Source organism: Acinetobacter piscicola, assembly GCF_015218165.1.
GTDB lineage: Bacteria > Pseudomonadota > Gammaproteobacteria > Pseudomonadales > Moraxellaceae > Acinetobacter > Acinetobacter piscicola_A.
This window is the reverse complement of record NZ_CP048659.1, coordinates 1,613,634-1,844,319: the sequence shown is the minus strand read 5'-3', so window position 1 is coordinate 1,844,319 and position 230,686 is coordinate 1,613,634. Positions and strand designations below refer to the sequence as shown.

The window sequence follows — 230,686 nt, the reverse complement described above, 5'->3', positions numbered from 1 at the left end:
ACGCCTTTTTGACCTGAAATATTTTCTAACGCTTCTACAATTTCAGGATGATGACGATGACCTGCAACGCCATAAGCTTTGAAGTTATCCGCATTTTCAGAATAAATCATACCCAAGCTTGCTTTACGACCTGCTCCAGAAACCCCTGATTTTGCATCAATAATAATGCTTTCAGGTTTCACTAAGGTATCTTTATGTTTGAATAATGGTGCTAAACCTAATTGTACAGTGGTAGGATAACAACCTGGATTACCCACTACTTTTGCTTGTTTAATCTTGTCACGATTTAACTCAGATAAACCATATACTGAATCTTTTAAGATATCTGGGCACGCATGTTCTAAAGCATACCATTTTTCAAACTGTTCCAAATTTTGCAAACGAAAATCAGCAGCTAAGTCAATCACTTTGGTGTTGGCAGCAACCAACTCTTCAGCATGTTTCATTGCCACACCATGTGGCGTTGCAAAAAACACCACATCACATTGTTTTAAAACATGAATATCTAAATCTGAATATTCTAAATCGGTATGCCCACGCAGACTTGGGAACATATCATCGACACGTTTACCCGCTTCAGTACGTGATGTAAGTACATTCACCTGCGCATTTGGATGTCGCAGTAAAAGACGCAATAGTTCAACGCCTGTATAACCTGTACCACCGACAATACCCACTGAAATCACGTTTATTACCTCAAATTTTAAAGTATCCATTTTCGTCCCCTAGTATGACAGGAACTTTGCTTTTTCCAAACTCTTTCACTTGGTTTTCTTTTTATTTCAACTCAATTTGATCAAAAATTTAATAAACTTTGAACAAAAATAAGTCTCACGATTTTCATCTGCACCTACGACTTGCAATAACGATTCTGCAGAATTTTAATGATGGGGATAAATATTCCCTTATTTATAAAACACGTTATAGCCATAGGCAAAACCAGCAATTCAAACAAAACTAATGATCTTTATGCCCTGTTTCTTGTGTTTTTGGCTCTATATTCATGAAAAACATACACAATATATTTTTATACACTGTTTATCTAAAAAATAAATATCCTTATACTTCTTTCATTAAAGTAAAGAAAAATTTAAATACACATGAACCTAAAACAATCTATTAAAAGTCTAAGAGCGCCATTTTTCAAACTCTTATATCCACATAAACAAAAATTTACCTGCCCAATTTGTTTATATAGTGGACCTTTTAAAGATAAAAAGAGCCGACTACATGCAAAATGCCCAAAATGTGGAGAAAATGAACGTGCTCGATTACAATTTTTGGTTGTACAACAGCTATTTGATCAATATCAAAATTTAGACGCTAAAGTACTGCACATTGCGCCAGAACATGCGATCCAACAATATTTTCAACGTAAATTTAAACACTACACCTCTGCCGATAAATTTCGAAATAATGTCGATATTCAATTTGACGTGATGGATATACCTTTTCCTGATGCAAGTTTCGACATCCTATTTGCATCACATATCTTGCTCTATCCTCATGATGATCTAAAAGCCATTTCGGAAATGCGCCGTGTATTAAAACCAGATGGTATTGCGATCATTCCTATGCCCATTTTTGCGCAAAAAACAGTGGATGACTATAGCGGTCAAGCCCGTTGGACACATCAGTCAGGGATGGATTATTTTGATCGTTATCGCCAATTTTTCCCACAAGTTAAACTTTACTACTCACATATGTTCCCCGAACAACACCAACTTTACTTATGGGACAATCAGCCCGATAACCCTTTAGCCGTAGATGCTGTACGTAGAGAAGAGGTGGTACCTATTTGTTATGTCAGCCCTCAAGCATCCTTGTTGGAAAATTAAATCGTGGAAACTTATTTTTATTGTAAAGCTACGCTTTTTTGACTAAATCAAATCAATTTCTATAGTTAATTCGTTTTTTTCATCATAATAGCCTAGTGATTATAGACAACAAGATGTAACATAACGCATCGAGAAAAGAATAGTCGTAGGATTTTCATGCGCGAATACAGTGTTTTTACTTCTGAATCAGTAAGCGAAGGCCATCCAGACAAAATGGCGGACCAAATTAGTGATGCTATTTTGGATGCCATTTTAAAAGAAGATCCGTATGCACGAGTTGCCTGTGAAACTTTAGTAAAAACAGGTGCTGTCGTTCTTGCAGGTGAAATTACCACCACTGCAAATGTAGACTTTGAATCTATCGTACGCCACACTGTAAATGGCATCGGTTACCATCATACTGACTTAGGTTTTGATGGTTCAACTTGTGCTGTGATCAATATGATTGGTAAACAATCACCAGAGATTGCACAAGGTGTCGACCGCCAAAAACCTGAAGATCAAGGTGCAGGCGATCAAGGTTTAATGTTTGGTTATGCAAGCCGTGAAACCGATGTTCTCATGCCTGCTCCAATTTCATACGCACATCGTTTAATGGAAAAACAAGCAGAATTACGTCGCAATGGCAGCTTGCCATGGTTACGTCCAGATGCGAAAAGCCAAGTTACATTTGCTTATGAAAATGGTAAACCTGTTCGTTTAGATGCGGTTGTACTTTCAACTCAACATGATCCTGAAATTTCACAAGCAAATTTAAAAGAAGCTGTGATTGAAGAAATCGTGAAAAAGATTATTCCTGCTGAAATGTTCCATGCAGGTACAAAATTCCATATCAACCCAACAGGCTTATTTGTGATCGGTGGCCCTGTCGGTGACTGTGGTTTAACAGGTCGTAAAATCATTGTAGATACTTACGGTGGTATGGCACGTCACGGTGGTGGTGCATTCTCTGGTAAAGACCCTTCTAAAGTTGACCGCTCTGCAGCGTATGCAGGTCGTTATGTGGCAAAAAACATTGTTGCAGCTGGTCTGGCAGACAAATGTGAAATTCAAGTGTCTTATGCGATTGGTGTTGCTGAACCGACTTCGATCTCAATCAATACATTCAATACCGGCAAAGTATCTGATGAATTAATCATTCAATTGGTTCGTGAACACTTTGACTTACGTCCATACGGTATTACACGTATGCTTGATCTTCTTCAGCCTATGTATAAACAAACTGCGGCTTATGGTCACTTTGGTCGTGAAGGCTCTGATACTGCATTTACATGGGAAAAAACAGATAAAGTTGAAGCATTAAAAGCATCAGCAAACCTTTAATTTTCCAATGAAATATCGAAAAGCTCGCATCATGCGGGCTTTTTATTTGCCCACACAACTATTCAAACATTATATAAAATCATAGAATATTACTTTCGACTTTCAAACCTTGGAATACACAATATGCCTGTATTATTACAAGTTGACTTTCCTACCGTTGGACCATTTGCAGATGAAATGTCTGTTGCATTTAAAGCACTTGCAGAAAGTATTAACCTAGAAAAAGGTCTATTATGGAAAATATGGACTGAAAATAGTCAAACTCAGGAAGCAGGTGGCATTTATTTGTTTGATCTTGAAGAAAATGCACAAAATTATTTAACGATGCATACTGCACGTTTACAAAGCTTTGGAATCCAAAATATTCGCAGCAAATGCTTTGCAATCAACCTACCTTTATCTCAAATCAATCATGCAATTTTTTTAAATCCCCAAGCATAAATTTAGCCTTTACATTCTCTTAAATATGACTGAGATGTATAAAGATGAAAGGTACTTTACAATTTCAATTCAAAAGTACCTGATAATTTAAGCGAGTTTTATGATTTATTTTTATTTGAATTTTGATTGAGCACATTCAATAACGTGACTTGTTCAGGCGTATCTGCTTGATGATTCTTTAAATAGATCTGCCCTGCTTTAAATGCAATCGCAGCAAATAAGCATGTAAATATACAAAAAATCCAAAATCCATATGGACTGCGAATATGATGAGAGCCACAGTCTTGGCATTCTTTGTCGTTTGCTGTAACAACCTTATTACAACAAGCGCATTGATATTGATATAGCATATATTCCTCCTGCTACTAAAACATTTATTGTTTTTCTCAGCGTGACCATATTAGTATTTGAAGATGTCACTTATATTAAATAAACAGATTTAAGATAATTTTACAAATGATCTTTTGTATACTTTTTTCATTATAAGTCAAGTTTTTTATTATTTTATTAAATATAAAAATGTTACTTCAATCATCTAACTCTTTATTAGCAACAACTTTTCTTTTACTCCCCATAAAATTTTAATTAGACTATGCAAAATTTTATGGAGAGCAAACATGATTAGATTGATTAAAAAAGGCGGTTTACGTGAACGCGCCAATCGTAGTCGCACTTACCAAGGGTCAGAGAATACTGAAACCACCTTGCTTGCAAATAAGTATCAAATCACACAAAAAATTCAACAGCACAATACCTGTGAAAATAATACCTCTAAAATAGAAGTTATATCAGATGAAGTGCATCCAACCACAACCATAGCGCAAAAATAACAAATAATGCACCTGATGCAATATCAATATAACTCCCAGATTTTTGATATAGATGTTTGACTTTCGGCATCGACATAATCAACATAAAAAGTGTAAATACAAAAAATGTCTGAATCGGAATAATAATTGCCAACTGTGTTTTTAAATGACTATTTGCTGAAGAACTTAATGCCAAAGAAAATACACTACTAAAATAAATCAAGGTCTTAGGGTTAGATAAATTGGTCAATAAGCCCATCATAAAATAATTTTTAGGTTGCTGTTCAATCACACCATGTAAAGATACTTCTTGTTTTAAAGTTGAAACTCCACCTCTCAACATGGCGTACCCCATCTTCGCCAAGAAAAATCCCCCAATGATCATCAGAACTTGTTGGATCCATGGCCATTGTTGAATGAGCACCGTAAAACCCATTAGAGTCAAAACCACCCAAACAATGATTCCAACTGAAATTCCTAAAACAATTTTGAGTGTATTTTGTCGTGTTGTAGACGCTGAACTTTTTGCTACAAGCAAAACATCAGGGCCTGGACTAAGTTGTGCAAAAAAATGTAATGAACAAATGGTCAATAATAAAGACATGCAAAATATAGGAACAAATACGAAAAAGACCTCATTATTATACGCTGCACTAACAAGATTTAGTTCATTTATAGAAATCTGTCATAAAAAAAGCTAGACCCACATGTCTAGCTCATTTTCAAGTGCTCAGCTTTTATTTTTTATTAACATTTTTTAATTCAATTTGCTTACGTTCTGGCTCAACTTCACGAGCTTCACCATCAATCACCGATGAATCCTGAAACGGATTCCCTTGTTGATTTTGCATTTGACGCATTAAATCTGCAAATGGGTTTTGTCCAGCATTACCACCCATATCTCCCATCATGCCACCCATCATTTTTTCCATCATCGCTTGTTGGCGCTTCATCATGGTTTTCATCATGGCATTTTTAAAAGCTTGTTGCACAGGTGGAATCAAAATCAGAATTGCCAAAATATCTGTGATTAATCCCGGAATAATCAACAAAATACCTGCTAAAATTTTAGGTAAATTATTGGTCAACTGTGGGTCAGCACTCATTTGCCCCATTTGCATTTGTTGCATCTGTGGCATAAGTCCTGTTGCGTTGGCACGTACCAGATTTAAACCAATAAAAAAGGCAGCAATAAACCAGAAGAATACATACCACATGCTTCCAACGAGATCGCCTACGCCAATCCACACAAAAATTTCTAAGACTAAACCAACCAATACAACCAGAGCTAATTTCATGAAAATTAATCTATTCTCGACAAAATGAAAAAATGCATAAATTTTTATACATATGTTGATTGTATATGGGCGTTTTCAATTTTTTAAAGTCTTAAAGACTAAAATTGACAAAAAATTAAAATTTAAACCTAATTTAATTTTAAAAGTAGGTCCTAATAAATTTTAATTTGAGGATCACCCAACATTTTCACACTACTTCAGACGGTTTAGCCACCATTTAAAATGATAAAACCTGCATCTAATGCAGGTTTTATATGAAGTCACATGCTTATAATTAAGGATTTAAATAAAAATATCCAACAATCGCACTTAATGCACAGATTGAAAGAAATAAATATGTATTAACCGTATTAAAGCTTGCTAAAAATTTAACGATGTTCATAAACAACAATAGTAAATAAAAAATAGATTTGTATAAATTATACAATAGCAAATTAAAATTTACAGCTTAAGCTTAATTTAAGCTTAAAAAATCAATCCTAATTTATTTAAACAAACATTCAATAAAAATTAAAAAACAAAAATAAAATCAATCATATAGATTAAAAATAAGCAATAAGATAAAGCTAAAACAATGAATAGCATATATTCTCATTCTCTTTTGTTGCATTTATTTACATTTATGTTTGTGTTTTGTTTATTTTATATTCTTGAGTATTTTAGTTGTATTTAATAAATATTTTATTTAATTTATACAATAGATTTAATAAAATTATGCCGAGTAAAAAAATATCAATTTCAATCTATTTTAAACATTCAATTAAATATGAAACTTATACAGAAATTATTTATAAAAAATCATATAATTAGAATTGTTTAAGCATTTTTAAGTAGGCACATGTCTCTCATTATTGGAATTGATCCTGGCTCACGATTAACGGGTTATGGCATTATTGAAAAAGATGGTCAAAAATTAAAGTTTATTGATGCTGGTACAATTCGGACAGAAACTCCTGACATGCCTGAGCGCTTAAAACGCATTTTTGCAGGGATTGACCGAATTGTAAAATTCCATGGTCCAACTGAAGCAGCCGTAGAACAAGTCTTTATGGCACAAAATCCTGATTCTGCTTTAAAGCTTGGACAAGCAAGAGGTGCTGCCATCGCGGCATTGGTCAATTTAGATCTGCAAGTTGCTGAATATACAGCGCGTCAAATTAAACAGTCTGTTGTCGGCTATGGCGCAGCAGACAAAGAACAAGTACAAATGATGGTCATGAAATTACTCAATTTATCGATCCACCCACAAGCTGATGCTGCTGATGCACTCGCGGCTGCGATTTGTCATGCACATGCATCCGGCAGTATGAGTAAATTGGCGGTACTGAATGCTTTAGGTGGTATGGCACGAGGACGCAGTCGTTATAGTGGGAGAAGACGTTAGCTTTTCATAAAAATCCGATGCAGTTGTGTAGATAAGTATAAATTAAACATATCCCACTGTATCTTTACGGATTTCTCGTATTGACGGTGATTTTTTATATGTTGCAATCAACATTTTCCCCACTGTTCTTAAGTTTTTATCTTGGTTAATATCTATACGAATCAAGACCAATTCATCATCAATACGAGACCCTGCAATTTCTCGGCAAATCACGATATTTTCATTGCGTTCTATCACTTTATATTGTGGAAACTCATGTTGGATTTTCTCTTTCAAACTCAGCTTTTTTGTCGATTTAGATGCATCTATTTGTGTGTAAATCACCAATAAAACACATGCTGCAAATACAATTCCGACAATTAAATATTTTTCCATTTACCTAAAACCCATTGATTTATATATTAAAAATTAATTCATCGAATCATCTTAAATATTTCATTATGATGATTTACTTCATTTTCGATAGGTGATTGGCGACAATCATTCACCACATAATACACAGCATCAGGCATGTGATGAGCTTGTACACCTCTTTGCCCTTTTCCCGCTAAATAATCACCCGCAAGTGCATGCAAAGTGACAATCTGATGCAAATGAATATTCTGACAAAATTGTGCTTTTAAACTTGCAATCATCCCTGCAAGCACATCCCCCATGCCACCTGTGCCCATTCCTGCATTACCCGCAGTACAAATCCACAATTGATCATCTAAAATCAAACTTCCCGCACCTTTTAGTACCCATTGCCCTGCATATTTTTCTTGCAGCCTCTCAATTGCCGTAACTCGATCTGCTTCAATCTGATTTACACTACAATTCAATAATTTTGCAGCCTCACCAGGATGTGGTGTTAAGTAAGTATGTGCATTTAACTTGATCGGATCTTCCGCCAAAAACCATAAAGCATCAGCATCTAAAACAATCTGTAAATGTGATGCTTGATGAATTTTAGGAAACCATTTTAAAAATTGTTGTTTTGCCCAATCATCTCTCCCTAAACCCATCCCCAAACTTACAGTATCCACATGTTCAATAAGTCTGTCCATTTCAGCATCTGTTAATGCATTGATATCACGGAGCATAATATTGGGTGAGCGTGCCAAGATTGCTGTATGGTGCTTGGCATCACAGACAATCGTCACCTTGCCTGCCCCTGCACGAAATGCTGACTCGGCAGCCATCATTACAGCCCCACCCATTTCGGCATGTCCACCCACCACCAACACATGCCCATAACTGCCTTTATGACCAAAAGCTTGACGTTGTGGTAATACAATATGCGTGGAAGAGAGTTGAGCAATGTTCTTTAATTGTTCATCTGTTGGTATCGCAGAAATTAACTCTACTTTTCCAGAAAATTCTTTGCCTTGACCCGTAAATAACCCAACTTTTAAACCTAACACACTATAAGTAAAATCGGCTTTAACCGCTGTTGGCAAAGGCTGACCTGTATTTGCATTTAAACCACTGGGCACATCAATCGCAATTTTTAAGCCTGATTGCGCATTAAAATTTTGAATGATTTCTTGCCATGTAACATCCAAATCACGATTTAAACCGATACCAAAAAGTGCATCAATATGACAATCAAAGGTATTTTCAATATTAAAATGTGCTTGAATATTTACATCATGTGTTTGTGCAAGATGAAATGCTTTTGCTAAATCTGCGGATTGCCCACGTTCTGCCGCAAAAACGGTGACCCGATACCCCAAGTCCTGTAAATATTTTGCCAAACAATAACCATCGCCTGCGTTATTGCCTGAACCACACCAAATTGCAATACGTTGAATGGTATTTTGAAAAGAAAAAACAACCTCTAAACGCTGTGCAATCGACCATGCGACTTGTTGCATTAGCCCAAAAGAACTATTTTGTTGTTTAAACCAACGTGCTTCCCATGCTTGAATCTCATGGCTATGATAAACTTGTGAATGCATTATCTTCTCTATGTTTTTCTATGTCGGCTTCTTCATCTTCAACACACATCGCCTTACAACAGATTGATCCTGAGCAACTCAAAAGTTGGATCAAGGAGCAAGCCTTGCAACTTGGCTTTGCTGATTGTGTCATTGCCAAACCAGATGCTCAAGCAGAATTAGTACGTTTTAAGGAATATTTAAAACGTGGTTATCATGGTGATATGAAGTTTTTAGAAGAAAATTTAGAAAAACGTGCTGACCCGACTTTATTAGTGCCAAACACCAAAAGCATTATTTGTGTGCGGATGAACTATTTAGTAGAAACACCCAAGCCGCGCTATGTGCCCGACGAACCCAATTCAGCAATCATTGCGCGTTATGCTCGTGGACGAGATTATCATAAGGTCATGCGTGGGCGTCTCAAAACTTTAGCCAATAAAATTAAAGAAAAAGTTGGCGATTTTGAATCTCGCCCTTTTGCAGATTCCGCACCTGTATTTGAAAAATCTTTGGCTGAAAATGCAGGTATGGGATGGACAGGTAAACACACTCTACTCATTCATAAAAAATCAGGTTCATTTTTTGTTCTCGGTGAGTTATTTACTTCCCTAGAACTACCTTTTGATCAGCCGACAACAAAGCACTGTGGCTCATGTACAGCGTGTATTGATATTTGTCCCACTCAGGCGATTGTTGAACCCTATATGTTAGATGCGCGCAAATGTATTGCTTATTTAACGATTGAATATAAAGGTATTATTCCAGAGGAATTAAGACGTGGTATTGGTAATCGTGTGTTTGGTTGTGATGATTGTCAGCTCATTTGCCCTTGGAATAGTTTTGCCAAGAAAACCCCTATTGAAGATTTTTATCCAAGACATGGTTTAGACAATGCTTCACTTTTAGATCTCTGGCACTGGGATGAAGCGACTTTCTTAAACTGCACGGAAGGCAGCCCCATTCGCCGTACAGGTTACCAAAGCTTTATGCGAAATATTGCAATTGGTTTAGGAAATGCACCCTTTTCAACTGAAATTTTACGGGCTTTGCAACATCATCGCTCACATCATGATGAGATTGTGCAAGTTCATATTGACTGGGCTATCGCAGAGCAGCAGCGTAAATCAAAATAATTTTTAATTTTTTTGTGCCAAATTACTCATTTTTACAACTTCAATAGCAAAGCACGTTCTCTGCAAAATCAGGGTTATTTTCATTTTTTAAAAGCGAATACTCTGAAGTTCACCTAAATACAAAAATATTTTATGTCACGATCTGACAAGAAAAACCGCAAAGTTTGTAACTAAATCACTATTTTTATTTTTAATTTATATGCTAATCTTAAGTCAAGATACCAATAACCATTTGGATGTTTTTGCCCATTGGCTTTGGCATGTTTTGTGTATGATACATCGAGATAGTAATATTTTATCAGGGATTTGACTTATGCCTTTAGTACGAAATGATTGGACACGTGAAGAAATCCAAACCTTATATGAACAACCATTTTTAGATTTAGTGTTTAAAGCACAGCAGATTCATCGCAATCATTTTGAAGCGAATACTATCCAAGTCAGCACTCTACTTTCAATTAAAACAGGAAAATGTCCTGAAGACTGTAAATATTGCTCGCAATCAGCGCATTATGATTCAAAACTAGAAGCTGAAAAGCGCATTGCTGTCGACAAAGTGATCAGTGAAGCTAAAGAAGCATTAGCATCGGGTTCATCTCGTTTTTGTATGGGGGCTGCTTGGCGTAATCCACATGAGCGTGATATGCCTTATGTTCTTGAAATGGTGCGTGAAGTCAAAGCACTTGGACTAGAAACGTGTATGACTTTGGGAATGTTAAATCAGTCTCAAGCAGAACGTTTGCATGAAGCTGGATTAGATTATTACAACCATAACCTTGATACATCACGTGAATACTATTCTCATATCATCACCACGCGTACTTTCGATGATCGTTTAAATACTTTAGATCATGTACGTAATGCAGGTATGAAAGTGTGTAGCGGTGGAATTGTTGGTTTAGGTGAAAATCGTAATGACCGTATTGGTTTATTGCAAGAACTTGCAACCTTACCCACTCATCCTGAATCTGTCCCAATCAATATGCTAGTTCCGATTGATGGTACACCTTTAGCAGAAGTTGAAAAACTCGATGTTACGGAATGGATTCGCACCATTGCGGTTGCACGTATCATCATGCCACATAGCTATATTCGCCTTTCAGCAGGACGCGAAGCATTGAGTGATTCTGATCAAGCGTTGGCATTTATGGCAGGTGCAAACTCATTGTTTAGTGGTGAAAAGTTACTGACTACACCCAATGCAGGTGAAGGCAAGGACAAACAATTATTCAATAAGTTAGGATTAATTGCAGAAAAAGCTAAACCAACAGCTGCCGAACTTTCGGTTGACGCGATGGCCGTTTAAATCACATAACCTGTCTAAAAGCGATCTTTACAAGATCGCTTTTTAATTTCTTTTAAGCGATGATTTAAGTTTATAGTTCAAAATTTTACAGCGAAGTGATCAAAAGCCCATATTTTGCATTTAAAAACATGCCTTCACGTAAAATATCCGTGCCATTGGCATGATGTACGCTCAATACTTTGGTAAATGCATCATATTCAAAGGAATCAAAACACCCTTGATGATGGCAAAGCCACGTCAAAGTATCTACAAGATTTTGATCAATAATATAAGTTTCAGCAGTAAAATCTTTCAACATACCCATAAAATTCAAATGATGAGAAGCTTTTATTTTAACTGAAATATAATTTGAAAGAGACGAAGGCTTACTTTATTTTTTCTTATTTTGAAGCGCATTTAATATCATCATACTATGCATTTAAAATACATTTAAAGGACTTCATTTTAAAGCAATAATACGATGATATCCCGAGTAAATTTTGGATATAAAATCAGTGACAAACCCCACATTTACGACATTCTTTCTTCACCGTGGCAGTGGCATCAATTTCATATTCAAATTGGTGTAAACACAAAATTTTCTTTAAAGTTTGTAGCATTCATCATCTCCTATGTTGATTGACCTTATTCATGTTTTATCCTAAAACATTTATTTTTGAATAAGGCTGTCTCATAGTTTTAACATATCTGTGTACCAATTCAAGTTATTTTTCCATAGATTTACGCAAAAATTTAGTCTAAATTGCAATGCTATTTTCAAATCATGATAATTTAATAAATATTTGTTTTTCAACATCAATTTATTTTTTCTTCGTTACAAAATTTTGTGAATATTTTGATTGCATTCAGTTTTTTTTTAGTTAGGATAAAAATATGTTTTTTCTATTTGATAATTTTTTAAATAGAACGGATTAAATAAGCACAAATGAAATAGATCAATCACAACAAAATTAAAAGGATGATTGTATGCAAGGAAATATGATGTTTCAGCCGCTTTTGATTAGTAATTTAATCGAACATGCTGCTCGTTATCATGGCGATACCGCAATTATTTCTAAAAATACCGATGGCACAATAACCACAACAGACTGGACACATGTTGCTGAGAATTCAAAACGTTTTGCCAATGCCTTAACCAGTTTAGGTGCCAAACATGCCGATCGTATTGCCACCATCGCATGGAACAATCACCGTCATTTAGAATCTTGGTATGCAATTTCAGGCAGTGGTATGGTTTGTCATACGATTAACCCTCGTTTATTTCCAGAACAATTGATTTTTATTATTAATGACGCACAAGACAAAGTCGTACTCTTTGATAAAACATTCCTCCCATTAATCAATGCCGTAAAAGCACATACTCCAAGTGTGGAACATTTTATTTGTTTAAGTGCTTTTGACCAAGATGTTGCAACGGTACTCCCTGATGTGAAGTTTTATGATGCACTGATCGCAGAACATTCAGCAGAGTTTGAATGGCCTATGTTTGATGAAAATACCGCGAGTTCACTCTGCTACACCTCAGGAACAACAGGCAATCCGAAAGGTGCTTTATATAGTCATCGTTCCACAATTTTGCATACTTATGCCATTTGTTTACCTGACTCATTAAATCTTTCTGCCAATAATGTCATGTTGCCTGTCGTCCCAATGTTCCATGTAAATGCTTGGGGTACACCTTATGCTGCAGCAATGGTCGGTTGTACTTTTGTATTGCCAGGTCCTGGGTTAGATGGTGCCAGTTTAGTCCAAATGATTGATGACTATAATGTGACCGTTGCACTTGGCGTGCCGACAATTTGGCAAGGCTTATTGGCAGCAGCCAAACAAAGTGGCAGTAAACTTGCGAGTTTAAAACACAATGTTGTCGGTGGTTCCGCTTGTCCACCTGCGATGATGAAAGCATTCCGTGACTTATATGACTGTGAAACCATTCATGCTTGGGGAATGACTGAAATGAGTCCATTGGGTACAAGTAATCAACTCAAAGCCAAACATAAAAAATTGTCTGCTGAAGATCAACTCACTGTTCGCCTTTCGCAAGGTCGCCCACCTTTTGGCGTCGACTTACGCATTACGGATGAAGAAAAAGGAACACAAGAAGTTGCTCGTGATGGTCACACTACAGGTAACCTACAAGTTAAAGGGCATTGGATTATCGAATCGTATTATGGTAAATCTGAAAATGCGTTAACTACTGATGGCTGGTTTGATACAGGTGACATCGCATCGATCAATGAAGATGGTTATCTACTCCTAAGTGATCGTGCCAAAGATTTAATTAAATCAGGCGGTGAGTGGATTTCCTCTGTTGAACTAGAAAATATAGCCATGAGCCATCCTGAAATTGCGATGGCTGCCGTCATCGCCGCGACACATCCAAAATGGGATGAACGTCCTGTAGTGATTGCGATCAAACAGCAAGGCACCAACGTCACTGAAGATGATCTCTTAAATTATTATGCAGATAAAATTGCAAAATGGCAGATTCCAGACAAAGTAGTCTTTGTAGATGCTATTCCTTTAACAGGTACAGGTAAAATGTTGAAAAAAGACCTTCGTGAAAAATATGGTTCTGTATTACTCGAAAGTTAATTCATCGTCTACTGTTCTTTGCAACATAAAACTGAAATCATGATAGAGCTGAAAATTCCTCCTTTACAATCAAGGAGGAATCTTTTCAAGCATTTATCATGTCAATCACACTGCAACAGTGCAAATTTATGTTATTAATAGTCAAGTTTTTAATATCATGACGAGATTGGACATGTATACAGGTATCGTACTAGGCACTGAAAAAATTCATCGCATCGAAAAACATCAAGGCTATACCACCATCTTTGTGGAAAACCATCAAAAATTTTTAGATGATGTGTTTATCGGTGCCAGTGTTGCGATTGATGGAACATGCTTGACCGTTACGGGGATGAATGAAGAAAAAACCTTAGTCAGTTTTGATATTTCGGATTTAACCTTATCCCTTACTACACTAGGTCATTTAAAAGAAAATAGTTTGGTCAATGTCGAGCGTTCTTTTAAAGTCGGTATGGAAAATGGTGGACATAATATTTATGGACATATCGAAGGAATGGCGCAGATTAAAAATATCGTTGAAAATGGTAAAACACTGCATTTAGATATTGAAATTCCAAATGAAAAAATCAAATATTTCTTTTTAAAAGGGTTTATTGGCTTACATGGTTGCAGCTTGACCGTGAACAATGTCAATAAAACACAAAATCAAATTTCAGTCGATCTTATTCCTGAAACCATCCGCTTAACCAATTTTTCAGACTTAAAAGTTGGTGATCTGCTTAATTTTGAAATTGATCAGACCACACGTACATTGGTAGATACTTTAGAAAGTATTCATGCAAGAAACTAAGAAATATTCATCTTTAGGTGCATTCAACATCTTAAGTTAATCATTTCCAATTTACTTTATCGCTTCCTTTCACAGCATCTATTGATTTGCAATAGATGCTTTTTTTCATGTGTATAGACTAAAGTCTGATGACACCCCCTACTTTGTAAACAAAATTACAATTTGCAACACAACTATTGATGAAATGCGTTAGAAAACTTACAGCTAATTTTTTTGTATCCATGTTTGAATCTGCATCTCAACGAAGCACGATAAAAATAATTCTTGGACGGACACAATCCAAAGGACAAAGGATGAAGCTATGAGTTTTCTTAATCCAACCGTAATAACATTTATGTTATACATCATCGCAATGGTCGCCATTGGACTGTATGCTTACAAATCAACCTCAGATTTTTCTGATTATATTTTAGGAGGTCGTAGTTTAGGCAGTGTGGTCACCGCACTTTCAGCAGGTGCATCAGACATGAGTGGTTGGCTGTTAATGGGCTTACCTGGGGCAATTTATTTAATTGGTTTATCAAAAGCTTGGGTTGCGATTGGCTTGATTATTGGGGCATGGCTCAATTGGCTATTGGTGGCAGGACGTTTACGGGTACATACCGAAGTACAAAACAATTCGCTCACCCTTCCCGATTATTTTACCAGTCGATTTGATGATAAAAAGAAAGTATTGCGTGCAATTTCTGCCCTGGTCATTTTAATCTTTTTTGCAATCTATTGTGCGTCAGGCATGGTGGCAGGTGCACGATTATTTGAGAGTATTTTTGGTTTAAATTACAGCACAGCACTTTGGATCAGTGCGATTGCAACCATCAGTTATGTGTGTATCGGTGGCTTTCTTGCAATCAGTTGGACAGATACGTTCCAAGCAGGTTTAATGATTTTTGCCCTACTGATCACCCCCATCATGGCATATTTAGCAATCGGTGATGTTTCTCAGTTTGCGTCTTTGTTGGAAACAGCACGCCCACATGCTTCAAATTTATTTTCAGGTTTAAGTGCTGTGGCGATTATTTCTTCTTGTGCGTGGGGCTTAGGCTATTTCGGACAGCCTCATATTTTGGTGCGCTTCATGGCAGCAGATTCAGTACGTACCATCCCCAATGCACGTCGTATCGGCATGACTTGGATGATTTTGTGTTTAGGTGGCGCAATTGCTGTGGGTTATATTGGTATTGCTTTTTTTCAAGCTCATCCCAATCTTGCGAGCGCTGTGACTCAAAATCATGAAACCATTTTTATTGAATTAACTAAAATTTTATTCAATCCATGGATTGCAGGTGTGATCTTAGCTGCAATTTTAGCTGCGGTAATGAGTACCTTAAGTTGTCAACTTTTGGTCTGTTCAAGTACGCTCACTGAAGATTTATACAAAGGCTTTGTCCGTAAAAATGCCTCACAAAATGAATTGGTTTGGGTCGGCCGTCTCATGGTTTTAGCCATTTCAGTCTTGGCAATTATTCTCGCATTTAAACCAGACAGTAAGGTTTTGGGCTTGGTAGAATATGCTTGGGCAGGCTTTGGTGCAGCGTTCGGTCCTCTCATTATTTTGTCGCTATTTTGGAAACGAATGACATTGAATGGCGCAATTACGGGGGTCATTGTTGGGGCTGTTACCGTCATCGCATGGGAAATGACCTTAAAGCAAAGTACGGGTTTATATGAAATTGTGCCCGGATTCTTGCTATCATTTTTAAGTATTGTGATTGTAAGTTTATTGGGCAAAGCACCTTCAAAACAGGTTGTCGAGCGTTTTGAACAAGCGGATCATATTTACAAACAAGAAATGCAAAATTTAAATCAAAAATAATCCATTCACATACTTTCGGGTTGTAATGGACTCTCTAAATCTGGGGCATTCAGCCCCATTTTTATTGCATTTTTTATTTTTTAATGCGTGGCTTCAAGTTTAAATGTAACTGTGCGCTGTCTTTAATGACTTCCATGACAGGATAGCTGCGCGTTTCCTTTACCCCCGGCAATTGCCACAATACACTGCCTGAAATACGGCGAAATTCATCCATGTTGGCACAACGAATTTTGACTAAAAAATCAAAGCCACCACTAATCATGTGACATGCCATAATTTCAGGATATTGCACCACTGCATCAGAAAATGCATCTAAAGCATTTGGTGTGGTTTTATCCAATAATATTTCCACAAAAACCACAAAATTTGCCCCCAATAACACAGGATTGAGCTTGGCTTCATACCCTAAAATATAGCCTTCTGCCGTCAGTTTTTGCACACGTGCCAAAGCGGCAGTGGCTGATAAATTGACTTCTTCTGCAAGTTTGGTATTTGAAATCCGCCCCTCTTTTTGCAAAATATCTAAAATCTTGATATCTATGCGGTCTAGGCTTAAAAATCCACTGTCCATTCGAATTATTCTCTAAAAATTAGCTTAATTATAGTGAGTTTCACTATGAATATTCTGTAATCATAAATTATATAAAGTAATTCACTCAAGATAAATTTAGCGTCACAGGATGTTGACATGAACATGATGGAAATCACTTCGCCTATGGATTCTGCACCTTTAAACCCAAACTACATTACTGAATTTAAAGAAAAAACCCAGCTTGAAACAGCAATCAATACGGCATGGCGTCGCCCTGAACCTGAGTGTGTGGAAAATTTATTAGACCATACTCAGATCTCAGAAGAAATGAGCCAAAAAATTTATGATATTGCATTTAATTTGGCACATAGTTTGAGAGAACGTCGTAATTCTTCAGGCAAAGCAGGCATCGTACAAGGGCTATTACAAGAGTTTTCGTTGTCTTCGCAAGAAGGTATTGCGCTGATGTGTTTAGCAGAAGCATTGCTACGTATTCCTGATACTGCCACCCGTGACTTATTGATTCGTGACAAGATTAACCAAGGGGATTGGAAAGAACATTTAGGGCAAAGTAATTTAATGTTTGTCAATGCCGCAGCATGGGGACTGATGTTGACGGGCAAACTGATGGAAACCCCGAAACAAAAAAGTTTATCCAGTATTCTAACTTCGCTTTTAGCACGTACAGGTAAAGGTATTATTCGTAAGGCTGTTGATGTCGCCATGCGTATGATGGGTGAACAATTTGTTACAGGTGAAACCATCGAAGAAGCGTTGGATCATGCCAAAGTGCTTGAAGATAAAGGTTTTCGTTATTCTTATGACATGTTAGGTGAGGCTGCACTGACTGAGCATGATGCAGATCGTTATTTTGATGATTATACGCAAGCCATCCATGCGATCGGCAAAGCATCTGAAGGCAAAGATGTCTATACAGGTGCAGGTATTTCCATCAAATTGTCAGCATTGCATCCGCGTTATCAGCGTGGGCAAATCGAACGTGTACACAATGAACTCTACCCGCGTATTTTAAATCTTGCACTTTTAGCTAAAAAATATGACATCGGTTTAAATATTGATGCTGAAGAAGCGGACCGTTTAGAGTTGTCCTTAGAGCTATTAGAACGCCTATGTTTTGAACCTGCACTCAATGATTGGAAAGGCATTGGTTTTGTGATCCAAGCCTATCAAAAACGTTGCTTCTACGTGGTCGATTATATTATTGATCTTGCTAAACGTAGCCAAAAACGTCTCATGATTCGCTTAGTCAAAGGTGCCTATTGGGACAGTGAAATTAAAAAAGCACAAATTGATGGTATGCGTGATTATCCTGTCTTTACGCGTAAAGTACATACAGACCTGTCCTATATCGCCTGTGCTAAAAAATTATTGGCTGCGCCTCAACAAATTTATCCGCAATTCGCAACACACAATGCTCAAACTTTAGCCACAATTTATCAATTGGCTGATCCAAGCAAATATTATCTAGGTCAATATGAATTTCAATGCCTGCATGGCATGGGTGAGCCATTATACGAACAAGTGGTTGGAAATATTCAAGACAATAAACTTGGCGTGCCTTGTCGTATCTATGCGCCTGTCGGTAATCATGAAACGCTATTGGCATATTTAGTACGCCGTTTATTGGAAAATGGAGCGAATACCTCTTTTGTAAATCGTATTGCCGATAAAAATATCGAAATCGCAGATTTGATTGAAGATCCTATACACGAAATTGCTGAAAATGCACAACACGATGGCATCGTCGGTATGAAGCACCCTGCCATTGCCTTACCAAAAGATCTATTACAACCCATACGCAAAAACTCATTTGGCTTAGATCTGAGCAATGACAGCGAATTGGCGCAGCTCAATAGTACAGCGCAAAAAATCGCAACGTACCAATGGCATAGCCATAGTTTGGTTGCAAATCTCGACCCGTTAACTTTGCTTGAGTTACCCAAAATTGAAATTCGTAATCCTGCTGACCATCAAGACCTTGTCGGTACGGTGATAGAAGCAAATTTAACACACGTTAACCTTGCTTTGGACAATGCACAAGCTGCCTGTGACAGTTGGAACAATACGGATCGAAATCAACGTGCAGAATATTTATTTAAAGCTGCTGACTTGATGGAAGCTCGCTTACAAGAATTGATGCTGCTGCTATGCCGTGAAAGTGGTAAAACTTATAGCAATGGCATTGCAGAAGTCCGTGAAGCTGTAGATTTCCTCCGCTATTATGCTGCACAAATGCAAAATATTTCAAAACATACCACATTACAAGCACTAGGTACCGTGCTGTGTATCAGTCCTTGGAATTTTCCATTGGCAATTTTTACAGGGCAAGTTGCCGCAGCCTTAGTTGCAGGAAATACCGTCATTGCCAAACCTGCGGAACAAACGCCATTGATTGCCGCACAAGCCATTCAAATTTTATGGGAAGCAGGCATTCCAGAAAATGTCGTGCAATTACTGCCAGGGCGTGGCGAAACCGTTGGCGCTCTGTTATCCCAAGATGATCGTATTCAAGGCATTATGTTTACAGGTTCAACTGAAGTTGCCAAAATTTTACAAAAAACCGTCGCACAACGACTAAGCCCCACAGGTCAACCGATTCCGCTCATTGCAGAAACGGGCGGACAAAATGCTATGATTGTGGATTCTTCCGCACTCACCGAGCAAGTGGTTTTAGATGTTGTAAATTCAGCATTTGACAGTGCGGGACAACGCTGTTCTGCGCTACGTGTACTTTGTGTGCAAGAAGACAATGCCGAAGTCTTAATAAAAATGCTTAAAGGTGCCATGCAACAACTCAACCTAGGCAATCCCATTTTCCTTAAAACCGATATTGGTCCTGTAATTGATCTTGAAGCACGGCAAAATATTGAAAAACATATTGAAATGATGCGCAGTAAAGCATATCCAATTCATCAATTGGTATATGCAGAAACGAGTTTAAAAAGCCATCAAGGTACTTTTATCACGCCGACAATGATTGAATTGCCTAATTTGAATGACTTAAAACGTGAAGTGTTTGGCCCTGTCCTGCATATTATTCGTTATAAATATGGTGAATTAAAACAATTAATCAAGCAAATCAATGATAAAGGCTATGGTTTAACCATGGGTTTACACACACGAATTGATGAAACTATTCAAACGACCATTGCACATGCTGAAGTTGGAAATTTATATATTAACCGTAACATTGTCGGTGCAGTGGTTGGCGTACAACCTTTTGGTGGTGAGGGTTTATCAGGTACAGGACCTAAAGCAGGTGGGCCTCTTTACCTTTATAAATTAATGCAAAAGTGTGATTTATCAGCACAACCTTTCGGTATTGTTAAAGCTTTAAATCAAACAGAAATTAATCCAATTTATAATGCTTTACAGATTTGGACGAAACAACATATTACTGATTTTAAATTAAATCATTATGCCAATATCACAGGTTTATATGCATTGCCTGGTCCAACAGGTGAATCCAACCAGTATTCTATTTTGCCTAGAGCTAAAATATTTGTTACAGCACAACATGAACATGCCTATTTACAACAACTTGCTGCAGTTTTTGCAGTAGGAAGCCATGCTGTGATGTCGAATCAGAATGCCGTTGGCTTACAACTCTTGCAAAAACTCCCGCAAGACATCCGCCACCACATTACGCTCATCGATGATATCGCTAGCGCAGAGTTTGATGCGGTATTACACCATGGCGATGTCAAGGGCTTAGCTGATTTACAACACCTCATCAGTCAACGCTCAGGTGCAATTATTGCCATTTCACATTTAAACCATGTGAATGATCTTGTTCCTTTAGATCGTCTTGTAATTGAACGTGCAATCAGCATTAATACTGCTGCCGCAGGTGGCAATGCCAGCTTGATGACTTTAGAAAGTTAATCGGGATAATTTGCTTTCTAAAGTAAAATAACCACAATGTCATCAAATCTATATTTCATCGCCCTAGTTTTCCAATGGATCACTTGGGCTTTTTTTAAATGATTCAAAGCACTTTGTTAACAACCATTGTTTATTGGGAAAATGTGGAACACGCTCCCTTTTGATCTGTGCCAAATTAGTGTCCCGCCGTTGTTGAAAATAAATTAATCACAATCACACCAGAAATAATCAAAGCAATGCCTATCATCGCTGCAAGATCAAGGCTTTGTTTAAACACAATAAAGCCTAAAAATGCCGTCAGTACAATCCCCACTCCAGCCCAAATCGCATAGCTAATTCCCAATGGAATGACTTTCACCACTTGTGAGAGCAAGTAAAAAGCTATGCTGTATAATACGAATACTGCCAATGAGGGCACCAATTTAGTAAACCCTGCTGATTTCACAATAAATGTCGAACCAATGACCTCCGCTACAATCGCTAAAGCCAATAAGAGATAAGCTTTTAGTAAAGGAGTCATTTGTTCACCTGTAAATCAATCATTTTCATCAAACATACCAACTGGCAGGTATTTTATACAGAAAATTAAAAATGTATGCGCTGAAACGTAATTTTGTGAATAAATTGCTTTTATTAAAGGATTTAAAGCAGTGAAAAAAAATGCGAATGATGAGTGTATTTGTCATAAAATTTAAGGGATAAATTTCAAATGAATGCTATATTCGATTTAAAAATGAATTCCTTTTCCACTAATTCCTTTAAATAATTCTTTTTATTTATGCATTTATTTAAGCAATCTGTTGGTGAACTTTTTGTAGAAATGCATCTGCATCAACTTTATTTTGAAACTGCTTATGGTACGTACCAGAGGCTTTTTGATTGTTCGGTGTATAATCAATATCAATAGAAAAACCTTGAGTAATCATATTCCTAGAAACACGTATTGCAATAATATGTGCTGAATTTAAGTAAAAACCATCTTCGATTTTAACTAGCATTGTATAACCTCAAACTATTTACTTAGGGGGAGAAATAACAAAAAAGCCCATCATTTGATGAGCTTATTGTTTAAATAATTTAAAGTGAATTTTACTTCAATTTAACAAATATTGAAAATTTTTTGATCATCTTTTACAAAGTAATTTTGGATGCAATTGTAATAACCATGTAAATGAATAACCGAATGAAACCAAACTCCCCTGTTCTAGATAATATTGTCAGACACTTTCTTAATTTTTTAAAAATATTTAATGCTAGAGTAAAAATTCAGTGATATTCATCACATTTTAGATAAAAGATATTTTTTAAATATCTTTTATGGAGGCTGCTCTGATGAACTATTTAATTATTTTAAACTCAAATTATCTCGATCATTTTGACCAAGTTCATAAAACGATTGAAGATTATGATCATACAATTCGTGTCAACCAAAATACTTGGCTCATTAATACTAAATATGATGCTGTAATTATTCGTCAACATTTGGCCAATGTGATGAGTATGCATGATTCGTTATTGATCTTCCAAGTGAATGAAAAATTTTCAATTGCAAATCAACTCGATGTAAGCGATTGGCTTGAAGACATGCAACAAAGTCATTGGCTTACACCTGCTTAATTTTTATAGACCTCCTTGCTTGGAGGTTTTATTCTCTCAATTTGACTTGATAACCACACATTGTTTGTGTACATCCAGCATCTGTGATCACTATACCATTATCTTGTGATAAATAATCCACTGTTCCACCTTCAGTGATTGCACTATACAGACTGTTCCATTCTTCACCAAGTAAGCTTTGTGTTAGCATTTTGGCTTGAGTGACAACTTCTGATTTTTCATCAGGCAAGGTCTTAAACGTCCAACTGACATCAATAAAATCGGATGCTATACCAATTACTAGCTTATTCTTTGATTGATCTTGATAGTAATAATTGGTCACAATCTCAGATTCTTTTTCAGTTTTTTGCAAAGGCAATGTAATTTGTTTTAGAACTTGATCAATCTCTTTGGGTACTTGGGCAGCTATAAACGTACTCAAACTTGATAGCATTGCGAATGTAAAAGCAATTTTAATCATACTGTTGTGCATATATGTTGACTCTTATTTCTTATTGAAAGTTGATCAATTTAGCAAAAGTTGTTTTGATCACCAAGATTTCTTTACACTTTTGCAAAATGAAGTTATTTACACTTACCCCATATTTAATTACCCTCATCATCTATTTCTAAGCTACCTACATGGCAGTGAACGATATAACAATACACATGGTAATACTTATATATTTTCTAAGCTGCCTACATGGCAGTGAACACTGTATTTCCAACCTCACTATTGGGCAATGTTTTCTAAGCTGCCTACATGGCAGTGAACAAATAAAAGTAATCATATTTGTATGGATTATATTTCTAAGCTGCCTACATGGCAGTGAACATAACAGCTTAATCTTCCCGCACCATCTTTTGTTTCTAAGCTGCCTACATGGCAGTGAACCGATAACGTTATCCATTGTATACCGTTTTAAATTTCTAAGCTGCCTACATGGCAGTGAACCATCCAATGATGTGTATATGAGCTGCCTTTATTTTCTAAGCTGCCTACATGGCAGTGAACTTGATAACTCTAAATGTTCACCAAAACCAATTTTTCTAAGCTGCCTACATGGCAGTGAACGTAGAGTTACTTTTGTTCAATCAAAACGGAAATTTCTAAGCTGCCTACATGGCAGTGAACGCCAACTGGCGAGCTATTAACGCTTGGCTCATTTTCTAAGCTGCCTACATGGCAGTGAACTTGGTGCAACTGCTCCAGTCTTTGCTGCCGATTTTCTAAGCTGCCTACATGGCAGTGAACTCCAACGCTTACAAGCTTGTTGAGAAACATTATTTCTAAGCTGCCTACATGGCAGTGAACCGCCTTTTCAATGCCGCCCACTTGCTCGATTATTTCTAAGCTGCCTACATGGCAGTGAACCGCCTTTTCAATGCCGCCCACTTGCTCGATTATTTCTAAGCTGCCTACATGGCAGTGAACAATTAAAGAGCCAACGGATAACTGCCCATACATTTCTAAGCTGCCTACATGGCAGTGAACTTGCATTATTTGTATTTATTTACGGCTTGTCGTTTCTAAGCTGCCTACATGGCAGTGAACAAAAGAAGTATCACAAGAAGATTGTAGACGCTTTTTCTAAGCTGCCTACATGGCAGTGAACAGTTTACCTTTGTTGCTGCTCCAACTCGTTCATTTCTAAGCTGCCTACATGGCAGTGAACTGAGATCGACTTTAACCAACAGTTGCCTGAGTTTTCTAAGCTGCCTACATGGCAGTGAACACTTTGGGTATTACTGCTGTACGTTCAGCATATTTCTAAGCTGCCTACATGGCAGTGAACGCTTCGCTTGCAATGTCAGTGAGAAACCTTGCTTTCTAAGCTGCCTACATGGCAGTGAACGGTCTAGGCGACAGCCTGCTTTGATTTCGGCAGTTTCTAAGCTGCCTACATGGCAGTGAACCTCACTCAGTCGCCCTGAGATTTGATTGTATCTTTCTAAGCTGCCTACATGGCAGTGAACTTGTTCAAGAATTAACTATTCATCGACATCGTTTTCTAAGCTGCCTACATGGCAGTGAACTAATCCAACCAACGCCCTCGACTAAAGCAGTATTTCTAAGCTGCCTACATGGCAGTGAACTGCATCATCAATAGATGATCCTTTCGATTGGATTTCTAAGCTGCCTACATGGCAGTGAACCTCGCAATTAATTCGCTCGTCCAAGAAAGACTTTTCTAAGCTGCCTACATGGCAGTGAACCGCAAGCTTTAAGTGTAATTATGTCAGCAATTTTTCTAAGCTGCCTACATGGCAGTGAACTTCAAGTTCAAATTCAGGAACATTGCCAATGTTTTCTAAGCTGCCTACATGGCAGTGAACGTGCAGTTTTAACCATTGTTTCTATACGTTGATTTCTAAGCTGCCTACATGGCAGTGAACCTAATAAATGCGATGCTACTGACCCCTATGGTTTTCTAAGCTGCCTACATGGCAGTGAACTACCATTTTCAGCAGATCGCTTGATACGTCTATTTCTAAGCTGCCTACATGGCAGTGAACTGAAGTCATTCAAAAGTCAGCTGAAATCATTTTTTCTAAGCTGCCTACATGGCAGTGAACTTTCAGAAGTTCCCTATAGGTTGGCTTCGGGTTTTCTAAGCTGCCTACATGGCAGTGAACGCACTGCTTTGAAGTTCGGAAATTCCCAAACATTTCTAAGCTGCCTACATGGCAGTGAACCCTGATGCGGATGACTGTTATGCGGAGTTAATTTTCTAAGCTGCCTACATGGCAGTGAACGTTCAGTTAGTTAGTGAATTGGAAAAAGGATGTTTCTAAGCTGCCTACATGGCAGTGAACAGTATGGAGTTGGAGAAACAGACAAAACCATTTTTCTAAGCTGCCTACATGGCAGTGAACGATTTCCGCATTAGCTTAAAACAGGAAAAAGTATTTCTAAGCTGCCTACATGGCAGTGAACTTGTGCGACAGACAATCGTTGCAAAGCGTAGATTTCTAAGCTGCCTACATGGCAGTGAACAGAATCATCATCTGTGTTTGAGGGTAATGACTTTTCTAAGCTGCCTACATGGCAGTGAACTCATCTTTGCCGTCAAACTTTTAAAGTAGTCATTTCTAAGCTGCCTACATGGCAGTGAACAACCCCTACTCCGCAATGGGTCGTTTCGGGATTTTCTAAGCTGCCTACATGGCAGTGAACAAAATCCAAGGTTATAACCAAGCGATGGCAGATTTCTAAGCTGCCTACATGGCAGTGAACATTCGCATACAAGTTATCAAGCTTCACGTTATCTTTCTAAGCTGCCTACATGGCAGTGAACAGACATGGCTTTCTTGATTTTTTCGTGGAATTTTTCTAAGCTGCCTACATGGCAGTGAACTAACTGTAGCTGTTGCTGCTTGCTGTGCGTTCTTTCTAAGCTGCCTACATGGCAGTGAACGTCGCACCATATAAATGCTGCGTTATCGAAGTTTTCTAAGCTGCCTACATGGCAGTGAACTCACGGATAACTTTAATTTATCTGATGTTTTTTTTCTAAGCTGCCTACATGGCAGTGAACGATTAACTTCATCTGCCGTTCATGTTCTTCTTTTTTCTAAGCTGCCTACATGGCAGTGAACATTCGCATACAAGTTATCAAGCTTCACGTTATCTTTCTAAGCTGCCTACATGGCAGTGAACACCAAGCTGACGTGCTTTTAAAATAATATTGCTTTCTAAGCTGCCTACATGGCAGTGAACTCCTTATTGATGACTTTATGACTTATCTAGATTTTCTAAGCTGCCTACATGGCAGTGAACGCTGTTAGAGATTCCCACTTCTTTAGCTAGTCTTTCTAAGCTGCCTACATGGCAGTGAACAAATGACCGAGTCAGCAATAAATTTCTTTGCATTTCTAAGCTGCCTACATGGCAGTGAACTGGTCGTTTATTAATATTCAGCCCCGTTAATCTTTCTAAGCTGCCTACATGGCAGTGAACCATCTGTTAATTTTTACAACGAAAGTGTTATTTTTCTAAGCTGCCTACATGGCAGTGAACCGATTAGCTTTGTTATTTATCTCTTGTCTGATTTTCTAAGCTGCCTACATGGCAGTGAACGCGTGGTCAGTAGATACCGCACCACCTTCGATTTTCTAAGCTGCCTACATGGCAGTGAACGTCTTTAGGCATCTAATAGCTCCTTGTAATTATTTCTAAGCTGCCTACATGGCAGTGAACTTATTTGGTACTAACGATCTTGTCGGTCTTATTTTCTAAGCTGCCTACATGGCAGTGAACTGGCTTTAGTCCAAAGTGTTTGTAAAAGATTTTTTCTAAGCTGCCTACATGGCAGTGAACATATATGTTTTTAGCTAAACGGAATACATCTTTTTCTAAGCTGCCTACATGGCAGTGAACCACTGACAGCTAAAACCATTGTTTTGGGTGTATTTCTAAGCTGCCTACATGGCAGTGAACAATATCTAGCCACGTTCCGACCGCTTTCGTTGTTTCTAAGCTGCCTACATGGCAGTGAACTCAGAAGGATTCCAGCATTGGCTAGGCGCTTATTTCTAAGCTGCCTACATGGCAGTGAACTAACCCAATTAAAGCGATGGATTTAATGTTATTTTCTAAGCTGCCTACATGGCAGTGAACTTGGTCAATGTGGCGACTGGTAAACATGATATTTTCTAAGCTGCCTACATGGCAGTGAACGCTATTTGCCTGTTCTAGGTATTTGTTACATATTTCTAAGCTGCCTACATGGCAGTGAACAGCAATTTTACAGCAAAAAATAAAGCTATAATAGTAACTTAAGCCCTAAATCCATAAAAAGACCCAAGTTTTAAGCCACCATCATAACTTATTGATTTTATTATACTGTTAAAGAATGAAAAAATATTGGGTTAAAATTCGGGTACAGATGATACCGAACTTAGTCCATAAGTGCTAAAAACCTGAGTTTCAGATTTTGTCGCAGGTTGCTTTTCAATAAACAATTTAAAACGTTTTTCATCACTAGAAGTTGAGTTGCTTAAGCTTTTCATCTCTATATATGGTAATGCAGTTGTTGTCACCACATTGCTATATCGTGCTAATGCTTCATCAAAACCAATATCACCACGTTTTACACGATGACGAGCTAAACGTTGCGCATTGCTTTTCACTTGTTTGCGTTTATAAATGGCATAGCCTTTGATGTCTTGAGGCACTTCACGAATAGAAGTGATATGCACATAATCCTCTAAGCGCTCAAGCCAACGTCGAATATCTAATTGCTTTAAATCGGCTTCAGATTCAGCAAATAAACGAAGCTTTTTTCCTAAATTGATCTTAGCTTTTTGATTATCTACTTTTTCCTCAAAAATATATTGAGGAAAAGAAACACCAATGCTCACCTTATCTGATTCATCTTTTATTTCAGCCAATGCGATATGCAATTGCGTATATATTTTTGACCAAATAAAATAGGTTGAGATTTCAGCTTGATCAATCAGGGTAATTTCCTGATAAAACTTCATATTAAGCGTCCTTTCCACTTTGACCAAACACACCACCACGTACAAGTACAGCCATTACATAATGTTCTTGTTCTGCACTTTCTAAAGATTCACCTAATGCATATTTATCAAATAAACTAAAGAAATCTTGTTTAGCTTTCGGTGTACGATAAGCCTTTCCTAAATTAGTCACTGCGCCATAAGGCTCAATTGCAATAGCTGATTTTTGCTCCTCAAATTCTGGATACCATGTATCAATAGTACGTAAAGCATTCCCCACTTTTTGTGAATGCATCGCAGCAACGCCATTCACTTGATAAAGAATTTTGCTCTTATCACCCTTACCTTTATCTAAAACTAGCTCTTCACTTGGATATACTTCTTGGGCTTTACCAACCAAAGCATAGGCTTCGATTTTAATCAGCAAATAAGGTAATTCTCCTTTTAACGCCTGTGCAATTTGATCTGCTAAATTTTGCACTTTGGCATCAACGCTATCAAAATCATGTAATTTATAATCAAAGGCGTTGAATGTTACTGATTCTTGGTCATTCACCGTCACAACCACTTCAATTTTTTCTGCACCTACACGGTTACGCCATAAAAAACGTGCATTCGCAATATTTAGCGCATAGCGTTTAGCGAGTTCAGCGAATCCATGAGTTTGAATATAGTTTTTAGCGACTTCTTTATATGAATTTAGAAATGCCTCATTATTACATGCGGATGGCTGTTCGATACCCCCTAACACTTTTAAAGTAAAAGCCACTTTTAATGTATCTTGATACTCTGCTAAAGCACATGCATCTACTTTTTGTAAATTGGCTTTTTCAACTTCAGCGTTCAGTTTTAATGGATCACTTGCAACCGCAGGTTTTAAACGGTTTGAAATTGTCCCACGTACCGACTTTTCAATCAGTTTTAAAGCTGTTTGTTCTTGGCGATTTTCCCAAGTTGTACCATAAAAATAACCATCTGACGGCACAAGTTTTTTTTCAAATGCAAGTACGCTAGCAACCGCTTTTTCATTTTTAGCCATGAACGAATATCCTTTTTTGTAAAGTTAAATAGATTGTGTTGTTAAGTTTTGGCAAAGGTATAAATTATTTTCTAAATCGAAATGATATTGCCATAATAGTTGATCAATACTTTCAATCCGATACGGCATAACAAATTCGCCTAAAGTCAGCACGCTTTCAGCAAATCGGTGTGGTGTATTGGCATCGCGTTGGTTTTTAGCTTGTCCAAGTTCAGAAATTCCTTGAAAACCAACCGCAATTGGTACAAGCCAACCTTGCGCTTTACGTTTTGATGTCCATGTCACTTTTTCATCTTCATCTAGCGTTGAACTATGTGTCACTTTCAGATAATCCAACACCGCATCTAAAGCATCTGAGCCTTCATTCATGCCTTGTAAGACTAAATCACGGCGCTCAATCAGCACATGTCCTAACATTAATTGATTTAAAATCGGACGAAGTTGTTTCGCTTGATCTTCTTCATCGTCAAAATTTAAAATCTTACAAGACTTCACCGATAACACATCACCACTGGCAAACTTCATGCTTGTAACCAATTGCTGTACAAGCTGTAAAAATTCTTCTTTTTCATCAGGATCAATGTTTTCACATTCGATCAGCAAAGATACGTCTAAATGACAACGTGCTTCTTCAATAAAAGCAGGCCGATTGCCATCTTTATCCAAAGGGTTCGCTGTTCCTACAATCGAATGGACGAAATCACCTCGCCCCTTATAAGTTTGTAAATTAAAATCATGACAACTCACCGCAATTTTTGTCAGTTCAACATCAGTATTTTTGCTGTGTAGTTTGCGTTGTAATGCATGTACAGCGCCTAACCAAGCCGTCATTGCAGGAAAACCAATGGTGTATGGACTGCTCATTGCATTGGCATTATGAATTTTTAAATGTGGAATCAATAAAAATTGACGCATTAAAAGAACTCCTTAGCTTTTTGCAATGAATTTTCTACCTGTTGTTGTACATCTAATAATTCTCCCGTTCCTAGAGTATAAGAATCAGCAATCACTTTTTCATAACTGCGTAAAATCCAACGGGCAATATTTTGGCTCATCTCATCGCGCCATTCAGCATCGTTTTCTCGTTCATTCTGATACTGTTGATCCAGCCAAATTCGCTGTAATTTAGGCAAACCTACATAATAATCTTGATCTGACCAAGCCTCAGGATAAGTCTCACGAATTTTAAATCCCTGTAATAAAATTTGATCAATCACAAACCCAATGATATTGCGTATTGCTGTACGAATAGCATTATTATTAATATCTAACTGCATGAATTTATGGAGTTGAACAAAACTTTCCTGATAATTTTTGCGATATAAACACTGTGTAAAAAAATCTGTTTTAGGCAGTCGGATTGCACGTTTTTCTAACGTTGGTGGGCAACTTGATAAAAGATACGCTCGTCCTGCATTTTGGCTATTTAATACACTGACATTTTGTGGCTGTGTCCCGCCATAAGCTGTGACTGTTAAATCAAAAATATCAGCATAACCTTCTGCATCATGCTCATTTTTCTTGCGATTCTCTTTGGCAAGTTTAGTTTGCTCAGAAAAACGCATCAGATCAATTTTTTGCTTTAATTGGGTGATTAATCCTGATGGTGTCAAAATTGACAGTAAATGATATTCATCTTGTGCAATAGGAAAATAAACCTGTTTAATCAAATGATCCGTTTTACTTGTCGTATCATTTTGTTTAATCATTAAAAAATTAGTTTTCAACATTTCAAAATCTAACGAAGCTTGTTGAATCAAATTTTTTAAATTTTGATCATCTTGCTCAAAACCATCTAAAACAGAAAGTTCATTGCTTAATGACAAACATAAAAATTTATACACGTCCATTGCAGCCGCATTACCAAATACATCTAATGGATAGTCCACGTTGCCTGTGCGTAAGTAACCATCTTTACTAGAAGATACAGGTGCAATAATGCTTGAAGTCTTTGCACTTGGATGACTAAATTTACTTGGATGGCTCACCATCGAAAGCTGTACTACACGTTTTGCTGCATCAGGTAACCATTCTTTTAAATGAAATTTATCGTCTGCTTGCTGCTGTAACTCTGCAATTTCGGCATCATCTTTTGCTTTTTTTAAACGGTCTTTTAACCAAAGCTCTTTGCGTTCATTTAAAAAAGTATGAATACTTGCTGTCATATCCCCTCCTTAATTTTTTATAATTAATCCAAATTGATCTGAATATAACAACGCCTTATTTTCATCATATTCAGGCAACATGATTTCCCCATAGCGTTTTGATAATACTTCCATCTTTGTTTCAATATCCTCATTTTCTTGCAAAGAATCAACCGCCATACGACGTAAAATGTCGTTGTAATTTCGATCTAACCATAAACGTGATTTTTCACATTCACTCAGCTCTAAATGCGTGATCTGATAAAAACCATTGCGGTTAATATACTTGCCAAAATCATCTTTTATGCAAAACGTAAGCTTATGGTCTTGCCACATTGCAAAGAGCTGAATGTTGGGTGAGCTTTGTCTAAATGGTGCAAATCTTTGCGGTAAAGCAGTTAAAAACCATGTTTGCGTGAGCCAAGCATTTAAAGGTTTTGCACCTGTCTTTTGGTAGCTTGTCAAACTGTCTGCTAAAACCGCATGTTCCAAATCTGCTAATTTTTCCGTGGCTTGTAACGGTTGCTTGGCTTGAATACGTGGAATCGCATTAATGCCTAAACTCACATCATCATCTAAAAGTTCTGATAAGTTTTTGGTGCTTAATTTAAATTTATTGTTATTAATTTCAAAACCAGGTTTCTCAAAAGCAACCTGTGCACCTCGCAAACCCTTTAAGTTATATTGCATTAACGCAATATTTGGCTGAGTAATATCCTGACTGATTTTACGATGACGTAAAACACGTCCTGCCAATTGAATAATGGAACGATAAGAAGAAGGCTCTACAATTGCCCAATCAAAATCGTGATCTCGCCCCACTTCTTCCACAGGGGTTGCCACCAAAATAAAAATCACATGCTCAGCATCAGTACGATCTAAATGCTGACGAATAACGCCATCATTGCCTGTGTCTAAAAATACTTGTGGTTGTTCGCCTTGTTTTTCTTTACGTTTCAACGCTTGGTCTAAATGCCGTTCTTGTTCACTGCGTAATAACATCACTTGTCGGCTATGATATGCCATTACACGAGGTACAATATTCTCAGACCATTCGGCATTGAGTAAAAATCGAGTTAATGCCACACATGGCGGAATATTTGCAACACGAATCACACCAAAAGACACTTTTTTGCCAGTTTTTTGATCAATTGTATGGTGTGCTAAATGTAATTTTTCAGCATGTTTTTTAATCCGTTCAAAATACTGCTGTTGTATGCTTTCATCTAGTTTCGCTTGTTCTTTAGCTACCACTAAATCTGAACAATCAACAATATAGGCTTTATGTTTAATAATTTGTTGTTGCAATTGTTCTGCGCGAATATGTACAAATTTTTTATGGTCTTGTTGATATTCCTTTATATATTCAACATCTTCAACCATCGTCATTTGGGTCTTAAATTCATCTACCCACATTGCTACCGCTTGCGTATTTTTAATTTTCTTGAAGGCACAATAGAGTTGCCAACCTTGTTGATAGGCATTAAAAAATCCTTCAGCCAGTGCAGGTGGAATCGTTGCTGATGAAATCATCACTTTACGACCTAACATACCTGTTAAATGCACTAAACGCGCAATCGCAATTAAATCTTGTCCATTAAAATCATCAACTTCATCAATCACTAAGTCAGAGGAAGATAAGCGCAAACTCGGTAAAATATATTTTCCGCCACGTTTGGTTTCTGTCGCAGAAATAATATGATCAATCGTACAGGCTAAAACAGGTTTATATAAAAATGCTTTATTTTTTTCCGCCTGATTTTGTGGAAATAAAACATTCATAAAATCTGCTTGCGGCAGCACATCATAATCAAGCTCATTGTCTAATAATGTTTCGAGTGATTCTGAGCCTATTTCTTCTACATTAATTTCATTTTCATCTGTTTTGGCTTTATTTTTTTGATGTAATTCTTGAACAGCTTTCGAGCCAATCAATACCGCAAGTTCATCATTTTGCAAACCAATATCATTGCGATAAGAATCCCCTGTTTGTAAGGTTAAAGTTCTTAATCCTAAAGCTAAAATATAACGTAATGAATCTGCATTTGGCGACAATGCCTGCATAATTTTGGCATTGGCAATGGTTTTTCCCTTGCCTGTACTTGCCATATTGACAATAAACCAGCCTTGTTTTTGGGCATCTTCATGTTTTTGAATAAAATTTTGAATCCCTTTAACCGCTTGATCTTGCCACTCAAAGCCATCAGGACTTTTCTTTTTAAGTTTAACAATATCATAAGCAGGTTCCATATCATCAGCTAAACGACTTAACGATTGTGCCACTTTCATGGCATTTTTACTGACATGTACTAAATGCTCGTCTAAATATTGCTTTAATTCTTTTGTTTTAGGATCAGTATTGGCTCTCAAACCTACTGTAGTTTTCCAATTTGTATCAGCATCACAAGACGAATAATAATGATCGCCTAACATTAAACACAAACGTGCATGATGCAAAATGACACGCCAACTGCCATCTTCAAAAATAATGGCATGATGCTGAGTTTCTTGTAATAAACGTGCTGACCATTTTTTAATTTGCTTCGTCCAATTGACCGATTGGCTTAATAAACCCTGCTCAAATTCAAAACATTTTAAAACGCGCTGTTGATATTCATCATCAAATTTATTTTGATAGCCCCAATCTGCTTTAATACTTTTCAACATTGCAGATAATGTTTCTCGTTTTGTACTGGCATAATCTTTACGACGTTCTTCTTCTTTTAAATCAGGCAAACGATGATGAGAAACAATCAGCCAAGCGACTAATTGTGCAAAAGGTGGTAACTGATCTAAAGCTTTCGTTTGATCTAAACCTGTTAAAACCGTTTGTTTTAAATCATCTTCATGCCAATTTTTCTCAATCAGTCGTTTTAACCATGCTTCATCCGTTGTTGTATTTCCTGATGATTGCACTAGGGCATTAAGTAAAAGACAAGAAATCCATTCATGTCTTAAAGGATCACCTTTCTTGGCATTTTTACTTTTTGGTTGTAGTTTTTCTTGAAATAAAACAGAAGCTTTTCCCCAATCATGTAATAATGCAGAAATTGCCACTAATGCTTTGATTAAAGGTAAATAGTGCCAATCATTTTCCCATTTATTTTGATCTAACTTTTTCTGTGTTGTATTTACAGGCACAATTCCCTCAGCATTAAACTTATTCCTATTCCCCACAATCCACAGCAACTCACTTCTACGTCGTCCTCGAATCCAGTGGCAACTCACCGCGGTACTTTTAGTCACAGTTTTACGCAGTAACTTCTTCACCGCTATTAGACCATCTTCGGTAATCACGGTTTGCCACGTGTTATCCCCAATCCGATCTGCAAAAGCATCCAAGACACGGCGAGTACGTGGAATGGCTTTCTTTTCGCATTGACTAATGAAGGTCACAATCATCATGCATCTCCATCTACATCATGATTTTTGCAAGCTTGCGCTTTGACATTATCAAACATAAAGTCGAGGCATTTATGCTCGGTAAATTTCTGCAAAATTTGAGCTCTGAACTCTTGTTCAGTCATCTTCTCTTTGGCGCAAATAAAAGCGTAGGGTAAAACCACAGCATCTTTAATTAAATCTGCCACATCAAACACTAAAGCGCCACGGCGGGTTTTACCATGCATGACCGCAAAACCATGTGGAATGCCCAACACCCAAAGTGTGGTTGCTGCTAAGCCATAAGCCAAATAATTGCCGTGATTTAAAAAGTCATTGGATAAATCCCCTTGTTCAGGATTACGGTTAAAATCCTTTAAACCTGTTCGTGTGGCTGCAATTTTATAAAGTTGTTTAGTCGTTGCTGCCTCAGCAAGCAGTAAATCCCCAACCTTAGTTTGTTGTGGAATTTTCTTGGCAAAGCCGTCTAAGGCTTGGTTGATATCTAGATCATCCACATGAAAACCATACTCTTTTAAGTCTCGGTCTTTGCCCCAAATTTTTCTAATAAATTCGATACGAGCCAATTGAAACTGTTTGGCGACTTCTAAACGTTTGGCATCATCAAACCAAAATTGTATCCACCCCTGCATATATTCAGTCGGGCGATATTCACTTTGCGGGGTCATCCACTCAATTTCACAGCCCATAAATAAGGGGGTTCCACCGCCACCTGTAAAGCCAACCAATACGCCTGCACTGGCGAGCATACGCATCGCCGCTTGAGTAATAGATGTCCCTGTGCCGAGCATAATGACCGTGGTATTGGCGATCGGGATATTCCAATATTGATTTTCATTTTTGCCTTCGGTCAGATATAAAACGCGACCATCTTTTTGCATCACGCGGCAATGCTCAAGATAATATAAATTCGCACGTTTAGAATGTAGAATGGCTTTTAGGTCTGAAGGGTTAAGTTGTTCCATAATTTAAATTTATTATCATTAAGTTTAATACCTAATTTATAACACAAATATTTTTTTTATCATTCAATCAAAGAACAGTATTTTTCATACTTTATAAAAATTCTAATGCCTGTATTTAAACTTTAGGAGGAACACTACTGCGAAAATAACAGCGCATTCTAAATGAAGACATGAAATGATTTAGAATAATGTGGATATTGGAATTGAGTGACTATTTGCAACAGTAACAGCAAAATAGCCTGAAAAGTGACAACTTAAATAAGGATTTTCTATAAGTTCTAAAGATGCTATTTACCCTATAAAACAGAGTAAATAGCACATTAAAACATCAAACACTTAATTAAAATTAAATGCTTAACATACTACTCAGTGTTTCACTGACATTTTTAGATTTTACTTGAGATTTCAACGCTTCAAGCTCAGCTTTCACTTGACTACGTTGTGGCTCAGCCAAAGTGTACCAACGTGACAAGACCTGCAACAAACGTGAACCCACAATTGGATTTTTCTGATCCAAATATCTTGCTAAATCAATGAAATGTTGAACCCCAAAACTCCATGTATTGACAGGATTGGCATTTAAACCACCTGATACTGAACGGATTCGGTTCGGCACAGCCAAATCATAATCGGCATGAGAGGTTAAATAAGCAATGTTTTCTGCAGTTGCTTTTGGATGTGCTGCCTGAATCATAAACCATTGATCTAATGACAAAGCTTCATCTTTAAAGCGCGTATAGAAGTCTTGTAAAACTTCCTGTGCCTGAGGTGCATCATTCCAGACCAAGACTTTTAAAGCACCTAAACGCTCAGACATATTGCCTGTATTTTGGTACTGTTCGTATGCCAAATCAAAGACTTCGCTATCGCCCTGACGTGCAAGCAGACTCAGCATGATATTTTTCAGCGCCCGAACACCCATTGCCTGAGAAAACTCTTTTTGTGCAATTGGGTCAAGGCTTAGATAAGTTTCTTTAACAAAACCGCCCAGTTCACGTGCCAAAGTATTCAGCAAAGCTTCACGCGCTTCATTGACCACTATAGGATTATAATCTTGATCAATACGGCTACCTAAATAACCCTCAGTCGGTACATCAAATAAACGCGAAGCTAATAACGGATCTTTAGCAATCACAAAAGGTAAAGTTTTCTGAATTGCATCCAGATAAGTTTGAGCATCATGACCATTCAACAAAATGCGTTCAAGCAAAGTCTGAGCAGCCTGCCATTGGTTAAAGCCGTTGGTTTCATACTGCAATAAGAATGCAAGTTGTTCATCTGAATAGTTAAATTCAAGGTTCACAGGCGCAGAGAAACTACGCAATAACGACACCACAGGTGCAGCTTTTAAGCCTGTAAATTCAATGCTTGCTTCATTTTGATCAAATAAATAGACACCATCTTTCACACCATTTTCAAACAAAGCTTCAGCATTCAATACCAGTTGCTCACCCGTTTCAGCGTCAAATAAAGCCAATGCTACAGGAATGGGAACAGCTTTCAGGTTTGGATATTTTGCATGTGCTTTTAAGCTTTGTTTTAGGCTTAAACGATAAGTCTGATTGGCAGCATCATACTCACCTTGGGCTTGCAATTTTGGTGTACCCGGTTGGTTATACCAAATGAGAAATGCTGATAAATCTACGCCTGAACCTGCGCTTAATGCTGCAACCCAATCCTCAACCGTAACCGCTTGACCATCATGACGTTTGAAATATTCATCAGTCCCTTGGCGGAATTTTTCTTTACCAAGCAATGTCGCCATCATGCGGTTAATTTCCGCACCTTTTTCATAAACAGTGGCAGTATAGAAATTATTAATTTCCACAAAATGATCAGGACGTGGTGGATGTGACAATGGACCTGAATCTTCAGGGAATTGATGCGATTTTAAAACAGCAACATCATCAATACGTTGTACCGCAGCCGATTGTAAATCTTCTGAGAATGACTGATCACGGAACACCGTTAAGCCTTCTTTTAAACACAATTGGAACCAATCACGACAAGTAATACGGTTACCTGTCCAGTTGTGGAAATATTCATGGGCAATGACGGATTGCACCCGCATGATTGCAGCATCAGTGGTATATTCTTCATCGGCAAGTACACATGAGGTATTGAAAATATTTAAGCCTTTATTTTCCATTGCCCCCATATTGAATGCACTTGTTGCCACAATCATATAGTTATCAAGATCATAAGGGCGACCATAATGCTCTTCATCCCAACGCATCGAATGTTTTAATGCTTCCATCGCAATATGACATTTTGGAATATCTTTTTCTTCAGCATAAATTTCTAAAGCAACATCACGCCCTTCAGAAGTGGTATAGCGATCTTTGAGTACCGCCAAATCACCAATCACACATGCAAATAAATAACTTGGTTTTTTGGTTGGGTCTTGCCAAACGGTATAATGACGACCCTCACCTGCTTCACCTGCCTCAATCAAATTACCATTGGCTAAGAGTACAGGAAATTTTTTGTCTGCTTCAACACGTGTGGTAAAGACTGAAAGTACGTCAGGGCGGTCAGGATAAAAGGTAATTTTACGGAAACCTTCTGGTTCATTTTGTGTCACGTACAAATTACCCGCCGCTTGGTATAAGCCTTCAAGTTGTGTATTACTTTCAGGATGAATCACGACTTCAATTTCAAGTGTCACCGCATCAGGTGCATTTGCAATCACCAATTGTTCAGCATCTAAGGAATAATCTGTATTTGAAAGCAACTGACTATTCAATTTAATTTGTTTGAGTTCTAAATCACGTCCCAAAAGAACTAAGTCACCCACAACTTGACGTTTCATCAACATTTTTGAACGAACAATCGTATGATCATCGTAAACAGACAGATCTAAATTGATCGACAGCACTTCAAATGCAGGTTTTTGATAGTCTTTTAAATAAACAGTTTGATCTGCTTCGATCACAGGGTTTGCGGCGATATTCATACGATGTCCTAATCCTATTGTCTGATTCAGACTTATAATTTGTGAAGTAAGTTGATGATAGGTCAAATTTCACAATTTGTCTGTGTATTGCTTTGTATTTTTATATGGGTCTTTGTGGTCTTATTTTCAATCTATTCGGCGTGAAATAACATTGATATGACGTATATTTAGTCAAAATAAATGTGTGCAATCATCACAGATTAATGACAATAGATTACACCCACACAAGAGAAATTTATTCAGACATTCTTTTATTTTCACATTTGAATATGGCCGACCATTTATCTACGGCAGATTCACGCTTTTTAAGTCAACATAATATCCAATTAGGATTAGAACTTTTTAATGAATTGAATATTGTCTAAACTTTTTAAAATAAAAACGCCCAATGTCACCACATTCGGCGTTTTTTAAAATACGGTTTTAAACTGAATCAAAATCCTATTTTCATAGATTTAGTCTTAAGCGTCTAGTTCTGCTAATACAGCCTCAGAGAATTCAACGTTGGTATACACGTTTTGTACATCATCCAAATCTTCAAACATATCGATCATTTTTAAGATTTGTTTTGCTTGATCAACATCTGTGATTTCAGCTTTAGTCGATGGATTCATGACAACTTCAGCATTATCCGATTTTAAACCTGCTGCTGCAAGCGCATCTTGTACATCACCAAACGTTTCAGGCGTGGTAATGACGAGAATTTCATCCTCATCCACTTCGATATCTTCTGCACCTGCTTCCAAAGCCACTTCCATGATTTTATCTTCTAAAGAAACATCTTCAAAAGTAATCTCACCACGTTTGGTAAACATATATGCTACTGAACCTGCTGTACCTAAGTTACCGCCTGTTTTAGAAAAACAGTGACGAACATCAGGCACAGTACGGTTTAAGTTATCAGTCATGGTCTCAATAATAACTGCCACACCACCAACACCATAACCTTCGTAAGTTACTTCTTTTAAGTCATCATTGTCTTCACCACCAACACCACGCTGAATAGCACGGTTAATAGTGTCACGTGTCATGTTAGCAACCAATGCTTTTTCCACAACAGCACGTAAACGTGGGTTGGATGCCGCATCACCACCACCTAAACGGGCAGCTGTTACGATTTCACGAATAAATTTTGTGAATACTTTAGCGCGGCTCGCATCTTGTTTTGCTTTACGATGCTTGGTATTAGCCCACTTGGAATGACCCGCCATGCGAAATATGCTCCTTGTAGATCGGCCTTATGCCTTTCAAATTGACAGTAATTCTACCATAAGCGCTTTTTTTTGAGAAAGTGCCTTTTTTTTAGAAAATAGACAAATACCTAATTTTTTTTAGGTTCAGGAATTACAATATCTAAATCTGCATGCTTTTTATAAAGTTCTTTAAGCAAAACCATATCATGATCTAAATCTGTTGGGTAAATTTTCCCAAAGATTCCACCCTGCTTATTTTTATTATTGATGTACATCAAGACAATTGGAACATTGGCAGCTTTCGCAATATGCCAAAATCCTGTACGAATCGGTTTACGCTGTTCACCATTTTTAGCACGTGTCGCTTCAGGTGCAATCACGAGATTAAACTCTTCATTTTCCTGAAAGTGTTCAACCATATGTGAAACGATATCTTTATTTGACTTGCGGTCAACGGGGATTCCGCCTAATGCTTCAAGGACAGGTTTGAATGGCCCTTTAAACAGTTCTTTCTTAATCAATGTATGAATTTTAATATTATAAATTTGGAAAAGCGCCAATGAAAGCACTGCATCCATCATCGATGTATGTTCAAAACCAATAATCACTTGTTTTTTTTCTAATACATCTGGTTCGACATGATATTTTACACCAGCAAGTTTAAAGGTAAGTTCACCTAACTTTTTCATTTAAATCTAACCAAAGACTGATATGGAAATGCGGATTTTGAAAGTATTTGATTAAAATTACAATAATCCATTGCATGTAAATGATTGAAGTTTTGTATTGATATGCAAATTTTACATATGATTAGACATACTTTTATACGCTTACTGATCAAATACGGATATTCAGCTTGATCGCTTATATATAATAAATGAGTTGATATATTTTGATTAATCAATAAATTTATATTGTTTTTTCTTTAAATCTCTTGCCGAAGTAAAAAAGCGCCTCCATATAAATTTCATGAAATATCAGAAATTAAACCGTTTTTCAGATTCGGAATTCATACTTTTGGTTGGTGTATCCCGACAAGTTTTACTGAGATGATTGGCAAAATACGAGTTTTAATTAAACACATCAATATTCAATTCAAAACAGTGAGCGTATTAAGTAAGCACTATCAGAATAAACAGAAAAGATTCGGTTTATGCCTTAACTTAATCGCTGTACTAAGCAACCACATAAACTCACAATGAGGACTTACACAAGGCACAAGAGGTCTTTTTATTTAAATCACTTCAAATTGCAATGTAAAAAAAATAGTACTTAGAATATTATTTACAAATTCCACAATAGCAAAACTCTATCAAACAATAATATTCATATACCAAAAATTTGGAATTGCCGCCTACAAAATCTAGACGGCTTTGTGAATGATTGCAAATATAAGTAAACAATCTATGATGACTTTAAACAAATTGAAAATAACAAAAAAGGGGTTAAAATACCTTAAATTTAAGCAGGTATCTCTTTTGCCGCTTCTTCTCTATCCCAATTTCTATGTTGCTGAATGGCTTGTTTAAATTCATTCTGTATAGATAAAAAATCGTCCGTAATAAATACACTCTCATCTTGCTTAATATTTAATATCTCAATAATTTGAGATTTATCACCTATCAGAACAATCGGTTTTAAGTGTTTATAAGTTTCTAATACATAGTGCTTGGCAACACCATCAGATTTAAACTTGTCAAAATTATGACCATCAACAACTACAGTAGCATCATAAGTTACAGATGGCTCACCATTTTGACGACCATTTACAGCGATTTCCTGATCATCACTCGATTTCACAGGAGCTGCACTTGGGGCTAACACTTCAGCGATGGCATTATTTTGTTCTGCCCATTTTTTAATTGCATTTACAGTCGTAGCATTTGCACCGTTATGCACGAGTACTGCGATTTTACGTTGTGCAATATCAGGGGCAGGAAAAGCGTCTATACTAAGCTTTTTGGAGATTATTATTTCTGAGTTAGGCGATTTAACCTTTGCTTTCTCCACATTTAGTCCTAGTTCATTTGCTACATACTGTGCTAAATCTTGATCAATAGGACTTAGCAGCTCAGACACAACACGCTGCCTAATTTCTTCAGCTTGCACTTTAGACAGCTCAAAGGCATAAGCATCTTTAATATGTTGTTGCTCATGCGTGCTCAAGCTACGATAGTGCAAGGTTGCTTGAGAAAAATGATCTGCAAAACTTTCTGCACGAATACGCAATTTACTACCTTCGATTCTTTCAGGATAGCTAGTGAATGCTTGCTGATCCTCTGTTGCTTCACGTGGATAATTACTATCTACTGAATTAGGTTCGTAATTGGCCTTACCTTTATGAATATGCTGATTTGCAAATCCTCCACGACGATTGGTATGGAATGGACATACGGGCTTATTAATTGGAATTTGATTAAAATTAGGTGTACCTAGACGATGCAAATGAGTATCTGTATAACTAAATAGACGACCTTGCAATAAAGGATCATTACTAAAATCTATACCAGGAACAATATTTGCTGGAGAAAAAGCGACCTGTTCTGTTTCTGCAAAAAATTCATCAGGATTTCGATTTAAGATAAATTTACCCAATGGCGTGACAGGTACTAATTCTTCAGGTACGAGTTTAGTTGGATCTAAGACATCAAAATCCCACTCTGCTGCTTGTTCTTCAGTAAAAATTTGAGCACCTAGCTCCCATTCAGGATAATTCCCTCTTTCGATTGCATCCCATAAATCTCGACGATGAAAGTCAGGATCTTTACCATTGAGCTTTAAAGCTTCATCCCAAACGACTTGCGCGACACCTTGCTTTGGTGTCCAGTGAAATTTTACTAAAAAAGCTTCATTCTTAGCATTAATTAATCTAAAAGTATGAACACCAAAACCTTGAATAGAACGCAAGTTTCGAGGAATTGCACGATCAGACATCACCCATGTTGTCATGTGTGCAGCTTCTGTATTTAAAGAAACAAAATCCCAAAATGTATCGTGAGCAGATTGACCTGTAGGAATTTCATTATGATCCTCTGGTTTTACGGCATGAACAAAATCAGGGAATTTAATAGCATCCTGAATAAAAAAAACAGGAATATTATTACCTACTAAATCGTAATTACCTTCCTGAGTATAAAATTTTATGGAAAAACCACGTACGTCACGTACAACATCAGCAGAACCCCGTCCGCCTTGCACTGTTGATATTCGTGCAAATATAGGTGTTTTTCTTTCAGAATTTGTTAAAAAATGAGCTTTCGTCCATTTTTCATTTCCTGGATAAGCCTCAAAATAACCATGAGCACCTACACCACGTGCATGTACAACACGTTCAGGAATACGCTCTCGATCAAAGTGAATCAGTTTATCTCTAAGAAAAAAATCTTCTAATAATGTTGGACCACGACTATCCGCACGTAGACTATTTTGATTATCTTTAACCGCAACACCTAATGAAGTTGTCAGTATTTGATGTTGCGGATCTACATAAGATTCTGACTCGAATTGCTGAATTTTTTCATTTTTATTCTGTTTTGACATTTTGATTTCCTCATCTGATTATATAAATAAAGGGACTTATATAGTCCCTTTCCGTTAATTTCAATCTACTGACTTACTCTATTCCATGCATCTTTAACCGCATGTTTCGCTTGTTCCCATGTTAAACGTGAAGTTCCTTTGACCTGTTCCCATTTCACTTTTAGATCATGTTCTACATCTTCAAAACGCGTTTCAGTAGGATATTCAGTGCGACCTGTATAGCCTAAATGATAAGCTGAACGATAATCTTTGTCGTAATCTAAATCACTATAAATATTTAAAGTGTCTGCATAATAAGGCGTACTATTGGCTGTACTACGCCAATAAGCTTCTTCTTCAGTTGGGTTGACTGCTTCAGCTGCACCTTTACCAGCCAAACCACCTGCAACAGCACCGACTACACCACCTACAACAGCTCCTATTGGACCACCAACAGCACCTACTGCCGCACCACTAGCTGCGCCAAGACCTGTACCTACAGGATGAGCACCAGGTTCACCTGTAATAGGGTCAGCATTTACTATATTGTACTCACTACTTTTATAATGTATACCTAATGTAAAAATAGTTCAGAGACTATTTTTATCTTTTATTTAATTTTCAGAAAACGCATCTAATTTTAAATATATAAAACTAAATCATACCCAATAAAAAATATTAATATTTTAACAATAAAAAATTACAATGTTTTAATTTTAAGAATACTACCATTACATAAAAATAAAATAATATTCTCTATTTCATTAGAATTAATTTAGAAATATTTTATCATAAACTTCTATAACAGCTAAAAATCACAGCATGATTATATTTTAAGGCTTATTCAACATTATACTTCTCAAATGAATAAGCCCACACCTAAAATCTATCGTACAACCAATTGGTCTTCTTATAACAAAGCATTAATAAATCGAGGAAATATTTCTATTTGTTTGATGTGTGCTGAAATAACAGGACACATCACTCTCTATCTATCACTGAATTAAGCTCCGATTGATCAATAAATGGCTTAGTGAGCTTTACTCTTTATAATGACATATATAAAATCGCACTCTGTTATAACGCTAAGCAATATATCACAATATTTTCTATGGTCTACTATGCGTCTACTAGAAGAAAACACTTGATATAATCTAAAATCTTAGTTAGTATTGCGCACACTCCAAGTAATTGATATTAAATCAGTTCACTTGATGCAGGGCCTGTAGCTCAGTTGGTTAGAGCAGCGGACTCATAATCCGTTGGTCCCCAGTTCAAGTCTGGGCGGGCCCACCAAATAAAACAACCACTTAGGTGCATTAATCCTAAGTGGTTTTTTTGTTTCTAGATTCTGGTAAGCAAATGGTAAGCGGAATCAATCAACTTTATTAAAGTATAGATTTGTGAATGGCCACCAAAATTCTAGACTCATATAACCATCTTTTTGGACTGCCACCACTCTCCTAGACAAATATCGTCTATTCTTTTTGCACAGGAGAGAACATTATGAGTGGACAACGATATACCCCAGAATTTAAAGATGAAGCTATAAAATTAATTACTGAACGAGGATATTCTGTCACTGATGTAGCGGAACGTTTAGGTGTATCACAACACAGTATTTATAAATAGTTAAAGGCTGTACAACCTTTACGCAACTCCCTTGATGAACATGAACTACTTGAGGCAAAGAAAGAAATCCTGCGCCTCAAAAGTCAGCTTAAACAAACTGAAGAGGAACGGGATATCCTAAAAAAGGCCGCAAGGTACTTTGCAAGCCTGCCCGAGTGAAGTAGCAGTTCATCCTTGAATACAGCCATCAGTTTAAGGTTAAAACGATGTGTCGGGTTCTTAAGATCGCGCGTGCTGGCTATTACGCTTGGTTGCATGAACCTGAATCAGGCAGGGCTATTGAAGATAAGCGGTTATTACAGCTCATCTGGTCTTCTTATGAGGCCAGTTATGGTATCTACGGTTATCGTCGCATCACCCTGGATCTTAAAGAGTTAGGTGATAGCTGTGGACCTAATCTTGTGCTGAAGATAATGAAGAACAATAGTATTACCGCTGTTCGAGGATATAAGAAGCATAAAAGCTATGGTCGTGGTCGTCCTCAGATTGTGCCACCCAACCATTTAAATCGAGAATTTGTTGTAAACACACCTGATACCTCGTGGGTGACTGATATTACCTATATCCGCACCTGGCAAGGCTGGTTATATCTGGCTGTGGTTCTCGATTTATATTCAAGGAAAGTCATCGGTTGGTCAATGAAACCTACGCTTGCCAAGGATATTGTTTTGGATGCACTTCTTATGGCGGCATGGCGACGCAGGCCAAATGAACCTGTGATCATACATTCAGACCAAGGCTCACAATACAGCAGCGGAGACTGGCAGAAATTCTGTCAGAAGCATAATTTGGTTCCAAGTATGAGTCGTCGCGGAAACTGCTGGGATAATGCCGTTGCTGAATCCTTTTTTAGCAGCTTGAAGAAGGAAAGAATTAAAAAGAGAATCTATAAAACTCGAGGAAATAGCCCGTGCAGATGTGTTTGATTATATCGAGATGTTTTACAATCGAATCAGACGTCATTCACATCTCGATGGGATGAGTCCAGAAGCCTTTGAAGCAGCTTCAAAATGAGGCTGTCTCATGTCAAGGATACTGGGAGCAGTCCAATCCCTTGATCATGAGAGATTTCTCTACAAATTACTTCTATATTCGAACATATAAAAATTTTGACTATAGGATAAGTGATAAACTGAATAAAAAGTATTAAGCCTTAACTTTTAGTAAAGTATCCAATAAATATTGTTCCAAGCTTAGACTTAATTTACCCACCACCCCATCTTTCGTCCATTCCAAAACATGTCCAGTTTCTAAGTCATATATAGAATAATGACCATCACCAAGATCTAGAAGAGGTAGAGATTTTTGTGGATAAGTAACATTTTCTTTTAATAGACTATAGATTTGAATGAGATTCAAGTATGAGTCTGGCTTAATGCCTAGGCCATAAAATTCCAAATATTCAAACTCCAATTGTCCACAAATTTTTAAATAAGATAAATAATCAGTATCGAACTGAAGTTTTAAAATCTGCTGAGCTTGAAGAAGCTCATTTTCACTAACTGAAATAACATCGATAGCATTTGATTCAATAAAATCTTTTAAAGTATTCATGTATTTGCTAATTCCTGTTTTATTTCTGATGCACGTGCTTTCCAGTGATCTGCACGCTCCTTATTGAAATCAGGGCGACTAATTTCAGATTCTTTTGATTCGTGCAATATGTTGTAATTACCATCTGTAATATGTTCTTTCTTTGTCAACTCAGCTAAAGGGGCATCCATTTTTTGACCAATATGATGTAATTCATAGGGTTGACCATCTTTATCTAAAGGTGACAATCCCCTTTCCATACGCTCTAGGTTTGTTCTACCACGATCGTCAACTTGCTCATAATTGATATCAGTACGAACTAAGCATTCTCTACCATTAATTTCTTTTGATTCAAGTCCTGCTTCCTTATAAATTTCCGCTTCCTCTTCAGAGCGAATTGCTTCTACTGTTTTTTCACCATATCCTTGCTCTTTTAAATTATCTTTTCTTTCATCAGATAAGTCGGTCAATTGCATCTTATTTTGCAGATACGTAGGCTGATCCAATTGCCCTACATTATAGAAAACTTTCTGGTCCATAATTGAATCTCTATACCAGAAGTTCTGAACTGCACTACTATCGCCCATTTTCTCTAGAGTAGAAGCCAATACTGAAATCAATTCCATACTTTTTCTCTTTTATTAAGCAACATTTTGTTTGTTTACATGCTCTACCCATGTTTGGTAAGCTTTGAGATAACCGCAATCGATACTAGTAAGATATTTCAAACAAGCCTGCTTGATTTGGTTTTTAATAATAAAATCTTCATTAAAAATCAATCTGTTTAACTGTTCGTCAAAATCTATTATATCTACAGATTTTTTTAATAATGGCTCTAGTTTATTCTCTAAATTTAATATTCTTACAATATATCGACTAATTTTAGCAAAGTCCTTAATATTCAATTTTAACTTATTATCTTTATATGCTTGTAAAAGTTGTTCGAGCTCAATTCTCATAACCGTATCTGAAATCATAACCAAATTTTCTAGAAGGAAATCAAGATTAGGTTGCTGATAATTTGAAGGTAAACGTTCACCTATACACAATAAAAAGAGCAAAATTTCTTGTTCAATTTGTTTTATAATCACAGCCTTTCCAATTAATCTTTTAAAATAAAATTTAGAATGGTCTGGCTGAAAATAATTAATTTTACATAATATTGGTTCTAGCCAATGGCTTTGATGAACAATTGCAACCCCCTGAGGTAATTTAGAAATTTCAGCCAATTGTTCATCCTTTAGGGAAACAGAACTTCCTACAACCTGTCGATCTTGCTCTTCAGGAAGCCTTAAAATAATTTTAGTATTTGTATTTTTAATTGCAGAAATATCTAATGCATTAGGTGATTGATCAACTAAGATAAAACCCTGACCGTAAGTACGCATCTCTGCAATTGAATCACTAAGCATCTCAACAGACTTTCCAACTAAGTTACTGGATTCCATTGATTGGCTAGTACTTGTACGTTTTAACAAATGATGTGCTTCTTCTAATATCGTGACATGTCTTAAATCTGAATTCATGTCTAAATTTTGACTTATACGATATTCATTCAACTTCATCACTAATATCCCCATGATGAGCGATTTTGTTTCTGATGAAGCTACACGACTTAAGTCAACAATGACATTCTGGTCAAATAGGATAGAATTATCTATCTCATTTGACGTAAATAATTGTGCATTTAAACCATCCGTTAAAGACATAATACGTGTTTCTAACGAACCAATATAATTACCTTTAACCTCTTCAGAATAAGCAGAATTTTCAATAATTTCTTTTAGTGTCAATGCTACATCAGTGAAGGTCGGAAAAATTTGCTGCGTTTGTATATTTTCGGAGACATCTAAATTCCATCCTACCCGCTGATAAGCTAGTAAAATTGCTTTTTTCAAAACAATTGGCATAGCAGCATACATTGGCCAACATACATTAAAAATTTCAACTAGACGATCCACATGCTCTAAGACATGAATATCCTCTGGAAAACTAAATGGATTTAATTTCAATAAATCAGTATGTTTCGGATTAGTCCCATAGACAAAAACATCTGAATAATTACCAAACACATGTTTATATTCCCCTTTTACAGGCTCAATCACTAAAAAGGGAATCTGCTGCTGGCGTAATTTTTTTAAAATCGTATATAAAGTATTGCTTTTACCTGATCCTGTTGATCCACATACTAATGTGTGCTGCGTTAATTGTTTATTTTCTAAGTACACAGGCTGATTAGAATCTTTCCATAAATGACGTAATACGCCTAAATCAATTGCATTGTCATGAAACGTTTTAAGATCATTTAGGTACTGAATTGATCGTCCAAAAGGCACTGTTTCAACAACACTTACACTAGATGTAGAGTGATGAGGTAAGTTCAATGTTAATGCTATTTCCTTGGTAGACAATAAACTCGTCGGGCTTAAAAATGGTACTTGTACATTTAATTGCTTGGATACTTTTAATTGTGGATGTTGTAAATTTTTTAAGTATTTTAGGATTAATGATTTATCCTCACTAGTCCAAGTGGTTATAGTAGATGCTTCTGAATTCGAATCATCACCTTTCATTAAACCATAATAAATACTACCTAAAGCATGAGAAACGGTAGGTGTTTCACCTATAAAGTAAGCAGCGAAATTCCACCCGCCATAAGACTCAACATCATCAAGTCTTGCTAGGTTTTGGTCTATTTTATTAAGAATTTGTTGTACAGATTTATTTTGAAATTCTATAGTACTCTGTTGACTTGTGCCGTATGTTGCACCTTTACTTGTACTTTTCGTTGATGTATTAGCTGTTGAACTTGTATTCGTACTAGTTTTTCCTTCTGAAAGATTCTCAGACTCTGTATAGCTAGTTCCTTTTGTTTGAGATGAACTTTGACTGTCAGATCCTAATAAACTTCCTGCAAGGCCTCCAACTGCTCCACCCACTGCCCCACCTATGAGTACTCCAGAAGGGCCAGCTATAGCGGCACCAACTCCCATACCAATACCAGCCCCAACACCAGCTACAGCCCCCCCTTTATTTTGGGAAGTAGATGAACCTTGTTGTGAACTTTCATTTACCCCATTTGAAATACTAGTTCCTTTAGTTTCAGTTAAAGCAATACTTTTACCTAGTGTCTCTGTTACGCTTGAACCAAGTACATGAGCAATATTTTCTGACTCTTGTGTTGAATAACTAAATGTATTCTTCGAAAAAGGTGATATTTGAGTGTATATCTGTTCGTAACCTCGACGAATAGTATGTAGAACAGCTTCCTCGACCGCTTCTGCTAAAAAGATTGCTTGATAAATCTTTCCTTCCGCAGCATCAATAAATCGCTCCATACCCTGAATAAAGTTTTCTCGATTATCTACTGATAATGATGGAATCAAAGTCACAGCCGTAACGCCACTACAATCATTTTTTTCATGATTTACGGTAGTTTGAAAAATTTCTTTTAATTCAGTATTTAATACTCCTGTTAATTTACTACCGGAGAATTGCCCATCAAATGTTGACTTTAGCAAATCACCAGCATTCTGCCCTTCAAAATCTCCCGATTTACTTTTTACACCAATATAAATTTGGGTAGTATCACCATTACCTTCTAAGATAAAGAAAATACTATGACCTGCTTTACCAAGGGCAGTGTAAATAGCAACTAAACTTTCTAATACTGACTGTTTATTATTTTGTACTAAACGCTCTAATCTAAATAAGCGAACTTCTGCACTAAAATTAATCTGCTCAATATTAAAAGTAGGGAGAATAGACATGTTTAGCAAGTCCGTTAGATAACTTTTTTTGATCATATATTCAGCTGAATATAATGATCTTTCTAAATTTTCTGTTTCTGCCGCTCTTACCAATTTTCGGTTAAATTGATTGTTCATATTCTCCCCCTATTATTTAAACTACTTAAACTTCGCTTTTATTTTTTCAATTAAATTGCAACTAGCATCTTTTAATTTTTTCAAACCATCAACAATTTTATCAAGAAGCTCTTCAATAATACTTTTACTAGATTCATCTCTATTAGGATTCTTATTATAAGCCGTATTATCTGATTCCACATTTGAATTTGGATTTGGATTTGGATTTGGATTTGGATTTGGATTTGGATTGTTATTTATACCTAGAAATTTTCTCACTTCAAGTACGTGGTTATAACGATCTAAAGAAAAATTTGTCTGTAAAGATAGATGCTGATCCTGTAAATATTGTAAATCCCAATTATTGCGATCAGTCTCTATTTTCTCATTAAAAATATCTTCTTTATAATCTTCAAAGATTTCAGGAATTTTTTCTTGAATAACTTTTCCATATTCTGTCAACTTTAAAGTACTAACATCTTGATCAATAATTAAGTTTAAAAGAATAGCTTGTATTTTATCTAGATCTTTTGATGAAAAAGCCTGATCAAATAAATTATTTGAAAATTTACTTTCTTTCTGTTTAAGATTCAATTGATTTATACTTTCATCTAAATTAGGGTTAATGTTAATAACGTTTTCGTCAATATCAATACTTTCATTTTGGATAACATCTATAAAACCTGAAATTTCATGATCAATTAGCCAAAGCTTTATTCCAATTACATTATCAAGCCGTTCTTTGCTAAAATTTCTCTTTAAAATATCTAAAGATCCATAAAAATCATTTTCGTTATATAAAGTATTTGTAGCAATTAATTCACCATAATCAAGATCCAATTCATAGAACTCAGAATCAATCTCCATTAATTTTTTTATTTCTGCTTTTTGATTACAATTTTCAAGAATTGAAACAATTTCTTCTTTTAACTTAAACACGGAATATTTCTCCTTAAATCTTTAAAATGTTATCTAAATCTTGGCGCATCTTTTCAATCCAAACTAATTCAGATTTAGCATGATCAATAGCTTTTATACGTAAATCTTTATCCTGAATTTTCCCTTTGATCTCTTTTATTATTTGCTCAAATTTCTTATCAAACTCTTGAGTCAAAAATTCCGTATACATATCAATAATTTTATTTCCACCTTCAGTGATATGAATTGTACCCTGTTGAATAAGATTATTAAATTGCGTTCTTATTTCTGCTCCGCGTTGATCCCAAGCATCTTTCAAAGAAACATACTCTCTTTCTTCAGTTATATTAACTGTCTTAGTATCCCCCCAACTCCATGGGTTATACCATTTTGAGGTTTTAACTTGTTTTTGACCAACAACTACAGTACGTGTATTAATCTCACCACGATTAGTTTTAGTCACTGAGATGTCAAAATTTTTAAATTTATTCTCTAATCCACTCAAAACAGGAATTTTTAAATCTTTCACATCTTCAAAAATATCTGAAATATACTTTTGATATTCTAAATTTAATTCATTATGAATATTTTTTTGCATAGCCAAATAAGCATTATCCAATTCATTAATAACTTCATTAAATTTAAATTTCAAATCATCTTCTAATTTTTCTAATTTGTCATTCGCCTGATCAACACTCACATCGCCTTGCATGGTATTAGTAATCGAACTCCATTTATCTTCTACTCCACGTCTTAGTGATTTGATTTTAGACTGAATAGCTTCAGGGACATGATTTTTACGTTCTTTAAGTTTTGCTTTATATGAAGCAGTTTCAAAACCTTTAGCCCGCTTAGCTTCTAAATGTTTAATGGATGCTAAAATATTTTCTAACTCCTTCTCATCTTGCTCTAATGCGGCATTCATTTTTTCTTCATTTAACGCTAAGCCTATTGCGGTATCTAATGCTTCTTTTGCCCGATTTAGTCGGTGTGGTAAATTATATTTTTCAATATATTCATCTATCATCATTTCTACAGCTGGTATACCGCTATTTTTTAATGCAGTATTTAATTCATCATCATCAACGAGCTTTAAGTTTTCAACCTTATGAGCAACCTTTGACGTTAAAGGCATATACTTAATAAAATTATATTCATCTTCCAAGAATTGATCAATATAATCGTTCTTTTTGCTACGCTCACGTCTTGTTAACCGTTGTTCATCATTACGCATCAATCGGGTTGCAAATGCTGAAATAGGATATACCAAAGGATCTTGAATGCCATTTTCTATTAAGTAGGCTCTTACATTATCTAAAGCTTTTTCCAAAGATTCTTTTTCTAAATCAAATTCATCGCATTTATTTACGATAAAAATAAAACGATCTTTAGCTTGCTTACCACCCTTCTTGATTTCCTTAGCAACTAGCTCCAATAAGTTTTTATCATCATTAATACCTAATTGTGTGGCATTTAAAATATATAAAATTAAAGGACTACGCTGCGAATCTTGAATGAAGGACATTGTCAAACGAGCATGAGATTCATCACGACTATTATTTGGTCCAGGTGTGTCAGTCAATACTAGTCTTACATTGTCTCTTTTTTCCATTCCATAAATTGGACCAGTAATATTAATCGTATGTGTATCTTTTTGATCATTCCAAGAATTCAAAACATCACTATTTAGAATTATATTTTCTTCTAAAATCTCACCATCTACATTATAACGGCTACCATAGTAAGCATCTGATTTTGTATCATAAATTTTTGCAATAGTTGCCGTAGTGGCCTCATTTCGAGCAGGTAATAAATCCATACCTAACATTGCATTAATGAATGTTGATTTCCCTGATGACATAGTCGCAACTACATAAGCATCAAAATCATTGTTAAATGCTTCATTCAAAGCATCTGAAACTCGTGAGTTAGTCTGTAAATAGCTAAGAAATTTTGGATTTTTCTTCGCAAATTCAATCATTCCCTTTATTTTTTCAAGGCGAATATCAACACTTTCTACAGTCTTGTAAGGAGTTAACCTAAAACTCGTGCTATGCTCCAAATTTGCTTTTTCAATTTCTTCTTTAAGATCGATATAATCAGATTCTAACCCTATAAAATTAATTTCTATATCGCTGTCTTGATTAAAAAAATCATATAAAAGTTTAGGAAGCTGATCTACCCACAACTGCAATCTACGCTGTTTTAAATGAGATAAAATATTATTTCCTAATACTTCTTGGCCATTTACAAAAAAATGCGTTTCAATTGAAAAAGGATTATGTTTAATTTCAATATGGTTCACTTAAAATATACCCTACTTATTTAATTTAAAAATTTGATCTTTAATATAAAACTCAAAATATGGAAAACCTGTATTACAATAGATCTGATTTAGATAATCGTAATCTTGAAAACCCTCATCAAGATCCTCGAATCTTTTTTGACATTTGATATGATTTATTGTTTCAATTGGAAAAGGAATTAATCCATAGTCTAAAAAAATATTATCATCTTCCAAGAAGCTTAATAATTCTCTTCTTTCCTTTCTAGATAATTTTTCTTGCTTTGTAAATTTTTTTATTAGCAACGATCTATATGCACTTATTGTAAATATGATAGGTTGTAAAAACCCCAGATCTTTCAAATAAGAGGTTAAATTGTTTATAAAAGAACTAATTGACTCATTTTCTATATCAAACTCATCTACTTTATTTACTAAAAAAATAATTTTTTGATGTTGTACTTTTTTCTGAATAAATTTTAAGTATTGCACATCATCATTAATGAATGGCTGAGTCGCATTAATTATATAAACTAAAAAATCAAAATTAGACTCTTCAATAAATTCATAGGCAAGATTTTTATGATTAGTATCTCGACTATTGTTTGGACCAGGAGTATCAATTAGTACTAAATTCTCAGAAAAATTAAATTTCCCTTTAACTAAAATTTCCTGTACTTGTTGACTTTGATTTAATACTTTTAACATTTCAGCAGTTAACGCATATACTTCCTTTACTATTGCTTTATTGCTATCAAAAGCTCTAACCATCTCTACATTACTAGAATGTATCTCTGTTACCGTAGCAGTAGTTGCTTCATTCGCTGAATGTAATAATTCAGTGCCTAGAAACGCGTTAATACATGTAGTTTTGCCTGCACTCATAGTAGCAGTAAATACTATTCTAATTTTATTCACTTTTAAACTTAAATATTTTCATAAGACCCTCCCTTATATTACAGTAGTTTCAAATAAAAGCACCCTCCTAAAAACATAATTTACTTATTTTTATATAAATATATCTATACCTTTCAAGTATGTTAGATATTATCAATAAAAACTTTACAATAGATATGGTAGCATCTTAACTCAACTTCAGTTCCCTTTAAAAACTTGAACCGTACCGGGTTTGTCGGAGACCAAGCTTTCTGAGAGAATGTCCCGATGAAAAAAGTAAAATATACCCCTGAAATCAGAGAAAGAGCGGTTGAATTATTGATTGAATCCGAGAAAGATTATCCATCGAATTGGGCTGCGATCACCGCTATTGCTCCCAAGATAGGTTGTACTCCTGAAACTCTACGTGTTTGGTATCAAAAATATTTAGATAAACAAAACCCAATTAAAGTACAGCAACTTTCAGATCAAGAACGTATTAAACAACTCGAACGTGAAAATAAAGAACTGCAACGTGCTAACGAAATTCTACGTAAAGCAGCCGCTTTTTTCGCCCAGGCGGAGCTCGACCGCCCACACAAATAATGGTAGATTTCATCCATAACAATAAGGCGTTATATGGTGTTGAGGCGATTTGCAGGATTTTACCGATCGCGGCTTCTACCTATTATCGAACACTAGATTTCGTTGAAAACCCAGAACATCGAGCAAAGCGAGATCTACATGACTTGCATCATGCTGAACAAATTAAACGAATTTGGAAGGAAAGTTCAGGTCGATATGGTGTGCGTAAAGTTTGGCAAAAATTGAAACGTGAAGGCTATGTTATTGCTCGCTGTACAGTTGCTCGATTGATGCAAAAACTAGGTATACAAGGTGTTTGGCGTGGTAAGAATAAACAAACTACCCGTAGCCGAGAGGATCAAAAACGAGCAGATGACTTGGTGAAACGCAATTTTAGTGCTGATCATCCTGACCAGCTATGGGTCGCTGACTTCACGTATATTCAAACAAATTCAGGTTGGGTTTATACTGCATTTATTATTGATGTCTTCTCACGAGCAATTGTTGGATGGAAAGTATCGACACGGATGAATACAGATATGGTGCTCGATGCACTTGAGCAAGCGTTACATGCTCGAGACATGCCAAAGAATGTGATTCACCATAGTGACAGAGGGGTTCAATATCTTTCCATTCGCTATACCAATCGTTTAGAAGCAGCAAATTTACGAGCATCAGTCGGTACGACCGGTGATTCATACGATAACGCTTTGGCTGAAACAGTGAATGGCTTATACAAAACAGAGGTGATTGAATATTTAAAAGCAGACTGGCAAGGTTTAGCGGATGTACAACTTGCGACATTAAATTGGGTAGATTGGTTCAACAAAAAGCGTGTACACAGCGCATTGGGTTATGTATCGCCTTTTGAGTTTGAAGCAATGTACTATGATAAGATTAACCCGTTAGGTCACGTGGCCTAACTTAAATAAAAAGTCTCCGACAAACCCGGTACGGTTCACTTCCATACTAGCATCTATAAGACGAATACGGCGCTCAAAATAATCCAACATAAAGTTACTATCCAGTAAAGCTGTGAAAATTTTAAAATCAGCTTCGCTAAATCTATTTCCAGACTTATTTCTATTGATATGCTTTAGCAGCATGTCTAAAGGATTACTTTGAGAAATATCTTTTTTGTGTTGATAGTGTCTATTTTTATACAGGTTTGAGGCCAAGTCTCTCCCAATTTCTTTCAACTTCAGATTTTCATTTTTTCCTGAAAGTACATCTATAATATCATTCAATTCTGATGTCAGTTTGAGCCTTTCGGTTACATGATCTGTTTGCTCTACATCTTCTCGTTTTAATATCTGAGTATGCCACCGATCAGGAAATATTACGTCTTGAATAATCTTTGAATTGGGAGCTATCTTCTCTAAGATTTCTTTTAATTCAAGCTTCTCTTTCATTTGCGACGTATTCAATTGTTTCTTGAATACTCTGCAAGAGAGTAAAGCTCTTACAATATTTGCTGATATTTTACTTTCATCTGGACATAATGCATCCCCGACTAACATTGAACCAAAATGCAGGTAATAGTTGGCTGTCATCTCAATAGATGAATGGCCAATAAAATGTGCCAAAATCTTCCAAACATCCTGACGTCCAGCAATACTGTCTGTATCACCCAATAAATAATTTTTAATTTTGGCAATCTGATCAGGTGAGTAGCCAATCCAACTTCTGATTAACGCTTCACTTCCTTTCAAAATTAAAGCTAAATTGTTTGTCGCAGTATGCCTAAAGCTATGAAAAGAATAATCGTGTGGTTCGTTATTGAATAAAGTATCAAAAATTTCCTTTGTCTTAGCACCAATAAAACGAGATGAAAAAATTTGACCAAATTCATCTTGGAAGATATAACAATCTTCTGCCCCCAACCTTCCTTGATCAACTTTTACATTAAGATGCTTTTTGATCAGACCAATAAATCCATTTAATTCATCTGCAGTCAGCAACTCATCAAGACGAATTCCTCGTTTTGCATTCGTCGTTTTAACCTGACGATGATAGTTATTATGTATAAAGATTTTGATAAATTGAGGATTGCTTGCTGTTAAATAATAATATCGCTCATAGCCAATTGTTTTAACATCCAAATCCGTCATAGCCAAATCTCTCAGCCTTAACCCAAGAATCTCACCAATCCTTAAACCTGTGCGGTAAGCAAGCATACAAATTATTTTGAATATACTTTTTTGTTCTTTACTCAAATCAACTTGGCGATCAATCAAATTATTAAAATGCACCCACATCACTGGAGTTATATATGATGCTCTACACATCTGAAGATCATCAGATTTTAACTGGTCTAAATAATTTACTCGAGGAGCACCAAAATTGTGAATTAAACTGCTATGAAATTTTTTTAAATTTTTTACAGCTTTACCATAGCTATTATATTTCACCTCCCTAACATTATTTTTAGATGCTTTATTTTGTCGTCGCTTATCAGCAATAAATTTTTCACTTAAAATATACTCATATGCTCCCTCAAATTGTTCTTCATCCATCTTCAGAAGATCAAGGTCATGAGTAACAACATACATAAAAAGATCTTCAGCGAATGATGATTTGTAGGTATCCAAGGAACTCAGTGCAATTCCGTCTTTTGCTCTAGAAACATTTGAAGATTGACCACTCACGAGGTAATCCCGATACCATGTCATTAAGGCAATCTGAACACTCACAAGCGCAACATCTTTAGCTATTTCATACTTCTGATTATTGTAGCTTTCTTTAAGTGACTCAATATCTTCTGACAATTGCTTAATTGTCTCGGTCTTTTTTCTACCTTGAAATTGCCCTATCAATCCTTTTTTAATTTCTGCGGCACAATGATACCCTGTGCTCAACTTTTGGATATTTTCAGACTTAGGCTTTCGATAAATATCGGTCGGATCATCAAACTTATTTTCGGAAGTAATCGATTTCTTTATTAAAGACTTATTGTCTTTAAATGCATCAAGTGTCTCAAGCATTCTTAAGGTTGATATTGATAGTGTAGCGCTGTCTAACATTCCAGTAGATAACGCTGTTGTGAAACCATCAAGCGTATTCTTTTGACTAAAATACTGCACGTAATCGACATGCTCAAATAATTGATATTTTTCCTTTGCAAAATAATCACGTAAAACACTATTTTTATCGACATCCAATATAGCCAAATCAATATAACAATCAAAGTTTGTCTTATTCTGAGCATCGATAGCCTCTATAAGCTGAACGAGCCTTTTTTCTCCCTGACGTCTTTCACTTTGAGTTTCAAACTCAATAATATTGATGAGTCTCACCATCATTAACAAACTAATTGGTGTAAGATAAATTTGTTTAATTTGGAATGAATTATCGAGATATACTAAATTTGCATATTTCTCATTTTCTACTGGATAATTATATAAATAACCCGTTTTTGATGAACCTTGACAATATAAGGATACAAGTCCACTCGACAATTCTGATGGTTTTAACTGATCATTTGAAAAATATGCTCTGAGTGATTTTAAAATCGCCATTAAGTCTTCTTTATGACTACACCCACAATCAATAATTAGTGCCATTAAAAATTGTCGAAGAAGTAATTCCTTTTGCGCATCCGTAAAATCAGCATTAAAAACATCAGTTTTAAGCCTTTTTGGTAATTCAGCTTCCCAAAAGAAATGCAACTTGAGCTTAAACTCATGTAACCTTTGCCCTCTAATCAACTTAATTTGCGTTGATTCAATGTCTTTAATATTTGGAGCTGAATATGCTCTTTGAATAAGCTTAATTTCATATTGATCCTTTAACCACGGAATTTTTGACTCAATTTCTTGCTTTTTTTTCACACATAATTCAGACCAAAATTCCCTTAATTCTTCTAAATCTTTTTTTGAGATTTTTCTATTGTGAAAGTGTTTTTCGACTTTGGCTCTAGCAATATACATTTCAGTTTGAATCTGATCATCGAGTTTCTTTTTTCCACAAGATTCCGTGATCTCATGAATAAGTAATCCTGAAATTTTTTCAAATAAAATATTCACCGAAGTCTCTAGCTTAGTTCGAATTTTTTGTAACTCTTCATCTTTCATGATTGGCTCACCACTGATTTTAATCCCAGTCTTTTAAACAGCTGATTTACTGCATCTTGAATTTCAATCATGTAGGTGTAGGGCTGTAAAGATGAATATTTTGAAAATCCGATCTCATTTTGTTGATCGTGCGCATACCAACTCTTAAAAATCGCATCAGGCAATTCCAGAAAATTCCTTACAAAATGGCGCGTCCAATTGGGATATAACTCATCAATTTCAGGAAAGTTTTCTGATAAATAAGATGCTATATGCTTTTGTGTAAGTGGCTCCAATGTGAAGCTCATGAATTCTGAACCTTTCTTCCAATAAGAAAGGTAATAGATATGATCTGCTGTATTAGCTAGCTCTAAGGCATTAATGTTTTTGATAAATTCATCATAATGCTGTAACTCATTAACAACGAATTCGATCAGAGGTGAATAACGACCATGTGGACGAGATCTACTGCTCTTATCATGGATATATGCAATATTAGTAATAAAATCAAAATTTTCTCTGATACTAGATGCACCTATAGCAGGACGTGCACCTGAAGACAATAAACAACAAAACCAGATCCAAACACTGAAAGCATTAAATTTTTCAGCAATGTCTTGTTCTTCTTTTAAAACTTGCACAACTTTCAAGTTTAATGTATTTAAGAATTTTTTTGCTTTATCAAATGACCATACACGCTGACTTCCTACGCGGGCTTGCTCTTCTACTTGAATAAATTGCGGACGATCTAAAACATTTACCTCGTTTTTATTTTGAAACCATAGATATATATACTGCTCATATACCTCATTTAACTGTTTATAAGAAAATCCCCCATACGCTAGATCAGGTTGATGTGAAACCTGTCTACCGATTAAGAAATTTTTCGTAAGATCATCTTTACATATACGGTTCAAATGAAAAGAAAGTTGTAAAGCAATTGAAGTAACTGATATCGGGCCTATACGACGATGATAAAACCATTCTGATAAAGACTTTTCGAAATCTGTATTCGTTAGATTGGAAAGGTTAGCCTCTCTAATTCTATCAATCCACATAGCAGGAATTTGAAATGCCCAAGTTGTATGCTCGTTATATTTATTGTCTTTTTTAGCAATTTGACCTTTCAAATTTTTATTTACATTTGCATCAACGATCCACAAATAATAGGCACGATTGGGGCTACGTTTTAATTGCTTAGTTTTTAGCAATTGGTCGACATCTTGAAATATAACGGCACTCTGCCCGGTAAAGATTGACATCAAGCAACAAGCTGCTTTTGCAGATTCCATGATATCTTTGTTTTCATGAAGTTGGTCAAGTAAAACCTGGTTTACAATTTTTAATAAGGGTATGTCCAAATAGTAAATATTACTCACCGTTGGTTGCTGAGTTCTATCTATATGACGATTCAATCTTTGATTTGAGAGAAATGGTGCTAGTCTACGCGTATCTTCATTTAGATTATAATCATACTGCTTAAATACCTTATCTTCATCAACTTCATCATCAATACTATCTTTATCATCTGAGTAATCAGACTGACTCTCGGTGACTAAAGGCGGGTTATTATAAGTCTGCGGATCAACGTCCAAATCGTCTATATTCTCAATCTCATCCGTCCTTTTAATTCTTACGTTGTGGCGATAATAGATATCCTCAACTGCGATCCTGTACTCATCTAAATACCTTGTTAAAGCTTTAACTATCTTTTTTGAAACCTTAACTTCAAGATCCTTACAGACTGCTATGACATGTACATTTTGGGCTTTTGCATAAGTATTGAATTCTTTAATGGTCTTAGCCGTATGATCAAACTCAATAAGATGATTAAAATATTGAGAAATTATAGGTAAAACTTCAGAAAGAAAACCTTTAAAACTTTTTTCCATCATTTTTAAAATTAGATAGAAATTATAGTTTAGCCTTTCAATTTTAGCTTGAGAGTTCTCCATATTGGACATCAACCCAACTAAAAAATTTACAACATTAAAAATTTTCAAAATATTTTGGTTAATCAAAAGTTGTTTTTCTTTATCTATAACATCAAAATCCTCAACATTTTTATGTAAAAGCGAGATACTTGATGATCCCAAAATATTCTTATATTGAGTCTTAGATTTATTTATTTCCAAATATGAATATATACCTTCACATAATACTTTTAATTCTCTCATGAATTCATCAGTCATATAATTATTATGAAAATCCTTTACATCACATGAGTCCAATACAACCAAATCCCCCCTATATGAAGATAAAATTTTAGTTAAACAAGCACATCTTGATTCAAAAATCTCTAAATCCAATTTATTATTCATTTCAGCATTCCATAATATCAACTTTAGATTTTTCAAAAATATTTCTAGGTAAATTAAAATAATTTATAAAATCCGTTTTATAAATTATTTTAGGAATATGATATTTATCCATCTTCAAGATTTCCTTATTAATTAAATAGAATAAATTTTCATCTTCTAATTTAGTTAAATAATCAAAGAGTCCCTTATAGAAGTTACTTCTATATTCACATCTTATTTGTCTATTTGAACCGTACCGGGTTTGTCGGAGACCAAGCTTTCTGAGAGAATGTCCCGATGAAAAAAGTAAAATATACCCCTGAAATCAGAGAAAGAGCGGTTGAATTATTGATTGAATCCGAGAAAGATTATCCATCGAATTGGGCTGCGATCACCGCTATTGCTCCCAAGATAGGTTGTACTCCTGAAACTCTACGTGTTTGGTATCAAAAATATTTAGATAAACAAAACCCAATTAAAGTACAGCAACTTTCAGATCAAGAACGTATTAAACAACTCGAACGTGAAAATAAAGAACTGCAACGTGCTAACGAAATTCTACGTAAAGCAGCCGCTTTTTTCGCCCAGGCGGAGCTCGACCGCCCACACAAATAATGGTAGATTTCATCCATAACAATAAGGCGTTATATGGTGTTGAGGCGATTTGCAGGATTTTACCGATCGCGGCTTCTACCTATTATCGAACACTAGATTTCGTTGAAAACCCAGAACATCGAGCAAAGCGAGATCTACATGACTTGCATCATGCTGAACAAATTAAACGAATTTGGAAGGAAAGTTCAGGTCGATATGGTGTGCGTAAAGTTTGGCAAAAATTGAAACGTGAAGGCTATGTTATTGCTCGCTGTACAGTTGCTCGATTGATGCAAAAACTAGGTATACAAGGTGTTTGGCGTGGTAAGAATAAACAAACTACCCGTAGCCGAGAGGATCAAAAACGAGCAGATGACTTGGTGAAACGCAATTTTAGTGCTGATCATCCTGACCAGCTATGGGTCGCTGACTTCACGTATATTCAAACAAATTCAGGTTGGGTTTATACTGCATTTATTATTGATGTCTTCTCACGAGCAATTGTTGGATGGAAAGTATCGACACGGATGAATACAGATATGGTGCTCGATGCACTTGAGCAAGCGTTACATGCTCGAGACATGCCAAAGAATGTGATTCACCATAGTGACAGAGGGGTTCAATATCTTTCCATTCGCTATACCAATCGTTTAGAAGCAGCAAATTTACGAGCATCAGTCGGTACGACCGGTGATTCATACGATAACGCTTTGGCTGAAACAGTGAATGGCTTATACAAAACAGAGGTGATTGAATATTTAAAAGCAGACTGGCAAGGTTTAGCGGATGTACAACTTGCGACATTAAATTGGGTAGATTGGTTCAACAAAAAGCGTGTACACAGCGCATTGGGTTATGTATCGCCTTTTGAGTTTGAAGCAATGTACTATGATAAGATTAACCCGTTAGGTCACGTGGCCTAACTTAAATAAAAAGTCTCCGACAAACCCGGTACGGTTCAATTTTTAAGATAGCCAAACAACTCTAACCAAAAAATACAGTTAGCTTGGTTTTTAAACCAATCTTCATGACTTTTGCTTTCCATGGATAAAAGATACGTATGTTGAGTAAGGCTCAAATAGTCTTTCATAACGCGATTAATCATTGACTTTTTCAGTCGATCTTTTTCAATTTTTTGCTCACCACCCCCAACAACAGTAAGTTTTACTGTTTGATCGATTATGTTGGAATATTTTCTTAGCGAACGTTCAATTAAGTTGACTTGTTTCAAACGAGATAGCTTAAAACTCATCTTTGGTTTAGCTTGTTTTTTGGACATTATTAGCTCCAAATTCATTATTCTAAAAATTTCATAAGGGCTTTTTTTGAGCATGACAAAGCCTAGAGCCTAAATTTAAATCCAACTTAAGCTGATGATATATTTTAAAAAATAGGTATATAAATTTTATGGATAAGATAGCTTTTCTTGTTATTGCCTGTATTTTTTACATCAAATGTAATGGGCATTTATAACGCGAAAAACTATCTAAATTTTTCTAGACTTCTTCTTTGACACAAGCAAATTTATAGACTTCTGCTTTACTCCATCGAAGACTACGACCATGCCTAATAGGACTTATTGGTCCGTTTTCGTACAATGCCCATTTACGCAAAGTTTGTTCTGCATATCCCAGCAATCTCGCTGCTTCTTTCGTAGTTAGCAAAAGTCGATCTTCAGTGATCTTCTTTTGCCTATGCTTAAGTACCATATCTTTCTATTCCAATTGATTTAAGGATATAAAAGCACATTAAAAATAGTAAAGAAATTGTAATTTTAAACACCATTTCATTACTATTTTTCGTATAATCATACCTATTAATATTAGTAAAGCTGAATGATGTATGGGCCGACCACTAAGAACTAGGATAGATTTTGCAAAAACAATAAGCTGGTATGACTTCTTTTATAATAAATTATTAAATTCCGGTGAAATTAGAAATGAATTTGGTTTAGAGAAGTTACTTTATAAGGAACCAAAAAATGGCTATGTAACAAATTTATTTAAAAAATATAAATTTGGATTATCAACACCTAAAGATGATTGGATTAAAACAGTAGATTCAAAATGTATCGGCTCATCTCATATTATCAATCATCCTATATGGAAAAATTTAAAATATCGAACCACAGAAGAATATTTAATACTACTAGAACTAAACAATCTTCCTGATTATATAATTGAAAATTTAATACAAAATAGACATATAAAAGGTTTTAATAAATCTGATTTAGAAAAATTAGCTAAATATGGCTCTTTAGATAGCCTGTGTGCATTATATTTATTACATCAGTGGGGATATACTATTGGAAGTACAAGTCTAGTAAATGATTGCTGCTCACTAATTATAAACAATTTAGAATTAGTGTTAGAAAAAACCACTTATCTTCAGCGATCACATATATTTTTATTTGATGAAATATGTGATCAGATATTTATTATGGAATTAAAGGGATATAATCGACCACTTAAAATTAAATTAAATTGGCGACAATACAGAAATAGTAATTGGGATATTGAAATTCGAGAAAAATCTAAAAAAATTGAAGATGAGCTTATTTCCGACCCAAAAATCAGTCATTTAATACCTTGCATAGATGAGAGCCTTGCAAATCTATATAAAAAGATTCTAGGATAAAGAGACTTTATTAAAAATCGTATTCTACGAGTATTACTATTTATCTACAACTTAAGTTGTCCTTAAAAAGTAAACATGTGTATTTTTATTTCAATCTCATCTACAGATAAGCTAAGCTTAATTTTAGAAAAGAATTTTTCGCATGTTTATTTTAAAAACTCAACTTACCAATGAATAGTAATACTTCCTAAAAATAAAAGGATCTAATTGCAAAAGATAAACAAAGATGCCATCAGACTTATTACTATAGAACTATTCAATATATTAGACCTCTTTCGAAAGTATGTTTTACTTAATTTTTAAATCAGCTAAAAACCTTATAAAATATAGCTCGCGACTGTTTAAATTTTACTAACGCAAGAGATCTATTATATAAAGACTTAGATTCTCAAATGAAGTGCAACAGAGATTAAATTATTGGAAGGAAGCAAGATGAACTAGCATTCTGCTTTCGACCGACCAAAGTCAAAGTTGCATCATGAACTATACTCATCTTACTCAAGAAGAAAGATATCAGACTTCTACCTTGCTACGTGAAGGTTTTTCTAAACGTTATATCGCCTGGAGACTCAGACGTTCACCTTCCACAATTTCCAGGGAAATCAAACGTAACCAAGCGAGAAATGGTTATTTTGCTAAACATGCCCATAAAATAGCTCAAAGACGCCATTGCTCCAATCCCAGAAGAATCCCTTGTGAAATGTGGGTACATGTTATCTCTTATCTTGATCTTCAATGGAGCCCTGAACAGATTGCCTCTTATGTTCCGATCAGTTTACATTCAATCTATCGCTTCATCCGACAGGATAAAAACAAAGGCGGTACGCTCTTTCACAACCTTCGTTTCAGAAATAAAAGAAAGAGGAAATACGGCTCTCCTGAAACCCGTGGTCAACTGACTAACCGAAAAAGTATTCACAACAGACCACTTGAGATTGAGCAAAGAACTCGCTTTGGTGATCTGGAAATAGACACGATTGTGGGTAAGAACCATCAGCAATAATTGGTCTCAATTGTAGATCGGAAGACAGGTTATTTATGGCTGAAAAAATGTCGTTCACGTAAGACAGAAGAAATCTGCCAAACAACGATTAGACTACTCAATCCGATCAAAGATCAGCTCAAGACGATTACGGCAGATAATGGCAAAGAGTTCAGCCTACATGAGTACGTTGCTGAAGAATTAGAAATAGACTGGTACTTCGCTGATCCTTATAGCGCTTGGCAACGAGGCACAAATGAAAATACAAATGGCTTAATCAGGCAATATATTAGAAAAGGCAGTGATTTAAATCTCCATACAGATGAATATATTTTAGAAATCACACAACGTATTAATCATCACCCAAGAAAAAGACTCGGCTTTAAAAGTCCGAGTCAGGTATTATGCTAACCACAGGGTGTTGCACTTCAAATGCCAATCTAAGAGATAAAATCTCTATTTTCACTCTTTGTTTTTGGTAAATAATATTTTAAATTGAAATAAATCGCTTATTTTTCAACTAAATTGACGACATTCCAACACAATTCAAAATCCAATTCTCATATTCTTGTAGTGTTTCGCGTAGCATATCCATTGGGCGTACAATGTAATGCCTTTCAACTAACGCACTTGGCTTATGACCAGAAATCTGTGCTAAAGATCCTTCATTGATTTGAGCCCAAATTGCTAACGTTTTATACGACCTTCTCAAGCCATGGGGGGTAAGTACAATATTTAATTTTTTACATATTTTCTCTAAGCTATCGTAGGGATTAACAATATAGCCACATTTAGAGTCCTTACTGCTAAATACAAATTCAGAATCAGAATTTTTCTTTAGCTCTAATAAAAGAATTTCAACAAATGTTGTGAGAGGGATTAGGCGACCTGTATCTTCAATTTTATCTTTTACTTTTGCAGTTTTCCAACGAAAATCGACATCTTTCCATTTTAATGAAAGTAACTCATTTTTTCTGCAACCGGTGATTAAACTACATATCAAAAAAATCGCGATTTTTCTATTAGTTAACTTATTGACTTCTTCAAACCAAGGTCTTAGGTGCTGTTTCATTAAACAATCATTTTTGGCTTTTGGAGAAGGGACTTTATCTTTAACCTTTTTAGAGTTATATGATTTCGGAGGTACTAGATTCTCATAATCCTCATGTTCCTCACACCAATTGAGGAAAGCTCGTGTGAGTCGATATGCTTTACCTGATGTTGTTGGACGGTAGTCATTTTGATCGAGCCAGTCACAAAATACATCTGCAGTTAATTCAGAAAGCTTATAATCAAACAGTTGATAAATGGGTTGACTGGCATACACACTTTTTCTTTCAGGATCATAACCACCTCTCGATAATTCGATATGATCCTGATAGCTTCTTGGCCGCCAATTAGGTTGCCTTGCTGCTAAATATTCATACCATACATCTTTAAATTTAATAGTCTTACGTTTTTCTTGTTTTAACAACTCTTTATTATCAGCTAAAGCCTTCTTACGCTCAATAAAAGGATCAATGCCTTTATTGCACATAATCGCTAATTCTTGTGCATATTTACGAGCATCATCTAATTTCCACGTATCAACATCGCCAATTTTGATACGGCGATTTTGAAGTCCAATACGGCCTTGGAAAATGTAGCTTTTATTATTTTTAGGTGTAACTTTGACGCCGAATCCAGGTGTTCTTTCATCCCAAAAAAAAGTTGGTTTGGTCTTATCTGTACAATCAATTTTGTCTATAGCTGGTTTTGTGAACTTCATTCTAGTAAGCATCTGGTAAGCAAATAGTACTAAAAATCAATATATATCAATCAACAAAAAGAGTGAATAGTAAACTTTAAAAATTCATTAAATAGATGATATTATTAATTATATTCATTTAAGTCTTTGATTTTTTATTTTTATATCAGCGGACTCATAATCCGTTGGTCCCCAGTTCAAGTCTGGGCGGGCCCACCAAATAAAACAACCACTTAGGTGCATTAATCCTAAGTGGTTGTTTAATGTCTCAATTTATGCAAGTACTATGTAAGCAGTTGAAATCAAAGTTATTTTTAACTGACTTTGTTGCTTCGATTTTGAATTCTTCAGGGTATCGTTTACTGTTCATAAGCACTTTTTATTAGCTATTTTATCTAACTAAAAGGTATCTACAAAATCGGTAGCTATTCAGATGCTAATTGGTTTTGGAAAGAAAATAACTTACCTACAGATACGGCTGATTTTGTACCCATCCCGTGCCATAATCTCTTATAATCAAACTCAATCGAATTTTTAAGATGAATTATGGCTTTACTGATCTTGCAAAAAGAACATGACGAAAGCAGTTTTTGCCCGCTTTGCAAAGCATCAATGTTTCTTGTATCAGCGGAATTGAATGATGAACCTGTAGAATATTTTGAATGTACTCATTGTGAGCATAAAATTTCAGATTCAGATTTAGTCCACTGCCAATGTCAAGCCTGCTCTCAAGCATTACTCGAAGCAAAAACAAAAATCACCCCAAAAAAGGTACTCAATGTCAGAAACCTTTCTAGCTTATATTTAATTGATAAATTATTTTTGTTGGCCATTTTAGATAAAATTATTTTAAATGATCATTTTCAAAATGAATGTATTAATTTTGAAAAAATAAAATGGGAAAAAGTTACCTCAACATATTCTCTCCAAAATACGATTTTATATCGTTTAGAGAAATATAATGTCATTACAAAAAAGAAAATGGTGACATTAAAAGACAATGAACATGATTTTTATCTTAATGTCCGTGTGGATCGTTTTTTAGAGCCTTCATTATATACAATCTATCAAAAGTTAAGACAATGGTTCTTTGAAGATTTTAAATATGGTGCACCTTTTCAGCAAGCTGAAGAAGTACATAGCACGCTATTTATTATTTTCTATCATGAAATTTTAGAATTCACTCAATATTATTGTAAACGCTTAGGGGTTAAATTTGCAGGGAATAAAAAATTTAAAGAATATTGCGATTATTTACTCAACTATTTATCGTTGGGGCAAATCTATTATATGGTGCAAACTGCATTAGATTATTTACACTCACAAAAAACAGCACTTGATCCACTCAATACTGATTTTAATAATACCAATAAACTGCGTAAAACCTTAGAGGAATACCGAAAAAATTCAATTCATAAAAAATTTGAAATTTCGACTTTACCTCGTCCTTACGATTTACATTTTAGTCGTGTCAGTCAAATATTTTTATTTCACTTACTTAAACTTGACGAAAACTATGTTGCACAAACAATTCCTGTGATTTGGCAAAATATCAAACCACGTATAGAATTTTTCTCAAAGTTTAATTGTATGCATTGTGGATCTACAGATTTAAGTATTGAATATGATGATCATCATTCAATCTCGACTTTCTGTAATCGCTGTAAGCATCAAGATCACTATTTTACCAAATAAGGAATGCATATGAATCAGCTTGAAAATATTCACACGATTCAATCTACTCCAACCCTGATTCAAACAGATACATTACGAGCAGAAGTCATCACGGCGTGGACACAATTACAAATGCAACAACCACTTGTGCATTGTATTACCAATAGTGTTGCAGCAAATTATGCAGCGAATGTACTTTTGGCAGCAGGCGCTTCACCTGCCATGATTGATAATCCCTTTGAAGCAGAAAGTTTTGCCAATATTGCGGCTGCACTCAGTATTAATTTAGGGACACCGACTTCTGAGCAAATGCAAGCCATAAAAATTGCAGCACAAACCGTTACTGCAAAATCAACACCTTGGGTGCTTGACCCTGTGGGATATGGTGCATTTTTAAAATGGCGCAGTGCCATGGTCGATGAATTGTTGTTATTACACCCCACAATCATTCGTGGCAATGCCTCTGAAATCAGTGGTCTAGCAGGAAATCAAGTTCAATCTAAAGGTGTAGATAGCAGTATTGCCAGTCATGAAGTTTATCAACAAGCTATCCCCCTTTTGGCACATTGTGAATGTGTTGCGATTTCAGGTGAGTCCGATTTTATTTTATCAAAAGAACACAATGCCGTGATTCAAGTCAATGGTGGTAGTGATTTACAACCTAAAATCACAGCAACAGGTTGTGCCTTAGGTGCATTAATTGCAGCCTATAGTGCTGTTTCTACCCCCACAATTGCAACACTTTCTGCACATGTTCATTTTGCCATTGCAGGAAAACTGGCTTTTAGCAAAGCGCAGTCTGTAGGTAGTTTTAATGTCGCTTTTTTAGATGCAATTTATGAACTCAATGCAGAAACAATCCAGCAATGTGCAGATTTTGAAATATTAAATATCGAATAATTTTGAGATGCTGATGAAAATAGATCAAGATCAGGATTAAAAAAATTAAATCTATCTTTAGAAAAATATGCAGATAAAATAATCAAATGTATTTTTGGTTATTTATGTATCACGATCTGCATTTTTCTTTATTCGTTAAATTTGAAGAAAACCTATGATCAATATAAATACTCAAGCAGTTGGTTTTTATTTTCATTTCTTCTTCCAAGTGCAGTTTTTTATTGGTTATTCTATTAGTGCTTAGAAAATAAATATTTTCATTTCAAAAAATCTGACCCACGTGAACAACATAAATGAACTCCATACTTTTAAACCAAATTCAAAACATTGAAAGCTATTGGAAGTTTCCAATCTCAGATACATATCAACAAATCCTCCTTGAACACATCCAAGAATGTCCAATGTTTGAAGTTGAATATTTCGATGAATATGAACAAGAGGAAATATATATCTGTTTTTACAATTGTTTTGACTTAATAGAACGTAATCAAACCTATCAAATACAAAATTTTGAAGCAAATTTTTTAATGGTTGGACAACAAGGTAACTTAGGCTATTTCATTTCCCAGCATCAGCATGATTTGACTTTATATCAATTAGATTTAGGTTCATTAGGATCCCTTCCTATGCAAGTTTTGATTACAGACTTTCGAGCGTTATTTAACATTTAAAAGTCATTATTTTTCAGTCTTTTTATGACTTTCACATGAAATAAGTCGGAAAAGAGCATATGGATTTAAAATATATTGCAATTAAAAAAGCGAATCGCTACAGCACTATTTTTATTTATGATAATCTTTCAAAAAACCAATAATCTAGACCATCATGAACCGTAAAACTCAACAAGATATGCAAGGTTTGTTGCAATATTTTTATCAAAAAAAATTGCCACCTTTGGGTTTAAAGTATGCCGAAGCACTGTTTAAAATTAATCCTGATTTTAGTGATGAAAGTTTACACGACATTGATACCTTGTTAATTGCTTTACATCGTCAAAATGTCCGCCCTAATGATCTAGTGACGCAACGAAATGGGTTAAATTTTTTAATGATGTTGATTGCTTATCTTGGTGATGTTCTTGCGCAAAGAACCCATTATCCTGTGCAATGGTACAATTATCACGAAGCGATTAAAATTTTACCTTCAGATGATGAACTCCCTCTCGACTTTTTTAGTTCAATGGTCGCTTTGATCAATCATCAAGTTTGCTTACCTTTAGCTGTTATTGCAGATGTTCTGCATCACGGTGAAAATGCTGAAAAAACATGTCTCAGTTATGTTCATTTACGCCAAAGTATTATTGAAAAAAATCATACACAAAATATCAATGAAAATTGTGCTGAATATATTCAAGCGCTACAACAACATCGCTATCTATCAGGTGGCAATGCTTATCATCAAGCAACCGACTTAATAGACTTTGATTTTTCTTTAGTCAGTCTGCAAAAAATTGATTTGCTGCTCAACCGCATTCGTCAGTATGAACAACTCAATGAAGCAAGCTATGCGACCTTTATGCAGGACAAAGAGAAATTAAACTTCTTAGTTGCACTCAGTTATTATTTAGGGACAACGATTGCCCATCAAACGTTGAGTAGCGTGAAATGGTTTAGTTTTGAAGAATATAAAGCATTACTCAGTCAAGAGGATGATGAAGAGTTTCGCTATGAACTTGCACAAGTCTTTGTCTTCCAAAATCAAATTTCTTATCCAATGTCGGTACTGACTGCTATTTTATTTGACGCTAAGCAGCCCGTTCAGAGTTGTTTAACATATGTGCAAAAATACATTGATCTTTCCACGCAAAGTTTGGTGTATTTCCCTTCAGCTTTAAAAGATATACAACAACCTGAAATCACTGCAAATATTACCCAAGCATTTAAACATGCTGGTTTTTTAGCAGCTTATGCCAGTTTCATGCTTGATGGGTCAAGTTTAGACCCCTGCTTATTGGTTAGTAAAGACCATAAAGTTCAAATTATCAAACTCATGCAAGACAATCCACGAGAGCTTGCATTTGCTGAACTTGAACAGAACCCACACGGTTATCCATTTCAACTGTTTTGTGAAGATATTCACGCCTATCTACCCACAGGGCGTACGGATGCAATTTATCTAAAAATACAAATCTATACTCCCATAGAAACCACAGTCAGTTTAGTCATTCCTTATACAAAGACTGCTGACAATAAAATTGAGCATATTTACTCAGTGGTTCAATACACCTCTTCTAATTTATCACTCGCACAATTTGATGCAGCAATGACAACCTTTTACCAAAATGCTTTTGAGTTTCAAGACAGCTTTACCCAACAGTCATTTTGGCAAGCACATTTCCAAGAGAATATTCTACGAAAACCAGCGAGTTTTTTATTCAACGACACACAAAGCGATGAATTTAACTCAGCACTTCAAACCTTATACCCAATCAAAATGGTCGAAACGCCAAAACCGTCCATTACATTAGAAAATACTTCTCAGGAAAATGCCGCTCAAGAAAATAAAGCACAGCTCGAAAATACTTCTGTTACAGAATTGCCAGAGGTCAGTCATCCTGCCCTACTCAAAGCCCTCGACATTTTAGCAAGCAGTGAAGATGACCCAGAGAAAAGCCAACAAGCCATTGGGATTATTTCTAGCTTAATCATCAATAATGACCCTGAAGCCATGCAATTGATGGCACATTTTCATGCTGACGGCAAATATGTTGAAAAAGATCCTAAACAAGCTTTTTTCTATTTGGTGGAAGTAGCTAAATTGCAAATGGATGAAAGCTCATTTAAAGATGCCATGCGCTTTTATGCATCCCCCGTGCACGCTTTAGATAAAACTGACCCTGACGTTGAAGAATGGTTATTGGGTTTAGCCGCAGACTTTGATCGAGCAACCGCAGAAAAACCAGAGATTGCACAATTAAATAGCAGCAGTTCGCGTAGACGGGTTATACAAAAAGCTGATCAGCCTTTAACAACAGCGCAATGGATCAATCGGTTTTTAATTGGAATCAGTGTGATCCTGATACTGATTATTCTCTTTAAGTAAAATATTATAAGATTGAAAATGGCACGTAAAAGTATTGTCTATTTTCAATCTTAAATTTTTGACATCTTGATTTGCAATTTTTTGCTTTAAACAACAGCAATCAGATCCACGACATGCACAATATCTTGTTGTACCGTAAAACTTACATCTAAACCCGCAAATTTCATTTTATAAATCCGATGTTCATCATCTTGATAAGCTGGACGAGGGTCTAAAGACAACACTTGCTCAAGTTCATTTTGCATTTGTGGAGTGATTTTCTGTATTTTCAGTAAATGCTTGAATGCCAATTGTACATTTTCAGACCAAACAACTTTTTTTCGATCTGGTTCTTGCTGAGCATAACCACTTTTTGCATCCATGATTGCATCGGAATACTGAATATAAGGCTTAATATCCAAAATCGGTGTAGCGTCTAATAAGTCACTGCCTGTCACATAAACCCGTAGCGATTTTCCAACCTTTTTCACATGTTTAAGTTGTACTACAGACAAACCTATTGGTGCAGGACGATACATACTCCGTGTGGCAAAGATCCCTATTTTTTGATTCCCCCCCAATCGCGGCGGTCTAACTTGCGGTCTAAATTTATGATTTTCATTACTATTTTTATTTTCATGAAATTGCCAAACCAACCATAAGTGACTGAATGCTTCAATTCCTTCAAAAGCCAATATGTCATTATAGGGTGCTTGCATTTCAATATAAGATTCAACCTGAACTAAGTTCGGTTGGCGAGGAATACCAAATTTTTCTTGGTAAGGTGAATGCATATAACCAATTATAGGTAAACAAAGATCAGACATAATCACTTTTTCTGATAAGCTCAATTAAATATATTCAGTTTATCGAGAATGATTTTAGATTAGAATAGTAAGCTGTTCTAATTTGATAATTTATTGAGACCTTTAATGGCTGCTTTCAACGTCGAAAAGATTACTCACGTACACCACTGGAATGACACTTTATTCAGTTTTAAAACAACACGTGACACTTCACTCCGTTTTAAAAATGGTCAATTTGTGATGATTGGGCTTGAAGTGAATGGTAAGCCTTTAATGCGTGCATATTCAATCGCAAGTGCTAACTATGAAGAAGAACTTGAATTCTTCTCAATCAAAGTACCTGATGGTCCTTTAACTTCTATTTTACAAAAAGTAAAAGTAGGCGATGACATTTTAATTTCCAAAAAATCAACAGGTACATTGGTATTGGATGATTTAAATCCGGGTAAAAACTTATACTTATTGTCTTCAGGTACAGGTCTTGCGCCGTTCCTTTCTACCATTCGTGATCCTGAAACATACGAGCGTTTTGAAAAAATCATTGTAGTGCATGGCACTCGTTTTATTTCAGAATTGGCATATCAAGATTTAATTTTAAATGAAGTTCCTAACCATGAATTTTTCTCAGAATTGGGTGCAAAAGAAAAATTAATCTATTACCCAACAGTGACACGTGAAGAATTCCACACCCAAGGTCGTGTAACCACTGCAATTGAAACTGGTCAATTATTTGAAAAAATTGGTTTACCACGTTTCAACCCAGAAACTGACCGTGCAATGCTCTGTGGTAGCCCTGCTTTCCTTGATGATGTTGCAGCATTGCTTGATCAGCATGGCTTAAAAGAATCACCTAAAATGGGTGTGCTCGGTGACTATGTGATCGAACGTGCATTCGTCGAAAAATAATATTTTAAAATATGATGAAAAAACCGAGTCTATGTACTCGGTTTTTTCATGCCGCAAGTTAAATCAAAAAAATCGAGGCATTAACCTCGATTTTTATTTTTCATAGACAGAATAAGCTTGATTATTTTTTCATACATTCAATCGGTTCTACAACCTTAAAAGGCTTCATCACTTGCAATATCATTTTATTTTTGCTTAACGCTGCAATTTGCGCCGCTGCATTTGGGTACTGCTCATATTCTTTTTTCAGTGCTTGTTCATAAGTTTTATCATCAGAATCTACTTTTAAAAGTTTAGTCTTAGTAAAAACAAGCATTTGATCTTGATCAAGTGCCCAAGCACTTTTTGTTTTCATGCTGGTATGAATGGTTTTCTTCTCATTGCCAAATTGAATTTTTGAGTCGGAAAAATAGGTTCCATTTTCATAATATTGGTCATTGGATTTTATAATCACATTATTATTTTTAATAACTTGTGTACATTCCCACTCACCTGTGATCGCAGAGGTGTCGATTTCTACAGCATGTGCAAAGCTTTGTGTCATTAGCGCAACAAGCAATGCACCACCAAGAAAAGAATATGTTTTTTTATACATCGTTACGTTCTATTTTATGAAAAAATTTCATAGAGTTTAGCTGAATTTTTTATGAAATGTTAATTTCAAAAATAATAAATTTGCCCCATAAACTCTCTATTATGAAATATCGAGGTATAGCATCACAGTGATTTATACCTCGACATGGCATTTCAATTATTCAGCAGCATTTTCATCTTCATCAGCTGCTTCGACTTCATGCAACATACTTAAACTGGTCGCTGTAGATGCCCCATTTTGCTGATTTCGTGTAGCTTTTAACTTAATCTGTAAACGTAATTCATTGGTTGAATCTGCATTTCTCAGTGCTTCGTCATAACTAATCGCACCTTCATTGTATAAATCAAATAATGCCTGATCAAAAGTTTGCATACCAAGCTCACGCGACTTGGTCATGATTTCTTTAATTTCATGAAAATTACCTTTTAAGATCACATCGGAAATTAAAGGTGTATTGAGTAAAATTTCAACTGCTGCTCTACGTCCATCGTTATTTTCAGTGCGAATCAAACGCTGTGAAATAATGGCTTTCATATTTGATGATAAATCCATTAACAGCTGATTACGGCGCTCTTCAGGGAAAAAGTTAATAATACGGTCTAAAGCTTGGTTGGCATTATTTGCATGCAGAGTACCTAAACACAAATGTCCTGTTTCAGCAAAAGCAATGGCATGTTCCATGGTTTCTGTATCACGGATCTCACCAATTAAAATGACATCAGGCGCCTGACGTAAAGTGTTTTTCAATGCATTGTGCCAAGTATGACAATCTACACCAACTTCACGATGGGTAATCATCGATTTTTTATGCTTATGTACATATTCCACAGGGTCTTCAACCGTAATAATATGCCCTGCTGAATTTTCGTTACGATAGTCAATCATCGCTGCCAATGACGTCGACTTTCCTGAACCTGTCCCACCCACCACAAGGACCAAGCCACGTTTTTCCATAATCACATGTTTCAGTGATTCAGGTAATTTCAGTTTGGTAAAATTTGGAATTTCAGCAGTAATGGTACGAATCACCATACCGACTTGTAATTGTTGTTGAAAAACATTGACTCGAAAACGCGAAACGTTAGGTACACTGATGGCAAAATTACATTCAAGTTCTGTTTCAAAATCTTGACGTTGTTTGGCATTCATCAGGCTATAAGCAAAAAGTTTAGCTTTTTCTGCTGTGAGCTCTGGTTGCCCTAGAGATTTCATCAAGCCCTGATGCTTAATACTGGGTGGGAAATCTGCCGAAATAAACAGATCTGAACCGCCAAATTCAACCACTTTACTAAGCATGTGAAACATATAGCGTTGTGCTTCTTGCAATAATTCAGCTGTATACATAACTTCCCCGATTTTTCTTTAAATGAATGATTTTTAATCAGCTTATTTTGTAGAAATAGCGACTAATTTTTTTGGGCATTCTGTCACATTTTTAGCCTTATTCTCAACATATTTTCATGATTTTGCTCGTACAAGTCATCAAAACCACTCTAAAAAATAGCCCTGATTCAATCCTTTCTATACTGTGTTTGCTCCTAAATAAAATATTTTTGAGAATGCATAAAAAAACCAAGGTCAAATGCCTTGGTTCTTATAAAAAATACGATGTAAAATTCAGATGATTTTACTCAATATGCGTTATTCTGCAGAAATATCCTCAAACAACACAGACGATAAATAACGCTCCCCCCCATCAGGTAAAATAACAACAATGGTTTTTCCTGCATTTTCAGGACGTGCAGCCAATTTTGCTGCTGCTGCCAATGCTGCACCACTTGAGATTCCTACAAAAATACCTTCTTGTGTCGCTGACTGACGTGCAAAATCAATCGCTTCTTGATTTTCAATGGCAATGACTTCATCCACCAAGTCCAAATCTAAATTTTTAGGAATAAAGTTTGCACCAATTCCCTGAATTTTATGAGGTCCAGGAGTAAGTGCTTCTCCACGTTTGGCTTGACCAATGATTGGTGAATCAGCAGGTTCAACAGCAACAGAGTAAATAGGCTGATTTTTCACTTGCTCAAAATAACGTGAAATACCCGTGATGGTTCCACCAGTCCCCACACCTGCGACTAAAATATCAACTTTACCGCCTGTTGCAGCAAAAATTTCTGGACCTGTGGTTTTCTCATGAATAGCTGGATTGGCAGGATTTTCAAATTGTTGCGGCAAATAATATTGTTCAGGATGTTCTGTCACTAAACGTACAGCTTCATCAATTGCACCTTTCATGCCTTTTGCAGGCTCAGTCAGGACTAAATTTGCACCTAATGCTTTCAGTACTTTACGGCGCTCTATACTCATACTTGCAGGCATGGTTAAGGTAATTTCATAGCCTTTTGCAGCAGCCACATACGCCAATGCAATCCCTGTATTACCACTGGTTGGTTCTACGATATGCATCCCTTTTTTCAGTTTTCCACTTTTTTCAGCATCTTCAATCAAAGCTGCCCCAACACGGTCTTTCACAGAAAATGCAGGATTACGACTTTCAATTTTGGCTAAAATAGTTGCACCATGCGCTGCTAAACGGTTAATGCGTACCAATGGTGTATTACCAATTGCATCTGCATTGTTGGCATAGACTGCAATGCCTAGATTTTCAGTTTGTGGGAAATGAGTATCAGTCGCCATGCGCTATCCTTAATTTATCAATCATCTTATTTATATAGCACTATCATAACGCCTTTTGTTGTATCGTTGATATTCCGTAAAGTGATTTATTTATAAAAATTTGTGAATAGTTTATTTGATAAAAATCAAATGCCTAGTTTTATACAATGTTTGCCTCATCGATTTATTTTATCCCCTTTATTAAAACAGAATATTTTCTTAAATATTGATGCTCTGTTGATGTACCCATCTATATATAAATTCTTTTATACATTTTTCTTCACTTTGGCCCATAATAGTCAGCATAAAGACATCGTGTTGAGATTTATATGGCAAACAATGCTTATCAAAAATTTTATCGCCAATTTACCAAAAAAGTTTTAGATAAAATTGTCAGCCCTCAAGTGCTTGGTGATACACAAGCCTTAGAAAATACATTAAAAGAACAAGATGCGAAACAACTGCCGATTTGCTATGTCATTCAAGACAATTCAACGTCAAATAAAGTTCTGATTGATAATGAAACAGAGAAACGCAGCTTACATTCTGCTTTTTCTGCGCTTAGGCTCAAGGAACACCAAGAGGATGATTCTTTTTTAGTACTAGAAGCCTCGACCCACAATGCCTCTGCTTATTATCCAGATAAATTAATACGGTTAGTGGAGTATTTATTAAAGCATAAAGAGGAAGATATTTTATTTGTTCCTGTCACCATTTTGTGGGGACGTGCGCCTGAAAATGAAGACAGTTGGTACAAAGCATTAATGGCAGATGCTTGGACTAAACCGACAGGGATTAAACAAGCGTTAAATATCACCTTATATGGTCGCGAAAATTATATTGAGTTTCATCAAGCCATTTCACTACGTACATTAATCAATAGTGCTTTAGAAGTCGCACCAAACTTTGCACCTGCGCATTATGTCGTTAAACAACTTAACCAGTCTTTTAATCAATATAAAGAAGCTATTTTAGGGCCTGATCTTTCTGACCGCCGTAATGTGATTAACAAATTACTCACCTCGGATGTGATCAAAGAAGCTGTTTTAACTGAAAGTATTCATAAAAAAATAAGTCTGCAAGACGCTGAAGCTTTAGCGAAAAAGTATTTAGATGAAATCGTTTCTGACTTTTCATACTCAACATTGCGTTTTGCTGAAATTGCCCTGACCAAACTCTGGACGCAGCTTTACGATGGTATTCAGGTACATAATTTTGAAGTCGTGCGTGAGCTAGCTAAAGATTATGAAATTGTTTATACGCCATGCCACCGTAGCCATATTGACTATTTATTGTTGTCCTATGTGATTTATAAACGTGGCTTGATGGTGCCGCATATTGCCGCAGGAATTAACCTCAATATGCCTGTCGTGGGACAACTCATGCGTGGGGCGGGTGCTTATTTTATTCGTCGCAGTTTTAGTGGTAATGCACTCTACACAGCTGTTTTTAAAGAATATGTACATAGCCTACTCAGCCGTAATACCCCTTTAGAATATTTTATTGAAGGTGGACGCTCTCGTACAGGTTTATTACTTCCTGCCAAAAAAGGCATGTTGGCAATGACCATTCAAAGTCATTTGCGTGGCAACAGTAAACCAATTGCCTTTATTCCAACCTATTTTGGCTATGAAAAACTGATCGAAGGTTCTTCTTATATTAAAGAACTGGGTGGGCAGAAAAAACAGTCCGAATCACTCTTTGGTTTACTCAAATCGATGCAAAAAATCGAAAAAGTGTTTGGAATGGTGCATGTTAATTTTGGTGAACCTGTATTTCTCAAACCCATTTTAGACAAGAACCAAGTGCCTCAACATGTTGGTTTAGAAGAAGATTTACCTTCATCAGTCAAAATTGCAGTCAATGAAGTTGCCGATAAAATTTTAGAAAATATCAATAAAGCCGCGGTCATTAACCCTGTAAATTTAATTGCGACTATTTTACTGAATGCGCCAACACACGCTTTGGCTGAGCGTGATGTTTTATTACGGCTAGAACAGTTTAGAAATTTACTTAAATATCATGTCTATGATGAAAGAATGCAAATCACAGCGCTTTCAAACCATGAAATTATTCAGTATGCGATTAAACTTAAACAGGTTGAATTTATTGAACATGATAATGAGCGTTGGCTGAAAGTGTGTAACCAACAAGAGGCTTTGCTTAAATATTTTAGCAATAATATTCTGCATACCTTGATTTTACCTGCACTGATTGCTCATATTTTAACAGCACAAAGTGAGCCACACATTGAAAAAATCAGTAAAGACGAATTGTTCAATGCGGCTTTACAACAATATCCTGAACTACAAAAAATGTACTTCTTGAAATGGCAAGCCGATGAAATCAGCGTAGAAATCAAGCATATTTTAGATTATTTTGTGACTGAAAAATTGATTCAGATTGATGATCAAACGATTTTCATTCATCAAGCCGATGATACTTTGCGCTTATTAAAAGCGTTTGCCCATTTGTACACAGTGAACTCAACACATTAATTTTAAGCAAGTTTAAACGAATCCATTAGAAACCGAAGTTACTGCTTCGGTTTTTTTATTTCACTGCAAAAGTACCAAAATAATTTAAAACTTGCGCAAAATTTTCCACAGACTTAAAGCCGATATGTCTTAATAACTGATGCAATGCTTGATTCGAAATTAAGCAAAAATCATCTTGTAAACGCTCAATCATGGCTTGGCTTTGTTTTTCCGAAAGTCCTGTCAATTCGGCTAAATGCTGCAAAGTTTTCAATTGTTGTATATTTTCAATTTGCATCAAGTCATAGCTCAAACATACAGCCTGATCTTTTAAAGCATGATAAATATCTTGAAAATAAAACTTTTTTTCAGTTTCAGGAATAAAATGTGAAACTAAAATGGACAATGCAGCATCAAATTTTTGTGCTGTATGACTCAGCCCTGAGGTATCGCTATGCAAAAACTGTACATGTGTCGCTAAGTTTTCAGACTCAAGCCGTGATTTGGCTTTTTCAAGCATATTTTGAGCAGGATCGATGGCGGTAAATCTCCAATGTGGAAATTGAGCTGCCAAATAACACAGCTCATGCCCTGTACCACAGCCTACCACTAGAACTTCAGCACGTTCAGGTAAGCGTGCTTTGAGTAAAGCATGAACTTGTAAATGGATCAGTTCATAACCTGGGATGAGTTTTCGAATATGCTCATCATAACTTTCTACAACTTGAGGGTGATTAAAGTTTTTTGCCATGTTTTATAACTATTGTATTGCAAATAAATGAAACGCACCAAGCCCAAACAATATCACTTGCAATAGAACTTAGTGCGACTTTGGATCACTTAAAGTTTAAGCGATTTCTTTTAAATTTAATTCATTACGCATAAATTCTTGAAGTTTAAATTTTTGCGCTTTTCCTGAAGCAGTCATCGGAAACTCAGTAAAGAATCGCACATATTTCGGCACTTTATTATGTGAAATATGCTCCTTACAATACTGACGAATGCATTCTTCTGTCACCTGATGATGATCATGTAAAATAATACACGCACATAACTCCTCACCATAACGTGGATCAGGTAAACCAATCACTTGCACATCAGATACATCAGGATGGGTATATAAGAAGTCTTCGATTTCTTTCGGGAACAAGTTTTCTCCGCCACGAATCACCACATCTTTAATGCGCCCTTTAATTTTAACAAAACCTTCTTCATCCATTTCAGCAATATCACCCGTATGCATCCACTTCGCAACATCAATCACTTCTTTGGTTTTTTCTTCATCTTCCCAATACCCCAACATCACTGAATAACCACGTACACACAATTCACCGAGTTTGCCACGAGGTACAATTTTTCCTTGCTCATCGATGATCTTCACTTCAAGATGAGGTTTCACCCGCCCTACTGTGCCCACACGGCATTCAATCGGGTCTGTGGTTGAAGTCTGCATACTGACAGGTGCAGTTTCAGTCATACCATAACAAATGGTAATTTCACTCATATGCATACGATCAATCACACGTTGCATGATCTCACGTGGACATGGACTACCGGCCATAATGCCTGTACGTAAACTACTTAAATCAAACTGATCAAATGTTTCTTCTTCGAGCATGGCAATAAACATGGTCGGTACACCATAAGCTGCTGTACATTTTTCTTGTTCAATGGCTTTTAAGCTTGCCAACGAATTAAACACGGCGGATGGATACACCATGGTTGAACCATGCGTGATACAGGCAAGATTACCCATCACCATACCAAAACAATGAAACAGTGGCACAGAAATACAGACACGATCTTGTGGTGTTAAATGAATGCCTTCTCCCACAAAATAACCATTATTTAAAATATTATTGTGGGTTAACATGGTCCCTTTGGGATTCCCTGTTGTACCCGAAGTAAACTGAATATTAATGGTTTCATCAAATTGTAGGTCTTGTGCAATTGCCTGTAATTGCTTTAGTTCTTGTTGGCTAGGTTGGCTTAGCAAGTCTGAGAAACGATGAATACCTTCATGCTGTTGCTCATCTATTTTGATCACATATTTTAAATGAGGAACTTTCTCAGCATTTAAAACTTTATCCTGTGCAGTCTGAATTTCAGGGGCAATTTGAGTCAGTACTTGCTGATAATCAGAGCTTTTAAAAACTGAAGCAATGATCAACCCTTTACATGAAACTTTATTCAGTACGTATTCCAACTCATTTTTTTTATAAGCAGGATTAAGATTGACCAAAATAATGCCTGCTTTAAAAGCAGCAAACTGGGCAATCGTCCATTCCACACAGTTGGGAGACCAAATCGCAAGGCGATCACCTTTTTGAAGCCCTAAACGCAATAAACTACAGGCAAAGGCATTGACTTGATCTTGCAGCTCTTGATAACTGAGCCTGATATTTTGATGAAGACTGATCACCGCATCCTGATCAGCATACATCTGACATGCTTCATCAAATTTTTCACCAATCGTCATCCCTACTAAAGGTTGTTGACTTGTTCCATATGCGTAACTTAACCGTACTTGCGACATTGAATCATACTCCTTGATTCTTTGTGATTTTGCTTTTCTAATCTCTAATCTAATTGTTTTCCTTGATCACTTGTCGAAACAGATTTTATGTGTATTTAAAACGTTAAATAAATATTAATCCTCCTTGCTTTGCATCGCATTTACACAAAAATCGGCAATCTGTTTCACAAAATAATCTTTATAGGACTCATCAAACATCACATTTCTTGAAGGATTTAAAGGTTCAATCACCACAAATGTCATTGCACCCACTACACAAAGTGCAGCTGTATTTAAATCTTCAAAACCGAATTCACCTGTGGTTTTTCCTTGAGCCAAAATTTCCTTCATGCTTTGTTTGATCAATTGTTTACTACGAAAACGACCATGCTCTAACTCTGGGTCGACAGGTTCAAACATCAGTGAATATGCCAGTTGTGGACTATTCATTGCACGCCTAACAAAAGTCGTAACTGCTTTATGTAACTTTTGCGTCGCAGTGAGCTCACCTGCCGCAATATGATTCAAAATATCAACTTCAACATGGATTGCATCATCTAACACCTCTATCAGCACTTGGCTTTTATTGGCAAAATAACGATAGACCAAGCCGCTTGATACGCCTGCTCGGTCAGCAATCGCTTGTATCTGTGCATCTTTAAATCCACCTTCAGCAATTAATTCACGTGCAGACTGCAAAATCGTTTTGCGATTTTGTTCCATTCGCTCTTGCATTAAAGATGATCGTTTATAGCTCATATTTTGTATTCTCAACCAATTAAAATGAATTGTAAATCAATTTTTGAATTTATATTCACTTTTTCAAAAAAAACATGTATTGTAAATTTAGCAACAAGAAAAAGTGTTTTTTGGCACAACAACTAAAACCGTTAGGATGACAGGACGATGAACCTACACAGTATTGATTTTGGATTGGATGAAACATTAATTGCACTCCGTGATTCAGTGGCTGCTTTCTGTGCAAAGGAAGTTGCACCGCTTGCTAAACAAGTCGATCAAGATAACTTATTCCCCCATCACCTTTGGAAAAAATTTGGTGATATGGGACTTCTGGGTTTAACCGTAAGCGAAGAATATGGGGGTACGAACTTAGGTTATCTTGCACATATTTTGGTTATGCAAGAAATTTCTCGCGCTTCAGCGGCTATCGGCTTGTCTTATGGTGCACATTCTAACCTATGTGTGAATCAAATTAACCGTAATGGCAATGCAGATCAAAAACAACGCTATTTGCCAAAATTGATTTCAGGTGAATATGTAGGCGCACTTGCAATGTCTGAACCGAATGCAGGTTCTGACGTGGTCAGTATGAAACTCAAAGCCGAAGATGCTGGGGATCATTTTATCTTAAATGGCTCGAAAATGTGGATCACCAATGGTGGCGATGCTGATGTTTTAGTGGTGTATGCTAAAACCGATCTTGCCGCAGGTGCAAAAGGCATGACCGCGTTCCTTGTTGAAAAAAATATGGAAGGCTTTAGTCATGGTTCACACCTCGACAAACTCGGTATGCGTGGCTCAAACACCTACCCGCTATTCTTTGATAATGTCAAAGTACCAAAAGAGAATGTTCTAGGTGGTGTTGGTAATGGCACGAAAGTCCTGATGAGTGGCTTGGACTACGAACGCGCTGTTCTCAGTGGTGGACCTCTTGGCATTATGGATGCTTGTTTAGATGTCGTCATTCCTTACATTCATGACCGTAAACAATTTGGACAAGCTTTAGGTGAGTTCCAACTCATGCAAGGCAAAATTGCCGATATGTATTCAACATGGTTAGCGTCTAAAGCGTTGGTTTATGCCGTCGGTGCTGCATGTGACAAAGCGGATCATGATCGTGGTTTACGTAAAGATGCGGCAAGTGCAATTTTATATTCTGCTGAAAAAGCGACATGGATGGCAGGTGAAGCAATTCAAACTTTAGGTGGCAATGGTTATATCAATGAATATGACACAGGTCGTCTATGGCGTGATGCAAAACTCTATGAAATCGGCGCGGGTACATCAGAAATTCGCCGGATGTTGATTGGTCGTGAATTATTCAATGAAACCAAATAATTGAACTTAATTTTCAAATGATCTTGGCATTGAAATCAATTTCAAGATCATTTCAACAACAGCTCTGCTGAACCAATAGTCGAATATAAAAAGACAAGGACGTTCCTGATGAATCAAATACAAAGCAAAATTAATATTCGAAGCGAAGATTTTAAAGCCAATCAAGCGGCGATGCAGCAACTGGTCGATGATCTTAAGCAAAAATTCGCAACCATTGCTTTGGGTGGTGGTGAAAAAGCCCGCGAAAAACATATTGCACGAGGCAAACTCTTGGCACGTGATCGTATTGATCAACTGATTGATGCAGGTACAGCTTTTTTAGAAATCGGTCAAATTGCTGGTTTTAATGTCTACGCTGATGATGTCCCTGCTGCAGGTGTCGTGGCAGGTATCGGGCAAGTCCAAGGCGTAAGCTGTATGATCGTGGCAAATGATGCAACGGTGAAAGGTGGAACCTATTATCCACTCACAGTGAAAAAGCATTTACGTGCACAAGAAATTGCTGAACAAAACCATTTACCGTGTATTTATATGGTGGATTCAGGTGGTGCATTCCTGCCGATGCAAGATGAAGTTTTCCCTGACCGCGACCACTTTGGACGTATCTTCTACAATCAAGCGCGTATGTCGAGTATGGGCATCGCTCAAATTGCGATTGTGATGGGCAGTTGTACCGCAGGTGGTGCTTATGTGCCTGCCATGTCAGATGAAACCATTATTGTGCGTAACCAAGGGACGATTTTCTTGGGTGGTCCACCACTAGTCAAAGCAGCGACGGGAGAAGTCGTGACTTCAGAAGACCTCGGTGGCGGTGATGTACATACACGTCTTTCAGGTGTTGCCGATCATTTGGCTGAAAATGATGAACACGCGATCTTAATTGCACGCAATATCGTTAAAAATTTAAATAAAACGCCAAATCAAAATAATATTGAAATCGAAGAACCGCTTTATGCAGCAGAAGAACTCTACGGCATCATTCCAACGGATACCCGTAAACCTTTTGATATTCGTGAAGTCATTGCTCGTATTGTGGATGGTTCACGTTTAGACGAGTTTAAAGCACGTTTTGGCACAACACTCGTCACAGGTTTTGCTTCAATTTATGGCATGAAAGTCGGCATCATTGCCAACAACGGGATTCTATTTTCAGAGTCTGCACAAAAAGGCGCTCACTTTATTGAACTGTGTACACAGCGCAATATTCCTTTGTTATTCCTGCAAAATATTACAGGCTTCATGGTAGGTCGCCAGTATGAAAATGAAGGCATTGCCAAACATGGTGCAAAACTAGTTATGGCTGTAGCAACTGCAAATGTACCGAAAATCACCATGGTAATCGGGGGTTCATTTGGTGCAGGGAATTATGGCATGTGTGGTCGTGCCTACTCGCCTCGTTTCCTCTGGACTTGGCCAAACTCGCGTATTTCGGTGATGGGTGGCGAACAAGCTGCAAGTGTGCTCTCCACTTTAAAACGTGACCAAATTGAATCTAAAGGTGAAAGCTGGAGTGCTGAACAAGAAGATCAATTTAAACAACCGATTCGTGATCAATACGAGCATCAAGGTCATCCATATTATGCGTCTGCACGCTTATGGGATGACGGTGTGGTTGACCCTGCTCAATCTCGTCATGTTTTAGGTTTAAGTTTAGCGGCTGCACTCAATGCACCGATTTTACCAACCAAGTTCGGCGTGTTCCGTATGTAAGGAGTGCAAAATGGATTTTCAGTATTTACAACTCGAACAACAGCAGCAAGTCGCAACGGTTTGGATCAATCGTGCCGAATTGCATAATGCCTTTAATACCCAAGTCATTGAAGAATTAAACCAATGTTTTCAGCATCTCAATACACGTGATGACATTCGCGTGGTGGTTTTAGCAGGTCGTGGCAAAAGCTTTTCTGCGGGTGCTGACCTGAATTGGATGAAACAAGCAGGTGAAGCCTCACAAGCAGACAATGAAGCTGATGCTTTAAAACTGGCAAAAATGCTGCAAAGTTTAGCGACGTTAAAACAACCGACCATTGCGCGTGTGCATGGTGTCGCGTTTGGTGGAGGGATGGGATTAGCTTCTGCCTGTGATATTTGTATCGCCAGCACTGATGCAAAATTTGCAACCTCGGAAGTACGCTTGGGTCTAGCCCCTTCAACCATTAGCCCTTATGTGATCCGTGCCATTGGCGCACGTCAAGCATCACGTTATTTCCTCACTGCTGAGCGTATTTCGGCAGAACAAGGCAAAGCGATTGGTTTAGTGCATGAAGTGACCACACCTGAAACTTTAGATGAAAAAGTAAATGAAATTGTGAGCACGTTATTGTTGGGTGGACCACAAGCACAAGCCGCTTCAAAGCAACTGATTCACATGGTTAGCCAAGAAAGTTTAACCGAGGATTTACTCATTCAAACTGCTCAGCATATCGCACATGTACGTCAGGGTGCTGAAGCAAAAAATGGATTACAGGCGTTTTTAAATAAACAAAGCCCTGAATGGAATACAAACAGTACAGAATAAGGACAACACCATGTTTGAAAAGATTTTAATTGCCAATCGTGGCGAAATTGCTTGCCGTGTCATTCGTACTGCAAAAAAATTAGGCATTGCAACGGTAGCAGTATATTCAGATGCAGATGCTAACTCACAGCATGTCAAACAAGCAGATGAAGCGGTTTATATTGGTGAATCCCCTGCTTCACAGAGTTATTTACAAGCAGATCGGATCATTCAAGCGGCTTTAGATACAGGTGCGCAAGCGATCCATCCCGGTTATGGTTTCTTGTCTGAAAATGATCAATTTGCCCTTGCTTGTGAAAAAAATAATATTGTATTTATTGGACCTCCTGTTGCTGCAATTTTGGCAATGGGGCTTAAAGCGACTTCAAAAGCCTTGATGGAAAAAGCAGGTGTGCCTTTAACACCGGGCTATCATGGCAGCAACCAAGATGCAGCATTTTTAAAACAACAAGCCGATGGTATTGGCTACCCTGTTTTAATCAAAGCCAGCGCTGGTGGTGGCGGTAAAGGCATGCGTCTAGTTGAACGTGAAACAGACTTTTTAGATGCGTTGTCTTCATGTAAAAATGAAGCAAAATCAAGCTTTGGTAATGATGAAGTTTTAGTTGAACGTTACGTGGTGAATCCACGTCACGTCGAAGTGCAAGTCTTTGGCGACTCACACGGCAACTATGTGCATTTATTTGAACGTGATTGTTCAGTACAACGTCGTCACCAAAAAGTGCTTGAAGAAGCCCCTGCCCCAAAAATTGCTGAAGAAAAATTGGAAGCCATGCGTAAAGCGGCAATTGATGCAGCAAGTGCGGTGAATTATGTCGGTGCTGGAACAGTTGAATTCATCGTTGAACAAGATGGTACAGCGTACTTCATGGAAATGAATACCCGTCTTCAAGTTGAACATCCTGTGACTGAAATGATCACAGGGCAAGACTTGGTTGAATGGCAGCTGCGTGTTGCAAGTGGTGAACCATTACCCAAATTACAACATGAACTCAGCATCAACGGTCATGCCATCGAAGCACGAATCTATGCCGAAGAACCTGAAAAAGGTTACTTACCTGCGATTGGGAAAATTCGCTACTTACATTATCCTACGCAAAATGAACATGTTCGTGTTGATAGTGGCATTGTGCAAGGTGATGAAATCACGACTTATTATGATCCAATGATTTCTAAACTGATCGTATGGGGTAAAAATCGTGATGAAGCCTTAGTCCAAATGCATCATGCACTTGGGCATTTCCATGTTGAAGGTTTGGGCAATAACATTGCATTTTTAGACCGAATCATCCGTTGCGATTCATTTAAAAATGCAGACTTAGACACCAATCTGATTCAACGTGAAGATGAATTTTTATTTAAAAATATTCGCACTGCGGATACCAATTTAATCATCACTGCAGCATTTACCGAGCTTTTAAGCCGATTTAAAGCCAATAAAACCGCAAATAATCCTGTTTGGCAAAATCAATCCATTTGGCGTTTGAACCAAGCCAACCGCTACCCTGTCAAATTTAATTTGGCTGGGCATGAAATTATCGTCCATTTCCGCCCCGTTGCTGATCAATTCATTGCTGAATATCAAGATTTACAACTACAAATCTCGGGTCAATTACTCAATGAAAATACAGTGCACATCGACCTCAATGGTCTAAAGCAAAAAATTGCGTTTAACCGTAATGAACAAGCTTTAACGGTATTTTCAAATGCACAAAATTACATTTTTGAACATATTCAGCCAAAAATCAGCAATGAAGACAGTTCAAGTAATGAAAGTAATTTAAAAGCACCGATGCCAGGGGTGATTACCAAAGTCTTGGTTTCAGCGAAAGATCAAGTGAAAAAGAATGATATTTTACTGACACTTGAAGCGATGAAAATCGAATATACCATTCGTGCGCCACAAGACGGCGTGATTGCAGCAGCCTATTTCCAAGCGGGTGATCAAGTCAAAGCGGGTGATGAATTGGTTGAATTTGAATTACTCACGGAGAATGTGGCATGACTTTAGCGCACGACAACTTCGTGAAAATCGTTGAAGTCGGTCCTCGTGACGGACTGCAAAACGAGAAAACACCTTTAACACTCGAACAACGTAAAGCCTTAATTTTAGACTTAATGCAAACAGGACTGACTTCAATTGAAGTCGGCTCTTGTGTCTCAGCAAAATGGGTGCCGCAAATGGCAAATAGCGACCAACTCTTTGCCGACTTGCCGAAAAATCCTAATATTGGTTTTAGCTTACTCACGCCTAATCTTAAAGGTTTTGAATCTGCTTTAGCAGTCGGTTGCCAAGAAGTTGCGGTCTTTACCGCTGCCTCTGAAAGTTTTACCCGTAAAAATATCAACTGCTCAATCGATGAGAGCTTTGAAAAATTTGCTGATGTTCTCGCCGCAGCCAAAGCCAACAACGTCAAAGTTCGTGGCTATGTCTCATGTATCGTCGATTGTCCTTATGAAGGTGCAATTGACCCGAAGCAAGTCGCAAAAGTCACCCAACGATTGTATGACATGGGTTGTTATGAAGTTTCTTTAGGTGAAACCATCGGCACAGCAACGCCTGATCGTGTTAAAAAAGTCTGGGAGGCATGCCTTGCTGAGTTAGATGCAAAAGTACTTGCAGGACATTTCCATAATACCTATGGCATGGCGATTGCCAATATTTACCAATCGCTTGAGCAAGGCATCCGCGTTTTTGACTCATCCATTGCAGGCTTAGGAGGTTGTCCTTATGCCAAAGGTGCTTCAGGCAATGTGTCAACCGAAGACCTATATTATTTACTGTCGAAAATGGGCTTCGAAACAGGAATTAATTTAGACGCACTCATGCAAGCAAGTCGAAATATCAGCCAAGTTCTAAACCGACAAAATCCTTCAAACTACGCCAATGCCTATTGGCAAACTCAATGCGCTTCGTGATATAAACCATACATAAGTGCAAGAAAAATTAATGGAATAAGATCGTAATAACAAGGTGAAATATGCTCAATAAAGTTTATGCAAATGCAACGGATGCATTACAAGATATTGTCCAAGATGGGCAAACTTTAGCCGTTGGCGGTTTTGGTCTCTGCGGTATGCCTGAAGCTTTAATCTCGGCATTAAAAGCAACAGGTGTCAAAGACCTGACATGTATTTCCAATAACGCTGGTGTGGATGGTTTTGGTCTAGGTTTATTGTTAGAAACCAAACAGATCAAAAAAATGATCGCCTCTTATGTCGGTGAGAACAAAGAGTTTGAACGTCAGTTTTTAAATGGTGAACTTGAAGTTGAACTGACACCACAAGGCACTCTAGCAGAAAAACTACGTGCAGGTGGTGCAGGTATTCCTGCTTTTTATACCCAAGCAGGTGTCGGGACTTTAGTTGCCGAAGGCAAAGAAGTCCGTAATTTCAATGGCAAAGATCACATTTTAGAAGAATCACTCACTGCAGATATTGCCTTAGTGAAAGCCTACAAAGCAGATAAAGCAGGGAATTTAATTTTCCGTAAAACCGCACGTAATTTTAATCCTGATTGCGCCACCGCAGGAAAAATCACCGTGGTTGAAGTAGAAGAATTAGTTGAAGTCGGTGAGCTAGATCCAGATCATGTGCATCTGCCAGGAATTTATGTGCATCGTATTATTGTCAATGCTCAGCCTGAAAAGCGCATTGAACAATTGACATTAAAATCAGAGGGATAAAGTCATGGCTTGGACACGTAATGAAATGGCACAACGTGCTGCACAAGAACTTGAAAATGGTTTTTATGTCAATTTAGGCATCGGATTACCGACCCTTGTTGCCAATTATATCCCTGAAAATATGGATGTTTGGCTACAATCTGAGAATGGTTTACTCGGCATTGGCGAGTTTCCAACAGAAGAAACAGTGGATGCAGACCTGATTAATGCAGGTAAACAAACAGTCACCGCACGCTCAGGTGCTTCATTTTTCGCAAGTTCACAATCTTTTGCCATGATTCGTGGCGGCAAAGTCAATATTGCCATTTTAGGGGCAATGGAAGTTTCTGAAACAGGTGACCTTGCCAATTGGATGATTCCCGGCAAAAAAGTCAAAGGGATGGGCGGTGCAATGGATTTGGTTGCAGGTGTACAAAAAGTCGTAGTGTTAATGGAGCACTGTGCCAAAGATGGTTCACCTAAAATCGTAAAAAACTGCGAGCTCCCATTAACAGGAAAAGGCGTGGTTGACCGTATTATTTCTGATTTAGGTGTTTTTGATGTCACCGAACAAGGGATTAAATTGGTTGAACTTGCCGAGGGTGTCACATTGGATGACGTACAAAAAGTCACAGGTGTGAGCATCTTATAACTACTGTATGATCGCTGAAATGCCCATGAGACATGGGGGAACTAAAAGCCTATCAACACCTGTAAAAATATAAGACTTTCAATGTCTTATATTTTTACCTATTATAATATTTTTCACATAAAAAATATTTATCTATTAAATCAATACCACTAATTGTACATCAGGCATGCATATGTAAAACAAAATTCAAGGATGATACACATGAGTAATTCTCAAAATATTTTGCAAAGGTTTGCAATTAAAGTCAGTGATTGGTCTGAAAAATGGTTTCCTGACTCCTATATTTTTGCCCTTTTAGGGGTGATTATCGTGGCTATTGCCTCAATGGCTATCGGCGCACCTGCAACACAAGTTGCTCTTTCATTTGGTGATGGTTTTTGGAGTTTGATTCCATTTACCTTACAAATGTGTATGTTGATCGTGGTGGGTTATGTTGTATCTGTGTCTAAACCGATCAAATTTATCATTAACAAGCTCGCACTCATCCCAAGTTCAGGCACAGGTGGTATTGTGCTTGTGGCAAGCATTAGCTTATTGGTTTCATTAATTAACTGGGCAATGAGTACTGTGCTCACAGCGCTATTGGTCATTGCGCTTGCGCAACGTAAAGAATTAAATTTGGACTACCGTGCTGCCGCAGCCGCTGCAATTATCGGTATGGGGGCAACATGGGCATTGGGAATCAGTTCATCTGCTGCTCAACTACAAGCCAACAAAGCCAGTTTACCTGAATCCATCTATCAACTCACAGGCGTCATTCCTTTTACTGAAACGATTTTTTTACCACAATCACTCATTATGACGGCAGTGCTGATTATCGCTTCAATTGCAATCGCGTATTTTTCTGCACCTAAAGGGCAACATGTAAAAACCATAGATCAGTTTAATGTCAAACTTGATCAAGAAGATACTGAAATACAGGATACTGCTGCAATCCATAAACGTCCGGGAGATTGGTTAGAAAACTCTCCTATTCTCAGTATTCTGATCGTGATCTTAGGCGCAATTTGGATGGTGAATGAGTTTTCTAAAAGCAATCCCATTCTCGCCATTTCCAGTCTAAATACCTATAACTTTATCTTCTTAATGTTAGGCATTGCACTACATGGCACACCACGTAACTTTTTAAATGCTGTGTCTAAAGCAGTCCCTGCAATTTCTGGTGTACTGATCCAATTTCCACTTTATGGCAGTATTGCTTTTATCATGACCCATGCCATGAATGCGCAAGACTTATCACTCTCACATTATATTGCTGAATTTTTTGTCTCGATTTCATCTCAAGAAACTTTTGCCATTGTCATGGGAGTTTACTCGGCTATTTTGGGCTTTTTTATTCCATCAGGTGGTGGTAAGTGGATCATCGAGGCACCTTATGTGATGCAAGCTGCACATGATTTAAAGTACCATTTAGGTTGGTCAGTACAGATTTATAATGCAGCCGAAGCATTGCCCAATTTAATCAATCCATTCTTTATGTTACCTATGCTTGGGATTTTAAAACTCAAAGCTAAAGATGTGATTGGCTTTACTGTAACTCAACTGATTTTTCATATCCCATTGGTTTTATTCTTACTGTGGGCATTAGGTCGCACTCTTACTTATGTTGCACCGACTTTTTAATCGTAGATTTTAACAAGCAATATGCAATACTTTTAATGGCATAGATTTAAAAGGCTTAATGCACAGCATTAAGCCTTTTTCTAGACTCGAACAAAGCATGATTTAAAATTCATACTGCTTAAAAGATCCAATCACCCATCTAAAAAATTATCTCGCTGCATACTCATCTTGCATGCATTTTTGCTCTATATCTGACATAAAGTTACTCACCATAACCATCTGCTGCATGATGTGCTGGCTCATTGGTATTCGATAAGCTTTGTCTACAAGCTCAAATAATTCATTTTTATTGTATTTAACATCCAGCTTTTGAATTTGATTGACTAAGTTTGTTGCTGACTCTCCATCCTGCCTACGACTCATGATTTTATGTGCATTATTACCTAGCACATAACAATGCTCATCGGCATGATTAGAGTAACTAAAATCTTGCTCTTGTGTATTGGTCGAAGTACTTTGCGCGATCGTATATGTAGACGTAACCGTAGCCAAAATCAGAATGATAAAACGAGTTTTATTTTTCAAACAAATAAACATAAATACACTTCCCTATATTGTTATATTCAAATTAACAATCAAAATGATCAATATTTTTATCTGAGAAAAACGCTCACATTTTCTCTACATAAATGCGGGTTATTTCTCAAAATTCAAGAGTGTTGTTTTAAATAAAAACAATATAAACCAAATATTTACCCAAGAGAATCTATTTTTAAATTTATTATCGTTTTGACGCAAAATAATAGTGTATCTATTGCATTTTTAGGCTATAACTAAATAAAGAACATAAACTTTGTTCTGTAAATAATTTTTATTAAATTTAATGATGATTATATTTTTGAATATTTTAAGAGGTCAATCATTATGCCGTATGAACATATTCTTGTCCCTGTCGATGAATCCCCGATTTCTTATGCGGCATTACAACATGCTGAAGAAATTGCCTTAAAAAACAACGCTAAAATAACAGTAGTGAGTGTATTGGCTGTTGATCCAATGTTTGGGGTTGATTTCTACCAAGTTGCACCATCTATTACTGAATATGTTTTAGCTGCTGAAAAAAATGCCCAAGCTCGATTGGACGAAATTAAAACCAATTTAAATCATCACGGCGTCAGCCAAGTGAACGTTAAAATTGTACGCGAAGTTTCACCAGCCACAGGCATTTTAAATGTCTTAAATGAAATTGGCGCAGATCTTATTGTGATGGGCTCACATGGTCGTAAAGGTTTAAAAAAGTTTGTTCTAGGTAGCGTGGCACAAGAAGTCCTAGGTGAGAGTTTCGTACCTGTATTGATCGTAAAGCAATAATAGTCAATTCTCTTTTATTTGCAAAATTAAAACCTGATTCACATTAAAAGTAGATTATTTTTTAAAAATGTAAATCTAAGATTGGCGCTCATAAATTTATGTGTTACTTATGCTCTATATTGCAATTTTTAATTTTGAATATAGAAATAATGACCACGGAGAAAATCAAATGACTTATCAACATATTTTAGTTCCCGTAGATGGTTCTCAAATTTCTTTTGCTGCTGCACAACAAGCAATTTCTCTTGCAAAAGCATTTAACAGTCAACTCACAGCAATTTGCTTAGTTGCAGAAGATCCTTTTTCAGGTGCGGACTTTTATTATAATGCCTCTATGATGAAAGAGTATTTAGAAGAAGCCAATAAAAATGCGTTGAAAGCACTAGATCAAGTCCAGCAATTCGCTGCTGCTGAAGGTGTTGCACTCACTACTGAAGTTGTTCATGGTTATGTAACTGCTGAAACCATTATTGATACGGCTGAAAAGAAAAATATTGATTTGATCGTCATGGGTTCACATGGGCGTAAAGGCTTCAAGAAATTTTTCTTAGGTAGTTTTGCTCAAGATGTTTTAAATCAAACCACGCTTCCTGTGCTCATCGTGAAAGAATAAACGCTATGCTTTAGAAAGAAAGCCTACATATATGTAGGCTTTCTTTATATGTCAATCTTAAATCTAAATAGTCAATAGATGCAGTGCTTAATTGATCGCAATAACCTTGACCAAGATTGTTTGTGACTCTTCAAAATCATCAAAAATTTGCTTACGGGTTAACTCTTTCGATTTAACTTTAAAGTCATGATTTTGATATTGAATTACATTTGGAATCTGATCAAAATATTGGCTGCCTGCCTCTAAATTTTCTTCAAATAATGGCGTACCTAGCTGATAATCTTTGCTTTTCAAAACAACATATTTTACAGTGGTCTTCATCAGTTGCTCCCTAATTTTCATACCCTTTATTTTTAGTTATAGCAGCTTTTGACTAACAATAAAGTAATTTCTGTTTAAGATCGTTTACTATTTCCTCGAACGATATGTTTAAGCAAATTTAAGCGCTTTAAATCGATCTTATCGTAAAATTATTGGTTACTTCCTATTGCCTGTAGCATAGGATTCGATGTTCACTCAAAAATTTTAAAAGCAAAAATATTGTATTAAGCTTATAAATCATTTCATTTTTTCTCTTACATCTTGTCTACATTTTCGCTAAGATCATAATGAAATGGGAACAAATATGAATGTGATGCGCTGACTTTTATACCATTAGGCAAACTTTATGTATTTAAAACCATGTTGTGATTTACTCGAACGTAAAAATCTAAAAATAGCATTTATTGAAAGTGCCAGTTCAGGGCATTTGAGTGCTCAGTTTTCGATTTATAAAAATAGTGGTGCAGATATTTTACTTGGGGGCTTAGTCAGCTATGACCCATCGATTAAAATCAAAATTTTAGGTATTGATCCTCAATTAATTGAACAACACACCGCTGAATCTGCCGAAGTCACTGTCGAAATGGCAATCAAAGGAAAGACACTTTTTGATCAAGCCGACCTTGTGGTGAGCTGTACCGGATTATTGAAACATGGGGGTAGTGAGTCTGCCTATAAACCTGTAGGTACATTTTATATTGCCATTTACTATTTAAATCAAATTTATCGTTTTCAATACCTTATACAAGGGTCTGCTGAAGAAAAATTACAGCAACTCACTGAATTAGTCAGTCAGGAGATGCTACAACTTTTATAAATTTTAGTTGAAATACAATTAAAAACGGTAAACTTGCTAACAATTGTTCACTTTTAGCAATTAAAACGTTAAATTTAACATATTCTCCACAGAGAAATAACAATCACATAACGATGGGTAATTTTATGAAACTTCAATTGGCTTTGGTTGCTACAGTTGCATTATTCACAGGTTGTGCAGGTTCGTATCCTGAACGTGTTGTAACAAAGGGACCATTAATTTGTGAAGCTGCAGAAGTTTGTCCTGAACTCGCAATGCGTTGGATTGATGAAAAACGTGATGGCTTTAAAATCACAGCTGAGATCAATCAACCGACAAAATATGATATTAAGCAATTTGTATTTTTAGTTGATGGTCAACCTTATGAATATTCAACGGTTAATCCAACACAATATACCGAACAGGTTTCATCAAATTCAATTATCGTCCCTGTTAGCTTCTTGAACTCTTTCCGTAATGGTAAAGAAATTTCTCTAAAATTGGTCACAGATCAAGGTGAAATTGATCGTCCAATTTTAAAAGCGGATGGTCAAAAATCTTCGGCTTATTTAACTTTCTTAAAAGGTTATACAGGCGAAGCAGCTCAATAATTTAATAATGAAGCCATAAAAAAACCAGACGCTCTGTCTGGTTTTTTATGTCAATCAATATCTCAAAATCACTTCGGCTCAATCGGTGCAAATGGCGCAACGACATCGGCATTTTGTGCACGATGACGCATAAAATGATCCATTAACACAATCGCTAACATTGCTTCAGCAATTGGTGTTGCACGTACACCCACACAAGGGTCATGACGACCTTTGGTCAATACATCCGTATCTTCACGATCCATATTGATGGTTTTACCCGGCGTCGTAATACTTGCGGTTGGTTTTAATGCAATTGCGACACGAATCGTTTGACCCGAAGAAATTCCACCTAAAATCCCACCTGCATGATTGGCAAGGAAACCATCTGTGGTTAATTCATCACGAGTTTCATGACCAAACTGCCCTGCAACCGCAAAACCATCACCAATTTCAACGCCTTTAACTGCGTTGATTCCCATCATGGCATGTGCAATATCTGCATCTAAACGATCAAATACAGGCTCACCCCAACCCACAGGAACATTTTCAGCCAAGATTTCAAGTTTAGCTCCACAGCTTGTGCCTTGTTCACGCAAAGACGTCACTAAAGCTTCAAAGCGTGGCAAAGCATCTACATCACCACAGAAAAATGGATTATTAGGTACTTCGTTCCAATCCAGTTTTTCAGCAACTTCTGTACCAATCTGAGTGACATGACCACGCACAACGATCCCAAACTTTTCAGCAAGAAACTTCTTAGCGATCGCACCCGCAGCAACACGCATTGCCGTTTCACGTGCGCTCGAACGTCCACCACCACGATAATCACGGAAACCATACTTTTGCGTATAAGTATAATCTGCATGTCCCGGACGGAAAGTCTGAGCGATATTACCGTAGTCTTTCGATTTTTGGTCTGTATTGCGGATCAATAAGCCAATCGGTGTACCTGTCGTTTTACCTTCAAATACCCCTGAAATGATTTCAACTTCGTCAGGTTCTTTACGTTGAGTCGCAAACTTAGATGTTCCTGGTTTACGACGATCTAAATCTTTTTGTAAGTCTTCTGCACAAAGTTCCAAGCCCGGTGGCACACCGTCTACAATTGCCATCAAGCCCACACCGTGAGATTCACCACAAGTCGTTACACGGAAAAGTTGTCCTATACTATTACCTGCCACGCGCATGACTCCTTATGCTTGAATAGACTGAATAAATAAATCACGGAAAGTACGACATTGTTCAGCAGTCAATGCAAAAATACCTGTACCGCCTCTTTGGAACTGTAACCAATAAAAATCAATGGTATTGAAGTTTTGTTTCATCGCCCATTCAGAATTACCCACTTCAATGACAATTAAGCCATTTTCCGTTAAATAATCTGCAGCTTGCGCCAACATTTTACGTACTAAATCTAAACCATCTTGCCCTGCTGCAAGTGCAAGTTCAGGCTCATGGTGGAATTCTTCAGGTAAATCTGCCATGTCTTCTGCATCGACATACGGAGGATTCGAAACAATCAAATCGTATTGATTTTCAGCAGGAATTTTTTCAAATAAATCAGATTCAAGCAAAGCAACTTGATACTGTTTATCATGATGTTCTGCATTGATCGAAGCAACTTCGAGCGCTTCTTTAGAAATATCCGTTGCATCCACTTCCGCTTCTGGATACGCATACGCTAAGGCAATAGCAATACAACCTGAACCTGTACACATATCTAAAATACGTTGTGGTGTTTTAGGGTTCGAGTTTTCAGGAAGGTTATTCACACCTTCACGCGCTTGACCATTTTCATCTAAACAATAGGGTGCAAAACGATTTTCAATCAACTCAGCAATCGGTGAACGTGGAATCAGAACACGCTCATCAACATAATATGGTTTACCGCAGAAATAAGATAAATTTAATAAATAAGATGTCGGTACTTTTTCATTGATACGGCGTTCTAATAAACTTAAAAACTCCGCTTTTTCACTCGGTAATAATTTTGCATCTAAAATTTCATTGTCTGCATTCCAGTCCAAAGACATGGTTTGTAACACCAATGCTGAACTTTCTGCAAAATAATCTTCTGTACCCTGACCTAAATGTGCATCGTATTGACGTAATGCTGTCACCCCAAAACGAATAAAATCACGAATGGTTACGAGGTGGTCAGCAGCTTCTTGTAAATGTTCAGCGCTAATAGTCGGTCGATCCACTTAAGGTCTCTCCAAGGTCAGTATATAAAAACGCTCTAATGATACCTTGTTTTGTTTACATTTATAATGCTTTAAATAGTTTCAAGCTAAAATCAACGATATTTATACGCCTGTTTTTCCAATAAATCGGCTTGTGCCTGTGTCTTTTTCAAAGCACAAGAATAATATTTACTGGCATGTCCTACTGATAATTTTACATTTTTAATCAGACAATGCTCATCACGTAAAGTCAGCCACTTTTCATTGATTTTTTCTTGAGCTTTACGCTTTTCTTTGACCAGAGCTTTCACATGAATATCTGCAAAATATTCATAACGTTTGGTTTGTTGTTTAAGTTCAGCTTTCATACACAGTGCTGCTTGCTCAGTTGATGACTGTGCACTGTTCATACATGAAATATAATCAGATGAATATCCCATCGCAAAAGTACTTGTACTCACCAAACCCAACAAACAGCAACCCCAATCTGCTAATTTCATATTTTTCCCCAAAAGTACGCAAATAAATCATTATTATTTCAACGATGAATACGGTCTAAAATAATAAAAGACTGAGAAAAAATTGCAATGTAAAATATAGACCTTACACTTTGGAGATATTCATCCTGTTGTTTTTATTTTAAAGTCGTTATTTGACGGTAAAAAAATGCTTTTCTGCCACCAACTTAATTTTTATACCTTTATAATAACGAGTCAAACTATCTTGTGACTGAGTGACATGGTCAAAAAATTTATCTTGTCCAATCAAACGCGCATAGGTTTTATAGCCGATTTCTAATTTTTCTGGGGTTTTATTGTTTTTTTTAAATTCATCAATTTTTTCATTGATCATTTTCAAATTAATTTCACTCATAGCACTTAAATCTCTCCATTTCTTTTAGTTTTAACAGGTTTTATTTGCATTTATATGACAATAAAGATGAAATTTGCCTTGATTTTATGTCCTCCTTACTCCATTTATAAAACGTAATCGATTATGGGCAAATTTCAATGAGCTATAAGCACAACAATTTGATGGCAATGCGTGTCCGTTATTGGGAGGATTCCGAAACAGATACAGTAAAAATCGAAAAGCAATTTTTACAGCAAATGCTGATCGAACATGGTGTATTTCAAGCCCCAACCCTTGAAGATGTTAAATATTTTTTCTTTAGTCTGCCGAGTATTATTATTGTCAAAGGTTATGCGCTTGGCTTTACCAACGGTGACATTAAAAATATGATTTCACAATATATTCAGGAAAATAAAAACAGTTTAATGCAGCATGAGACATTGAAAATTCAATATCGTATGTCCTAGCGATGCTTTTATCCTGTTTATTTTGAGCAAGATACAAAGTCATTTTTTGCATCGAAAAGATACGATATTGGTCAGGTAAAACTATTTTAATATGTGGATAGCATGTAAAATGCTACACACTATTGTATGCTCAATCGCCTACTTAAAGGATTTAATCTTCATGTCAGATCAGAATGATAAGCTTAAACAGTTAAAAACATCCTCTTTGGACAGACGCTTATCTATTGCGAAAGCGTCTTTGTTAGCAGGATCTCGTTGGGCTGCTTCAAGCGCAAGTTCACTCTTTTCAAGTGAAGAAGAAAAAGAAAAAAAACGTAAAAAAGCCATGAAAGAACAAGCCGACTATCTTGTCGCTGAAATTGGCAAGCTCAAAGGTTCTATCGTCAAAATCGGTCAAATGATGGCGTTATATGGCGAGCATTTTTTACCAGAAGAAATTACACAAGCATTAAATACATTAAATAATCAAACTGTTGCACTCGCTTGGCCTGCTATCAAGGAACAACTGGTCAGCCAGTTGGGGTCTAAAATTGATGATTTAACCATTGACCATGAACCGATTGGAACAGCATCTTTAGCACAAGTACATCGTGCAACTCGAAAATCTGACGGTTTAGAGTTAGTATTAAAAATACAATATCCTGGTGTAGCGGAAGCCATTGATTCAGATATGAGTTTATTTAAAAATATGCTCAAACTGACACGCATGGTGCCACAAACTCGTGAGTTTGATCAATGGTTTGATGAAGTGCGTGAAATGATGCATCGTGAAGTCGATTATGATGTTGAAGCTGCGACTACACGCCGTTTTGCTGATCGCCTCAAAAATGACGTGCGCTATGCTGTGCCACAAATTATTGATCAATACTGTACAGACCGTGTGCTCTGTATGACCTTCGAGCGTGGCGTGCCGATTAACAGCCCTGTGATGCTGTCTTTACCGCAAGAACGCCGTAACGCACTTGGAGAAGCTTCTTTAGAAATCGCCGTCCGTGAAATTTTTGAATGGGGCGAAATGCAAACCGACCCAAATTTTGGTAACTATTTAGTCCGCTTGGGTAATGGCGAAGACATCAAAGACAAGATTATTTTATTGGACTTCGGTGCAATCCGTCAGTTTGATGCCCAACTGCTAAAAGTTGCGCGTAACCTCATTAAAGCAGGTTATAACCATGACAGCAATGCCATGGTCAATGCCATGACTGGTTATGAATTTTTTGATGCTATGCCTGCAGGTATTAAACCCGATATGGCGAAAGTATTTTTATTGGCAACTGAAGCATTTAGCTCACCCATCAATAATCATGATTTACCGAAAGGTGTCATGGATGAACATAATCGCTATGACTGGAAGAAAAGCCAACTACATAGTCGTGTGATGCAACAAGCATCTAAATCTATGGCATCTCGTTATTTTAGTGTTCCGCCTAAAGAGTTTATGTTTATTAGCCGTAAATTTATTGGTGCTTATACCTTTATGACCGTCATTGATGCCAAAACCAATGTACGCAAGATGATCACACCTTTTATCTAAAATACGAGCTTGACTAAAATGATAGAATTTTAAATCTGTCATTTTAGTCAATAGCCAACTTTTGTTGGATTTTTAAAATTTTAAATTAATAATATTTTACAATAACTTAAACAAAATACATCTGCTCTATTTTCCATTTATCCACTTAATACCACTTCGTCAACTTTGACATAGTTTTTTATAAAACCACATGTCAGGATAGTTTGCATACCACCACTAAAAACTAGGTATTCAAATGACCAATATGGTAAATAAAGCTCAAGGTTTAGGTTTAAATCTCATTACAAAAATTGCGGGAAGCGAATTATTAGACCAATTAAAACTTCGCAAATTTATTGAAAAATCACTTTATCAGGGATCTAAAGTTGGCTTTAAAACGCTCTCTGCCTCACAAAAAAAATTCAAGTCCAATCAAGATGCAAGCAAACAACGTTTACCAGCTCAATCAAAAAATTTATTTGACTTAAATCTGACCGAAGAACAGCAAATGACTGTTGACGCCATGTCACAATTTGCTGCTGAAGTCCTTTACCCGCTTGCACATCAAGCCGATCACGATGAAAAATTTCCTGAGGAATTATGGCAACATAGTCTTGATCTAGGAATCAATTATTATGCTCTACCTGAAGCTTTAGGTGGTGTCGCGACAGAACAGAATATTTTAAGTAATGTGTTAATTGCAGAAAACTTAGCCAAAGGTGATTTTTCACTAGCTGCGGGCTTACTTTCTACTTTCAGTACAATCAATGCCATCACCCTTTGGGGCTCTGCGCAAGTTCAGTCCACTTATTTACCTGCTTTTGCAGAAGATCCTGCACTCCGCGCAACATTTGCAGTACAAGAAGCGACGCCTGCTTTTGATCCCTACCGTTTAAAAACCAAAGCCACGTCGAGCAATGGACATTTCACCATTACAGGTGAAAAAACTTTAGTTTTACTCGGTGAATCTGCTGAAATTTTCATTGTTAGTGCAGAACTTAATGGCAAGCCTGATGTCTTTGTCGTCAAACGTGATACGTCCATCAGTTATCAAAAAAGTCCTGCTATGGGGCTAAAAGGCACTGAAACAGTCACTTTAAAATTTAATCAAAGCCCTGCTTTACGCTTAGGCGATGACGATTTTAACTACGCTGCATTTTTAGATTTAGGGAATCTGATGTGGTGTGCAATGGCTGTAGGCACCTGTGAAGCTGTCAAAACTTATTGCATCCAATATGCCAATGAACGCACTGCCTTTGGTGAACCCATTTCACACCGTCAAAGTGTGGCATTTATGATCGCAGATATGGCGATTGAAATTGATGCAATGCGTATGTTGGTTCTCAATGCTGCGAGCCTTGCTGAAGCTGGCAAACCCTTTCACCGTGAAGCGTATTTAGCACGTCTTTTATGTGCTGAAAAGTCCATGCAAATTGGCACCAATGGCGTACAAATCTTAGGTGGGCATGGTTTTACCAAAGAGCACCCTGTTGAACGTTGGTATCGCGACTTACGTGCTACCGCAATTTTACATTCTGGCTTACATGCTTAATCAACAATAACTCAGGAAAATTATCATGAATTTACAAAATCCTAAAAAATTTAAAATGTTGATTGATCAAGCACATGAAACTGCATTAAATGTATTACGCCCTATTTCACGTAAATACGACAAAGCTGAACATGCCTATCCGAAAGAACTCGACATGCTTGCATCATTGCTTGATGGCATGAACGATGGCGGTGATGGGTTAAATGCAGGTGCAGCCATCAACAAACGCGGTGACCAAGACAACAGTAATAAAAATGGGACCAATATGTCCACTGCACTAGGCATTATTGAAATGTGCTATGGCGATACAGGTTTATTATTGTCTATGCCACGTCAAGGTTTAGGTAACTCTGCCATTGCAGCAGTTGCCAATGATGAGCAGCTTGAACGCTTTAAGGGGACTTGGGCAGCAATGGCGATTACAGAACCAGGCTGTGGTTCTGACTCTGCTGCAATCCGCACCACAGCAACCAAAGATGGCGATGATTATATCTTAAATGGTGAGAAAATCTTTGTCACTTCGGGTGAACGTGCTGATTCCGTTGTAGTTTGGGCAACTTTAGACAAAAAGCTCGGTCGTGCTGCGATTAAATCTTTTGTTGTGCCTAAAGGTACACCTGGCATGAAAGTCGAGCGCCTTGAGCATAAATTGGGTATCAAAGCCTCAGACACCGCTGCGATCAGTTTTATTGATTGTCGTGTTCCTGCTACAAACTTATTGGGTAATGCTGAAATTGATGTTGCCAAAGGTTTTGCAGGCGTGATGGAAACTTTTGATAATACGCGCCCATTGGTTGCTGCTATGGCTGTCGGTTGTGCCAAAGCGTCCTTAGAACGCATCAAAGAAATTTTTAAAGATCAACTCGATGCCAACTATGCCACCCCCTATTTACAAACTTCTAATATTGCAGCACAAATTTATCGGATGGAAGCAGAATGGGAAGCTGCACGCTTATTGATGCTCAAAGCAGCATGGATGGCGGACAATAAAAAGCCAAACTCTCGTGAAGCCTCTATTGCAAAAGCCAAAGCAGGTCGTGTAGGTAACGAAATCACGCTAAAATGTGTTGAACTTGCAGCAAGTGTTGGTTATAACGAAGATGAGTTGCTAGAAAAATGGGCACGTGACTCTAAAATCCTAGATATTTTTGAGGGTACACAGCAAATCCAACAATTGATTATTGCACGTCGTGAACTCGGTAAGTCTTCAAGTGAATTAAAATAAAGTTCAAGGATCATGATCCTTTTCCATGCCTCCTTTGTCAAAAGGAGGTTTTTTTATGACTTGGTTTTACTCAATATTTGATCACTTACATCTTAAAAACCACCCAAACTGATATTTATTTGTTATAAAAATCTTATTGTTAGATTCTACATTAATAAAGTTATGTATACACTGCGCCCAATTCAACCCCAAGACAATGCCCAACTTGCTCACATTATACGTGACGTTTCCAAAGAATTTGGTTTAGCAGCCGAATCAGGTTTTGCTGTTGCAGATCCCATTTTAGATGAACTTTACAAGGTTTATGCACAACCCAATAGTCAATATTGGGTCATTGAAAATGAACATGGCGAAATTTTTGGCGGTGGCGGCGTATCGCCACTGCAAGGTGACAACACAATTTTAGAAATTCAAAAAATGTATTTTCGACCCGAAGTTCGTGGTTTAGGTTTTGCTCGACAAATTTTAGCCTTAGCTTTCGATTTTACCCAACAACAAGGTTTTAAAGCCTGTTATTTAGAAACCACGCAACAGTTACAACAAGCGGTTATATTGTATGAGAAATTAGGCTTTGAACACTTAACAGCACCGAAAGGCAACACAGGACATAGCCATGCCTGTGAAATTTGGATGCTCAAAACACTTGAATAAATCGTTTTGATAAAGCACCGTAATGTAAATTAGGCACGTAATTGTGCAACTAACTGTTGCATACCTTCTGTTGCATTCATTTTTAAACATTGATATTGCTTTGGTACACGTTCGTAACTCGCTTCTGGATCAATATAATAGGCTTGACAATGGGTCGGAATTTCGTGAATCAAACCTGCCACAGGGTAAACACTCAACGTTGAGCCAATTACAATAAAAATATCAGCATCTTGTAATAACTGAATCGCTTGATCATAAGCAGGTACAGCTTCACCAAACCAAACCACATGCGGACGTAATGGATAACCTTCAGGACATTTGTCTTTTTCTAAGTCAAGCGCCCATCCCTCTATCGGAAAAAATTCCGTTGCATACTGTGCATTCGGTTTTGAGCTTTTTGCCAAACGAATATTGCCATGTAAATGCAATACTTCACTACTACCTGCACGTTCATGTAAATCGTCAATATTTTGGGTAATGACCTGCACATCAAAGTCCATTTCCAAATCAGCAATCAGATGATGGGCTGCATTTGGCTCGGCATTTAAAATATTTTGACGTCTTTGATTATAAAAATCTTGTACTAAAGCCGGATTCGCTTGCCATGCTTCAGGCGTAGCGACTTGACGGACATCATAATTTTCCCATAAGCCATTGCTGTTTCTAAAAGTGCTGATACCACTTTCTGCACTCATTCCTGCACCCGAAAAAATGACAATTTTTTTCATATTCTCCACTTCATTGTTATCTTGAGGATGATCATATAATAACGGATCCAAAAATAAAAAAGACCGAACATTCAGTTCAGTCTTTGCTTATTAGCAAGAAAATACTTATACATCATGATGTAAATATTTCGGCTGTTTGGGTAATTGTATACTACAAAATAAACAGATGATGAGCATAATCACCACATAGACAAAAAATGTATTTTCATGTCCTAATTCTTTAAATTTCAATGCAACAGCAGGCGCAGAACCACCAAAAATTGCATTCCCAACCGCGTAGGCAAAACCAACCCCTAAAGCACGGATATGTGGAGGAAACATTTCTGCTTTCACTAAGCCACTGATTGAAGTGTAAAAACTCAGCATTAACATCAGTAAAATGAGTAATAAAGTCACGATGACAGGCGAACCACTAAAACTTGGCATCAGAATGACCATGACAGGATAGATAAAAATGGCACAGCTAATACTAAATAACATCATCGATGCTCGGCGACCGATGCGATCTGCCAACATTCCAAATAAAGGCTGTGCACACATAAAGACAAAAAGTGCTATCGTCATCATATAACCCACTGTACGATCTTCAAAACCTAAACTGGTAATATAAGTTTTTGAATACACCGTGATGACATAGAAACACAAAGACCCTGCCGATGTATAACCCACCACCAATAAAAAGGTATGCCAGTTATTGCGTAATAACTCGGTTAAACTGCCTGAACCCTCTTTTTGACTGTCATTTTCCGATAAAGTTTCTTTTAAATGACGACGTGCAAAAAACGATAAAATCGCCACCACACCCCCAATGATAAATGGAATACGCCACCCACCATTCATGAGTTCTTCTTTACTCATCAACGCCAACATAATGACGCCAAGTAAACTGGCTAATAGCTGACCACCTGCCAACGTGACATATTGAAACGAAGAATAAAAACCACGTTGACCTTTGAGTGCAACTTCACTCATATAAGTTGCTACAGTGCCGTATTCACCGCCTACAGACAACCCTTGCAGTAAACGGACAGCAAGCAAACAAAACGGGGCTGCCATGCCAACTTGTTCATAAGTCGGTAAACAGGCAAATAAAAATGAACTGATTGCCATCAAGGTAATTGAAATGATCATTGAGCGCTTACGACCATATTTGTCGCCAATTCGTCCAAACAACCAACTACCAATGGGACGCATAAAGAAACTTGCTGCAAAGACACCCCATACATAAATTGCTTTAGTCGATTCATCCATATCGGGTGCAGTTAAAGCGTGGGTAAAATAGATTGCAAAAGCTGCATAGATATAGAAATCAAACCATTCAACTAGATTACCCGATGCTGCACCCACAATTGACATAATCCGATTACGCTTTTCGTAAGGTTGATAAACATGTGTATCACTCATAGGATTTCCTTATTTCTTGATAGAGATCAATCTCTATATTTCTGATCATATTGTGCGCTATGAGAAGTCTGACCTTCTCTATTTTTAATTTTAAAATCTTGTCAATTTTGGATGTATCATGAAGTTCAGACTGACTTCTTTATGATCATCTGAATGATCTGAAAAATGCATAAAAACCAAGCATCTCACAGCTTCTGTATTATCATAATTTGAATTTAAACCAATGAATAAATAACAATTAAAAACATTTTATTATCTGTATTATCTTTTCTAAATACATCGACAATGACAGAAAAGTGAAAATTGGTTAATGATATTGAGCTAAGTCGAAAATTGTTATAAGCAACAACTTTATTTTAAATGATGATTTTTACTGAAAAAATTGCATGGATCGAACAACTCTGCATACTTACATTGCACATTTTTGAGCAGTGAAAATAAAAAATGACAGCATATTTTGGCTGTCATTGATATTGCATATATTCTATAGAAACTTTTAAATTACTTTAAAAATCCTGAAACTAATTTCATGACATTTTGAATATCGTTATTCGCTTCATCTTGATTGGTTTGACCCGCTTGTGGTGTGAGTGAGTCAATAATTTCAGGCAATACAGAAGAAATTGCACTATATACATCTTGTGTTGGTACTTGTGCTTGCTGCGCAACTTGTTCAACTTCATTTTGATCAAATAAATTTTGTACTTGCTGTTCATTCACACTGGCATTCGCACCTTCACCTGTAGAAACCCAATCATCAACTTGACTGCTAAGACCTTGCCCTTTCAGTTGATCAAGCGCGCCTTGCAAACCACCATTTTTTTGAATCCAAGCCAAAATCAAAGGCACAACAGCAATGAGTAGGGATTGTGCATTAAAACCGCTTTGTTGTGTTTGCGGCGCTTGTTGCTGACCACCTGTTAGTCCTCCAAGTACCGAACCCAACACGCCACCGAGTCCACCTTGTTGTGATTGTTGCTGACCGCCTAAACCACCAAGTACCGAACCTAAGACACCCCCTAGTCCTCCCCCTAAACCACCTTGTTGGGATTGTTGTTGCCCACCTAAAGCTTGCTTGGCTAAAATTTCCACAATATTGCTTAAATTTGTCATGATTTTTTCCTACGTTAATCTTTTGATGTCAGTTTTTAATTTGTATCCAATTTTAGAATACTGCGCTTTCAATCATTCACCAAAACACAATTTGTTATGTTTTTGCAAGATATCAATACTCAATGATATAAATCTCAAACGCCATGGGTTATTTTTAGCAGTTTTAGCCCACAGATAACAGTAAAAATTCTTCAATATTCAATTATTTAAAATTTAATATGAGATAATTACCAACGAAATTTATTCCAATTTTCTGGATTTGCCCAAAACTTAGAATTAAACCAATCAGGCACATGTTTATAGGTTAAAATATTAAATTGCCACAAAGCAAAATCATTTTCATGTAATGTTTTATCAATCAGTTGAGTAAACCCCAATGCCCTGAGCAAGCGCTCATCCTGTAATTTACATGTCACCACAATGCGTTTCGCCATCAAATCACGTAATTTGACTAAAATTTGTGATTTCTCTGATTCAGACACATTCGACATTTCTTCCGTATCGAATAAGACAAAACCCAAATCATATCGCTGCGTAAAAGGCAGATTTAAAAACTCAGATACGTTAAAATGCTGCCATTGAATTGAATGATATGAATTGTATTGCGCTAAATTTTGCCCAATACACATTGCAGTTGAAATCGGCTGTTCTTCTGATAAATCGTCTAGCATTGAAGAGATGACATTTTGCTCAGCCATAACTGCACCTATTTTTGAGTGAGTAATTAAACATGGAACTACAAGGCATTTGTCATAAAATGCATGCAGGTCTAAAAGACCTTAGTGTAACTGATCAACAAACTCATAAGGCAAATGTTGAATATAAATTTATTTTAGATCGTTCAGAAATTGAGCTTCCATTTAGTTTGGGTCAAGACATTGAAATCGAAGCCACAGGGAATATTTATTGTGTGTCTTGTGGGGCTAAAACACCAAAGTCTTATTCGCAAGGACATTGTTTTAAATGTATGAAGACTAAAGCATCTTGTGATATGTGCATCATGAAACCTGAAACCTGTCATTATCATTTAGGCACCTGTCGTGAAGAAAGCTTTGCACAAGAAGTCTGTTTTCAACCACATATTGTCTATTTAGCAAATTCGAGTGCTTTAAAAGTAGGGATTACTCGTCTGGGTCAAATGCCAACACGTTGGTTAGATCAAGGTGCAACACAAGCCTTACCCATTATGAAAGTTGGTTCACGTCGTCTCTCAGGACAACTTGAAGTCATGTTTGGCACACAAGTTGCCGATAAAACCGATTGGCGTAAACTACTTAAAGGTGAAGCTGAACCTATTGATTTGATTTCAATTCGTGATGAATTATTGACTGAATTTGAACCACAAATTGAGTTAATTCGTGATGAGTTCAGTATGAGTTTAGATTTCAATGAAAATGTTGAAATACTGGAAAATGAACTGCCTCGTGAGTTCGTCTACCCTGTTGATTGTTATCCTGAAAAGATTAAGTCACATAATTTGGATAAAACTCCAATTATTCGCGGCAAACTTCAAGGCATTAAAGGTCAATATCTCATCATGGATACAGGTGTGATCAATATTCGTAAATATACAGGTTATGAATTGAAAATTAGGGCTGAGTGATTTCTTAATAAAATATATAACAAGCCCCTTTATCATTAGGTATTAAGGGGCATTACTCTATTGCTAGAATCATGAGTCCAATAGATTCAAAACGGCTTCAACTAAATCTTCACTATTATCAGATAATAATTGCTTATGCATCGTAATCAACTGCATTGCCTGAATCTGCGCTGTTTCCTGATTCATCAACTTTTCAATTTCTTCAGCTAAATTTTCAGGAGTCGCATCAGACTGAATCAACTCCTGAATGACTTTTTTCCCTGCAATAATATTGGGCAATGAATAATATGGAATTTTCACCAACAATTTAGCAATCACATAAGTCAGCCAATTCAACTTATAAAATGTCACCATTGGACGATGTAATAACAATGCTTCGAGGGTTGCTGTACCTGATGCAAGCGCCACAATATTGGCAGCATTCATCACCTGACGACCAATTTTGGATTCTTTATCAGTATTTTCTAGTAAATGAATTTGATCTGTTAATGCTTTTGGATAATGCTTTAATAAATTTTCAATCTGCTGCTTACGCGCATCGTTAATTGCAGGAATAATAAATTGATATTCAGGATGCTTTTGATAAATGATGTGTGCAGCATCTAAGACCAAAGGACCTAAACGCTCAATCTCTCCACGGCGACTACCAGGCAATAAAGCAATATGCTTTTGGCTCAAGTCTAAATCAAGCTCTTGTTTTGCATCTAAGATCGGGTTTTGTAATGACAATGTACTTGCAAGAGGATGACCAACAAATGCCGCAGGTACATCAAATTTCTTATAAAATGTTTTTTCGAATGGAAATAGACATAACACTAAATCAATACTGGCTTTGATGCCATGTACTCGCCCTTGTCGCCAAGCCCATACAGAAGGACTGACATATTGTACGGTTTTGATCGGCAGATTTTTTTGCTTTAAACTTTTAGATAGACGTAAATTAAAATCAGGTGCATCGATCCCAATAAAAATATCAACAGGGTTAGCAGTCCATTTTTCGACCAAACCATCACGTACCGCAAACAATTTTTTAATATCTTTGAGTACTTCAACAATCCCCATCACAGATAAAATATCCATAGGATAAAAACTGTTAAAGCCTTCTGCAATCATCTGAGGACCACCTATGCCCTCAAACTCTGCATCAATGCCTTGCTCACGAAAACTACGGATGAGTTTTGCGCCCAAAGTATCCCCCGATACTTCACCCACCACAATTCCAATTTTAAGTTTTCGATTTTGCAAAATAACATCCTCTAAAGTGACTGAATTATCTTAGCATGTCTGGGCTTTATTCAGGTCATTTCCCTCTTTTTTTCAATAAAACTTTTTTAGGCTTTAGCAATTTTTAGAATAAGTTAATCAACAATCAAGACAACGACTTATATGAAATAGTCATAAGATATGCGAGTTTTTTGCTATTTGGCATTTTAAGTCATGGTTGGTCCAGTCGAATTTATTTTAGCCGGTGTATTGGTCGGTTTCTGCGTAGGTATTACAGGTGTGGGTGGCGGGTCATTAATGACGCCTATTCTGATCAGTTTATTTCGAATAGAACCCCATATTGCAATTGGGACAGACTTACTTTATGCCGCCATTTCCAAATTTTGTGGTTCATTGGTACATGCTAAAAAACTCAATATTGTTTGGCCTATTGTCCTTTGGCTGGCGCTCGGCAGTATTCCTGCATCTTTTATTACCCATTGGGTACTTGAAAATTATTTAAGTGGTTCAAGCCATTATAAAACAGTACTCACTATGGTGTTAGGTTTTATGCTTACACTGACGGGTTTGTCTATCATGTTCCGTGCACAGATTGAAAAATTCTTTGCTAAATTCCGTGTAAATAAGCGAGTCGATGAGACTACACAGACGTTTTCAATCGAAGGTAAACGTGCATTTGTTGTATTCATGGGCGTAGTCTTAGGCGTATTTGTGACTTTATCTTCTGTGGGTGCAGGTGCATTTGGAGTCATGGCTTTAATTTTAATGTTCCCTCATTTACCGATGATCCGCATCATTGGTTCAGACGTGGTTCATGCTGTCTTACTGACGGCTGTAGCAGGTTTTGCACACATGACATCGGGTAATGTTGATTTTCATTTACTTGGGTGGTTATTAGTCGGTTCAATTCCAGCCATTATCGTTGGAACATTAATCAGCTCGAAAATGCCTGAAAAACTCATCCGCAAAATTTTAGGTATTACTTTATTTGCTTTAGGCGTAAACTTTATCATTAATCCTGTTAAATCTAAGCCTGTGGAAAAAGCACATTCGGCGATGATTATTCAGGTTGACCAACAACATCAAGTTTAATATTAATCATTTATACATAACTAATAATTATGAATTGATACTAAAGTTTTAATGATTTATTTAAACAAAACCTGAATCAATTCATGTTATATTCAAACCACTAAAAATACTTTTGTATGATCGAATATCCAGTGACGGCAATGAATACACAACAGTCTAATCCTATTACTCAATCAGATATTGATGATGTGAATGTACAAAGCATTCAACCACTTGTAACTCCAGCAGAATTAAAAGCAGAATTACCATTAACAGAAACTGCTTATCAAACTGTACTTCACGGTCGTGACACTGTCCGCAATATTTTAAATGGCAATGATAAACGTCTTTTTGTTGTGATTGGACCATGTTCAATTCATGATACAAAAGCAGCACATGAATATGCTGATCGTCTCAAAGTCTTGAGCGAAAAAGTTAAAGATACACTCTATATCATCATGCGTGTTTACTTTGAAAAACCACGTACGACTGTCGGTTGGAAAGGTCTGATCAATGACCCAGACATGAATGACTCTTTTAATATCGAAAAAGGTCTACGTCTTGGTCGTAAGCTCTTGGTTGAACTAAATGAAAAAGGTTTGCCATGTGCCACTGAAGCACTTGATCCAAACTCACCCCAGTATTACCAAGATTTAATTTCATGGTCAGCCATTGGTGCACGTACCACTGAAAGCCAAACTCACCGTGAAATGTCTTCAGGTTTATCTTCACCTGTTGGTTTTAAAAATGGTACAGATGGTGGTTTAACGGTTGCAACCAATGCAATGCAATCAGTAAAACATGGTCATAGTTTCTTAGGTTTGAATGATCAAGGTCAAGTCTCTATCATTCGCACCAAAGGTAACCCATATGCACACGTGGTATTACGTGGTGGTAATGGTAAACCAAACTATGATGCAGGTTCGGTTGCGGAAGCTGAGAATGCTTTAGCTAAAGCCAAAGTCAGCAACAAAATCATGATTGATGCCAGTCATGCAAACTCAAATAAAGACCCATACTTACAACCCTTGGTACTCAAAAACATCACAGAGCAAATTCTTGATGGTAATAAGTCGATTGTCGGCATTATGGTTGAAAGCCACCTTAAAGGTGGTCGCCAAGACATTCCAGAAAACCTATGTGACCTAGAATATGGTAAATCTGTCACAGATGGTTGTATCGACTGGGAAACCACTGAAAAAACCTTGCTTGAAATGGATGCGGCTTTAAAAGAAATATTGCCAAATCGTTAATTTAGCCAAAAACGTCATCTACATAGATGGCGTTTTTTGTTTATGATGTCATTATATTTTACCTGTCAGAATGCTATGAACGAACTTGAACAAGAACTCAGTCAAATCGCAAACTTTCAGTTTGTCCATGAACACTTATTCACTTCAGGACAACCTAATACTGAACAATTGAAACAGATTAAAGAATATGGTGTAGATACCATCATTAATCTCGCTTTTACAGATGCAAATCCACATCTCGAACATGAAGATAAAATTTGTGCTGAACTTGGGTTAAATTATATTCAAATTCCGATCTCTTGGGATACGCCAGCTGACGATCAATGCTTATTTGTTTTGGATCTGGTCGCACATTTGGTACAAGAAAAAATCGTTTGGGTACACTGTGCTAAAAATATGCGTGTCAGCAGCTTAATGTATTTATATCGCCAGTATTTTATGGATATGGACATGCCTACAGCTCAAGAGTTGATGCATGAAATTTGGCAGCCCAATGAAACGTGGACAGGACTCATTCATGCTGTCAGTTTACAATTACAAGGTCGTAAATCCACTTTGGATTTGCAACATTCCTTGATGCATGCTGACCATTTTGCTTAATGAATTTCGTCTCCAAAATCCATGATGACCATCCAACTGATGCAATCGGTTGGATTGGTGGTTGTCCTCCAGCCATTCTGGCAGACAAATTGTCCTCGTTTGAAGATTATCGCTTCTATTTAAGCGTTCAAAAAAAAGAAATCCTGAAAAATATTTAAGTATCTTTGTGCACAACGATTTTAATACTCGGATTGATCAGCAAATTTTCCCCGATATTGCTATTGAAGTTTTTGAACATGATGCTTCACCTGAAGGAAATGCCGTTGCTTTCTGCCTTCCCAATCTACGTAAAAGCTATTTGAGCCCTTTGAAAAGTGTTAAAAAGTCTCAATTTAACTTTATTACTTATTCAGAACGGCCAAAATTAATCCAAGATAATGCCTATTATTTTGAGCATCTCCAACAAGATTATGTGTTTTATTTGCAAATCGATGAAGACTATGATTTAGATTCAACCTTACAAGGTTCATATATTTTTGCTTATGGCGCATTATATTTATTTCAACATCAACACACGCATCGAATCATTGCAGGTTTTTGGCAACATTAATCTGCGTATTTTGCTGAAATAAAGCATCGATCTCTATTTCAGCAATTTTTAACATTATTTACTGTGATGACTAATCAACACCGTCGCAGTCGATAAAATTCCTTCCTGACGCCCTGTAAAGCCTAATTGTTCAGTGGTGGTGGCTTTAACACTGATCTGCGTCACATCAACATCTAATACATCTGCAATACTTTGACGCATTGCTAAATTATGTTTTGCTAATTTTGGACGCTCGCATGCCACAGTAATATCAGCATTATTGAGTACATAGCCACGATCTAAAATAAGTTGATATACATGTTTAAGCAACTTACGGCTATCAGCACCTTCAAACTCTGGATCTGTATCAGGGAAATGTTGACCAATATCACCTAGTGCTAAAGCACCCAATAATGCATCACATAAAGCATGTAACACCACATCACCATCAGAATGTGCTTTCAAACCTTGTGTATGCGGAATTTGAATCCCTGCTAAAGTCACAAAATCACCTTCCTCAAAAGCATGTACATCCATTCCTTGTCCAATGCGAATTGGTATGATCATTTTCAGCTCCTTTATACAGATTTTTAAGTTAAATCATCTTGTATTCGTACTTTCGAATTCGTATAGTACGGATGCAAACATTGTGAAAGTATAAGCGATCATGCTGTTGAATACAGAATTTAATCCTATTAAAAGCTTAATTTCAGGCCTATTTCTTTATGGAATATGCGCTGCCGTGTACGCCATTCCTGTGCAATGCGATCAAACACAAACAGGCAAAAACACAAAAATATGTAGTTCAACATTTGAAACATTGCGTGATGAATTGAATGAAAAATATCTGACCGCATATTTAGTCACAGATGCACCCATCCGTTTAATTGATGATACCAACCAATTGTGGTTTAAGCAGGTTCAACAATGTAAAAATACGGACTGTTTTAAGCAACAATTCGATTTGCGCCTTGAAGATTTAAATTTTTATACGTCGATGAATCAAAGTTTAACGCAACACTTTATCAAATATGAACAAGGGGAAATATCTAAACAACCTGTTCATATTCAAGTGCATCAACTCAGTAAAGATCGTATTAAAATTGAAGGATTGGCTTATCGCAATCCAAATAATCACAAAGAAAAACAAAGTATTCCCCTACTTGCTTATACGACACCCGATAAAAAAAATGAGATTGTGGACAATGAACATGATTGTAAATATCAAATGAATTTTCAAAAAGCGATTTTAACGATTAAAACAGAGCAAAAAGGGTGTGAACGTTTTACTGGAGTTTATCGTTTGTATGATTGATTTAACTTGAAAATAAGTGAGAAAACAACAGTGAATGAAAAATTAAAAATCAGCTTAGAAAGAACTCAAATTTTATCAGAATGTATGCAAAATTATGATGTAGGTTCCGCACAAGATGAATGGCCAAATAATATTCTTTCCCAACAGACTATCGTTTATAATGATGGAACAATTTCCAAACGAAGCAATCCACTAGATCACACTATTAATAATAACGAACTTAAGTTGTGCCAAAAACTCAGCTTAGAAATCACTCATTTGATGCAAAATACTGAAGTGGGTATGGGTTCAAACTCAGGAGATTATTTTAAAAATTTTTATATTGTTCAATCTCAAGCGACCTCGACACGCTATATCACACCTGAACTAATTTTAGATTATTTTGCAAATACTATTTTTCCATTGGCAACGATTACGACTGAACCGTTAGCGACAAATACAACATGGTGGCAAGAAGTTGAACAAGATGGTGAAGAATCGTCACCTGACTATTTCCATACTTGGCATAAAATGATGCAATGGTTTACATCACAAAAAGATTTTATCGATTGTGCATGTGTTCGGATTGGCGACTCAACACTTTTAGAACAAATTAATTCGGATAATTATCCAAAAGGAACCATCATTACAGGTTGTGTTCTGCCAAGACTTATCATTGGACTGACTAAAAATGGAAGCCTATGTGGCTTATTTGGATTTGTTGTACAGAGCTGATATAAATCGCTTAATTCACCAAAGTGAAATATTTGCTATATTTTCTAACAATTTTAGAGCACAAAATAACACCACATCTTTATTTCTAAATATAAATCACTTATACATAAGGTGATATAAATAGTCTGTTGACATATTTGTTGAAAATACAAAACACCATACAGTCAAGGAAAAGGTGTGTGATGGATTTAAACACATATATCACCAATAAATTTAAAAACTTTAATGAGTTTTTAGAAACCCATTGGCACGACTACCCCACTAGCTATAAAGAAATCCAAACTTTATTATTTTTTCAGTCCTATACCACCAAAGAGCTTTCAGAAAAATTTGAAATTAATATTTATCAATCTTTAAAATATTCCACACTGAAATATTATTTTCAAAAAATAGAAAAATATATCGACACTCCACCTAAACAACTTTTTCCTGCTTCTTTCCACCGCCCCTATGAACATATTTTAAATGAGTTTAAATATTTAAGTTTTTATCAAGAGCCTTTTGAGTTTCATAGAAAAATTGAACGACTAAAAGAAACCTTGAATAAAATCTCAATTCCGATCCATAGCCATGAGATCTATAGTGAAATTTTAAAGGTTTTAAATCAAAGTTTTGATTTTTTAGCAGATTCAGATGTTTGTATTGAGCATAAAATCAAACTGGTTGACCTGTGGCATAATATTCACAATCTTGAAACCGTAGTCGCTTATACATCCTTAGACAAAATTAAAAATATACTTAAACAGTATCAACAAAAATCACATATTGATTATTATCTCAACTTAATTCATCTTGGAGAAAATCAATGCGTTGAATTTAAAGAACGTACTACTGACCTATTAACCAATCGTAAATCTGATCGTTGGGTTAAAGCTTGTTTTGCATTTATGAATACACGAAATGGTTATGTCTTTATTGGGGTTGCTGATGATTTAAAAATCGTGGGAATAGAACAAGAAATGCAGGATTTTTTTAATAATTCTTTAGACTTGATGAAACGTAGTTTGATTGACAAACTCGCGCATGAAAGTCATAAAATTTCTAATATTTATTCGACACTTGAAGATATTCAAATACAAGGAAAAACCATTTTAGTGTTTAAATGTCATAAAGCTGATCGACCATTATATTATAAAGGTGAAATTTTTATGCGTACTAATGGGCAAACGACCCGTGTGCCACCTGAGTTAATAGACAGTTTTCGAGAAGCTTTTTATTGTTAATACAACACTTCTATTATTCTATTTATATTCAAAGAATTAAACCATGAATTATCCTCACTTTAAGTACCATCCCAATGCTTACATACTAAATATCTTTGAAAAAGAAGATGGAATTTGCTCAATTTGTCATGAAAAACGAGAGTTAAAATACAACTGCTCTTTTTATAGCATAGATACACCAGATTATATTTGCCCATGGTGTATTGAAAATGGTGCAGCCGCGAAGCTTTATCAAGGGTCATTTAATGATGATATGGGCATTGAAAATACCGAGTTTATTGATGACGATGAAATCGTGAATGTTTTATACCCCATTACAGATGAGTTTGTAGATCAAATCTGTCATCGCACACCAAGTTATGCCAGTTGGCAACAACAAGTTTGGCTTATACACTGTGATGAACCATGTCAATTCATCAATTATGCTACTAGTAAGTTATTACACCCCATTTTGCATGAAGTTCTTGAAGATATTGAAAATTCAAATATTCCATTAGAATGGATACAACATCATTTAACTATAGACAGTGATTTCAGTGCTTATTTGTTTCAATGTATTCACTGTGGCAAACACCGTTTGCATTTAGACAGTTGTTAATAAACCAAAGCTTTTTATTTTGTGATTATTTTCTAGTAAGTAGTTGGTTCACATGTTTTTTCACTTCTACCCACTCATCACGCACGATACTAAACATTACCGTATCTCGAATTGAACCATCTTTTCTTAAAGCATCCTGACGTAAAACGCCATCACGTTTTGCTCCAATTCGTTCAATCGCTTTTTGGCTTTTTAGGTTAAGAATGTCCGTTCTTAAAATCACCGAATTTGCTTGTAGAACTTCAAAAGCATGTTGTAAAAGTAAAAATTTACAATTGGTATTGATATGGCTACGTTGCACAGATTGTGCATACCACGTATAACCGATTTCTACTCGGCGCACAGCCCAATCAAAATCTCGAAAACTGGTTGTTCCTACAATTCGACCTGCACGCTGATCCATCACCACAAAAGGAATACGCAAGCCTTGAGCTTTTTGAGTTAAAGCTTTTTCTATATATGCCTTCATTTCTAAATAATGTGGTGCCGAAGTATAGTGTAGTTCCCATAACCGACCATCTTGACTCACCTCGATCAACGCCTGCTCATGTTCCTCACGTAAAGGAATGAGCTGTACTTGATTTTGATAAAGTGATGCATAAAGTGTGGAAAATAGATCTTGGTTCATGGCACACATACCATTGTAAAGAAAGCTCTCGCCTATTTTCCGCTATGTAGTTTAAATTTTTATGATGATAAAATGATATTTCTATGACTGTATTGCAAAACATTTACATGATTTAAATGTAATTCTTTAAATCGCTAAAGCCAAACATACCACACCGACTAAACCAAAAATCAAACCCAATACTGTCAGTCCTTTTAATTTTTCTTTAAAAATCAATAACCCTGCAATCACACCAAATAACACCACCAAAATATTCATCCCTGCAAATACAACCGCAGGAGAATCTTTCAATAAAATGTGTGCTTTGACATAAAGTGCAATATTGGCAAAGTTCAAGATCCCTAAAACTGCCCCAGCCAAAATATTTTTTGTTTGCCATTGTGCTTTTTTAAACAGCAAATAAAGTACTGAACAGACAAATGCAAAGATAAACATCAAGTTTAAAGTGACTGCAAACTGTAAACCTAAACTACTTGTATATTTCAGTAAGATATCGACTAAGGCATAGCCCATCCATACACTAAGCAGATAAAATATGCCCTGCTTAGTGGTTGGCGATACATCTGATGTAGATTTTGAAACAATCAAGCACAATACTGCCCCAATCCCAAGTACAACACCGATGATTTTTAACAGGTTAAATTGTTCTTGAAAGAAAAAATATGCAGCGAATAAAGATAAAACCACCGATAAACGCTGTGCAATTTCGGTTTTAAGAATACCAACAGTATGTAATGATTTAGCAAGACATAGAAAAATACTGGGTAACACCATTCCCAATACAACAATCAACCACCACGGCGTTTGTGCAATAGAAATATGGGCAAAATCAGGCTTAAACCATAAATAACCCAACACACTGGCAATGGCATAATTCCATGTGATCATTTGCAAGGCATCATAACCTTTGTTCTTTGCAATTTTAAGCAGGATCGACACCAGTACACTACACAAGGCTGCTGAAAAAATAAGCTCCATTACGATCCTTTCATCCCATGTTTAATTCAATAAAAAGCCCACTAAAACTTAGTGGGCTTTTTTTATAAATCATTCAATATGAATTATTTATAACGTTCAACCATTTTCTCTAAAGAAATTGGACGAATTTTGTCTGCATTGCCTGCTGTGCCAAATGCTGTATAACGGTCTACACAGATTTGTTTCATTGCATCTACAGTTTTTGCAAAGAATTTACGTGGGTCAAATTCACTTGGTTGTTCAGCCATCATGCGACGCATTGCGCCTGTAGATGCTAAACGTAAGTCTGTATCGATGTTGATTTTACGTACACCGTGTTTGATCGCTTCAACCAATTGTTCAACAGGAACACCATAAGTTTCTTTGATGTCGCCGCCATATTGGTTAATCACAGCCAACCATTCTTGTGGCACAGAGCTTGAACCATGCATCACAAGGTGTGTATTTGGAAGTGCCGCATGAATTTCTTTAATACGGTCAATTGCCAAAATGTCGCCTGTAGGTGGACGTGTAAATTTGTACGCACCGTGTGAAGTACCTACAGCAATTGCAAGCGCATCAACATTCGTATCGGCAACAAAGCTACGAGCTTCTTCAACAGAAGTGAGAAGTTGTGAATGGTCAAGTACGCCTTCTGCGCCTACGCCATCTTCTTCACCCGCCATACCTGTTTCAAGGCTACCCAAACAACCAATTTCACCCTCAACAGAAACACCACATGCATGTGCCATTTGAACTGTACGACGAGTCACATCAACGTTATATTCATAAGTTGTTGGTGTTTTACCATCTGCACCCAAAGAACCGTCCATCATTACGGATGAAAAGCCCAATTGGATTGAACGCTGACAGACATCAGGGTCTGTACCATGGTCTTGATGCATTACCACTGGAATATGTGGCCATTCTTCAATCGCTGCCAAAATAAGGTGACGTAAGAATGGAGCACCTGCATATTTACGCGCACCTGCCGAAGCTTGCACGATTACAGGTGAATTTGTTTCATCTGCGGCTAACATGATTGCACGCATTTGTTCTAAGTTGTTTACGTTAAACGCTGGAACGCCGTAATTGTGTTCACCGGCATGATCCAAGAGCTGGCGCAATGAAATAAGAGCCATAATATCCTCCCAGGTAATGTGGCATATTCTACCCTGTGATTTGTTTCAATTCAGCAACAATATTGACTATTTCAAAAAAAAGCCCTGCAAATGCAGGGGCTTTTAACAAATAACAACAAAGCGATTTAAATTATTGAGCTTTTGCAGGTGCTTCCGCAGCTTCAGGTGTTGCTGCATCTGCAGGTGCATTGGCTTTTTCAGCAGGAACGTCTGTATTTTTTTCATCTAAAACAGGTTGATCCAATGCATCAATAGCAGCTTGTTGTTCTGCTGTGACTGTTTCTGATGCTGTATCAGTTGCGACAGCAGCAGACGCTGTACCTTGTTCAGCAGCAGGTGCTTTTTCTTGTTTAGAACATGCAGTCAATGCAAGTGGAGCAATTAGAAGTGTCGCAAGTGCTAATTTAAATTTCATCACGTATTTTCCACATCGGGTGATTTAATAGCGCTCAGTTTATTTCAGATATATTTCATTTTTATGACTAAAAAGTGAATACAAAATAAAAGGGTGAGCCAAAGCCAACCCTTTTATGGTCAAAATATTACATGAATATTATGCACGTTCTAGTAATACTGCCACCGCTGGAAGAGTTTTGCCTTCTACAAACTCAAGGAATGCACCACCACCTGTAGAGATATAACCAATTTTGTCTGCAACTTCATATTTGTCAATCGCAGCTAAAGTATCACCACCACCTGCAATTGAGAAGCCTTCAGATTCAGCGATTGCCAATGAAAGTGCTTTTGTGCCTTCACCGAATTGATCCACTTCAAATACGCCAACAGGACCATTCCAAAGGATTGTTTTTGATGTTTTTAAGATTTCTGCAAATGCTTTTGCTGTTTCAGGACCAACATCTAAAATCATGTCATTATCTGCAACATCTTCAACTTTTTTCACAACTGCTTTTGCAGCAGCCAATGAACCTAAGAAATCATCAAAGTTAATTTCTGACGCATCCGCAACCACAACATCAGTTGGAAGTGGAACAGAAACTTTTGCTGCAATCGCTTTTGCCGTATCAATCAAATCATTTTCACACAATGATTTACCCACATTGAAACCTGCCGCAGCAAGGAAAGTATTGGCAATACCACCACCCACAATCAATTGATCACAAATATCAGAAAGTGACGTTAACACATCAAGTTTAGTGGATACTTTAGAACCTGCAACGATTGCCACCATTGGTTTTTCAGGTGTTTGCAATGCACGACCTAGAGCATCTAATTCAGCAGCCAATAAAGGTCCTGCTGCTGCAACTTTTGCTAAACGGGCAACACCTTCAGTTGAAGCTTCTGCACGGTGTGCTGTACCAAATGCATCCATCACAAATACATCACAAAGCGCTGCATATTTTTGAGCAAGTTCAGGATTATTTTTCTTTTCACCTGCATTAAAACGACAGTTTTCAAGTAAAACCACTTGACCTGCTGCCACCTCAACACCCTCTAAATAGTCTGTAAATAATTTAACTTCTTGCCCCAAAGCCTCAGTTAAATATGCTGCAACAGGTGCTAAAGATTGTTCAGGTTTTGGCTCACCTTCAACAGGACGACCTAAATGTGAATACACCATTACCGCAGCACCTTTTTCAAGTGCAAGTTTGATTGTCGGTAAAGCTGCACGTAAACGTGCATCGCTAGTAATCACACCATTTTTAACAGGTACATTCAAATCTTCACGAATCAGAACACGTTTGCCCGTTAAATCAAGGTCAGTCATACGCTGAAAATTCATATAGCTCTCTTTTTAGATATTAAAAATCGCACTGATTCTAAATGATTACGCAAAAAAAGGTTAGCGACTTTTGTAGAAAAGCTGTAGAAATGTTGAGATTTGATTATTATAAGGCAAACTTCAAATATTTAACTGCTTATGTCTTTTCATCCTGATCCTAAAATTAATGGTTTAAATGTCTTTGGTCAGCCTTTGGCAAGTTGTTGCTTTTCCCCAATCACAGGTTATTTCCGTAATGGTTTTTGCCATACAGCAACAACTGATTTAGGGCAGCATACGGTTTGTGCGGAAATGACGTCTGAATTTCTCAGCTATTCACAAAAAATGGGCAATGACCTCATTACCCCACTCCCTGAACATGGTTTTCCGGGTTTACAACCGGGTGATTTTTGGTGTTTATGTGTGACACGTTGGGTACAGGCTTATCAAGATGGGCAAGCACCACGTGTTAAAGCCGAAGCATGTCATCAAGCCGTTTTAGCTCATGTGCCTTTAGATGTATTAATGGAATATGCGATTTAATTTTTATGTCTGATTTTAAGCTACAACATGCCCAAATTATCTTGGCATCCTCAAGTCAAACACGACAAGACTTAATGAACCGTTTGCGACTTGAGTATCACTGTATCTCCCCTGAGATTGATGAATCACCGCGTGGTGAAATCCATGCCGATGATCTGGCAAAACGGCTTGCTTTTGAAAAAGCGCAAGTAATTGCCAAAGATCATCCGAACGCCATTGTCATTGGTTCTGACCAAGTCGCTTGGCGTGAGCATGCGCCACAGGATTTTATCGGTAAGCCTTTAACTGTAGAAAAAGCCATTCAACAACTGCAAGCAAATGCTGGTAAAAATGTCTATTTCAGTACAGCGCTCAGTGTGCAACATGCAGCATCAGGTTTTGAACAAACTTTGGTGGAACATTATCATGTCAAGTTTCGTGAATTAAGCCTTGCAGAAATTCAACGTTATATCGAAATAGACCAACCCTTGCATTGTGCAGGTAGCTTTAAGTGTGAAAGTTTGGGAATTTCGTTATTTGAACAGATGATTGGTCAAGATCAAACCACGTTGATGGGCATGCCCATGATTCAGTTATGTCGCATTTTAAGAAGTTTAGGACGCCATCTTCCCTAATTCAACAATAAGGACATTCATATGAAAAAATATATGCTGAGCGCAGTCTTGCTTTTAAGCGATCCGCAGTTGGTTATGGCTGAACCTAACATTGCAACGACGCATACGCAGCAACAGCTCAATATGGTAGATGATTGGCTCGCATATCAAAAATTTGCATCTCAAGCTACAAAAGTGAATGAGGAATATCAAAAAAAATTTGAAACCTCGAGCATTGATGATCTTGATGAACGCTATGCGCAAATGAAAATAGACGGTCAGCAACAAAATAAAATCTTAGTGAAAATGCTTGAAGCTTTACATCCACATACCCCAGAATTCATTGAAATTCAAAAATTATGGTTAGATGTACTACACAGTGAAATCAAGGCTGTAGATGACAAGCACAATACTGACGATAATGAAATAAGCACTAAACTAGAAAAAATCAGTGCATTAAACTCAAACCTTGAAGCACAAGTATTTCATTTTATTCAACAACAAAACCCACCTGAATATGTCACGGATTGGATTCATTACAAACAGCTTAAACGTGATATAGAACAGAAACGAAATGCTTTAAATCAATCCTTTAGCAGCCTATTTAAACAAGCAAATCAACAAAATAAAATTAAGTTACAACAACAATTTATTCAAAAAATTACACGTGAAAAATTAGAGATGTTACACGGCTTTAAAACCCATGTAGAGGAATTAAAGCACATCATCGATTTAGAAATTCAAGCCACTCAATCTGCCGAAAAAATGAACTTAAACGCAGTTTTGAATGCAAGTCTAAATATAGATGAAATGAATGATGTTGGTGAAATTTCAGAACAAATCGAAAAACAGGAACATCTGTTTGCATCTAAAATCGTAGACTATGTGCGCAGTCTTTGATGGTGATATACACGTTCATGATGACTTTACGAATTTATTTGCAATCTCGCTATCACCAGATAAAACTTAAGGCTACATTTTAATGTATACAAAATATTAAGATTAGATCACTTAAATCAACTTTACATGTAGCGATCGAACATGACGGAGTGATCAACTCCAATCGCCTATTTTCATCCCGCGCATGTATGCTCAGTTTTTTCATCGTGCGAGAAAAGGCTTCTTTTTTAAAAAATTAATAAAAGAATAGAAGTAAGTCAATGTTTTTTAGAATAATTACTCTACCAATTTTTAAACAAATAAAATTTATTCTGCATTCAAATCGTTGAACACAAGCTATTGATTCATTTTTAGTTTATATACTTTTTACGAGAAATGATGCATTTTGGTTATTTTATGAGAATTGTCCAACATATTTCATTATGTTACAACGCCTGCTGTTTTTAGAGTAATTAATCTGTTTTTGGATGATTTACTCATTTGTTAATGATAATTCTTGGATGAAAAACCACATGCGTATGCAACCTAAATTCATCACTGTCGCGCTTGCGCTGATCAGTGCAGGTTCAGTCTCCCCTACATTTGCACAAGGTTATGGTGTAAATGAACAAAGTATTTCTGCAATGGGCTCAGCTTATGCAGGACGTGGAGCGCATGTACAAGATGCTTCGATTCTTTACGGTAACCCTGCCGGCATCACTCAATTAGAACATGCAGAAATCAGCCAAAATGTGACTTTTGTAAAAGCCTATTCAGATATTAAAAATTCACAAGGTTCAGGTTTAGCACAAAATGGTACTCATGAGGGTGACTTTGTGCCTGAAGTTGTTTTAGGTTCAAGTTATGCATCTGTTCCTTTAAATCATTTGGTGGATGGTTTATCTGCAGGGATTGGGCTTTATGTCCCTTATGGGATCTCAAGTAATTATGAATCTAGCTTTCAAGGTTCTGTCTTTGGGGACAAAACTAAAGTTAAAGTCGTAAGCTTACAACCCACTGTTGCTTATGAAATTAACCCCAAAGTATCGGTTGGTGTCGGTGCAACCATTAACCGTATGGATGGTGAAATTAACCAAAGTTTGACAGGTGCAAGTGATCGCACAGGTCTCAAAGGGGAAGATTTCGCGGGTGGCTATAATGTGGGTGTTTTGCTCCGTCCGACCGACAAAACACATGTAGGCTTAACGTATCATTCTAAAGTCGAATTTAAACTCAAAGATACTGCTTATATTCAAGATTTAAATCCTTTAGCTTTATTGGCAAATCCTCAAGCTGCGGCATTGTTGAGCCAAAAAGGCATTGATCTGTCTAAATTACCTGCGCTAAATAACTTAAATATGACCTCATATGATGCCTCACTCAAAGTAACAACGCCTGAAAGTACTGAATTGTCCGTGTCTTATCAAGCAACACCTAATTTAAATCTATTAGCAAGTGCAACATGGACACGTTGGAGCCGTTTAGGGACATTAAGCCCTGAAACAGGTTTTAGTGCCGATTTATTATTAGCACAAAATAGCCAATTGGCGGGATTATTGGGACAAATGGCGGCATCAGGTAAATTAAGCCCACAAGAAATTGCAGGTATTAAGCAAATGGTCAATGCCCAATTAAGTGGTCAACATGATGAAGCGTTAAAGTTCAAAGACAACTGGATGTTTAATGTGGGTACTGAATACACGCTCAATCCGCAGTGGAAACTACGTGCAGGTTATGCCTACGACCAAACACCTGTAGATACAGCACATCGTACTGTACGTTTACCTTTAGGTAATCGTCATTTAATCAGTGTGGGTGCAACCTACAATGCCACAGCAAATACATCAATTGATGCAGGCTATATGTACATCTTTGAAAATACAGCACGTGTGCATCAAGAAAAAGCGACTGCTAGCTATTCAGCAGAATATCAAAATAAAGCACATACTGTTGGTTTACAAATAAATCACCGTTTCTAATAAAATAGTCTGCAAGCCTAATTTATTGCACTTTTCACCATTGTACAGGTAGGTTTTTATGCCTTATCTGTACAATTTTAAACCAAATAATAAAATATTTTTTTATATTGAATAATGTAACATAACTGTCATATATTAATCTTAGTATGCCAAGCAAGCTCACCTAGACATTGATACAAGATGACGCAGATCATGCCTACTTTAGAAAATTTTCAACATAGTTCAGACACTTATATTAATCGTGAAATTTCTCTATTAGCGTTCCATAAACGTGTTCTAGCACAAGCCAAAGATGAAAATCATCCCCTACTTGAGCGCTTAAATTTCCTGATTATTTTTTCACGTAATTTAGATGAATTTTTTGAAATTCGAGTAGCGGGTTTAATTAAACAACTCGACATGAACAATATTACCACTTCACCTGACGGCATTCCAAATGAAGTCATTATTCAACAAATTTCAGACATTGCCCATCAAGCTTTAGAAGAACAATATAAAATTTTAAATGATGACTTATTGCCTCAACTACAAGGATTTGGTATTCGTTACATTCAGTTTGCAGATATTTTAGAAAAACACAAAGCATGGATTAAAGATTATTTCTTTAAACAAGTACAACCTGTCGTTACCCCCATCAGTCTTGATCCTGCACATCCATTCCCTAGACTGGTCAATAAAAGCTTGAACTTTATCGTTACACTTGAAGGTAAAGATGCATTTGGTCGTCAGATTGAGCTTGCCATTGTACCTGCACCTCGTTCATTGCCTCGTTTGGTCAAATTACCCACTGAGTTGACAGGCGGCGAGGAACATCACATTTTATTATCGGCAATTATTCAGCAACACATCAATGATCTATTCCCTGGCATGGTGGCAACAGGTTGTTATCAATTTCGTGTCACACGTAATGCCGATTTAACCTTAGCGGAAGATATTGATGATTTGGCTGTGGCGTTGAAAGATGAGTTATCTTCTCGTCGTTTTGGTCGTGCAGTCCGTTTAGAAGTCACAAAAAATTGTCCAGATCACATTAGTCATTATTTGCTTGAACAGTTTGACCTTGATCCAATGTATTTATATCAAGTCGATGGTCCTGTGAACTTGGCGCGTTTAGTGACGAATTTTGATATTCCTGAATTACGTTTCAAGCCTTATCAAGCTGTGATTCCCAAAGCCCTGCGCAATGCGCCACAGATTTTTGAAGTCTTGAGCAAACGCGATATTTTACTGCATCATCCCTTTGATTCTTTTGCACCTGTCATCAATTTATTAAGAGAAGCAGCCAAAGATCCCAATGTATTGGCCATTAAGCAAACATTGTATCGTAGTGGTCCTGACTCAGAAATTGTACAAGTTTTGGCAGAAGCAGCACGTAATGGTAAAGAAGTCACGGCAATCATCGAGTTACGGGCACGTTTTGATGAAGAATCCAATATTACTGTAGCCAATATTTTACAAGAAGCAGGTGCGGTGGTGGTATATGGCATTGTGGGTTATAAAACCCATGCCAAAATGATTTTGGTGGTGCGCCGTGAAGCAGATAAACTTAAACGCTATGTGCATTTAGGAACAGGCAATTACCATGCTGGCAATGCTAAAATGTACACTGACTATGGTTTAATGACCACCGATGCAGATATTTGTGAAGATGTGCATAAAATTTTCCAAGAGCTCACAGGCATGGGACGCATGGCAAAATCACAAAAACTATTTCATGCGCCCTTCACTTTACATACACAACTTTTAAATCTGATTGAACAAGAAATACAACATGCCCAAATGGGCTTAGCCGCACGTATTATCATTAAAGTCAATGCATTGACTGAACCACAATTAATCACAGCCTTGTATCGAGCTTCACAGGCAGGCGTCAAAGTCGATTTAATTATTCGTTCAATCTGCTGTTTACGCCCACAAGTCCAAGGACTATCGGAAAATATCACGGTACGTTCCATCGTTGGACGCTTCCTTGAGCATACTCGTGTCTATTATTTCCAAAATAATGACAATGCAAAATTATATTGCGGCAGTGCGGACTGGATGGGACGTAATTTATTTTCTCGTGTCGAAACCTGCTTCCCGATTGAAGATAAAAAGTTACGCAAACAAATTATTGAAGATGGTTTACTCAACTATTTAAAAGACAATGTTCGTGCATGGGAGCTTGATGGCAATGCACAATGGACTGCTTTAAAACCTAATAATGGAGAAGCTGCTTTTATTGCTCAACAATATCTAATGGAGCAACGGGTGATTAAAACCATTGCTTAAGGCATGATGATTTAAAGTCTGAAAATGGTTTGAGTGCATCAAACCATTTTCTTTAAACGATAATCTAAAGTTGCTCGGCTAATGCCTAAAACACGTGCCGCTTCTGAGACATTTTGCTTACAGCGATGCATCGCCGTTAAAATAATATCTTGTTCATATTGATCCAAAGAAAAACCCTCTGCCAATAAATCATCCAAAGCAGTTTTGACAGGCGCTTGCTCTCGTGTAGATTCATCTAATTGTGGAAATAAACTGCTTAATTTAATTTCTTGTTGATGATCGGTCAGTAGCGTTGCCCTTTCCAATAAATTTTCTAACTCTCGAATATTGCCCGGCCAATCATATTTCATCACAAAGCTATAAGCTTTGTCCGAGAGCCCTTTTAAAGTTTTACTGTATAAACTTTCAAAACGCTGAATAAAATAGTCAATTAATAACGGAATATCTTCACGGCGCTCACGCAATGCAGGAATACGTACAGGAAAAATATTTAAACGATAATATAAATCGGCACGAAAACGCCCATCTTTCACCGCTTGTTCTAAATCTTCATTGGTTGCTGCTACAATGCGAACATCAACTTTACGGGTTTGTTGATCACCTACCCGTTCAAACTCACCTTCTTGTAACATTCTAAGTAATGCAGCTTGCGCTCTTGCTGACAGCTCAATCACTTCATCCAAAAAAATTGTGCCGCCGTGAGCACGTTCGAATTTTCCTATTCGGGTTTGTGAAGCTCCCGTAAAAGCCCCTTTTTCTACACCAAATAGTTCAGCTTCAATCAAGTCTGGTGGAATACAAGCACAGTTTACCGCGACAAAAGGCTCATGTCGTCTTTGGCTGCCTTCGTGCACACCCCGTGCAAAGGCTTCTTTACCCACTCCAGTTTCACCCTGAAGTAAAATTGCGACTTTACTGCCTGCGGCTTTCTTCAATAAATCACAAACTTTGCGATAGGCTGCTGATTCACCAACTGCTTTAAACATAGTGTAGTCTGACTCAGCATCGGTATAGATCTTTTGCTTGAGTGCATTTAGTTCTGCTTGTAGGGCAATAATTTCATCAGAAACAGGGTCAGGTGACATAAATTGAATGAGTTCATCAGCATTTTCCCATTCATGCAAGGGCTTACCAATAATACGACAGCATTCATCACCCTGCGCAACACAATGGGTTTCCTGATAAATAATCGTTTGCCCCATCACCAAACTGGTATAACCACAAGCATAACCCAACAACATCCAACATGATGGTTCTTCTGCTAAACCAAACTCGCTTAAATGCACCTCCGCTTCAAACGAATTTAACCAATTAAAATCGGCATAAAACTGTTTTAAATCGTGGCTTAAATTCAGTTGATTGACCTCAACATGCACCATGCCACGAATTCCATGCATTTGTGGCCCTGCCATAAAGGCTTCTATTTCATTTAAATTTGGACGTAATTTAGATGTAACCTCCGCATCACGCATACCTGCTTGATAACCACAACGAATAAAAAATCGCTTGGTACGCTCCCAACCCAACATTTCATATAAATCTTTACGCAGATAACCCATCATGTTGGTGTGCATCAGTAACATGCGGTTTTCATCAAACCAAATCTGACCGTTTTCTATATCAAAATGTATGGTGTCGAGTAAATCCTGTATTTCTTTACTTTGTTCAAAATATTGCTGATAAAATTTCTCATCTTTCGGTCGCATGGCATCCCATTCCTTGGTCAATGTCCACCTATCATGATACTAGTTTTAAAGCATATAAATGTATCACTTTAGAAGCATATCAATATACCTTTTGAGTATGTATTCATATTTTGCGATAATCACTCATAACAATAAGGTGGACAAAAACAATGAATTTATTTTTAGATTGCGAATTTAATGGCTTTGGTGGCGAACTCATTTCAATGGCTTTAATTGATGAGCAAGGACAATATTTTTATGAAGTTTTACACTGTGCTCAGCCTGTCGCATGGGTACAACAACATGTCTTACCCATTACCCAAAAAGTGGCCATTTCACTGCAAGAATTTCAAAATCATTTGCATCATTTTTTATTACAATATGATCAAATTCACATCATTGCAGATTGGCCAGAAGACTTAGCATTGTTTAGCCGTAGCCTGCTTTTAGGGCCTGGACAATGTATGATAACTCCTCCACTCAGCATGCAATTGTGGTTAGATCAACGCGCGACCTCTATTTTATCTACACAACCGCATAATGCTTTAGCCGATGCGCAAGCCTTACAACAAGCCTATCTTTCCTTATAAATGTTGAGCTATATGTGCAAACATATCATTTAAAATTAATCACTTCATGATTATTTAGTAGATCTCGTACAGTGGATCGAGCTCAAGCCATCCGCACAATATTTTCCGCCCTAACATCTGCATTCGCTATATCTGTTTCAAGTCTTCAAGCCATTAGCATCTTCTGCAAGTCTATTCCAACTTTTCATTTAGGATGTGATTAAACGCTTTATTCAAATCATTTTCAGAATTTCATCAAATCATTAAAACCCCACACAACTCATTTCATGAAATGATGAATTTATCTTGATTAAAACACTCAAGTTTTAAAATTAAAAATATAAATAATTGAAATATATAAAAATACAAAAGTTGGCACAGTTCTTGGAATATATATCACAAATGCAGAATTGCACCACTGAAATGATTTCAGTGAAAAAGATAAAAGGATGATCATGATGAATCAAACCCCTCAACTTCAGGATCAACTCACCAAATACATTCGTGTTACAGGTGACCGCAATGCCAAATTTGTTGAATTTGACTTTGCCATTCAAGACCCGACGCTTTTTGTCGAATTGGTTTTACCGCAACAGGCATTTCAACATTTTTGTGAAATTAACCAAGTGGTTGAAATGACGGAAGCACAAAAAGCATGGAATGACGCCCAAGAAGACAAGTGGCGTTATGGCGAAGAATCCGATGTGTTAAATCCGATTGCGCAACACGCACTGAAGCAAGACCAATAAGCCATTTTCGACTTCGAAAATTCAGTTTCAAAAAAATTTAAGCCGTAATGATGCAGATCAAGAAGATCTGAGTTTTATCTATAAGGAGATCACGATGACTTTAGAAATTAAAACGTCCAATGTCGCGCCAATTCGCCAAACTTATGCGTATATCGAACGCCGTTTTGGTCATAAGCCTGCGACACGTTATCAAGAAGTCAGCTTTGATATTCAAGGTGCAGCCAACTTCCATTATCGTCCTTTATGGAATCCGTCAAAAACCTTAAATGACCCAAGCTATACCGCGCTACACATGCAAGACTGGTATGTATTTAAAGACCCACGCCAATTTTATTATGGCGCTTATGTACAACACCGTGCGCGTTTACAGGATGTGGCTGAAAGCAATTATGCATTCTTTGAAAAGCGTCATTTGGTGGAAAATATCAGTGATGAAATCAAAGAAAAAATCATCACTTGTCTATTGCCTTTCCGCTACGTTGAACAAACGGCAAATCTGCACATGATGTCAGGCAGTGCCTATGGTTATGGCACAGTGATTACCCAAGCCTGTATGTTTGCAGCCATGGATCGCCTTGGTATGGCACAGTACATTTCCCGTATTGGTCTATTGCTAGATGGCAATACAGGTGAGTCTTTGCAACAAGCAAAAAATGCTTGGATGAATGATGCCGCTTGGCAACCCCTCCGTAAACTGTGTGAACTCAGCCTGACTGAACAAGACTGGTTCAAACTGTTTGTGCTGCAAAACCTATTGATTGATAGCTTAATGCAAAGTCTGGTTTACGGACAATTCGACCAACTCTTGGTTAAAAATGGCGCGCGTGATGTGGCAATGCTGACTGAGTTTATGCAGGACTGTTTAAGCGATTTACGTAAATGGTCAGACCCTGTATTCAAACTGGCAATTGCTGAATCAGAAGAAAACAAAGCTCTGATCCAAAATTGGGTTACTGAACTGTTACCACAAGTCCAAGAAGCTTTCAGCGCATGGGCAACTTTAGCCTTTAATGATGCCGAAATCGAACAAGGACTGGCTGTAATTGCTGAACGCAGTAAAAAAGCGGGTTTAGCTGACATTTTCAATCTTGCATAAGGAATTGCACCATGACATCAAAAGTTTATTTAGCACTACAAGACAACGATACTTCACGCTACATCATTGAAGCGATTGAACAAGATAACCCTGAGGCAACAATTCAGTACCTCCCTGCCATGATTCGTGTGGAAAGCGTCAGTGAATTGGTGATTCGTGCCGAAACTGTTTCTGAAAAACTCGGACAGGACTGGGACATTCAGGAATTACAACTCAACATGATCACATTGGGTGGCAACGTCGATGAAGATGATGACACCTTTACACTGAAATGGAATTAAGAATTTAGGCAGCCATACGCCACTGAATTTCGCTATTGAACAGGATGATCAACATGAATACTGATGTTAAAAATACTAAAACTGCTGCAAAAACAGCAACAAAAAAACTGAATGCCAAAGACCGCTATCGCATGCTAACCCGTGATCTGGACTGGGATTTTTCCTATGCAGACCGTAAAGATGCTTTTCCTTATGAAGAATTTGAAGGCATTAAGATCACCGATTGGTCAAAGTGGGAAGACCCTTTCCGTTTAACCATGGATTCTTACTGGAAATACCAAGCGGAAAAAGAGAAAAAACTGTATGCCATTTTTGATGCCTTCGCACAAAATAATGGGCAATTGAACGTTTCCAATGAACGTTATTTAAATGCGATTAAACTATTTTTAACTGCTGTAACACCGCTCGAATATCAAGCTTATCAAGGCTATGCACATGTAGGTCGTCAATTTAGCGGCATTGGTGCACGTATTGCCTCACAAATGCAATCGATTGATGAACTGCGCCACGTACAAACCCAAATCCATGCGATGAGCCATTACAACAAGTTCTTTGATGGCTTCCAAGATTGGGCACATATGCATGACCGTGTTTGGTATTTATCTGTACCAAAATCATTCTTTGAAGATGCACGTTCAGCAGGGCCATTTGAATTTTTATTGGCAATCAGCTTTGCCTTTGAATATGTCCTGACTAACTTATTGTTCGTTCCTTTCATGTCGGGAGCAGCTTACAACGGCGATATGGCAACCGTGACTTTCGGTTTCTCTGCACAGTCAGATGAAGCACGTCACATGACGCTTGGTTTGGAAATTGTCAAATTCTTACTTGAACAACATGAAGACAACGTACCAATCGTACAGGAATGGATTGATAAATGGTTCTGGCGTGGTACGCGTTTACTTTCAATTGTCGGCATGATGATGGACTATATGCTGCCAAACAAAGTGATGTCGTGGAAAGAAGCTTGGGAAACTTATTTTGAAGAAGCAGGCGGTGCATTGTTCAAGGACTTGAGTCGTTACGGTATCCGCATGCCGAAATACTCAGAAGTCATTGAAAAAGAGAAAGAACACGTTTCACATCAAGCGTGGTGGATTTTCTATAACTTCGGACATGCAGCAGGTTTCCATACTTGGATTCCAACCGATGAAGAAATGGATTGGCTTTCTGAAAAATACCCTGACACATTTGACAAATACTATCGTCCAAAATGGGAATTGGCACGCAAAATGGAAGCCGAAGGCAAACGCTTCTATAGCGATGGCTTACCACAACTGTGTCAAATCTGTCAGGTTCCAATGACCTTTACCGAAATGGATGGCGACCCAACCATGTTCAGCTATCGTGATTCGATCTATAAAGGCGAGCGTTATCACACCTGTTCAGATGGCTGTCATGACATTTTTGAACGTGAACCTGAGAAATATATTCAGGCATGGTTACCTGTCAACCAAATTCTACAAGGCAACTGTGGTGGTCCTGACTTAGAAAGCATATTACGTGACTACTACAACTTTAATGTTGGTGCAGACAACTTGGATATCGAAGGCTCGCCTGACCAAGAACGTTGGAAAAAATGGAAAGGCGCTGTTTAACACAGCCCATTTTTAGACAAGATCATTCCATTCACATTGCCAAATCAAGTGTTGGAATGATCTTTCCCCAAGGAATTTAGGAGTATTCTCATGCCAGTACAAGCCATTCAAGCCAACTACGAATTTGAAGCACGCGATCAGCAAAAAAATTATGGCGATAATATTTTAATTTATGTGGGTTGGGATCATCACACTCTGTTTTGTGCCGCACATGCCCTGCTTGTGTCGCCAAAACAAACTTTAAAAGACTTGATTGATCAACAAATTACAGGCGGTTTTCATCAACATCCTGAGTTTGAACAAATTGATTGGGCAAATGTGCAATTCACCTTAAACCGTCAACGCATTGCCAATGATTTTTCTAAAACTTTAGAAGAATTGGGCTTTGACCATAAATCACTTCTACGCTTCGTGACGCCAAATCTCAATGGCTATAACGGCAGTCATGTTTAAAGGAGCACGTGTATGACTTATCAAGTGACCATTGAACCGATTGGCATGACCATTGAGGTAGAGGAAGATCAAACCATTTTAGATGCAGCTTTACGTCAAGGTGTCTGGCTGCCTTTTGCTTGCGGACACGGTACTTGCGGAACCTGTAAAGTACAAGTGACGGATGGTTTCTTTGATATTGGTGAAGCCTCTCTTTTTGCACTGATGGACATTGAGCGTGAGGAAAATAAGGTTTTGGCATGTTGCTGCAAACCTGAGTCTGACATGGTGATTGAGGCAGATGTCGATGAAGATGACGATTTCTTAGGCTATTTGGTGGAAGACTACCAAGCCAAAGTCATCGAAATTAAAGACCTTTCGCCAACCATTAAAGGCATCCGTTTGGAAATTGACCGTCCTATGCAATTTCAGGCAGGTCAATACGTCAATATTCAATTGCCTGATATTGAAGGCACACGTGCATTTTCGATTGCCAATTCACCCAATGAAGAAGGCATCATCGAGCTGCATATCCGCAAAGTTGCAGGCGGTGCAGCAACCACTTATGTGCATGACAATCTGCAAGAAGGTGATGAAATTGATCTTTCAGGTCCTTATGGTCAATTCTTTGTGCGTAAATCGGATGATCGTGGTGTAATTTTCATTGCAGGTGGTTCAGGTCTGTCGAGTCCGCAATCCATGATTCTAGATTTACTCGAATCTGGTGATGAACGCATTATTTACCTGTTCCAAGGTGCACGTGATGTTGCTGAGCTATATAACCGTGAAATTTTTGAAAATTTAATGAAAGAATATTCAAATTTCCGTTATATCCCTGCTTTAAATGCGCCTAAAGATGAAGACCAATGGACAGGTTTTACAGGTTTTGTGCATGAAGCTGTTGCTGATTATTTTGAAAATAAATGCAGTGGACATAAAGCCTATTTATGTGGTCCACCGCCCATGATTGATGCGGCAATTTCCACCCTGATGCAAAGCCGTTTATTTGAAAAAGACATTCATACCGAGCGTTTTTTAAGTGCGGCGGATGGTGCCAATGAGCAATCACGTTCAGCATTGTTTAAGCATATTTAATTCATGATGATCAGTTAAAAAACGAACGGCGAAGTTTCATTCATGAGACTTCGCTATTTTTTATTCATTTTTGACAATCCTGCTGCTCTACAAACCCAACGATAGGCCCTAAATTAAAACGATGATCACTACGTCCGACTTGGGGAATATACGCACTTGATACTGAACCATCTAAATACAATGCCTGATCAATATTTAAATCATGTTTAAAAATCTGTGCAAAATCATAAAAATTAATACGCTCGCGGCTAATCACAAAATAAAGCTGATTATTTTTGATACCCACACCATTTCTAATTTTTAAAGAGTCTGATTGTGGTAAAAATTGACGGTTAATTTGACCTTCAATCACCAACATAGGCCCCGATTGCGTTGCATATTCAGCTTGAAAGTGAGATTGTGCATATTTTTGTGTGGTTTGAATGCTGGCCTGCTTTTTATTCCAAGCTAAAACGCCATTCGGTTGCATTAAAAAATTACCAAATCCTTGGGTTTGAGTGTTCAGTGCAGAAAATTGTTTTGACTTTTCAATATATAAACCTACAGCAGAATAGTCTGAATGGTACATCCCTGCATTCATCGCGAAACTTAACAACTGACATTGCGGTAAATCTTTCGCCACGGCTTTAATCTTATTATAAGGCTGTTGTTTTGCATTATTTAAAAATAATTGAAGCTGCTCCAACTGCGAAATACGTACAACATCAGCAATAATCTGATGATTTTTTTCAATTTTAATATATTCAGTTGTGGCTTGAACATGGGTAGTCGACAGTGAAAATAGCGCAAAAATTGCTAAAATACCACGTTCAGCCTGAGTTAAAATTTTCATGTTTAGACCAATTTTCAGTTCGATTAATCATATTGATTGACAGTATAAATCCCTATGTTTGAATTGTTGAAATATAAATGTTTACTTAAATTTTGCGATAGACTCTACTTTTTTAGGCAGGCTTCGCTATAATGGGATTTACCTTTCAATAAAATACGGTTGTATACTTTTATTGGAATACAGTGAACTATGCAGATAAAACGTTTCGTCCGATATCCTATTGGTGCTCACCTGATTGTCAAACATTTTGGTTATAGCCATCATGGCATTTATGCTGGCAAAGGCCGTGTTATTCATTATTCGGGTTTTGCCCATTTTTTTAAAAAGCGTCCTATTGAAGTTACAACACTTGCGAGATTTGCACGCAATAAAAAAATTATTATTCGTTTATACGAGCAACCCAAATTTAGAGGTCGTCATGTGGTGCGCCGTATGCGCAGCCGTATGCATGAAAATAACTACCATTTGATTGTGAATAACTGTGAACATCTATGTAGTTGGGCAATCACTGGAGTAGAAAGCAGTCCGCAAGTGGTAAAAATGATGCATCGCCTAACCACCATTGGTTATGTCAGCTCGATCATGACTTATATGAATGGATTATTTCTTACAATTGCAACAACTTGTTTTGCTTTGGTTTTATATATCAAAATGAAGCTGCGTGAACGCGCAAAAATGGATTTAGCCACTTATTTGTCTTTACGAGAACAGCAGCCGAAAAAGTAGCTTGCACATATTCAGTACAGTCTTTTTCGGCATAAAGACAAAATAAATAATAGCAGCTCATAAATCATCAAAATGACGGCGAATTGAGATAATACAATCATTTCTCCTGATTGACTCGATGAGCAATGCATTGCTGTGAAGCACTTAAAAACCAACGTATATATGGTCGTTATTGTAAAATAACCCAGGATCAAGCTCAAAACTAAACTCAAGGCACTGATCCATTCTGTGGGGAATCTCAGCCAATTTTTGAGCTGTTGAAGTAATCTGTAAAATGCCCATGATAGTCCAAGTAAGCCCATCAGGGTCAAGGCATAAACTAAAAACACAACAGCATCATTCATAGGCAGTTTTCCAACTAAAATATTATCCATTTACATACATGCACACTTCATCATTAATTTAGATGAAAATATATGTCCAGCAGGTTTTACTGTAGACTCGAATGCAATCTATGCAATAATGCCTGATCTAAAATTTGTACCTAAAGTAAAATACTCATCGAGTACTTAAAAACAAATATCGCAATCACTTCATTCTTTAAACGCTGAGGCAGTGGCTTCTGCTGCTTTTTGATACCAATATTGCGCCTTAACGCTTTGTTGACTATCTTCTTTTTTATTTTCATATAATAAACCTAATCCCTTCATCGCTTCAATTGATCCTAAATCTGCGGCTTTTTCTAAAAGTGGAATGATTTCATTGTTTCTTGACGCAAAAACTTTAGGGTGAGCTTCATACAGACTGGCAAGATTGTACATCGCCTTAATATTATTCAGTTTTACTGCCTTTTTTAACCATTCTTCTGCCAAATATAGTCCCTTTGGCTGACGATCACTTTGTTCTTGTACAATCAGCGCAAATCCAACCATTCCTTCGCTCACATCCAATTCAGCAGCTTTTAAATAATAATACTGAGCTTGCTGAATATCCTGCTGTACCCCAAGCCCATAAAAATATGAACTCCCCAAACTAAAATAAGCTTCTGGCACATTTTTATTTGCTGCCAACTGCCAAAGCTCTATGGCGCGGTTCAAATCTACTTCTACACCTAACCCCTTGGCGTAAGCAGTTCCTAAGTTGAATTGGGCATAAGCATCTCCGAGCTGAGCATAATATTTTAACCACTCAATTGCTTTAGGATACTCATCCGATTGCTGCTGAGCCAAAATCAAACGGCTTGCTTCTTTCTGAGCAGTTGCATCACCCTGTACAGCAGCTTTTAAACACCAATACAATGCTAAATTTGGATTTTTTTCTACACCTTTGCCTTCATCATAAAGCATACATAAGTGGCTTTGCGCTAATGTTTCACCTAACTCCGCTGCTTTTTGAATATTCACAAAAGCTTTATGGATGTCTTTTATTTTAAACTCATCATTGTAATACAAAATACCTATACTCAAATAAGCACCTGCATCATTCTGATTTGCAGCTTTTGTATACCATTGCAATGCTTGATTTATGTCTTGATCAACTCTTATACCATTTTGATAAAACAAACCAAGATTATATTGAGCATCTTTATTGCCTGATTTTGCAGCCTGCATGATTTCAGTCACTTCTTCTGCTGTAACCGCCTGTAGCTCATTATTAACTATGGCAAATGTTGAAGTTGTACAAATCATAAGAATGAATGAAGCTAAGCACCTGTTTGAAATCATTTTAATCATTATATTTTAATCTAAGCGAATTTTAAGTTTATCGTTTGCACATGGAATTTTCCATATTTGTGCTCTAATACCATTCTATAAAAATAAAATAATATAAGTTCTAAATTTAGCACAGCCCCATTTATATTGAAAAATTTTGATTATTTTGCGTAGGCGATGCCTCACTTTTGAAGGATGAGGAATATATTCCGCAAGGTAACAAAAATCCTTTGTTAGGCAAAGGGGACTCCTGTCGCCTTTGCCCAACGGCGACATCCATGTCGCCACGCGATAGCACCATCGTTTTTAAAGCAAAAGCGACTAAAATATATTAAGTCAATTTAGCAGTTTGGTATAAATATAAAAAACCTAGCCGAAGCTAGGTTTTTTATGTACTGACACTAACATTTATTTCGCAGGTTTAAAACTATCTTTTAAATCTAAAATACGGTTAAACACAGGTTTTTCAACAGTATGATCATATTGATCTGCAACAAAATAACCTTCACGTTCAAACTGGAAACGGTCTTCAGGATTTGCCAAAGCCAAAGCTGGTTCTACCACAGCCTGAACGATTTTTAATGACTCAGGATTTAAATGTTTTAAGAAATCATCATCCGCATCTGGTGCTGCTTCGTTAAATAAACGGTCATAGACACGTACTTCCGCAGGAATACCTTTGCTCGCTGAAACCCAATGCACCACACCTTTCACCTTACGCCCTTCAGGGTTCTTACCTAAAGTTTCAGGGTCAATTGAACATTTCAACTCAATCACTTCACCATTGGCATCTTTAATGACTTCATCACACTTGATCACATAAGCATGACGTAGACGTACTTCACCTTCAGGAATTAAACGCTTGAAGCCTTTCGGTGGTACTTCCTCAAAATCTTTACGATCAATATAGATTTCTTGCGTCAATGGAATAATACGTTCGCCCATATCTACATTTGGATGACGTGCGTGTGTTAAATCCATATCTTCAGGTAAATTGGTCAAGGTCACTTTTAATGGATTCAATACTGCCATACCACGCGATGCAGTATTTTCAAGTGATTGACGAATACAGAATTCAAGCATTGCAACATCAACAATACTACCGTCAACTTTCGTTACGCCTACACGCTTACAAAAATCACGTAAACCTTCAGGAGTAAAGCCACGACGACGCATCCCTACAACGGTTGGCATACGTGGGTCATCCCAACCATTGACATAATTGCCTTCAACCAATTTACGCAACTTACGTTTAGAGGTAATGGTGTAATCCACATTTAAACGACTTGATTCATATTGGTGTGGAACAGCCGGTGATTTCACCTTTTCTACCACCCAATCATAAAATGGACGATGATCAACAAATTCAAGTGTACAAAGTGAATGTGTTACACCTTCAATGGCATCTGATAAAGGATGTGCATAGTCATACATTGGATAGATTTTCCAAGTATTCCCAGTTTGATGATGCTCTGAATGCAAAATACGATACATAATTGGATCACGCATATGTACGTTTGGTGAAGTCATATCAATTTTTGCACGAAGAACCGCTTGCCCTTCACCCAATTCACCATTACGCATTTGTTCAAAACGCGCTAAGTTTTCTTCAATTGAGGCATCACGTTGTGGCGAATTTTTACCTGGCTCAATAAAATTACCACGATTTAAACGGATTTCTTCAGGAGATTGTAAATCAACATAAGCATCCCCTTGTTTAATCAATTGAATCGCCCATGTATAGAGTTGATCAAAATAGCTTGATGCATAACGCGGCTCGCCATTCCATTCAAAACCGAGCCATTTCACATCATTGGCAATCCCATCGACATATTCTTGTTCTTCAGCATCAGGGTTGGTATCGTCAAAACGTAGATTACATACACCATTGAACTCCTCTGCAATGCCAAAGTTTAAGCAAATTGCTTTCACATGACCAATATGTAAATAACCATTTGGCTCAGGTGGAAAACGTGTTACAACAGTTTTTGTGCGTCCTGCTTCTAAATCGTCAGTAATCACTTGACGCACAAAATCCAAACCTGCCTGTTGTTCTTGCTGCGCAGCATCGACAGGTGCAGTATTGGTTGTCGGGTTCTTTGGCAGTTCTGAAACAACATCATTTGGCTTCATAGTTGATAAATCACTTCTATAAGTTAAAATAGGATAATAAAAATGCATTTCTGCGAATTGATACAAAAGAAATTCGCATTTTTGCTTGCCTTGTAGTTTACAGTTTGCTTATGCTTCTCTCAACCAAAAACCCATGGCTTTTTAGCCATGATTAGGAGATTATAGAATGAGTTTTCCTCAAGTCGAATTAAACACCAATAAAGGACGCATTGTTCTTGAACTAAATTCTGAAAAAGCGCCAAAAACTGTAGCTAACTTTTTGGAATATGTTCGTGATGGTTTCTATGACGGCGTCATTTTCCACCGTGTGATTGATGGTTTCATGGTTCAAGGTGGTGGCATGGATGAAAACTTCAAAGAAAAAGCGACACGCGATTCTATTGAAAACGAAGCGGATAACGGTCTAAGCAATGACATCGGTACGGTTGCAATGGCACGTACTCAAGCACCTCACTCTGCTTCTGCACAATTCTTCATTAACGTTGCAAATAACTCATTCCTTAACCATTCAGGTAAAACTGCGCAAGGTTGGGGTTATGCTGTATTTGGTAAAGTGACTGAAGGTTTAGACGTTGTGAATGCAATTAAAGGCGTGCGCACAGGTAATCGTGGTTATCACGCTGATGTTCCTTTAGAAAATGTTGTAATTGAATCTGCAAAAATCATTGCTGAATAAGAATCCCTCTCCTAACCTCCTTTTAAAAAGGGAGGAATTTCCTTTAATTAAATATATAAAGGAAGAAAAGTCCTTCTTTATTAAAGATGGGTGAGGAGCATTGCTCCGTAAGAGAGATTCAAAAAATAGGAAAAAAAGTGACCCATCTGTTTATCGCCGATTTACATTTGTCACCTGAACACCCTCGACTCGTTCGGGGGTTTTTAGATTTACTTGAACAATATCAAGATAAAAACACACAATTATATATCCTTGGTGATTGGTTTAATGCGTGGGTTGGAGATGATTACACTGCGCCATGGTTAGATGAAATTGTTAAGCATTTAAAACAATTTACTCAAGTTGGAAATAAAATCTATTTCCAAGTCGGAAATCGTGACTTTGCTTTAGGTCAAAAATTCTTAGATCAATTTAATGGGCAATTTTTGCCTGATGAATTTGTTCTCAAGATTGCCAATAAAAAATTTAGACTAGAACACGGCGATGCACTGTGTACCGATGATGTGTCTTATCAACGATTTAAGAAAATCATCCGAAATCCAATTATTCTTGGAATTTTAAAAAGTACCCCACTCTCTTTTCGTCAAAAACTCGCCAATGGTTTTCGTAAAAAAAGTCGTGAATCTCAACAGCATAAAACTTATGAAATTATGGATGTGAATCAGCAAGCGGTAGAAAAAGCCCTTTCTGATGTAGATATTTTGATTCATGGACATACCCATCGTCCTGCGATTCATAACGAATTTGACAAACAACGGATTGTTTTGGGTGATTGGCGTGAAAAAACGTCTGAAGCGATGATTTTAGAGGTAGATGAAAATGGGGCACTAAGTTTTATAAAATGGGATATCCGTAATTAAATGATATTTTTATTGCGCGAGGATATTCAAATATAAAGTCCTTACAGTTGAATATTCAAAATTTCCAAATCCCTCATAAATTCATCTGCTTCATTTTCGGGTAGTAGGTGAATTAAACTTTTAACGTCATTCATTTTTATTAGGTTATCTATTTGACTTTTTAAGTTTTGCTTTATTTGATATTCCCATGATCCTGTCAAAGTCAGCTGTATAATCAAAAGCATAAAATTTTCCAGCAATGAGTCAAATGAGTTTTCAAATTGGTGAAATGTATAAGCCAATATTTCTAAATGATTCCAACCTTTAGAAAATGCTAAGTCTCTACAACCATCGTAATATGTCTCTAAAACCCAAGATTTTATTGCAAAATAATTTTCTCTATCTTCATTTAACATTATTTAACTCCTTTCAACTATTTAATATTAAATAATTTATTAAAAAATAGTGATACATTTTTTTAAATAATATAGTCATAAATTTATAACAGTATTGCTGTTACTTTATCTCAGATATAACGCCTCATAAGTTAATTTTTAAACTATAAGCATAAAAAACTAATAATTGCTCAACAATTCCGCACTACATTCAAAAACTCAGCCAAGACTTTGATATGATTGACCCAACCATTTTGTCTTGAGTTTCATATGTCTAATTTTAGCAATATCACTGTCAATCATCATGAAAATGACAAAGTATCTTTACTCATTGACGGACAGCCAATTTCTGAACGCTATGATATTCATCATGAAAAAAGTGTGATTGATGAGTTAAAAGCGTTAGACGATGGTCAAGCACTGAAACTATTTGAACAATTTATTTTTTCACATCAAGATTTAAACTTAGAACATGCTTATTTATATAGCACCTGCATCGTGAAAAAAAATGATGCTTATGAAATTGCTCGCAATTTTGTTTACCGTCTCACGGTTTCAGGTCAAGCACCTTCTGAGCATGTCATTACCAACCAAGGTAAAGCAATGTCACCTGAAGATATTAAAAAATTTATCGAAAACCATGTCGAAATGTCATTAACTAAATATACAGATCTTAAGTACGCATATTAATCTATAGATGAATCAAAAAGCCTTAACACATAGGGTTAGGGCTTTTTCAAAACCAGCAAAGCTACTTAAAACTTAATTTTATCATCACCAAGTTTCGCAAACTGGGCTTCCATGTCATTTAATGCGTCCGTAAAACCAATCAGTGAGATTTTATGTTCTATCGGTTTGTTTTTAACCTGATAAAAACGTGTAAAAGCAAAATTACCACGCTTCATTTGTCCAACTAAACTACTGGCATTACGAAATAAACCTTCACGCTCTTGCGAAGTATCACTTTGGTCTACACGAATATAAGCTTCACTATTTTTTTGATGTTTTTCACCGATATTAATAATATATTGATTATTCAAACGCAAAATCGAAATAGGCCCTTTACTCATCACGCATGCTTTCATGTCATCAAAAGCTTTATATTGACATTTAATTTTCCAACTTGCCCGTCCCAATAATCTATTTTCCATTGCAGAAATCGTATCAATTTTCGATTGATTACCCACCTTAGTAATCAGTGAAGATAATTGATCATCTGCTTGTACTGAATTCATGGCAGATATAGATAGAACCAACAACCCCAATTGTAAAGTTTTTTTAAACATAAACTTTCTCTGTTAAAATATTGCTGAAATATGTGATAAAACAGCAATTTATAATACTAAATAATTTCGGTTGCACTATACCCGAAAATAAAATTTTTTCACACTTTTATAATAAATAAACTTAAATAACAAACAATTAATCTAAATCATGATTAATCATATAATGTCTCTATCTTACACTTGAATTTAATCTATAAAATGTAATTTTATTAGCTATTAACATAAATTCCCTTGCAATAGATCTCTTGCGTTAGTCAAAATTTAAACAGGCGAAAGCTATATTTTATAAGGTTGTAACTGATTAAAAAATTAGCTAAAAGCATATTTTCGCAAGAGGTCTAATATATCTTCAAAATATAATTTTTGTTGCTCTACATACATTTTATGAAAAAATGTAAAATGTATGTAAAACTTTCTTTATGATTTTCTAATAGCCATTTGACTTAGGCTGTATTTGATAATCTTTTTTATATTTACTGAGTAATTCACCTAAAGCATTCATCAATACACTCGTATCAACTCCAACAGCAACAAATTCTGTGCCCAAATCTAAATATTTTTGCGTTACTTCAGATTGCGTTGACAAAATGCCCGCTGCCTTACCTGCGGCGCGAATACGTTGAATTGCGTCAATCACTGCTTTTTGCACTTCTGGATGATTCGGATCGCCTTGATAACCCATGGTGGCAGATAAATCCACCGCACCAATAAATACCCCATCAATCCCGTCTACTTTTAGAATGTCATCTAAATGTGTTAAACCCTCTACTGATTCAATTTGAATCAATAAACAAATATTTTCATGTGCCGTCGCATAATAATCAGGAATTGTATTCCAACGTGTAGCACGTGCCAAAGCAGCTCCCACCCCGCGAATCCCTTCTGGTGGGTAACGCACTGCTTTAACCATCAGTTCGGCTTGTTCAACACTTTCAACCATCGGAATTAACAGTGTCTGTGCACCAATATCTAATAACTGCTTAATGAGCTGTACACTGCCGACCGGAGGGCGAACCACGGCTTGAGAAGGATAGGCAGCTATACTTTGTAATTGGGATAACGTAGTTCTAAGATCACTCGGTGCATGTTCTCCATCAATCAATAACCAATCGTAACCTACATTTGCAGCAATTTCAGTACCATAAGCATCAGCCAAACCCACCCACAAACCAATTTGCTGCTGGGTTTTTAATCTTTTTTTGAAATGATTAGTATAATCAATCATATACTTCACTCTTTAGCACGATATATCTATTTTGAGTATTAAACGCCGATTTAATAAAAGTACCAATATCGATTTCATATCGCATCATTTATTAAATGTCTTAATCTAAAATAGGGTATGCACTCTGCTTTTCTTGAAACATAAAAGGTATAAATGATTGCAAAATTATTCCTCCATTTGCCTGAAGTTTAAAGTAAAATCGATCATTATCGATTTACGGAATTGTATGTATGGATTTGCTCAGTATTTCTAAAAACCGTTATACCACCAAAGCTTATGATTCGAGTAAGAAAATTCCTCAGGAAAAATTTACACGTTTATTAGAAATTTTACGTTTGACGCCATCTTCAATTAATATTCAACCTTGGCACTTTTTTATTGCAGATCATCAAGCAGCAAAAGAACGTATTGCCAAAGCATTGGTGGGTAAATATGCCTACAATGCGCCCAAAGTTTTAGACTCATCGCATACGATCTTATTTTGTACCCAAGCAGATATTTCTGAACAGCATCTTGAAAATCTACTCAATCAAGATGACCGTAGTGGTCGTTTTAAAAATGCGCAAGCCAAACAAGGTCAAAAAGACAGTCGTATCGGTTATGTTGATTACTACCGTAATGAAAAAGGTGATATTCAACGTTGGGCTGAAAATCAAACCTTTATTGCATTGGGTCAAACCTTACTTGCAGCAGGTATTGAAGGAATTGATGCCACACCAATTGGTGGTTTCGATGAAGACATTCTCAGTCAAGAATTAGCTTTGACCGAACAAGGCTTAATTCCTTCGGTTTTACTGACTTTAGGTTATCGTAGTGAACAAGATTTCAATGCAAAGTTGCCAAAATCACGTTTAAATAAAGAAGATATTTTTACTTTGTTATAATTTAAAAGGTCATCAGAGGAAGCTTCTCCTCTGATGACCTTGATACCTATTCCAATAACACTAGATCGGATGAGCACTTGCAATTTCTTGGCTAATCATCACGGCCGTTGCTGCTGATAGTGTCCAACCTAAGTGTCCATGTCCTGTATTATAAAAAACCCGTTCCCGCTTACCACGTCTGACTACAGGCATCATATTCGGCATCATGGGTCTTAAACCTGCCCAAGGCACACAATGCTCCGTTGATATTTCAAAATTTTTATTGACCCAATCTGTCAAGGGTTGAATACGATCTGAACGAATATCACGGTTATAGCCATTAAACTCCGCAGTTCCTGCAACTCTTAATCGATTATTTCCCAAACGAGAAGTCACAATTTTTGCACTTTCATCAAGCAAACTGACCCAAGGTGCACTTTTTTGACTGTTTTCATCTTCTAATTGCACTGTAATCGAATAACCTTTGACGGGATAAACATTGACTCGATCACCCAATTTTTGCGCCAATTGGTAACTCCCCACCCCTCCACAAACAACGATTGCATCTGCAAAAATTTGCTCTAAAGCCACATGTTCTTGCTGCATATTCTCTACACTTGGGTGATATTGAATGTATATGCCTTTTTCATTTTGCTCAACATTGACAACTTCCATACCAAATAAATAATTCACACCATATTTTTCAGTTGCTTTTGCCAATCCCATCGTGAATTTATGAATATCTCCCGTTGCATCATCTGGGCAATAAAAACCACCATAATAATGCCCTGTTAAACTTGGCTCTATTTGCTTAATTTCTTCAGGACTAATCGCATGACGTTTTAAACCGCCACTACAGAGTAAGTCATTGACAGATGTTGCTACTTTATAATCCGCCTCATTATAATAAAAATGTAAAATTCCTCGTTTTTCTAAATCAAACTGAATATTTTCTTGCTCAGCAATCGCAAATAAACGCTCTCTTGCCAATAAAGCAAGGCGTACAGTTTCTTTAGTATTTTCTTGATAATGTTTAATATTTCCTAAAAATTCCACCAACCACGCATATTTATGCAAATCAAAAGAAGGATTCAATAATAATGGTGCATTTTTCTTCGACATCCATTTAATCCCCTTTAGCACAGTCGCTTTTTGATTCCAAACTTCTGCATTACATGCCGATAGTTGTCCACCATTAGCAAAAGAGGTTTCCATGGCAGGAAATAAATGTTTATCAATGACTGTGACTGTATAGCCGAGTTGAGCTAACTCATAAGCAGTCGTTACACCTGTAATTCCAGAACCAATCACAACAATACGACACATATACACACTCCTTTGAAATATACCATTTCAAGTATGCCTCATCTGTCATTTTTACCTGAGAGCTTCGAAAATTACATAAGATATTTATGCAACGTCCTTCCCCTTCGGTGAGTCATGGTATCTGACTACTCTCCAGATTTTGTATTATTACAGTCCTTTTGCCTGAGAGATTCCGAGGTCGTTGCTCCTTCGGCGAGTCTACAGAAGACTTCTCTCCTGCAATAATATTTTATTGTTATACAGCAATTAATATGCCATTTTGCTCAAAAAACACAAGTACTAATCAACTTCTAAATGAATAAATACGAACATTACAACATGCTCTACAATGCTGTAATGACAAAACGTTAAAACCGTTGAATGGTCCATTCGAGATAAAATAAGCTACGATTCAATACATAAAAGAACTCAAGAAAATGTTCCTTTTATTCTTTTCAATCCCACTTTAAAGCTGTCATGCCATCACTCAAACACTCAACAACACATCGTCCAATCACACAATTGCAAGCAACCTATATATCTCTAAACCAATTTTTCCAAGAACTACTATCCCGTATATGTAAAGGAACTGTAGGGATTAATTCTGTTTTTAAGATTTCAGTTTGTTTGACTGCTTTGGCTAATCGAGCTTTCACTGAATGGATACATTCACGATCACCAAACTCACAACGGTCTAACGTTGTCCCGCCACAGGGTCCATTTGCCAAACCTTTAGGGCAAGTTTCAGGACAAATATACAAGGTTTCACCCAAACGGCATTGCCCACAACTTTCACAGCCCACAATAGCATGCTTACTTACCCATTCAGTTTTTAACAAAGCATGAGCCATAGGTGTTTGATCCCAAAAATGGGATTTAAAAATAAAACGTCCAACACCTTTTGCCATCTTTGATTCAAAAAAAGCATCATGTATAAAGGACAAATGCTGATATTTTAAAATCTGTGCTGAGCTTATAGGGGATGAATAAGATCTCAACTCTGGGTGAAATTCTTTTCCTGTTTGCACCTGCCATAAATCATTCCAAAGTGACAAACACGCATCAAAATCAAGTGCACGGTAGGTCTCAATATAGCGCTGCAAACGCAGTTGTTCTTCTGCTTGGTGACAGGCTGACAAATGTACACCTGCAAAACCTAAATGTTGACATAGCAAAATTTGCAAAGCGCAGCGTTGGTATACAGGCTCAGTCAGCCCTAATGTCTTTTCTTCTTGTAATACTTTCAACATGTGCGTTGTAATCACGATGCCCGCAACTTGATGTTTCACCATAAAATGAGCACGAGCCAAAGTTAAAGGCATAACACATGCTAAAATTTTTTGAGCATCATGTTGTTCAGTTAAAAAACTTTTTACCTGCTGTAAAGCTGCGATGTCATAGCCCAATTGCGTAATGATAAAATCTGCGCCAGCTGTTAATTTTTTACGTAATTTAAAATACTGCGCATCCTGTTCTGCTTCAGCATATTTAAAAGGATTAAATGCCACCCCAATAAGAAATCCACCTTGTTTTTTTGCGGCCATTACCGCATTCACTGACTCTAAATAACGCGTTCTCGGCTGTTGACCCTCCCCAAAATTATGGTGTTTTAATTTATCCCCTGTTAGTAATAATAAGTTGTGTTGTCCACTATTTTTCGCTGCTGTTAGAAAATTTTCAAAATCGCTAATATCTCGTCCTTTTCCTGCAAAATGTAAAACTTTTTCAATGTCTTTTGCATATAAGTTCGCAGCATCTAAAGGGGATAAATCCGTATCAGAATGAACTCGATCTGCCAATGTCATACAAACAGGAAAACCTGCCAACTGCTGAGGAACAGGCAATATTTCTTGTGTAGACGTCAGATATTCAAGCAGTACACAAAATTGATTTTGTGCCAGATAGTGAGACAAACGGGACATAGGAGCAGAATCTAAAGGATAGAAGCAAAATATAAAAATAAATTATAACATGCATATAAAAAATTCATTCACAATAATAATGAGTATGAAAAGCTATTTTTCTAAAAAATAATGCAAGTTGTGATGTGTTCAACTCTACTCAACCACACTTGTTGCTTATTTCCACAAGTCAATCAGAAATCATTTTTGTGATTCAAGCCGAATTTGTTAAGATGAGCAACGAAATAAATCAGGCAGCTCTTACTATTCATCCGATCTATGATGAAGTAAAAATAGACGAAGGCAATGTCTCTGCCTGTATTTAAATTAACATATGATGTTTGAAATGGTTTAACAGCCACACTTGCATATTAAGCATATTTATTATTCAAATTTAAGGTTTTTAATAAACATGAATAGCGTAGAACTAACGGCTGACCTCTCTAGCTTCACCCCGATGATGCAGCAATATCTCACCGTTAAAAGACAACATCCTCATTCACTGATGTTCTATCGAATGGGAGATTTCTACGAACTATTTTTTGAAGATGCAAAAAAAGCCACTAAACTTCTTGGCATCACATTGACTCATCGTGGTAAAGCCAACGGTGAGCCCATTCCAATGGCAGGTGTACCCTACCATGCTGCCGAAGGCTATCTCGCACGTTTAGTCAAAAAAGGCGAAACGGTGGTGATCTGTGAACAAGTAGGTGAAGTGACAGGAAAAGGCCCTGTAGAACGTGCTGTCGTGCGCATTATCACGCCAGGTACACTCACGGATGATGCATTACTCACCGCACACCAAAGTTCAAATCTATTGGCACTATGTATTCAACATAACCAAATGGGGATTGCACTCTTAGATTTGAGTGCAGGTATTTTTAAGGTGCAACAACAAGAATATAAACCTGAAAATTTACCTTTAGAATTAGCACGTTTAATGCCAAGTGAAATTTTAATTGATGAAGACTTGGTCGACACGCATATTATCGAGTCAATCAAAAAACAGATTGATTGTCCAATCACCAAACGTCCAAATGTCGATTTTAATCTTAATAATGCACAAAAAACGTTATGTGACCAATTTGCTGTTTCGACCTTATCGGGCTTTGGGATTGATCATTTACCTTTAGCCAAAGCAGCAGCGGCATCACTTATTCACTATGCAAAAGAAACCCAAAAAACAGCTTTACCCCATATTCGTTCAATCAAACTTGAGCAAAGTAGTGATTTTATTGCACTTGACCCTGTAACACGACGTAATTTAGAAATTATTGAACCCCTATTTGAACATGGCACATCGCTATTTTCACTGATCAATGACACTGAAACGGCAATGGGGGGACGTTTACTCAGCCGTACGCTCATGCAACCGCTGCGTGATAGCGCAATTTTAGATGCACGTTTGGATGCGATTGAAATTTTGCTCAAAGGGTATCATGAGTCTCCGATCCGTTTGGTATTAAAAGACATTAGTGATATTGAACGTGTACTTAGCCGTGTTGCCTTGGGCAGCGCTCGCCCGCGTGATTTGGTGCAACTACGTCAGGCATGTGCGCAAATTCCATTGCTCAGACATGCATTACAACCCATTTTAACACAACAAAATACCAGTGTTTTACTGAGCGAACTGAATCAAGAACTCGGCGATTTTAATGGCTTACATGCTCGCTTGATGTCTGCCATTGTGGAAAATCCACCTGTTTTATTACGTGATGGGAATGTCATTGCCGAAGGTTTTGACAGCGAACTCGATGAACTGCGTAAAATTCGAGATCATGCAGGTCAATTTCTCATCGATTTAGAAGCTCAAGAACGTGAAAATACAGGTATTCATACCTTAAAAATTGGCTATAACCGTGTCAGTGGTTATTACATAGAACTCACTCGTGCCCAAGCAGATCAAGCGCCTGAACATTATATTCGCCGTCAAACCTTAAAAAATGCAGAGCGTTATATCACACCTGAACTCAAATCTTTTGAAGACAAAGTCTTATCAAGTGAGTCTCGTGCCCTAGCCCGTGAAAAAATGCTGTTTGAGATGCTCTTAGAAGAATTACGTGCAGATATTGGCAATTTACAAATGATGAGTAGTGCGATTGCACAGATTGATTTATTAACCAATTTTGCCCATCAAGCACGTTTAAACAATTGGAATCGCCCTGAATACTTACCTGAGGTCGGTGTCAATATCATTGCAGGACGTCATCCGGTGGTGGAATCTTTAAGTAAAACCCCATTTACGCCGAACGATACGATGCTTGATTTTAATCATCGCATGGCCATTATCACAGGTCCTAACATGGGTGGTAAATCTACCTTTATGCGTCAAACAGCTTTAATCAGTTTGCTTGCTTATTGTGGTAGCTTTGTTCCTGCAAAATCTGCACAGCTTGGACCGATTGATCGTATTTTTACCCGTATTGGCTCTGCCGATGATTTATCGACAGGTAAATCAACCTTTATGGTAGAAATGACCGAGACATCCCAAATTTTGCATCACGCCACCAATCAATCTTTAGTACTTATGGATGAAGTGGGTCGTGGTACGAGTACTTACGATGGTTTATCTTTGGCTTGGGCATGTGTACTTGATTTGACCAAACGCATCAAATGTTTGTGCTTATTTGCTACGCATTATTTTGAGCTGACAGAACTTGCCAAAGAAAATGCGATTGACAATTATCATGTCACTGCCAAAGAACTCAATGGTAATTTGATTTTATTACACAAAGTACAAAAAGGCCCTGCGAGTCAAAGTCATGGTTTACAAGTTGCCAAACTGGCTGGTATTCCAGAAAGCGTGATTAAAGAAGCACAAAAACGCTTAAAAATTTTGGAAAAACAACAGCAGCAACAGATTAATCATACGGTGCAAAATGATTTATTTACTGAAATGGATAACACACCTGAAGTGATTGAAACTGTGGTAGAAATTGAAAAATCTTCACCTGCATTAGATGCACTGTCAGTATTAGATGTGGATAATTTGACCCCACGTGAAGCATTGGCACAGTTATATCACCTCAAAGATTTATTAAAAAAAGACTAGATTTACATCTAAACTAACAGACCTATTCCTCATAGGTCTGTTATGTCACATTTAACTCACATTCACTTCACTTTGCTGATACTGCTGTTTTAATACTCGTTTTAAAATCTTACCACTGGCATTTTTTGGTAAAGCTTCCGCAAAATGCACTACTTTTGGCATTTTATATGCAGATAAATGCTGTGAACAAAATTCCATAATCATTTTCTCATCCAAATGTTGATCAGGATGTAAAATGACAACCGCCGTAACAGCTTCAATCCAACGCGGATGTGGCGTGCCAAATACAGCAACTTCTTTCACAGCAGCCATACGGTAAATAATTTCTTCCACCTCACGTGTCGAAACATTTTCACCGCCTGATTTGACCATATCTTTAATACGGTCTACCACAAAAAGATAACCGTGTTCATTCAAATAACCCAGATCGCCACTATGGAACCAACCATGCTGAAAACTTTCAGCATTCTTTTCATCATTTTGATCATAGCCTTGCGTTAAATGCACACTGCGATGCACAATTTCCCCAACTTCGCCTTGCGGCAAAATTTTACCATCTTCAGCCATAATTTGCGTTTCTACATTAAATGCAGGTTTGCCCACTGAGTTTGCATATTCAACATGATCTTCAGGGTGTAAAACGGTTGCTACAGGTGCCATTTCGGTTTGCCCATAAAATTGCCAAAAGCGAATATGGGGTAATTTTTGCAGTAATTCTTCAATCACCGCTTTAGGCATAGCCGATGCTCCATAATACGCTTTACTTAATGAACCTAATTCTTTTGGATTAAATTTTTTAGAGTTGAGTAAGGCAATCCAAGCTGTGGGCGGGCAAAATAATTTGCTAATTTTCTCTTTGGCGATGGTTTCTAATACCGCATCTGGCTCAAAACGTCGAAAAATATAACTCGTTGCCCCTAAAATTAAATCAACATTAAAAAAAGCATCCAATTGTGCACAGTGATACATTGGAAAAGCATGAATTTCACGATCATTCGAACTCATCTGCCCTTCCACCATACAACTGGTATATTGTGCCAAGAGCGCTTCACTATTTAACAACACTCCTTTTGGCAAAGATTCAGTGCCACTGGTATACATCATACGGATCGGCTCATGGGCATGCAGTTCCACCTCAGGCAATACAATCGCTGTAGGCTTTAACAATGTATGGAAATTTTGCCATTGTGCTGCAACTTTTACTTGATTGAGATCAAGCACGACTTGCTGCGGTAAGTTAAAATTAATGTTAAGCAAAGCTTGTTCCATCACCGCACATAAATCATCTTCGACCACCACCATTTTAGGTTGTGAATGCTGCAATAAATAATTCACTTCTAAGGCATTTAGCATAAAATTAATTGGAACACTGATTACACCAAGTTGCGCTGTCGCATATAAAAGTGCTGGAAATTGCCAACAATTATGCGAGAGAATCATGAGCTTATCGCCTTTGCTTAAACCTTGCTGATGCAAATGCATCGCTATCTGCTCTACACGCTGATGAAACTCTTTAAAGCTTATCTGTTGCGTTTGATCAACAAGGGCTATTTTATCGCCAAAACGTTGTGCACTACGTCTTGGGATATCCGCAATATGCATACGGCGGGCGCGTTGAATGTCATTTTGAATCATGTTGCAAATCCTTTGCAGTTTTAAATTTTAATATGGCTGATTACAAAAACTTATACTTTTAACTAATTGAAAATATGAATTAACTCATGTCATTTTTTTGAACAAAAAGAAAACTTTTCTAAGCTTCTCACTAGAATTTAACATTGTTGTATTTTTAATCAAGATAATGATTGATGATTTTTAAATAAAAACTAACCTTTTGAGTTCATATTTTTTAAATTTAAATGTTTGAATAATCAATAAAATTTCAAATATTCACATTCAAAAGGTTTTATGGTTATTTTATTATTTAGGGATATAAGCACATGAGATTTCAACAAATGGCCAAGGATTATGCTGCTCATCTGGCAACCATGCATTATTCATTGTAAGTTGGCGTTTGTATTTTCCTGTTTGTGTTTCATTTAAATGATACATACGAATATTTAAGCCTTGTTCTTTAAACATTTGATGAGATTCTTGATCTGGCACTGCTTTGTATTTTTTTGCTAATGTTTCAATCAACTGAAGAGAATTTTGATTTGGAATATATAAACTAAACGTCATAAATTTATTATTTTTATCTATCTCGACCTTATTCACTGAATAATATTGAGTTTTAATGCCTAAAATCTGAATAGGCTGCCTCAGCACTGCATATTTTTCAGGGAAATCGAGTTTTTTTACTTCACGATCCGTCATTTCTTGTCTATGCTGATTTAAAGAGTTTAAAACATTTGCACTATCTTTTTCATTTGCTACACATGTAAAGCTATCAGTTATCATTTGCTGAGTAAGTTCAAGCGCCTCAGCATGCGTTTGGCAAAAACTTAACAATGTAAGGATAAAAATATATTTTTTCATTTTAACAATATACCTTTTGGGATTTATTTATACTTAATCAAAATCTGAATATATACGATATCCAAGCCTAAAAAAATGTGATCACATTCATACTTTAATTTTTTATTTTTAAAACTGATCGCTCAATTTACCCTAATCCACTTTTGTTACAACAATATATGGGGACATAAAGCTTCTCACTCACTTCCAACAAATTCAGCTAAACTATTCTGAATAATTGCTATTCAAATCATTTTAGGTGCAAACTTCATGTTTTCGGTTAAAAAAAATACAGCTTATTGGTTTAATAGTAAATTCAGCAGCCATTTATATAACAAATATCAATAAAAGCAATTGTTACTTACCCGCTTTTTTGCCTAAAATACACCATTATTAATTAGAACCATATTTTTAGGTAGCTGACGCCATGACCTTTGTTGTCACTGAAAATTGTATTAAGTGTAAATATCAAGACTGCGTAGAAGTATGCCCTGTAGACTGCTTCTATGAAGGTCCAAACTTCCTCGTGATTAACCCCGATGAATGTATTGACTGTGCATTATGTGAACCAGAATGCCCTGCAAATGCAATCTTCTCGGAAGATGAATTACCAGAAGGTCAAGAAGTGTTTATTGAACTCAATGCAGACCTCTCACAAAAATGGCCGAACATCACACAAATTGGTGATCAGCCTGAAGACCGTGAAGACTGGAACGGTAAACCAGACAAACTGCAATATTTAGAAAAATAATGCATAAAAAGATCAGCTTAGCTGGTCTTTTTTTATACGCTCAACTTAAAACATACATTTGTTTGCAATTTATACAGATTCTCTCCTAAAAATTAGAATAAAATAGGATGTTAATTTACAAGTACACATATAGAATGAAAGATATTTTGAAGGGCTTCTTAGCCATCAGCATAGTTCCAATGATGATGATCGGATGTACATCCACCCCTCAAAAAGGTCAGACCATCGGAACCCCTACACAGGGTCAACGTATTTATATTCCACAAGAAAAAGTGGAAATTCAACATACTGCTGCTCAAAAGGTCATGCCTGCTTCTTATCGCTATTGGCTCATGCAAGGTGATAACCAAGCTCGTGCACGCGAATATGAACGTTATTTAGAACAAAATAATGTCGGTAATATCATTCCTAGTTTTGAGTTATTTAAAACTGCACGAGATTGGCAAAAATGTGGTCGTTCCGAATATATGATTCCAAGTCGTGAAGTCTGGGCAAACCAAATTCCAACACTACGTGTATTTAAGTATTTAGTTGCCTCAAAAATCTTAACTGACTTTGAGGTAACATCAGTTTATCGTGATTTACCGCTAAACCAATGTGCAGGTGGGGCTGGGTCTTCTCGTCATTTATTTAACTCTGCCATTGATTTTCGTGTCGGTCCTGCTTACCCACAAGCACAAGATTATGCCTATATTGAAAATACCAAATTTAAACTCTGCCAATTTTGGTCGCAGTATGGTCAAAATTTTAATATGGGCTTAGGCTTATACGCATCAGGTCAAATCCATATCGATACTCAAGGTTATCGTACTTGGGGACCAGACCACAGTCGTAACAGTTCAATGTGTAATTTCTAGATTTAAAAACATCATGAAGAGGTCAACAGGCCTCTTTTTTATGTCTGCCTCAACTAAAATCAAAATCTAGAACAAAAAAGGTCAACGAGAATTGCACTCTACGCTCAAAAGTTTAAAATGCAGCTCATTCAAACTTGCCAATCTTATTCAGGTGAAACAATATGCAACAAATGTGGTCAGACATCGATACTTATATCGAATCACATTTAATTCCAGAAGATCCTATTCTCACTCAAACTTTAAAACATACCGATGAGCGTGGCTTTCCCGATCATTTAGCCGTTGCGCCAAATCAAGGCATGCTATTACAAATGTTGATTCAGATGAACAAATGTAAACGTGTTTTAGAATTAGGAACTTTTGCGGCATATAGCACCATGTGGTTAGCACGTGCACTCCCTGAAGATGGCTATATTTTAACAATTGAAGGTCGAGATACGCACGCTGCTTTAGCACAAGAAAATATCGACAATGCCAAATTGCCACAAACAATTGATCTTAAAGTAGGACGTGCCGCTGATATTTTAAAAGCCTTGCCTGCAAATACCGAAGCGTTCGACTTTATTTTTGTCGATGCTGACAAACAAAGTTATCCTGAATATTTAGAACTCAGCTTAAATCTGTCCCACTCAGGTACGATTATTGTATTAGATAATGTAATTCGTGCAGGTGATATATTAGATCCTGAGAATATTAAACCAAGTATTGAAGGCATCCGTGAAATGTATCGTGCCATGCAAAATCACCCTAAAATTTTATCTTGTACTGCGCTACAAACAGTAGGAAGCAAAGGACATGATGGTTTTGCAATCGCCATCGTAAAGTAATCGTTTTTTATCTTAATAAATAGGTCATTTTGATCATGACATCATCTCTACAAGAGGATGATCAAAACTGAAATTTTGCATCTAATTTAAAATGAGTTATCCACTAAAGTTGTTCATAGACTTGTGGATAACTCACCTATAAGAATATAAATATTTAAAAAATAATAACTTTTTAAAAAAGTTTAATTTTTATTCGATTCAACCTAAACCTAAAATATTTTTAAGTTCCATTAAAAAAGCAAGCATTTTAATCTTCATTGTTATCTTGTCAGATAAAGAATGTCATGCTGCATCGAAATTATGCCATCTTTTAAGTCTAAGCTAATCATGATTTACTTCACCACCAAAAGCGGAACATTGGCATTACGAAAAATTGTGGTTGTCACACTTCCTAAGAAGAATTGATGGATTTTACTGTGGCTAAATGCGCCTAATACAATCAATTGGATCTGATGTTGGTTTTGATAATCTAAGATATTTTCCGCCACATCACCATAACGATACTCGATCACCACATCCAGACCTGCTTCTTTTAAACGATTTGCAGGTTCATTTAAAATTTCAGGATGATCGCCCACATAGAGTAAATGACATTGTAGTTGCCGCAGTAAATCACTTTGTTCAACACGTTCTAACATTTTCTGACAGGTTTCAGAATATTCATAAGCAAAAATAAAGCGTGTTGGCGCTTTAAAGGTTTCACCTACCGTTAAAACAGTACACTTTGCACCACGAATAAAGTTTTCAACATTCCCTCCAATGGCTTTATGTTTTTCTGCAGAACGCTCACCTACGCGACCAATGACGACAAAATCATCTGAACGTAAAACCCCGAAACTCTGTTCAAGAAAATCACCTTTTTCTTGGATTTTTGTCGGTGTAATACCATACTGCTGTTGAATCGTTTCAGAAATATGCGTTAAGAGATTATTACTATAATCAAGCGCCAATTCACTTTGTTTTTGTTCTAATTCAGCAAGTTCCTTCAGTAACATCGCATTACTTTCAAAACCAATCACACCACTAATTTCACCCAAGTGATAGCTCGCAGGATAATAATCAAGCACTTGCAAAAGCACCAACTCTCGTTGAGTTTTTTGGGCAATCCATGCCGCAGCCTCTGCCAATGCATTAATACATGGTGAAGAATCAATACATGCAATCACACGTTTCATAGTCGCCTCTCTTTGGCATGACAGCCCTAGGTCTCTTTCTTATCTATAAAAGTAACATAACTTTTTTATGCTTTGGGCATGATCATGTAATTAATTTCATCAAAACAGCAGGAATTTTTACAGAATGTTCACCTAATCACGATATCGGATAAAACGTGCAGGGTTACCCACCACAATTTCTCTTTCTGCAATATTCTTAGTCACCATGCTGTTCATTCCCACGACAGCATGATCACCAATCGAAATGCCATCTTTGATGCCAACATGCGCACCTAGCCAAACATCCTTGCCAATTTCAATCCCTTTTGAGGTGACAGCCTGTTGATAAATAGGACTATTTAAATCCATCCCATGATCAAAAGCATATAAATGACAATATGCTGCGATCCGTACTTGATCATGTAGTTTGATCCCGACACGTCCACCATCTAAAATACAATGATGATTAATCGCAACTTCATTACCAATGTCTAGTGGACCATGCAAAGTACAATCTGCTGCAATAAAAGTATTATCGCCAATTTTTATATTCCGCCCCGGTTCAGCAAAAATATGTGCCAAGGGTGAAATAAAACAATTTTTACCAATTTCAATGGTTTCCATGTCCATTAAATATTGCTGATAGTCTTGTTGCCACTGTTCTGCCCACACACAATTTTTAGGCTTAAGGGAATAATACAACCAAGGCATATAGTTCAAACGATGCTTATGTTGTTCTCGATATTTTAATAAACGTTCTTCAGTCATTTTCACTATCCATGACTTTTAAAGTTTCTCGCCCACGCGTGACATGCTGAATTTTATCAGCCAGAAGTGTGATTTGATGTAGTTGCAAACGCGCTGCTATTTCAACGCCTTCCGCATGGTATTGTTCAGTAAATTCGATATTGTGTTGATTCAGCTCATATTGAAAAATAGACCATTCATTAAATAGACATTGAAAACGCACATCTTTTTTTTCAATGAGCTCAACCTTTTCTGCCAAAACTAAACATTGCCCTGCACAGCCACCATATGCACGCACCAAACCGCCCGTACCTAGTTTAATGCCACCATACCAACGATTAACAAGCACAATGGTATTGGTCAGCTCATTACCTTCAATGGTGGCTAAAATCGGGCGACCTGCTGTTCCAGATGGCTCACCATCATCATTAAATCGTACATGATGTCCAATTTTCCATGCCCAACATTGATGTGTTGTCGATCCATCTAAATGTTTTTCTAAAAAGTCTTTTACTGCTTGCTCATTTTCAACAGGGGCAGCAATGGCTTGAAAACGACTTTTTTTAATGTCTTCTTCAAAAAAAACTTCAGTTACAAGGGTAAATGGCATAAATCTAAAATGTTAAATCCTCAATCAATAGGCAGTATAACCTATTTTATTTTGAATACTGCAATCTGTTGTATGTATAAGAATTTGGTGGTGTTTCAAAAAGTATGCTGACATTAAATGAAGCCATTATTGATGTAAAAAAAGGTTAAGTCGAAAGCTTTAAAATGGTTTTCAATCTTTTTTGAAAAATTACAACTCCTTCTAAAACCGCGCCTAATTCGATGCCTTATTTTGCAATTATTACCTTCAATACCTACAGTAAAAAATTTACCAATACTTTGCTTGCAGTTTTTAAAAGCAGTTATGAAACTGTCCCAATGATCACTTGCAATTCGGGTGTAGTGAATACCTAATTGTTTAAGCTTTGCCTTCAATCGTTGAACTGTAGCTAAGTCTCTTTTACCCCAAACATAAGCAACAATCTCACCTGTTTCTCGATGGTAGGCGTAAATAAGCCATTGTTTATTATTTTTATTTCCCACAAAAGTCCAAAACTCATCAACTTCAAGAGACTCATAATGACTTTGTTTAGGCTGAATTTGGTAGGTCGATTCGGTTAAAGTACGTAAAACTTTACCGATACTGATTCGCTCAACTTCAGCGATATCTCGTATACCACTACCTCTGACCATCAACTGTAATATTTTTCGAGTAATGCCTGAATGACATCCTAGATAGCTCAGAGCATGGTCACCAATAAACTGACGTTTACAGTCTTTGCACTGATAGTTTTGTTTCCCATCTACTTTGATGCCATTTTTCTTTATACTGTCACTGAGGCAGGTTGGACATTTGATTTCTAGAGTTATTCGCATTTCTCTATTTTATCAAAATTCAACCTGCTTTGTTTCAGCATACTTTTTGAAACACCACCTAAGAATTTTAATACAAAAAATAAAAAAGAGAGCGTATGCTCTCTTTAATCAACATAGAGAAAATCATCATTAAACGGTAAAATCATCACCGAGGTAAACTTCACGCACAGTTTCATTTGCTAACACTGCTTCTGGTGTGCCTTCAGCAATCACGGCACCTTCACTCACAATATAAGCATGCTCACAAATTGCTAAGGTTTCACGCACATTGTGATCAGTAATCAAGACGCCAATGCCTCGATCTTTAAGCTGACGAATAATGTCTTTAATATCACCCACTGAAATCGGATCGACACCTGCAAACGGTTCATCTAGCAACATAAATTTCGGATCTGCTGCCAAAGCACGGGCAATTTCAGCACGACGACGTTCACCGCCCGACACACTCATGCCTAAAGAATCTTTAATATGGGTGATTTTAAAATCTTCCAATAATTCTTTCAGACGTTGTTGACGTTGTTGCTTGTTTAAATCTTTACGCGTTTCCAAGATTGCCATGATATTTTCAGCAATGGTCAATTTCCTGAAAATAGATGCTTCTTGTGGTAAATAACCAATCCCTTTTCGCGCACGTTGATGCATAGCAAGGTCTGAAATATCTTCATTATCTAAATGAATTTCACCTTTATCCATACGCACCAAACCGACCACCATATAGAAACTTGTGGTCTTCCCCGCTCCATTTGGTCCAAGCAGCCCAACGATTTGACCGCTTTGCATACTAAATGAAACATCTTTCACCACCCAACGTTTACTATACACTTTCGCCAAGTGTTTGATACATAAGGTTTGTGGTTGGTTTAATGCTTCTGTCATTAATCACGCACCCCTGGGAAAGATTTACTCGCATTTGGCGGAATAATAATTTGTACACGACCTTTGGTGCCTGAAGCACCTGTACTACCACTGGCTTCAATATCACCTTTATTCATGCTGTATTTCAAGGTACTACTACGAATACTCGCACCATCTTGATAAAGATAAGCATTACCAATCAAATTGATCAAGCCTGTTTCTGCATTGTAAATAATTTTTTGTGCTTCACCACGTGCAATGCCTTTCGCTGTATCCACTTGTTGTTGAAATTTTGCAGGTGAACCATTTGCTGTAATGGTACTGATTTGTTTGTCTTTATTGAGTTGAGCTACAATTGAAGCCGCTTGTAACTTCATTGTTCCTTGCTCAATAATGACATTGCCCGAATACGTGGTCACGCCTGTACGCTCATTATACGTTGCTTTGTCGGCAACTAATGAAATCGGCTGATTACGGTCAGATGGTAATGCAAATGAAGTTGCAGAAACACAGATTAAACCTGCAAGCCACAAAGATTGTTTTAGGAAAGTTTGTGGTTGGGATAAAAATTTAGTTAGGTACATACTTTCCTCGAATATGTGAAAACTCGTATTCACCTGTGGTTAAATTTGCGTTTAAACCTTGGCTGATAAATGATGCATTAGGTGCGGTGACAGTCACTTGTTTCTCGGTTTCTAACATACGTTTTTTCGGATAAGCCGTTAATTCATCAGTTAAAAATACCAATTGTCCTTGTTCACCTATTTTTGTCGCTTTGACTTCACCTGTCAAAACAACTTTTTGGTTATCTTCATAACCGTGGGCTTGCTTTGCATAAAAAGTGGAATTTACCTGATTATTTTCATACATCGATGCATTTAAATTGCTCAATTTTGAAGTATCTTTTTTCAAATCTTGCTCTAAATGATCAACCGTTGCACGCACATGTAAATTACCATTTTCATCGGTTTGTACGACATGAATACCCTCAGCAGAATAAGTCATATTTTGGGCAGAGTCTGCATCCAATTTTTGACCTTTACCACTGTAATAGTAATAACCACCACTCACTGCTGCGATCAGCACTGCGGTGACATACAACGCTTTAGTATCCATAAATACTCATCAACATACTGAATTTAAATACAGGACTGCACCATATTAATGTGGGATTGCAATGAATTTTTCAAGGAGTTCTTGGTAAACACCTTTTGACATCAGTAACATATCACACACTTCTCGTACCGCACCACGTCCACCCATCGCTTGTGTTACAAGGTCTGCACGGCGGCGCACTTCCACATGCCCATTCGGTACAGTGACTTTCATCCCTGCAATGGCAAAAGCTGAAAGATCAGGCCAATCATCGCCCATATATAAACAATCTTCTGGATCAATATTAAGCTGTGCACAGGCTTGACGTAAAGCAACACCTTTGTCTTCACGTCCTTGATAAACTAAGTCTACACCTAAGTCAGACATACGTTTTTCAACAATATTGCTTTTACGCCCCGTAATAATGATGACTTTAATGCCTGCTTGCTGTACCAATTTCATACCCAAACCATCACGAATATCAAAAGATTTGATTTCGTCGCCTGTATTGGTCAAAGTTACAAAACCATCACTTAAGATACCATCTACATCTAAAACCAAAGCTTCAATATGGCGCGCTTGTTCTAATAAAACATAAGAAGCCATGGTTTAGTTTACTCCTGCTTGGATTAAGTCATGCATACTGATTACACCGATAACTTTATTGGCATCATCAACCACAATAAATTGGTTAATTTTCTTTTCATTCATCTTTTCTAAAGCTTCAACTGCACGTGCTTCTTGTGAAATGGTAGATGGATGTTGAATCATCACTTCTGACACCGCCAAATTCACATCAAAGCCTTGCTGTTTATCGATCAAACGGCGTAAATCACCATCAGTAAAAATCCCGAGTAAAGTATCTTTTTCATCGACGATGGTGGTTAAACCTAAACGCTTATTGGAAATTTCATACAATACTTTGTTCATTGGGGTATCTGGTGATACTTTTGGCAGTTCTTCACCTGTATGCATTAAATGTTTGACATGCAATAACAAACGTTTACCCAATGCTCCCGCAGGATGAGATCGAGCAAAATCATCCGAAGTAAAACCACGCGCTTCTAATAGCGCAACTGCAAGTGCATCACCTAAAGCTAAAGTTGCAGTGGTACTTGAAGTCGGTGCAAGACCGAGTGGACAGGCTTCTTGAATGTCCCCCAAAGTCAAAGCCACATCTGCATTTTGTGGCATTGGCCCTTTGTCATGACCACTAATGGTAATTAAAGGCACACCTACATGTTTGATGAGTGGCATCAACATCATGATTTCATCGCTTTTTCCTGAGTAGGAAATCGCAATCAACACATCCCCTTTGACCAACATACCCAAGTCGCCATGCCCTGCTTCACCGGGATGCATAAAGAAGGATGGTGTTCCTGTCGAGGCAAAAGTCGCAGCCATTTTGCGTCCAATATGACCTGACTTACCCATTCCCGTGATCACTAAACGCCCTTTACACTGTAAAATAATTTCACAGGCTTGGCTAAAGCGTTCATCAATTTGTGATGCTAGGACTTCTAAAGCATGCTCTTCGATGCTTAGGGTTTCGAGTGCAACTTTTTGAAAATCAATCTGATTCGGCATGTTTGTAGGATTCAAAGTCGATTTACCTGATCTTTGCAGAGAGGATCACTCGCTGCAAGCAAAAAATAATTTTGGCAATTTTATCATAGCTATGCAGCGAAGGTATTTTCTAAATGTATAATTTTCATTTTCTTAGCAATGAATGTGCATAATTTATGTAGAGAAATAAGTTTTATCGATTTTTCAAGTTCATGATATATGATGTGTGCTGAAAAAAACGGAGGCTTTAACTTGGTAAACTAAACATACTCATTAGAAGTTTACTATGAGCAAAAACAAAAGATTTATACAGTAAAATATTCAAAACTGAAGCAATCAAAGCAATGTAGTACATGACTTAAAACATTACGGAGGCGCTTAATGAGTAAGATTCAAAAACTACTATTAAATTTAAAAATGATAAATGAAAGCGATGTTTCGAATGAGCAAATACTACATAAAGTTGGTAATAATACTCTAAAGATTAAAACATTAGATGGTGGTTTAAGGAACTTAAGCCCAATGCTTGTTGAACGATTTAATTTTGTTGGTAAATGGGAAGATGCTTTTCTCTTGCAAACATGGCTAAGTCTTGATGAAATTAATAACCACCAAAATATTGAGCATTTAGTTGAAAATATAAATCTTAGAATAGAAAATTGGGATTTTGTGCCGCCAGCAACAGTTGGATTTTCAAAAATTTCTATTTTTGGTTTTGATCCATTTGATACTAATGAAACATACCTAGAGTGGGTTGCTGGGTATGAAGAGCCTAGAATATGGGTGTTCTTTGATGGCAATTATCACATGTTTAAAAATCTTGAAAGATTTTTAATGTATACAGTTGCTGAACTTAATAAAGATGATTTGTAATACATTTCAAACAATTGAAATATAATAATAAAATAAATTATTAGATCACCAATTATCTTTCTTAAAAATTGAATTTAATTTGAGATAAATATTAAAATATCTAAAATTAGATTTTAACTTAGATTAATATTGATCATTTAACATTGGTTGATGCATAGCGGAAGTAAAATTGGGTTGGTAATTTAATTTTTCATTCTCACTATTGTTTTAGGCAACAAATATCAATACCTCGAATCTCCCCATGCCTCGTTCAGCGACAAAATTCGTTATTGTTGCAATAATATTCATCCTTAAAAATCATTTACCTAAAAACTTAATCAAAAACTCATCTTTCTTTTGATTTTAACTTTATGAAAAAAAATGCTTAGGTTAAGATGAACCACCATTTTAATGAAGCATTTAGAAGCACTATGCAACCTTTTGTTCTTTACAATTCTGAGCAACGTAAAAAAGTTGAATTTGTACCCCGTAAAGAAGGACAGATCGACATGTATGTCTGTGGTATGACAGTTTATGATTACTGTCATATTGGACATGCGCGTGTGATGGTTGCATTTGACTACATTATCCGTTTTTTGCGTAGTCAGGGTTGGCAAGTCAAATATGTGCGTAACATTACCGACATTGACGACAAAATTATTAAACGTGCCAATGAAAATGGCGAAAGCATTACTGCTTTGACCGATCGTTTTATTACCGCAATGAATGATGATGCAGCACGCTTGGGCTGTGCTGAACCTGATGAAGCACCTCGTGCAACAGACTACATCGACCAAATGCAAAACATGATTGGTTCTTTGGTGGACAATGGCACAGCATATCCTTCAAATAATGGCGATGTCTATTTTGAAGTTGAAAAATTTGCCAAATACGGTCGTCTTTCGGGTCGTAAACTTGAAGATATGCAAGCTGGCGCTTCTGAACGTGTCGATATTGAAGTCGAGAAAAAACATCCGTTTGACTTTGTCCTTTGGAAACATGCCAAAGAAAATGAACCATCATGGGCTTCACCGTGGGGCAACGGTCGTCCAGGTTGGCATATTGAATGCTCAGCAATGTCGACCTGTTGCTTAGGCAATCATTTCGATATTCACGGTGGTGGTTCAGATTTAACCTTCCCACATCATGAAAATGAAATTGCCCAATCGGAAGCCTCTACAGGCGAACAATATGTCAATTATTGGATGCATGTTGGTTTCATTAATGTTGATGGCGAGAAAATGTCAAAGTCTTTAGGCAATTTCTTTACCATTCGTGATGTGATGGAAAAATTCCACCCTGAAGTGATTCGCTACTTTATCGTATCTTCGCACTATCGTAGCCCTGTCAACTTCTCTGATTTTGCACTCAAAGAAGCGAAAAATGCCTTAACTCGTTTCTATCATGCTTTTAAAGCCTATGAACAAGTGTATGGCAATACTGTTGTTGAAACTTTAGAAACAAATTTGGTTGAACGCTTTAATACGGCTATGCGTGATGACTTTAATACTTCAGAAGCACTTGCCGTGTTATTTGAAGTGATTAGAGAATTAAACCGTGCCGTAAAAGAAGAAAATGCACAACAGTCTGCACTGTACTACTCGACTTTGCGTTACCTCAGCGATATTTTAGGCTTAGGACAACATGATGTAGATGAGTTCTTAAAGTCAGATATTGGTCAAGAAGCATTGGCTTTATCTGAAGAGCAAATTGCCGATTTTATTCAACAACGTGTTGATGCAAAAAAAGCCAAAGACTTTACCAAAGCCGACGCCATTCGTCAGTCATTGTTAGATCAAGGTGTGGTTTTGGAAGATACTCGTCAAGGCACCATTTGGCGTCGTGCGGATTAAAGAAAATTCTTTTCTTTTTTGATAGATTATTAAAAAAGCAGGATTTTTTCCTGCTTTTTTAACTTAATGACAATGATGATCGCCCGTTTTACTATTGGTATGACAACCTTGTGAGTTGGTACCACCAGAATGAGCATTTGCAGCACTTACTGTTAAAATAACTAAACACAAAATGAAGAATTTATTCAAAATAATACCTTTTAAATCAATTATATAAAAACAATAGTGTATGATTTTTACTCAAAATATTCAAACTATATTATTAAAAAGCCGCATCACGATGATGATGCGGCTTTTTAATTTATGGATAAAAAAATAGGAATGACTAAAACCTTCAAGCTGACTTCATACTGCCTGTTTCTTCAAACTGCGCATGCCAAGCCAAAGCTTCACGCAAAACATGTGGAGTTTGACCACCCAACGCACATGCTCGTTCAAAATAACTCAGCAAATCAGCCTGATAACTTGGATGCGCACATTTCTCAATAATTTTTAATGCACGCTCACGTGGTGCAAGACCACGCAAATCTGCTAAGCCCTGCTCTGTAACTAAAACATCAATATCATGTTCAGCATGATCACAATGACTGACCATCGGCACAACTGAGGAAATCGCGCCACCTTTAGCAATAGATTTCGTCACAAAAATTGCTAAATGCGCATGGCGAGTGAAATCACCTGACCCCCCAATACCATTCATCATTTTAGTACCTGTGACATGGGTTGAATTGACATTGCCATAAATATCAAACTCAAGTGCGGTATTAATCGCAATAATACCTAAACGGCGAATAATTTCAGGATTATTGGAAAGCTCCTGCGGGCGCAGTACAATTTTATCTTTGTATTGCTCAAAATTATTCATGACACGTTTGGCACATTCATCCGACAAGGTCATCGAACAGCCTGAAGCAAACTTCATTTTCCCTGAATCGATTAATTTAAAAGTACAGTCCTGTAAAACTTCCGAATACATTTCTAGATCATGAAAATTAGAGTGTTCAAAACCTGCAAACACCGCATTAGCGATTGAACCAACACCCGACTGTAGCGGACCTAAATTTTCAGGTAAACGTCCCACTGCTACTTCATTTTCAAAAAAATGAACCAAATGTTTCGCAATCGCAAGCGTTTCATCATCTGCCTCATCCATTTTAAATGAGGTATCAGGCAAATCATTCATCACAATGGCTGAGATTTTACTTGGGTCAACATGAATCCCCACTGTGCCAATACGCTCACCTGCCGCAGTTAAAGGAATCGGATCACGATGTGGACGTGCTTTTGGCAAGTAAATATCATGCACACCCTCAAGTACAGGGCTAATGGTATTGTCAATTTCAATAATCACATGATCTGCCATTTCAATGAAATTTGCTGAGTTACCGCATGAACCTGTAGGAATAATTTGTCCATCTTCAGTAATTGCTGTTGCAGCAACCACAGCGACATTGATTTTCGGTAGGTTTTTATGACGAATATTATCGGCCAGTTCTGACAAATGCTGATCGATATACATCACTTCGCCATTATTAATGGCTTTACGTAAAGTTGGATCAGCTTGGTAAGGATAACGGCGTGCCAAAGCATGAGCATCATTTAAACGCCCATCAATGCGATTGCCCAAACTTGCACCTGTTGCCAAAGTAATCTTCATTGGATGATTTTGTGCATAATCTGCCAAGGCAAGTGGTACTGTTTTTGCTTCACCTGCACCACCAAAACCACTTAAACCGACCACTGCACCATCTTGAATGAATGAAATCGCCTTTTCTACAGACATGACTTTTTCGTGCAATGCTGCACAGCGAATACGCTCTAAACCGTTAATCATTGAAAAATCTCAAAATACAAAAAAAATAAAAATATTGCATGTCACTATCCAACACCCTTGCGCACAAGGATGTTGATTCATCTTGAGTTTTAAATCTATATAGAAAAACGATTAAATAAGCTCAATCGCAATCGCAGTTGCTTCACCGCCACCAATACATAAGGATGCAATCCCTTTTTTGCCACCTGTACGTTTTAAAGCATGAATCAAAGTGACAATAATACGAGAACCCGAAGAACCTAATGGATGACCGAGTGCACATGCACCACCATTGATATTGACTTTTTCACGATCTAAATTAAAACCATCGATTGCAAGCATTGCCACCATCGCAAACGCTTCATTCACTTCCCAAAGATCAACCTCTTCAGCAGTCCAACCTGTTTGCTTCAACACTTTTTCAATTGCGCCTACAGGTGCAATAGTAAACTCAGATGGATGCTGCGAGTTGGTTGCATATGCCACAACTTTTGCCAATGGTTTTAAACCACGTTCAGCAGCAAGCTCTTCAGAGGTGACCACCAAAGCCGATGCACCATCTGAAATTGAACTGGCATTCGCTGCGGTAATTGTTCCATCTTTTTTAAATGCAGGACGTAATGTTGGGATTTTATCAACTTTGGCATTTAAAGGCTGTTCATCTTGCTCAATAACCACATCCCCTTTACGTGAAGACACAGTAACAGGCACGATTTCAGCTTTGAAATAACCATTCTGAACTGCTTCAACAGCTTTATTCAAAGAACTAATGGCATAAGCATCTTGTTGTTCACGCGTATAGCCTTTTTTATCTGCCATTTCTTGTGCAAGAATACCCATAGAAAGGCCCGTTTCCGCATCTTCCAGACCTTCTTGGAACATATGATCTGTGACTTTACCATGCCCCATACGATAGCCTGCACGGGCTTTGTCCAACAAATAAGGGGCATTAGACATCGACTCCATGCCTCCTGCAACCACGATATTTGCCGAACCCGCTTTAATTGCATCTGCTGCCTGCATGACCGCTTTCATGCCTGAACCACAGATTTTATTAATAGTGGTTGCACCTGTTGTATCAGGTAAACCTGCCTGACGCATGGCTTGGCGTGCAGGACCTTGTTTTAAACCTGCAGGAAGCACACAACCAAAAATCACTTCATCAATATCTGTCGGTTGTAAACCTGCTCGTGCAACCGCTTCTTTAATGGCTACTGCACCTAAATCAGGTGCGCTACATGCCGATAATGCACCTTGAAAACCGCCCATCGCGGTACGTACTGCGTCTACAATTACAATCATTGTTATCTACCTATTCCATCTATTTTCAATTTTGTTATGCATTTTGAGCAAGCGTACTCACTCAAAACTGTCCATGATTAATCTTGAATCATGTTTCAAATAAATTATTGTAAGTACTGATAAGAGTATTACACAGGTAATAATCGTTCCCTCTCCTTTCAGGATGAAAAACGTCGTTTCTCAGGAGGGAGAATTTTATTTATGTACAATTCTCCTCATCCTAACCTTTTCCCTAAGCCTTATACAGCGCGAGAGAAGGAACTCTCATTACAAACTTATGCCTCAGCTAAAAACTTATCACGCCTGCGCTGTAAAATAGTCTTCAGGTAACTGCATAACTAACTCTGCACCTGCTTGGACACGCTGAATACGCGCAGCCAAATCAGGCAATACTTTCGCGACATAATACTGCGCTAACACGAGTTTATTCTGATAGAAGCTTTCCGACTTCGCCTGTGCTGCCTGAGCAATACGAGCAAACATATAAGTGAAGCTCAACAAGCCAACAGCATGTAAATAATCGACAGCAACTGCATTTGAAAAATCAGGATTCGCCTTCGCTTGCCCAAGAATAAACTGCGTCAATGATTCAACTTGATTACACACATCTAAAGTGGCAGCTTTAATGCTTAAAGCATCATCCATTACAGCTGCAAACTCACGAATTTCCGCAATATATTCCGCAATAAAAGCACCATTTGACTTAATGGTTTTACGACCAATCAAATCAATGGCTTGAACGCCATTCGTCCCTTCGTAAATCTGTGAAATACGTAAGTCACGAATACACTGTTCCATCCCCCATTCACGGATATAACCATGACCACCGAAACACATTTGTGCTTCTAATGCAGAATCGAGTGCCTTATCAGTTAAATAAGCTTTAGCAATCGGCGTTAACAATGCCACACGGTCATTGGCTTTACGCACAGCTTCGGCATCGGTTGAAAACTTGGTAATATCCAATTGCTGCCCTACATAGACTGCAAATGCACGAGAAGCTTCATTATTAGCACGTACATTCAATAACATACGGCGTACATCCCCGTGTACTAAAATAGAGTCAGCAGGTTTTTCAGGAGATTTCGCACCTGTAGCGGCACGACCTTGTAAACGATCCGTCGCATATTGTGCTGCATTTTGATAGGCATATTCAGATGCACCAATGCCCTGAATCCCCATCGACAAACGCTCATAGTTCATCATGATAAACATGGCTGCCAAGCCTTGATTTTCTTTACCCACCATAAAGCCTTTAGCAGCATCAAAATTCATCACACAGGTTGCCGAGCCTTTGATGCCCATTTTATGTTCAATCGAACCTGCACCTAAAGTATTACGCTCACCCAAGGAACCATCTTGGTTCACTAAAAATTTCGGCACAATAAAGAGCGAAATACCGCGAGAACCCGCAGGCGCATTTGGTGTTTTTGCTAAAACAAGGTGAATAATGTTTTCACACAAGTCATGTTCACCACTGGTAATAAAGATTTTAGTGCCCGTGATGTTATAAGAACCATCTTCATTCGGTTCAGCTTTGGTTTTGATAATCCCGAGGTCTGTGCCTGAATGCGGCTCAGTCAGACACATGGTACCTGACCATTCACCTGTATAAAACTTCGGTAAATAAGTCGCTTTTTGTTCTTCAGATGCTGCTTGATCAATTGCCATGCCTGCACCCACAGTCAACAGTGGATACAACATAAATGATGGATTAGTACTCCAAATCATTTCATCTGCAAGTACAGTCAGCATTTTAGGCATGCCCTGACCGCCCCATGCTTCATTTGCACCTAAGCCAACCCAACCACCATCTGCAAATTGTTGAAATGCTTCTTTAAAACCTTTTGGTGTTGTAACCACACCTTGATTGAACTGTGCACCGCCGTCTTCATCTGCTGAACGGTTTAAATCAAGAATGACATTCTTCGAAAATTTAGCCATTTCTTCCAAAATCGCATTGGCTGTTGCCATGTCCAAATGCGCTAAATTTTCATTGTTTTGCCAAAATTGTTCCGCTTTAAACACATCATTTAAAATAAAATCCATGTCTTTAAGCGGTGCATTATAGATAGGCATGTCGCATTCCTTTTTGCAGACTTCCTTATGATTAGAAGCCTTTTTACATAATAAAAATCGGTGAAAATCATCACTGGGGATATTTCAAATTACTTGAAATATCAACTTTTAAATCATCATATCAACAGCTTTGCAGTTACAAATGCCTGAACCAAGATCATAGCCAAGAAGTGATGATAATCCTAAATTGCATAACACATCTTGTGTCTTCAAAACTTTTGCAAGTTTTAGATTGTCAAAAACAATAAATGAAATCGATTAAAAATGGAATTTTATTCCAAGATATTGACCTCATAGGTTCAGTTTTATTGACAAATAATTCGAGAAAGTAGGATATTGAATATTTACGTGATTTTTACTTCTAAAACTGAAAATTATTGAATAAAACTAGACTATAGTTTTATTCAAGACAATGAATACCTGTTATAATTCATTTTCGTTCTTTATCCATAATTTGGAACTATTTAAATGAGTACAGTTCGCCAACAAAATTTTCTACTCAGAAAAGAGAAAATTTTAGCCATGGCAGAAACCCTTTTACTCGATAATAACCAAGATATTACCCTTGCTGAATTGGCGGCAGAGTTAGATATTGCCAAAGGCACCATCTATAAACATTTTAAAAGCAAAAACCAGTTGTATTTAGAGCTAATTATTCTTAACGAAAAACGCTTATTAGAAATTTCTAAAAACTACAATCATGATATTAAAACCTATGTATCGCAATATATGCTTTACAACATGCTGAATTCAAATCGTACAATCTTATTGCATGTCATCGAAGAACGCCTAACCAATAATGAGCGTAAACTCAAAGACTTATTTGAAGAATTATATCAAGTTCGTGAAGCGCGGATTTTAGAAATTCGTGATTTATTTGCAGATCATTTAAAATCATTAAATAGCATCATGTCCATCCGAGATTATCTTTCATATATTTGGACAGTGACGTATGGTGCATCCTTACTTTTAAATTCAACACATTACCAAAAGTCAATTGGTTCTCGTGAACGCCTGATCAAACTCTATGTAAATCAAGCACTCATGACACCCGACAAATTAACTGAATCTGAGCTCCAAGCGAATTAACTTCGAGTTAGACATCATCACTGAATCATGCAAAATGATGAGGTTTTTTCAGCCTTAGTCTCGCGCAACATTCAGTAATTGACTCGGCAAAGGCATCGAATTAACTTGACTAAAAATTTCATAACACATGTGTCGCAACCACTGATGACTGGTTTTATGATGGCAAGACATATGCCAATACTGTTTAATCGAATAGGTTGGAAAAGCAATCGGTGCAGGTAAAATTTGCAGATTACCACGCGATAATAAGACCTGACTTAAATAATACGGCACAGTGGCGATTGAATCTGTATCTTGCACCACCAAACCCACACCCAAATAACTCGGAATACGCATCAAAATATTACGTTTTAAGCCTAAATTATGTAGCTCATTTTCAATATGATAATGTCCAATGCCCGCATCAATATCAATGTGTGATTCATTCAAATATTGTTCAACAGAAATATTTTGATTATTCAAACGTTGATGATCCTTCGAAGCAATCACAACATAAAACTGCTCAAATAATTTTTGCTGATAAAAACCATTTTCCAAATGTGGTAAAAAACCAATCGCGAGATCAATCTCACCATTTGCCATTTGATAACTGGTTTCAGTGGTGATTGCACGCACATTGAGTTTAACATGCGGCGCATGTGCTTTGAGATATTGCGATATTTTCGGCAATAAGACCAAATGCGAGACATCAGTCATCGCAATCGTAAATTGTTGATGCGACGCTTCTTGATCAAAATCCACTGTAAAATTATTAATAATTTCAACTTTACTCAATGCTTCACTGACCAATGGGAATAATTGCTTCGACAACTCAGTGGGCACCATTTCATTGCCAATACGCAAAAATAATGGATCATTATAATGTGCACGTATTTTATTGAGGATATTACTCACCGTGGGCTGACTCATTTCTAAATGGTCTGCTGCCAAAGAAACACTTTTAAATTTATAAATATAATAAAAAATGCTGAGTAGTTTGCAATCCAGTTCAAACACGAAGTTAAATCTCACCTGTTATTTTGACTTTAAGAACAATGTTGTCATCAACATATTCGGATTTATTGACATCACTGATATGGCTTGCGTCATCGTCAGTATAGAACAATTGTCAATAAACCTTCATATATCATCTACCTTTTTCGACTATTTTCCAATGTTAAAATTTATCCTTATGTAGCATAAAAATAGCTTTTCAACGTATTTGTACATTTTTATTTCAACATCCAGATTTAAAAAAGCAAAGCGCATCTCTACGCGCTTGCTCTCTACGCAATAAGAGTCGAGATTTCTATGCGTTCTTAGGCTATTTTTCTACAAATAAATCAACCATTAATTCGTCATCAGTATCTGTATAGCGATATTGAGCAAAATCTGCCACTCCTTTTTCGCGTAATATATCTTCATCAATCATTAAACGCCCACTGATCGCACGTTTTTCGCTCGTTAAAATGGCATATGCTGCATCTGCCATAATCGTTGGTAAGCGTGCTTGATTAAAAAGTTGTTTGCCCCCAACGGTAAATTCAACAGCAGCGGTCGCAATAATCGTTCTTGGCCATAATGAATTGACACTGATACCATAATGGGCAAATTCCTGACTCATGCCAATGGTCAACATACTCATGCCATATTTGGTAATGGTATACGGTGCATAGCTTGCAAACCACTGTTCATCCAAATTTAACGGCGGAGAAAGATTTAAAATATGTGGGTTTTCACTTTTTTTCAAATAAGGCAATGCCGCTTGGCTACACACCATAACCGCACGAGTATTAATTTGATACATCAAGTCAAAGCGATTTGGATCTAGTGACTCGACTCCGGAAAGTTTAATTGCACCTGCATTATTAATCACCACATCAATACCACCAAAATGTTCCGCTGCCTGCTGCATCGCTTGCACAACTTGCGCTTGGTCACGCACATCTAACGCAATTGCAAGTGCTCGACCACCTGCTTCTTCGACCTCTTTGGCAACGGTATAAATTGAACCACCCAATTTTGGATGCTCTTCTGTAGATTTAGCAGCAATGACCACATAGGCACCATCTTTTGCGACACGTAATGCTATTTCACGCCCTATACCACGACTCGCACCTGTAATAAATACAGTTTTTCCTTTTAATGACATACATTCCTCAATTGACTTTTTATTTTACCTCTTGAATGTACGGTATAAGTTTTCATCACCACAGGACAAAATATGCCAAAATTCCCGATAAACTAGTGAAAATGTCCATTTTCCATCAACCAGTAAGTCATCTAAAAAAGATTGTAAAAGTACAAAAAATATGTCCTCAGCATTATGAGCTGCGAACGAATTGAACATAGCTTTGCACGAAAAATGCAACCCTTATTGATTAAATCTGCACTTTGCTTATATCGTTCTATTTATATTGTTTCTATAGGTGTGAATTTTTTGTGTCAGGCGTGTAATCAATCAAATACTCCGATAAATTAAATTGTTTCATTTTTTCACGCAGCTTAAAGGTTGTCCACGGCCACACCGTACTATTACGCCCATTACGGTCAATAAAGTAACTTTGACACCCCCCTTTATTCCACACAGTTGACTGTAATGCTGCCTGTACTTTCTCATTAAATTGCCGGCTAATTACTGGGTTTGGTTCAATGGTTTGAATATTTAACCGAATCGCTTGTTTCAAAGCATCCATAATGTAATTCAGTTGTGCTTCAATAATAATAAATGCCGATGAACTCACAGCAACATTAGGACCAAACATTAAGAAACCATTCGGGCAATTTTCAACCATTGTCCCCATATAACCTTCTGGGCTACCTTGCCAGACATCTGACATTTTTTGCCCAAAACGATTATAAACACGGTTGGCAATCGGTGGTTCTGCAATTTCAAACCCTGTTCCTAAAATGATCACATCAGCTTCACAGCTTTCACCATTTTTTGCAATTAAGCGATTCCCTTTAACTTCAGTTAATCCACTTGCGATCACATCCACATTTTTTTGAGCAAGTGCAGGATACCAATGATTTGATTGTAAAATACGCTTACAACCAATAATAAAATTCGGCGTTAATTTTTCACGTAGCACAGGATCTTTAATTTGAAAATTTAAATGCCATTTGGCAAGCTTTTGGAATTGTTTCATTGCAGCAGGACTTTGAATACCACCATTTATGGTTTCAAAAATTCCATAGACCGAACCACGCATCAGTTGTTGCGTCAAAGGTAATAATTTAAACATCGCACGTACAGGAGCAAGCAGTGGCATGTCCGATTTTGGCAAAACCCACTGTGCAGTGCGCTGAAATACGGTTAATTGTTGTACTTTAGGCTGAATCTGTGGCACAAATTGCAATGCTGAAGCACCCGTTCCAATTACTGCAACACGTTTTCCTGTTAAATCAAGATCATGTCTCCATTGAGATGAATGAAAAATCTCGCCTTTAAAGTCTTGAATACCGTTGACATTAGGCAATACAGGTTCATGCATTGGGCCACATGCCAAAATGGTAAACTGTGATCGCAATTCACCATGATTGGTCTGAATAATCCAACACTGTTGTTGGTCTGACCATTTTGCTTCTAAGGCTTCATGGTTTAATTTGACATATGGCATGACTTGATATTTATCAACCACATCTAATAAGTACTGTTTAATCTCAGCTTGAGGTGCAAATACGCGTGACCACGATGGATTTTGTTCAAAAGAATAAGAATACAATGCAGATGGTACATCACAGGCACAACCTGGATAGGTATTTTCACGCCATACCCCACCCATTTCTGAGGCTTTTTCTAGCAGAATAAAATCTTTAATCCCTGCTTCTTTGAGCTTAATTGCCGCACCTAAACCCGCAAAGCCGCCCCCAACAATAATGATTTTATAAAAATTTTGCCCATTACTGTTATTTTTGTGTTGATCCATCATAAAACGCTTAAAATACAAACAATAGGAGTACCATGTCAAAAACAGAATAGCTTGTCAATTTCCATTGTTGGACAGTTTGAATTATTTTTTGGTACTTTTCGCCTATGTCTGAAACGATACATTTAAGTCTTGCCGAAGGGCAACGCTTATAATTGCAAGCCTATAGTCTCAACGCTGCTTTTTTAGAGTTTTCCGAACATGGTTATCCTCAAAAGGCTTTCACAGATATTGTGAAACGTTTAGCTTCAATTATTTAAAACATGGCTTAAAATTAGGTATTTTTCGAGCAAATTTAGACGATGAAAATACAAGTCGCAACTTGGTGGCCATCATTACACAAGGTGCATTAAGATTTCTAGCCCAACCTGAGGATGAAATAGGCTTTAAAAAATTATGCCGATTCAGTTATTGACTTAATTGTGGCAGGAATAAAAGCAGACAAATAAAAACAAAACATTTAAAAATTGTGCATTTTCACAAGAGCTTATTTAAAACTCTTGTGAAATACATCGAATGGCATTAAGCAATAAAAGTTTTAACCACTTTACCTTTAATGGTTTGATCAATTAAAGGGGTATTTTTACCATGCGACAAAATGCTGTCTTTATTGATTGACCATTTAAGTTCAGGATCAACTAAAACCAAACCTGCTTGTTGCTGCCAAGTTTCAGTCATATTTGCCACTCGTGCAGGTGCAATGGTCACTTTTTCAACCCATTCTAGTGGGGTAAATAAGCCTTCTTCCACCAATTGCACACCGAAAGAAACATAACTATCAAAGGCTGTCATTCCTGGTTGCGTTTCAGCAAAAGGGGCAAGTTTTGCCGAACCACTTAAAGGTTCATGATGCGTACAAATCGCATCAATTACGCCATCTTTTACAGCTTGACGTAACAATTGTTTGTCTTGTTCTGAACGTAATGGTGGGCGTACATGTGCCAAAGAATTAAAACCATCAATAAGCTCATCGGTTAAATGCAATTGATGCATCGCAACATCGGCAGTGACAGGTAAACCTTTGGCTTTGGCATTTTTAATTAATTCAACAGATGCACCACTTGAAAGTAGACCAAAATGGGCTTTTACGCCTGTTGCTTCAATCATCAACAGATATTTTGCAATCGCAACCGTTTCAGCCAAAGCAGGAATCATCGGCAAGCCTTGACGAGATGCAATAAAACCCTCATGCACACAACCATCTTTGGCAATTTCATGCTCTTCTGCATAAAACACCACGGTCATGTCCAAACCTGCGGCATATTCTAAAGTACGAATCACCACATCATCGTCTTCAAATGTTGCATAAGCATTTGAAACTGCTGTACATCCACCTTTTTTCAATCCTGCCATATTTGCAGGTTGTTTGCCGAGTAAACCTTGCGTTTGCGCACCTATGACTTGTAAATAGATCCCGCCATCCAACATGGCTTTTTCTACTAAGCCATGAATCAAAGCCCCATTGTCTTGTACAATCGGCTTTGAATCAGGTGGGGTAAACACATGAAGAATACCGTTTTCACGTGCGGCTTTACCTTCTGACTTTAATGTACCATGTTGCTGTTGACCTGGTTCACGCAAACGTGCACACAAATCAACCATGGTTGGCATCAGCCATTTCCCTTGCCCATCAATGACTTCCGTAATTTGGCTTTGGTCAGGACGTGTCGTTAATAATTGACCATTTTCAATAAATACAGTGTCTACGCTGTCTGTTTTTTTGATGGGATCTAAGACGCGGACATTTTCAATTTTTACAATACACATGACTTTCACCTTAACCCGCGATCACATCTAACAAACCTTGCTCTTGCAACTGACCTTGCATCGACAATGCCAACACTGCCATTCGCACTGCAATACCATTGGTGACCTGATGTAAAATCACCGACTGTGCACCATCTGCAATACTTGAATCAATTTCAACACCACGATTCATTGGACCAGGATGCATCACGATACAATCGGGTTTTGCCAAAGCCAAGCGCTCTTTGTTCAAACCGTACATTTTATAAAATTCAGCTTGTGACGATAACGCAGGTGAATCAATCCGTTCGTTTTGAATACGCAAAGTAATGATCACATCACAATCTTTGATGCCTTCATCCATTTTGTTAAATAGACGAACGCCTTCACCATAATGATTGAAGCCATGTGGCAACAAAGTATTCGGCGCAACCACACGAATATCTTTACACCCTAAAGTTTGCAATGCGGCAATATCAGAACGTGCAACACGTGAATGTTTAATGTCACCAATAATCGCAATAGAAATGTCTTCAAATTTTTTCTTTGTTTCACGGCGAATGGTCAACATATCCAACATTGCTTGGGTTGGATGTGCATGACGACCATCACCTGCATTAATGATTGCAACATGTGGGCAAACATCTTTAGCAATAAAATGTGCTGCACCTGAAGAAGAATGGCGTACCACAAAAATATCCGCAGCCATCGCTTCAAGATTCCACAAAGTATCCCGTAATGTTTCACCTTTTGAGGTACTTGAACGTGCAATATCAATATTTAAAACGTTTGCTGACAAGCGTTTTGCAGCAGCTTCAAATGTAGTACGAGTTCGTGTTGAATTTTCAAAGAACAAATTCATCACTGTACGACCTTCCAATAAATTATTGGTAATCAGCTGATTTTGATCATTAAAAAAGGACGCCGCGGTGTCCAATATTTTGGTGAGAGTGTCTTTGGAAAGACCTTCGATGGTGATGAAATGTTTTAAATTTCCATCTTTATTGAGTTGAATCTGGCTCGGTGTATGCAATGCCGCCAAGTGCATGAGAGATTCCTTATACGTTAAGTCAACGTATTATACAGAAATGTCCCAGCTTTGGCAGATGAAGTTTTGGGCAAATAACAGTATATTTAATTTTTTAATATTTATCTTTTACTTTCAATTAATTATATTTCTTAAAAATAGTCAATCTTGTACACAAGCAACCTCTGCTCACTTCGTATTTAGAACCAAAACTATTGAGTGTTGCAATATCAATATAAGACGGTTCAATCATCGCCATAGCATTGATATGATTTTCTATTCAACATCATTTTCTCGACAAGATAGCTCATAATATTCCTTGTTTTTAGCTAATTTTTTAACTTCATAACCATAATAATATTTGCTGTCCAAATCCATTTTTTCAATTTTACATTGATTTCTTTGAGCAAACTGTTGAATCTGCTTTAAATCAGAAGCTTTGGCAAAAATAGCGCCCCAACCTTCATTCACACAACAACCCGCATATTCAGACATATATTCATCAAACAATAAAACAAAATTCTGACCTAAAAATTGATACGGTTTTTTAAACTGATACACATCATTATAATCCGCTCGTGAAACAGTCGGTTTATTTGGAATTAAACCTTTTTGCTGTAAAGTTTTAAAATCAGGAAATTGAGCAGCTCCCTTCCCTAAACCACGATAAATATTTTCCTCAGTTGCAAAAGCCGACATGCAACTGATTGAAAATAGAAAAATACAACTGATTTTATAGATATTATTCATACGAATTCCTGAGTTCAATATTGAGGTTAACTGCAAATTACTGGATTAATCAGCCACTCATTCCTATATATGGCCTACCAGTCATTCTTATTCCTAGTAGGCTACTTTAATCAAAAAATTTAGTTATTGCCTTTGTCAGCGTAAATTTTTTCTCTGTATGATTTTCCTTTAATCTCTAATTCGTAGGACCTATGTAAAATTTGATCCATTACAGCATCAGCAATATAGCTAAATTCTAAAAATATCAGTACGTAAACATACCTGTAAAATTTCATTCTTTAAGGTCTTTGGTGTACTGAAGAGTCAAGTAATCAGCTATAGTTGGATCATGAAATTGCTCAAACCATAATTTTTCGCAACTTGACTTATAATCAACCAATGTATTGCTCGAAAATTAGAAGTATTGGGTTGATGTGATTATTTTGGATTTGTTATTAGAAATTAATTGAAAGCAGTATTTTTTAACTTTAGGTGGAATGAGAAGGTGATTTTTTCAAGTATATTCACTGGTCTTTTTATGACGGTGGGTTTCACGGCGTTAATTTATAACTACGTGTTGATGGGTGGTAATTCTGGTTTGTTCTTTTTGGTTTGGGGTGGTGTTTTCTCTCTAGCAGGATTGTATTTCCATTACCACGGAACAATTGGGCAAATTGGGTGGCAGAGACAGCGCTTTGTTCGTAACACCCAAACACTTGAATGGTATAAGACTGAATATCCTCAATGTGTTGTGACTACAAATATTGTGAAATGCTGTTTTTGCGAAAGTACATCAATTCGCAGATATGCGTTAAAAAACAATACTTACAAAATTCGCAACTCTTGTGCTAAATGCGGTGAAGTTTTGTTTTATACGGATGAGGATTAATAATGACTATTCATGCGTATTATGGTGATGTTAGCCACCTGAAAAATGAACAAAAAATGTTTGAAGACTTATTAACCCAATTGAAGCTTCATTGGGGTAATAGTGAAGATTGGATTTATTTGTTCTATAACACAATGTGGTCAGGTCAAGAAGTTGATGTTATTGCTTTCACCAAGGAAGCAATCATTGTTATTGACCTAAAAAACTATTCCGGCAATCTGGTTGGGTCGGAAAATGGGGAATGGCAGATTAATGGTGAACTTGAGGTTCAGGGTGGCTCTCAGATTAATCCATTTGTTCAGATTCGGAAGAACAGATTTGCTGTTTTAGAGTGGTTCAAAAGTGCTGAATTGTTTACCGACCAAAACTTAGGTTTTATTAGTGGTTGCATCATCCTGAATGAGTTATCTAGTACGCAAATGGATTTGTCTCATTCGGTAAGAAAGTGGTTTTATGTTACCGATATTGCCAATTCAGTGGATACTTTGTCTAGACTCCATACCAAGGGGATTAGTCTTGCTAGTGATGATATTTTATACCTAGTAAACAAGTTAAAACTTAAAGAATATTCTTGGGATCAGGGTGTTGCTCCTAGAGAGCGCAATCTTATTCAGTCAGATGATCGTGATACTCCAAGTGATAATAGTCGTGATCAAAGTTCCGCTCCGATCAAATACACATTACATGATCAAATGGAAAAGAAATTCAAAGGTGTTTTAGCACCGTACCTGTTTTTCTATGGAACGGTCATCATCTGTTTAGCTATTGCTTTTCATATTGCTAATGGTATGAAAGATGAAGGTGTTGGGTACTTATTTAGTTTGATCTTTGGTCGCTAAAAATATCATCTGATGTAAAAAAGCCCTCGATTGTGTGGGCTTTTTTTTGGATTAATTTTCGACTAGCTTAAAAGGAAAGTCTTTACTGCTTGTATAGATTTTGGCGATGTGTCGACAGGCTTCTCCTAGTACTCTACTAGGAACAGGAATAAGTGGTATTTGGGAAATGAGAATGAGTGGTAGATTTATATAAGAATATGCAGGTTAACTTTTTAAGCCACTCAATCTAACTTGTTTTAATCAATATATAGCTGCCTGCATTTAGCATAATTTTAACGCTAAATTTGAAATTTAGAATTAAAATTATGCAAAAAAAACTATCTGAGTGCACCAATATAGTGATGAGGAACTTGTGCTTTATAAATTTCTTCCTCGGTGACTTCTGCGGCATATCGATCATAAAGTTCATCTTCTGAGTTTTTTACAGGTGTAATTTCAAGATAAATAAGCTTGGACAATTGTTCTGATATTTCTTTTAATTCTAAGTCATTAGTTACAAGTGCTTGTTGTACAACATATTCTGCATATTCTTTATTTTCAATTAGATATCTAACATCAATCACTCGCCCTGATACACGTCTAAAACGATTATATAAACGTGTTGCCACAGTAAATGTTAAATTATTTGCACGATATTCATCTACAAGGTGATTTTGTATTTTATTTCCAGAAATCTTAATTTTTAGATCAAAATGATGATTTTGGCATCAAATAGCGAGGTTTATGAGTAAAAATATACCAAATATTTCTAAATATTTTATTATTTTTTATATATGTGACGTGCGTATTGTTCCAACTTGTATTTTCCAATATCCGCCAAAGTTATATGCCCTAATTTCACTTGTCTTATATGCAATTTTTCTTGATTGTGTAAATTCACCACCAAATCACACTCATCACAGCATAAAATCGGACGATGATATTTTTCATCCATATATAAAACTAAACGCCCTTGACCATCACATATCTGACATGTTTCAAACCAAAAATTCAACATGTTTTGTAGCTCAACCAAATAAACGATTGCTTGCCCAACACAGCGTGAACCTTCCATTAAATCAATAACATCACCAATAGCCACTCTTTGCTGTGCATCTACTAAAAACCATAATAATGCTTCCTGTGAATATTCACCTAATTTAAGCACAATACTCCAACTAGAAACTCTCTGTTCTTGTTTCAATTCAGTTGTACAATAATAAAGACCTTCTAGTGGTGTTTGTTTTCGCCCACCCTTTGCCACAGAGAACCAATCTAGATACACTCTGTAAACATATTCACTTAACTGAGTTTGTTTATCATTTCCCATAATAGATGATGCCTAAATCTATATAAAAATTAAACAGATATTCAAAAATAAATCCTTTAAACAGCATTTGACTCTGATATATTTACTCAGATAAATTAAGTTAGATCATGAATAAAAATGCTGCCAGCACATCTGCAACGAAATTCCGATCAAGACAGCGCCCATAATCATATTAAAAACTTTAGCACGTTGTCCGATATTTAAAAATCCTGCTAATTTCTGCCCTGCAACACCCCAAATAAACAAAGAGAGATAACAGACCACAAAATAGATCAACACAAACAATGCCAAATAAAATTGATTATGCGAGGCAGAAAATAAAGCGGTGCCTGAAACGGCCGCAATCCACGCTTTCGGATTCAGCCATTGCATCAAAATACCTTGCATAAAATTTGGAATTTGAGCGTGATCCTGTTCGGACGTTTGGATTGTTTCACCTTCGGCTTTAAAAATATTCCACCCAATCCAAACCAATAATGCTGTGCCCAAAATGGTAATGGCATCCAATAAAATAGGATAGTTCACAATAATTTGATATAAACCAAAACAAACGGCAGCGAGTAATAAGGTAAAACCAATCGTTGCACCTGAAATAAATGCAAACGTTTTTTTCACCCCGTAATTTATACTGCTACTGAGAATCGTCAAATTTACAGGTCCGGGCGATATCGACATTGACAAAGAAAATGTTGTCATTGCAAACAAAAGACTCAACATATTTATGGTTTTCATTTTTGGAATAGATTTTTAAATATGGATGCAGCGTCTATTTTTCAAGCAAAAATATAAAATAAAGCATTAAATTAAGTGTGGTCTGCTGATTTTTTTAAATAAATCCTCATACGGAACGTAAACGCTAAGTTTTCGTCATAAAAATACGTTAAAATATGCGATTGCTTTGTTGTCTTTGGAAATGTTCATGAATTCGAAACCACGTCTTTCTACATATTGGGTTACCTGTGCGGATGGACTAGAAACCTTACTACAAGAAGAAATAGAAGGTTTAGGCGTTGAAAATGTTGAACGTTTTCCTGGTCGCCTGATCTTTAAAGGAACACTTGAGCAAGCCTATCGTGTTTGTATGTGGTCACGTTTGGCTTCACGGGTATTAACCCCAATCCATGTGCATGAGCTAGAGTTCACACATGATGCACGTGATGTTGCTGAAGAGTTATATGAAGGTGCAATCAATTTTGACTGGTCACTAATTTTTGCACCACAAAGTACATTCGCTATTCGTTTGCATGTTGAACGTGATATTAAAGTGAATACCCAATTCGCTACTTTACGTGTGAAAGATGGTGTAGTTGACTCCTTTATGGAAGCCGTGGGTAAACGCCCAAGTATTGATATTAAACAACCTGAAATTACACTATACGTTTTAGCAGGTAAAACCGAACATACTTATTGTTTGGATTTATCAGGTGATTCTTTGCATAAACGCGGTTATCGTCGTTATATGACAGATGCTCCGATTAAAGAAAACCTTGCTGCAGCAATTTTACAAAAAGCCAAATTAAAACAGCGCCATCCTGATATTATTCTCGATCCAATGTGTGGTTCTGGTACCTTTATCATTGAATCTTTAATGATTTTGACTGATCGTGCGCCGGGTTTGGTACGCCGTTTTGGTTTCTTAGGTTGGAATGGTCACGATCATGATTTATGGATGAGCATCAAAGCTGAAGCTGCTGAACGTCATAAAAATGCCATGGCACAACCCTTACCTCAGTTGTATGCCTACGATGCCGACTGGGAAGCAGTGAAGGCTACCAAACAAAATATCATTGCCGCAGGGTTTGAATCCGTTTTAGATCAAATCAAAATTGAAGAACGTACCTTAGCAGATTGGCCTGATTTTAAAGCTGAAGGTAAATCAGCGTTTGTGGTCACTAACCCACCCTATGGTGAACGTTTGGGTGACAAAGCATCAAACCGTGCATTATATTTAGGTCTTTCAGCACTTTTACAAAAGAATTTCCCAAATCAATATGCTGCTGTGATTGCTGCTGCCGTTGAACAAGCAGACGTGCTTGCATTTAATCATCCACAAATTTTACGTTTAATGAATGGTAAATTGCCAATTTATATCCGTTTTGGCGATATTAAACCTGCAACTGTGGTTCAACCTTTCCTTGCTGACTGGCAGCCACAACAATTTGAAAAAATTGAAGGAGCAGAAGACTTTACCAATCGTTTGCAAAAAAATATGCAAACTTTGAAAAAGTGGGCAGTGAAAGAAAATATCCATTGTTTACGTCTATATGATGCTGATTTACCAGACTTTAATGTCGCAGTAGATTTGTATGGTGAGCGTCTACATGTACAAGAATATGCTCCCCCAAAAACCATTGATCCTGAAAAAGCTAAAAAACGTTTTAATCTCGCATTGGCTGCAATTCGTGCAGTTACAGGTCTAGGTCGTGATGCAATCTTCATCAAAACACGTGCCCGCCAAGAAGGTAAAACTCAATATTTAAAACAAAGTACCGCATCAAAGCGCTTTATCGTACAAGAAGGTAAAGCGAAAATTTTAGTCAATTTAACTGATTATTTAGACACAGGTTTATTCTTAGATCATCGTCAAATGCGTTTACGTATTGCCGCAGAAGCCAAAGGTAAACATTTCCTCAACTTGTATAGTTATACTTCTACAGCAAGCTTGCATGCAGCTTTAGGTGGTGCAGCGAGCACAACCAGTGTCGATTTATCGAATACTTATCTAAATTGGTCAAAAGAAAACTTTGTTTTGAATGGGTTAACTGTTGATCATGCAGATGAACAACATCAATTCTTTGCAAGTGACTGCTTTGAATGGTTAAAAGAAGGTCATGAGCAATATGACTTAATTTTTATTGATCCCCCAACATTCTCAAACTCGAAAAAGTTCTATGGTACTTTTGATGTACAACGTGATCATATTTCATTGATTAAACGTGCAATGAATCGTTTAAGCACACAAGGTACATTATATTTCTCAAACAACTATCGTGGTTTTGAGATGGATGAGGAAATTGAAGCGATGTATGATGTACAAGAAATCAGCAATGAAACCATTGGCTTAGATTTTAAACGCAATCAAAAAATCCATCGCGCTTGGAAAATCACCCACATTCAAAACTAGTCATTTTGCATGTTTTAGTGCGCATCACGACTCACATAAATGGTGACTTTATCTGCGGTCGTCACTGTGACTTTGTTGCTATGCGCACTTGTACCATGTTCTGTCATGATGGCTTTATGGGGTAACAAGGGGCGTTTTTCTTGATTTTGACTCTGGTAAGCATCTTCTTGGCGTTGTTGTTCATGGTTATTGAGCACCGTATATGCTAAATGCTCTTTTTTATTTTCATTGGCATGTTTTGCTGCAAGCTGACTATTAATCTGATTTTGCTGTTCAACAGGTGCTTGTACATCACGTTTGACTGCCGTAATAACCACGGGGGTAATCGTGCCTCCTCCGTTTGCATCTTTTGCAAGTGCATCATCTTTCAAAGGTGAAATTGCAAAGGATGGAGTACACACTGAAGCAAGCAAAATAGCCATAATCCATTGTAATTTCGTTTGATCTAAACAATCCACATGACGATCCATCTTTAAGTTCCTTTCTATCTATTTTTTATTTTCTAATTCAAATTAACAAGTTTTACTGATTGTAACAAGCTAAAATTATGAGTTCCCGATATTCTGCATAAATGTGATATTTAGTATTTATTTTCAACAATTTATATAAAATTCAACCCATTTAATTTTAAAAAACGTTCAAATATAGACCATATTTCTTAATAAAGAACCATAACTTATTCTTTTAAATACTGAACAAATTGTTGTATTTATATAAATTGGACTGATCTAAGCATAAAATAGTATAAATTAAATTTGCATAAATTATAATTTTGATGATGTATTTATCATTCTTATTTCATATTTTGATATATTTAACAATTGATAAAATTTTATTTTGATTCTAAAGTAATCTTTGATTTTTAAATCAATATCAGAGAAATCATGCGTTATAAAATTATTGATATTTATCATCATAACAATACCCAACATTACATCGCAAAATGCTTAAAACAAAATTCACCACAATATATTACTTTGGAAAGCCAACGTACACTATGTAAAGAGCTTGATATTATTGATGTTGACCTCACCATGAATCAAGCGACTTGGGCAACAGGAGAAAAAATTGCGTTAAATATTTTGCATAAATTTGACCACTTAGAAAAACTATATGACTTAAATGAATCCTAAAGTTTAAGTAAAAATAAAATTATATATAAATCAAAATTTTAAAGTTGTAGCTAAATTCTTTTTTGCAGCTTCTTCAAATCTTTGTTGAAAATATTGAGTCTGAAATAAGGGCTGTTTTTGATAAAATTTTGTCAAAACTTCTGCCCTTTTCACTTGATAAGTCTCAGGAGGCACCCATGCATATTCCTGTTGGATTTGTTGTTCATATTCAGTAAAACGTTGGGTTGAACTTGCCAAAATCGCCAAATCAATATCCAATAAATATTTTAAATCATGCTCTTTTGTCGGTAGATGCTTTTTGGTGGCAATAATCCATCTTGCAACTTTTTCAAGTTTGGCTCGTTTTAAAATGCCAACACAGTGTTTTTGCATGAATTTTGCACTTTGCTCTTCATTATCTGATGCTTGCGGATCATAAATAATATCATGAAACCAAATGGCTAACTCGACTGCGACTGGATCTTTAAGTTGGTGCTTGATTTCATAGAATAACTCTAAACATTCCACAATATGTTGATGGTTATGATAATAATTACCAACATAGAAATGAAAAAGAATTGAAGATAATGATTCTGATTGCACAGATTTTAAATGCATAGAATCAGAAAACTGTGCCCAATACTGTTGAAATTTATCATGATAATTTTGCATTGGGCACACTCCTACTCGACAAAGATTATTCAGCAGCTTGCTCATCTCGCTTAAAGACCAACTCACCTTTGAGTGAACTGTCTGCATCAAAATAATAACCATCTACATTGAATGCTTTTAAATCTTCAATGTTTTCAATTTGATTTTCCATAATAAAGCGTGCCATTAAACCGCGGGCTTTTTTCGCATAAAAACTAATGACTTTATATTTGCCATTTTTCTGATCTAAAAACACAGGTTTAACGATTTCAGCATCAATTTTGCTTTCTTTCACTGACTTATAATATTCATCAGAAGCCAAGTTCAGTAAAATTTTACTGCCCGCTTGTTGTAAATCTTGATTAATCAAATCGGTAATGTGGTTGCCCCAAAACTTATATAAGTTATTCCCCACCGTATTTTTAAGCTTTGTACCCATTTCTAAACGATAGGGCATCATCAAATCTAAAGGACGCAACACCCCATATAAACCCGACAACATGCGTAAATGTTGTTGTGAATATTCAATAGTTTTTGCAGATAAATGATAGGCATCTAAGCCCGTATAGACGTCACCTTTAAAGGCAAAAATCGCTTGCCGCGCATTAGAAAAATTAAAATCAGGTGTCCAATCGCGAAAGCGTTCAACATTCAAATTGGCAATTTTTTCACTCACACTCATTAAACTTGCAACTTCAGATGCAGATAAAGCACAGCAAACCGCGATCAGTTGTTCAGACTGTTCTAATAACCTTGGTAAAGTATACTGATCTGTAGGCAAGGCTGACTCATAATTCAATGTTTTTGCAGGAGAAATAAGAACAAGCATAAAGATTTCACTTCAAAAATTAACTTAAATAATATAACAGTTGCACTGTATTTATGCGAATTGTGTTTTTCGTAATAAATTATCGTTACAATAAATCACTTTCGTAAATATTGAAGTGACATGTCTGAACATCTCCTCATTCAAGGTCAAGTAGGAAATATCGACGTTTTAGTGGATCTTCCACAGGGTGAAGTCAAAGCCTATGCCATTGTGTGCCATCCACATCCTTTGCAAGGAGGGACACCACAACATAAAGTTCCTACCTTATTAACACAAATTTTCAACCAACATGGCTGTATTGTTTATCGTCCTTATTTTCGTGGTTTGGGACAAACTGAAGGCATACATGATGATGGTTTTGGTGAAAGTGATGATATTTTAGCGGTGATTCAACATATTCAAAGCTTGCACCCTAGATTAAATTTTTATGCCGGTGGTTTTAGTTTTGGCGCCCATGTTTTAGCAAAATGTTATGTACAACTCACCGATGTCCAACAACCTAAACAAATGATTTTATGTGGCTTACCAACAGCACGTGTACGTGGGATTCGCGAGTATAAAACACCCAACTTAAATGGCGACATTTTATTGATTCATGGTGAAAAAGATGAGATTACACTGCTTGCAGATTTATTGATTTGGGCAACGCCGCAAAAGCATTTAATCACGGTACTTCCCGGTGCAAATCACTTTTTCACGGGATATTTAAAGCAATTAAATATCGCAATTGCACGTTTTTTAGGTGGTGTTTCAAAAAGTATGCTGAAACAAAGCAGGTTGAATTTTGATAAAATAGAGAAATGCGAATAACTCTAGAAATCAAATGTCCAACCTGCCTCAGTGACAGTATAAAGAAAAATGGCATCAAAGTAGATGGGAAACAAAACTATCAGTGCAAAGACTGTAAACGTCAGTTTATTGGTGACCATGCTCTGAGCTATCTAGGATGTCATTCAGGCATTACTCGAAAAATATTACAGTTGATGGTCAGAGGTAGTGGTATACGAGATATCGCTGAAGTTGAGCGAATCAGTATCGGTAAAGTTTTACGTACTTTAACCGAATCGACCTACCAAATTCAGCCTAAACAAAGTCATTATGAGTCTCTTGAAGTTGATGAGTTTTGGACTTTTGTGGGAAATAAAAATAATAAACAATGGCTTATTTACGCCTACCATCGAGAAACAGGTGAGATTGTTGCTTATGTTTGGGGTAAAAGAGACTTAGCTACAGTTCAACGATTGAAGGCAAAGCTTAAACAATTAGGTATTCACTACACCCGAATTGCAAGTGATCATTGGGACAGTTTCATAACTGCTTTTAAAAACTGCAAGCAAAGTATTGGTAAATTTTTTACTGTAGGTATTGAAGGTAATAATTGCAAAATAAGGCATCGAATTAGGCGCGGTTTTAGAAGGAGTTGTAATTTTTCAAAAAAGATTGAAAACCATTTTAAAGCTTTCGACTTAACCTTTTTTTACATCAATAATGGCTTCATTTAATGTCAGCATACTTTTTGAAACACCACCTGTTAAAGAACTTTGAAATGATGGGTTTGATCCGTTAAGCCCTATCATTTCTTCTCTCATTTTTGAATTATACTTTGATAAATATAGGGAATATTTCACAATGCAACTACAACAAGGTCAAAAATTACAATTACAACAACTTAGTCTTCAACAAGAATTAAGTATCGAAGTCGATATTCAAGCATCTTTTAATATTGATCTTTCATGTTTTGGTTTAGATGCAAATCAAAAACTCAGCGATGAAGCATTCATGGTGTTTTATAATCAACCCGTAACCCCTGACGGTGCTGTGCGTTGGCAAGCACAACCCAAACAAACCTTCCATTTTCAACTTAATTTAGTCAATTTAAATCAAATACAACGTTTTAGCATTTGTGCTGCAATCGATGACCCACATGCCACTATGAAGCAAATTCAAGGTGGAACAATCAATATTAAAAATCCGTCAGGTCAAATTTTGGCAAGCTTTACGATTCAACCTCAAATCTTTCACCAAGAAAAAGCCATCATGCTTGCCGATGTTTATTTTAAAGATGTTTGGCGTTTAGGCATTGTTGCACAAGGGTTTAATGGTGGTTTGGCTGCCCTAGTTGAGCATTTTGGGGGTGAAGTTGCACAAGATGAGGCAACGCCATCAACGATAACACAACCTGTTTCAACCCCAACCCCACCAATTTCACAGCCAACAACAACGAACCCAAGCGGGTTAAATTTAAATAAAATTCAATTGGAAAAAACGGGACAATCTCACCACATTAATCTCAATAAAAACAATCATGAATATCTCAAAATTGAAGCGATTTGGGTCGACAATGGTGATGGTCGTAGTGACAATGATGACCTAGATTTGCGTGTCGGTTTTATGCTGCAACACCAAAATACAATGGGTTATGTATGGTGTCCATCTCAGCAAGGGGCTTTAGAAAGTTATCCTTATATTCAACATCAAGGTGATATTACAGGTGCATCTATTGCTCAACCGGGTAAAGAAACGGTTTTGGTTCATCCTGATATCGCCAAAAAGCTAGGTGGCAAGGTTGCCTTAGTCTTTTCTGTGTATTCAGCAGTCAGTAATGGTGTTGTTTCGATTGCTTCATTACAACCTAAAATGCGCATGCAATATGGTGATCAATTGGTGGAGTGCGTTTTTAACGCTAGCGTCTCCGCCAAAGCCAAAAGTCGTTTTGTTTATACCTATGTCATTGGGGTAGCCATCATTGATGAACAAGGTATTACCTTACAACATTCAGGCATGACCAGTGGACGTTTTAGTGAAGACACACCTCGAATTATTTGGAAAAAAGATGGAACTGTCGACATTAAAGTGGATGGTAAACCAATGTTTAAATAACGATTTTAAAAGAATATTTCCTTAAATATACAAATCTTGTATTTAGGGAAATATTCAAATGACTGATTAAAATGATCATCTTAAAAGTCAGATCATACTGAGTTGCTTACAATCTATGTTCTATTTAAAATCAAATTTACAGCAATAAGTTCAACCTATATCCGCCCATGTTAAACCAAACTTCGCCAAATACTTTTTCACTCGATCTGAATCGTTCGTGCTTTGGCGTTGTTCACGGGAAATGGCAAATAGACGTCTGCCTGCATCTGCCATCGACTTTGACTGCTGACACACCGCAATCACCCCTTCAAGCTGGATTCGATCAAATTCATCTATTTCAGCCAATTGTTGTGTACTGAGCAATCCAATTAAATTAGACACTTTTTCAGGTTCAGATTGTAAGTGCCACAAGCGTTGCAGACGTTGAATCTCTGCCTCAACTTCAAACAAACCAATGCGTTCACCATTTGCCAAAGTTGCCATGCGAGTCACGCTTGCGGTTAAATCACGGAAATTTCCCTGCCAAGTGGCTTCAGAAGATTGTGCAAATTTTAAATATTTTTCTAAAGCATCACTATGAAAACGCAATTGACGCTGTTGTTGCATAGCAAAACGCTGTAATTCAAACTCAATATTGGGTGCTATATCTTCACGGCGATGCTTTAAATCAGGTAAGAAAAAAGTCCATGTATTTAAGCGTGCCCACAAATCTTCCCGAAAGCGTCCTGCTTGTACTTCTTCACGCAAATCTTTATTCGTCCCCGCAATCAGTTGAAAATCTGCCTGCACCTCTTTGTCTGAACCGACCGGAAAAAATGATTTATCTTCCAATGCTTTTAGTAACATGGCTTGTTCATCTAAGCCTAATTCACCAATTTCATCTAAAAATAAAATCCCACCATCAGCACTTTTTAAATAGCCTGTACGGGCATTAGCAGCCCCTGTAAATGCACCTTTGATATGCCCAAATAGTGCCGACATAGCACCATCACCGCATAAAGTTGCACAGTTCACATCAACCAAACGCCCTTCTAAATGGAATTTTTCTTTCTTCAACTGATAAATTTGTTTCGCTAAATGTGACTTTCCAACACCTGTTGCGCCCATAATTAAAATCGGTGCAATGGAACGTGTTGCGACCAACTCAACCTCTTGAATCAATTGATTAAAATCTTTATTTTTGGTAGCAATATTGGCTTTAAGTTGTTGCCAGTTTGCCGTTTTTTCATTCTCGAAACGTTGATTTAAAGCGGCATAACGAGACAAATCTAAATCTATAATGCGATACTCACCTTCAGGTTGCTGCTTGCCTGTGGGTGAACTCTGAATCAATTTGGCTGGTAAATAATGAGCATCGACCAATAAATACCAACAGATTTGTGCAACGTGCGTTCCTGTAGTGATATGCAGTAGATATTGGTAATTTTCCGTATCAAAAGGATAAGATCTTACAAAATCATAGAGTGCTCCATACATATCCGAAAAATCCCACGGATCTCGAATATTAACTTGATGACCTGAAATATGAGTATTTGGGGAGATTTGTTGTGCGTCTTGTTGTAAATGCTCAATCAAACTTAGGCTACGACGGTCATGCAATAAAACTAATTCATCAATCAGCAAGTCTTCATGCATCAATAAACTCATGGTTGGGCGCCAACGTTGCCAACGTTCTTCCTTTTTGCCCTGATCCAACGTTGAACCGACAAAACCAATCACCACCGTTTTTTTAGATTTTTGCATATTTTCTATAAAATTTTATAGTTTCTATATTTACAATATAGCCAATCTAGCACTTTCATGCTATTCATTTTATACAGCATAGTTCAATGCGATTAAGATTAAATAGTATAATGTAGAATTTGCCATTCACCTTTTTTTAATCGGTTGATATATTCATAAGGCAGTGAAATTGAAAACATTTGAGCACTCGATAAAACATTCTGCTCATAGCGACAAACCTCCCGTTTTTGCTCATCTATCAGTAACCAAGCAATCCGCTGCTGTGGTGCATAATGTATCTTGATCGTTATATCTTCAGCCGCATGATTTTGTCCTACATGAAAATCAGGTCTTAATTCTTCAGGGGGCGTATGCTTAGACTGAGGAAAATTTAAACCGCCCTCTGTATAACCTTGACTGTCATGAATGACTACACTTTGCCTAAAGGTTGGCCAAATACAATGTCGTAAAAAATGCTGATCAACAACTCGTAGATTCAAATACTCACCATTAATCATAAAATCATTGATTTGTTGTAATAAATTTGAAAACACATGCCCACAACCTGCAAACATACCTGCAAAAATCAACTCTGTATGTGTATAGCCATCACGCATGATATGAAAATATCGATCTGAATCTATCCATGCCTCAACTGCTGCTTGCTCACGATAAGACAATAATGAGTCAGCATCTCGAATAAGATAAAAATCAACTTCAGGATCTTCCATGACCAAAAATCGCCAAAATAAACCTGAAACTTTTTTTTGCTCATCACTTACATAAATGACTTCTGCACCCAAATACTGCAAACGTAAAATCACGTGAAAAGGTACAGAGTAATCAACATAAAAGCGACAAGTCCATGCAGGATAAAGCTGTTTTGCTTTTTCTACATTCAAGATAGCCGTTTCACAATATCTCGGTTGTTGACCAAATAAAGAAAAACTAATGATGTTACGATGGGGAGTATTACGCTTAAATTGAGGACGTGGTTGAGCGAGCGTAATCCCTTGGATATGTTTTACTTCCTCTGCTTTATGCTGCAAAGACAAGCGTGCTATTTTCTGTTGTTCCTCTGTTTTCCCCAATAAATAACAAACCTCAACCAAACCATCATAAATCGTAGTGTTTACGATTGCCGGGCTTACTTCAATCGCTTGTAAATAATGTGTATAGGCATCCTCTAAATATCCCGAACGCAACTCAGCCAAAGCTAAGTTGGCATATAATCAACTCTCCATCGGCTGATATTGAAGTCGCTTCAGTAATATTTGACGGGCAGCCTGAAAATCTTTGCTGCGAAATGCCTTCATGGACTGTTCTTCTAATTCACTTAAAATATCGGTGATATCCATGATTCAATCGACCTTCATTTATTCAATGTTGAGCTGTATTCACCTTATGATATTTCAAATATAACCCTCTATAAATATTTAACAATTAAAAGTTATCGTGTCACCTGCTTTAGTTGAGTAATATATTAGACTGATCTTGGTTCAAGACCACGCCATTGTAATGGACTTCATTCAACTCATTCAAAAATTTCAAAATTTAAGATATTTCTTACCTTGTCTCATTTTATAAAAAAATTAAATCAACTGCGCATAAATGATTATAAAAATATATAGTTTTATATCTAAAAAAATATCAAAGACAAAATTCTTATAATTTTAAATCCACATAAAAAAATAAAATTAAAATAATTTAACAAATTAAAATCAATGATTTAAAAATTAATTTAAGCATAACAATTAAACTTGGCACACTCTTCGCAATATATCCATCAAGAAATTAAAAATTAAACTTGAGGATGCTGTCATGGCGAACAAGACAATTTTTGCCTCTCGCACTGCGAAGGTCAAACCACCATTAGGACTGAATGAAGTAGGCGGTCGTGCTTATCCTTTAAAATCACGCTCAGCTTTGGCACAGTTGGCGGCAACAGGTACGTTGAACCATACTTTTTACCAAGATGCCCAAGTCCAATTGGATCAGATTCTCACTTTGGCATTGGAAGTTGAACCTGAATTTGTTGCCAAAACAGCGATTTATGCACGTCAACATGCACATATGAAAGATACGCCTGTGGTGTTATTGGCATTGCTTTCAGAACTCGATGCCGATTTATTTAAACAACTTTTCCCAATCATTATCGATAACGGAAAACAATTGCGTAACTTTGTGCAGATTATGCGTGCAGGAATCATTGGACGTAAGTCTTTGGGTTCATTACCAAAACGTATGGTGAATGATTGGATTTTAACGGCAAATGATCAACAGCTTATGGCGGCGAATATTGGAAACAGCCCATCACTTGCGGATGTGTTGAAAATGACCCATCCAAAACCAAAGACTGAGCAATATAATGCCTTCTTTGCCTATGTGTTAGGAAAAGATTATGCAATTGAACAATTGCCACCTCAGATTCAGGCATTGGAACAATTTCGCTTAGGTCAGACGACTGAAGTACCAAAAGTACCGATGCAACTGTTAACTAATCTGAATTTAACAGCAGCACAATGGGCGGAAATTGCTAAAAATGGTTCTTGGCAAATGCTCAGAATGAATCTGAATACTTTTTTGCGTCATGGTGTATTTGAAATTAAAGGCATGACCAAAATTATTGCGGATAAATTGATGGATGAAACGGCGATTGCGAAAAGTCGAGTTTTACCTTATCAGCTCATGATGGCGTGGTCTGCCCTTGCCGATGGAATGCCGCATGAAATTGCCAATGCACTAAAATTTGCCATGCAGCGTGCCATTGCTCATGTACCAAAATTATCAGGAAATGTGGTGATTGCGATTGATGTTTCAGGTTCAATGGGAAGCCCTGTAACGGGTTATCGCAAAGGGGCAACTTCACAGTTACGTTGTGTTGATGCGGCGGCTTTATTTGCAAGTGCATTTAAATATGTGAATCCAAGCATACGTTTAATGCCCTTTGATACTCAAGTGCGTGCATTGTCCAATCTGACTAAAGTACAGCAATATTTGCGTAAAAAGACATTAGGAGATCGACAGGAAGAAATTGATATTTTCGCCTTAGCCAAAAAATTTGCCAATATGTGTGGTGGCGGAACAGATTGTTCTAAACCATTGGAACAGTTAGTGAAAGAAAATGCCGAGGTCGATTTGGTGATTTATTTTTCGGATAATGAGTCATGGCTTGATCAAATACGAGGACTAAAACACTCAACAGGAATGATGATTTACTGGAACAAGTTAAAACAGCAAAATCCAAATGCAAAACTTGTCTGTGTCGATTTACAGCCTTATGCGACTGCGCAAATGCCTGAGCAAAAAGATGTGATGAATATTGGTGGATTTTCCGATACGGTATTTAAACTGATTGAAAGTTTTACCAATAATGAAATGCATGCAGATCATTGGGTTGGCGAAATTGAAAAGATAGAAATTCCGCAGTCTCAGCTTCACGCAAGCTGATTCTGCAAAGCAAATTTGACATTGTCATTGTGAGATATTTCATCTAAAAAATGTGATATCCATATTGACCGTGTTAGATAAACGCACAAATGCGCTAGGAACTACATTTTTCCAATGAAACGTTTCTAAAATAATTTGTTGTGCGCGTTGTAACAGATTGCCAAATGCAGATAGAACTACATTCTTTCCAAATGACATGTTTTATCAATACCTTGTTGGTGATCAGAAAGTGAAAAAATGCATAAAATGCGTTGAGGACTACATCTTTAATGCGTAGGTCGGTGGTTCGAGTCCATCCTGTATGGCAGACATACGGTAGCTCAGTTGGATAGAGCAACGAAACGTCTTCAATATTTTGTTTATGCAAATGTAGTAAAAGTAAATCAAATGCTTCAAGGACTACATCTTCAATTGACGTAATCGGTGGTTCGAATCCACCCCATTATTTCGGTAATGGTAGCCAAGTGGTAAGGCGCGAACGTCTTTGATATTTTGTTGATTTATAAGTAAGACAGTATATGAAAATATACTGAGATCATTCATCCATCAAATGCCGATAGGACTACATAGGGACTTAGAGATCAGCGGTTAGACTCCGCTGCGGTATGTACATACTGTCGCTTAAAGTAAAAGCGCTAAGATAAATGTCTTATCATTCAACTTGTTGATGGATGATTGATCTGTTGTAAAAATAATAGGATATAAAATGCCTTGAGGACTACATTATCCGTTTGTCGGTGGTTCGATTCCACCCTGTTTCACTTTTAAATCAATGAAACAGTAGCTCAGTAGGTAGAGCCACGATTGTCTTCGCAACTTTGTTTATATCCTGTTGTTTTATAAATTAAAAATTTATTTACATAATTTTCAGTTAAAAAATTATTTTAACTCTATATTATCCACATCTAGAACAGCTTCATATTGCCCTGTTTCAGATAAATATGATTTGAAATTATTCTCAGTAGTTTGTAGCCAAATACGACCACAATTAACACATTCATACATATGCTTTCTAAAATTAATATCGACACCTGAAAGTGAATCATATAAATAATAATCGGGAAGTTTTTTACCTTCAGCCATTTTCAGCTTATACATTTCGATTCTTTTCTCTAGTTCATCAAGCATGGCAAAGTCCAATTTATCACTTATGAACGATGCTTTATAAGGAATATAGTCTGTTTGATCCCGTATAACATGACCACATAAGCAACCTAATTTACTCATTCCCATATTCTCTTTCTTGTTAAATTCATGAAATACCTTAGCAGAAAAGAACGCATGAATTGCAAATACCTTTATTCTTTGCTAATTTAATATCTCAAATCAAAAACAAAGACAGGTGTCAGTCTTTAAAACGCAATCATGTCTATTCACATCATTGTTACAGATAACAATATTGAACTCGCGCTACATCAATTCCAGCAAAAACAATATTCCCTACAAGCCACCCGTTGGTATAAAAAACGCCAAGGCTTTTATGAGCAAGCTGCCATTTTAAAGCGCAAAAAACGTAAAATGAAACGCCTGATCAGTCAGGCACAAAGCCATTTTGCACTATGTACACCACCTACACCTCATCCTATTTTTTGGCATAAAATTGATTTAAAGCAACAATATCAACGTACAGGCAATACTTTTGCCGTAGGTCAATAAACCTATTCTTTTCTTTTTTGTTTCATCACAAGAGACAGGTGTCAGTCTGTAAAACACGATTTATGAGCATCAAAGTCCACGTTAAAGATGACGATCTCGATCTTGCTTTAGAGCAACTTCGCATCAAAAGTTATTATTTAACCACGCATCATTGGTATAAAAAATGCCATGCCTATCATGAAAAACCACCAAGTAAAAAGCGCAAAACAGCCGATATGAAATTGCTGATTGGGCATCGTCAGGTTTTAGATGATGATCCATTGGCAGAACGCTTGGATATTCATCTTGAACAGCACTATCTCAAGATCAATCAAAAACCTTAGCGACAATATTTTCCTATAACTTAAATCCATGCCGAATTTAGCATGGATTTTTTATGCAGTGATTAATTTTTAAATATCTATTCTTATATTTAACTATATATTTTTATATATAAACAAAGAAAATAAAATCGTACTAAAAAATCTAAAAATAAAATAAATATTTTTAAATCATTAAATATCAATTACTTAAAAATTAAATTCCAAATAAAATCAAATTTGGCACACTCTTAGCAATATACATTACATACATCATCAAGATGTATGAAATTTTCACCTGCCTGCAACCGCTTGGCAGGCAGGTTTAGAGAAAGGAAAAGATGATGATAATGTCAGTCGTAGAACAAATTGAAAAACAAGCTGCAAATGAACGTGCATATAACATTATTCAGGACGCAAAAGGCGTTCCAATTAAAATGTGGACTAAAGGTGTCCCTATCGATGAGAAATCGAAAGATCAACTATTAAAAACCGCGCAAATGCCTTTTATTTATAAATGGATGGCGGTAATGCCTGATGTGCATGTCGGAATCGGTGCAACCATTGGTAGCGTGATCCCAACCAAAGGCGCGATTATCCCTGCTGCGGTGGGTGTGGATATTGGTTGTGGGATGATGGCAGCTCGTACTTCACTGTCTGCATCTGATTTGCCTGATAATTTACATGCCTTACGTACTGAGTTAGAACGATTAATTCCGCATGGTATGACCAAAGGGCGTGGTCGTCGTGACCGAGGATCTTGGGATACGCCAACCGAACGTGTAGATCAGGCTTGGGCTGAATTGGTCACTGATTTTGAATACATTTGTGCCAAGCATCCACGTTTAAAAAATACCAATAACCATAAACAGTTAGGGACTTTGGGAACTGGAAACCACTTTGTCGAAATCTGTCTGGATGAACATCAACAGGTGTGGATTATGTTGCATTCAGGTTCTCGTGGTGTAGGAAATGCGATTGGTAACCACTTTATCGAGCTGGCTCGTAAAGACATGCAAAAGCATTTTATTAACTTGCCTGATAAAGATTTAGCTTATTTGGTTGAAGGAACTGAGCATTTCGACGATTATTGGTTTGCAGTGGGTTGGGCGCAACGTTTTGCCATGAAAAACCGTGAGTTAATGATGGAAGCTGCGGTACAAGCTTTACGTATTATTATCAAAAAACCATTTAACGCCAAAGTTGAAGCGGTAAACTGTCATCATAATTATGTGGATAAGGAAGAACATTTCGGTCAGGAAGTTTTGGTCACTCGTAAAGGTGCGGTACGTGCCCGCTTGGGTGAGTATGGAATTATTCCAGGGTCGATGGGTGCGAAGTCATTTATTGTCAAAGGTAAGGGAAATCAGGAATCATTCTGTTCGTGTTCGCATGGTGCAGGTCGTGTGCATAGCCGTACTGCTGCGAAGAAGTTGTTTACTGTGCAAGATCAGATTGAGCAAACTCAAGGTGTGGAATGCCGTAAGGATGAAGCCGTGATTGATGAGATTCCGTCTGCTTATAAGCCGATTGAAGATGTGATGAAAGCGCAAAGTGATTTGGTGGAAGTGGTTTATACGCTAAATCAGGTTGTTTGTGTAAAAGGTTAATTATTATGAATTTTGCATTTGAAATAGAAAAGTTTAATGAGTTCTTGAATGGTTTATGTACCGCAGCAAATGCTTTACGTACATCATATACAGGTCCTGAATTTGATTGTTATATTGAACAATTAAATTTTTCCAAAGACAAAGCGTTTGAGGATAATTTCAAAGCGTTTTTTTATCAAAAATGCAAAAAATTAAATATAAAACAGCCATCAAATTTTCAACATCATACTGATTGGATTTTTGAAATGGAGTCACTTAATTGGACAGATGCGATTCATGAATTTTTCTACAAAAATTTATTTCCCACACTAAACATCAATCAATTTTCGGAAATTTATCAAAGTCTATTCAACAAAATTGAAAATTTGATGGGTGAAATTGAATTTGCTAAGCAGGGTTATATCAGCCCTCCTTGGCAATTCAATCCATACTGTCAGCATTGGCAACATCTTTATATTCACAGTAACGATATTCAATTGCTAATAACTTTTGAAGCGAATACATAGCAGATGGAAAAATGACAACATTTATATTTAATTCCGAGAAAATAGTAAATTCCGATTGCAATGAGCTTTATACGGATAGTTTTGTTCATCTATTTTGCTCAACTTGGCAAGCAAGCTATGTAAAGTTTAGTTACATAGATGCTGAAAACTCGTATAGCTATGATGAATTATTAAGTTTTATCTTAAAATATACTTCAAACAGGAATCATTCTTCTCCAAGTTGGATAGGCAATACAATATTCCAAGAATCTAATCGTGAAATATTAGTTCAGAATATTAATGGCGTTATCGCTGACTTAAATGAGAAATTAGAAATTTTTCCTGAAGACTTAAATTTAAAAATATTTAAGGAATATTTGAATCAGATCAATACTGTTCAAGCGAAAAATATCTGTGAAATTATAGGAAAAATTGGGCTCAATCCAATTGCCCTGACGAAGGCGGTCCTAATTACCAATATGTTTGGACAGATATAGACAAACTGTACTATTTACACATTCATTTAGAATCTTAAAAGAAGGATAAGAATATGAAACTTGCAGAAGCATTATTATTACGAAGCGATCAACAAAAGAAACTCGCTTCACTCAAACAACGGATCAATGCAAACGTATTGGTACAAGATGGTGATGAACCATCTGAAGATCCAAATGAGTTATTAAAGCAAGTATTTGCCTTAACTCAGGAATCACAAAAGTTGGTTTTGGCTATCCACCAAACCAATGCTTTAGCAAAATTAGCTGATGGTCGTTCGTTGTTGGCTTTATTGACACAACGTGATGAAGTTGTAGAACGTCATAAAATCTTAACCTCTGCAATCAGCAATACCAATCGTGAGCCTGATCGCTACAGTACCCGTGAGATTAAATGGCATAAAGTGATTCCAGTATCATCATTGCAAAAACAAGCCGATGATATCAGTGCCAAACTGCGTGATTTAAATGTATTGATTCAGGCGACCAATTGGCAAGTGGATTTACTTGAAACTTAATATAATTTAAAGAGTTTCGTAGTTTTGATATAGCTCGCTATATCAAATCCGAAATATATTGGGCGAGTACGAGATCTAAGGCTGTATAGATTGAAATAAAAGTCAGCATCATTTTTGGGTAATGAGCAAAGTGGATTTATGCGGCAATGCACAAATTAATCCATCACACATCATCACTTAAACCTTTGCAAGGCAAAGTCATACGTTATATAGCATAACCATGTACTGACAATATATTTCACCTTTTTCTAAAGCAATTGATTGTTTTAGAATACACCCGAACATACTGGGCGAGTGCAAGATCCGATAACAGCTTTACTACCTCAGCGCAGGATTGAAAAGAAGTTGCGTAGAGGCTGCCAAGCAAGTGAGCTAGCTTAACTTTTTACACATTAGCTCATCACTTAGCACAAATTAGACTTTACCTAGCATTTAGCACAACCATGTACTGACAGTATGTTCACCTCAATATTGGAATAAAAAATGGAAAAATTTCAATTCACAGATTTTGAAATTAGAACTTTGCTCTCTGGTTCAGCAATTACCGATCAATATCCTTGGAATACGAATAATGAAGAAACCATAGAAAATTTTTGTTTAAATATTTGCGGTGATATTGAGAGAAAAACTGAGTGTCTATCTGAAAAAGAGTTTAATGATTACGGTTCGGGCTATGCCTCATTTTACGATACATGGTTTTACAAAGAAAAAGCATCATTTAAATTTCCAAACTCTCCTTACCCAAATCAACATTTTTATGGTCTGGTTATATTGTTTAGTAAATTGTCTCCTTACTATGTTTTTATGCAAGGCGAAAAAGGTTGGCATGATAAAAGTGGCTTTTCATATATGCCCGACTCCAATATGGTTGATAATTTAAAATCGTGGGCTATAAATGATCTAGCAAATCAAGTTGAACCTATTTTAGCTTCTTATGGGTTGATTCGTCTTACACATGAACAATTAAATACTACATTAATAGGGAAATGGGAAATTCCAACAATATTAAATATTGGCGAACAATTTACCCTTTTCGATGCTCTTTTCTATTGGGAAGATTAAAGCGACTAGAAAAATATGAATTATACATGTGCATGTTGTAATGAATTTACCCGAGATGAACCGCAAGTTGTTTGGGATTTATTATATGCCCTGTCTGTTTTTGGGAAGATGATCCTGTACAAAATACTCATCCTGATTCATATAGCGGTGCAAATAAAGTTTCTTTAAACGAGGCTAAAGAGAATTATAGGAAGTTTGGTTCAAGTGAAGAGCGTTTTATCAAAAATGTACGAAAGTCAAATATTTTAGAAAAAAATGATGAAGAGTAAAATGAAAACACAACTAAAAAACAAAACCATTCAAATTGATGGCTCACAAGGTGAAGGTGGCGGACAAATCCTCCGCACTGCCCTTTCATTATCCATGCTGACAGGCATTCCATTTGAACTAGTGAATATCCGTGCAGGACGTAAAAAACCAGGGTTAATGCGCCAGCACTTAGTCTGCGTGCAAGCGTCACAACGCATCAGCAATGCAACGGTTGAAGGTGCTGAATTACATTCACAAAGATTATATTTCAAGCCTCAACAAGTCCAAGCAGGAAAGTACGATTTTCACATCGGTTCAGCAGGTAGCACAATTCTAGTTTTACAAACTTTGCTCCCTGCCCTGATGATGCAAAGTGAATCCAGTCAAATTAGTATACACGGCGGAACGCATAACCCAATGGCACCAACGGCTGATTTTATTGAACAATGTTTTCTACCTGCGATTCAACGCTTAGGGATACACATTGATTTCGAGTGTAAACGTGCAGGATTTTTCCCAATTGGCGCAGGTCAGATCAATGCAACGATTTATCCTTGGACAGAGCAAACTAAATATATAGCGCAAGATCGTGGTAAATTATTAGATACCATTGCCTACGCCTCTGCTTTAAATATCCCTGTAAATATTGCAGACCGTGAACTTGAAGTACTGAATAACAAATTAGATTTAACTGAGCGTAAGCGTTTAAATTTTCAAGGCATCAGTCAGGGAAATACGGCTTTTGTGGTACTGAATTATGAACATCACCAACAAGTATTTTCTGCTTTAGGTGAAATGAAAAAAAGTGCTGAAAAAGTTGCAAGTGATCTAGCAAAAGAAGTCAAAGCTTATTTAAATGCTGATGCAATTGCGGATGAATATCTGACTGACCAATTGTTACTACCATTAGCATTAGGTCAAGGTGGCGTATTTACTGCACAAGTCATCAGCGAACATAGCAAAACTCAAGCGGAGATGATTCAAAAATTTGTGGATTGTGAAATTACATTTACCCCAATAAAAACAGACGCTTGGCAAATCAAAGTCAGTATTTAATACTGACTTGATCTATTCACTCGAAATATTGCTTAATTCATGATTAATTTTGGCGATAAAATTCTCATTTGTATAAATTTTAAGATCGCTTTATCTCATCTCAACATTGAGACTTAATTTTCCAGCTTTTGAAAATCCCGAATTGATAATTTATTCACTTCACCACGCCAAATCCATCTCAAATCACAATCTTCAAAATGATCACCCTCAAACCACACAAACAGACCTTCCATCATCTGTGGCCAATCTGCTTTGTCCACCTGATGACGCCCTGAGATCACGGCAATAATCGCCGCTAAGATCGTGTCATGACTCACAGCTAGACTTAAACCCTGTGCATTGCGTGGATGTGTGTTATAAATGAGCTCTAGAACATCAACTACACCCGAAATCGGATGTTTCATGCCTGGCAAAGCATTGTTCACAAAACTATTAATAAAACCTAATGCACCTTGTTTTTGAAAATACGGCGCAGCTTTTTGAATATCTAAAACAAAACTTCCCGGCTCAACCAATAAACCTTGTTCAACGATTTCAATATGATGGGTATTATGATCTGGACTAGATAAATCAGCCCCCTCAATCATTAATGCAGCCGTATCCACACAGCGTTGAATCGGACTTGAAATGCAATGCTGGATTACACGGTCTGTATGATCCGTTAAATATGAACCCCAAGCTTGTGCCAAATCACGACCTTGTGATGTCAATTGCAAATCATAACCCGCTAAACCTTGCCCACTCACCATCTCACGAATCGAATGGCGTGTAAACAAAGTCACAGGAATTTTCGGGTCAGGCAATAAATCTATTGCTTTCAACATGCTTTTCGGCAATAACTCAAGCGCCATACAGACTCAGTTTATTTTTTAGCTCTTCGCTACTATACCATGCCGAAAAAAACTCTCAATCTCATAACGTCACGTTACTTAGCGCATCTAATGCTATTTTTTGATTTTCCTTATCTCTAAAGGCGATAAAACCATCATTTAATACTGTTTTACGCTGATTATACGTAAAAGCTTGTGCCTTTAAACTCACTAAACCACCGCCAATGCTTTCAAGTAAACCTTGACCCGCACTCGTATCCCATTCCGACGTAGGATGAAAACGCGGATAAATGTCAATTTCACCTTCTAGCATCATACAAAACTTATAAGCACTACCTGCTTCACGTTTGATGACTGGATGTTCTTGCTCAATATAATCAATATATTGCTGATATTTTGGGTTTTTACTACTGTGGCTCAATCCCACCTGAATCGCATCAGTTTCAACATCTTTAAACTTACTATAACGTTCCCATACTTTTTGGCTAAATGAGTATTTATAAGGTAATTCAGTTAGATAACCTACATACATCACTTGCTCAGTCGGCACAGCAATAATGGAAAATATCGTTTGATGATTTTGGATCAAACTTAAATTAATCGTAAATTCATCACGTTCATGAATAAACTCTTTAGTCCCATCCAAAGGATCAAGCATCCAGCACACACCCCACGCCTGACGTTCAGAGTGATCACTTTCCTCCGAAATCACAGGAATATCTGGAGTTAAAAGAGCCAATTGTTCTAATAAATAGGCATTTACTTTTAAATCTGCTTGAGTTACAGGTGAGTGATCTGCTTTTTCATCAATACTAAAATCACGCCCAGCACAATATGCCTCATATTCATCCAATAAAATTTGGCTTGCATGTGCCAAAATTGGAGTTAAATTCAGAATTTGTTCATCTTGTGGTGCTTGGGTGGTAATAAACATTGTGTGCAACCTACCTGCTTTTTTAAATGACATTTTTTAAACGGTATATTTTAACATCAAAAAATGACATCCATATTTTAACAGTAACAATTTATCGATGAATTGACGTTCAATGCATTTTCCAATTCAACTTGCAATAATAAATTTACGATCTTTTCTCAAATAATGCTCTTTCTGCAGCTCTACGATGAATCAAGCCTTGCATTCTCTTTCCTCCTGCATAGACCCAAACCTCAAACTGCTCAGCAGCTTTTTGATGATCTGCTGCATTTAAATAACGCAACAAAGTCGAATTTTGAAATGCTGCAATCCCAATGTTATAGGTTAAAGAAACCAAGGCATCAAACTGATGTTGATTTAAGTTGACCTTTACAGCCCGATTGACTGCATTTTCAATTTTTTTTAAATCATGCTGCATATAGCGTTTTGCATCATCAAGACTACAGGTATCAAATGCTTTCACAGCAGTTTGATCAGGATAGCGGGTTGTACCATAACCAATCGTCCAACAACCTGTACCATCATCATATGCAGTCAATTCCAAGCCTTCAAAACTACAAATCAGCTCTCGCCCATGGGCACTTACTTGACGCTGAACCATGTCTGTTGCGACTGCAATTTGGCTAGAATCAGCATCTGTAGCGGTTGCAATGCCTGTTGAATGTTGCTGTTTACGGCTGCGCACTAAGAGTTCTTTCACCACATGCAATATATCTTGCCAGCGCATATTCATTCCTCAAAATCATGTAGAAATCGATATTTCATCTTTGCATTTATTAAAAGCATCGTGAATAAAATTGCTCAAGTGTAGATAATTATAGATGCACCTCAAGACTACCTGAAAAATTAAGAGAAATAAAAATTTAGATTTTTAGATTTTTTTCGACCAATTCACATTTAGCGCTATAATTTAATACAAAATCCGACCTAAAATAGGTTCACAAATTTGTACATACTTTTTGAAACGTGTATAACGTCATTCAAATTGATCAATATATCAAAATTTTTAGTTTTGATTTATTTCTTAAAAATCAATGAATCATGATCTATTTCAGGCTTTCATTGTATTTTAAAAATAAAAGGTAGTTAAATTATGCAGCCAATCCTGATGTTCGATATGGATGGAACTCTTCTTGACCTTGCATTTGATGATTTGATTTGGAATCAAAAATTACCTGAACGTCATGCTCAAACCCATCAATGTTCATTAGAACAAAGCAAAGCGACTTTGTTTGAATTTTATCAAGAGCATAAACATACTATTTTATGGTACTCATCACGTTATTGGAGTGAAAAAGTTGGGGTCGATGTTCTAAAATTACAATATGATTTTAAAGATAAAATTCAACCTCGTTTTGGTTGTATCGAATTACTTGAACAGCTAAAAGCACAAGGTTATCGCTGTTGGTTGCTGACCAATGCTGACACTGCTGGTTTAAAATTAAAATTGGACAATGTCGACATTGCTCCCTATTTTGAAGTCATTGTTAGTAGTCAAGAGTTTGGATATTCCAAAGAATTTGTCGAATTTTGGCAACAATTACAAGAAAAATATCCTTTCGATCCACAACATGCATTTATGATTGATGATACAGCACCTGTACTTGAAGGTGCCAAAAAATTTGGGATTGCAAATTTAATTACCATTACCCAACCTTCTAGTTTAAAAGCTGCACGTAATCCTTTAGAGTTACAGTATCCAGCGATTCAACATTTAACTGAATTATTGCCATTATTGGCGCAATATCAAAGTAAGGATGTCGATGTCAAAACAGCCTAAAAACCGTAAAGATCAAGACGCTCTAGCAACTGACAGTGTACGTGCTGACAAATGGCTCTGGGCTGCTCGTTTCTTTAAAACTCGCTCCATTGCCAAAGCAGCAATCGAAGGCGGTAAAGTACATCATGAAGGTGAACGGATTAAAGTTTCGAAAGAAATCCGCATTGGCATGGAGCTCACTATTCAACAAGGTTTTGATCGTAAAACCGTGGTGGTTAAAGCACTATCCAATGTTCGTGGCGGTGCACCCGCTGCTCAACTCTTGTACGAAGAAACTGAAGTCAGTATTGCTCGACGGGAATTGATTTCAACCCAAAGAAAATTGCATAATCTTGCACGACCTGAGCATCGACCAAGTAAAAAAGACCGTCGAGACATCAGTAGGTTTCGACAAGAAAATGATGCAGGTTATGAGCAAAATTGGTCATATCATGATGAATAAAAGCAAACTACCTATGCGACACTCTATGTCGTAATAACGTGGTTTAATGTAGATGGCAAATTATTTTTCTGTCACTATTGCGTTTGTGGACGAAGATCAAATTTAAAGACATCCACTTTAGTGAATAGTGAATTTATATTGTTTTGAGGTTTCAAGATGGATGATAACAAAAGTAAAGCGCTGAATGCTGCGTTAAGTCAAATTGAAAAACAATTTGGTAAAAATACAGTCATGCGTTTAGGTGACAACACTGTACAAGCAGTCGAGTCTGTATCAACAGGTTCTTTAACCCTTGATATTGCACTCGGTATCGGTGGTTTACCTAAAGGTCGTATTGTTGAGATTTATGGTCCTGAGTCTTCAGGTAAAACTACCATGACTTTACAAGCGATTGCACAATGCCAAAAAGCAGGTGGTACATGTGCTTTTATTGATGCCGAGCATGCACTCGACCCACAATATGCACGTAAACTTGGCGTAGATATTGATAACCTACTGGTATCACAGCCTGACCACGGTGAACAAGCACTTGAAATTGCAGATATGCTAGTCCGCTCTGGCGCGATTGACATGATCGTGGTCGACTCCGTTGCAGCCTTAACACCAAAAGCTGAAATTGAAGGCGAAATGGGCGACTCACACATGGGCTTACAAGCACGTTTGATGAGCCAAGCATTACGTAAAATCACAGGTAATGCTAAACGTTCAAACTGTATGGTGATCTTTATTAACCAAATTCGTATGAAAATTGGTGTGATGTTTGGTAGCCCTGAAACTACAACAGGTGGTAACGCACTTAAATTCTACGCTTCTGTACGTCTTGATATTCGCCGTATTGGTCAAGTCAAAGAAGGTGATGAAATCATTGGTTCAGAAACCCGTGTCAAAGTCGTTAAAAACAAAATGGCACCTCCTTTCCGTGAAGCAGTGTTCCAAATTTTATATGGTAAAGGCGTTAACCATCTGGGTGAATTGATTGATCTTGCTGTTGCACAAGACATAGTCAACAAAGCAGGTGCTTGGTATTCTTATCAAGGTGAAAAAATTGGTCAAGGTAAAAATAACGCCATTCGCCATATGGAAGAAAATCCTGAAATGGCGGCTGCGATTGAAACATTGATTCGTGAAAAATTACTCACCACAACCAATGCAGCACCCGTATCAGAAGATGATGAAATCGAGCCTGAATTTTTAGATGCTTAATCGAGTAATCGATCTCACAATGAAACGCCCAACTTTGGGCGTTTTTGTTATGACAAGCCTAAATAATTCAATTTTGGAATATCCAGTAAACAGATTAAAATAGAAATACACTATTTTAATTAAGGTTAAAAATCTCTCTACGACTATGTCATCTCCTAAATTTCCTAAAATGCTGAATTATGAAGCATTGAAACAACAATTTTCCGATGAGCCCTCTACAAACCATACAACCCGCTCCAACGAAGATGCGCTCAACTTCGAACAAGAACGCCAAGCAAAAACGCAAGGCTTAACAGGCTCTCGCCTACGCTCTTATGCATTTGCGAAATTAACACGTAGAGAATATTCAAAAGCAGATTTGATTGAAAAACTATGTCTCTATGCAGCCAATCGAGAGGAAGTCATTGCTTTAGTAGAAGAATTAGCTGAAGAGAATTATCAAAGTGATCAACGTGTTGCTGAAATGACAGTACGCAGTCAAATTCGTCAAGGCAAAGGTCCAAACCGTATCAAAATGGCTTTACGCAGCAAACATTTAGATAACACCCTAGTCACCGAAGATTTAAAAGAAATTGACTGGTATGAGCAAGCGTATCAACTAAAAGTCAAAAAATACGGTACAGAGGTCAGTAAAGACCCAAAAATCAAAGCTAAACAAATTCGATTTTTGCAATATCGTGGTTTTGAAATGGATGTGATTATGAAAGCAATTAGCCGAAAAACAGATGATTTTGATGGGTAAAATTAAATAACTGAAATAAAAAAGTTGAGCAAATATAAAATTATTATTTTAAAATCTGGTGGCAACCCTACTAGCAAAACCTCGGCACATCGTATTTCTGATACCGTTGCTACCTTCCGGTCCTGGCGGGGTTCTCAGAGTACAATTGCGAAGCCACCAGCAGGGCTACCATTGCAAGAACAGAGTATAGAGATTTTTAAATTTCTTGCAAGTAGAGATATCTACTTTTAAGCATTTTTGCGACTGTTTGATTAATCTCTCAGCAATTCCAATAAAAACAGCGGCATAAATTCAAAAAAACCACAAAATTTCTTCTATATTCATGAGGAAGTAAAGACATTTTTAAAGAAATGCTAGAACATTGTAAAAGTAACTTGCATTTCAGTGCTGAGCCGTTTTAAATAAAACCCATTCTCGAATGATATGACCAATTTCCGAATAAGAAATTAAAGTCAATAAAGTTACTTTTATGGATTTAACATTATGCTAAAAAAGCATGCGCTCTTTTCTCTCGCACTTTTAAGTTCTGCGACATTGTATGCTATCCCAATTGAATCACGAGGTTTGAGCAATCAAAATACTGATGTCGGTATTTCTGGCTCATCTACCCCGATCACAGGAAATATGAATTGGGATTTAATTCAAAAAAATCAACAATTAGAAAACCAAATCCGCGAACTACGCGGTAAGATTGAAGAACAAGACAATGCCATTGAACAACTTAATAAAGAACTGTCTAACCGTTATACAGACTTAGATCAACGCTTAGAGCTCATGGCACAAAAATTAGAAGCAGATGCTGATGCAACAGATGAAAGCCATCCTGATACAACCACACCAGATGGACAGGACTCAACACAGCCTGCCCCAACCACTACACCAAAAGATTCAACTACTCAAACACCGATTGCGACTACAGCAAACTCGCAAAACACTGTCCAATCCAAACCAGAAGATACGACAAATAGCAGCAATGCTGTTGAGCTTGAAAAAGCGGCTTATACCATTGCCTTAGATGCATACAAACAAGGGGGTGCTCAAAAAGCCATTGCACCTATGCAAAATTTTATTAAAAACAATCCAAATGGCGTATATACAGGTAATGCTTACTTTTGGTTAGCAGAATTTAATTTAGCAATTGAACCACCAAATTACGAAGAAGCTAAAAAAAATTATGAAGTTGTTGCAGCCAAATACAGCAATTCATCTAAAGCACCACGTGCTTTATACCGCCTTTATAGTATTGCAACAGAAGTGAATAAAAACCCACAAACAGCAAATGTATACAAAAACAAATTATTGTCGACATTTCCTGACTCAGAAGAAGCTCATTATTTAAAAAATAGTTAAACCATTCTTCTAGCAATAAAAAAGACATCACCAAGGATGTCTTTTTATGATGACTTATGGATTAACTCAACGCACAATACCACGCTTGGACTCAATTAAAGAGTCTAACAACAATTGTGCTTCAGCAACTTCAGGTAGAATCTCTGCTGTGATTTTTGCAATCGCTTGCTCAGTCGTTAAATTTTCTTTATAGATCAATTTAAATGCTTCGCGTAAGCCTTGAATCACATTTTTAGACCATCCCTTACGACGCATACCTTCCACATTCATACCAAAAGCATGTGCAGGATTACCCGAAACCATCACATAAGCAGGAACATCTTTTAAAATCAAAGAGGCACCACCAATCATGCTATAAGCGTCAATCTTACAGAATTGATGGATGCCTGAGTTTCCACCCACAATGACATAATCTGCAATGTGAACATGCCCTGCTATACCCACATTATTGGCAAAAATATTATGATCACCAATTTGGCAATCATGTGCTACATGAGTATTTACCATGAGTAAATTATGACTACCGACTTTAGTTAAACCGTGATCTTGTACCGTACCACGATGTAAACTACAGTGTTCACGAATTTTATTTGAATCACCAATTTCCAACCAAGTTTCTTCACCTTGATATTTTAAGTCCTGACATACTTCGCCAACACTCGCAAATTGGAAAATTTCATTGTCTTTACCAATACGGGTAAAGCCCCCCACAACGACATGTGAGTGAAGCTTTGTCCCTGAATCAATACTGACTTGTGGTCCAATAATACAATACGGTCCAATTTCTACATCAGGCGCAATCTGTGCAGTAGAGTCAATAATAGCGGTTGAATGAATGAGATTTGTGTTGCTCATGCCTGCTCTAATTTTTGATGAGAAATGATAATTTCAGCGGTTGCTGCGACTATGCCGTCCACACTAGCAGTACATAAATATTTGTAAATGCCGCGTTTTTGCATGAGTAACTCAGATTTTAACACAAGTTGATCACCAGGAACGACTTGTTTCTTAAAACGGACTTTCTCAGCGCCCGCAAATAAGAATAAAGAACCAGGCTGAGGCTTTTCATCATTCATGATAAAACCTAATACACCTGAAACTTGTGCCATCGCTTCTACGATCAATACACCTGGCATAATTGGATAGCCAGGGAAATGACCTTGCATAAATTCTTCATTGATAGATACATTTTTGTAACCAACAATGCCATTTTCCGTTACTTCAGTTACACGGTCTACAAGCAAAAATGGATAACGATGTGGCAAATACTCACGGATCGTTTGGGTTTGCATTGGTAATTCAGGAACCGTAAAAGGTAGAGATTTAGACTCAGTCATAATTATTTACGCGATTTTAAAGTTGATTCAAGTTGCTCAATTTGAGCCTGCATATGATCTAGCTGTTTGACTATCTTGGTCAATGGCACATCTGCTAATTGTCGCAGGCGAACAACCGTCCGTTTCCATTGGTTTGTTTCAAACTGTCCCGTACCTGAAGAATAAGAACCCGCATCAGAAATAGTTTTTGTCACCATTGACATTCCTGTAATCGTCACATTATCCGCGATTTTAATGTGACCTACAACACCAACCCCCCCTGCAAAGATACAGTTTTTGCCAATAATGGTACTACCAGCGATACCACATTTTGCAGCAAGTGCAGTATTTTCACCAATCACAACGTTATGTGCTATTTGCACAAGGTTATCAATGATGACACCATCTTTCAAAATCGTATCATCTAAAGCACCACGATCTATACTGCAATTTGAACCAATGCGTACATCATTTCCAATTTGAACTGAACCCAATTGTACTATTCGATTCCATTTACCTTGATAAGGCGCAAAACCAAAACCCTCACCACCAATTACAGTATTGGCATGAATTCGCACACGATTCCCAATTTTAGATTTCCCTGTAATGGTGACATGCGCATCAATGAAACAATCCTGCCCAATTTCAACATGATCATCGAGACGAACATGCGACTGAATTACTGTATTATCACCCACTACACAGTTTTCACCAATCACCACATAATGACCAATGTAAGCCTGATCCGAAATAATGGCTGAATCAGCAATTTGCGCTGTGACTTCAATCCCACGTTTGAGTACTTTATCTTCAAAATGATGGGTTAAAATTGCAAATGCTAAGTAAGGATTATCCACCACAATAAAATTATGATGATTACTGAGTTGTGCTTTTAAGGCAGATGTTACAATCAAAGCACCAGCTTGAGATGCTTGTGCTTCTTGCAAATATTTTTCGCCGTTAACAAAAGAAATATGCTTGGATTGTGCTTGTTCCAAACTTGCTAAACCGTTCAGAACAAGATCAGATTGACCAATTAGCTCTCCTTGAACAAGTTGAGCTAATTCATCGAGATAAGATGGATGAGATGTCATTGATTATTTAATTGCATTAACCTTTTGAATCATTTTAGCAGTTAAATCATTCTTTGCGTCATAGGCTAAAGCTGAATTTTTATTCAAAACCATATCTAATGCATTTTCTTGGCGCAATTGTTCAGCAGCTTGTTTCACACGCGTTTCAAAAGTCTTGTTGGTGTTTTGAATCGTGGTTTGTACTTTCGCTTGTACAGACTGTTGAATTGACTGATATTCAGTCACTTTTGCTTGATATTGTTTCTGAATTTGCTCTGGATTTGCACCTTTTGCTTGCGCTTGTTGCTGTAATACTTGGATCTCTTGAGAAATTTTCTCAAGTTTAGCTGATTCAGGTTTAATCGTTTGCTCTAGACTTGCATTTTGCTGTTTTAAATAAGTACTACTTTCAACCACTTTTTCAATATCAACAATGCCATACCCTGCTGCATTCGCTAAACCAATAAAACCCAAACCAATCAATGCACATACTATTTTTTTCATGATTTAATCCTAACTGTATTTTAAAGTATTCAATGATCGAACTTAGAAAGTTCGACCAATCTCAAATTGAATTTCTTTGGTTTCATCACCTGGCTTGTCATTCAATGGGAATGCATAACTCAAGGATAATGGTCCGATCATAGTAATCCATGTAAAGCCAACACCTACACTATAACGCATGTTATCAAGTTCAAAACCAAAATTATCTTTACAATATTGTTGCGCATTAACACCTGTTGTATTTTCACCAAAGTTTAGATTACCTTTTGGCACATCACATTGTGTATCAAAGACTTGTGCACCTTCTGCAAAGATTACAGGACGGACTTGACGGGTCCAATCCCCTTTGAATGGTAAAGGCAAGGCAAGTTCAGTACCAAATTGCACTAAAGCATTACCACCCACTTCTTCAAGGTTATAATCTTTAGTATTACGCTCGTTATAAGTCACACCAGGATATTTCGGTCCTAAAGTACTGTTGTCATAACCACGTACCGAACCATAACCGCCTGCATAGAAGTTTTTATAGAATGGAAGGTCATTACCATAACCTAATTTCCCATAACCACGTAATACAAAGTCCTTACCTAAAGGCAAAAATGCTTGCGCATCATAAACAATTTTTTGATACTCCACATCACTACCAGGTAATGCAATTTCAGCATTAATACGATGTGACATACCATTGGTTGGGAAAATTGGACGGTTTAAAGTATTATATGACCAACCTAAATTTAGGTTATATGTTAAGAATTCACCTGTAAACTCAGAATTATATTCTGAGAGTGCTATTTCTTTACCATTGGCATCGACACATTTTAAATCATCAGGCACTTTAGGATCTAATGCTTTCCACTCACCTGCGCAATAAGAACTTGTTCCTTTAACCTTACCACCATTCGCTAGCAAATAATCACGGACATAGGTAGATACATAAGGTCCTGTCGTTACTTTAGTATTATCAATATTTAAACCTGCGCTTAAACTTTGATTTTCATCAATTGGATAACCAAAGTTAATGCCACCACCGAAACTGTCAGTCACATAATTATTGACGTTATAGCTATCATTCAGCTTAGTTTTACGATAATACATATTGTAACCACGACTTACACCATCGATGGTGAAGTACGGATCAGTCACACTTAAGTTATAGTAATCTTGGGTTTCAGAGCGAGATAAATCAATTGACACTCGATTACCTGTTCCCAAGAAGTTAGTTTGACTAATCCCCGCTTGGAAAGTCATACCGCCATTTTGAGAATAGCCTACCGCCAACGTACTTGTACCTGAGTGCTGCTCTTCCACATCGATATTCAAATCAATTTGATCAGGCTGATTTGGAACACGTGCAGCTTTCATATCAACTTTACTAAAGAAACCTGTACGCTCTAAACGGACTTTAGACAATTCAATTTTTTCATTGCTTGCTAAAGCACCTTCCATTTGACGCATTTCACGACGTAAAACTTCATCCGCTGTTTTAGTATTCCCAGAGAAGTTAATACGACGTACAGTCACTTGCTGACCTGGATTAATATAATAATTCAAATCAACTGTATGTGTTTCATTGTTAATTTCAGGAACGACATTGACTTCCGTATAGTAATAACCCGCATTACCATATTTACGCATCAGTAATTGCTTAACACCATTCACTTTTTCTTGTGAATAAGTCGTGCCATCTTTATAAATTTGTAATGCTTTTAATTCTTCAGGTTTATAAAGTGCATCACCTAAGAATTTAGACTCACCAAACTTAAACTGTTCACCTTCATCAACAGAAACTTCAATAAAAATATTTTTCTTATCTTCACTGATATTTAGATTAGAGCTGTTAATATCAAAGTTGATATAACCTTTGTTTAAATACATTGCACGCAATGCTTCTAAACTTGCAAACATTTTTTCACGTGCATAGCGGTCATTACGAGTAATCACCGATGCCCAACCACTTTCTTTGACAGCAAAGGCACGTTTAATATCTTCGTCTTTAAAAACGGTGTTGCCAATGACATTAATATTAAATACTTTGGCTGGCTTGCCTTCATTAAAGTTGATATTTAAATCAACACGGTTATTTGGACGTGCAACCGACTCGACCGTAATATCCGAGTCATAACGACCTTGTTGTGAATACTGTTGCTCTAATTCAGTTTCTAAAGTTTGTAAAGATGATTTTTTAAGTACCTCACCTTCAGCCAATCCCATTTTTTTCAAACCTTCATCTAAGGCTTCTTTTGGAATCAGTTTATTTCCTTTAAGATTAATTTTTGAAATGATTGGACGTTCAATCACTTTAAAAACTAAAACATCATTTTCCTGAGTCGCTTGAATATCATCAAAGGAATTTGAGGCATACAATGCACGAATTGCATCCGCAATTGCAGGATCATTGATACGATCACCACTCTTGATCGGAAGCAAAGCAAGCACATTACTTTGGGTTAAACGAACCAAACCATCTACACGAATGTCACGCGCAATGAATTCATCTGCTGCATGTACGTGTTGTACTGCTGCCATTGCACTAACGAGCGCCAATGGCATAAATAAATGTGAGTGCTGCATGCCTATTATTTTCCAGTAAGTTAATTTTTCACTCTTGCGTCATTACAAACGCATAAAATCATTGAATATTGCTAAAAGCATCATGCTTCCAAGCAATACCATACCAATTTTTAATCCAACCAATTGTATTTGTTCAGAAACAGGTTTACCACGTAAAGCCTCGATAAAATAGTACACTAAATGCCCACCATCCAACATTGGAATTGGCAATAAATTTAGAATACCAAGACTTACGCTCATCAATGCCATAAATGAAATGAAGGTTTGCCATCCCATTTCTGCACTTTGACCTGCAACTTTTGCAATGGTAATTGGACCCGATAAATTATCTAAGCCAATTAAACCACGAACCATTTTCACCATCGAATTTAAAATCATGCCTGAAAGTTGCCCTGTTTTCTCTACAGCAACAACAAAAGCCTCAGCAGGATTATATTGAATCGTTTGTTTATATTCTGCAGGAATATTGGCTTTGCCCGATTGTGCTTGCACACCCAACATTCCCGTAACTTTACCCATATTGTCACGTTGACCTTGTGGCATCACTTGCAAATGCACCACTTGACCTTGACGTAATACATCGATATTTAGAAGTTTTTCAGGTGATTTTTGTACCACATCCACCACATCAAACCAATCTTTCATCTTTACTTGGTTAATCGCGATGATTTGATCGCCTTTTTTCATGCCTTGGCGAATTGCCGCACCATCATTACTCAAGTCATACACAACAGCTGCAATATGTGGGCGATATGGCGTAAAACCGAGTACATCAAAAGGAGACTGTGTTTGATCTTTTAAGAATGCTTGAATCGGCAACTCAAAAGTTTTGATTTGACCTGCACGCTCTGCCTGAACTTCGATATACCCCGTTTCACCCACACGATCGACCAAAGCATAATTTAACTTTTCCCAAGTTGTGGTTGGCGTACCATCAATCGCAACAATTTTGTCACCTTGCTGCATCTGTACTGTTGCAGCGGGGGTATTTGGTAAAACTTTGCCTACACGCGTATTTAGCTGCTCTTGTGCAGGTAAAAATAAAATCCAAAATAGAAATATTGCAAAAATCAGATTAATCAAAGGCCCCGCAGCAACAATCGCAATACGTTTCCATGGCGACTGACGGTTAAATGCATAAGGTAAATCTTCTGCACTCACATTACCTTCACGCTCATCTAACATTTTCACATAACCACCAAGCGGTAATGCTGAAAGCTGATATTGAATTCCTGATTTTTTGGATGTCCACTTTAACAAAGTTGGGCCAAAACCAATTGAATACACCAAAACTTTCACACCCAGTTTTCGTGCAACCCAATAATGCCCAAACTCATGAATGGCAATCAATGGACCTAAAAGGAAAATGGCAGCAACAATGATAAATAGCACATTCATAATTTAGCTTTCCAATTGCGCAATATGTTCAGTTGCAATATTTCGTGCAAATTCATCTGTATACAAAATCTTTTCAATTGATTCTGCTGAACTATTTTGAACGTGATTTAAAGTATGTTCAACCACTTGTGCAATGTCTAAAAATTGAATTTTTTCAGCCAAAAACGCAGCGACAGCAACTTCATTGGCAGCATTTAAAATTGCAGGTGCTAATCCACCCGATTGCATCGCTTGGCGTGCCAATTTTAATGCAGGAAAACGCACCAAATCAGGCTGTTGAAAATCTAACTGAGAATGTAAAAACAAATCTAAAGGTGGAACATGTGTTGTGATCCGTGTTGGCCATGCCAGTGCATGTGCAATCGGTGTACACATATCAGGATTACCCATTTGAGCCAAAGTCGAACCATCTACATATTGAACCATTGAATGAATAATACTTTGTGGATGAACAACAACTGTAACAAATTGTTCTTTAATTGAAAATAAATGACACGCTTCAATCAACTCTAAGCCTTTATTCATCAAAGTTGCAGAATCAACAGAAATCTTGCGTCCCATCGACCAATTAGGATGCTTACATGCTTGCGCAGGCGTCACTTTTTGTAATTGTTCCAGACTATGATTTAAAAATGGTCCTCCTGATGCCGTCAACAATACTTGCTGTACACCCAGTAAAGGCTCACCATTTTTTTCAATGTGTAAGTAATTTTGTGGGAGACACTGAAAAATAGCATTATGTTCAGAATCTACAGGCAACAACAATGCTTGATGCTCTTTTGCCGCTTGCAACATCAAGTCACCCGACATGACCAAAGCTTCTTTATTGGCCAATAAGACACGCTTACCTGCTTTCACGGCTGCAAGTGTTGGCAACAAACCTGCCGCCCCTACAATTGCCGCCATCACCACATCTACATCAGGACAAGAGGCTACAGCAACTAAACCCGCTTCATCACAAAGAATTTCAATATCTTGCAAATTCTCTTGTTTCAACAAGCGTTGTAACTCAAACAATTTATCTGAAGGCACAACCACGATTTTTGGTCGAAATTGTTTGCAAATTTCACTCAGTTCCTGAATACGGCTATAAGCCGATATTGCAAAAACTGAATAGGTTTCAGGATGTTGTTCTATAATTTTTAATGTGCTGCGACCAATGGAACCCGTAACACCCAAGATACAAACAGATTGTGACATCTACAAATTTACACCAATAAGTTTTAATACAGCCATACCTGCAGCAAAAATCGGTGCCGCAGCCAGCAATGAATCAATACGATCTAGCACTCCGCCATGCCCCGGCAAAATACGACCTGAATCTTTAATTCCTGCACGACGCTTGATCATTGACTCGAACAAATCGCCTAAAACAGAACTAAACACAGTAATAATAGAGAGAATTAAAAAGAGAATATGTTGTGGAAGCGTTAGATCCAAGTAATTATATTGCACAATAACAATGACTATTGCGACAGTAACAATACCACCCAACAAACCTTCAATCGATTTGTTTGGGCTTACGTCAGGTGCTAGCTTACGTTTACCAAATTTACGTCCAACAAAATATGCACCACTGTCCGCACCCCAAACCAATAAGAATAGGTACATGAGCCACCACGGTGAACTTTCCCATACTTTAAAAATTGCCGTGACTGCAGCACTAATCAACACTAAACCAATCACATTCAGTGTAGCATTATACCAACCATCATATTCAGGATAGGATTTTACCCAATATAAGCTGCACAACCATGTCAGAATAGATGCGCTCCACAAAATCAATGCAAGATCACTAAAATATAAAGCCAAACCAGAAATGCAGGCAGTAAACACACCAAAACAAGCTGCTTTTAGTTTAGACACAGTTTGAGTAGGATGAGGCATGAGTTTAAACCACTCATAACCTGCCGCCCCAGCTGCGATAATCATTAACACTAACATTGGATATTGTGAAGTTGTTGCAAACATACAACTGAGTACGACTGCAACCAACACCAATGCGGTAATTATCCGCTCTAACATTATAAATTCTCTATATGCTCTTGTTGAATTTGTTCAGATGTTTTTCCAAAACGTCGTTCACGACCCGAAAAAACATTAAACGCATATTCTAATTCTTTCACGGTAAACTCAGGCCATAAAGTCTGGGTAAAATACAATTCAGCATATGCAGCCTGCCAAAGTAAAAAATTGGACAAGCGGAAATCACCACCCGTTCGAATCAATAAATCAACAGGTGCCAAATCACCTAAACTGACCATTCGACCAAACATTGCTACATCAATTTGATTCACATCAATTTTTTCATCTTTCACCAATTGCGCAAGTTGTTGTGCCGTATGCGCAATATCCCACATACCACCATAACTAATAGCAATTGTTAAAGTCATGTTACTGAACTTAGCAGTCCTTTGTTCAGCATGCAACATTAATTCTTTTAGCTCAGGTGAAAGTCGACTACGATCACCAATAAAACGTAAAGAAATTTCAAACTTTTCCATACGCGGAATCTGCTCATGAATTGTTTCTTCCAACAATTTCATCAACAAATCCACTTCGTACTGCGGACGGTTCCAATTTTCACTGGAAAATGCAAAAACAGTCAGTGCTTGCACACCCACTTTACGACAATGCTCTACGATGGGGTCAAGAACATTCTTACCCTCACGATGTCCATCACCTTTTTGCAATTGTTTCTTTTTCGCAAAACGATTGTTGCCATCCATAATGATGGCAACATGTTGAGGAAGATGGTTGTCTTCAGATGTGGTCATTATACGTTTTAGACCTTCATCAAATCAGCTTCTTTTGCAGCTAAACGCTTATCAACTTCAGCCACAAATTTGTCAGTGATTTTTTGAATATCATCACCTGCACGACGCTCATCATCTTCAGAAATTTCTTTATCTTTCAATAATGACTTAATATCACCCAATACATCACGACGAATATTACGGATTGCAACTTTAGCATTTTCAGCTTCGTTACGTGCAATTTTCAACATGTCTTTACGTGTTTCTTCAGTCAATGCTGCCATAGGCACACGAATTGCATCAGCAGTTACAGGGTTCAAACCTAGATCTGACTCACGAATCGCTTTATCAATCGCATTCACCATTGAACGCTCAAAAGGTTGAACCAACAAAGTACGTGAATCCTCTACACCAATGTTTGCCACTTGGTTTAATGGCACATCAGAACCGTAGTAAGGAACCATGACACCATTGAGAATCGATGGATGCGCACGACCTGTACGAACCTTTGCGAAACCGTGTTCTAAAGAGTCAAGCGACTTGTTCATACGGTCTTCAGCATCTTTTTTAAGATCGTTAATCATCTGATCTTCCTTACTTATCTATCTAAATTGTATAACCAAAAATGGTAATAGTATAAAGTGCTTTACACGTTACGTACATTAGTTTGTAACGTGAGTCCCTTCTTTCTCACCCATCACCACTGAAAGTAATGAACCCGCCTTATTCATATCGAACACTTGCAATGGCACATTATGGTCACGGCATAAACAAATCGCGGTTAAATCCATCACACCTAATTTTTCATCCAATACTTGGTCAAAAGTCAGTGCTTCATATTTCACAGCATCATCATATTTACTTGGATCTTTGTTATACACACCATCAACTTTAGTGGCTTTTAAAATCAAATCTGCTTCGATTTCAATCCCACGTAAACATGCTGCTGTATCTGTCGTAAAGAACGGATTCCCTGTACCTGCAACAAATACACACACTTCACCTTGAGTAAGATGACGAATCGCATCACGACTTGAGTAAGACTCAACTACCGCACCAATTGGTAAAGCAGACATTAAACGTGTTTTAATGTTACGGCGCACCAATGCATCACGTAATGCCAAACCATTCATCACAGTCGCAAGCATGCCCATTTGGTCACCTGTGACACGACCCACTAAACCATCTTTTTGCAATTGGCTACCACGGTATAAGTTACCACCACCAACAACAATACCGACTTGCACCCCCAAACCCACCAAGTGTGCAATTGACAATGACATTTGATCCAAAACTTGCGCATCAATACCCATGTCTTTATTACCAGCCAATGCCTCACCTGATAATTTCAATAAAATACGTTCAAAACGTGGTTTTTTTGAATCTAACATTGTCAAAACTCCAATTTCTATACTTAATATTTTTTAAATTTCAAATTTTCAAGCGGATTGAATGCGAATCAATTTTGCAAATAAATCATATTCATCTGCATCTGTAATTTCGACTTCAAGTAAATCACCCGCTTTAATCAAAGACTTATCAATATCTTCAACAAAAACATTACCATCAATTTCAGGCGCATCTGCATAAGAACGTGCCACAGCAACAGGGAATTCTTCTTCCAAATCATCCACCAAAACTGTCATGGTTTGACCAATACGTTTTTGCAATTTAGCTGCCGAAATCGCTTGCTGCACTTCCATAAAACGCTCATAACGCTCTTGCTTAATCTCTTCAGGTACATGATCAGGCAAGTCATTTGCTGTCGCACCTTCAACAGGTGAGTAAGTGAAACAACCTACACGGTCAAGCTGTGCCTCTTTCAACCAATCAAGCAACATTACGAAATCTTCTTCAGTTTCGCCAGGAAAACCCACCACAAAGGTTGAACGAATGACTAATTCAGGACATTTTTCACGCCATAATTTGAGACGTTCCAAAGTATTTTCGCTGTGGGCTGGTCGCTTCATCAACTTTAAGATGCGTGGGCTGGCATGCTGAAAAGGAATATCTAAATACGGTAAGATTTTACCTTGTGCCATTAAGTCAATGACTGCATCTACATGCGGATATGGATAGACATAATGTAAACGCACCCAAATTCCGAGCTGACCGAGTGCTTCACACATGTCATAGAATTTGGTTTTTACAGGTTGACCATTCCAAAAATCGAGCTTGTATTTGGTATCTACACCATAAGCTGAGGTATCTTGAGAAATAACTAAAACTTCTTTCACACCTGCTTTTTTCAACGCTTGCGCTTCATTGAGCACAGAACCTACAGGGCGAGAAACTAAATCACCACGCATACTTGGAATAATGCAGAATGTGCAACGATGATTACAGCCTTCTGAGATCTTCAAATATGCATAATGTTTTGGTGTTAAACGAATCCCTTGTTCAGGCACTAAGTCGATAAAAGGATTGTGTTTTGGTGGCTCAGGAACGTACTCATGTACGGCTTCCATCACTTCTTGATATGCTGCTGCACCTGTTACTTTTAAAACATTTGGATGCATTTGGCGAATTTTGTCTTCATCTTTACCCAAACAGCCTGTGACAATCACACGACCATTGGCACTCATCGCTTCACCGATGGCGTCTAAAGACTCTTGTACTGCAGATTCAATAAAACCACAGGTATTTACAACAACTAAATCAGCACCATCATAATCCGATGCCACATCATAACCTTCAGTCTTTAACTGAGTTAAAATTCGTTCGGAATCAACCAATGCCTTAGGACAACCTAAAGAAACAAAACCGACTTTGGGGGACTTCATGAATCTGCGCTCCACTAGAATGCGCGTATTGTATGTCTTTTCTCACGATAAAAATAGTTGAAATAGTCACTCTTTGCATAATGCACCAAAATACAACCATAAATAATTGCAAATAATATACATGCACCATTTTAGAACATTTTAATTTTACAGTATGATGATGTTTGACATTTAAACCTGTAAAAAGTGCAATTTGCGCGCATATTCCATTGAATGCTCTAAATTTCCGCACAAATATAAAAAGTTGGCTTATTTATTGCTTTATATTAGGTCGATTTAACAACAATGAATTGTCATATTAGAGAATTCAATACATCAGGTTCAGATGCCATTGCGCTATTTTAAAACAGGAACATTCAGCTAATGGATCAACACCCTAGCATTGATTATCGTTTATTGGTGGATAATTTAACCACCGCGATACTTTTGGTCGACTGTGATTTAAATATTTTTTATTTAAATTCATCTTGCGAAGCTTTGTTTGATATCAGTTTACTACGAGCAAAAGGTCAACCTGTCATTAATATTTTACATGCGCCAAATGATGATTTTAATACACTTGATGCACTCAAAAATTCCATTACAACGGGTCAAGCCTATACACGCCGTGAAGCAATTATTAATGTTAATTTTAAAGATATGCACGTTGACTATTCTGTGTCTCAGTTAAACACAGGTAAACCCTACCACCCATTGCTTTTAATTGAGCTTAACCCCATTGATCGAATGCTCAAAATTTCCAAAGAAGAAAACCTCATCCAACAACATCAAATCACTCGCCAATTGGTTCGTGGCGTTGCGCATGAAATTAAAAATCCTTTAGGGGGAATTCGTGGTGCAACACAACTGCTTGCACGTAGTTTAAATGATCCCCAATATATTGAATTTACTGATATTATCATCAGTGAAGTGGATCGCCTGCGAAATCTTGCCGACACCATGTTAGGCTCAAGACAACTGCCTAGCTATGAACCTGTTAATATCCACGAACCACTTGAACGTGTGCGTGCGTTAATTATTAATCAAACCAAAAAGAAAATTAAAATTACTCGTGATTATGATTTATCGTTACCTGATGTCAAAGCCGATCGTGATCAACTCATTCAAGTCATGCTCAACATTAGTGTCAATGCTGTACAAGCCATGACAGAAAATAAAGAGTTCTTTGTTGATGATCAACCTGCACTGATTTTACGTACGCGCATTCAACGTCTTGTCACTATTAATGGCGTATTGAATAAATCAGCGATTCGGATCGACATTGAGGACAATGGACCAGGAATTCCGCAAGAATTATTAGAATCTATTTTTTATCCACTCGTTACAGGACGTGCCAAAGGTACAGGTCTTGGGTTGAGTATTGCACAAAACATCATGCACCAACATAACGGAATGATTGAATGCCAATCTATTCCAGGCAAAACAGTATTTAGCTTATATTTACCTTGGGAGTCTCAACATGTCACAAAATAAAATCTGGGTCATCGATGATGATCGTGCAATGCGTTGGGTATTGGAAAAGACTTTCAAAGAAGAAGGTTTTGATGTCAGCAGCTTTGAAGAGGCACAATCTGCTTTAGATCAACTGAATACAGATACACCTGATGTGATTCTGACAGACATTCGTATGCCGGGTATTGATGGCTTAACATTTTTAGGTAAAGTCAAAGCCAATCATCCTGAGCTGCCTGTCATTATTATGACTGCACATTCTGACTTAGAATCTGCGGTATCGAGTTATCAAACAGGTGCGTTTGAATATTTACCTAAACCTTTTGATATTGATGAAGCATTGGCATTAGTGAATCGCGCAATCTTACACATCAATAAACTACAACAACAAGAGTCTGCAAAAACTACACCTATTCAATCTACTGAAATTATTGGTGAATCTCCTGCAATGCAGGAAGTTTTCCGTGCCATTGGACGTTTATCCCAATCACACATTACCGTATTAATTAATGGTGAATCTGGTACAGGTAAAGAGTTGGTTGCACATGCCCTACATCGTCACTCACCTCGTAGCAGTAAACCATTTATTGCACTCAATATGGCAGCAATTCCTAAAGACTTGATTGAAACCGAGTTATTTGGTCACGAAAAAGGTGCATTTACAGGGGCAAATACACAACGTCAAGGTCGTTTTGAACAAGCCAATGGCGGTACGTTATTTTTAGATGAAATTGGTGATATGCCATTTGAAACTCAAACACGCTTACTTCGTGTTTTAGCAGATGGTGAGTTTTATCGAGTTGGCGGACACATTCCTGTTCGTGTGGATGTACGTATTGTTGCTGCAACACATCAAGATCTAGAAAAACTCGTCCATGATGGACGTTTCCGTGAAGACTTATATCATCGCCTCAATGTTATTCGTATTCATATTCCGAAACTCTCTCATCGTTCTGAAGATATTCCGATGCTTGCCCAACATTTCTTGGCAAGCACAGGCAAAGAACTTGGTGTTAGCCCAAAAATTTTACGTCAAGAAACTCAAGACTACATTAAACAATTGCCTTGGCCCGGAAACGTACGCCAATTGGAAAATACCTGCCGTTGGTTAACCGTCATGATCACGGGACGTGAAGTTTATCCTGAGGACTTACCTTCTGAGTTAAAACAAATCCCACTCAATAAAACCGATGAACAAAACAAAGCGCAAGAAGGTGGCATTGATCGAATTGCAGTCCATCACTGGGATGAATTACTTGGGCAATGGGCGGTACAAAAGTTAAAAAATGGCGAGATGAAATTACTTGATATTGCCACACCAATGTTTGAACGCACATTGATTAATGCTGCACTGCAACAAACCCGTGGGCGTAAGCGTCATGCTGCGGAGTTACTCGGTTGGGGACGTAATACCTTAACGCGTAAACTCAAAGAGTTAGGTATGGACTCTGCTGACGATGATGAAGAAGATGAAAATCATAAAGCGGTGAATGAATAATTTTTAGCTTTAAACCGATAAATTTAAGAATAGAAAGCTTTCGGGTTTTCTATTCTTAACCTCCTGACTCAGAAAATAGAGCCTACATCATCATGCACGACGCATGTTAAAATTTATGCAGCATGTTTTGGAAATTTAACTTGATATTTTTTTCAATATTTAAAAATTCTTGAATCATTTTTTATATCCTATTATTTTTTTAACTTAGATTAGCATTTGAAGTGCAACACCATGTTGTTGCCATAATACCTGACTCGGACTTTTAAAGCCGAGTCTTTTTCTTGGACGATGATTCAAGCGTTGAGTAATTTCTGCAATATATGCATCCGTATAGTCATTCAAGTCACTGCCTTTTCTAATATATTGTCTGATCAATCCATTCGTATTTTCATTTGTTCCACGCTGCCAGGCGCTATAGGGATCAGCGAAATACCAATCTATATCTAATTCCTGAGCAGCATACTCATGCAGGCTGAATTCTTTACCATTGTCCGCGGTAATTGTTTTTAGGTGTGCTTTGATCGGTTCCAATAATCTGATCGTAGCCTGGCAAACTTCCTCAGCCTTGCGCGTGCTGCACTTTTTCAGCCAAAGATAACCTGTCTTCCGATCTACAATTGAAACCAGGGATTGTTGGTGATTCTTGCCAACAATCGTATCTATTTCCAAATCACCGAAACGGGAGCGCTGCTCAATCTCAGCAGGTCGATCGTGAATGCTTTTGCGGTTTGTCAGTTGGCCACGAGTCTCAATGGAGCCATATTTTCTCTTTCTTTGATTTCTGAAACGTAAGTTGCGGAAGAGCACACCACCTCTGCTTTTATCCTGCTGTATAAACCTGTATATGGAATGCAGGCTGACTGAAACATGAGAAGCAATCTGTTCGGGGCTCCACTGAAGTTCAAGGTAAGCCATAACTTGTGCCCAAACCTCTCGAGAGATTCTTTTAGGATTAGGACAATGCCGTCTGCAAGCTAATTTATGGGCATGTTGAGCGAAATAACCATTCCTTGCTCGATTGCGTGCTATTTCTCTAGAAATAGTGGAAGGTGAACGATTTAGCCTCCAGGCGATATAACGTTTAGAAAAACCTTCACGTAACAATGTGGAAATCTGATATCTTTCTTCTTGAGTAAGATGAGTATAGTTCATGATGCAACTTTGACTTTGGTCGGTCGGAAGCAAAATGCTAGCTCATCTTGCTTCCTTCTAATAATTTAATCTCTGTTGCACTTCATTTGAGAATCCAAGTAAATAAAAAAGGCATGCAATACGCATACCTTCTCTTTACACCATAACACATCAATGCGCAGGTTGAAAACCTAAACGCGCTTCAATCGTGTCATAACACCATTGGAAAATAAAGGTATACACTAAAATACACGAGGTCATGCCCAAATCAAGCAAAATCGCTTGCCAGATACTCATATCCATCGCATATGCCACCATTGGAATGGTCGCCAACATCAAACCACCCTCAAAGCCAATTGCATGCAAAACACGCACACCAATTGTTCTTTTAAACTGGTGTTTCTTTTCCAATTTTTCAAAAAAATGGTTGAAAATCATATTCCAGACCACAGATGTAACTGCCATCGCTACACCTAAAGTCCCCGTCACTTCCATAGGAACTTCAAAAATAAAACTCAACGCAATCGCAATGATCACCAATAAGATGATTTCATAGCTGAGTGCATGAATAATCCTT

General features: G+C 36.9%; 210 protein-coding genes, 1 tRNA gene, 1 other RNA gene, 2 pseudogenes, 1 CRISPR repeat array, 1 riboswitch and 2 other annotated features (2 of these 218 only partly in view). Of the genes and pseudogenes, 99 read left to right on the top strand and 115 right to left on the bottom strand.

Features of this window, described 5'->3' with window-relative positions; genetic code table 11:
• Positions 1–692: the 5' portion of an N-acetyl-gamma-glutamyl-phosphate reductase gene (gene argC, locus G0028_RS08960; RefSeq protein ID WP_174493592.1), read on the bottom strand. The gene continues 364 nt to the left of window position 1, outside the view; only the first 692 of its 1,056 coding nucleotides appear in the window; its start codon is at positions 690–692; its stop codon lies beyond the left edge, outside the window.
• Between the two features lie 408 nt (positions 693–1,100).
• Between argC and G0028_RS08955 the strand changes: the two genes are divergently transcribed.
• The 3 genes from G0028_RS08955 (at position 1,101) to G0028_RS08945 (ending at position 3,602) form a co-directional block, all read left to right on the top strand.
• Positions 1,101–1,838, top strand: a complete 738-nt coding sequence (locus G0028_RS08955) for a class I SAM-dependent methyltransferase (protein ID WP_180045561.1) — start codon at positions 1,101–1,103, stop codon at positions 1,836–1,838.
• Between the two features lie 156 nt (positions 1,839–1,994).
• Positions 1,995–3,161, top strand: coding sequence for a methionine adenosyltransferase (gene metK, locus G0028_RS08950; RefSeq protein ID WP_130073649.1), 1,167 nt, complete (start codon positions 1,995–1,997; stop codon positions 3,159–3,161).
• Between the two features lie 123 nt (positions 3,162–3,284).
• Positions 3,285–3,602 (top strand): monooxygenase, encoded by a 318-nt coding sequence (locus tag G0028_RS08945; RefSeq protein WP_180045562.1) that lies wholly within the window; start codon positions 3,285–3,287, stop codon positions 3,600–3,602.
• A gap of 98 nt (positions 3,603–3,700) precedes the next feature.
• Here G0028_RS08945 and G0028_RS08940 read toward each other — a convergent pair whose 3' ends face one another.
• Positions 3,701–3,952 (bottom strand): hypothetical protein, encoded by a 252-nt coding sequence (locus G0028_RS08940; protein ID WP_130073651.1) that lies wholly within the window; start codon positions 3,950–3,952, stop codon positions 3,701–3,703.
• A gap of 267 nt (positions 3,953–4,219) precedes the next feature.
• On the opposite strand from G0028_RS08940, the gene G0028_RS08935 reads away from it, so the two are divergent.
• Positions 4,220–4,432: a hypothetical protein gene (locus G0028_RS08935; RefSeq protein ID WP_130073652.1), complete on the top strand. Its 213-nt coding sequence runs from the start codon at positions 4,220–4,222 to the stop codon at positions 4,430–4,432.
• Here G0028_RS08935 and G0028_RS08930 read toward each other — a convergent pair.
• Both G0028_RS08930 and G0028_RS08925 read right to left on the bottom strand, forming a co-directional pair.
• Positions 4,386–5,015: a LysE family transporter gene (locus tag G0028_RS08930; RefSeq protein ID WP_174492755.1), complete on the bottom strand. Its 630-nt coding sequence runs from the start codon at positions 5,013–5,015 to the stop codon at positions 4,386–4,388. The two genes, G0028_RS08935 and G0028_RS08930, sit on opposite strands and share 47 nt — an antisense overlap.
• A gap of 133 nt (positions 5,016–5,148) precedes the next feature.
• Positions 5,149–5,709: an FxsA family protein gene (locus G0028_RS08925; RefSeq protein WP_130073654.1), complete on the bottom strand. Its 561-nt coding sequence runs from the start codon at positions 5,707–5,709 to the stop codon at positions 5,149–5,151.
• Between the two features lie 838 nt (positions 5,710–6,547).
• Between G0028_RS08925 and ruvC the strand changes: the two genes are divergently transcribed.
• Positions 6,548–7,093: a crossover junction endodeoxyribonuclease RuvC gene (ruvC, locus tag G0028_RS08920; RefSeq protein WP_130073655.1), complete on the top strand. Its 546-nt coding sequence runs from the start codon at positions 6,548–6,550 to the stop codon at positions 7,091–7,093.
• A gap of 42 nt (positions 7,094–7,135) precedes the next feature.
• On the opposite strand, the gene G0028_RS08915 is transcribed toward ruvC, so the two are convergent.
• Together G0028_RS08915 and G0028_RS08910 are read right to left on the bottom strand one after the other, a co-directional pair.
• A complete protein-coding gene (locus G0028_RS08915) occupies positions 7,136–7,468 on the bottom strand; it encodes a hypothetical protein (protein ID WP_180045563.1) in 333 nt (110 codons plus the stop codon).
• Positions 7,469–7,506: 38 nt separating this feature from the next.
• Complete coding sequence (locus G0028_RS08910) at positions 7,507–9,033, bottom strand: NAD(P)H-hydrate dehydratase (RefSeq protein ID WP_180045564.1); 1,527 nt, start codon at positions 9,031–9,033, stop codon at positions 7,507–7,509.
• 20 nt (positions 9,034–9,053) lie between these two features.
• Here G0028_RS08910 and queG point away from each other — a divergent pair, with 20 nt between their 5' ends.
• Both queG and bioB read left to right on the top strand, forming a co-directional pair.
• A complete protein-coding gene (gene queG, locus G0028_RS08905; protein WP_180045565.1) occupies positions 9,054–10,148 on the top strand; it encodes a tRNA epoxyqueuosine(34) reductase QueG in 1,095 nt (364 codons plus the stop codon).
• Positions 10,149–10,461: 313 nt separating this feature from the next.
• On the top strand, positions 10,462–11,454 hold the full coding sequence (gene bioB / locus G0028_RS08900) for a biotin synthase BioB (protein WP_174492760.1): 993 nt from the start codon (positions 10,462–10,464) through the stop codon (positions 11,452–11,454).
• Between the two features lie 85 nt (positions 11,455–11,539).
• Here the strand turns inward: bioB and G0028_RS08895 are convergent, their stop codons facing one another.
• Positions 11,540–11,752: a hypothetical protein gene (locus tag G0028_RS08895; protein WP_130073660.1), complete on the bottom strand. Its 213-nt coding sequence runs from the start codon at positions 11,750–11,752 to the stop codon at positions 11,540–11,542.
• 668 nt (positions 11,753–12,420) lie between these two features.
• Here G0028_RS08895 and G0028_RS08890 point away from each other — a divergent pair.
• From G0028_RS08890 to putP, 3 genes are all read left to right on the top strand, one after another.
• The gene (locus tag G0028_RS08890) at positions 12,421–14,049 is read left to right on the top strand and encodes a long-chain-fatty-acid--CoA ligase (protein ID WP_174492761.1); all 1,629 of its coding nucleotides are present in this window, start codon (positions 12,421–12,423) and stop codon (positions 14,047–14,049) included.
• A gap of 172 nt (positions 14,050–14,221) precedes the next feature.
• Entirely contained in the window at positions 14,222–14,839 is a 618-nt protein-coding gene (locus tag G0028_RS08885; protein ID WP_180045566.1) for a riboflavin synthase subunit alpha, read from the top strand.
• Positions 14,840–15,140: 301 nt separating this feature from the next.
• Positions 15,141–16,652, top strand: coding sequence for a sodium/proline symporter PutP (gene putP / locus G0028_RS08880; RefSeq protein ID WP_174492762.1), 1,512 nt, complete (start codon positions 15,141–15,143; stop codon positions 16,650–16,652).
• A 73-nt stretch (positions 16,653–16,725) separates the two neighbouring features.
• Here putP and G0028_RS08875 read toward each other — a convergent pair whose 3' ends face one another.
• Positions 16,726–17,223, bottom strand: a complete 498-nt coding sequence (locus G0028_RS08875) for an Lrp/AsnC ligand binding domain-containing protein (protein ID WP_130073664.1) — start codon at positions 17,221–17,223, stop codon at positions 16,726–16,728.
• 117 nt (positions 17,224–17,340) lie between these two features.
• Between G0028_RS08875 and putA the strand changes: the two genes are divergently transcribed.
• Positions 17,341–21,090: a trifunctional transcriptional regulator/proline dehydrogenase/L-glutamate gamma-semialdehyde dehydrogenase gene (gene putA, locus G0028_RS08870; protein WP_218946297.1), complete on the top strand. Its 3,750-nt coding sequence runs from the start codon at positions 17,341–17,343 to the stop codon at positions 21,088–21,090.
• 175 nt (positions 21,091–21,265) lie between these two features.
• Here the strand turns inward: putA and G0028_RS08865 are convergent, their stop codons facing one another.
• Both G0028_RS08865 and G0028_RS08860 read right to left on the bottom strand, forming a co-directional pair.
• Entirely contained in the window at positions 21,266–21,610 is a 345-nt protein-coding gene (locus G0028_RS08865) for an SMR family transporter (protein WP_130073665.1), read from the bottom strand.
• A 268-nt stretch (positions 21,611–21,878) separates the two neighbouring features.
• Positions 21,879–22,088: a hypothetical protein gene (locus tag G0028_RS08860; protein WP_130073666.1), complete on the bottom strand. Its 210-nt coding sequence runs from the start codon at positions 22,086–22,088 to the stop codon at positions 21,879–21,881.
• A gap of 334 nt (positions 22,089–22,422) precedes the next feature.
• Here G0028_RS08860 and G0028_RS08855 point away from each other — a divergent pair, with 334 nt between their 5' ends.
• Positions 22,423–22,707, top strand: coding sequence for a hypothetical protein (locus tag G0028_RS08855; protein WP_130073667.1), 285 nt, complete (start codon positions 22,423–22,425; stop codon positions 22,705–22,707).
• A 28-nt stretch (positions 22,708–22,735) separates the two neighbouring features.
• Here the strand turns inward: G0028_RS08855 and G0028_RS08850 are convergent, their stop codons facing one another.
• The 12 genes from G0028_RS08850 to G0028_RS08795 all read right to left on the bottom strand — a co-directional run bounded on the left by G0028_RS08850 (position 22,736) and on the right by G0028_RS08795 (position 43,957).
• Positions 22,736–23,167: a hypothetical protein gene (locus G0028_RS08850; RefSeq protein WP_180045567.1), complete on the bottom strand. Its 432-nt coding sequence runs from the start codon at positions 23,165–23,167 to the stop codon at positions 22,736–22,738.
• 145 nt (positions 23,168–23,312) lie between these two features.
• A CRISPR array of direct repeats spans positions 23,313–27,427; the repeat unit is 28 nt; unit sequence TTTCTAAGCTGCCTACATGGCAGTGAAC.
• A 131-nt stretch (positions 27,428–27,558) separates the two neighbouring features.
• Entirely contained in the window at positions 27,559–28,173 is a 615-nt protein-coding gene (cas6f, locus tag G0028_RS08845) for a type I-F CRISPR-associated endoribonuclease Cas6/Csy4 (RefSeq protein WP_180045568.1), read from the bottom strand.
• A gap of 1 nt (position 28,174) precedes the next feature.
• Entirely contained in the window at positions 28,175–29,191 is a 1,017-nt protein-coding gene (csy3, locus tag G0028_RS08840; protein WP_180045569.1) for a type I-F CRISPR-associated protein Csy3, read from the bottom strand.
• Positions 29,192–29,215: 24 nt separating this feature from the next.
• Positions 29,216–30,106 (bottom strand): type I-F CRISPR-associated protein Csy2, encoded by an 891-nt coding sequence (gene csy2, locus G0028_RS08835; protein WP_180045570.1) that lies wholly within the window; start codon positions 30,104–30,106, stop codon positions 29,216–29,218.
• The gene (csy1, locus tag G0028_RS08830; protein ID WP_180045571.1) at positions 30,106–31,356 is read right to left on the bottom strand and encodes a type I-F CRISPR-associated protein Csy1; all 1,251 of its coding nucleotides are present in this window, start codon (positions 31,354–31,356) and stop codon (positions 30,106–30,108) included. Before csy1 ends, csy2 begins: the two co-directional genes overlap by 1 nt.
• 9 nt (positions 31,357–31,365) lie before the next feature.
• On the bottom strand, positions 31,366–34,737 hold the full coding sequence (gene cas3f, locus G0028_RS08825) for a type I-F CRISPR-associated helicase Cas3f (RefSeq protein ID WP_180045581.1): 3,372 nt from the start codon (positions 34,735–34,737) through the stop codon (positions 31,366–31,368).
• On the bottom strand, positions 34,737–35,702 hold the full coding sequence (cas1f, locus tag G0028_RS08820; protein ID WP_180045572.1) for a type I-F CRISPR-associated endonuclease Cas1f: 966 nt from the start codon (positions 35,700–35,702) through the stop codon (positions 34,737–34,739). Before cas1f ends, cas3f begins: the two co-directional genes overlap by 1 nt.
• Positions 35,703–36,048: 346 nt before the next feature.
• Positions 36,049–38,658, bottom strand: coding sequence for an aminopeptidase N (gene pepN, locus G0028_RS08815; RefSeq protein ID WP_180045573.1), 2,610 nt, complete (start codon positions 38,656–38,658; stop codon positions 36,049–36,051).
• Between the two features lie 461 nt (positions 38,659–39,119).
• Entirely contained in the window at positions 39,120–39,869 is a 750-nt protein-coding gene (locus G0028_RS08810; RefSeq protein ID WP_130073677.1) for a YebC/PmpR family DNA-binding transcriptional regulator, read from the bottom strand.
• 110 nt (positions 39,870–39,979) lie between these two features.
• Entirely contained in the window at positions 39,980–40,540 is a 561-nt protein-coding gene (locus tag G0028_RS08805; protein WP_174492771.1) for a 1-acyl-sn-glycerol-3-phosphate acyltransferase, read from the bottom strand.
• A gap of 772 nt (positions 40,541–41,312) precedes the next feature.
• Complete coding sequence (locus G0028_RS08800) at positions 41,313–43,391, bottom strand: catalase (protein ID WP_180045574.1); 2,079 nt, start codon at positions 43,389–43,391, stop codon at positions 41,313–41,315.
• Between the two features lie 65 nt (positions 43,392–43,456).
• Complete coding sequence (locus tag G0028_RS08795; RefSeq protein WP_180045582.1) at positions 43,457–43,957, bottom strand: hypothetical protein; 501 nt, start codon at positions 43,955–43,957, stop codon at positions 43,457–43,459.
• A 632-nt stretch (positions 43,958–44,589) separates the two neighbouring features.
• Between G0028_RS08795 and G0028_RS08785 the strand changes: the two genes are divergently transcribed.
• Positions 44,590–44,666 (top strand) — tRNA-Ile (locus G0028_RS08785).
• A gap of 210 nt (positions 44,667–44,876) precedes the next feature.
• Positions 44,877–46,016: pseudogene (locus G0028_RS08780) on the top strand (IS3 family transposase).
• 132 nt (positions 46,017–46,148) lie between these two features.
• On the opposite strand, the gene G0028_RS08775 reads toward G0028_RS08780, so the two are convergent.
• Genes G0028_RS08775 through G0028_RS08750 form a run of 6 tightly spaced genes read right to left on the bottom strand, consistent with a single transcriptional unit; the run spans position 46,149 to position 54,521 of the window.
• Complete coding sequence (locus G0028_RS08775; RefSeq protein WP_180045575.1) at positions 46,149–46,556, bottom strand: SMI1/KNR4 family protein; 408 nt, start codon at positions 46,554–46,556, stop codon at positions 46,149–46,151.
• Entirely contained in the window at positions 46,553–47,161 is a 609-nt protein-coding gene (locus G0028_RS08770) for an HNH/ENDO VII family nuclease (protein ID WP_227554793.1), read from the bottom strand. The genes G0028_RS08775 and G0028_RS08770 overlap by 4 nt, the downstream gene beginning before the upstream one ends.
• A 15-nt stretch (positions 47,162–47,176) precedes the next feature.
• Complete coding sequence (locus G0028_RS08765) at positions 47,177–50,422, bottom strand: ATP-binding protein (protein WP_180045576.1); 3,246 nt, start codon at positions 50,420–50,422, stop codon at positions 47,177–47,179.
• A 21-nt stretch (positions 50,423–50,443) separates the two neighbouring features.
• Complete coding sequence (locus tag G0028_RS08760) at positions 50,444–51,340, bottom strand: hypothetical protein (protein WP_180045577.1); 897 nt, start codon at positions 51,338–51,340, stop codon at positions 50,444–50,446.
• 13 nt (positions 51,341–51,353) lie between these two features.
• Positions 51,354–53,624, bottom strand: a complete 2,271-nt coding sequence (locus G0028_RS08755; RefSeq protein WP_180045578.1) for a dynamin family protein — start codon at positions 53,622–53,624, stop codon at positions 51,354–51,356.
• 12 nt (positions 53,625–53,636) lie between these two features.
• Positions 53,637–54,521: a dynamin family protein gene (locus G0028_RS08750; RefSeq protein ID WP_180045579.1), complete on the bottom strand. Its 885-nt coding sequence runs from the start codon at positions 54,519–54,521 to the stop codon at positions 53,637–53,639.
• Between the two features lie 246 nt (positions 54,522–54,767).
• Here G0028_RS08750 and G0028_RS08745 point away from each other — a divergent pair.
• Positions 54,768–55,987, top strand: a protein-coding gene (locus G0028_RS08745; RefSeq protein ID WP_194088711.1) for an IS3 family transposase whose coding sequence is annotated in 2 segments (ribosomal slippage) — positions 54,768–55,044 and positions 55,044–55,987 — 1,221 coding nt in all. Because the reading frame shifts where the segments join, the coding sequence is not laid out codon by codon here.
• Positions 55,043–55,159, top strand: a sequence feature (AL1L pseudoknot). It overlaps the preceding gene by 117 nt.
• Here G0028_RS08745 and G0028_RS08740 read toward each other — a convergent pair.
• Both G0028_RS08740 and G0028_RS08735 read right to left on the bottom strand, forming a co-directional pair.
• Entirely contained in the window at positions 55,970–59,137 is a 3,168-nt protein-coding gene (locus G0028_RS08740) for a site-specific integrase (protein ID WP_180047926.1), read from the bottom strand. The genes G0028_RS08745 and G0028_RS08740 overlap by 18 nt on opposite strands.
• The gene (locus tag G0028_RS08735) at positions 59,134–61,437 is read right to left on the bottom strand and encodes a hypothetical protein (RefSeq protein WP_180047928.1); all 2,304 of its coding nucleotides are present in this window, start codon (positions 61,435–61,437) and stop codon (positions 59,134–59,136) included. The genes G0028_RS08740 and G0028_RS08735 overlap by 4 nt, the downstream gene beginning before the upstream one ends.
• 276 nt (positions 61,438–61,713) lie before the next feature.
• Between G0028_RS08735 and G0028_RS08730 the strand changes: the two genes are divergently transcribed.
• Positions 61,714–62,933 (top strand): IS3 family transposase gene (locus G0028_RS08730; protein WP_194088711.1). Its coding sequence is split into 2 segments (ribosomal slippage): positions 61,714–61,990 and positions 61,990–62,933, totalling 1,221 coding nucleotides; the frame shifts between segments, so codons are not numbered across the junction.
• Positions 61,989–62,105: a sequence feature (AL1L pseudoknot), on the top strand. It overlaps the preceding gene by 117 nt.
• Positions 62,934–62,968: 35 nt before the next feature.
• Here the strand turns inward: G0028_RS08730 and G0028_RS08725 are convergent.
• Positions 62,969–63,289, bottom strand: coding sequence for a hypothetical protein (locus G0028_RS08725; protein WP_180045445.1), 321 nt, complete (start codon positions 63,287–63,289; stop codon positions 62,969–62,971).
• A gap of 217 nt (positions 63,290–63,506) precedes the next feature.
• Positions 63,507–63,719: a helix-turn-helix domain-containing protein gene (locus G0028_RS08720; RefSeq protein WP_180005595.1), complete on the bottom strand. Its 213-nt coding sequence runs from the start codon at positions 63,717–63,719 to the stop codon at positions 63,507–63,509.
• Between the two features lie 133 nt (positions 63,720–63,852).
• On the opposite strand from G0028_RS08720, the gene G0028_RS08715 reads away from it, so the two are divergent.
• Both G0028_RS08715 and G0028_RS21055 read left to right on the top strand, forming a co-directional pair.
• Complete coding sequence (locus G0028_RS08715) at positions 63,853–64,647, top strand: hypothetical protein (protein ID WP_180045444.1); 795 nt, start codon at positions 63,853–63,855, stop codon at positions 64,645–64,647.
• A gap of 478 nt (positions 64,648–65,125) precedes the next feature.
• Positions 65,126–66,040, top strand: a pseudogene (locus G0028_RS21055) (IS30 family transposase).
• A gap of 109 nt (positions 66,041–66,149) precedes the next feature.
• Here the strand turns inward: G0028_RS21055 and G0028_RS08700 are convergent.
• Positions 66,150–67,397, bottom strand: a complete 1,248-nt coding sequence (locus tag G0028_RS08700) for a tyrosine-type recombinase/integrase (RefSeq protein WP_180045441.1) — start codon at positions 67,395–67,397, stop codon at positions 66,150–66,152.
• Positions 67,398–67,922: 525 nt separating this feature from the next.
• On the opposite strand from G0028_RS08700, the gene G0028_RS08695 reads away from it, so the two are divergent.
• The 4 genes from G0028_RS08695 to G0028_RS08680 all read left to right on the top strand — a co-directional run bounded on the left by G0028_RS08695 (position 67,923) and on the right by G0028_RS08680 (position 72,992).
• Positions 67,923–69,071 carry a hypothetical protein gene (locus G0028_RS08695; protein ID WP_180045440.1) on the top strand — a complete coding sequence of 383 codons (1,149 nt, stop codon included), beginning with the start codon at positions 67,923–67,925 and terminating at the stop codon, positions 69,069–69,071.
• Positions 69,072–69,080: 9 nt separating this feature from the next.
• Positions 69,081–69,950, top strand: a complete 870-nt coding sequence (gene thiM, locus G0028_RS08690) for a hydroxyethylthiazole kinase (RefSeq protein WP_180045439.1) — start codon at positions 69,081–69,083, stop codon at positions 69,948–69,950.
• Between the two features lie 293 nt (positions 69,951–70,243).
• Positions 70,244–70,621 carry a hypothetical protein gene (locus G0028_RS08685; RefSeq protein ID WP_180045438.1) on the top strand — a complete coding sequence of 126 codons (378 nt, stop codon included), beginning with the start codon at positions 70,244–70,246 and terminating at the stop codon, positions 70,619–70,621.
• A gap of 154 nt (positions 70,622–70,775) precedes the next feature.
• The gene (locus G0028_RS08680; protein WP_180045437.1) at positions 70,776–72,992 is read left to right on the top strand and encodes a sel1 repeat family protein; all 2,217 of its coding nucleotides are present in this window, start codon (positions 70,776–70,778) and stop codon (positions 72,990–72,992) included.
• Between the two features lie 86 nt (positions 72,993–73,078).
• On the opposite strand, the gene tsaA is transcribed toward G0028_RS08680, so the two are convergent.
• The gene (tsaA, locus tag G0028_RS08675; protein WP_180045436.1) at positions 73,079–73,798 is read right to left on the bottom strand and encodes a tRNA (N6-threonylcarbamoyladenosine(37)-N6)-methyltransferase TrmO; all 720 of its coding nucleotides are present in this window, start codon (positions 73,796–73,798) and stop codon (positions 73,079–73,081) included.
• 105 nt (positions 73,799–73,903) lie between these two features.
• Between tsaA and G0028_RS08670 the strand changes: the two genes are divergently transcribed.
• Positions 73,904–74,683, top strand: coding sequence for a ferredoxin--NADP reductase (locus tag G0028_RS08670; RefSeq protein ID WP_180045435.1), 780 nt, complete (start codon positions 73,904–73,906; stop codon positions 74,681–74,683).
• A 121-nt stretch (positions 74,684–74,804) separates the two neighbouring features.
• On the opposite strand, the gene G0028_RS08665 is transcribed toward G0028_RS08670, so the two are convergent.
• The 3 genes from G0028_RS08665 to cysK all read right to left on the bottom strand — a co-directional run bounded on the left by G0028_RS08665 (position 74,805) and on the right by cysK (position 77,918).
• Positions 74,805–75,278: a hypothetical protein gene (locus tag G0028_RS08665; protein ID WP_130073702.1), complete on the bottom strand. Its 474-nt coding sequence runs from the start codon at positions 75,276–75,278 to the stop codon at positions 74,805–74,807.
• Between the two features lie 156 nt (positions 75,279–75,434).
• A complete protein-coding gene (locus G0028_RS08660; protein ID WP_174492793.1) occupies positions 75,435–76,622 on the bottom strand; it encodes a PilT/PilU family type 4a pilus ATPase in 1,188 nt (395 codons plus the stop codon).
• Positions 76,623–76,919: 297 nt separating this feature from the next.
• A complete protein-coding gene (cysK, locus tag G0028_RS08655) occupies positions 76,920–77,918 on the bottom strand; it encodes a cysteine synthase A (RefSeq protein WP_180045434.1) in 999 nt (332 codons plus the stop codon).
• A 308-nt stretch (positions 77,919–78,226) separates the two neighbouring features.
• Here cysK and plsB point away from each other — a divergent pair, with 308 nt between their 5' ends.
• Positions 78,227–80,395 (top strand): glycerol-3-phosphate 1-O-acyltransferase PlsB, encoded by a 2,169-nt coding sequence (gene plsB, locus G0028_RS08650; RefSeq protein WP_180045433.1) that lies wholly within the window; start codon positions 78,227–78,229, stop codon positions 80,393–80,395.
• 55 nt (positions 80,396–80,450) lie between these two features.
• Here the strand turns inward: plsB and G0028_RS08645 are convergent, their stop codons facing one another.
• From G0028_RS08645 to G0028_RS08635, 3 genes are all read right to left on the bottom strand, one after another.
• Positions 80,451–81,125, bottom strand: coding sequence for a class I SAM-dependent methyltransferase (locus tag G0028_RS08645; protein WP_180045432.1), 675 nt, complete (start codon positions 81,123–81,125; stop codon positions 80,451–80,453).
• Between the two features lie 96 nt (positions 81,126–81,221).
• Entirely contained in the window at positions 81,222–82,910 is a 1,689-nt protein-coding gene (locus G0028_RS08640; RefSeq protein ID WP_130073707.1) for an AMP-binding protein, read from the bottom strand.
• A 114-nt stretch (positions 82,911–83,024) separates the two neighbouring features.
• Entirely contained in the window at positions 83,025–83,648 is a 624-nt protein-coding gene (locus tag G0028_RS08635) for a TetR/AcrR family transcriptional regulator (protein WP_180045431.1), read from the bottom strand.
• Between the two features lie 147 nt (positions 83,649–83,795).
• Here G0028_RS08635 and G0028_RS08630 point away from each other — a divergent pair, with 147 nt between their 5' ends.
• From G0028_RS08630 to G0028_RS08595, 8 genes are all read left to right on the top strand, one after another.
• Positions 83,796–84,968 (top strand): isovaleryl-CoA dehydrogenase, encoded by a 1,173-nt coding sequence (locus tag G0028_RS08630; RefSeq protein ID WP_130073709.1) that lies wholly within the window; start codon positions 83,796–83,798, stop codon positions 84,966–84,968.
• Between the two features lie 108 nt (positions 84,969–85,076).
• Complete coding sequence (locus G0028_RS08625; protein WP_180045430.1) at positions 85,077–86,678, top strand: carboxyl transferase domain-containing protein; 1,602 nt, start codon at positions 85,077–85,079, stop codon at positions 86,676–86,678.
• Between the two features lie 10 nt (positions 86,679–86,688).
• A complete protein-coding gene (locus tag G0028_RS08620) occupies positions 86,689–87,486 on the top strand; it encodes an enoyl-CoA hydratase/isomerase family protein (protein WP_180045429.1) in 798 nt (265 codons plus the stop codon).
• Positions 87,487–87,496: 10 nt separating this feature from the next.
• Positions 87,497–89,491, top strand: a complete 1,995-nt coding sequence (locus G0028_RS08615; protein WP_180045428.1) for an acetyl/propionyl/methylcrotonyl-CoA carboxylase subunit alpha — start codon at positions 87,497–87,499, stop codon at positions 89,489–89,491.
• A complete protein-coding gene (locus G0028_RS08610; protein WP_180045427.1) occupies positions 89,488–90,405 on the top strand; it encodes a hydroxymethylglutaryl-CoA lyase in 918 nt (305 codons plus the stop codon). Before G0028_RS08615 ends, G0028_RS08610 begins: the two co-directional genes overlap by 4 nt.
• Before the next feature lie 62 nt (positions 90,406–90,467).
• On the top strand, positions 90,468–91,172 hold the full coding sequence (locus G0028_RS08605; protein ID WP_130073714.1) for a CoA transferase subunit A: 705 nt from the start codon (positions 90,468–90,470) through the stop codon (positions 91,170–91,172).
• Positions 91,173–91,176: 4 nt separating this feature from the next.
• Positions 91,177–91,803 carry a CoA transferase subunit B gene (locus G0028_RS08600; RefSeq protein WP_130073715.1) on the top strand — a complete coding sequence of 209 codons (627 nt, stop codon included), beginning with the start codon at positions 91,177–91,179 and terminating at the stop codon, positions 91,801–91,803.
• A gap of 201 nt (positions 91,804–92,004) precedes the next feature.
• Positions 92,005–93,426 (top strand): short-chain fatty acid transporter, encoded by a 1,422-nt coding sequence (locus G0028_RS08595; RefSeq protein ID WP_180045426.1) that lies wholly within the window; start codon positions 92,005–92,007, stop codon positions 93,424–93,426.
• A gap of 147 nt (positions 93,427–93,573) precedes the next feature.
• On the opposite strand, the gene G0028_RS21050 is transcribed toward G0028_RS08595, so the two are convergent.
• Positions 93,574–93,963 carry a hypothetical protein gene (locus G0028_RS21050; protein ID WP_227554792.1) on the bottom strand — a complete coding sequence of 130 codons (390 nt, stop codon included), beginning with the start codon at positions 93,961–93,963 and terminating at the stop codon, positions 93,574–93,576.
• Between the two features lie 327 nt (positions 93,964–94,290).
• Here G0028_RS21050 and G0028_RS08585 point away from each other — a divergent pair, with 327 nt between their 5' ends.
• Both G0028_RS08585 and G0028_RS08580 read left to right on the top strand, forming a co-directional pair.
• A complete protein-coding gene (locus G0028_RS08585) occupies positions 94,291–94,737 on the top strand; it encodes a universal stress protein (protein ID WP_130073717.1) in 447 nt (148 codons plus the stop codon).
• 169 nt (positions 94,738–94,906) lie between these two features.
• A complete protein-coding gene (locus G0028_RS08580) occupies positions 94,907–95,350 on the top strand; it encodes a universal stress protein (protein ID WP_130073718.1) in 444 nt (147 codons plus the stop codon).
• A gap of 87 nt (positions 95,351–95,437) precedes the next feature.
• On the opposite strand, the gene G0028_RS08575 is transcribed toward G0028_RS08580, so the two are convergent.
• A complete protein-coding gene (locus tag G0028_RS08575) occupies positions 95,438–95,671 on the bottom strand; it encodes a hypothetical protein (protein ID WP_130073719.1) in 234 nt (77 codons plus the stop codon).
• A 346-nt stretch (positions 95,672–96,017) separates the two neighbouring features.
• On the opposite strand from G0028_RS08575, the gene G0028_RS08570 reads away from it, so the two are divergent.
• Positions 96,018–96,488: a CinA family protein gene (locus G0028_RS08570; RefSeq protein WP_180045425.1), complete on the top strand. Its 471-nt coding sequence runs from the start codon at positions 96,018–96,020 to the stop codon at positions 96,486–96,488.
• Positions 96,489–96,613: 125 nt separating this feature from the next.
• The gene (locus tag G0028_RS08565; RefSeq protein WP_174492803.1) at positions 96,614–97,078 is read left to right on the top strand and encodes a hypothetical protein; all 465 of its coding nucleotides are present in this window, start codon (positions 96,614–96,616) and stop codon (positions 97,076–97,078) included.
• A 68-nt stretch (positions 97,079–97,146) separates the two neighbouring features.
• Here G0028_RS08565 and aroC read toward each other — a convergent pair whose 3' ends face one another.
• From aroC to G0028_RS08545, 4 genes are all read right to left on the bottom strand, one after another.
• Entirely contained in the window at positions 97,147–98,241 is a 1,095-nt protein-coding gene (aroC, locus tag G0028_RS08560) for a chorismate synthase (protein WP_180045424.1), read from the bottom strand.
• A gap of 12 nt (positions 98,242–98,253) precedes the next feature.
• Positions 98,254–99,264 carry a 50S ribosomal protein L3 N(5)-glutamine methyltransferase gene (gene prmB / locus G0028_RS08555; protein ID WP_130073723.1) on the bottom strand — a complete coding sequence of 337 codons (1,011 nt, stop codon included), beginning with the start codon at positions 99,262–99,264 and terminating at the stop codon, positions 98,254–98,256.
• Between the two features lie 92 nt (positions 99,265–99,356).
• Positions 99,357–99,743 carry a hypothetical protein gene (locus tag G0028_RS08550; protein ID WP_174492806.1) on the bottom strand — a complete coding sequence of 129 codons (387 nt, stop codon included), beginning with the start codon at positions 99,741–99,743 and terminating at the stop codon, positions 99,357–99,359.
• Between the two features lie 148 nt (positions 99,744–99,891).
• Positions 99,892–100,116, bottom strand: a complete 225-nt coding sequence (locus G0028_RS08545) for a hypothetical protein (protein WP_130073725.1) — start codon at positions 100,114–100,116, stop codon at positions 99,892–99,894.
• Positions 100,117–100,253: 137 nt separating this feature from the next.
• Here G0028_RS08545 and G0028_RS08540 point away from each other — a divergent pair, with 137 nt between their 5' ends.
• The 5 genes from G0028_RS08540 (at position 100,254) to G0028_RS08520 (ending at position 105,503) form a co-directional block, all read left to right on the top strand.
• On the top strand, positions 100,254–100,562 hold the full coding sequence (locus G0028_RS08540) for a hypothetical protein (RefSeq protein ID WP_180045423.1): 309 nt from the start codon (positions 100,254–100,256) through the stop codon (positions 100,560–100,562).
• A 160-nt stretch (positions 100,563–100,722) separates the two neighbouring features.
• Positions 100,723–102,096 (top strand): ABC1 kinase family protein, encoded by a 1,374-nt coding sequence (locus G0028_RS08535; protein ID WP_180045422.1) that lies wholly within the window; start codon positions 100,723–100,725, stop codon positions 102,094–102,096.
• A gap of 244 nt (positions 102,097–102,340) precedes the next feature.
• The gene (locus G0028_RS08530; RefSeq protein ID WP_180045448.1) at positions 102,341–103,627 is read left to right on the top strand and encodes an acyl-CoA dehydrogenase family protein; all 1,287 of its coding nucleotides are present in this window, start codon (positions 102,341–102,343) and stop codon (positions 103,625–103,627) included.
• 25 nt (positions 103,628–103,652) lie between these two features.
• On the top strand, positions 103,653–104,852 hold the full coding sequence (locus G0028_RS08525; RefSeq protein WP_180045421.1) for an acyl-CoA dehydrogenase family protein: 1,200 nt from the start codon (positions 103,653–103,655) through the stop codon (positions 104,850–104,852).
• Positions 104,853–105,014: 162 nt separating this feature from the next.
• Positions 105,015–105,503 carry a GNAT family N-acetyltransferase gene (locus G0028_RS08520; RefSeq protein ID WP_180045420.1) on the top strand — a complete coding sequence of 163 codons (489 nt, stop codon included), beginning with the start codon at positions 105,015–105,017 and terminating at the stop codon, positions 105,501–105,503.
• Positions 105,504–105,532: 29 nt separating this feature from the next.
• On the opposite strand, the gene G0028_RS08515 is transcribed toward G0028_RS08520, so the two are convergent.
• The 4 genes from G0028_RS08515 to G0028_RS08500 form a co-directional block, all read right to left on the bottom strand.
• Positions 105,533–106,231 carry an SIR2 family NAD-dependent protein deacylase gene (locus G0028_RS08515; RefSeq protein WP_218946278.1) on the bottom strand — a complete coding sequence of 233 codons (699 nt, stop codon included), beginning with the start codon at positions 106,229–106,231 and terminating at the stop codon, positions 105,533–105,535.
• A 105-nt stretch (positions 106,232–106,336) separates the two neighbouring features.
• Positions 106,337–107,635 (bottom strand): MFS transporter, encoded by a 1,299-nt coding sequence (locus tag G0028_RS08510; protein WP_180045419.1) that lies wholly within the window; start codon positions 107,633–107,635, stop codon positions 106,337–106,339.
• A gap of 501 nt (positions 107,636–108,136) precedes the next feature.
• Positions 108,137–108,748, bottom strand: coding sequence for a YidB family protein (locus G0028_RS08505; protein WP_130073733.1), 612 nt, complete (start codon positions 108,746–108,748; stop codon positions 108,137–108,139).
• Between the two features lie 227 nt (positions 108,749–108,975).
• Positions 108,976–109,446, bottom strand: coding sequence for a DUF6231 family protein (locus tag G0028_RS08500; RefSeq protein WP_180045418.1), 471 nt, complete (start codon positions 109,444–109,446; stop codon positions 108,976–108,978).
• A 32-nt stretch (positions 109,447–109,478) separates the two neighbouring features.
• Here G0028_RS08500 and G0028_RS08495 point away from each other — a divergent pair, with 32 nt between their 5' ends.
• A complete protein-coding gene (locus G0028_RS08495; protein WP_174492811.1) occupies positions 109,479–110,351 on the top strand; it encodes a DUF2797 domain-containing protein in 873 nt (290 codons plus the stop codon).
• A 69-nt stretch (positions 110,352–110,420) separates the two neighbouring features.
• Here the strand turns inward: G0028_RS08495 and lpxB are convergent, their stop codons facing one another.
• Positions 110,421–111,596, bottom strand: a complete 1,176-nt coding sequence (gene lpxB, locus G0028_RS08490; RefSeq protein WP_180045417.1) for a lipid-A-disaccharide synthase — start codon at positions 111,594–111,596, stop codon at positions 110,421–110,423.
• 192 nt (positions 111,597–111,788) lie between these two features.
• Here lpxB and G0028_RS08485 point away from each other — a divergent pair, with 192 nt between their 5' ends.
• The 5 genes from G0028_RS08485 (at position 111,789) to G0028_RS08465 (ending at position 115,049) form a co-directional block, all read left to right on the top strand.
• Positions 111,789–112,667 (top strand): sulfite exporter TauE/SafE family protein, encoded by an 879-nt coding sequence (locus G0028_RS08485; RefSeq protein ID WP_180045416.1) that lies wholly within the window; start codon positions 111,789–111,791, stop codon positions 112,665–112,667.
• Positions 112,668–112,807: 140 nt separating this feature from the next.
• A complete protein-coding gene (locus tag G0028_RS08480; RefSeq protein WP_174493595.1) occupies positions 112,808–113,899 on the top strand; it encodes a 3-deoxy-7-phosphoheptulonate synthase in 1,092 nt (363 codons plus the stop codon).
• Between the two features lie 75 nt (positions 113,900–113,974).
• Positions 113,975–114,499, top strand: a complete 525-nt coding sequence (locus G0028_RS08475; protein ID WP_180045446.1) for a protein tyrosine phosphatase family protein — start codon at positions 113,975–113,977, stop codon at positions 114,497–114,499.
• Complete coding sequence (locus G0028_RS08470) at positions 114,499–114,657, top strand: hypothetical protein (protein ID WP_180045415.1); 159 nt, start codon at positions 114,499–114,501, stop codon at positions 114,655–114,657. Before G0028_RS08475 ends, G0028_RS08470 begins: the two co-directional genes overlap by 1 nt.
• An 8-nt stretch (positions 114,658–114,665) precedes the next feature.
• A complete protein-coding gene (locus tag G0028_RS08465; protein ID WP_180045414.1) occupies positions 114,666–115,049 on the top strand; it encodes a hypothetical protein in 384 nt (127 codons plus the stop codon).
• Between the two features lie 54 nt (positions 115,050–115,103).
• Here G0028_RS08465 and ispF read toward each other — a convergent pair whose 3' ends face one another.
• On the bottom strand, positions 115,104–115,595 hold the full coding sequence (gene ispF, locus G0028_RS08460) for a 2-C-methyl-D-erythritol 2,4-cyclodiphosphate synthase (RefSeq protein ID WP_180045413.1): 492 nt from the start codon (positions 115,593–115,595) through the stop codon (positions 115,104–115,106).
• Positions 115,596–115,695: 100 nt separating this feature from the next.
• Here ispF and G0028_RS08455 point away from each other — a divergent pair, with 100 nt between their 5' ends.
• The 4 genes from G0028_RS08455 to G0028_RS08440 all read left to right on the top strand — a co-directional run bounded on the left by G0028_RS08455 (position 115,696) and on the right by G0028_RS08440 (position 118,878).
• Positions 115,696–116,343, top strand: a complete 648-nt coding sequence (locus tag G0028_RS08455; RefSeq protein WP_180045412.1) for a hypothetical protein — start codon at positions 115,696–115,698, stop codon at positions 116,341–116,343.
• Between the two features lie 30 nt (positions 116,344–116,373).
• Entirely contained in the window at positions 116,374–117,057 is a 684-nt protein-coding gene (locus G0028_RS08450; RefSeq protein WP_180045411.1) for a hypothetical protein, read from the top strand.
• Positions 117,058–117,239: 182 nt separating this feature from the next.
• Positions 117,240–118,280, top strand: coding sequence for a helix-turn-helix domain-containing protein (locus G0028_RS08445; RefSeq protein ID WP_180045410.1), 1,041 nt, complete (start codon positions 117,240–117,242; stop codon positions 118,278–118,280).
• A 43-nt stretch (positions 118,281–118,323) separates the two neighbouring features.
• Entirely contained in the window at positions 118,324–118,878 is a 555-nt protein-coding gene (locus G0028_RS08440; protein ID WP_180045409.1) for a CbrC family protein, read from the top strand.
• A 25-nt stretch (positions 118,879–118,903) separates the two neighbouring features.
• Here G0028_RS08440 and G0028_RS08435 read toward each other — a convergent pair whose 3' ends face one another.
• The 5 genes from G0028_RS08435 to G0028_RS08415 form a co-directional block, all read right to left on the bottom strand.
• Positions 118,904–119,506: a GNAT family N-acetyltransferase gene (locus G0028_RS08435; protein WP_180045408.1), complete on the bottom strand. Its 603-nt coding sequence runs from the start codon at positions 119,504–119,506 to the stop codon at positions 118,904–118,906.
• A 126-nt stretch (positions 119,507–119,632) separates the two neighbouring features.
• Positions 119,633–120,484 carry a DMT family transporter gene (locus G0028_RS08430; RefSeq protein ID WP_180045407.1) on the bottom strand — a complete coding sequence of 284 codons (852 nt, stop codon included), beginning with the start codon at positions 120,482–120,484 and terminating at the stop codon, positions 119,633–119,635.
• Positions 120,485–120,567: 83 nt separating this feature from the next.
• Complete coding sequence (gene fba, locus G0028_RS08425; RefSeq protein WP_174492817.1) at positions 120,568–121,605, bottom strand: class II fructose-bisphosphate aldolase; 1,038 nt, start codon at positions 121,603–121,605, stop codon at positions 120,568–120,570.
• 130 nt (positions 121,606–121,735) lie between these two features.
• The gene (locus G0028_RS08420) at positions 121,736–122,020 is read right to left on the bottom strand and encodes a hypothetical protein (protein ID WP_130073747.1); all 285 of its coding nucleotides are present in this window, start codon (positions 122,018–122,020) and stop codon (positions 121,736–121,738) included.
• Positions 122,021–122,158: 138 nt separating this feature from the next.
• On the bottom strand, positions 122,159–123,346 hold the full coding sequence (locus tag G0028_RS08415; protein ID WP_180045406.1) for a phosphoglycerate kinase: 1,188 nt from the start codon (positions 123,344–123,346) through the stop codon (positions 122,159–122,161).
• Positions 123,347–123,484: 138 nt separating this feature from the next.
• Between G0028_RS08415 and G0028_RS08410 the strand changes: the two genes are divergently transcribed.
• The 5 genes from G0028_RS08410 (at position 123,485) to ppk1 (ending at position 129,590) form a co-directional block, all read left to right on the top strand.
• On the top strand, positions 123,485–123,868 hold the full coding sequence (locus tag G0028_RS08410; protein ID WP_130073749.1) for a DUF2237 family protein: 384 nt from the start codon (positions 123,485–123,487) through the stop codon (positions 123,866–123,868).
• 5 nt (positions 123,869–123,873) lie between these two features.
• Positions 123,874–124,482, top strand: a complete 609-nt coding sequence (locus tag G0028_RS08405; protein WP_180045405.1) for a Maf family protein — start codon at positions 123,874–123,876, stop codon at positions 124,480–124,482.
• A 21-nt stretch (positions 124,483–124,503) separates the two neighbouring features.
• Positions 124,504–125,361, top strand: coding sequence for a hypothetical protein (locus G0028_RS08400; RefSeq protein WP_180045404.1), 858 nt, complete (start codon positions 124,504–124,506; stop codon positions 125,359–125,361).
• A gap of 512 nt (positions 125,362–125,873) precedes the next feature.
• A complete protein-coding gene (locus tag G0028_RS08395) occupies positions 125,874–127,319 on the top strand; it encodes an OmpP1/FadL family transporter (protein ID WP_180045403.1) in 1,446 nt (481 codons plus the stop codon).
• Between the two features lie 180 nt (positions 127,320–127,499).
• The gene (gene ppk1 / locus G0028_RS08390; RefSeq protein WP_180045402.1) at positions 127,500–129,590 is read left to right on the top strand and encodes a polyphosphate kinase 1; all 2,091 of its coding nucleotides are present in this window, start codon (positions 127,500–127,502) and stop codon (positions 129,588–129,590) included.
• A 38-nt stretch (positions 129,591–129,628) separates the two neighbouring features.
• Here the strand turns inward: ppk1 and mobR are convergent, their stop codons facing one another.
• Entirely contained in the window at positions 129,629–131,296 is a 1,668-nt protein-coding gene (mobR, locus tag G0028_RS08385) for a phenol degradation transcriptional regulator MobR (protein WP_130073754.1), read from the bottom strand.
• Positions 131,297–131,445: 149 nt separating this feature from the next.
• Between mobR and G0028_RS08380 the strand changes: the two genes are divergently transcribed.
• From G0028_RS08380 to G0028_RS08350, 7 genes are all read left to right on the top strand, one after another.
• Positions 131,446–131,865: a hypothetical protein gene (locus G0028_RS08380; RefSeq protein WP_130073755.1), complete on the top strand. Its 420-nt coding sequence runs from the start codon at positions 131,446–131,448 to the stop codon at positions 131,863–131,865.
• 437 nt (positions 131,866–132,302) lie between these two features.
• Complete coding sequence (locus tag G0028_RS08375) at positions 132,303–132,593, top strand: phenol hydroxylase subunit (RefSeq protein ID WP_130073860.1); 291 nt, start codon at positions 132,303–132,305, stop codon at positions 132,591–132,593.
• A gap of 94 nt (positions 132,594–132,687) precedes the next feature.
• Positions 132,688–133,689 carry an aromatic/alkene monooxygenase hydroxylase subunit beta gene (locus G0028_RS08370; protein WP_180045401.1) on the top strand — a complete coding sequence of 334 codons (1,002 nt, stop codon included), beginning with the start codon at positions 132,688–132,690 and terminating at the stop codon, positions 133,687–133,689.
• Positions 133,690–133,700: 11 nt separating this feature from the next.
• Positions 133,701–133,970: an MmoB/DmpM family protein gene (locus tag G0028_RS08365; protein WP_180045400.1), complete on the top strand. Its 270-nt coding sequence runs from the start codon at positions 133,701–133,703 to the stop codon at positions 133,968–133,970.
• 53 nt (positions 133,971–134,023) lie between these two features.
• Entirely contained in the window at positions 134,024–135,568 is a 1,545-nt protein-coding gene (locus tag G0028_RS08360; protein ID WP_174492823.1) for an aromatic/alkene/methane monooxygenase hydroxylase/oxygenase subunit alpha, read from the top strand.
• Between the two features lie 90 nt (positions 135,569–135,658).
• Entirely contained in the window at positions 135,659–136,021 is a 363-nt protein-coding gene (locus G0028_RS08355) for a phenol hydroxylase subunit P4 (RefSeq protein WP_130073759.1), read from the top strand.
• A gap of 12 nt (positions 136,022–136,033) precedes the next feature.
• A complete protein-coding gene (locus G0028_RS08350) occupies positions 136,034–137,095 on the top strand; it encodes an NADH:ubiquinone reductase (Na(+)-transporting) subunit F (RefSeq protein ID WP_180045399.1) in 1,062 nt (353 codons plus the stop codon).
• A 64-nt stretch (positions 137,096–137,159) separates the two neighbouring features.
• Here G0028_RS08350 and G0028_RS08345 read toward each other — a convergent pair whose 3' ends face one another.
• Positions 137,160–137,927 (bottom strand): phosphodiester glycosidase family protein, encoded by a 768-nt coding sequence (locus tag G0028_RS08345; RefSeq protein ID WP_130073761.1) that lies wholly within the window; start codon positions 137,925–137,927, stop codon positions 137,160–137,162.
• Between the two features lie 189 nt (positions 137,928–138,116).
• Between G0028_RS08345 and G0028_RS08340 the strand changes: the two genes are divergently transcribed.
• Positions 138,117–138,653, top strand: a complete 537-nt coding sequence (locus G0028_RS08340; protein ID WP_130073762.1) for a lecithin retinol acyltransferase family protein — start codon at positions 138,117–138,119, stop codon at positions 138,651–138,653.
• 533 nt (positions 138,654–139,186) lie between these two features.
• On the opposite strand, the gene G0028_RS08335 is transcribed toward G0028_RS08340, so the two are convergent.
• Positions 139,187–140,281 (bottom strand): tetratricopeptide repeat protein, encoded by a 1,095-nt coding sequence (locus G0028_RS08335; protein ID WP_180045398.1) that lies wholly within the window; start codon positions 140,279–140,281, stop codon positions 139,187–139,189.
• A gap of 432 nt (positions 140,282–140,713) precedes the next feature.
• Positions 140,714–142,438 (bottom strand): glutamine--tRNA ligase/YqeY domain fusion protein, encoded by a 1,725-nt coding sequence (locus G0028_RS08330; protein ID WP_180045397.1) that lies wholly within the window; start codon positions 142,436–142,438, stop codon positions 140,714–140,716.
• 166 nt (positions 142,439–142,604) lie between these two features.
• On the opposite strand from G0028_RS08330, the gene G0028_RS08325 reads away from it, so the two are divergent.
• The gene (locus tag G0028_RS08325; protein ID WP_130073766.1) at positions 142,605–143,114 is read left to right on the top strand and encodes a peptidylprolyl isomerase; all 510 of its coding nucleotides are present in this window, start codon (positions 142,605–142,607) and stop codon (positions 143,112–143,114) included.
• Between the two features lie 137 nt (positions 143,115–143,251).
• Positions 143,252–143,974 carry a UDP-2,3-diacylglucosamine diphosphatase gene (locus G0028_RS08320; protein ID WP_174492829.1) on the top strand — a complete coding sequence of 241 codons (723 nt, stop codon included), beginning with the start codon at positions 143,252–143,254 and terminating at the stop codon, positions 143,972–143,974.
• A gap of 41 nt (positions 143,975–144,015) precedes the next feature.
• Here the strand turns inward: G0028_RS08320 and G0028_RS08315 are convergent, their stop codons facing one another.
• Positions 144,016–144,369 (bottom strand): hypothetical protein, encoded by a 354-nt coding sequence (locus G0028_RS08315; RefSeq protein ID WP_130073768.1) that lies wholly within the window; start codon positions 144,367–144,369, stop codon positions 144,016–144,018.
• A 249-nt stretch (positions 144,370–144,618) separates the two neighbouring features.
• Between G0028_RS08315 and G0028_RS08310 the strand changes: the two genes are divergently transcribed.
• On the top strand, positions 144,619–145,038 hold the full coding sequence (locus G0028_RS08310) for a hypothetical protein (RefSeq protein WP_130073769.1): 420 nt from the start codon (positions 144,619–144,621) through the stop codon (positions 145,036–145,038).
• Positions 145,039–145,103: 65 nt separating this feature from the next.
• Here the strand turns inward: G0028_RS08310 and G0028_RS08305 are convergent, their stop codons facing one another.
• Together G0028_RS08305 and hpaI are read right to left on the bottom strand one after the other, a co-directional pair.
• Positions 145,104–145,634 carry a hypothetical protein gene (locus tag G0028_RS08305; RefSeq protein WP_180045396.1) on the bottom strand — a complete coding sequence of 177 codons (531 nt, stop codon included), beginning with the start codon at positions 145,632–145,634 and terminating at the stop codon, positions 145,104–145,106.
• A 427-nt stretch (positions 145,635–146,061) separates the two neighbouring features.
• On the bottom strand, positions 146,062–146,859 hold the full coding sequence (gene hpaI / locus G0028_RS08300; RefSeq protein WP_180045395.1) for a 4-hydroxy-2-oxoheptanedioate aldolase: 798 nt from the start codon (positions 146,857–146,859) through the stop codon (positions 146,062–146,064).
• A 230-nt stretch (positions 146,860–147,089) separates the two neighbouring features.
• On the opposite strand from hpaI, the gene nfsB reads away from it, so the two are divergent.
• Positions 147,090–147,743, top strand: coding sequence for an oxygen-insensitive NAD(P)H nitroreductase (nfsB, locus tag G0028_RS08295; protein ID WP_180045394.1), 654 nt, complete (start codon positions 147,090–147,092; stop codon positions 147,741–147,743).
• 60 nt (positions 147,744–147,803) lie between these two features.
• Here nfsB and G0028_RS08290 read toward each other — a convergent pair whose 3' ends face one another.
• Together G0028_RS08290 and G0028_RS08285 are read right to left on the bottom strand one after the other, a co-directional pair.
• A complete protein-coding gene (locus G0028_RS08290; protein ID WP_174492833.1) occupies positions 147,804–149,048 on the bottom strand; it encodes a D-amino acid dehydrogenase in 1,245 nt (414 codons plus the stop codon).
• A 140-nt stretch (positions 149,049–149,188) separates the two neighbouring features.
• A riboswitch (glycine riboswitch) is annotated at positions 149,189–149,277 on the bottom strand.
• A gap of 283 nt (positions 149,278–149,560) precedes the next feature.
• Positions 149,561–150,949, bottom strand: a complete 1,389-nt coding sequence (locus G0028_RS08285) for a methylenetetrahydrofolate reductase C-terminal domain-containing protein (protein ID WP_180045393.1) — start codon at positions 150,947–150,949, stop codon at positions 149,561–149,563.
• 391 nt (positions 150,950–151,340) lie between these two features.
• Between G0028_RS08285 and mutS the strand changes: the two genes are divergently transcribed.
• Positions 151,341–153,980: a DNA mismatch repair protein MutS gene (gene mutS / locus G0028_RS08280; protein WP_180045392.1), complete on the top strand. Its 2,640-nt coding sequence runs from the start codon at positions 151,341–151,343 to the stop codon at positions 153,978–153,980.
• A 51-nt stretch (positions 153,981–154,031) separates the two neighbouring features.
• On the opposite strand, the gene G0028_RS08275 is transcribed toward mutS, so the two are convergent.
• Positions 154,032–155,615, bottom strand: coding sequence for a fatty acyl-CoA synthetase (locus tag G0028_RS08275; RefSeq protein ID WP_180045391.1), 1,584 nt, complete (start codon positions 155,613–155,615; stop codon positions 154,032–154,034).
• Between the two features lie 285 nt (positions 155,616–155,900).
• Positions 155,901–156,458, bottom strand: a complete 558-nt coding sequence (locus G0028_RS08270) for a hypothetical protein (protein ID WP_180045390.1) — start codon at positions 156,456–156,458, stop codon at positions 155,901–155,903.
• Between the two features lie 406 nt (positions 156,459–156,864).
• On the opposite strand from G0028_RS08270, the gene fdxA reads away from it, so the two are divergent.
• The 3 genes from fdxA (at position 156,865) to G0028_RS08255 (ending at position 158,872) form a co-directional block, all read left to right on the top strand.
• Positions 156,865–157,188, top strand: a complete 324-nt coding sequence (gene fdxA, locus G0028_RS08265) for a ferredoxin FdxA (protein ID WP_130073778.1) — start codon at positions 156,865–156,867, stop codon at positions 157,186–157,188.
• A gap of 134 nt (positions 157,189–157,322) precedes the next feature.
• A complete protein-coding gene (locus G0028_RS08260; protein WP_130073779.1) occupies positions 157,323–158,045 on the top strand; it encodes a D-Ala-D-Ala carboxypeptidase family metallohydrolase in 723 nt (240 codons plus the stop codon).
• A 161-nt stretch (positions 158,046–158,206) separates the two neighbouring features.
• The gene (locus G0028_RS08255; RefSeq protein WP_174492837.1) at positions 158,207–158,872 is read left to right on the top strand and encodes an O-methyltransferase; all 666 of its coding nucleotides are present in this window, start codon (positions 158,207–158,209) and stop codon (positions 158,870–158,872) included.
• A 332-nt stretch (positions 158,873–159,204) separates the two neighbouring features.
• Here G0028_RS08255 and G0028_RS08250 read toward each other — a convergent pair whose 3' ends face one another.
• The 9 genes from G0028_RS08250 to G0028_RS08210 all read right to left on the bottom strand — a co-directional run bounded on the left by G0028_RS08250 (position 159,205) and on the right by G0028_RS08210 (position 165,735).
• The gene (locus G0028_RS08250; protein WP_180045389.1) at positions 159,205–160,047 is read right to left on the bottom strand and encodes a universal stress protein; all 843 of its coding nucleotides are present in this window, start codon (positions 160,045–160,047) and stop codon (positions 159,205–159,207) included.
• 132 nt (positions 160,048–160,179) lie between these two features.
• On the bottom strand, positions 160,180–160,794 hold the full coding sequence (locus G0028_RS08245; RefSeq protein ID WP_180045388.1) for an acyltransferase: 615 nt from the start codon (positions 160,792–160,794) through the stop codon (positions 160,180–160,182).
• A complete protein-coding gene (locus G0028_RS08240; protein ID WP_180045387.1) occupies positions 160,787–161,383 on the bottom strand; it encodes an IMPACT family protein in 597 nt (198 codons plus the stop codon). Before G0028_RS08240 ends, G0028_RS08245 begins: the two co-directional genes overlap by 8 nt.
• Before the next feature lie 113 nt (positions 161,384–161,496).
• Positions 161,497–162,198 (bottom strand): IS1-like element ISPa14 family transposase, encoded by a 702-nt coding sequence (locus G0028_RS08235; protein WP_015586042.1) that lies wholly within the window; start codon positions 162,196–162,198, stop codon positions 161,497–161,499.
• A gap of 129 nt (positions 162,199–162,327) precedes the next feature.
• Positions 162,328–163,074, bottom strand: a complete 747-nt coding sequence (gene lptB / locus G0028_RS08230; protein WP_130073784.1) for an LPS export ABC transporter ATP-binding protein — start codon at positions 163,072–163,074, stop codon at positions 162,328–162,330.
• Positions 163,074–163,637 carry a lipopolysaccharide transport periplasmic protein LptA gene (lptA, locus tag G0028_RS08225; protein ID WP_130073785.1) on the bottom strand — a complete coding sequence of 188 codons (564 nt, stop codon included), beginning with the start codon at positions 163,635–163,637 and terminating at the stop codon, positions 163,074–163,076. The genes lptB and lptA overlap by 1 nt, the downstream gene beginning before the upstream one ends.
• Positions 163,624–164,169, bottom strand: a complete 546-nt coding sequence (gene lptC / locus G0028_RS08220; RefSeq protein WP_130073786.1) for an LPS export ABC transporter periplasmic protein LptC — start codon at positions 164,167–164,169, stop codon at positions 163,624–163,626. The genes lptA and lptC overlap by 14 nt, the downstream gene beginning before the upstream one ends.
• 45 nt (positions 164,170–164,214) lie before the next feature.
• The gene (locus tag G0028_RS08215; RefSeq protein WP_130073787.1) at positions 164,215–164,754 is read right to left on the bottom strand and encodes a KdsC family phosphatase; all 540 of its coding nucleotides are present in this window, start codon (positions 164,752–164,754) and stop codon (positions 164,215–164,217) included.
• A 3-nt stretch (positions 164,755–164,757) separates the two neighbouring features.
• Complete coding sequence (locus G0028_RS08210; protein ID WP_130073788.1) at positions 164,758–165,735, bottom strand: KpsF/GutQ family sugar-phosphate isomerase; 978 nt, start codon at positions 165,733–165,735, stop codon at positions 164,758–164,760.
• Between the two features lie 360 nt (positions 165,736–166,095).
• On the opposite strand from G0028_RS08210, the gene G0028_RS08205 reads away from it, so the two are divergent.
• Positions 166,096–166,587, top strand: a complete 492-nt coding sequence (locus tag G0028_RS08205) for a hypothetical protein (RefSeq protein ID WP_180047037.1) — start codon at positions 166,096–166,098, stop codon at positions 166,585–166,587.
• A gap of 410 nt (positions 166,588–166,997) precedes the next feature.
• Positions 166,998–168,419, top strand: a complete 1,422-nt coding sequence (cysS, locus tag G0028_RS08200) for a cysteine--tRNA ligase (RefSeq protein ID WP_180047039.1) — start codon at positions 166,998–167,000, stop codon at positions 168,417–168,419.
• Positions 168,420–168,482: 63 nt separating this feature from the next.
• On the opposite strand, the gene G0028_RS08195 is transcribed toward cysS, so the two are convergent.
• The 4 genes from G0028_RS08195 to G0028_RS08180 all read right to left on the bottom strand — a co-directional run bounded on the left by G0028_RS08195 (position 168,483) and on the right by G0028_RS08180 (position 173,613).
• Positions 168,483–168,593 carry a YHYH domain-containing protein gene (locus G0028_RS08195; RefSeq protein ID WP_227554806.1) on the bottom strand — a complete coding sequence of 37 codons (111 nt, stop codon included), beginning with the start codon at positions 168,591–168,593 and terminating at the stop codon, positions 168,483–168,485.
• A gap of 160 nt (positions 168,594–168,753) precedes the next feature.
• Positions 168,754–170,253 (bottom strand): succinate CoA transferase, encoded by a 1,500-nt coding sequence (locus G0028_RS08190; protein WP_174492841.1) that lies wholly within the window; start codon positions 170,251–170,253, stop codon positions 168,754–168,756.
• A gap of 111 nt (positions 170,254–170,364) precedes the next feature.
• Positions 170,365–171,540 carry a thiolase family protein gene (locus G0028_RS08185; protein WP_165353061.1) on the bottom strand — a complete coding sequence of 392 codons (1,176 nt, stop codon included), beginning with the start codon at positions 171,538–171,540 and terminating at the stop codon, positions 170,365–170,367.
• Positions 171,541–171,831: 291 nt separating this feature from the next.
• Positions 171,832–173,613, bottom strand: coding sequence for an acyl-CoA dehydrogenase C-terminal domain-containing protein (locus G0028_RS08180; protein WP_130073794.1), 1,782 nt, complete (start codon positions 173,611–173,613; stop codon positions 171,832–171,834).
• Between the two features lie 468 nt (positions 173,614–174,081).
• Here G0028_RS08180 and G0028_RS08175 point away from each other — a divergent pair, with 468 nt between their 5' ends.
• Entirely contained in the window at positions 174,082–174,702 is a 621-nt protein-coding gene (locus G0028_RS08175; RefSeq protein WP_174492843.1) for a TetR/AcrR family transcriptional regulator, read from the top strand.
• 54 nt (positions 174,703–174,756) lie between these two features.
• Here the strand turns inward: G0028_RS08175 and G0028_RS08170 are convergent, their stop codons facing one another.
• From G0028_RS08170 to G0028_RS08145, 6 genes are all read right to left on the bottom strand, one after another.
• On the bottom strand, positions 174,757–175,698 hold the full coding sequence (locus tag G0028_RS08170; RefSeq protein ID WP_130073796.1) for a LysR substrate-binding domain-containing protein: 942 nt from the start codon (positions 175,696–175,698) through the stop codon (positions 174,757–174,759).
• Positions 175,699–176,005: 307 nt separating this feature from the next.
• Entirely contained in the window at positions 176,006–176,833 is an 828-nt protein-coding gene (locus tag G0028_RS08165) for an SDR family oxidoreductase (RefSeq protein WP_180047044.1), read from the bottom strand.
• A gap of 271 nt (positions 176,834–177,104) precedes the next feature.
• Complete coding sequence (locus G0028_RS08160) at positions 177,105–178,610, bottom strand: flavin-containing monooxygenase (RefSeq protein ID WP_180047066.1); 1,506 nt, start codon at positions 178,608–178,610, stop codon at positions 177,105–177,107.
• A gap of 522 nt (positions 178,611–179,132) precedes the next feature.
• Complete coding sequence (locus G0028_RS08155) at positions 179,133–180,377, bottom strand: dihydroorotase (protein ID WP_130073799.1); 1,245 nt, start codon at positions 180,375–180,377, stop codon at positions 179,133–179,135.
• Between the two features lie 10 nt (positions 180,378–180,387).
• The gene (locus G0028_RS08150; protein ID WP_174492846.1) at positions 180,388–181,404 is read right to left on the bottom strand and encodes an aspartate carbamoyltransferase catalytic subunit; all 1,017 of its coding nucleotides are present in this window, start codon (positions 181,402–181,404) and stop codon (positions 180,388–180,390) included.
• 255 nt (positions 181,405–181,659) lie between these two features.
• Entirely contained in the window at positions 181,660–182,133 is a 474-nt protein-coding gene (locus G0028_RS08145; protein ID WP_130073801.1) for a hypothetical protein, read from the bottom strand.
• 517 nt (positions 182,134–182,650) lie between these two features.
• On the opposite strand from G0028_RS08145, the gene G0028_RS08140 reads away from it, so the two are divergent.
• Positions 182,651–183,001: a hypothetical protein gene (locus G0028_RS08140; RefSeq protein WP_218946351.1), complete on the top strand. Its 351-nt coding sequence runs from the start codon at positions 182,651–182,653 to the stop codon at positions 182,999–183,001.
• A gap of 2 nt (positions 183,002–183,003) precedes the next feature.
• Positions 183,004–183,840, top strand: a complete 837-nt coding sequence (locus G0028_RS08135; RefSeq protein ID WP_180047046.1) for a nuclease-related domain-containing protein — start codon at positions 183,004–183,006, stop codon at positions 183,838–183,840.
• A gap of 317 nt (positions 183,841–184,157) precedes the next feature.
• Here G0028_RS08135 and G0028_RS08130 read toward each other — a convergent pair whose 3' ends face one another.
• From G0028_RS08130 to G0028_RS08120, 3 genes are all read right to left on the bottom strand, one after another.
• Positions 184,158–184,448 carry a hypothetical protein gene (locus G0028_RS08130; RefSeq protein ID WP_227554791.1) on the bottom strand — a complete coding sequence of 97 codons (291 nt, stop codon included), beginning with the start codon at positions 184,446–184,448 and terminating at the stop codon, positions 184,158–184,160.
• Positions 184,449–184,600: 152 nt separating this feature from the next.
• Positions 184,601–185,149 (bottom strand): hypothetical protein, encoded by a 549-nt coding sequence (locus G0028_RS08125; protein WP_180047048.1) that lies wholly within the window; start codon positions 185,147–185,149, stop codon positions 184,601–184,603.
• A 105-nt stretch (positions 185,150–185,254) separates the two neighbouring features.
• Positions 185,255–185,824: a LysE family translocator gene (locus G0028_RS08120; protein ID WP_227554790.1), complete on the bottom strand. Its 570-nt coding sequence runs from the start codon at positions 185,822–185,824 to the stop codon at positions 185,255–185,257.
• A gap of 244 nt (positions 185,825–186,068) precedes the next feature.
• Here G0028_RS08120 and rlmKL point away from each other — a divergent pair, with 244 nt between their 5' ends.
• A complete protein-coding gene (gene rlmKL / locus G0028_RS08115) occupies positions 186,069–188,273 on the top strand; it encodes a bifunctional 23S rRNA (guanine(2069)-N(7))-methyltransferase RlmK/23S rRNA (guanine(2445)-N(2))-methyltransferase RlmL (RefSeq protein ID WP_180047052.1) in 2,205 nt (734 codons plus the stop codon).
• A gap of 14 nt (positions 188,274–188,287) precedes the next feature.
• On the opposite strand, the gene G0028_RS08110 is transcribed toward rlmKL, so the two are convergent.
• Positions 188,288–188,743, bottom strand: a complete 456-nt coding sequence (locus tag G0028_RS08110) for a hypothetical protein (protein WP_180047054.1) — start codon at positions 188,741–188,743, stop codon at positions 188,288–188,290.
• Between the two features lie 414 nt (positions 188,744–189,157).
• Between G0028_RS08110 and G0028_RS08105 the strand changes: the two genes are divergently transcribed.
• Positions 189,158–189,406 carry a hypothetical protein gene (locus G0028_RS08105; protein ID WP_180047058.1) on the top strand — a complete coding sequence of 83 codons (249 nt, stop codon included), beginning with the start codon at positions 189,158–189,160 and terminating at the stop codon, positions 189,404–189,406.
• Positions 189,407–189,436: 30 nt separating this feature from the next.
• Here G0028_RS08105 and G0028_RS08100 read toward each other — a convergent pair whose 3' ends face one another.
• Positions 189,437–190,057, bottom strand: a complete 621-nt coding sequence (locus G0028_RS08100; RefSeq protein WP_180047060.1) for a metal-dependent hydrolase — start codon at positions 190,055–190,057, stop codon at positions 189,437–189,439.
• A gap of 25 nt (positions 190,058–190,082) precedes the next feature.
• The gene (gene yaaA / locus G0028_RS08095; RefSeq protein WP_180047062.1) at positions 190,083–190,865 is read right to left on the bottom strand and encodes a peroxide stress protein YaaA; all 783 of its coding nucleotides are present in this window, start codon (positions 190,863–190,865) and stop codon (positions 190,083–190,085) included.
• A gap of 120 nt (positions 190,866–190,985) precedes the next feature.
• Here yaaA and G0028_RS08090 point away from each other — a divergent pair, with 120 nt between their 5' ends.
• The 3 genes from G0028_RS08090 to G0028_RS08080 all read left to right on the top strand — a co-directional run bounded on the left by G0028_RS08090 (position 190,986) and on the right by G0028_RS08080 (position 193,745).
• Positions 190,986–191,675, top strand: coding sequence for an alpha/beta hydrolase (locus G0028_RS08090; RefSeq protein ID WP_180097359.1), 690 nt, complete (start codon positions 190,986–190,988; stop codon positions 191,673–191,675).
• A complete protein-coding gene (locus G0028_RS08085; RefSeq protein WP_015586042.1) occupies positions 191,666–192,367 on the top strand; it encodes an IS1-like element ISPa14 family transposase in 702 nt (233 codons plus the stop codon). The genes G0028_RS08090 and G0028_RS08085 overlap by 10 nt, the downstream gene beginning before the upstream one ends.
• A 127-nt stretch (positions 192,368–192,494) precedes the next feature.
• The gene (locus G0028_RS08080) at positions 192,495–193,745 is read left to right on the top strand and encodes a TerD family protein (RefSeq protein ID WP_180046660.1); all 1,251 of its coding nucleotides are present in this window, start codon (positions 192,495–192,497) and stop codon (positions 193,743–193,745) included.
• 150 nt (positions 193,746–193,895) lie between these two features.
• Here G0028_RS08080 and rtcR read toward each other — a convergent pair whose 3' ends face one another.
• The 3 genes from rtcR to G0028_RS21205 form a co-directional block, all read right to left on the bottom strand.
• The gene (gene rtcR, locus G0028_RS08075; protein WP_180046662.1) at positions 193,896–195,488 is read right to left on the bottom strand and encodes an RNA repair transcriptional activator RtcR; all 1,593 of its coding nucleotides are present in this window, start codon (positions 195,486–195,488) and stop codon (positions 193,896–193,898) included.
• Between the two features lie 98 nt (positions 195,489–195,586).
• Complete coding sequence (locus G0028_RS08070; RefSeq protein ID WP_180046664.1) at positions 195,587–196,681, bottom strand: tetratricopeptide repeat protein; 1,095 nt, start codon at positions 196,679–196,681, stop codon at positions 195,587–195,589.
• Positions 196,682–196,699: 18 nt separating this feature from the next.
• Positions 196,700–196,825 carry a hypothetical protein gene (locus tag G0028_RS21205; RefSeq protein WP_257222268.1) on the bottom strand — a complete coding sequence of 42 codons (126 nt, stop codon included), beginning with the start codon at positions 196,823–196,825 and terminating at the stop codon, positions 196,700–196,702.
• Positions 196,826–197,288: 463 nt separating this feature from the next.
• On the opposite strand from G0028_RS21205, the gene G0028_RS08065 reads away from it, so the two are divergent.
• Positions 197,289–198,917 carry a TROVE domain-containing protein gene (locus G0028_RS08065; protein ID WP_180046666.1) on the top strand — a complete coding sequence of 543 codons (1,629 nt, stop codon included), beginning with the start codon at positions 197,289–197,291 and terminating at the stop codon, positions 198,915–198,917.
• A gap of 879 nt (positions 198,918–199,796) precedes the next feature.
• On the opposite strand, the gene G0028_RS08060 is transcribed toward G0028_RS08065, so the two are convergent.
• Positions 199,797–200,144: a hypothetical protein gene (locus tag G0028_RS08060; RefSeq protein WP_180046668.1), complete on the bottom strand. Its 348-nt coding sequence runs from the start codon at positions 200,142–200,144 to the stop codon at positions 199,797–199,799.
• 138 nt (positions 200,145–200,282) lie between these two features.
• Between G0028_RS08060 and G0028_RS08055 the strand changes: the two genes are divergently transcribed.
• The 9 genes from G0028_RS08055 (at position 200,283) to rtcA (ending at position 206,346) form a co-directional block, all read left to right on the top strand.
• Entirely contained in the window at positions 200,283–200,573 is a 291-nt protein-coding gene (locus tag G0028_RS08055; protein ID WP_180046670.1) for a hypothetical protein, read from the top strand.
• A 62-nt stretch (positions 200,574–200,635) separates the two neighbouring features.
• A complete protein-coding gene (locus G0028_RS08050; RefSeq protein WP_180046672.1) occupies positions 200,636–200,896 on the top strand; it encodes a hypothetical protein in 261 nt (86 codons plus the stop codon).
• A gap of 326 nt (positions 200,897–201,222) precedes the next feature.
• Positions 201,223–202,482 carry an RtcB family protein gene (locus G0028_RS08045; RefSeq protein ID WP_180046674.1) on the top strand — a complete coding sequence of 420 codons (1,260 nt, stop codon included), beginning with the start codon at positions 201,223–201,225 and terminating at the stop codon, positions 202,480–202,482.
• A gap of 5 nt (positions 202,483–202,487) precedes the next feature.
• The gene (locus tag G0028_RS08040) at positions 202,488–202,988 is read left to right on the top strand and encodes a hypothetical protein (RefSeq protein WP_180046676.1); all 501 of its coding nucleotides are present in this window, start codon (positions 202,488–202,490) and stop codon (positions 202,986–202,988) included.
• 11 nt (positions 202,989–202,999) lie between these two features.
• The gene (locus G0028_RS08035) at positions 203,000–203,464 is read left to right on the top strand and encodes a hypothetical protein (protein WP_130073817.1); all 465 of its coding nucleotides are present in this window, start codon (positions 203,000–203,002) and stop codon (positions 203,462–203,464) included.
• A 53-nt stretch (positions 203,465–203,517) separates the two neighbouring features.
• Complete coding sequence (locus G0028_RS08030) at positions 203,518–203,979, top strand: DIP1984 family protein (protein WP_180046678.1); 462 nt, start codon at positions 203,518–203,520, stop codon at positions 203,977–203,979.
• A 483-nt stretch (positions 203,980–204,462) separates the two neighbouring features.
• Positions 204,463–205,041: a hypothetical protein gene (locus G0028_RS08025; protein ID WP_180046680.1), complete on the top strand. Its 579-nt coding sequence runs from the start codon at positions 204,463–204,465 to the stop codon at positions 205,039–205,041.
• A gap of 71 nt (positions 205,042–205,112) precedes the next feature.
• Positions 205,113–205,310: a CPCC family cysteine-rich protein gene (locus G0028_RS08020; protein WP_306669461.1), complete on the top strand. Its 198-nt coding sequence runs from the start codon at positions 205,113–205,115 to the stop codon at positions 205,308–205,310.
• Between the two features lies 1 nt (position 205,311).
• Entirely contained in the window at positions 205,312–206,346 is a 1,035-nt protein-coding gene (gene rtcA, locus G0028_RS08015; protein ID WP_180046681.1) for an RNA 3'-terminal phosphate cyclase, read from the top strand.
• A gap of 113 nt (positions 206,347–206,459) precedes the next feature.
• On the opposite strand, the gene G0028_RS08010 is transcribed toward rtcA, so the two are convergent.
• The 3 genes from G0028_RS08010 to G0028_RS08000 form a co-directional block, all read right to left on the bottom strand.
• Positions 206,460–207,197 carry a histidine phosphatase family protein gene (locus G0028_RS08010; RefSeq protein ID WP_130073820.1) on the bottom strand — a complete coding sequence of 246 codons (738 nt, stop codon included), beginning with the start codon at positions 207,195–207,197 and terminating at the stop codon, positions 206,460–206,462.
• A gap of 61 nt (positions 207,198–207,258) precedes the next feature.
• Positions 207,259–208,110, bottom strand: a complete 852-nt coding sequence (locus G0028_RS08005) for a 3'(2'),5'-bisphosphate nucleotidase CysQ (RefSeq protein ID WP_180046683.1) — start codon at positions 208,108–208,110, stop codon at positions 207,259–207,261.
• A gap of 145 nt (positions 208,111–208,255) precedes the next feature.
• Positions 208,256–208,837, bottom strand: coding sequence for a lysozyme (locus tag G0028_RS08000; protein WP_180046685.1), 582 nt, complete (start codon positions 208,835–208,837; stop codon positions 208,256–208,258).
• A gap of 366 nt (positions 208,838–209,203) precedes the next feature.
• Here G0028_RS08000 and G0028_RS07995 point away from each other — a divergent pair, with 366 nt between their 5' ends.
• The 4 genes from G0028_RS07995 (at position 209,204) to G0028_RS07980 (ending at position 212,277) form a co-directional block, all read left to right on the top strand.
• On the top strand, positions 209,204–209,890 hold the full coding sequence (locus tag G0028_RS07995) for an HAD-IA family hydrolase (protein WP_130073823.1): 687 nt from the start codon (positions 209,204–209,206) through the stop codon (positions 209,888–209,890).
• The gene (locus tag G0028_RS07990) at positions 209,874–210,332 is read left to right on the top strand and encodes an RNA-binding S4 domain-containing protein (RefSeq protein ID WP_130073824.1); all 459 of its coding nucleotides are present in this window, start codon (positions 209,874–209,876) and stop codon (positions 210,330–210,332) included. Before G0028_RS07995 ends, G0028_RS07990 begins: the two co-directional genes overlap by 17 nt.
• A 156-nt stretch (positions 210,333–210,488) precedes the next feature.
• Entirely contained in the window at positions 210,489–211,535 is a 1,047-nt protein-coding gene (gene recA, locus G0028_RS07985) for a recombinase RecA (RefSeq protein WP_130073825.1), read from the top strand.
• 145 nt (positions 211,536–211,680) lie between these two features.
• Positions 211,681–212,277 carry a regulatory protein RecX gene (locus tag G0028_RS07980; RefSeq protein WP_174492866.1) on the top strand — a complete coding sequence of 199 codons (597 nt, stop codon included), beginning with the start codon at positions 211,681–211,683 and terminating at the stop codon, positions 212,275–212,277.
• A 65-nt stretch (positions 212,278–212,342) separates the two neighbouring features.
• Here the strand turns inward: G0028_RS07980 and ffs are convergent.
• An RNA gene (ffs, locus tag G0028_RS07975) (signal recognition particle sRNA small type) lies at positions 212,343–212,439 on the bottom strand.
• Positions 212,440–212,757: 318 nt separating this feature from the next.
• Between ffs and G0028_RS07970 the strand changes: the two genes are divergently transcribed.
• A complete protein-coding gene (locus tag G0028_RS07970) occupies positions 212,758–213,627 on the top strand; it encodes a YbgF trimerization domain-containing protein (protein ID WP_227554805.1) in 870 nt (289 codons plus the stop codon).
• A 66-nt stretch (positions 213,628–213,693) separates the two neighbouring features.
• Here the strand turns inward: G0028_RS07970 and lpxA are convergent, their stop codons facing one another.
• From lpxA to rimO, 12 genes are all read right to left on the bottom strand, one after another.
• A complete protein-coding gene (gene lpxA / locus G0028_RS07965; RefSeq protein WP_130073828.1) occupies positions 213,694–214,482 on the bottom strand; it encodes an acyl-ACP--UDP-N-acetylglucosamine O-acyltransferase in 789 nt (262 codons plus the stop codon).
• Entirely contained in the window at positions 214,479–214,964 is a 486-nt protein-coding gene (fabZ, locus tag G0028_RS07960; protein WP_130073829.1) for a 3-hydroxyacyl-ACP dehydratase FabZ, read from the bottom strand. The genes lpxA and fabZ overlap by 4 nt, the downstream gene beginning before the upstream one ends.
• Positions 214,965–214,966: 2 nt before the next feature.
• Positions 214,967–216,037 carry a UDP-3-O-(3-hydroxymyristoyl)glucosamine N-acyltransferase gene (gene lpxD / locus G0028_RS07955; RefSeq protein ID WP_180046687.1) on the bottom strand — a complete coding sequence of 357 codons (1,071 nt, stop codon included), beginning with the start codon at positions 216,035–216,037 and terminating at the stop codon, positions 214,967–214,969.
• Positions 216,038–216,040: 3 nt separating this feature from the next.
• On the bottom strand, positions 216,041–216,520 hold the full coding sequence (locus G0028_RS07950) for an OmpH family outer membrane protein (protein ID WP_180046690.1): 480 nt from the start codon (positions 216,518–216,520) through the stop codon (positions 216,041–216,043).
• A gap of 42 nt (positions 216,521–216,562) precedes the next feature.
• Positions 216,563–219,091: an outer membrane protein assembly factor BamA gene (bamA, locus tag G0028_RS07945; RefSeq protein ID WP_180046692.1), complete on the bottom strand. Its 2,529-nt coding sequence runs from the start codon at positions 219,089–219,091 to the stop codon at positions 216,563–216,565.
• Between the two features lie 42 nt (positions 219,092–219,133).
• Entirely contained in the window at positions 219,134–220,489 is a 1,356-nt protein-coding gene (gene rseP, locus G0028_RS07940) for an RIP metalloprotease RseP (protein ID WP_180046693.1), read from the bottom strand.
• A gap of 3 nt (positions 220,490–220,492) precedes the next feature.
• Entirely contained in the window at positions 220,493–221,689 is a 1,197-nt protein-coding gene (gene ispC / locus G0028_RS07935; protein ID WP_180046695.1) for a 1-deoxy-D-xylulose-5-phosphate reductoisomerase, read from the bottom strand.
• Positions 221,690–222,514, bottom strand: a complete 825-nt coding sequence (locus G0028_RS07930; protein WP_130073835.1) for a phosphatidate cytidylyltransferase — start codon at positions 222,512–222,514, stop codon at positions 221,690–221,692. It abuts the gene before it with no gap.
• The gene (gene uppS, locus G0028_RS07925; protein ID WP_174492871.1) at positions 222,514–223,266 is read right to left on the bottom strand and encodes a polyprenyl diphosphate synthase; all 753 of its coding nucleotides are present in this window, start codon (positions 223,264–223,266) and stop codon (positions 222,514–222,516) included. Before uppS ends, G0028_RS07930 begins: the two co-directional genes overlap by 1 nt.
• 8 nt (positions 223,267–223,274) lie before the next feature.
• Positions 223,275–223,829, bottom strand: coding sequence for a ribosome recycling factor (gene frr / locus G0028_RS07920; RefSeq protein ID WP_130073837.1), 555 nt, complete (start codon positions 223,827–223,829; stop codon positions 223,275–223,277).
• Between the two features lie 78 nt (positions 223,830–223,907).
• The gene (pyrH, locus tag G0028_RS07915) at positions 223,908–224,636 is read right to left on the bottom strand and encodes a UMP kinase (protein ID WP_111857931.1); all 729 of its coding nucleotides are present in this window, start codon (positions 224,634–224,636) and stop codon (positions 223,908–223,910) included.
• 48 nt (positions 224,637–224,684) lie between these two features.
• Complete coding sequence (gene rimO, locus G0028_RS07910) at positions 224,685–226,028, bottom strand: 30S ribosomal protein S12 methylthiotransferase RimO (RefSeq protein ID WP_174492872.1); 1,344 nt, start codon at positions 226,026–226,028, stop codon at positions 224,685–224,687.
• 363 nt (positions 226,029–226,391) lie between these two features.
• On the opposite strand from rimO, the gene glnL reads away from it, so the two are divergent.
• Positions 226,392–227,501 carry a nitrogen regulation protein NR(II) gene (gene glnL, locus G0028_RS07905; RefSeq protein ID WP_180046696.1) on the top strand — a complete coding sequence of 370 codons (1,110 nt, stop codon included), beginning with the start codon at positions 226,392–226,394 and terminating at the stop codon, positions 227,499–227,501.
• Positions 227,488–228,978 carry a nitrogen regulation protein NR(I) gene (gene glnG / locus G0028_RS07900; RefSeq protein WP_180046698.1) on the top strand — a complete coding sequence of 497 codons (1,491 nt, stop codon included), beginning with the start codon at positions 227,488–227,490 and terminating at the stop codon, positions 228,976–228,978. Before glnL ends, glnG begins: the two co-directional genes overlap by 14 nt.
• Positions 228,979–229,182: 204 nt before the next feature.
• On the opposite strand, the gene G0028_RS07895 is transcribed toward glnG, so the two are convergent.
• Together G0028_RS07895 and aceI are read right to left on the bottom strand one after the other, a co-directional pair.
• Complete coding sequence (locus G0028_RS07895; RefSeq protein ID WP_180048122.1) at positions 229,183–230,130, bottom strand: IS30 family transposase; 948 nt, start codon at positions 230,128–230,130, stop codon at positions 229,183–229,185.
• A gap of 150 nt (positions 230,131–230,280) precedes the next feature.
• A protein-coding gene (aceI, locus tag G0028_RS07890; protein WP_130073841.1) for a chlorhexidine efflux PACE transporter AceI crosses the window boundary here: on the bottom strand, positions 230,281–230,686 show its 3' portion. Its footprint extends 17 nt past the window's final position; 406 of the gene's 423 nt are visible here — the last part of the coding sequence; its start codon lies beyond the right edge, outside the window — the gene reads right to left on this strand; it ends in the stop codon at positions 230,281–230,283.

Coding starts and splice junctions, on each gene's coding strand:
- G0028_RS08550 (WP_174492806.1), bottom strand. CDS start 99,743: ATGAAATTAGCAGATTGGGGTTGCTGTTTGTTGGGTTTGGTGAGTACA.
- G0028_RS07995 (WP_130073823.1), top strand. CDS start 209,204: ATGCAGCCAATCCTGATGTTCGATATGGATGGAACTCTTCTTGACCTT.
- G0028_RS08565 (WP_174492803.1), top strand. CDS start 96,614: ATGAAACTTCAATTGGCTTTGGTTGCTACAGTTGCATTATTCACAGGT.
- G0028_RS08885 (WP_180045566.1), top strand. CDS start 14,222: ATGTATACAGGTATCGTACTAGGCACTGAAAAAATTCATCGCATCGAA.
- G0028_RS08350 (WP_180045399.1), top strand. CDS start 136,034: ATGACTTATCAAGTGACCATTGAACCGATTGGCATGACCATTGAGGTA.
- G0028_RS08360 (WP_174492823.1), top strand. CDS start 134,024: ATGAATACTGATGTTAAAAATACTAAAACTGCTGCAAAAACAGCAACA.
- G0028_RS08240 (WP_180045387.1), bottom strand. CDS start 161,383: ATGCCATTTACCCTTGTAACTGAAGTTTTTTTTGAAGAAGACATTAAA.
- G0028_RS08090 (WP_180097359.1), top strand. CDS start 190,986: ATGTCTGAACATCTCCTCATTCAAGGTCAAGTAGGAAATATCGACGTT.
- G0028_RS08895 (WP_130073660.1), bottom strand. CDS start 11,752: ATGTTGAAAGATTTTACTGCTGAAACTTATATTATTGATCAAAATCTT.
- G0028_RS08315 (WP_130073768.1), bottom strand. CDS start 144,369: ATGTTAAATGAAGATAGAGAAAATTATTTTGCAATAAAATCTTGGGTT.
- fba (WP_174492817.1), bottom strand. CDS start 121,605: ATGGCTCTTATTTCATTGCGCCAGCTCTTGGATCATGCCGGTGAACAC.
- G0028_RS08575 (WP_130073719.1), bottom strand. CDS start 95,671: ATGAAGACCACTGTAAAATATGTTGTTTTGAAAAGCAAAGATTATCAG.
- G0028_RS08720 (WP_180005595.1), bottom strand. CDS start 63,719: ATGGTACTTAAGCATAGGCAAAAGAAGATCACTGAAGATCGACTTTTG.
- G0028_RS08640 (WP_130073707.1), bottom strand. CDS start 82,910: ATGTCGCAAGTACGGTTAAGTTACGCATATGGAACAAGTCAACAACCT.
- G0028_RS07930 (WP_130073835.1), bottom strand. CDS start 222,514: ATGTTAGAGCGGATAATTACCGCATTGGTGTTGGTTGCAGTCGTACTC.
- G0028_RS08175 (WP_174492843.1), top strand. CDS start 174,082: ATGAGTACAGTTCGCCAACAAAATTTTCTACTCAGAAAAGAGAAAATT.
- thiM (WP_180045439.1), top strand. CDS start 69,081: ATGAATCAGCTTGAAAATATTCACACGATTCAATCTACTCCAACCCTG.
- G0028_RS08670 (WP_180045435.1), top strand. CDS start 73,904: ATGGCTGCTTTCAACGTCGAAAAGATTACTCACGTACACCACTGGAAT.
- rtcA (WP_180046681.1), top strand. CDS start 205,312: ATGAAAACACAACTAAAAAACAAAACCATTCAAATTGATGGCTCACAA.
- G0028_RS08890 (WP_174492761.1), top strand. CDS start 12,421: ATGCAAGGAAATATGATGTTTCAGCCGCTTTTGATTAGTAATTTAATC.
- G0028_RS08855 (WP_130073667.1), top strand. CDS start 22,423: ATGAACTATTTAATTATTTTAAACTCAAATTATCTCGATCATTTTGAC.
- G0028_RS08205 (WP_180047037.1), top strand. CDS start 166,096: ATGAGTAAGATTCAAAAACTACTATTAAATTTAAAAATGATAAATGAA.
- csy1 (WP_180045571.1), bottom strand. CDS start 31,356: ATGACAGCAAGTATTCATACTTTTTTAAATGAACGCAAAGAGCTTTGG.
- G0028_RS08620 (WP_180045429.1), top strand. CDS start 86,689: ATGGATTTTCAGTATTTACAACTCGAACAACAGCAGCAAGTCGCAACG.
- G0028_RS08065 (WP_180046666.1), top strand. CDS start 197,289: ATGGCGAACAAGACAATTTTTGCCTCTCGCACTGCGAAGGTCAAACCA.
- G0028_RS08910 (WP_180045564.1), bottom strand. CDS start 9,033: ATGCATTCACAAGTTTATCATAGCCATGAGATTCAAGCATGGGAAGCA.
- ispF (WP_180045413.1), bottom strand. CDS start 115,595: ATGATCATACCAATTCGCATTGGACAAGGAATGGATGTACATGCTTTT.
- G0028_RS08570 (WP_180045425.1), top strand. CDS start 96,018: ATGTATTTAAAACCATGTTGTGATTTACTCGAACGTAAAAATCTAAAA.
- G0028_RS08040 (WP_180046676.1), top strand. CDS start 202,488: ATGAATTTTGCATTTGAAATAGAAAAGTTTAATGAGTTCTTGAATGGT.
- G0028_RS08250 (WP_180045389.1), bottom strand. CDS start 160,047: ATGAAACGTGTGATTGCATGTATTGATTCTTCACCATGTATTAATGCA.
- G0028_RS08615 (WP_180045428.1), top strand. CDS start 87,497: ATGTTTGAAAAGATTTTAATTGCCAATCGTGGCGAAATTGCTTGCCGT.
- G0028_RS08165 (WP_180047044.1), bottom strand. CDS start 176,833: ATGTCATTAAAAGGAAAAACTGTATTTATTACAGGTGCGAGTCGTGGT.
- G0028_RS08485 (WP_180045416.1), top strand. CDS start 111,789: ATGGTTGGTCCAGTCGAATTTATTTTAGCCGGTGTATTGGTCGGTTTC.
- G0028_RS08535 (WP_180045422.1), top strand. CDS start 100,723: ATGTCAGATCAGAATGATAAGCTTAAACAGTTAAAAACATCCTCTTTG.
- G0028_RS08245 (WP_180045388.1), bottom strand. CDS start 160,794: ATGACTGAAGAACGTTTATTAAAATATCGAGAACAACATAAGCATCGT.
- G0028_RS08370 (WP_180045401.1), top strand. CDS start 132,688: ATGACTTTAGAAATTAAAACGTCCAATGTCGCGCCAATTCGCCAAACT.
- G0028_RS08375 (WP_130073860.1), top strand. CDS start 132,303: ATGAATCAAACCCCTCAACTTCAGGATCAACTCACCAAATACATTCGT.
- cysS (WP_180047039.1), top strand. CDS start 166,998: ATGCAACCTTTTGTTCTTTACAATTCTGAGCAACGTAAAAAAGTTGAA.
- G0028_RS08440 (WP_180045409.1), top strand. CDS start 118,324: ATGAATTATCCTCACTTTAAGTACCATCCCAATGCTTACATACTAAAT.
- metK (WP_130073649.1), top strand. CDS start 1,995: ATGCGCGAATACAGTGTTTTTACTTCTGAATCAGTAAGCGAAGGCCAT.
- G0028_RS08470 (WP_180045415.1), top strand. CDS start 114,499: ATGAATTTCGTCTCCAAAATCCATGATGACCATCCAACTGATGCAATC.
- G0028_RS08520 (WP_180045420.1), top strand. CDS start 105,015: ATGTATACACTGCGCCCAATTCAACCCCAAGACAATGCCCAACTTGCT.
- queG (WP_180045565.1), top strand. CDS start 9,054: ATGTCGGCTTCTTCATCTTCAACACACATCGCCTTACAACAGATTGAT.
- G0028_RS08060 (WP_180046668.1), bottom strand. CDS start 200,144: ATGAGTAAATTAGGTTGCTTATGTGGTCATGTTATACGGGATCAAACA.
- G0028_RS08355 (WP_130073759.1), top strand. CDS start 135,659: ATGCCAGTACAAGCCATTCAAGCCAACTACGAATTTGAAGCACGCGAT.
- tsaA (WP_180045436.1), bottom strand. CDS start 73,798: ATGTCTGATCTTTGTTTACCTATAATTGGTTATATGCATTCACCTTAC.
- G0028_RS08595 (WP_180045426.1), top strand. CDS start 92,005: ATGAGTAATTCTCAAAATATTTTGCAAAGGTTTGCAATTAAAGTCAGT.
- G0028_RS08110 (WP_180047054.1), bottom strand. CDS start 188,743: ATGGATCGTCATGTGGATTGTTTAGATCAAACGAAATTACAATGGATT.
- G0028_RS08030 (WP_180046678.1), top strand. CDS start 203,518: ATGAAACTTGCAGAAGCATTATTATTACGAAGCGATCAACAAAAGAAA.
- G0028_RS08580 (WP_130073718.1), top strand. CDS start 94,907: ATGACTTATCAACATATTTTAGTTCCCGTAGATGGTTCTCAAATTTCT.
- G0028_RS08335 (WP_180045398.1), bottom strand. CDS start 140,281: ATGATTTGTACAACTTCAACATTTGCCATAGTTAATAATGAGCTACAG.
- yaaA (WP_180047062.1), bottom strand. CDS start 190,865: ATGCTTGTTCTTATTTCTCCTGCAAAAACATTGAATTATGAGTCAGCC.
- rseP (WP_180046693.1), bottom strand. CDS start 220,489: ATGAATGTGCTATTTATCATTGTTGCTGCCATTTTCCTTTTAGGTCCA.
- nfsB (WP_180045394.1), top strand. CDS start 147,090: ATGGATTTGCTCAGTATTTCTAAAAACCGTTATACCACCAAAGCTTAT.
- lptC (WP_130073786.1), bottom strand. CDS start 164,169: ATGGATACTAAAGCGTTGTATGTCACCGCAGTGCTGATCGCAGCAGTG.
- G0028_RS08135 (WP_180047046.1), top strand. CDS start 183,004: ATGACTATTCATGCGTATTATGGTGATGTTAGCCACCTGAAAAATGAA.
- G0028_RS08545 (WP_130073725.1), bottom strand. CDS start 100,116: ATGAGTGAAATTAATTTGAAAATGATCAATGAAAAAATTGATGAATTT.
- plsB (WP_180045433.1), top strand. CDS start 78,227: ATGGCAAACAATGCTTATCAAAAATTTTATCGCCAATTTACCAAAAAA.
- G0028_RS08120 (WP_227554790.1), bottom strand. CDS start 185,824: ATGTCGATATCGCCCGGACCTGTAAATTTGACGATTCTCAGTAGCAGT.
- G0028_RS08525 (WP_180045421.1), top strand. CDS start 103,653: ATGAATTTACAAAATCCTAAAAAATTTAAAATGTTGATTGATCAAGCA.
- G0028_RS08610 (WP_180045427.1), top strand. CDS start 89,488: ATGACTTTAGCGCACGACAACTTCGTGAAAATCGTTGAAGTCGGTCCT.
- G0028_RS08140 (WP_218946351.1), top strand. CDS start 182,651: ATGACGGTGGGTTTCACGGCGTTAATTTATAACTACGTGTTGATGGGT.
- G0028_RS08775 (WP_180045575.1), bottom strand. CDS start 46,556: ATGAATACTTTAAAAGATTTTATTGAATCAAATGCTATCGATGTTATT.
- putA (WP_218946297.1), top strand. CDS start 17,341: ATGAACATGATGGAAATCACTTCGCCTATGGATTCTGCACCTTTAAAC.
- G0028_RS08150 (WP_174492846.1), bottom strand. CDS start 181,404: ATGCACTTGGCGGCATTGCATACACCGAGCCAGATTCAACTCAATAAA.
- ruvC (WP_130073655.1), top strand. CDS start 6,548: ATGTCTCTCATTATTGGAATTGATCCTGGCTCACGATTAACGGGTTAT.
- lpxD (WP_180046687.1), bottom strand. CDS start 216,037: ATGACATCTCATCCATCTTATCTCGATGAATTAGCTCAACTTGTTCAA.
- rlmKL (WP_180047052.1), top strand. CDS start 186,069: ATGAATTCGAAACCACGTCTTTCTACATATTGGGTTACCTGTGCGGAT.
- G0028_RS08395 (WP_180045403.1), top strand. CDS start 125,874: ATGCGTATGCAACCTAAATTCATCACTGTCGCGCTTGCGCTGATCAGT.
- G0028_RS08635 (WP_180045431.1), bottom strand. CDS start 83,648: ATGAGCTATAAACGATCATCTTTAATGCAAGAGCGAATGGAACAAAAT.
- bamA (WP_180046692.1), bottom strand. CDS start 219,091: ATGCAGCACTCACATTTATTTATGCCATTGGCGCTCGTTAGTGCAATG.
- G0028_RS08305 (WP_180045396.1), bottom strand. CDS start 145,634: ATGTTTAAAAAAACTTTACAATTGGGGTTGTTGGTTCTATCTATATCT.
- cysK (WP_180045434.1), bottom strand. CDS start 77,918: ATGGCGACTGATACTCATTTCCCACAAACTGAAAATCTAGGCATTGCA.
- G0028_RS08955 (WP_180045561.1), top strand. CDS start 1,101: ATGAACCTAAAACAATCTATTAAAAGTCTAAGAGCGCCATTTTTCAAA.
- G0028_RS08325 (WP_130073766.1), top strand. CDS start 142,605: ATGAGTTTTCCTCAAGTCGAATTAAACACCAATAAAGGACGCATTGTT.
- G0028_RS08810 (WP_130073677.1), bottom strand. CDS start 39,869: ATGGCGGGTCATTCCAAGTGGGCTAATACCAAGCATCGTAAAGCAAAA.
- G0028_RS08455 (WP_180045412.1), top strand. CDS start 115,696: ATGCTGTTGAATACAGAATTTAATCCTATTAAAAGCTTAATTTCAGGC.
- rimO (WP_174492872.1), bottom strand. CDS start 226,028: ATGAAGTCCCCCAAAGTCGGTTTTGTTTCTTTAGGTTGTCCTAAGGCA.
- G0028_RS21205 (WP_257222268.1), bottom strand. CDS start 196,825: ATGGATATCACCGATATTTTAAGTGAATTAGAAGAACAGTCCATGAAG.
- G0028_RS08410 (WP_130073749.1), top strand. CDS start 123,485: ATGTCTTTTCATCCTGATCCTAAAATTAATGGTTTAAATGTCTTTGGT.
- G0028_RS08035 (WP_130073817.1), top strand. CDS start 203,000: ATGACAACATTTATATTTAATTCCGAGAAAATAGTAAATTCCGATTGC.
- G0028_RS08605 (WP_130073714.1), top strand. CDS start 90,468: ATGCTCAATAAAGTTTATGCAAATGCAACGGATGCATTACAAGATATT.
- G0028_RS07990 (WP_130073824.1), top strand. CDS start 209,874: ATGTCAAAACAGCCTAAAAACCGTAAAGATCAAGACGCTCTAGCAACT.
- G0028_RS08770 (WP_227554793.1), bottom strand. CDS start 47,161: ATGGAATTGATTTCAGTATTGGCTTCTACTCTAGAGAAAATGGGCGAT.
- G0028_RS08680 (WP_180045437.1), top strand. CDS start 70,776: ATGAACCGTAAAACTCAACAAGATATGCAAGGTTTGTTGCAATATTTT.
- G0028_RS08340 (WP_130073762.1), top strand. CDS start 138,117: ATGCAGATAAAACGTTTCGTCCGATATCCTATTGGTGCTCACCTGATT.
- G0028_RS08365 (WP_180045400.1), top strand. CDS start 133,701: ATGACATCAAAAGTTTATTTAGCACTACAAGACAACGATACTTCACGC.
- G0028_RS08260 (WP_130073779.1), top strand. CDS start 157,323: ATGAAAGATATTTTGAAGGGCTTCTTAGCCATCAGCATAGTTCCAATG.
- G0028_RS08345 (WP_130073761.1), bottom strand. CDS start 137,927: ATGAAAATTTTAACTCAGGCTGAACGTGGTATTTTAGCAATTTTTGCG.
- G0028_RS08940 (WP_130073651.1), bottom strand. CDS start 3,952: ATGCTATATCAATATCAATGCGCTTGTTGTAATAAGGTTGTTACAGCA.
- G0028_RS08155 (WP_130073799.1), bottom strand. CDS start 180,377: ATGTGTATTGTAAAAATTGAAAATGTCCGCGTCTTAGATCCCATCAAA.
- G0028_RS08735 (WP_180047928.1), bottom strand. CDS start 61,437: ATGAATAATAAATTGGATTTAGAGATTTTTGAATCAAGATGTGCTTGT.
- recA (WP_130073825.1), top strand. CDS start 210,489: ATGGATGATAACAAAAGTAAAGCGCTGAATGCTGCGTTAAGTCAAATT.
- G0028_RS08445 (WP_180045410.1), top strand. CDS start 117,240: ATGGATTTAAACACATATATCACCAATAAATTTAAAAACTTTAATGAG.
- mutS (WP_180045392.1), top strand. CDS start 151,341: ATGAATAGCGTAGAACTAACGGCTGACCTCTCTAGCTTCACCCCGATG.
- G0028_RS08925 (WP_130073654.1), bottom strand. CDS start 5,709: ATGAAATTAGCTCTGGTTGTATTGGTTGGTTTAGTCTTAGAAATTTTT.
- G0028_RS08415 (WP_180045406.1), bottom strand. CDS start 123,346: ATGAATTTTCAGCGTATGACTGACCTTGATTTAACGGGCAAACGTGTT.
- lptB (WP_130073784.1), bottom strand. CDS start 163,074: ATGACAGAAGCATTAAACCAACCACAAACCTTATGTATCAAACACTTG.
- lptA (WP_130073785.1), bottom strand. CDS start 163,637: ATGTACCTAACTAAATTTTTATCCCAACCACAAACTTTCCTAAAACAA.
- G0028_RS08875 (WP_130073664.1), bottom strand. CDS start 17,223: ATGGACAGTGGATTTTTAAGCCTAGACCGCATAGATATCAAGATTTTA.
- G0028_RS08210 (WP_130073788.1), bottom strand. CDS start 165,735: ATGCCGAATCAGATTGATTTTCAAAAAGTTGCACTCGAAACCCTAAGC.
- G0028_RS08255 (WP_174492837.1), top strand. CDS start 158,207: ATGCAACAAATGTGGTCAGACATCGATACTTATATCGAATCACATTTA.
- G0028_RS08270 (WP_180045390.1), bottom strand. CDS start 156,458: ATGAAAAAATATATTTTTATCCTTACATTGTTAAGTTTTTGCCAAACG.
- G0028_RS08700 (WP_180045441.1), bottom strand. CDS start 67,397: ATGAAGTTCACAAAACCAGCTATAGACAAAATTGATTGTACAGATAAG.
- G0028_RS08505 (WP_130073733.1), bottom strand. CDS start 108,748: ATGACAAATTTAAGCAATATTGTGGAAATTTTAGCCAAGCAAGCTTTA.
- G0028_RS08800 (WP_180045574.1), bottom strand. CDS start 43,391: ATGTCAAAACAGAATAAAAATGAAAAAATTCAGCAATTCGAGTCAGAA.
- G0028_RS08645 (WP_180045432.1), bottom strand. CDS start 81,125: ATGGCAAAAAACTTTAATCACCCTCAAGTTGTAGAAAGTTATGATGAG.
- G0028_RS08435 (WP_180045408.1), bottom strand. CDS start 119,506: ATGAACCAAGATCTATTTTCCACACTTTATGCATCACTTTATCAAAAT.
- G0028_RS08510 (WP_180045419.1), bottom strand. CDS start 107,635: ATGAGTGATACACATGTTTATCAACCTTACGAAAAGCGTAATCGGATT.
- glnG (WP_180046698.1), top strand. CDS start 227,488: ATGTCACAAAATAAAATCTGGGTCATCGATGATGATCGTGCAATGCGT.
- ispC (WP_180046695.1), bottom strand. CDS start 221,689: ATGTCACAATCTGTTTGTATCTTGGGTGTTACGGGTTCCATTGGTCGC.
- G0028_RS08310 (WP_130073769.1), top strand. CDS start 144,619: ATGTCTAATTTTAGCAATATCACTGTCAATCATCATGAAAATGACAAA.
- G0028_RS08530 (WP_180045448.1), top strand. CDS start 102,341: ATGGTAAATAAAGCTCAAGGTTTAGGTTTAAATCTCATTACAAAAATT.
- uppS (WP_174492871.1), bottom strand. CDS start 223,266: ATGACCACATCTGAAGACAACCATCTTCCTCAACATGTTGCCATCATT.
- lpxA (WP_130073828.1), bottom strand. CDS start 214,482: ATGAGCAACACAAATCTCATTCATTCAACCGCTATTATTGACTCTACT.
- pepN (WP_180045573.1), bottom strand. CDS start 38,658: ATGAATATCGCCGCAAACCCTGTGATCGAAGCAGATCAAACTGTTTAT.
- rtcR (WP_180046662.1), bottom strand. CDS start 195,488: ATGCAAAAATCTAAAAAAACGGTGGTGATTGGTTTTGTCGGTTCAACG.
- csy3 (WP_180045569.1), bottom strand. CDS start 29,191: ATGGCTAAAAATGAAAAAGCGGTTGCTAGCGTACTTGCATTTGAAAAA.
- G0028_RS08105 (WP_180047058.1), top strand. CDS start 189,158: ATGCGTTATAAAATTATTGATATTTATCATCATAACAATACCCAACAT.
- fabZ (WP_130073829.1), bottom strand. CDS start 214,964: ATGACTGAGTCTAAATCTCTACCTTTTACGGTTCCTGAATTACCAATG.
- G0028_RS08190 (WP_174492841.1), bottom strand. CDS start 170,253: ATGATTAACGGTTTAGAGCGTATTCGCTGTGCAGCATTGCACGAAAAA.
- G0028_RS07950 (WP_180046690.1), bottom strand. CDS start 216,520: ATGAAAAAAATAGTATGTGCATTGATTGGTTTGGGTTTTATTGGTTTA.
- G0028_RS08380 (WP_130073755.1), top strand. CDS start 131,446: ATGAATTTATTTTTAGATTGCGAATTTAATGGCTTTGGTGGCGAACTC.
- G0028_RS08495 (WP_174492811.1), top strand. CDS start 109,479: ATGGAACTACAAGGCATTTGTCATAAAATGCATGCAGGTCTAAAAGAC.
- G0028_RS08585 (WP_130073717.1), top strand. CDS start 94,291: ATGCCGTATGAACATATTCTTGTCCCTGTCGATGAATCCCCGATTTCT.
- G0028_RS08480 (WP_174493595.1), top strand. CDS start 112,808: ATGAATACACAACAGTCTAATCCTATTACTCAATCAGATATTGATGAT.
- putP (WP_174492762.1), top strand. CDS start 15,141: ATGAGTTTTCTTAATCCAACCGTAATAACATTTATGTTATACATCATC.
- G0028_RS08540 (WP_180045423.1), top strand. CDS start 100,254: ATGAGCTATAAGCACAACAATTTGATGGCAATGCGTGTCCGTTATTGG.
- cas6f (WP_180045568.1), bottom strand. CDS start 28,173: ATGAAGTTTTATCAGGAAATTACCCTGATTGATCAAGCTGAAATCTCA.
- G0028_RS08405 (WP_180045405.1), top strand. CDS start 123,874: ATGTCTGATTTTAAGCTACAACATGCCCAAATTATCTTGGCATCCTCA.
- G0028_RS08630 (WP_130073709.1), top strand. CDS start 83,796: ATGAACCTACACAGTATTGATTTTGGATTGGATGAAACATTAATTGCA.
- G0028_RS08475 (WP_180045446.1), top strand. CDS start 113,975: ATGAACGAACTTGAACAAGAACTCAGTCAAATCGCAAACTTTCAGTTT.
- G0028_RS08005 (WP_180046683.1), bottom strand. CDS start 208,110: ATGTTTATTACCACCCAAGCACCACAAGATGAACAAATTCTGAATTTA.
- G0028_RS08500 (WP_180045418.1), bottom strand. CDS start 109,446: ATGGCTGAGCAAAATGTCATCTCTTCAATGCTAGACGATTTATCAGAA.
- G0028_RS08695 (WP_180045440.1), top strand. CDS start 67,923: ATGGCTTTACTGATCTTGCAAAAAGAACATGACGAAAGCAGTTTTTGC.
- glnL (WP_180046696.1), top strand. CDS start 226,392: ATGGATCAACACCCTAGCATTGATTATCGTTTATTGGTGGATAATTTA.
- pyrH (WP_111857931.1), bottom strand. CDS start 224,636: ATGTTAGATTCAAAAAAACCACGTTTTGAACGTATTTTATTGAAATTA.
- G0028_RS08430 (WP_180045407.1), bottom strand. CDS start 120,484: ATGGAGCTTATTTTTTCAGCAGCCTTGTGTAGTGTACTGGTGTCGATC.
- hpaI (WP_180045395.1), bottom strand. CDS start 146,859: ATGATTGATTATACTAATCATTTCAAAAAAAGATTAAAAACCCAGCAG.
- G0028_RS08625 (WP_180045430.1), top strand. CDS start 85,077: ATGAATCAAATACAAAGCAAAATTAATATTCGAAGCGAAGATTTTAAA.
- G0028_RS08945 (WP_180045562.1), top strand. CDS start 3,285: ATGCCTGTATTATTACAAGTTGACTTTCCTACCGTTGGACCATTTGCA.
- csy2 (WP_180045570.1), bottom strand. CDS start 30,106: ATGCGTCAATTTTTATTGATTCCACATTTAAAAATTCATAATGCCAAT.
- G0028_RS08665 (WP_130073702.1), bottom strand. CDS start 75,278: ATGTATAAAAAAACATATTCTTTTCTTGGTGGTGCATTGCTTGTTGCG.
- G0028_RS08055 (WP_180046670.1), top strand. CDS start 200,283: ATGTCTATTCACATCATTGTTACAGATAACAATATTGAACTCGCGCTA.
- G0028_RS08865 (WP_130073665.1), bottom strand. CDS start 21,610: ATGACTCCTTTACTAAAAGCTTATCTCTTATTGGCTTTAGCGATTGTA.
- G0028_RS08740 (WP_180047926.1), bottom strand. CDS start 59,137: ATGAAAGATGAAGAGTTACAAAAAATTCGAACTAAGCTAGAGACTTCG.
- frr (WP_130073837.1), bottom strand. CDS start 223,829: ATGATTAACGATCTTAAAAAAGATGCTGAAGACCGTATGAACAAGTCG.
- G0028_RS08765 (WP_180045576.1), bottom strand. CDS start 50,422: ATGAACAATCAATTTAACCGAAAATTGGTAAGAGCGGCAGAAACAGAA.
- G0028_RS08145 (WP_130073801.1), bottom strand. CDS start 182,133: ATGAATAATATCTATAAAATCAGTTGTATTTTTCTATTTTCAATCAGT.
- G0028_RS08290 (WP_174492833.1), bottom strand. CDS start 149,048: ATGTGTCGTATTGTTGTGATTGGTTCTGGAATTACAGGTGTAACGACT.
- G0028_RS07895 (WP_180048122.1), bottom strand. CDS start 230,130: ATGAACTATACTCATCTTACTCAAGAAGAAAGATATCAGATTTCCACA.
- G0028_RS08275 (WP_180045391.1), bottom strand. CDS start 155,615: ATGATTCAAAATGACATTCAACGCGCCCGCCGTATGCATATTGCGGAT.
- G0028_RS08160 (WP_180047066.1), bottom strand. CDS start 178,610: ATGGATCAACACAAAAATAACAGTAATGGGCAAAATTTTTATAAAATC.
- G0028_RS08025 (WP_180046680.1), top strand. CDS start 204,463: ATGGAAAAATTTCAATTCACAGATTTTGAAATTAGAACTTTGCTCTCT.
- G0028_RS08930 (WP_174492755.1), bottom strand. CDS start 5,015: ATGTCTTTATTATTGACCATTTGTTCATTACATTTTTTTGCACAACTT.
- G0028_RS08805 (WP_174492771.1), bottom strand. CDS start 40,540: ATGAAAAAGTTAGGTGAACTTACCTTTAAACTTGCTGGTGTAAAATAT.
- G0028_RS08935 (WP_130073652.1), top strand. CDS start 4,220: ATGATTAGATTGATTAAAAAAGGCGGTTTACGTGAACGCGCCAATCGT.
- G0028_RS08010 (WP_130073820.1), bottom strand. CDS start 207,197: ATGGCGCTTGAGTTATTGCCGAAAAGCATGTTGAAAGCAATAGATTTA.
- fdxA (WP_130073778.1), top strand. CDS start 156,865: ATGACCTTTGTTGTCACTGAAAATTGTATTAAGTGTAAATATCAAGAC.
- G0028_RS08600 (WP_130073715.1), top strand. CDS start 91,177: ATGGCTTGGACACGTAATGAAATGGCACAACGTGCTGCACAAGAACTT.
- G0028_RS08420 (WP_130073747.1), bottom strand. CDS start 122,020: ATGAAATTTAAATTAGCACTTGCGACACTTCTAATTGCTCCACTTGCA.
- G0028_RS08860 (WP_130073666.1), bottom strand. CDS start 22,088: ATGCTAGTTAAAATCGAAGATGGTTTTTACTTAAATTCAGCACATATT.
- G0028_RS07980 (WP_174492866.1), top strand. CDS start 211,681: ATGTCATCTCCTAAATTTCCTAAAATGCTGAATTATGAAGCATTGAAA.
- G0028_RS08400 (WP_180045404.1), top strand. CDS start 124,504: ATGAAAAAATATATGCTGAGCGCAGTCTTGCTTTTAAGCGATCCGCAG.
- G0028_RS08330 (WP_180045397.1), bottom strand. CDS start 142,438: ATGAAGCCAAATGATGTTGTTTCAGAACTGCCAAAGAACCCGACAACC.
- G0028_RS08285 (WP_180045393.1), bottom strand. CDS start 150,949: ATGTCCCGTTTGTCTCACTATCTGGCACAAAATCAATTTTGTGTACTG.
- G0028_RS08085 (WP_015586042.1), top strand. CDS start 191,666: ATGCGAATAACTCTAGAAATCAAATGTCCAACCTGCCTCAGTGACAGT.
- ppk1 (WP_180045402.1), top strand. CDS start 127,500: ATGACGCAGATCATGCCTACTTTAGAAAATTTTCAACATAGTTCAGAC.
- G0028_RS08000 (WP_180046685.1), bottom strand. CDS start 208,837: ATGCGCTGGCAAGATATATTGCATGTGGTGAAAGAACTCTTAGTGCGC.
- G0028_RS08235 (WP_015586042.1), bottom strand. CDS start 162,198: ATGCGAATAACTCTAGAAATCAAATGTCCAACCTGCCTCAGTGACAGT.
- G0028_RS08045 (WP_180046674.1), top strand. CDS start 201,223: ATGTCAGTCGTAGAACAAATTGAAAAACAAGCTGCAAATGAACGTGCA.
- G0028_RS08180 (WP_130073794.1), bottom strand. CDS start 173,613: ATGCCTATCTATAATGCACCGCTTAAAGACATGGATTTTATTTTAAAT.
- mobR (WP_130073754.1), bottom strand. CDS start 131,296: ATGCGACCGAAAGATGAGAAATTTTATCAGCAATATTTTGAACAAAGT.
- G0028_RS08050 (WP_180046672.1), top strand. CDS start 200,636: ATGAGCATCAAAGTCCACGTTAAAGATGACGATCTCGATCTTGCTTTA.
- G0028_RS08850 (WP_180045567.1), bottom strand. CDS start 23,167: ATGATTAAAATTGCTTTTACATTCGCAATGCTATCAAGTTTGAGTACG.
- G0028_RS08660 (WP_174492793.1), bottom strand. CDS start 76,622: ATGTATACAGCTGAATTATTGCAAGAAGCACAACGCTATATGTTTCAC.
- G0028_RS08100 (WP_180047060.1), bottom strand. CDS start 190,057: ATGCAAAATTATCATGATAAATTTCAACAGTATTGGGCACAGTTTTCT.
- cas3f (WP_180045581.1), bottom strand. CDS start 34,737: ATGATTGTGACCTTCATTAGTCAATGCGAAAAGAAAGCCATTCCACGT.
- G0028_RS08125 (WP_180047048.1), bottom strand. CDS start 185,149: ATGGGAAATGATAAACAAACTCAGTTAAGTGAATATGTTTACAGAGTG.
- G0028_RS08715 (WP_180045444.1), top strand. CDS start 63,853: ATGGGCCGACCACTAAGAACTAGGATAGATTTTGCAAAAACAATAAGC.
- G0028_RS08215 (WP_130073787.1), bottom strand. CDS start 164,754: ATGGCTTCTTATGTTTTATTAGAACAAGCGCGCCATATTGAAGCTTTG.
- G0028_RS21050 (WP_227554792.1), bottom strand. CDS start 93,963: ATGTTTATTTGTTTGAAAAATAAAACTCGTTTTATCATTCTGATTTTG.
- cas1f (WP_180045572.1), bottom strand. CDS start 35,702: ATGGAACAACTTAACCCTTCAGACCTAAAAGCCATTCTACATTCTAAA.
- G0028_RS08685 (WP_180045438.1), top strand. CDS start 70,244: ATGAACTCCATACTTTTAAACCAAATTCAAAACATTGAAAGCTATTGG.
- bioB (WP_174492760.1), top strand. CDS start 10,462: ATGCCTTTAGTACGAAATGATTGGACACGTGAAGAAATCCAAACCTTA.
- G0028_RS08080 (WP_180046660.1), top strand. CDS start 192,495: ATGCAACTACAACAAGGTCAAAAATTACAATTACAACAACTTAGTCTT.
- G0028_RS08725 (WP_180045445.1), bottom strand. CDS start 63,289: ATGTCCAAAAAACAAGCTAAACCAAAGATGAGTTTTAAGCTATCTCGT.
- G0028_RS08915 (WP_180045563.1), bottom strand. CDS start 7,468: ATGGAAAAATATTTAATTGTCGGAATTGTATTTGCAGCATGTGTTTTA.
- G0028_RS08515 (WP_218946278.1), bottom strand. CDS start 106,231: ATGAAAAAAATTGTCATTTTTTCGGGTGCAGGAATGAGTGCAGAAAGT.